General features: G+C 59.2%; 206 protein-coding genes, 2 tRNA genes and 12 pseudogenes (2 of these 220 only partly in view). 119 read left to right on the forward strand and 101 right to left on the reverse strand.

The annotated features are described in order from the left end of the window. Both fabD and AACY49_RS03165 read left to right on the forward strand, forming a co-directional pair. Positions 1-103 carry the 3' portion of an ACP S-malonyltransferase gene (gene fabD, locus AACY49_RS03160; protein ID WP_258700306.1) on the forward strand. The gene continues 1,895 nt to the left of window position 1, outside the view, so only the last 103 of its 1,998 coding nucleotides appear in the window; the start codon falls outside the window, past its left edge; it ends in the stop codon at positions 101-103. Positions 104-129: 26 nt separating this feature from the next. Further along, positions 130-7,092: a beta-ketoacyl synthase N-terminal-like domain-containing protein gene (locus AACY49_RS03165; protein ID WP_339521584.1), complete on the forward strand. Its 6,963-nt coding sequence runs from the start codon at positions 130-132 to the stop codon at positions 7,090-7,092. Positions 7,093-7,307: 215 nt separating this feature from the next. On the opposite strand, the gene AACY49_RS03170 is transcribed toward AACY49_RS03165, so the two are convergent. Both AACY49_RS03170 and AACY49_RS03175 read right to left on the reverse strand, forming a co-directional pair. Beyond that, a complete protein-coding gene (locus AACY49_RS03170; protein ID WP_339521585.1) occupies positions 7,308-8,708 on the reverse strand; it encodes an MATE family efflux transporter in 1,401 nt (466 codons plus the stop codon). Between the two features lie 71 nt (positions 8,709-8,779). Next, positions 8,780-9,160 carry a winged helix-turn-helix transcriptional regulator gene (locus AACY49_RS03175; RefSeq protein ID WP_339521586.1) on the reverse strand — a complete coding sequence of 127 codons (381 nt, stop codon included), beginning with the start codon at positions 9,158-9,160 and terminating at the stop codon, positions 8,780-8,782. 95 nt (positions 9,161-9,255) lie between these two features. Between AACY49_RS03175 and AACY49_RS03180 the strand changes: the two genes are divergently transcribed. Further along, positions 9,256-9,666, forward strand: coding sequence for a DoxX family protein (locus AACY49_RS03180; RefSeq protein ID WP_339521587.1), 411 nt, complete (start codon positions 9,256-9,258; stop codon positions 9,664-9,666). Positions 9,667-9,987: 321 nt separating this feature from the next. Here the strand turns inward: AACY49_RS03180 and AACY49_RS03185 are convergent, their stop codons facing one another. From AACY49_RS03185 to AACY49_RS03195, 3 genes are all read right to left on the reverse strand, one after another. Further along, positions 9,988-11,196: an MFS transporter gene (locus AACY49_RS03185; protein ID WP_339521588.1), complete on the reverse strand. Its 1,209-nt coding sequence runs from the start codon at positions 11,194-11,196 to the stop codon at positions 9,988-9,990. A gap of 85 nt (positions 11,197-11,281) precedes the next feature. Then, positions 11,282-12,304: an alpha/beta hydrolase gene (locus tag AACY49_RS03190; protein ID WP_339521589.1), complete on the reverse strand. Its 1,023-nt coding sequence runs from the start codon at positions 12,302-12,304 to the stop codon at positions 11,282-11,284. Between the two features lie 44 nt (positions 12,305-12,348). Then, the gene (locus AACY49_RS03195; protein WP_339521590.1) at positions 12,349-13,398 is read right to left on the reverse strand and encodes an NAD(P)-dependent alcohol dehydrogenase; all 1,050 of its coding nucleotides are present in this window, start codon (positions 13,396-13,398) and stop codon (positions 12,349-12,351) included. 165 nt (positions 13,399-13,563) lie between these two features. On the opposite strand from AACY49_RS03195, the gene AACY49_RS03200 reads away from it, so the two are divergent. The 3 genes from AACY49_RS03200 to AACY49_RS03210 all read left to right on the forward strand — a co-directional run bounded on the left by AACY49_RS03200 (position 13,564) and on the right by AACY49_RS03210 (position 15,973). Continuing rightward, entirely contained in the window at positions 13,564-14,490 is a 927-nt protein-coding gene (locus tag AACY49_RS03200) for an AraC family transcriptional regulator (RefSeq protein WP_339521591.1), read from the forward strand. 524 nt (positions 14,491-15,014) lie between these two features. Further along, on the forward strand, positions 15,015-15,164 hold the full coding sequence (locus AACY49_RS03205) for a winged helix-turn-helix transcriptional regulator (protein ID WP_339521877.1): 150 nt from the start codon (positions 15,015-15,017) through the stop codon (positions 15,162-15,164). 182 nt (positions 15,165-15,346) lie between these two features. After that, positions 15,347-15,973, forward strand: coding sequence for a TetR/AcrR family transcriptional regulator (locus AACY49_RS03210; protein ID WP_258700316.1), 627 nt, complete (start codon positions 15,347-15,349; stop codon positions 15,971-15,973). Positions 15,974-16,100: 127 nt separating this feature from the next. Here the strand turns inward: AACY49_RS03210 and AACY49_RS03215 are convergent, their stop codons facing one another. Beyond that, the gene (locus AACY49_RS03215; RefSeq protein ID WP_339521592.1) at positions 16,101-17,546 is read right to left on the reverse strand and encodes an efflux transporter outer membrane subunit; all 1,446 of its coding nucleotides are present in this window, start codon (positions 17,544-17,546) and stop codon (positions 16,101-16,103) included. 218 nt (positions 17,547-17,764) lie between these two features. Here AACY49_RS03215 and AACY49_RS03220 point away from each other — a divergent pair, with 218 nt between their 5' ends. The 5 genes and pseudogenes from AACY49_RS03220 (at position 17,765) to AACY49_RS03240 (ending at position 25,011) form a co-directional block, all read left to right on the forward strand. Further along, positions 17,765-18,874 (forward strand): efflux RND transporter periplasmic adaptor subunit, encoded by a 1,110-nt coding sequence (locus tag AACY49_RS03220; protein ID WP_339521593.1) that lies wholly within the window; start codon positions 17,765-17,767, stop codon positions 18,872-18,874. Continuing rightward, a pseudogene (locus AACY49_RS03225) lies at positions 18,871-22,020 on the forward strand (efflux RND transporter permease subunit). The gene AACY49_RS03220 and the pseudogene AACY49_RS03225 overlap by 4 nt, the downstream one beginning before the upstream one ends. 144 nt (positions 22,021-22,164) lie before the next feature. Further along, positions 22,165-23,004, forward strand: a pseudogene (locus AACY49_RS03230) (GlxA family transcriptional regulator); the annotation flags it as partial. A 227-nt stretch (positions 23,005-23,231) separates the two neighbouring features. Further along, complete coding sequence (locus AACY49_RS03235) at positions 23,232-24,104, forward strand: DNA/RNA non-specific endonuclease (RefSeq protein WP_258700320.1); 873 nt, start codon at positions 23,232-23,234, stop codon at positions 24,102-24,104. A 274-nt stretch (positions 24,105-24,378) separates the two neighbouring features. Next, positions 24,379-25,011: a LysE family translocator gene (locus AACY49_RS03240; protein WP_339521594.1), complete on the forward strand. Its 633-nt coding sequence runs from the start codon at positions 24,379-24,381 to the stop codon at positions 25,009-25,011. A gap of 82 nt (positions 25,012-25,093) precedes the next feature. Here the strand turns inward: AACY49_RS03240 and AACY49_RS03245 are convergent, their stop codons facing one another. From AACY49_RS03245 to AACY49_RS03260, 4 genes are all read right to left on the reverse strand, one after another. Continuing rightward, positions 25,094-26,350, reverse strand: a complete 1,257-nt coding sequence (locus AACY49_RS03245; protein WP_339521595.1) for an aminotransferase-like domain-containing protein — start codon at positions 26,348-26,350, stop codon at positions 25,094-25,096. A gap of 82 nt (positions 26,351-26,432) precedes the next feature. Continuing rightward, the gene (locus AACY49_RS03250) at positions 26,433-27,557 is read right to left on the reverse strand and encodes a trans-sulfuration enzyme family protein (RefSeq protein ID WP_320394255.1); all 1,125 of its coding nucleotides are present in this window, start codon (positions 27,555-27,557) and stop codon (positions 26,433-26,435) included. Beyond that, entirely contained in the window at positions 27,554-29,038 is a 1,485-nt protein-coding gene (gene amrS / locus AACY49_RS03255; RefSeq protein ID WP_258700323.1) for an AmmeMemoRadiSam system radical SAM enzyme, read from the reverse strand. The genes AACY49_RS03250 and amrS overlap by 4 nt, the downstream gene beginning before the upstream one ends. A gap of 107 nt (positions 29,039-29,145) precedes the next feature. Continuing rightward, the gene (locus AACY49_RS03260; protein ID WP_339521596.1) at positions 29,146-29,859 is read right to left on the reverse strand and encodes a YczE/YyaS/YitT family protein; all 714 of its coding nucleotides are present in this window, start codon (positions 29,857-29,859) and stop codon (positions 29,146-29,148) included. Positions 29,860-30,061: 202 nt separating this feature from the next. Here AACY49_RS03260 and AACY49_RS03265 point away from each other — a divergent pair, with 202 nt between their 5' ends. Next, positions 30,062-30,493, forward strand: coding sequence for an Lrp/AsnC family transcriptional regulator (locus tag AACY49_RS03265; protein WP_309475880.1), 432 nt, complete (start codon positions 30,062-30,064; stop codon positions 30,491-30,493). A gap of 148 nt (positions 30,494-30,641) precedes the next feature. Here AACY49_RS03265 and AACY49_RS03270 read toward each other — a convergent pair. The 4 genes and pseudogenes from AACY49_RS03270 to AACY49_RS03285 all read right to left on the reverse strand — a co-directional run. After that, positions 30,642-30,935 (reverse strand): annotated as a pseudogene (locus AACY49_RS03270) (DUF5801 repeats-in-toxin domain-containing protein); the annotation flags it as partial. A 290-nt stretch (positions 30,936-31,225) separates the two neighbouring features. After that, positions 31,226-33,217: a metallophosphoesterase gene (locus tag AACY49_RS03275; protein ID WP_339521597.1), complete on the reverse strand. Its 1,992-nt coding sequence runs from the start codon at positions 33,215-33,217 to the stop codon at positions 31,226-31,228. Between the two features lie 154 nt (positions 33,218-33,371). Beyond that, the gene (locus AACY49_RS03280; protein WP_339521598.1) at positions 33,372-35,111 is read right to left on the reverse strand and encodes a dipeptidase; all 1,740 of its coding nucleotides are present in this window, start codon (positions 35,109-35,111) and stop codon (positions 33,372-33,374) included. 334 nt (positions 35,112-35,445) lie between these two features. Beyond that, a pseudogene (locus AACY49_RS03285) lies at positions 35,446-35,898 on the reverse strand (CapA family protein); the annotation flags it as partial. Positions 35,899-36,228: 330 nt separating this feature from the next. Between AACY49_RS03285 and AACY49_RS03290 the strand changes: the two are divergent. Then, a tRNA-Gln gene (locus tag AACY49_RS03290) sits at positions 36,229-36,303 on the forward strand. 174 nt (positions 36,304-36,477) lie between these two features. Here AACY49_RS03290 and AACY49_RS03295 read toward each other — a convergent pair. Together AACY49_RS03295 and pdxR are read right to left on the reverse strand one after the other, a co-directional pair. After that, entirely contained in the window at positions 36,478-38,478 is a 2,001-nt protein-coding gene (locus tag AACY49_RS03295) for a peptidase U32 family protein (RefSeq protein ID WP_258700330.1), read from the reverse strand. A gap of 125 nt (positions 38,479-38,603) precedes the next feature. Continuing rightward, on the reverse strand, positions 38,604-40,103 hold the full coding sequence (gene pdxR, locus AACY49_RS03300; RefSeq protein WP_339521883.1) for a MocR-like pyridoxine biosynthesis transcription factor PdxR: 1,500 nt from the start codon (positions 40,101-40,103) through the stop codon (positions 38,604-38,606). Positions 40,104-40,272: 169 nt separating this feature from the next. Between pdxR and AACY49_RS03305 the strand changes: the two genes are divergently transcribed. Continuing rightward, a complete protein-coding gene (locus tag AACY49_RS03305; protein WP_339521599.1) occupies positions 40,273-40,908 on the forward strand; it encodes an FMN-binding negative transcriptional regulator in 636 nt (211 codons plus the stop codon). A gap of 120 nt (positions 40,909-41,028) precedes the next feature. On the opposite strand, the gene AACY49_RS03310 is transcribed toward AACY49_RS03305, so the two are convergent. Further along, complete coding sequence (locus AACY49_RS03310; RefSeq protein ID WP_339521600.1) at positions 41,029-41,676, reverse strand: hypothetical protein; 648 nt, start codon at positions 41,674-41,676, stop codon at positions 41,029-41,031. Further along, complete coding sequence (locus AACY49_RS03315) at positions 41,673-42,866, reverse strand: methyl-accepting chemotaxis protein (protein WP_339521601.1); 1,194 nt, start codon at positions 42,864-42,866, stop codon at positions 41,673-41,675. Before AACY49_RS03315 ends, AACY49_RS03310 begins: the two co-directional genes overlap by 4 nt. Before the next feature lie 584 nt (positions 42,867-43,450). Between AACY49_RS03315 and AACY49_RS03320 the strand changes: the two genes are divergently transcribed. Together AACY49_RS03320 and AACY49_RS03325 are read left to right on the forward strand one after the other, a co-directional pair. After that, entirely contained in the window at positions 43,451-43,582 is a 132-nt protein-coding gene (locus AACY49_RS03320) for a hypothetical protein (RefSeq protein ID WP_258700336.1), read from the forward strand. A gap of 37 nt (positions 43,583-43,619) precedes the next feature. Beyond that, a complete protein-coding gene (locus tag AACY49_RS03325) occupies positions 43,620-43,832 on the forward strand; it encodes a DoxX family protein (RefSeq protein ID WP_258700337.1) in 213 nt (70 codons plus the stop codon). 30 nt (positions 43,833-43,862) lie between these two features. On the opposite strand, the gene AACY49_RS03330 is transcribed toward AACY49_RS03325, so the two are convergent. Then, entirely contained in the window at positions 43,863-44,102 is a 240-nt protein-coding gene (locus tag AACY49_RS03330; RefSeq protein ID WP_339521602.1) for a hypothetical protein, read from the reverse strand. A 327-nt stretch (positions 44,103-44,429) separates the two neighbouring features. On the opposite strand from AACY49_RS03330, the pseudogene AACY49_RS03335 reads away from it, so the two are divergent. Then, positions 44,430-44,747 (forward strand): annotated as a pseudogene (locus AACY49_RS03335) (ABC transporter permease subunit); the annotation flags it as partial. Between the two features lie 160 nt (positions 44,748-44,907). On the opposite strand, the gene AACY49_RS03340 reads toward AACY49_RS03335, so the two are convergent. The 7 genes from AACY49_RS03340 to AACY49_RS03370 all read right to left on the reverse strand — a co-directional run bounded on the left by AACY49_RS03340 (position 44,908) and on the right by AACY49_RS03370 (position 50,277). Further along, positions 44,908-45,270: a Mor transcription activator family protein gene (locus AACY49_RS03340; RefSeq protein WP_339521603.1), complete on the reverse strand. Its 363-nt coding sequence runs from the start codon at positions 45,268-45,270 to the stop codon at positions 44,908-44,910. A gap of 31 nt (positions 45,271-45,301) precedes the next feature. Further along, positions 45,302-45,619 (reverse strand): hypothetical protein, encoded by a 318-nt coding sequence (locus tag AACY49_RS03345; protein ID WP_339521604.1) that lies wholly within the window; start codon positions 45,617-45,619, stop codon positions 45,302-45,304. 1 nt (position 45,620) lies between these two features. After that, the gene (locus tag AACY49_RS03350) at positions 45,621-46,802 is read right to left on the reverse strand and encodes an ExeA family protein (protein ID WP_339521605.1); all 1,182 of its coding nucleotides are present in this window, start codon (positions 46,800-46,802) and stop codon (positions 45,621-45,623) included. Continuing rightward, positions 46,802-48,577 carry an integrase gene (locus tag AACY49_RS03355; protein ID WP_339521606.1) on the reverse strand — a complete coding sequence of 592 codons (1,776 nt, stop codon included), beginning with the start codon at positions 48,575-48,577 and terminating at the stop codon, positions 46,802-46,804. Before AACY49_RS03355 ends, AACY49_RS03350 begins: the two co-directional genes overlap by 1 nt. A gap of 3 nt (positions 48,578-48,580) precedes the next feature. Beyond that, positions 48,581-49,510: a hypothetical protein gene (locus AACY49_RS03360; RefSeq protein WP_339521607.1), complete on the reverse strand. Its 930-nt coding sequence runs from the start codon at positions 49,508-49,510 to the stop codon at positions 48,581-48,583. 10 nt (positions 49,511-49,520) lie between these two features. Next, entirely contained in the window at positions 49,521-49,823 is a 303-nt protein-coding gene (locus AACY49_RS03365; RefSeq protein ID WP_030129152.1) for a helix-turn-helix domain-containing protein, read from the reverse strand. A gap of 217 nt (positions 49,824-50,040) precedes the next feature. After that, entirely contained in the window at positions 50,041-50,277 is a 237-nt protein-coding gene (locus AACY49_RS03370) for a DNA-binding protein (RefSeq protein WP_339521608.1), read from the reverse strand. 121 nt (positions 50,278-50,398) lie between these two features. Here AACY49_RS03370 and AACY49_RS03375 point away from each other — a divergent pair, with 121 nt between their 5' ends. From AACY49_RS03375 to AACY49_RS03385, 3 genes are read left to right on the forward strand one after another with little or no spacing between them, the layout of a single operon-like run. Continuing rightward, positions 50,399-50,818 (forward strand): helix-turn-helix domain-containing protein, encoded by a 420-nt coding sequence (locus AACY49_RS03375; protein WP_339521609.1) that lies wholly within the window; start codon positions 50,399-50,401, stop codon positions 50,816-50,818. Between the two features lie 16 nt (positions 50,819-50,834). Then, the gene (locus AACY49_RS03380; protein WP_339521610.1) at positions 50,835-51,374 is read left to right on the forward strand and encodes a hypothetical protein; all 540 of its coding nucleotides are present in this window, start codon (positions 50,835-50,837) and stop codon (positions 51,372-51,374) included. Positions 51,375-51,393: 19 nt separating this feature from the next. Further along, positions 51,394-51,930, forward strand: coding sequence for a hypothetical protein (locus AACY49_RS03385; RefSeq protein WP_339521611.1), 537 nt, complete (start codon positions 51,394-51,396; stop codon positions 51,928-51,930). Between the two features lie 30 nt (positions 51,931-51,960). Here AACY49_RS03385 and AACY49_RS03390 read toward each other — a convergent pair whose 3' ends face one another. Next, a complete protein-coding gene (locus tag AACY49_RS03390) occupies positions 51,961-53,397 on the reverse strand; it encodes a hypothetical protein (RefSeq protein WP_339521612.1) in 1,437 nt (478 codons plus the stop codon). Between the two features lie 147 nt (positions 53,398-53,544). Between AACY49_RS03390 and AACY49_RS03395 the strand changes: the two genes are divergently transcribed. From AACY49_RS03395 to AACY49_RS03455, 13 genes and pseudogenes are all read left to right on the forward strand, one after another. Next, entirely contained in the window at positions 53,545-54,051 is a 507-nt protein-coding gene (locus AACY49_RS03395; protein WP_339521613.1) for a structural protein, read from the forward strand. After that, entirely contained in the window at positions 54,042-54,260 is a 219-nt protein-coding gene (locus AACY49_RS03400; RefSeq protein WP_339521614.1) for a DUF7940 domain-containing protein, read from the forward strand. Before AACY49_RS03395 ends, AACY49_RS03400 begins: the two co-directional genes overlap by 10 nt. A 25-nt stretch (positions 54,261-54,285) precedes the next feature. After that, the gene (locus AACY49_RS03405) at positions 54,286-54,591 is read left to right on the forward strand and encodes a hypothetical protein (protein WP_030129144.1); all 306 of its coding nucleotides are present in this window, start codon (positions 54,286-54,288) and stop codon (positions 54,589-54,591) included. Then, the gene (locus tag AACY49_RS03410) at positions 54,588-54,881 is read left to right on the forward strand and encodes a VpaChn25_0724 family phage protein (RefSeq protein WP_046056673.1); all 294 of its coding nucleotides are present in this window, start codon (positions 54,588-54,590) and stop codon (positions 54,879-54,881) included. Before AACY49_RS03405 ends, AACY49_RS03410 begins: the two co-directional genes overlap by 4 nt. A 2-nt stretch (positions 54,882-54,883) precedes the next feature. Further along, positions 54,884-55,435, forward strand: a complete 552-nt coding sequence (locus tag AACY49_RS03415; protein ID WP_339521615.1) for a phage protein Gp27 family protein — start codon at positions 54,884-54,886, stop codon at positions 55,433-55,435. Continuing rightward, on the forward strand, positions 55,432-57,036 hold the full coding sequence (locus tag AACY49_RS03420; RefSeq protein WP_339521616.1) for a hypothetical protein: 1,605 nt from the start codon (positions 55,432-55,434) through the stop codon (positions 57,034-57,036). Before AACY49_RS03415 ends, AACY49_RS03420 begins: the two co-directional genes overlap by 4 nt. Next, positions 57,033-58,481 (forward strand): DUF935 domain-containing protein, encoded by a 1,449-nt coding sequence (locus AACY49_RS03425; protein ID WP_339521617.1) that lies wholly within the window; start codon positions 57,033-57,035, stop codon positions 58,479-58,481. Before AACY49_RS03420 ends, AACY49_RS03425 begins: the two co-directional genes overlap by 4 nt. Before the next feature lies 1 nt (position 58,482). After that, a complete protein-coding gene (locus AACY49_RS03430) occupies positions 58,483-59,328 on the forward strand; it encodes a phage head morphogenesis protein (protein WP_339521618.1) in 846 nt (281 codons plus the stop codon). 232 nt (positions 59,329-59,560) lie between these two features. After that, positions 59,561-60,037, forward strand: coding sequence for a phage virion morphogenesis protein (locus tag AACY49_RS03435; protein WP_339521619.1), 477 nt, complete (start codon positions 59,561-59,563; stop codon positions 60,035-60,037). A gap of 244 nt (positions 60,038-60,281) precedes the next feature. After that, complete coding sequence (locus AACY49_RS03440; RefSeq protein ID WP_339521620.1) at positions 60,282-62,537, forward strand: hypothetical protein; 2,256 nt, start codon at positions 60,282-60,284, stop codon at positions 62,535-62,537. A 191-nt stretch (positions 62,538-62,728) separates the two neighbouring features. Further along, a pseudogene (locus tag AACY49_RS03445) lies at positions 62,729-63,945 on the forward strand (S-type pyocin domain-containing protein). A 10-nt stretch (positions 63,946-63,955) separates the two neighbouring features. Further along, positions 63,956-64,312, forward strand: coding sequence for a DUF6572 domain-containing protein (locus tag AACY49_RS03450; protein WP_339521621.1), 357 nt, complete (start codon positions 63,956-63,958; stop codon positions 64,310-64,312). 78 nt (positions 64,313-64,390) lie between these two features. Beyond that, positions 64,391-64,747, forward strand: a complete 357-nt coding sequence (locus tag AACY49_RS03455; RefSeq protein ID WP_339521622.1) for a DUF6572 domain-containing protein — start codon at positions 64,391-64,393, stop codon at positions 64,745-64,747. A gap of 695 nt (positions 64,748-65,442) precedes the next feature. Here the strand turns inward: AACY49_RS03455 and AACY49_RS03460 are convergent. Further along, positions 65,443-66,507, reverse strand: coding sequence for a hypothetical protein (locus AACY49_RS03460; protein ID WP_339521623.1), 1,065 nt, complete (start codon positions 66,505-66,507; stop codon positions 65,443-65,445). 320 nt (positions 66,508-66,827) lie between these two features. Here AACY49_RS03460 and AACY49_RS03465 point away from each other — a divergent pair, with 320 nt between their 5' ends. The 10 genes from AACY49_RS03465 (at position 66,828) to AACY49_RS03510 (ending at position 74,651) form a co-directional block, all read left to right on the forward strand. Further along, complete coding sequence (locus AACY49_RS03465; RefSeq protein ID WP_339521624.1) at positions 66,828-67,703, forward strand: phage protease; 876 nt, start codon at positions 66,828-66,830, stop codon at positions 67,701-67,703. An 8-nt stretch (positions 67,704-67,711) separates the two neighbouring features. Then, a complete protein-coding gene (locus tag AACY49_RS03470; protein WP_339521625.1) occupies positions 67,712-68,080 on the forward strand; it encodes a head decoration protein in 369 nt (122 codons plus the stop codon). A 12-nt stretch (positions 68,081-68,092) separates the two neighbouring features. Beyond that, on the forward strand, positions 68,093-69,073 hold the full coding sequence (locus AACY49_RS03475) for a major capsid protein (protein ID WP_339521626.1): 981 nt from the start codon (positions 68,093-68,095) through the stop codon (positions 69,071-69,073). Positions 69,074-69,076: 3 nt separating this feature from the next. Next, positions 69,077-69,511 (forward strand): gp436 family protein, encoded by a 435-nt coding sequence (locus AACY49_RS03480; protein WP_339521627.1) that lies wholly within the window; start codon positions 69,077-69,079, stop codon positions 69,509-69,511. Continuing rightward, the gene (locus AACY49_RS03485; protein WP_339521628.1) at positions 69,508-69,996 is read left to right on the forward strand and encodes a Gp37 family protein; all 489 of its coding nucleotides are present in this window, start codon (positions 69,508-69,510) and stop codon (positions 69,994-69,996) included. Before AACY49_RS03480 ends, AACY49_RS03485 begins: the two co-directional genes overlap by 4 nt. After that, positions 69,993-70,220 (forward strand): hypothetical protein, encoded by a 228-nt coding sequence (locus AACY49_RS03490; protein ID WP_339521629.1) that lies wholly within the window; start codon positions 69,993-69,995, stop codon positions 70,218-70,220. Before AACY49_RS03485 ends, AACY49_RS03490 begins: the two co-directional genes overlap by 4 nt. Positions 70,221-70,225: 5 nt before the next feature. Beyond that, positions 70,226-71,647 (forward strand): phage tail sheath subtilisin-like domain-containing protein, encoded by a 1,422-nt coding sequence (locus AACY49_RS03495; RefSeq protein WP_339521630.1) that lies wholly within the window; start codon positions 70,226-70,228, stop codon positions 71,645-71,647. After that, the gene (locus tag AACY49_RS03500) at positions 71,648-72,172 is read left to right on the forward strand and encodes a phage major tail tube protein (protein WP_339521631.1); all 525 of its coding nucleotides are present in this window, start codon (positions 71,648-71,650) and stop codon (positions 72,170-72,172) included. Between the two features lie 164 nt (positions 72,173-72,336). Continuing rightward, positions 72,337-73,434, forward strand: a complete 1,098-nt coding sequence (locus AACY49_RS03505) for a hypothetical protein (RefSeq protein WP_339521632.1) — start codon at positions 72,337-72,339, stop codon at positions 73,432-73,434. A gap of 221 nt (positions 73,435-73,655) precedes the next feature. After that, on the forward strand, positions 73,656-74,651 hold the full coding sequence (locus AACY49_RS03510) for a restriction endonuclease (RefSeq protein ID WP_339521633.1): 996 nt from the start codon (positions 73,656-73,658) through the stop codon (positions 74,649-74,651). A gap of 137 nt (positions 74,652-74,788) precedes the next feature. Here the strand turns inward: AACY49_RS03510 and AACY49_RS03515 are convergent, their stop codons facing one another. Further along, positions 74,789-75,700, reverse strand: a complete 912-nt coding sequence (locus tag AACY49_RS03515; protein ID WP_339521634.1) for a hypothetical protein — start codon at positions 75,698-75,700, stop codon at positions 74,789-74,791. Positions 75,701-76,062: 362 nt separating this feature from the next. On the opposite strand from AACY49_RS03515, the gene AACY49_RS03520 reads away from it, so the two are divergent. From AACY49_RS03520 to AACY49_RS03530, 3 genes are all read left to right on the forward strand, one after another. Then, the gene (locus AACY49_RS03520; RefSeq protein WP_339521635.1) at positions 76,063-76,596 is read left to right on the forward strand and encodes a UDP-N-acetylglucosamine acyltransferase; all 534 of its coding nucleotides are present in this window, start codon (positions 76,063-76,065) and stop codon (positions 76,594-76,596) included. A gap of 913 nt (positions 76,597-77,509) precedes the next feature. After that, on the forward strand, positions 77,510-77,869 hold the full coding sequence (locus tag AACY49_RS03525) for a DUF6124 family protein (RefSeq protein ID WP_030132028.1): 360 nt from the start codon (positions 77,510-77,512) through the stop codon (positions 77,867-77,869). A gap of 168 nt (positions 77,870-78,037) precedes the next feature. Then, complete coding sequence (locus AACY49_RS03530; RefSeq protein ID WP_339521636.1) at positions 78,038-78,352, forward strand: phage tail assembly protein; 315 nt, start codon at positions 78,038-78,040, stop codon at positions 78,350-78,352. 59 nt (positions 78,353-78,411) lie between these two features. On the opposite strand, the gene AACY49_RS03535 is transcribed toward AACY49_RS03530, so the two are convergent. Then, complete coding sequence (locus AACY49_RS03535; protein ID WP_339521637.1) at positions 78,412-78,672, reverse strand: hypothetical protein; 261 nt, start codon at positions 78,670-78,672, stop codon at positions 78,412-78,414. An 18-nt stretch (positions 78,673-78,690) separates the two neighbouring features. Between AACY49_RS03535 and AACY49_RS03540 the strand changes: the two genes are divergently transcribed. From AACY49_RS03540 to AACY49_RS03560, 5 genes are all read left to right on the forward strand, one after another. Next, positions 78,691-81,279: a phage tail tape measure protein gene (locus AACY49_RS03540; RefSeq protein ID WP_339521638.1), complete on the forward strand. Its 2,589-nt coding sequence runs from the start codon at positions 78,691-78,693 to the stop codon at positions 81,277-81,279. Further along, on the forward strand, positions 81,279-82,160 hold the full coding sequence (locus AACY49_RS03545) for a phage tail protein (protein WP_339521639.1): 882 nt from the start codon (positions 81,279-81,281) through the stop codon (positions 82,158-82,160). Before AACY49_RS03540 ends, AACY49_RS03545 begins: the two co-directional genes overlap by 1 nt. Next, positions 82,160-82,366 (forward strand): tail protein X, encoded by a 207-nt coding sequence (locus AACY49_RS03550; protein ID WP_339521640.1) that lies wholly within the window; start codon positions 82,160-82,162, stop codon positions 82,364-82,366. Before AACY49_RS03545 ends, AACY49_RS03550 begins: the two co-directional genes overlap by 1 nt. After that, entirely contained in the window at positions 82,354-83,388 is a 1,035-nt protein-coding gene (locus AACY49_RS03555; protein ID WP_339521641.1) for a phage late control D family protein, read from the forward strand. Before AACY49_RS03550 ends, AACY49_RS03555 begins: the two co-directional genes overlap by 13 nt. A gap of 88 nt (positions 83,389-83,476) precedes the next feature. After that, positions 83,477-84,028: a phage baseplate assembly protein V gene (locus tag AACY49_RS03560; protein ID WP_339521642.1), complete on the forward strand. Its 552-nt coding sequence runs from the start codon at positions 83,477-83,479 to the stop codon at positions 84,026-84,028. A gap of 9 nt (positions 84,029-84,037) precedes the next feature. Here AACY49_RS03560 and AACY49_RS03565 read toward each other — a convergent pair whose 3' ends face one another. Both AACY49_RS03565 and AACY49_RS03570 read right to left on the reverse strand, forming a co-directional pair. Then, positions 84,038-84,667, reverse strand: a complete 630-nt coding sequence (locus AACY49_RS03565) for a hypothetical protein (protein ID WP_339521643.1) — start codon at positions 84,665-84,667, stop codon at positions 84,038-84,040. An 87-nt stretch (positions 84,668-84,754) separates the two neighbouring features. Continuing rightward, a complete protein-coding gene (locus tag AACY49_RS03570; protein ID WP_339521644.1) occupies positions 84,755-85,549 on the reverse strand; it encodes a hypothetical protein in 795 nt (264 codons plus the stop codon). A gap of 109 nt (positions 85,550-85,658) precedes the next feature. On the opposite strand from AACY49_RS03570, the gene AACY49_RS03575 reads away from it, so the two are divergent. The 9 genes and pseudogenes from AACY49_RS03575 to AACY49_RS03615 all read left to right on the forward strand — a co-directional run bounded on the left by AACY49_RS03575 (position 85,659) and on the right by AACY49_RS03615 (position 91,628). Then, positions 85,659-86,036, forward strand: coding sequence for a GPW/gp25 family protein (locus AACY49_RS03575; protein WP_339521645.1), 378 nt, complete (start codon positions 85,659-85,661; stop codon positions 86,034-86,036). Beyond that, the gene (locus AACY49_RS03580; protein ID WP_339521646.1) at positions 86,020-87,141 is read left to right on the forward strand and encodes a baseplate assembly protein; all 1,122 of its coding nucleotides are present in this window, start codon (positions 86,020-86,022) and stop codon (positions 87,139-87,141) included. Before AACY49_RS03575 ends, AACY49_RS03580 begins: the two co-directional genes overlap by 17 nt. Then, positions 87,134-87,679 carry a phage tail protein I gene (locus AACY49_RS03585; RefSeq protein ID WP_339521647.1) on the forward strand — a complete coding sequence of 182 codons (546 nt, stop codon included), beginning with the start codon at positions 87,134-87,136 and terminating at the stop codon, positions 87,677-87,679. The genes AACY49_RS03580 and AACY49_RS03585 overlap by 8 nt, the downstream gene beginning before the upstream one ends. After that, on the forward strand, positions 87,679-88,623 hold the full coding sequence (locus AACY49_RS03590) for a glycine-rich domain-containing protein (protein ID WP_339521648.1): 945 nt from the start codon (positions 87,679-87,681) through the stop codon (positions 88,621-88,623). Before AACY49_RS03585 ends, AACY49_RS03590 begins: the two co-directional genes overlap by 1 nt. A 5-nt stretch (positions 88,624-88,628) precedes the next feature. Continuing rightward, positions 88,629-89,126, forward strand: a complete 498-nt coding sequence (locus tag AACY49_RS03595; RefSeq protein ID WP_339521649.1) for a DUF4376 domain-containing protein — start codon at positions 88,629-88,631, stop codon at positions 89,124-89,126. 2 nt (positions 89,127-89,128) lie between these two features. Next, positions 89,129-89,329 carry a Com family DNA-binding transcriptional regulator gene (locus AACY49_RS03600; protein ID WP_339521650.1) on the forward strand — a complete coding sequence of 67 codons (201 nt, stop codon included), beginning with the start codon at positions 89,129-89,131 and terminating at the stop codon, positions 89,327-89,329. Further along, the gene (locus tag AACY49_RS03605) at positions 89,290-90,141 is read left to right on the forward strand and encodes a DNA cytosine methyltransferase (RefSeq protein WP_339521651.1); all 852 of its coding nucleotides are present in this window, start codon (positions 89,290-89,292) and stop codon (positions 90,139-90,141) included. The genes AACY49_RS03600 and AACY49_RS03605 overlap by 40 nt, the downstream gene beginning before the upstream one ends. Before the next feature lie 121 nt (positions 90,142-90,262). After that, positions 90,263-90,385 (forward strand): annotated as a pseudogene (locus AACY49_RS03610) (proline racemase family protein); the annotation flags it as partial. A gap of 229 nt (positions 90,386-90,614) precedes the next feature. Then, a complete protein-coding gene (locus AACY49_RS03615) occupies positions 90,615-91,628 on the forward strand; it encodes a GlxA family transcriptional regulator (RefSeq protein WP_339521652.1) in 1,014 nt (337 codons plus the stop codon). A 92-nt stretch (positions 91,629-91,720) separates the two neighbouring features. Here AACY49_RS03615 and AACY49_RS03620 read toward each other — a convergent pair whose 3' ends face one another. Further along, positions 91,721-92,686 (reverse strand): helix-turn-helix domain-containing protein, encoded by a 966-nt coding sequence (locus AACY49_RS03620; RefSeq protein WP_258700340.1) that lies wholly within the window; start codon positions 92,684-92,686, stop codon positions 91,721-91,723. Between the two features lie 159 nt (positions 92,687-92,845). On the opposite strand from AACY49_RS03620, the gene AACY49_RS03625 reads away from it, so the two are divergent. The 13 genes from AACY49_RS03625 (at position 92,846) to AACY49_RS03685 (ending at position 111,393) form a co-directional block, all read left to right on the forward strand. Beyond that, a complete protein-coding gene (locus AACY49_RS03625; RefSeq protein WP_339521653.1) occupies positions 92,846-94,837 on the forward strand; it encodes a TonB-dependent receptor in 1,992 nt (663 codons plus the stop codon). Positions 94,838-94,863: 26 nt separating this feature from the next. Next, the gene (locus AACY49_RS03630) at positions 94,864-95,904 is read left to right on the forward strand and encodes a methyltransferase (RefSeq protein WP_339521654.1); all 1,041 of its coding nucleotides are present in this window, start codon (positions 94,864-94,866) and stop codon (positions 95,902-95,904) included. Then, entirely contained in the window at positions 95,901-97,205 is a 1,305-nt protein-coding gene (locus AACY49_RS03635) for an MFS transporter (RefSeq protein ID WP_258700343.1), read from the forward strand. Before AACY49_RS03630 ends, AACY49_RS03635 begins: the two co-directional genes overlap by 4 nt. Before the next feature lie 25 nt (positions 97,206-97,230). Continuing rightward, complete coding sequence (locus AACY49_RS03640; RefSeq protein ID WP_339521655.1) at positions 97,231-99,645, forward strand: decarboxylase; 2,415 nt, start codon at positions 97,231-97,233, stop codon at positions 99,643-99,645. 23 nt (positions 99,646-99,668) lie between these two features. Continuing rightward, the gene (locus AACY49_RS03645; RefSeq protein WP_339521656.1) at positions 99,669-102,179 is read left to right on the forward strand and encodes an aminotransferase class III-fold pyridoxal phosphate-dependent enzyme; all 2,511 of its coding nucleotides are present in this window, start codon (positions 99,669-99,671) and stop codon (positions 102,177-102,179) included. Between the two features lie 181 nt (positions 102,180-102,360). Next, positions 102,361-103,533, forward strand: coding sequence for a molybdopterin-synthase adenylyltransferase MoeB (moeB, locus tag AACY49_RS03650; RefSeq protein WP_339521657.1), 1,173 nt, complete (start codon positions 102,361-102,363; stop codon positions 103,531-103,533). A 17-nt stretch (positions 103,534-103,550) separates the two neighbouring features. Further along, complete coding sequence (locus tag AACY49_RS03655) at positions 103,551-103,958, forward strand: M67 family metallopeptidase (RefSeq protein ID WP_320394311.1); 408 nt, start codon at positions 103,551-103,553, stop codon at positions 103,956-103,958. 77 nt (positions 103,959-104,035) lie between these two features. Further along, entirely contained in the window at positions 104,036-104,308 is a 273-nt protein-coding gene (locus AACY49_RS03660) for a MoaD family protein (protein WP_258700348.1), read from the forward strand. Between the two features lie 87 nt (positions 104,309-104,395). Continuing rightward, positions 104,396-106,249 (forward strand): CoA transferase, encoded by a 1,854-nt coding sequence (locus AACY49_RS03665; protein ID WP_339521658.1) that lies wholly within the window; start codon positions 104,396-104,398, stop codon positions 106,247-106,249. Then, complete coding sequence (locus tag AACY49_RS03670; protein WP_339521659.1) at positions 106,246-107,895, forward strand: class I adenylate-forming enzyme family protein; 1,650 nt, start codon at positions 106,246-106,248, stop codon at positions 107,893-107,895. Before AACY49_RS03665 ends, AACY49_RS03670 begins: the two co-directional genes overlap by 4 nt. Further along, positions 107,889-109,109, forward strand: coding sequence for an acyl-CoA dehydrogenase family protein (locus AACY49_RS03675; protein ID WP_339521660.1), 1,221 nt, complete (start codon positions 107,889-107,891; stop codon positions 109,107-109,109). The genes AACY49_RS03670 and AACY49_RS03675 overlap by 7 nt, the downstream gene beginning before the upstream one ends. Then, positions 109,106-110,314 carry an MFS transporter gene (locus AACY49_RS03680; RefSeq protein WP_339521661.1) on the forward strand — a complete coding sequence of 403 codons (1,209 nt, stop codon included), beginning with the start codon at positions 109,106-109,108 and terminating at the stop codon, positions 110,312-110,314. Before AACY49_RS03675 ends, AACY49_RS03680 begins: the two co-directional genes overlap by 4 nt. Beyond that, positions 110,311-111,393 (forward strand): glucuronyl hydrolase, encoded by a 1,083-nt coding sequence (locus tag AACY49_RS03685; RefSeq protein WP_258700353.1) that lies wholly within the window; start codon positions 110,311-110,313, stop codon positions 111,391-111,393. Before AACY49_RS03680 ends, AACY49_RS03685 begins: the two co-directional genes overlap by 4 nt. 30 nt (positions 111,394-111,423) lie before the next feature. On the opposite strand, the gene AACY49_RS03690 is transcribed toward AACY49_RS03685, so the two are convergent. The 6 genes from AACY49_RS03690 to AACY49_RS03715 all read right to left on the reverse strand — a co-directional run bounded on the left by AACY49_RS03690 (position 111,424) and on the right by AACY49_RS03715 (position 118,251). Then, the gene (locus AACY49_RS03690; RefSeq protein ID WP_339521662.1) at positions 111,424-112,416 is read right to left on the reverse strand and encodes a LacI family DNA-binding transcriptional regulator; all 993 of its coding nucleotides are present in this window, start codon (positions 112,414-112,416) and stop codon (positions 111,424-111,426) included. A gap of 74 nt (positions 112,417-112,490) precedes the next feature. After that, positions 112,491-113,993 (reverse strand): glycoside hydrolase family 32 protein, encoded by a 1,503-nt coding sequence (locus AACY49_RS03695; protein WP_320394317.1) that lies wholly within the window; start codon positions 113,991-113,993, stop codon positions 112,491-112,493. Continuing rightward, positions 113,990-115,129 carry an ABC transporter ATP-binding protein gene (locus AACY49_RS03700; protein WP_339521663.1) on the reverse strand — a complete coding sequence of 380 codons (1,140 nt, stop codon included), beginning with the start codon at positions 115,127-115,129 and terminating at the stop codon, positions 113,990-113,992. The genes AACY49_RS03695 and AACY49_RS03700 overlap by 4 nt, the downstream gene beginning before the upstream one ends. A 27-nt stretch (positions 115,130-115,156) precedes the next feature. Then, positions 115,157-115,999 (reverse strand): carbohydrate ABC transporter permease, encoded by an 843-nt coding sequence (locus AACY49_RS03705; protein ID WP_258700357.1) that lies wholly within the window; start codon positions 115,997-115,999, stop codon positions 115,157-115,159. Next, on the reverse strand, positions 115,996-116,955 hold the full coding sequence (locus AACY49_RS03710) for a carbohydrate ABC transporter permease (protein ID WP_339521664.1): 960 nt from the start codon (positions 116,953-116,955) through the stop codon (positions 115,996-115,998). The genes AACY49_RS03705 and AACY49_RS03710 overlap by 4 nt, the downstream gene beginning before the upstream one ends. Before the next feature lie 21 nt (positions 116,956-116,976). Continuing rightward, complete coding sequence (locus AACY49_RS03715; RefSeq protein WP_339521665.1) at positions 116,977-118,251, reverse strand: ABC transporter substrate-binding protein; 1,275 nt, start codon at positions 118,249-118,251, stop codon at positions 116,977-116,979. A gap of 168 nt (positions 118,252-118,419) precedes the next feature. Here AACY49_RS03715 and AACY49_RS03720 point away from each other — a divergent pair, with 168 nt between their 5' ends. Then, the gene (locus tag AACY49_RS03720; protein ID WP_339521666.1) at positions 118,420-119,985 is read left to right on the forward strand and encodes a carbohydrate porin; all 1,566 of its coding nucleotides are present in this window, start codon (positions 118,420-118,422) and stop codon (positions 119,983-119,985) included. A gap of 67 nt (positions 119,986-120,052) precedes the next feature. On the opposite strand, the gene bamA is transcribed toward AACY49_RS03720, so the two are convergent. Beyond that, complete coding sequence (gene bamA, locus AACY49_RS03725) at positions 120,053-122,419, reverse strand: outer membrane protein assembly factor BamA (RefSeq protein ID WP_339521667.1); 2,367 nt, start codon at positions 122,417-122,419, stop codon at positions 120,053-120,055. Between the two features lie 225 nt (positions 122,420-122,644). Here bamA and AACY49_RS03730 point away from each other — a divergent pair, with 225 nt between their 5' ends. From AACY49_RS03730 to AACY49_RS03745, 4 genes are all read left to right on the forward strand, one after another. Beyond that, positions 122,645-123,328, forward strand: coding sequence for a response regulator transcription factor (locus AACY49_RS03730; RefSeq protein ID WP_339521668.1), 684 nt, complete (start codon positions 122,645-122,647; stop codon positions 123,326-123,328). After that, positions 123,325-124,587 carry a HAMP domain-containing sensor histidine kinase gene (locus tag AACY49_RS03735; protein WP_339521669.1) on the forward strand — a complete coding sequence of 421 codons (1,263 nt, stop codon included), beginning with the start codon at positions 123,325-123,327 and terminating at the stop codon, positions 124,585-124,587. Before AACY49_RS03730 ends, AACY49_RS03735 begins: the two co-directional genes overlap by 4 nt. Before the next feature lie 107 nt (positions 124,588-124,694). Next, complete coding sequence (locus AACY49_RS03740; RefSeq protein WP_339521670.1) at positions 124,695-125,144, forward strand: hypothetical protein; 450 nt, start codon at positions 124,695-124,697, stop codon at positions 125,142-125,144. Positions 125,145-125,274: 130 nt separating this feature from the next. After that, positions 125,275-127,362 carry a TonB-dependent siderophore receptor gene (locus AACY49_RS03745; RefSeq protein WP_445262624.1) on the forward strand — a complete coding sequence of 696 codons (2,088 nt, stop codon included), beginning with the start codon at positions 125,275-125,277 and terminating at the stop codon, positions 127,360-127,362. A gap of 83 nt (positions 127,363-127,445) precedes the next feature. Here AACY49_RS03745 and AACY49_RS03750 read toward each other — a convergent pair whose 3' ends face one another. Next, the gene (locus tag AACY49_RS03750) at positions 127,446-128,129 is read right to left on the reverse strand and encodes a response regulator (RefSeq protein ID WP_339521672.1); all 684 of its coding nucleotides are present in this window, start codon (positions 128,127-128,129) and stop codon (positions 127,446-127,448) included. Between the two features lie 3 nt (positions 128,130-128,132). Beyond that, positions 128,133-129,551, reverse strand: coding sequence for a sensor histidine kinase efflux regulator BaeS (baeS, locus tag AACY49_RS03755; RefSeq protein ID WP_339521673.1), 1,419 nt, complete (start codon positions 129,549-129,551; stop codon positions 128,133-128,135). A gap of 114 nt (positions 129,552-129,665) precedes the next feature. Between baeS and AACY49_RS03760 the strand changes: the two genes are divergently transcribed. The 3 genes from AACY49_RS03760 to AACY49_RS03770 are packed head-to-tail and all read left to right on the forward strand — an operon-like array spanning position 129,666 to position 135,405. Further along, complete coding sequence (locus tag AACY49_RS03760) at positions 129,666-130,862, forward strand: efflux RND transporter periplasmic adaptor subunit (protein WP_339521674.1); 1,197 nt, start codon at positions 129,666-129,668, stop codon at positions 130,860-130,862. A gap of 2 nt (positions 130,863-130,864) precedes the next feature. Further along, positions 130,865-134,011, forward strand: a complete 3,147-nt coding sequence (locus AACY49_RS03765) for an efflux RND transporter permease subunit (protein ID WP_339521675.1) — start codon at positions 130,865-130,867, stop codon at positions 134,009-134,011. Further along, positions 134,008-135,405 carry an efflux transporter outer membrane subunit gene (locus AACY49_RS03770; RefSeq protein ID WP_258700370.1) on the forward strand — a complete coding sequence of 466 codons (1,398 nt, stop codon included), beginning with the start codon at positions 134,008-134,010 and terminating at the stop codon, positions 135,403-135,405. Before AACY49_RS03765 ends, AACY49_RS03770 begins: the two co-directional genes overlap by 4 nt. A gap of 79 nt (positions 135,406-135,484) precedes the next feature. Here the strand turns inward: AACY49_RS03770 and AACY49_RS03775 are convergent, their stop codons facing one another. From AACY49_RS03775 to AACY49_RS03845, 15 genes are all read right to left on the reverse strand, one after another. Continuing rightward, a complete protein-coding gene (locus tag AACY49_RS03775) occupies positions 135,485-137,020 on the reverse strand; it encodes a tyrosinase family protein (RefSeq protein ID WP_339521676.1) in 1,536 nt (511 codons plus the stop codon). 43 nt (positions 137,021-137,063) lie between these two features. Then, positions 137,064-139,241 (reverse strand): multicopper oxidase family protein, encoded by a 2,178-nt coding sequence (locus tag AACY49_RS03780; RefSeq protein WP_320394333.1) that lies wholly within the window; start codon positions 139,239-139,241, stop codon positions 137,064-137,066. Positions 139,242-139,354: 113 nt separating this feature from the next. Then, the gene (locus AACY49_RS03785) at positions 139,355-139,735 is read right to left on the reverse strand and encodes a hypothetical protein (RefSeq protein WP_339521677.1); all 381 of its coding nucleotides are present in this window, start codon (positions 139,733-139,735) and stop codon (positions 139,355-139,357) included. Between the two features lie 204 nt (positions 139,736-139,939). Beyond that, a complete protein-coding gene (locus AACY49_RS03790; RefSeq protein ID WP_339521678.1) occupies positions 139,940-140,995 on the reverse strand; it encodes a hypothetical protein in 1,056 nt (351 codons plus the stop codon). A gap of 31 nt (positions 140,996-141,026) precedes the next feature. Then, complete coding sequence (locus AACY49_RS03795) at positions 141,027-142,835, reverse strand: hypothetical protein (protein WP_339521679.1); 1,809 nt, start codon at positions 142,833-142,835, stop codon at positions 141,027-141,029. 3 nt (positions 142,836-142,838) lie between these two features. Beyond that, positions 142,839-144,131: a hypothetical protein gene (locus AACY49_RS03800; protein ID WP_339521680.1), complete on the reverse strand. Its 1,293-nt coding sequence runs from the start codon at positions 144,129-144,131 to the stop codon at positions 142,839-142,841. Between the two features lie 19 nt (positions 144,132-144,150). After that, positions 144,151-145,074, reverse strand: a complete 924-nt coding sequence (locus tag AACY49_RS03805; protein WP_339521681.1) for a hypothetical protein — start codon at positions 145,072-145,074, stop codon at positions 144,151-144,153. 73 nt (positions 145,075-145,147) lie between these two features. Then, positions 145,148-147,508, reverse strand: a complete 2,361-nt coding sequence (locus AACY49_RS03810) for a hypothetical protein (protein ID WP_339521682.1) — start codon at positions 147,506-147,508, stop codon at positions 145,148-145,150. A gap of 12 nt (positions 147,509-147,520) precedes the next feature. Next, positions 147,521-148,663, reverse strand: coding sequence for a hypothetical protein (locus tag AACY49_RS03815; RefSeq protein ID WP_339521683.1), 1,143 nt, complete (start codon positions 148,661-148,663; stop codon positions 147,521-147,523). Beyond that, complete coding sequence (locus AACY49_RS03820) at positions 148,642-150,087, reverse strand: alkaline phosphatase family protein (protein WP_339521684.1); 1,446 nt, start codon at positions 150,085-150,087, stop codon at positions 148,642-148,644. Before AACY49_RS03820 ends, AACY49_RS03815 begins: the two co-directional genes overlap by 22 nt. Continuing rightward, positions 150,077-151,309 carry a metabolite traffic protein EboE gene (gene eboE / locus AACY49_RS03825; protein WP_339521685.1) on the reverse strand — a complete coding sequence of 411 codons (1,233 nt, stop codon included), beginning with the start codon at positions 151,307-151,309 and terminating at the stop codon, positions 150,077-150,079. Before eboE ends, AACY49_RS03820 begins: the two co-directional genes overlap by 11 nt. Continuing rightward, a complete protein-coding gene (locus AACY49_RS03830) occupies positions 151,306-152,190 on the reverse strand; it encodes a TatD family hydrolase (RefSeq protein WP_253422584.1) in 885 nt (294 codons plus the stop codon). Before AACY49_RS03830 ends, eboE begins: the two co-directional genes overlap by 4 nt. 36 nt (positions 152,191-152,226) lie before the next feature. Next, entirely contained in the window at positions 152,227-153,000 is a 774-nt protein-coding gene (locus AACY49_RS03835) for an EboA domain-containing protein (RefSeq protein WP_339521686.1), read from the reverse strand. Next, a complete protein-coding gene (locus AACY49_RS03840) occupies positions 152,997-153,887 on the reverse strand; it encodes a UbiA family prenyltransferase (protein WP_258700383.1) in 891 nt (296 codons plus the stop codon). Before AACY49_RS03840 ends, AACY49_RS03835 begins: the two co-directional genes overlap by 4 nt. Beyond that, positions 153,884-155,770 carry a 3-dehydroquinate synthase gene (locus AACY49_RS03845; protein ID WP_339521687.1) on the reverse strand — a complete coding sequence of 629 codons (1,887 nt, stop codon included), beginning with the start codon at positions 155,768-155,770 and terminating at the stop codon, positions 153,884-153,886. Before AACY49_RS03845 ends, AACY49_RS03840 begins: the two co-directional genes overlap by 4 nt. Positions 155,771-156,051: 281 nt before the next feature. On the opposite strand from AACY49_RS03845, the gene AACY49_RS03850 reads away from it, so the two are divergent. Further along, on the forward strand, positions 156,052-156,207 hold the full coding sequence (locus tag AACY49_RS03850; protein WP_339521688.1) for a hypothetical protein: 156 nt from the start codon (positions 156,052-156,054) through the stop codon (positions 156,205-156,207). Positions 156,208-156,227: 20 nt separating this feature from the next. Next, positions 156,228-156,476 (forward strand): hypothetical protein, encoded by a 249-nt coding sequence (locus tag AACY49_RS03855; RefSeq protein ID WP_339521689.1) that lies wholly within the window; start codon positions 156,228-156,230, stop codon positions 156,474-156,476. Positions 156,477-156,597: 121 nt separating this feature from the next. Here the strand turns inward: AACY49_RS03855 and AACY49_RS03860 are convergent. From AACY49_RS03860 to AACY49_RS03880, 5 genes and pseudogenes are all read right to left on the reverse strand, one after another. Then, positions 156,598-156,936 (reverse strand): annotated as a pseudogene (locus AACY49_RS03860) (CesT family type III secretion system chaperone); the annotation flags it as partial. A gap of 61 nt (positions 156,937-156,997) precedes the next feature. Beyond that, the gene (locus AACY49_RS03865; RefSeq protein WP_320394345.1) at positions 156,998-157,762 is read right to left on the reverse strand and encodes a substrate-binding periplasmic protein; all 765 of its coding nucleotides are present in this window, start codon (positions 157,760-157,762) and stop codon (positions 156,998-157,000) included. A 204-nt stretch (positions 157,763-157,966) separates the two neighbouring features. Beyond that, positions 157,967-158,167 carry a hypothetical protein gene (locus AACY49_RS03870; protein WP_339521690.1) on the reverse strand — a complete coding sequence of 67 codons (201 nt, stop codon included), beginning with the start codon at positions 158,165-158,167 and terminating at the stop codon, positions 157,967-157,969. A 2-nt stretch (positions 158,168-158,169) separates the two neighbouring features. Next, positions 158,170-158,466, reverse strand: coding sequence for a hypothetical protein (locus tag AACY49_RS03875; protein ID WP_339521691.1), 297 nt, complete (start codon positions 158,464-158,466; stop codon positions 158,170-158,172). Then, positions 158,467-158,808 carry a hypothetical protein gene (locus AACY49_RS03880; protein ID WP_339521692.1) on the reverse strand — a complete coding sequence of 114 codons (342 nt, stop codon included), beginning with the start codon at positions 158,806-158,808 and terminating at the stop codon, positions 158,467-158,469. Here AACY49_RS03880 and AACY49_RS03885 point away from each other — a divergent pair. Next, a pseudogene (locus AACY49_RS03885) lies at positions 158,716-159,559 on the forward strand (methyl-accepting chemotaxis protein); the annotation flags it as partial. The gene AACY49_RS03880 and the pseudogene AACY49_RS03885 sit on opposite strands and share 93 nt — an antisense overlap. 14 nt (positions 159,560-159,573) lie before the next feature. On the opposite strand, the gene AACY49_RS03895 reads toward AACY49_RS03885, so the two are convergent. From AACY49_RS03895 to AACY49_RS03905, 3 genes are all read right to left on the reverse strand, one after another. Beyond that, positions 159,574-160,527, reverse strand: a complete 954-nt coding sequence (locus AACY49_RS03895; protein ID WP_339521695.1) for a PDR/VanB family oxidoreductase — start codon at positions 160,525-160,527, stop codon at positions 159,574-159,576. Positions 160,528-160,563: 36 nt separating this feature from the next. After that, entirely contained in the window at positions 160,564-161,631 is a 1,068-nt protein-coding gene (locus AACY49_RS03900) for an aromatic ring-hydroxylating dioxygenase subunit alpha (RefSeq protein ID WP_258700391.1), read from the reverse strand. Between the two features lie 88 nt (positions 161,632-161,719). Further along, the gene (locus AACY49_RS03905) at positions 161,720-162,619 is read right to left on the reverse strand and encodes an alpha/beta hydrolase (protein WP_258700392.1); all 900 of its coding nucleotides are present in this window, start codon (positions 162,617-162,619) and stop codon (positions 161,720-161,722) included. Between the two features lie 123 nt (positions 162,620-162,742). On the opposite strand from AACY49_RS03905, the gene AACY49_RS03910 reads away from it, so the two are divergent. Both AACY49_RS03910 and AACY49_RS03915 read left to right on the forward strand, forming a co-directional pair. After that, positions 162,743-163,573, forward strand: coding sequence for a p-hydroxycinnamoyl CoA hydratase/lyase (locus AACY49_RS03910; protein ID WP_258700393.1), 831 nt, complete (start codon positions 162,743-162,745; stop codon positions 163,571-163,573). A 164-nt stretch (positions 163,574-163,737) separates the two neighbouring features. Beyond that, the gene (locus AACY49_RS03915) at positions 163,738-165,642 is read left to right on the forward strand and encodes a feruloyl-CoA synthase (RefSeq protein ID WP_339521696.1); all 1,905 of its coding nucleotides are present in this window, start codon (positions 163,738-163,740) and stop codon (positions 165,640-165,642) included. 53 nt (positions 165,643-165,695) lie between these two features. On the opposite strand, the gene AACY49_RS03920 is transcribed toward AACY49_RS03915, so the two are convergent. Together AACY49_RS03920 and AACY49_RS03925 are read right to left on the reverse strand one after the other, a co-directional pair. Next, on the reverse strand, positions 165,696-166,187 hold the full coding sequence (locus AACY49_RS03920; RefSeq protein ID WP_258700395.1) for a MarR family winged helix-turn-helix transcriptional regulator: 492 nt from the start codon (positions 166,185-166,187) through the stop codon (positions 165,696-165,698). A 78-nt stretch (positions 166,188-166,265) separates the two neighbouring features. Further along, on the reverse strand, positions 166,266-168,041 hold the full coding sequence (locus AACY49_RS03925; RefSeq protein WP_258700396.1) for a sigma-54-dependent Fis family transcriptional regulator: 1,776 nt from the start codon (positions 168,039-168,041) through the stop codon (positions 166,266-166,268). Between the two features lie 292 nt (positions 168,042-168,333). Between AACY49_RS03925 and AACY49_RS03930 the strand changes: the two genes are divergently transcribed. The 6 genes from AACY49_RS03930 (at position 168,334) to AACY49_RS03955 (ending at position 177,506) form a co-directional block, all read left to right on the forward strand. After that, positions 168,334-169,809 carry a benzaldehyde dehydrogenase gene (locus AACY49_RS03930; RefSeq protein WP_339521697.1) on the forward strand — a complete coding sequence of 492 codons (1,476 nt, stop codon included), beginning with the start codon at positions 168,334-168,336 and terminating at the stop codon, positions 169,807-169,809. A gap of 75 nt (positions 169,810-169,884) precedes the next feature. Then, a complete protein-coding gene (locus AACY49_RS03935; RefSeq protein ID WP_339521698.1) occupies positions 169,885-170,652 on the forward strand; it encodes a coniferyl-alcohol dehydrogenase in 768 nt (255 codons plus the stop codon). 178 nt (positions 170,653-170,830) lie between these two features. Beyond that, positions 170,831-172,480, forward strand: coding sequence for a DUF1302 domain-containing protein (locus AACY49_RS03940; RefSeq protein WP_339521699.1), 1,650 nt, complete (start codon positions 170,831-170,833; stop codon positions 172,478-172,480). A 15-nt stretch (positions 172,481-172,495) separates the two neighbouring features. Next, entirely contained in the window at positions 172,496-173,857 is a 1,362-nt protein-coding gene (locus AACY49_RS03945) for a DUF1329 domain-containing protein (RefSeq protein ID WP_320394358.1), read from the forward strand. Between the two features lie 69 nt (positions 173,858-173,926). Next, the gene (locus tag AACY49_RS03950; protein WP_339521700.1) at positions 173,927-175,030 is read left to right on the forward strand and encodes a WD40/YVTN/BNR-like repeat-containing protein; all 1,104 of its coding nucleotides are present in this window, start codon (positions 173,927-173,929) and stop codon (positions 175,028-175,030) included. Between the two features lie 52 nt (positions 175,031-175,082). Further along, positions 175,083-177,506 carry an efflux RND transporter permease subunit gene (locus AACY49_RS03955; protein WP_339521701.1) on the forward strand — a complete coding sequence of 808 codons (2,424 nt, stop codon included), beginning with the start codon at positions 175,083-175,085 and terminating at the stop codon, positions 177,504-177,506. Positions 177,507-177,937: 431 nt separating this feature from the next. On the opposite strand, the gene AACY49_RS03960 is transcribed toward AACY49_RS03955, so the two are convergent. Then, positions 177,938-178,876 carry a class I SAM-dependent methyltransferase gene (locus tag AACY49_RS03960; protein WP_339521702.1) on the reverse strand — a complete coding sequence of 313 codons (939 nt, stop codon included), beginning with the start codon at positions 178,874-178,876 and terminating at the stop codon, positions 177,938-177,940. 200 nt (positions 178,877-179,076) lie between these two features. Here AACY49_RS03960 and AACY49_RS03965 point away from each other — a divergent pair, with 200 nt between their 5' ends. After that, a complete protein-coding gene (locus tag AACY49_RS03965) occupies positions 179,077-179,484 on the forward strand; it encodes a response regulator (protein WP_320394361.1) in 408 nt (135 codons plus the stop codon). A gap of 69 nt (positions 179,485-179,553) precedes the next feature. After that, a complete protein-coding gene (locus tag AACY49_RS03970) occupies positions 179,554-180,222 on the forward strand; it encodes an HAD-IA family hydrolase (RefSeq protein ID WP_339521705.1) in 669 nt (222 codons plus the stop codon). Positions 180,223-180,263: 41 nt separating this feature from the next. Here the strand turns inward: AACY49_RS03970 and AACY49_RS03975 are convergent, their stop codons facing one another. Next, entirely contained in the window at positions 180,264-180,923 is a 660-nt protein-coding gene (locus AACY49_RS03975) for a methyltransferase family protein (RefSeq protein ID WP_339521707.1), read from the reverse strand. Positions 180,924-181,180: 257 nt separating this feature from the next. On the opposite strand from AACY49_RS03975, the gene AACY49_RS03980 reads away from it, so the two are divergent. Then, entirely contained in the window at positions 181,181-182,128 is a 948-nt protein-coding gene (locus AACY49_RS03980) for a pyridoxal-phosphate dependent enzyme (RefSeq protein ID WP_258700407.1), read from the forward strand. A gap of 44 nt (positions 182,129-182,172) precedes the next feature. On the opposite strand, the gene AACY49_RS03985 is transcribed toward AACY49_RS03980, so the two are convergent. After that, positions 182,173-182,490: a DUF2388 domain-containing protein gene (locus AACY49_RS03985; RefSeq protein WP_339521710.1), complete on the reverse strand. Its 318-nt coding sequence runs from the start codon at positions 182,488-182,490 to the stop codon at positions 182,173-182,175. A gap of 291 nt (positions 182,491-182,781) precedes the next feature. On the opposite strand from AACY49_RS03985, the gene AACY49_RS03990 reads away from it, so the two are divergent. Continuing rightward, positions 182,782-183,288 carry a DinB family protein gene (locus AACY49_RS03990; RefSeq protein WP_339521712.1) on the forward strand — a complete coding sequence of 169 codons (507 nt, stop codon included), beginning with the start codon at positions 182,782-182,784 and terminating at the stop codon, positions 183,286-183,288. Between the two features lie 139 nt (positions 183,289-183,427). On the opposite strand, the gene AACY49_RS03995 is transcribed toward AACY49_RS03990, so the two are convergent. Beyond that, a complete protein-coding gene (locus AACY49_RS03995) occupies positions 183,428-184,822 on the reverse strand; it encodes a sensor histidine kinase (protein WP_339521714.1) in 1,395 nt (464 codons plus the stop codon). Further along, entirely contained in the window at positions 184,800-185,483 is a 684-nt protein-coding gene (locus tag AACY49_RS04000) for a response regulator transcription factor (RefSeq protein WP_339521716.1), read from the reverse strand. The genes AACY49_RS03995 and AACY49_RS04000 overlap by 23 nt, the downstream gene beginning before the upstream one ends. Positions 185,484-185,644: 161 nt before the next feature. On the opposite strand from AACY49_RS04000, the gene AACY49_RS04005 reads away from it, so the two are divergent. The 4 genes from AACY49_RS04005 (at position 185,645) to hcnC (ending at position 189,351) form a co-directional block, all read left to right on the forward strand. Beyond that, positions 185,645-185,968: a YdcA family protein gene (locus AACY49_RS04005; RefSeq protein ID WP_258700719.1), complete on the forward strand. Its 324-nt coding sequence runs from the start codon at positions 185,645-185,647 to the stop codon at positions 185,966-185,968. A 410-nt stretch (positions 185,969-186,378) separates the two neighbouring features. Beyond that, positions 186,379-186,693, forward strand: coding sequence for a (2Fe-2S)-binding protein (locus AACY49_RS04010; RefSeq protein ID WP_320394367.1), 315 nt, complete (start codon positions 186,379-186,381; stop codon positions 186,691-186,693). Continuing rightward, positions 186,690-188,099 carry a cyanide-forming glycine dehydrogenase subunit HcnB gene (gene hcnB / locus AACY49_RS04015; RefSeq protein ID WP_258700412.1) on the forward strand — a complete coding sequence of 470 codons (1,410 nt, stop codon included), beginning with the start codon at positions 186,690-186,692 and terminating at the stop codon, positions 188,097-188,099. Before AACY49_RS04010 ends, hcnB begins: the two co-directional genes overlap by 4 nt. Continuing rightward, a complete protein-coding gene (gene hcnC / locus AACY49_RS04020; protein WP_320394368.1) occupies positions 188,092-189,351 on the forward strand; it encodes a cyanide-forming glycine dehydrogenase subunit HcnC in 1,260 nt (419 codons plus the stop codon). The genes hcnB and hcnC overlap by 8 nt, the downstream gene beginning before the upstream one ends. 51 nt (positions 189,352-189,402) lie before the next feature. Here hcnC and AACY49_RS04025 read toward each other — a convergent pair whose 3' ends face one another. The 8 genes from AACY49_RS04025 to AACY49_RS04060 form a co-directional block, all read right to left on the reverse strand. Next, entirely contained in the window at positions 189,403-190,272 is an 870-nt protein-coding gene (locus AACY49_RS04025) for an isocitrate lyase/PEP mutase family protein (RefSeq protein WP_339521720.1), read from the reverse strand. A 248-nt stretch (positions 190,273-190,520) separates the two neighbouring features. Next, complete coding sequence (gene astA / locus AACY49_RS04030) at positions 190,521-191,555, reverse strand: arginine N-succinyltransferase (RefSeq protein ID WP_320394369.1); 1,035 nt, start codon at positions 191,553-191,555, stop codon at positions 190,521-190,523. A 61-nt stretch (positions 191,556-191,616) separates the two neighbouring features. Then, positions 191,617-192,633, reverse strand: coding sequence for an arginine N-succinyltransferase (locus tag AACY49_RS04035; protein WP_258700416.1), 1,017 nt, complete (start codon positions 192,631-192,633; stop codon positions 191,617-191,619). 119 nt (positions 192,634-192,752) lie between these two features. Further along, complete coding sequence (locus AACY49_RS04040; RefSeq protein ID WP_258700417.1) at positions 192,753-194,102, reverse strand: APC family permease; 1,350 nt, start codon at positions 194,100-194,102, stop codon at positions 192,753-192,755. Positions 194,103-194,157: 55 nt separating this feature from the next. Beyond that, positions 194,158-194,910 (reverse strand): N-formylglutamate amidohydrolase, encoded by a 753-nt coding sequence (locus tag AACY49_RS04045; protein ID WP_339521725.1) that lies wholly within the window; start codon positions 194,908-194,910, stop codon positions 194,158-194,160. Further along, complete coding sequence (locus AACY49_RS04050) at positions 194,894-196,225, reverse strand: glutamine synthetase family protein (RefSeq protein WP_339521727.1); 1,332 nt, start codon at positions 196,223-196,225, stop codon at positions 194,894-194,896. The genes AACY49_RS04045 and AACY49_RS04050 overlap by 17 nt, the downstream gene beginning before the upstream one ends. Continuing rightward, positions 196,222-196,866 carry an isochorismatase family cysteine hydrolase gene (locus tag AACY49_RS04055; RefSeq protein ID WP_258700420.1) on the reverse strand — a complete coding sequence of 215 codons (645 nt, stop codon included), beginning with the start codon at positions 196,864-196,866 and terminating at the stop codon, positions 196,222-196,224. Before AACY49_RS04055 ends, AACY49_RS04050 begins: the two co-directional genes overlap by 4 nt. Before the next feature lie 2 nt (positions 196,867-196,868). Beyond that, positions 196,869-197,723 carry a MurR/RpiR family transcriptional regulator gene (locus AACY49_RS04060; protein WP_258700421.1) on the reverse strand — a complete coding sequence of 285 codons (855 nt, stop codon included), beginning with the start codon at positions 197,721-197,723 and terminating at the stop codon, positions 196,869-196,871. A gap of 405 nt (positions 197,724-198,128) precedes the next feature. On the opposite strand from AACY49_RS04060, the gene AACY49_RS04065 reads away from it, so the two are divergent. Together AACY49_RS04065 and cobF are read left to right on the forward strand one after the other, a co-directional pair. Continuing rightward, complete coding sequence (locus AACY49_RS04065; RefSeq protein ID WP_320394374.1) at positions 198,129-198,701, forward strand: histidine phosphatase family protein; 573 nt, start codon at positions 198,129-198,131, stop codon at positions 198,699-198,701. Beyond that, a complete protein-coding gene (cobF, locus tag AACY49_RS04070) occupies positions 198,701-199,456 on the forward strand; it encodes a precorrin-6A synthase (deacetylating) (protein ID WP_320394375.1) in 756 nt (251 codons plus the stop codon). The genes AACY49_RS04065 and cobF overlap by 1 nt, the downstream gene beginning before the upstream one ends. Before the next feature lie 17 nt (positions 199,457-199,473). On the opposite strand, the pseudogene AACY49_RS04075 reads toward cobF, so the two are convergent. Then, a pseudogene (locus tag AACY49_RS04075) lies at positions 199,474-199,785 on the reverse strand (DUF3422 family protein); the annotation flags it as partial. A 374-nt stretch (positions 199,786-200,159) separates the two neighbouring features. Between AACY49_RS04075 and AACY49_RS04080 the strand changes: the two are divergent. The 4 genes from AACY49_RS04080 to AACY49_RS04095 all read left to right on the forward strand — a co-directional run bounded on the left by AACY49_RS04080 (position 200,160) and on the right by AACY49_RS04095 (position 203,205). Continuing rightward, the gene (locus AACY49_RS04080; RefSeq protein ID WP_320394376.1) at positions 200,160-201,047 is read left to right on the forward strand and encodes a universal stress protein; all 888 of its coding nucleotides are present in this window, start codon (positions 200,160-200,162) and stop codon (positions 201,045-201,047) included. A gap of 65 nt (positions 201,048-201,112) precedes the next feature. Beyond that, positions 201,113-201,793, forward strand: coding sequence for a phosphoribosyltransferase (locus AACY49_RS04085; RefSeq protein WP_339521734.1), 681 nt, complete (start codon positions 201,113-201,115; stop codon positions 201,791-201,793). A 75-nt stretch (positions 201,794-201,868) separates the two neighbouring features. Continuing rightward, positions 201,869-202,198, forward strand: a complete 330-nt coding sequence (locus tag AACY49_RS04090) for a hypothetical protein (RefSeq protein ID WP_258700426.1) — start codon at positions 201,869-201,871, stop codon at positions 202,196-202,198. 281 nt (positions 202,199-202,479) lie between these two features. Beyond that, entirely contained in the window at positions 202,480-203,205 is a 726-nt protein-coding gene (locus AACY49_RS04095; RefSeq protein ID WP_320394378.1) for a transporter substrate-binding domain-containing protein, read from the forward strand. A 66-nt stretch (positions 203,206-203,271) separates the two neighbouring features. On the opposite strand, the gene AACY49_RS04100 is transcribed toward AACY49_RS04095, so the two are convergent. Next, complete coding sequence (locus AACY49_RS04100) at positions 203,272-203,952, reverse strand: glutathione S-transferase family protein (RefSeq protein ID WP_339521738.1); 681 nt, start codon at positions 203,950-203,952, stop codon at positions 203,272-203,274. A gap of 319 nt (positions 203,953-204,271) precedes the next feature. Here AACY49_RS04100 and AACY49_RS04105 point away from each other — a divergent pair, with 319 nt between their 5' ends. Continuing rightward, positions 204,272-205,189, forward strand: a complete 918-nt coding sequence (locus AACY49_RS04105; RefSeq protein ID WP_339521740.1) for an alpha/beta fold hydrolase — start codon at positions 204,272-204,274, stop codon at positions 205,187-205,189. Here AACY49_RS04105 and AACY49_RS04110 read toward each other — a convergent pair. Genes AACY49_RS04110 through AACY49_RS04125 form a run of 4 tightly spaced genes read right to left on the reverse strand, consistent with a single transcriptional unit; the run spans position 205,166 to position 209,782 of the window. Further along, on the reverse strand, positions 205,166-205,630 hold the full coding sequence (locus tag AACY49_RS04110; RefSeq protein WP_258700430.1) for a response regulator: 465 nt from the start codon (positions 205,628-205,630) through the stop codon (positions 205,166-205,168). The genes AACY49_RS04105 and AACY49_RS04110 overlap by 24 nt on opposite strands. Then, complete coding sequence (locus AACY49_RS04115; RefSeq protein WP_339521742.1) at positions 205,627-207,954, reverse strand: ATP-binding protein; 2,328 nt, start codon at positions 207,952-207,954, stop codon at positions 205,627-205,629. Before AACY49_RS04115 ends, AACY49_RS04110 begins: the two co-directional genes overlap by 4 nt. Continuing rightward, entirely contained in the window at positions 207,951-208,601 is a 651-nt protein-coding gene (locus AACY49_RS04120) for a response regulator (protein WP_258700432.1), read from the reverse strand. Before AACY49_RS04120 ends, AACY49_RS04115 begins: the two co-directional genes overlap by 4 nt. Next, positions 208,598-209,782 (reverse strand): sensor histidine kinase, encoded by a 1,185-nt coding sequence (locus tag AACY49_RS04125; protein ID WP_258700433.1) that lies wholly within the window; start codon positions 209,780-209,782, stop codon positions 208,598-208,600. Before AACY49_RS04125 ends, AACY49_RS04120 begins: the two co-directional genes overlap by 4 nt. A gap of 170 nt (positions 209,783-209,952) precedes the next feature. On the opposite strand from AACY49_RS04125, the gene AACY49_RS04130 reads away from it, so the two are divergent. Further along, positions 209,953-210,471 (forward strand): SgcJ/EcaC family oxidoreductase, encoded by a 519-nt coding sequence (locus tag AACY49_RS04130; RefSeq protein ID WP_258700434.1) that lies wholly within the window; start codon positions 209,953-209,955, stop codon positions 210,469-210,471. A 112-nt stretch (positions 210,472-210,583) separates the two neighbouring features. On the opposite strand, the gene AACY49_RS04135 is transcribed toward AACY49_RS04130, so the two are convergent. Then, positions 210,584-211,510 (reverse strand): bifunctional 5,10-methylenetetrahydrofolate dehydrogenase/5,10-methenyltetrahydrofolate cyclohydrolase, encoded by a 927-nt coding sequence (locus tag AACY49_RS04135; protein WP_339521749.1) that lies wholly within the window; start codon positions 211,508-211,510, stop codon positions 210,584-210,586. Positions 211,511-212,197: 687 nt separating this feature from the next. Here AACY49_RS04135 and nirB point away from each other — a divergent pair. The 5 genes and pseudogenes from nirB to AACY49_RS31750 all read left to right on the forward strand — a co-directional run bounded on the left by nirB (position 212,198) and on the right by AACY49_RS31750 (position 217,396). Then, positions 212,198-214,759, forward strand: a complete 2,562-nt coding sequence (gene nirB / locus AACY49_RS04140; protein ID WP_339521751.1) for a nitrite reductase large subunit NirB — start codon at positions 212,198-212,200, stop codon at positions 214,757-214,759. Next, on the forward strand, positions 214,759-215,145 hold the full coding sequence (gene nirD, locus AACY49_RS04145; RefSeq protein WP_339521753.1) for a nitrite reductase small subunit NirD: 387 nt from the start codon (positions 214,759-214,761) through the stop codon (positions 215,143-215,145). The genes nirB and nirD overlap by 1 nt, the downstream gene beginning before the upstream one ends. A gap of 31 nt (positions 215,146-215,176) precedes the next feature. Next, entirely contained in the window at positions 215,177-215,617 is a 441-nt protein-coding gene (locus AACY49_RS04150) for a CBS domain-containing protein (protein ID WP_258700438.1), read from the forward strand. Positions 215,618-215,782: 165 nt separating this feature from the next. Beyond that, positions 215,783-216,538: pseudogene (locus tag AACY49_RS31745) on the forward strand (MCP four helix bundle domain-containing protein); the annotation flags it as partial. A gap of 132 nt (positions 216,539-216,670) precedes the next feature. Beyond that, the gene (locus AACY49_RS31750) at positions 216,671-217,396 is read left to right on the forward strand and encodes a methyl-accepting chemotaxis protein (protein ID WP_408980628.1); all 726 of its coding nucleotides are present in this window, start codon (positions 216,671-216,673) and stop codon (positions 217,394-217,396) included. Between the two features lie 30 nt (positions 217,397-217,426). Here the strand turns inward: AACY49_RS31750 and AACY49_RS04160 are convergent, their stop codons facing one another. Next, positions 217,427-218,200 carry an L-iditol 2-dehydrogenase gene (locus tag AACY49_RS04160; RefSeq protein ID WP_339521756.1) on the reverse strand — a complete coding sequence of 258 codons (774 nt, stop codon included), beginning with the start codon at positions 218,198-218,200 and terminating at the stop codon, positions 217,427-217,429. 571 nt (positions 218,201-218,771) lie between these two features. Here AACY49_RS04160 and AACY49_RS04165 point away from each other — a divergent pair. The 3 genes and pseudogenes from AACY49_RS04165 (at position 218,772) to AACY49_RS04175 (ending at position 220,899) form a co-directional block, all read left to right on the forward strand. Continuing rightward, positions 218,772-219,502 (forward strand): annotated as a pseudogene (locus AACY49_RS04165) (helix-turn-helix domain-containing protein). 320 nt (positions 219,503-219,822) lie between these two features. Then, positions 219,823-219,896: transfer RNA gene (locus tag AACY49_RS04170), tRNA-Cys, on the forward strand. A 193-nt stretch (positions 219,897-220,089) separates the two neighbouring features. Next, positions 220,090-220,899, forward strand: a complete 810-nt coding sequence (locus AACY49_RS04175; protein WP_339521758.1) for a hypothetical protein — start codon at positions 220,090-220,092, stop codon at positions 220,897-220,899. A 60-nt stretch (positions 220,900-220,959) separates the two neighbouring features. On the opposite strand, the gene AACY49_RS04180 is transcribed toward AACY49_RS04175, so the two are convergent. From AACY49_RS04180 to AACY49_RS04240, 13 genes are all read right to left on the reverse strand, one after another. Beyond that, positions 220,960-222,027 (reverse strand): tyrosine-type recombinase/integrase, encoded by a 1,068-nt coding sequence (locus tag AACY49_RS04180; RefSeq protein WP_339521760.1) that lies wholly within the window; start codon positions 222,025-222,027, stop codon positions 220,960-220,962. A 2-nt stretch (positions 222,028-222,029) separates the two neighbouring features. Continuing rightward, positions 222,030-222,266 carry a DUF4224 domain-containing protein gene (locus AACY49_RS04185; RefSeq protein WP_339521886.1) on the reverse strand — a complete coding sequence of 79 codons (237 nt, stop codon included), beginning with the start codon at positions 222,264-222,266 and terminating at the stop codon, positions 222,030-222,032. A gap of 44 nt (positions 222,267-222,310) precedes the next feature. Continuing rightward, a complete protein-coding gene (locus tag AACY49_RS04190; protein WP_339521763.1) occupies positions 222,311-223,297 on the reverse strand; it encodes a phosphoadenosine phosphosulfate reductase family protein in 987 nt (328 codons plus the stop codon). Then, complete coding sequence (locus AACY49_RS04195; protein WP_339521765.1) at positions 223,294-223,836, reverse strand: phosphohydrolase; 543 nt, start codon at positions 223,834-223,836, stop codon at positions 223,294-223,296. The genes AACY49_RS04190 and AACY49_RS04195 overlap by 4 nt, the downstream gene beginning before the upstream one ends. Further along, positions 223,833-224,483: a hypothetical protein gene (locus tag AACY49_RS04200; protein WP_339521768.1), complete on the reverse strand. Its 651-nt coding sequence runs from the start codon at positions 224,481-224,483 to the stop codon at positions 223,833-223,835. The genes AACY49_RS04195 and AACY49_RS04200 overlap by 4 nt, the downstream gene beginning before the upstream one ends. A gap of 74 nt (positions 224,484-224,557) precedes the next feature. Continuing rightward, positions 224,558-225,379 carry a YfdQ family protein gene (locus AACY49_RS04205; RefSeq protein WP_339521770.1) on the reverse strand — a complete coding sequence of 274 codons (822 nt, stop codon included), beginning with the start codon at positions 225,377-225,379 and terminating at the stop codon, positions 224,558-224,560. 51 nt (positions 225,380-225,430) lie between these two features. Then, a complete protein-coding gene (locus AACY49_RS04210; protein WP_339521772.1) occupies positions 225,431-225,775 on the reverse strand; it encodes a hypothetical protein in 345 nt (114 codons plus the stop codon). A gap of 59 nt (positions 225,776-225,834) precedes the next feature. Then, a complete protein-coding gene (locus AACY49_RS04215) occupies positions 225,835-226,077 on the reverse strand; it encodes a pyocin activator PrtN family protein (RefSeq protein ID WP_339521774.1) in 243 nt (80 codons plus the stop codon). Continuing rightward, on the reverse strand, positions 226,074-226,457 hold the full coding sequence (locus AACY49_RS04220; RefSeq protein ID WP_339521776.1) for a hypothetical protein: 384 nt from the start codon (positions 226,455-226,457) through the stop codon (positions 226,074-226,076). The genes AACY49_RS04215 and AACY49_RS04220 overlap by 4 nt, the downstream gene beginning before the upstream one ends. Then, positions 226,454-226,729, reverse strand: a complete 276-nt coding sequence (locus tag AACY49_RS04225) for a hypothetical protein (protein ID WP_339521779.1) — start codon at positions 226,727-226,729, stop codon at positions 226,454-226,456. The genes AACY49_RS04220 and AACY49_RS04225 overlap by 4 nt, the downstream gene beginning before the upstream one ends. 10 nt (positions 226,730-226,739) lie before the next feature. Beyond that, positions 226,740-227,303, reverse strand: a complete 564-nt coding sequence (locus AACY49_RS04230; protein WP_339521781.1) for a deoxynucleotide monophosphate kinase family protein — start codon at positions 227,301-227,303, stop codon at positions 226,740-226,742. A 330-nt stretch (positions 227,304-227,633) separates the two neighbouring features. Then, positions 227,634-228,173, reverse strand: a complete 540-nt coding sequence (locus AACY49_RS04235; protein WP_339521783.1) for a hypothetical protein — start codon at positions 228,171-228,173, stop codon at positions 227,634-227,636. Between the two features lie 207 nt (positions 228,174-228,380). Next, positions 228,381-229,031 (reverse strand): LexA family transcriptional regulator, encoded by a 651-nt coding sequence (locus AACY49_RS04240; RefSeq protein WP_339521785.1) that lies wholly within the window; start codon positions 229,029-229,031, stop codon positions 228,381-228,383. Between the two features lie 96 nt (positions 229,032-229,127). Between AACY49_RS04240 and AACY49_RS04245 the strand changes: the two genes are divergently transcribed. From AACY49_RS04245 to AACY49_RS04255, 3 genes are all read left to right on the forward strand, one after another. Next, a complete protein-coding gene (locus tag AACY49_RS04245) occupies positions 229,128-229,355 on the forward strand; it encodes a transcriptional regulator (RefSeq protein WP_339521787.1) in 228 nt (75 codons plus the stop codon). A 140-nt stretch (positions 229,356-229,495) separates the two neighbouring features. Then, complete coding sequence (locus AACY49_RS04250; protein WP_339521789.1) at positions 229,496-229,984, forward strand: phage regulatory CII family protein; 489 nt, start codon at positions 229,496-229,498, stop codon at positions 229,982-229,984. After that, positions 229,977-230,071, forward strand: the start of a protein-coding gene (locus tag AACY49_RS04255) for a TraR/DksA C4-type zinc finger protein (protein ID WP_339521791.1). 109 nt of this gene lie beyond the right edge of the window; 95 of the gene's 204 nt are visible here — the first part of the coding sequence; its start codon is at positions 229,977-229,979; its stop codon lies beyond the right edge, outside the window. Before AACY49_RS04250 ends, AACY49_RS04255 begins: the two co-directional genes overlap by 8 nt.

Below are 230,071 nucleotides of genomic sequence, written 5' to 3' on the forward strand. Positions count from 1 at the left end.
GTACCTGATGCGCCAAGGGGAATTCGAATTCGAGGAACTCGGGCCGGGCGAGGTGCTGACCAAACTCGTCAAGACCGTGCGAAACGCCGCCGCCTTTTCGTGACTGCACAATCGAATGGATGCCTTGTCATGGAAAAGACGATGAACGCCACGTTTACCGATCAGTTGTTTTTCATCGCCAGTGTGCTGAGTCTGGAAAGTCGTCAACTGATCTCTCGTAGTGGAATCAACCAGCCGTTCGGGTTTGCGCCTTTTGTAGCGGCTGCTTCGATCAATGCCGGTCCGTTACGGGTGGCCTTTGACGGGCTGAAGGCGTTTGGCTGGTTGAGCCAGTCGAGTGGCGACGAGTATTTCTTCAATGGCCGGGCATCGGCAATCGGTACGCTGCCCACAGAAGTGGCCGAACTGTTTTCGTTGTTGGCGCCGCAGCGAATGCCGTGCGCGGAGGACATACCGCACCTGTGGCGCTGGCTGGAGCTGTCGGCGCTGGACTGGAATCTGCTCTGTCCTGCTTTTATTCGTGGCCTGAACGAGTTGCTATCGCTGGTGCTGTTGCGCCGGTTGCAACTGAACGGGGCGATTGATATCGACACTGGGCGGGTTGATCCACGGCGCATCGACAACGACCAGACCGGCCCGGAACGCATCCAGCTATTGAGCGATTTTCTCCGGACCCAGCAATGGATTCGCTGCGAAGAACGACAACTGGTGCTTCATCCCGAGCGGCGAACGCTGATAAACGAACGGCTGAGCGAGCCTTTTCTGGCGTACTACGCCAGTTTGCCCGCGACCCTTGATGACTTGCTGTTCGGCAAGGGTGAGCGGTGGGCAGGCGTGTTGCAATGGTTGAAGGGCGCTGCTGAGCAGCAAGTCTGGCCGGGTGATCGGCCCGCCCTTGAACAGTTACTGGGCAAGGTCTTCGATGCGCAGCCGTTGTCCGCGCAGCCGGACTGGATCGTCGAGTTGGGCGGCCATCCCGGCGTTGCGTTGAGTGAACTGGGGCAATGGGTGCGGCACCATACGGCCCGAGGCCAGGCGCTGGACAGCAACCCCCTGCAATTGCTGATGCTTGATGATGCGGTAGTGAGCGATCCGGCGGCGCTGCGTCAGCGGCTTCGGAACGCGGGTGTCGGTGCCAGTGCGCGAGTGTTGTGGCTGGGTATCGGTCAGCAAAACCTGCAACAGCCGGGGACGGCGCCGCAGCAACCCGCCTTACAGGTGCCACAGCGTTATTACCTGCGTTGTGATGGCCAGGCGGCGGAGGGCGCCAGCGTGCTTGGCAGTCTGCAGACCTCGGCAAAAGCGCTGGCGGCGCTGATTGGTGAGCAATCGATAGTACTCAGCGAAAGCCACTGGCGCCCCGACGGTCCGCAGGCTGATCACTTTGCCTGTCATTACCCGGTTGAAGCAGCGCACTACCTGATGGCGCTGGCCGGTGCCGGGCTGTTTGCCGATCCAGGGATGCTGCACAGGCTGCCGCTAGACGGCATCGACTGCGCGGCCACCAGTGGTTGTTACCGGGCGCGGGAATACCGTGTTCGGCATGTGACGCTGGCAGACATGCCCGCGCTGCTGATGCTGGAACAGGCTTGCTGGCCCGAAGGCGGCCGGGTAGATGAACACATTCTGCGGCGCCGCTTGAACCAGGACCCTGCCGGTCAACTGGCGCTGGAGCTCAAGGGCGAAGTGGTCGGTGTCATCTATTCCCAGCGGATCACCCGGATCGAAGGGCTGTTCGCGGTCAATTTCGCCACGGTCGATCAGCTGTTCCATGGCAACGGCAGCACCGTACAAATCCAGAGCCTGAACATCCTGCCGACGCATCAGTACAGCGGTTACGGCGATCAGTTGCTGGAGTTTATGCTGCAATATTGCACGCTGCTCAATGGCGTCGACACTGTGGTCGGCGTGACCCGCTGCAAGGACTATCCCAAGTACCGAGACATTGCCCAGGCGGACTACATTCATAGCCGTGACGAGCGGGGCGTGCTGCTGGACCCGGTGTTGCGTTTCCACGAATTGCACGGCGCACAAATCGAGCGGCTGGTGCCCGGTTATCGTCCCGCCGATGCCGACAATGCGGGGCACGGCGTTCTGGTGCGTTATGACCTGGCCTGCCGCCAGCGCCAGGAAATTCAGCTGGTCACGGTAATGGTTGACCAACCCGCGATCTCTATCGACGACGCGGTGCGTCAGGGCGTCAATCGCTGCCTGGGACAAGCGCAAGGCAGCCGAGTGTCACCACGCCACAGCCTGATGGAGCTGGGACTGGACTCGGCTGACTTGCTCGCGCTCAGCGAACAACTGGGCATGACGTTCGGTCTGTCGCTGGAACCGAGCTTTTTCTTTCGCTACAACAGCGTCGAGAAAATCGTCGCTGCGCTGCAAGAACGCCTCGGAACGCAGGTGCCGCCGTCAAAAGAGACTCAGGCAGCCTTAGCGCAAAAACCGCCATCGACGCTTGCTGTAGCAGACGATGATTTTGCCGTCATCGGCATCAGCGGCTGTTTCCCCGGTGGGGAGCTGGAGGGGTTTTGGGCAGCTGTTCGCAGTGGCGTCAGTCAGATACGCGACGTGCCACCCGAACGCGCAACGGCTGGGCCTGCGGGTGGCTACATCGATGGGATCGAGTGTTTCGATCATTGGTTTTTTGGTGTTTCGGCGGCGGAAGCGGCGCTGATGGACCCTCAGCAACGGCTGCTGTTGCAGCATGCCTGGTGGGCGCTCGATGATGCTGCGATCGCTGCCGCAGCGTTTGCCCAGCGTGAAACCGGCGTGTTTGTCGCCGCCGCGCCCAGTGAGTACCGCGAAGTCGTCGAGGTTCCCCGCGACAGCCCGTATCTGCTGACGTCTTCTTCTCCGTGTATGTACGCCAACCGGATTTCCTGGTTCCTCGATCTGCGGGGGCCGAGCGAATACTGCAACACCGCCTGCTCATCGGTGCTGGTCGCGTTGCATCGGGCCATGCAGTCGATCCGGGCCGGCGAGTGTCGCCAGGCGTTGGTCGGCGCGGTTAACCTGTTGCTGTCGCCGGATGAAACGGCCGGTTACCGGCAGATGGGGTTTCTCAGCGAGCAGCCGAACACCCGTTCATTCCAGGCCGAGGCTGATGGCTATGTGCGTGCCGAAGGGGTGGGTGTGCTGTTGCTCAAACCATTGGCCGACGCGCTACGGGACGGAGACCGGATCCATCTAAAAATCAAGGGCAGCGGCGTGGGTCATGGCGGGCGAGGGATTTCGCTGACTGCCCCCGATCACGCCAGCATGCAAGCGGCGATGGTTGCCGCCTACCGCAGCGCCGGGGTTGCGCCGCACACTGTCAGCTACGTGGAAGCCCACGGCACCGGTTCGGCGATGGGCGATGCCATCGAAATTGACGCGATCCAGGCGGCGCGTGTGCAGTTGAGCGGTGGTGACCAACTCGGCGCGGCCTGGAACATCAGCACCTTGAAACCGCTGATCGGGCATTGTGAGTTGGCGTCCGGCATGGCGGCGTTGTTCAAGGTGATAGACGCAGTGAAACAGCGCCAGTTGCCGGGCATTGCGGGGTATCAACAACTCAATCCCGCGATCACACTCGATCCGCAGCAACTGTCGCTCTCGTCCGGGAACCGGCCATGGCCGGCGTTGAAGGACATCGACGGTCACGAGATGCCACGTCGGGCGAGCATCAACAGTTATGGTTTTGGCGGTGTCAATGCCCATCTGGTCGTGGAGGAACACAACGCCCGCCATCGTGTGGCAGCGGGCGACAGTGAGCCTCAATTGATCCTGTTGTCGGCGCGTGATGTCGACCGACTGAAGGAGCAGGCGGCACGGTTGAACCACGCCATTAGCCAACGCAGCGATCTGTGTCTGGCTGACATTGCTTGCACGCTGCAAGTGGGGCGAACGGCGATGGCTTGCCGCTGGGCTTGCGTGGTGGATAGCATCAAGTCTCTGCAACAGCAGCTGGACGCACTCGCTCGGGGCTTGTCGGACAATGTCTCGCTGGTTGATGAACAGGCGACTGCCATTGGCGACACGGTCACCCAGGCACTGCTGGAGCGCGACTTGCTCGCGCTGGCCGATTATTGGCGGCAGGGCATCGAACCGGACTGGCGAAAACTACCGCATCTGGGTGAACCACAGCGAATTGGCTTACCGGGTTATGCCTTTGCGCGGGAGCGTCACTGGCTGGCGCCGCGACGGGTTGAAACTACAACTCAGGCAAGCGAATGCGAGACACCGTCACAAAAAAGCGTGCGCCAGATGCTAGCTGAGTTGCTGGGATGTGATCCGCAAACACTCGCGGGTTGCGAATCGCGGAGCCTGGCCAGCCTCGGCCTCAGCTCTCTAGGCGCGGTGGCCCTCAAGGCCAGGCTGGAGCAGCATCTGCAATTGTCGGTATCGTTGGCACAACTGAGCCCGTACCTGAGCCTTGGCTCAGTGGAAACTTGTCTGGCAGCTCTGAAGCGACAAGGCGACGATCAGCTTGTGCCTGTGTTGCAGGTGGCTCCCGACGCCCGGCATCAGCCTTTTGCGCTCAATGATATCCAGCAATCCTTTTTGTCGGGCCGCAGGCTGCTGGCCGAGTCTGAGCGGGTCGGTTGCCATATCTATCTGGAATTCGACTGGCCGGAGCTGGACGTCTACAGGCTAAATCAGGCGTGGAATCGATTGATGTTTCACCACGACGCGTTACGGCTCAGGTTGCTGAATGACGGCCGCCAACAGGTCGGCGAACTGCCGCCTTATCGCTTCAAAACCCACGACTTTCGCCGTAGCGAACCAACTGACCGCGAGCAGTCGCTGGCAGCCCTTCGCACGTCGATGTCGCACAAGGTTTATCTGAGCGGCCAGGAAACGCTGTTTGAAATAGTCGTTTCGCTGCTGGATCACCAAGTCAGCCGGGTTCATCTGAGCATCGACGAGTTGATTGTCGATGCCACTTCTTTGGAGGTGCTGTTGCAGCAATGGCTGATGATTTATCAGGAATCTGCCACCGAGTTGCCGGCTCAGGGCGTGTCGTTGCGTGATTATCAGCTGTCGCTGGAGGCTTTCAAACAGTCGCCACGCTACCAGCGTGATTTGCAGTACTGGGTCGACAAGCTGGCGCAGGCACCGACTGGCTTGTCCTTGCCCAAGGCATCGCGACCTGCTGGCCGCGAGCGTCGTCGATTGACCTCAACCCTTGAGCAGAGCTGCTGGCAGCGATTGAAAGCGCGGGGCGATGCTTTGCAGGTTTCAGGCACTGCACTGCTGTTGAGTCTGTTCGGGTTGATCCTGCAACAGGCCAATGCCGGCAAGGCCTTTTCGTTGATATCGACCAGTTATGGCCGACTCCCGGTGCACCCGGACATTGATCGGCTGGTCGGGCCGCTGATCTCCACGCAGTTCTTTGTCTTTGCCGGCGCGGCGGAACAAACCCTGGCCGAACTGGCGCAACAGGTGCAGCGCCAGTTGCTGGCGGACCTTGATCACGCCAGCGTCAGTGGCATCTCTGCACTTCGCGAAGTCCGTCAGCGTGGCGACAAATCGAAGCTGTTCAACGGTGGCGAGGTGGTCTTCACCTCGATGCTCAACAACCCGGTAATCGACGGCGCGCCGAGCTTTGGCGACGCCCAACATTACTGCGTCACCCAGACGCCACAGATCAACCTCGATCACCAATTGCGCGAGCGTGGCGGGGCGTTGAGTTTCAGCTGGGACGTCGCCATCGACTGCTATCCCGTCGGCATGATCGATCAGCTGTTTGGCAACTATTGCCAGTTGCTGGTCACGTTGGCGAATGGTGATAACGACTGGTGGGCGCTCAAAACATCAACGCTGGTTCATGTGGCGCCTTTTGAGCTGGCGCCCGATGCGCCGCCAAAGATACCTTTTGCATTGACTGATCAGCAGCAGGCCTACGCTTTCAACCGTTCTTTGCACCGGGGGCAGGGCAGTTCACATCTCTATATGGCCGTTGCTATCGAAGCGCTGGACATTGCTCGACTGGAAAAGGCCTGGCAGCAGTTGGTGGCGCACCATCCGATGCTGCGGACCCGGATTCTGCCCAATGGCACCCAGCAGATCATGGAAGCACCGCTATTGATGAAACTCGAAACGGTCGAGAAGAATGTCAGTGGATCGCGGATCGTCGAAGAGATGCTTGGCCGGGTGACGGCGCTGGGAGAGTGGCCTTATGCTGAACTGCGGGTCAGTACGCTGGATGAACAACGCAGCCTGGTGCATCTGGCGGTGGACCTGCTGCTCGTCGACCTCCCCAGTCGAGATCTGTTGATCCATCAACTACTGAATCTCTACCACGGTCTACCGCAGACGCCGTTGGTCATCAATTTTGGTAGTTATATGGAGGCTCTCGGACAGTACAACCGCACACCAGCGGCGCAAAACGCAGCTCTTTACTGGCAGGAAAAATTCCGACTGCTACCCCAAGGGCCGCAGGTGAATGACGAAAGGGATATCAATGGCCTGTACCTGGAATATGAGCACTACCTTGATTGTTGGCCAGCGCTGCGTGATCGTATCGCACGAACAGGAATCTCGGCCGACGCGGTACTGATTTCTGCCTATGCCTGGAGCATTGCGAAACACTGCGCCCAGCCGGCCTTTACTCTGGTGGCCCCTGGTTGGAAGAGGCCTGCAGTGCACCCGCAGATCGACGCGCTGGTCGGCGACTTCACTACGTTGAGCTGGATCGATTTCAACAATGAACCTATGACTTTTATAGAGCAGGCCCGGCGTTGCGAACGGATCTTCACCGAGGATCAACAGCACAGCATGACCAATGGCCTGCAAGCACTTCGTAAGGTGGCGACGGACAAACAACGACCACGCAAACTTGATTTCCCTGTGGTTTTTACCCGACTCAACCCACAAGGGCCACTGGACCTGCCCGAGGGAGTAACACTCGTTAAAAGTACGAGTCGCACTCACGGTGTGGCGCTGGACAATCTGAGTATCGAGCAGGCAGAAGGTTTGTTGATCCACTGGGATCTCGCGGCTAACCGCCTGACTCCGACACTGGTTGACGCAATGTTTGCCGATTACTGTCGCTTACTAGAGGGTTTGGCTGCCGACGAAGGAGCATGGGGATTGGGAGAATAAAGCACACTAAGTGCTTGTACGGATCTTTCTTATAGAGGCATTTCTGGAAGGGGGTAGCCCGCTGTGGAGCCACACGGCCACCCCGAAACCGTTAGTGAGCAGATCAGTAGCGTCCTGAGTTGCGTGACCCAATCCGCCTCGTCTGGACAGCTGTGCCAGACTTCCTGTAAAGCGGTTGATCGCTAAAGGTGCGAAACGAATGACTTCATTCAGGTTCATAGGGCGCTCTCGCTGGCCGGATGAGGATCGACGTGAAGACGGTTTTCGGCCCCTCGAATGGCTTTGGCGATTCGCCAGAAATAAATGGCGCCAATCAAAAATTCGAACACCGAACCGATGACCCAGCATGTCATCAGCGACGACGGGACATCGCGATTGCTCATTGCGACGTAATAGATCAACGGAATGCTTATAAACCACATCAGAACCAGGCGCACGACCAGCGAAAATCTGGCCATGCCAATACTCTCCAAGACGGCTGCACCCGTCATAGAGAAGACAAAGGCGGCGGAGAATGTCCACAGTACGCGTTGTGTATCGATGGCCAGGGCGACGGTCTCCGGGTTGTTCCCCAGGTCGCCGAAAGCCTTGAGCAAGGCCTGTGGCAAAGTGATTTGAACGGTGGAAACCAGCAGCACGTAGAGCAGCTCGATGGTCACGGTCACCCGTAGGATCGTTGCCAACTCAGTGTATTGCTCCTTGCCCACTGCAGTGGCGCACAGAATGCTGCAACCAATACCCAAACCGATGATCGGGATGATGCCCAGGTAATTGATCGTCAGATTGACGTTGTTTGCCGCTAGCGCACTAGAGCCCAGTACCGCGACTATCCAGATGAATGCAGTGTTGCCGAGCTGATCCACCCCGGCGGATAAGCCACTGGGAACACCTCTACGCAGCCGGAAGAACAGCCGGGGCAGTAGGCGCTCGCTACGGGCAATGAAGATGTTCATCAACTCAAGCCAGATTTCTCGAGGCAGCATTACTGCGTAGCACGTCAGCATGGACAGAGTGCCGATCAACGTACCGATAGCGGCTCCGGCCATTCCCATTTCGGGCAGCCCGAACTTTCCGAAGACCAGGCCGACGGTGAAGATTGAGTCGACTACTTGACCAACGATGCCGACCATGAGCGTTTCGCGGGTTCGACCCACACCGTTGAAGAACGAGGACAGCGCTGTGTCGATCGTCATTACGCCACCGAAGATCGCCGCCCAGAGCATGTACTGCGATTCGAGGCTGACAATCTGCGGTGGGCGGGAGCTGAGCTGTGGGATCATCGCGATCAGCGGGGCGGCGACAAACAGCAGGGCACCGCAGGCAATACCAAGGAGCAGCCCCAGTGCGGCTTCATTCCAAGCCTCGCTGAGCCCCGATCGACCATTCGCCTGTGCAATAAAGGAACGTGACACGCCCACGGTGCTACAGAAGAAAGCGATGATCGCCATGCTCGTGAATACTGCGGGACCGGAGGCGGCCAGCGTATCTTGTGAGTAGTGTGCCAGGCATAGCCTGTCGACAAGCATCATCAATAAATTGCCGACCATCGTCCCCATCAACGGAAACGAGACGATGGCGATTCTTTTCGCCACCCCTGCGTCAAACCAGTGCCGCATATTCACATTCCTTTGTCTCGCGGCTGCCGCGATGGTCGCTGCCGTTTCCAGGTGGCACCATCGCCCGATGCTTAAGTGCTTTCAGGTTTGCGACCGCGCGAGTTTGGCTTCACCGGCACGCTTTTCCCATACTCGCTCCACCATAACGCGAGTGCCTCCATCGTCGGCCCGAGCGCACGGGCCTTTGCCGTCATTTCATATTCGACGCGAGGGGGCACTTCTGCGAAGACTGTTCGCGACACCAGCCCATCGTTTTCGAGCTCACGAAGTTGTGCCGTCAGCATGTGCTGGGTGATGCCGCTAATCGCCTTGCGCAGTTCTCCGAAACGATAGATCCGCTGGTTCAACAACCACATGATTTCCAGCTTCCACTTGCCTGAAAGCAGCGAAAATGCACGGCGCATTTCCTCGTGCATGTTGATCTGATCATCACCATTAGTCTGGTTTTCCATACTAAGCACCACTTTTTCATCCTACTTGTAGCTTTTCATATTAGGCGACATCTTTGGCCTGAGTCGACGCATTAACACTTGCTCAGGAAAACCTCATGATCGAAAACTATGTTTATTGGATCAGCACGGCACTGCTGTCGCTGCTCTATTTCGCTTCCGCCTCCATGTACGTCGCCAAGGGCGACTATGTTCGAAATGCACAAGCGGAGTTGGGCTATTCAGCCTCCTACCTGGTGCCTTTCATGATCGTGGTCAAGGTACTTGGGCCTGCCGCGATTCTGTGGCGTTTTAACGTGGCGCTCAGTGATCTTGCCTATGTCGGCATGTTTTATCACCTGCTGCTTTCCGCTTTAGCACACCTGGGTGTTCGCAAGCCCAAAGGCTCCATCCCGGCAGTTGTAGGGCTCATCCTCTTGGTTGCCTCCTTCATGACACAAAACGCTGTTCGCGATCTTCCGTCGCCTTACCCACTGCTGACGGCGGTCATCCAGACGCCTCTCAAATAAAAGGAGACTTATATGACTCGACTCAATGGGAAAGTAGCCATCGTCACTGGAGCCGGTCGCGGTATCGGCCGCGCCACAGCGAAGTTGCGGCGGATGTGCCTGCTCCCACTAACGTACTTGGCCGTTATGGATCGCCCGAAGAGGACATTGAGCCGGTGGTGCTGTTTCTCGCCAGTAAAGATGGGCAATTCTTGACGGGGTATAGCCTGACGCCGGACGGTGGTCAAATCATCGATAGTGCACGCTGATTTTACCGTCTAGTCAGCAACCGATTGCTCCACAGGGACCACAAGACTCGCCTTGGCGCGTCTTGTGTTTTTTTCAAGCGATGCTCTCCGATGCAACAGGCTCCCGCGAGGTTGCGCGTGCAGCCAGGAAGGCAAGAACAGCCGCCACGCCCAGCAACGCGGCGCTCAGCTCGAAGGTCGTTCGATAACCGCTTGAGTCAAAGACCAGCCCGCCCACGGTGGCTCCCGATGCAATGGCCAGTTGAATGATCGCCACCATTAAGCCGCCTCCCGCTTCAGCAGCCTCTGGCAATGTTCTGGCCAGCCATGTCCACCATCCCACCGGTGCAGCAGTCGCAACCAATCCCCAGAGGCCCAACAAGACAGTCGTGGTTGCGGCCGAACTGCCGAACGAAACCAGCGCCAACGCAATCACCGCCATCAAGATCGGGATGACGATGAGGGTGCGATGCAGGCCATTTTTCAAGAATGGTTCAATCAGGAAGGTTCCCGCGAGGCCCGCCAGACCCAGGACGAGCAACATCAGCGACAGCATGGAAACACTGACGTGCGTGACCGTTTCAAGGAAGGGGCGCAAATAGGTAAACAGCATGAACTGACCCACGAAAAAAACGCTGACCGCCACCATGCCTAACGCGACCGGTAGGCTTTGCATCAACCTGAAGACATTTCCAGTGCCTGAACCGCTCTGCGACTTCATCGCTGGAAGGCTGAACAGAAGCCAGGTAGAGGCGACTATCGCGACCGGAATGACGCACAAGAATGCGCCGCGCCAGCCGATCAAGGCGCCGAGAAAACTGCCCAAAGGTGCTGCAATTACTGTCGCCAGAGCGTTGCCGCCGTTGACGATTGCCATTGCGCGAGTGATCTGGTCATCAGGCACCAGGCGCATGGCGGTTGCCGCCGACAGCGACCAGAAGCCGCCTATCGCCACACCGATCAACGCGCGGCCGATCATGAACATCCAGTAGTTCGGCGCGAACGCAACCACTGTTCCGGAAAGGATCATCAACAGTGTCAGGGAAAGGAGCAGCGGTTTGCGGTCGACCCGCGCAGCCACTGAAGCAATCAGGAGGCTGGCAAACAGCGCAAACAACCCAGAGACGGAAAGGCCCTGGCCCGCTTGCCCCTCGGTGATATGCAAATCGGCGGCAATCGGCGTCAGCAGGCTGACCGGCATGAATTCCGATGCCACCAGGACGAAGGCAGCGAGCGACATGGCGAATACGGCGCCCCACGATTGTTCAGTGCTCCGGTGGGCTGGGAGGGAGTGACGGGTCATTGATTGAATCCTGTAATGCGCGAAGCGTCGCGACCCCGGGAACGAGGCCGCGAGATAACCGGTGCCCGGCCGGGGCACCGGCAAGCTACTTCAGGTTGCTTTTGAAGAACGTGGTCAACTTGGCGAATGGAATGAGGTCGACCCGGTCGTAAAGATCCACATGCCCGGCATCTGGAATGATGAGCAGTTCTTTGGGCTCGGCAGCCTGTTTGTAGGCATCCTCACTGAACTCGCGTGAGTGTGCTTGGGCGCCAGCAATGAACAGCAGCGGGCGAGGGGAGATAGTCTCGATGTCGTTGAACGGATAGAAGTTCATGAACTTCACGTTGCTGGTCTGCGTCGGCATGGTGGTTGTCTGCGCCGATGCGCCAGCCGGAGTGACTTCGCCTCGCGGTGTGCGATAAAAGTTGTAGAACTCGTCGCCTACGGCGTTGCCGGTCAGTTTGAGCGGCGTGCCGCCGGTGTAGCGGATTTCACCGCCCTGGAATTCGGCATAGCGCTGCTCGCTCGCTACGCGAATGATCTGCTGGCGTTGTTCTACCGTTACACCGTGCTTGAGGCCATTACGATTGGCCGAGCCCATGTCGTACATGCTGACGGTGGCGATGGCCTTCAGACGCGGATCGATCTTGGCCGCGCTGATGGCGAAGCTGCCACTGCCACAGATGCCGATGACGCCGATTCGTTCACGATTGACGAACGGGTGAGTGCCGAGAAAGTCCACAGCGGCACTGAAGTCTTCCGCGTAGATATCTGGCGAAACAGCTTGGCGAGGCGTGCCCTCGCTCTCGCCCCAGAAGGACAAGTCCAGCGACAGCGTGACAAACCCCTGCTCGGCCATTTTGCTGGCGTACAGGTTCGCACTCTGTTCCTTTACCGCACCCATGGGATGGCCCACGATGATGGCTGCATTTTTCGTTTTCGGGTCGAGGCCTTTCAGGGTGAACAGGTTGCCCACCACCTTCATGCCGTATTGATTCTTGAAGGTGACCTTTTCTACCGTCACTTTTTCGCTTTTGTAGAAGTTGTCCGCGCCGTTCGACAGGTCGGCTCCCGTTGAAGAAAAAGAGGTAACAAGCAGCCCTAGGGCAAGCAAAATGCCTTTCACTGGATAGTCCTTTCGATTGGGTGGTTATTCGCTGGCGCCTTCGCTTAGCCAGCCAATGTGGCGTTGTCGATCACGAAGCGATACTTGACGTCGCCCTTGAGCATCCGCTCATAGGATTCATTGATCTGATCGACCCGAACCAACTCGATGTCGGCGACGATGTCGTGCTCGGCGCAGAAATCCAGCATCTCCTGCGTCTCGGGGATACCGCCGATCATCGAGCCGGCAATCGTTCGTCGTTTCATGATCAGGTTGAACACATTGGGCGATGGATGCGGCGAGGCGGGCGCACCGACCAGGGTCAGCGCGCCATCGCGCTTGAGCAGAACAAGGAAGGCATCGAGATCGTGGGGGGCTGCGACGGTGTTCAGAATGAAGTCAAAGCTCCGGGCATGCGCGGCCATCTCTTCAGCATGGCGCGACACGACAACCTCGTCGGCACCCAGTTGCTTCGCCGCTTCGCGCTTGGATTCAGAAGTGGTGAACGCCACGACGTGGGCGCCCATCGCGTGGGCCAGCTTGATGCCCATGTGGCCCAGGCCACCGATGCCGACCACGCCGATTTTCTTGCCCGGCCCGGCGTTCCAGCGACGTAATGGGGAATAGGTGGTGATGCCCGCACACAGCAGGGGTGCGACGGCGGCCAGTTGTTCTTCGGGATGGCGGATACGCAGAACATAACGTTCATGCACCACGATGTTTTGCGAGTAGCCGCCGAGCGTCCAGCCGGGCTCGTCCGGGGTCGGGAAGTTGTAGGTGCCGACCATGCCGTCGCAATAGTTTTCCAGACCCGTGGCACAGTCTTCACAGTGTTTGCAGCTGTCGACGATGCAACCGACGCCGACCAGATCGCCGACTTTGAAATCCGAAACATGCGCGCCTACCGCCGATACACGACCCACAATTTCGTGCCCCGGTACGCAAGGAAATTGCGTGCCGGCCCACTCGGCTCGTACCTGATGCAAGTCCGAATGGCAGATGCCGCAAAATGCGATATCGATCTGAACGTCATGGGCGGCGGGTGTACGGCGAATGATTTGCAACGGCTCAAGGGGCTTGTCGCCCGCATGAGCACCATAGGCTTGTACAAGCATGGGAGAGTCCTCGATGGCTTTGTCGGATGAACATTCTCCGGCTCTGCCCAGACTCCCTGTAGTGCATTGCGCTGGATTACTTGCCTGATTCTATGAGTCTCTGTTTTTTTGCAGGACGGTCGCGAGCGGGCGAGTTAGAGTTCAGCGAAGAGGTACAAGACGAACATGACGATCAAACACGACACCGCTGCTCAATACCTATCGCCACAAGAAACGCTTGCGCAGATCATTGGCGCGCAGATCCCGGAACCAGGTGACTACGGAACGCCCATTACGGGCCTCGGCTTTTTCAGGCGCGAACATCCATCGCCGCCCGTCGTCTGCATGGTCGAGCCAAGCATCATCCTCGTCGCCCAAGGTGAGAAACAGTTGTGGGTAGGTGGCGAGAGCTACCCTTATGACACGTCGCGATTTTTGATCACCTCATTGGACTTGCCTGCCAATTCAGAGGTGCTGGCGGCAAGCCCGGAGCAGCCATGTCTGGGGCTGACTTTGAAGCTGGATCTGCGCATGCTGGCTGAGCTGATAGTGCAGGGTGACTTGCCGCCAACCCGTGATCGATCAGTGGTGAAAGGTGTAGGGATTGGTTCAGTAACGCCTGCCATGTTGGCGTCGTTCGAGCGCTTGCTGGCGCTACTCGATGAACCTGAAGCCATCCCTGTGCTTGCGCCCCTGATTCAGCGCGAAATTCACTATCGTCTCTTGAAGAGTGATCAGGCTGCCAGGTTGCGGCAGATTACCTCGGTCGATGGCCAGGGTTATCGCATCGCAAAAGCCATCGACTGGCTGAAGTTGAATTACGCCTCGGCGCTTCGCGTCGAAGAACTTGCGGCGCGAGTGCAGATGAGCACACCCACCTTTCATCACCACTTCCGCCAGCTCACCTCGATGAGCCCGTTGCAGTACCAGAAGTGGTTGCGATTGAACGAGGCGAGGCGATTGATGCTCAACGAGCATCAGGAAGTATCAAGCGCAGCGTACAAGGTCGGCTATGAAAGCCCGTCGCAGTTCAGCCGAGAATACAGCCGTCTGTTTGGCGTACCCCCCAAGCGGGATATTGCGATGTTGCGAGGGCAGGGGGTAGCAACATAAATACGCCATGTCAGACAGCATTCATCTAAACGGTCGCGAAATTACCGGTCATCTGGACTGCCGTTGTTCCACCAGGCAGGCCCTCGTTCTTCAAGTTCTACCTTGGCTGAGTGGACGTGCGATCTCGCCGCGACCGGCGTCATCAGGACGGTTCTCAGCTGGCAGCGCTTGGGGTGTCTCATAGAGGTATCTTCAGTAACTCACCCCGACACCTTCAAAAAGTCGTTAGCACAAACTGATGAGTCAATGAACGTGCTCAGCAGCTAAGGCTATACAAGACCGACAAACGACAGAATAACCAGGACAATCACAACAGCCCCGACGATGTAGATAATATTGTTCATGAAAACCACCTTTCTATTCCAACAGGATTGCGACACCACGGTGCCTAATACAGATGACACCTTCGTTCGCAGTTCCGTTCCCCGAACCCGTCTTGGAGACGGCACCTCGCAGCAACCTCGGTTAATTTTCGCTCCCTTGACTGCGGCATTCAGCGCCGGCCGCATCTCATCAGCGGTGTAATCGCTGTGGAAGACATCTTTCAAGTACCGCCGCGAATGGAGTACGCGCTGACGGCGCTTGGTCATGCACTTGGCCCGGCTATGACAGCCCTTATAGTCTGGGCTGAGCTTCGTCACCTGCACGACGCCAAGTGCATGGAAACTACTTAGCGACGATGAGCTTGCGGAACGTTAATCCGTCATGTTCGATCACTCAAGCGTCAGCCCGGTTCGCGCCTGATCGACTGAAGTTTGTGATTGCTCGGAAAAGTCGCTCAAAACGGTCGATTTGTGACTATATGTCTTATCGGTCACAAGTTGTCAGTCCTCGATAGGATGAGTAAGCTGTTCCCATGAATCAGCCATCGATATCTTCATCTTCGCCCAGCCCCCGTGGCCCAGCCGATCACGACATTCGAGACCAGATTGTCGCGGCAGCCAACGAACACTTCAGTCAATACGGCTATGGTAAAACCACGGTTTCCGACCTGGCCAAGGCCATCGGGTTTTCAAAGGCCTACATCTACAAATTTTTTGATTCCAAGCAGGCGATCGGTGAAGCCATCTGCGCAAATTGCCTGGCAGAAATCGTCGCGGCTGTGGAGCAGGCTATCAATGTAGAAGACCTGTCGCCGACGGAGCGCTTTCGACGTTTGGTCAAAACTGTGATCGCCACAGGTGTGGATCTGTTCTTTAACGACCGAAAACTCTACGACATCGCAGCGTTCGCGGCGTCGGAAAGCTGGCCCAGTTCGCAGGTTTATGACGCACAGATCAAACGCTTCGTTTTGCAAATCGTGCGGGAGGGGCGAGAGATTGGTGAATTTGAGCGCAAGACTCCGCTGGACGAGACAGTAGAAGCGATACATCTCGCGCTGCGACCATTCGTCAACCCTTTGCTGTTGCAGTACAACCTCGATTTCGTCGAGGAGGCGCCCACGCTCACCTCCAACCTCATCTTGCGTAGCCTCATGCCTTGACCTTCGGCTAAAGGTTTACGGTATACCCTGGGTAAGCGACAGATCACCAAACGGCTCTCACTTTGCCCTTCGTCCATCCGTCGAAGGGCATCTTATTTATCTGTGCTGTGACCATTATCTGAATTGGTCACATGACTTCAGGCGGTTGCCAGCCACCCCCTAGCGATTTGAATGCCGCAACCGCCGCTCGTGCCGATTCCGTTCGCGCTTGTGCCCGAGCATCGGAAGCCTGCAGCATCGTCTCGTCGGCGTGCAGGACATCGATCAGGCTGGCCGTGCCTTTCTCATAGGCAATGAACGACGATTGGCGAGCCTGTGTCAGAGACGCCTCTCCCCCGGTGAGGGTGGTTGCTTGAGCTTCCCGATTCACCAGTGAGGAGAACGCGTTCTCGACATCCTCGGTGGCGCGCAGCACAGACTGACGGTAAGCGGCCAGGGTTTCGGCTTCCTGTCCCTTGGCTTGGTCGATTTGGGCGTTTATGCGACCGAAGTCGAAGAGCCTCCAGCGCAGTCCCAATACGCCCGCCGACTGGCTGGCGCCGCTGGTGAAAAGATTGCCTGCGGATACAGCCGTGGCACTGCCCAGCAATGCGCTAAGGGAGAATTTCGGGTAGTACTCGGCAATCGCCTCCCCGATGCGTGCGTTTGAGGCCGCAAGACGGCGCTCAGCCACAATGAGGTCTGGCCTGCGGCGCAGCAAATCGGCCGGCGTTCCCATCGCCTTTAACTGCGGCGCTACAGGAATGCTCCCCGCACTTGCCAGTTGTGTGCGGTGAGTACCTGGCGGCGTGCCGAGCATTACATCCAGCGCATTCATGGCAGCATCCAGGCCGGTCTGCAGGACAGGCACTGTCGCTTGGACCTGCGATAGCGCCCCCTCGGTCTGGCGAACCTGATAGTTGGCGGCGAGCCCCTTGCTGTAGAGCAATTGGACTTTCTCTAGTAGCTCCTGCTGTGTTTTGACTTGTCGGTTCGCAATGTCCAGCCGGGTCTGCAGTCCGCGGACAGTGATGTAGATATCAGCGGTCTGCGCGGCGATGGCCAATCGTGTGGCGGCGACGCCTGCCTGGGAAGCCTGGTACTCGGCCAGAGCAGCCTCGCGTCCGCGGCGCAATCCGCCAAAGACATCTACCTCCCAGCTGGCATCGAGGTTGGCCTCGTAGGCGCTTGCGTACCGATCATTGCCAGGCGTTGAGTTCAACACCTGGCCGAGCGGCGTCTCGATTGACTGGTAGGAGCGTGCGGCCTGTCCGCTGATGTTCCCTGAGGGGAGTAAAGCGGCATTTGCAGCACCTAGTCCGGCCCGCGCCTGTGTGACTCGCGCCGATACCTGCGCCAGGTCCAGATTCTGCTCAAGCGCCTTGGAGATGAAGTCGGTTAGCACTGGATCACCAAAGCCTTCCCACCAAGCTACAAGGCTGGTCGGCGTCGCTCCACGACGCTGTTCGACAGAAGGCTGACCCAAGTAACGATCCGAGAGCGGAGCGTCTGGACGATGGTAGTCCGGACCGACCGCGCAACCTGCCGATAAGCCGGCGCTGACCAAAAGAGCGATTGGACGGAGGGGAGGCATTGAGATTCCTTCAATAGAGGATATTTGTGACCATATTACTAAATAGTCACACTCTGTCAATTGAGGCGATTTGAGCGAATGTTGGTTTCTTCTCGGGGGCGGCGACGGTTTCGGTGTTGATCTTGAGAAGCTGAATGTTTCATGGTTCGTGACCATTGACACATATGGTCACTAGACTGAGAATGTGGCGCTCGTCCTATTTTTAAGTAAGGGAATCTATGCGCCGGCTTCGACCTTCCCCCATTGCCGCTTGCTTGTTGCCTCTTGTCCTGACGGCATGTGGCGACTCATCCACCGTTGAAGATCCGCGCACGCATGCTCCTCTGGTCAGGTCCGCAGCGGTTCAGGGGGCCTCCGACGCCTCACGTTCTTTCACGGGTGTCGTGGCTGCCCGCGTCCAGGGCGATCTGGGTTTTCGGGTATCAGGCAAGGTGCTTGAGCGTCTGGTTGACACCGGTCAGACCGTTAAACGTGGTCAGCCACTCATGCGCCTCGACCCAATCGACCTAGGGTTGCAGGCGCGCGCACAGCAAGAGTCGGTCATAGCCGCTCGGGCCCGAGCCAAGCAGACTGCAGATGACGAGGCTCGGTATCGCGACCTGGTCGCCGCAGGTGCTATTTCTGCATCGGCCTATGACCAGATCAAAGCCGCAGCGGATACCGCAAAGGCGCAGCTTGGCGCCGCTGAAGCGCAGGCTGATGTAGCTCGCAATGCTTCTGGTTATGCGGTGCTGTTTGCGGATTCCGACGGCGTTGTGGTGGAGACGCTCGCCGAGCCCGGACAAGTTGTCAGCCCGGGACAGCCCGTGGTTCGATTGGCGCGGGCAGGGCAGCGCGAAGCCATCGTGCACCTGCCCGAGACGTTGCGCCCCGCGGCAGGATCCATCGCGCAGGCGACGCTTTATGGCAATACCACGGATGCTGTTGCAGCGAAGCTGAGGCTGCTTTCTGACTCGGCCGACCGAATGACGCGCACCTTCGAGGCGCGGTATGTGCTTGAGGGGGCGCTGGCCAATGCACCGATAGGTTCGACCGTCACGCTTCGGATCGCTGAAGGCGCCGCGCAAGGGCAGGGGCTGCAAGTACCGATCGCTGCCGTTTATGACCCAGGCCAAGGCACTGGCGTGTGGGTCATCGCCGGTACGCCGGCGAAGGTGGCCTGGCGACCTGTACAAATCCTGGGCTTGAGCGACGACACAGTGCGAGTCGCGGGCGACCTCAAAGTCGGCGAGCAGATCGTAGCGTTAGGCGCACATCTGTTGCGCGAAGGTGAACAGGTGAGATTGCCTCAACAGGATGACGCCAAAGTTGCCGGGGGTCGTCCATGAGCGAGGGGCGCTTCAATCTTTCCGCGATCGCCGTTCGTGAGCGATCTATTACGGTGTTTCTGATCTTCCTGATTGCCGTTGCAGGCACCCTGGCGTTCTTCCAGCTGGGACGTGCGGAAGATCCTCCGTTTACGGTCAAGCAGTTGACGGTCATTACCGCGTGGCCGGGCGCCACGGCGCAGGAGATGCAGGATCAGGTAGCAGAGCCACTTGAAAAACGCCTGCAAGAACTGAAATGGTACGACCGCACGGAAACCTACACCCGTCCTGGCCTCGCTTTCACGATGGTGTCACTGCTCGATAGCACGCCGCCCTCGCAAGTGCAGGAGGAGTTCTATCAGGCGCGTAAAAAGCTCGACGACGAAGCCACCAGGCTACCGGCGGGTGTGATCGGGCCATTGGTCAATGACGAGTATTCGGACGTGACGTTTGCGCTTTTCGCCCTCAAAGCCAAAGGCGAGCCGCAGCGACTGTTGGTGCGTGATGCAGAGTCGTTGCGCCAACAACTGTTGCATGTGCCGGGCGTGAAGAAGGTCAACATCATCGGTGAACAAGCCGAGCGCATTTTTGTGTCCTTCTCCCATGACCGACTGGCCACCTTGGGCGTTTCTCCCCAGGACATCTTCGCCGCGCTGAATAGCCAGAACGTGCTCACACCCGCCGGTTCCATCGAAACCAACGGGCCGCAGGTTTTCCTGCGGGTGGATGGCGCTTTCGATAAATTGGAGAAAATTCGTGACACGCCCCTGGCGATTCAGGGGCGCACCTTGAAGCTCTCGGACGTGGCGACGGTTGAACGAGGCTACGAAGACCCTGCCACCTTCCTGGTGCGCAATAACGGCGAAGAGGCCTTGTTGCTGGGGGTCATAATGCGCGAGGGCTGGAATGGCCTGGACCTGGGCAAGGCGCTGGACGCCGAGACGACGAAGATAAATGAAGGCATGCCGCTGGGCATGACGCTGACCAAGGTCACTGATCAAGCCGTGAACATTGACTCGGCCGTTGGCGAGTTCATGGTCAAGTTTTTTGTCGCGCTGCTTGTGGTGATGCTTGTCTGCTTTCTCAGCATGGGCTGGCGGGTAGGCCTCGTGGTCGCAGCGGCGGTACCGTTGACGCTGGCGATAGTGTTTGTGGTGATGGCGGCCACCGGAAAGAACTTTGACCGTATTACCCTCGGCTCGTTGATTCTGGCGCTGGGACTGCTGGTGGACGACGCGATCATTGCCATCGAAATGATGGTGGTGAAAATGGAAGAGGGCTACGACCGCATCAAAGCTTGCGCGTACGCCTAGAGTCATACGGCCGCGCCGATGCTTGCCGGTACGCTAGTGACGGCTATCGGCTTTTTGCCGAACGGCTTCGCGCAATCGACAGCCGGCGAGTACACCAGCAACATGTTCTGGATCGTGGGCATTGCTTTGATCGCTTCCTGGGTCGTCGCGGTGGCCTTCACCCCTTACCTGGGGGTGAAGTTGTTGCCAAACATCAAGAAGGTAGAGGGTGGGCATGCGGCTATCTACAACACTCCCCGTTACAACCGCTTCCGCGGAGTTCTGACACGGGTCATCGCCCGCAAATGGCTGGTGGCTGGCACGGTTATCACGCTGCTTTTCGTGGCAGTTTTAGGCATGAGCCTGGTGAAGAAGCAGTTCTTCCCGACCTCTGACCGTCCCGAGGTAATGGTCGAGGTGCAAATGCCCTACGGAACCTCCATCGAGCAGACCAGTGCCACTGCCGCAAAGGTCGAGGCCTGGCTGCAAAAGCAGGAAGAGGCAAAAATCGTCACGGCCTATATTGGGCAGGGGGCGCCACGCTTCTTCCTGGCGATGGCGCCAGAACTGCCCGATCCATCGTTCGCGAAGATCGTAGTGCTGACGGACAGTCAGGAGGCACGTGAAACCCTCAAACTCCGCTTTCGCGAAGCGGTCGCTGAAGGACTCGCCCCAGAGGCTCGTGTCAGGGCGTCTCAAATTGTATTTGGTCCTTATTCGCCATTTCCGGTGGCCTACCGGGTGATGGGACCTGATCCGTCAAAGTTGCGTGAGATTGCGGGCCAGGTACAGGACGTGTTGCAGTCGAGCCCGATGATGAGAACCGTCAACACCGATTGGGGACCGCTGACGCCGACGCTGCATTTCGCTCTGGATCAGGATCGCCTGGAGGCGGTGGGGTTGACGTCAAGCTCAGTCGCGCAGCAACTGCAGTTCCTGCTGGCCGGAGTACCGATCACCGCAGTTCGTGAGGACATTCGCTCGGTGCAGGTGGTTGGTCGCGCAGCGGGGGATATCAGGCTCGATCCCGCCAAGATAGAAGGTTTTACGCTGGTAGGCACGGCGGGTCAGCGGATTCCGCTGTCTCAGGTGGGAGAGGTCGATGTTCGTATGGAGGATCCGACCCTCCGACGTCGTGACCGCACGCCGACCATCACCGTGCGTGGTGACATTGCCGAAGGCTTGCAGCCGCCCGACGTTTCAAGTGTGGTCATGAAGGAGTTGCAGCCGATCATTGAGAAACTGCCTGGCGGGTACCGGATTGAGCAGGCGGGTGCAATCGAGGAGTCAGGCAAGGCTGGTAAGGCGATTTTACCGTTGCTGCCAATCATGATAGCCATGACATTGCTCATCATCATTCTGCAGGTCCGTTCAATCTCGGCGTTGATCATGGTGTTCCTCACCTCGCCGTTAGGGTTGATTGGTGTGGTACCGACACTGCTTGTCTTCCAGCAGCCGTTTGGTATCAATGCTCTGGTCGGTTTAATCGCGTTGTCGGGCATCTTGATGCGCAATACGCTGATTCTGATTGGGCAAATCCATCACAACGCGCAAGAAGGGCTGGACCCGTTTCACGCAGTAGTCGAAGCCACGGTACAACGTGCCCGCCCGGTACTGCTGACAGCGCTTGCGGCAATCCTGGCATTCATTCCGCTGACACACTCCGTCTTCTGGGGGACGCTGGCCTACACGCTAATCGGAGGCACATTCGCCGGAACCATCATGACGCTGGTGTTCCTGCCAGCGATGTACGCCATCTGGTTCAAGATCCGTCCTGACAATACGGGTCAAACTGAAACAGCGAATAAGCAAGCCAGCCTAGTGGATAGGACGCCACCCCGTCCTCTCGACGTTCACCTGACCACAAAGCTTTAGCCATAGGCCATAGCTTGCTGCTTTTAGTGGGCGTCGACTGAAAAATGAAGAGGGTCCAATGATTAGTCTCGAAGGTTAAAAGCGAATGGTAGTCACGGGCGTCGGAGTTGTCGGGCCTCTGGGGTGCGGAGTAGAAGAAGTCTGGAAGAGGCTGCTGGCAGCACCGGCATCGCACTCGTGGCGCACAAGACGCTTGAACAGGAGCGTCTTGAAAACAAGGCCATCGACACGTTGATCGTGACGTCGGGCTGGAAAGCCATGGATCAGCTGGATCAGACGGCCATCGAGTGGAACCGCACGCGTGCCAGCAATGTCAGGCGTGTGTGCTCGATCTGTGTCGGGGCCTTCGCCTTGGCCGAATCAGGACTTTTGGATGGTCGAAAGGCAACGACCCACTGGCGGATGGCACGCAGCCTGGCCGAGCGCTATCCCAACGTGCAGGTGGATCCCAATCCGATTTGGGGCAAGGACGGCAACCTGTACACCTCGGCAGGCATATCGGCGGGAATCGATCTTGCGCTCGCATTGGTCAGCGAAGACCTGGGTGACGACACCGCCTTGGAGATCGCGAAAAATCTGGTTCTGTTTCTGCGACGCCCAGGCGGTCAGGCACAGTTCAGCGTCGCACTCCAGTCGCAGCATGCGACAGGTTCGAACCTGGATGAGTTATGCGTCTGGATCAGTGAACATCTACATTCGGAGCTGACGGTCGAGATACTTGCAGACAGGCTCGCCACCAGTGTGAGGGCCTTGATTCGCATGTTTCAGAGGGAATTCAAGACAACGCCTGCCAAGTACGTCGAGGACGTCCGGGTCGAAGCGGCCTGTCGGCAAATAGAGCTGGGAAGGCGGTCGATGGAGGAGGTAGCGCGCCGATGCGGCTACCACAGTGTCGACGTGCTCAGAAAAGCCTTCGTGCGACGCATGGGGGTGAGTCCAAAGGAGTACGCACAACGTTTCGCACCAGTTAACGAACCTGCTTAGGCCGCAGCACTAATGTGACTTGTAATGGTCAATAAATCCCGCACGACCGTCAGCGGTCGGACTGCTCGGAGCCGACCGGATCCGCATCGGCATTTTGATTAAGGACAGTGACAGCATGCTCCCCGCAATCTAATCAGCAAGCGCCTCCACCCGGCTCCGAGTTCCGGGCTCCGTGAATCGGGGCTCGCCGTACGTTTACCCCTCAATCCAATTCGAAGATTAAAAGCATGCACCTACGCAAAATTGCAGTTGGGCTATCGGCCCTTGTTTTGCTCTCGACCGGGGCAGAAGCCCGCAGTCTGCTGGATTTCATCAAGCCCCCCACCCAGCATCAGCAACAAGCGTCCCACTCGGGCTCGATCAGCCAGAACGCGGCTCTGGAACTCTATTCAAACAAACAGAAACAGGCATCGTTTGACGGCTGCGCAGAACTGTTCCCTGCAGCGAAACCGATCAACACGGCCACTGTGCCTGCCACAATGAAACCCTTGGCCCTGTGTTCCGACAACTTCGCGGTGCTGTACTCGCAAACCAGTAAGACGCCGCTGGTAGTGGTCGAACGCCTTAATGCGGCCCAGTTGCAGGATGCCAAAGGGGAGGAGCGCACCAATCAGTTCTACCCGGACCCACGCATCCCAAAGAGTGGACGGGCAGAGTTGAGCGACTACCGTAGCCAACATCCGGCCGTGGACCGTGGTCATCAATCCCCGGCGGCCGATGCACCAAACCCCAATGCAATGGCCCAATCCTTTGCACTGTCGAACATGGTGCCGCAAGACCCAACCAACAACCGGAAGATCTGGAGTAAGGTTGAGTCGGATGTCAGAAAGTTTGCCAAGCGAGCCGATGGCAATGTTTTTGTCTTTACCGGCCCGCTCTTTGACTCAGGCCACGCCACCATCGGCGACAACAAGGTCTGGGTGCCGACCCGTCTGTTCAAGCTGGTTTACGACGCATCGTCCAAGCGTGCCTGGGCCTATGTACTGCCCAACGCTGAAACCCGTATCGAGAGACCGATGGACTATGACACTTTCGTGAAGAGTACCGGGCTCAAACTGCTGGGAAATCTGCCGGTCACAGGTTCCATAGGGCGCTCTTGATGGCTTGATGAATGGCACCCCAAAGGCTAGGTGCATCCGATGGGGTGTTTCATTCGCGGATAACGTTCAAGCAACCATGAGTGGCAGGCTAGACGAACAGGTTGCGTTGGCCGGTTTTGCCCGAAGGCCAGGGTACCGCCGTGCCTTAATAATGAAGGGAAAACAAGAATACTTCATGCAAATTTATCGGAAATGCTTGTGTGAAAATTAATAATTAATTTATAAAAAAATGCACTTCCCCTAATCTTCCAGTATCCATTTCGGAGGTGCATCTATGTTGATTTTCGTTAAGTCAATGGTCATTGGGCTTTGTATTGCGGCCCCTGTAGGACCCATTGGGCTGTTGTGCATACAGAGGAGTCTTATGCTCGGATGGAGAGCAGGCTTCGCGACGGGATTGGGGGCGGCAACAGCCGATTCGATCTATGGGTTTGTCGGTGCGCTGGGAATCACAGCTATCATAGCGACACTCATTAGCTTTAAGCCATGGTTGTGTATTTTGGGAGGGATATTCCTCGCGTACATTGGTTATCAAACAATAAGATCAAAGGGGAGCACGACAGCCTTGGCGGGTGAACGAGCCAACATGTTCAAAGCCTACTCGACCACATTGTTTTTGACGCTGTCGAACCCCATGACCATCTTATCGTTTATCGCGATATTTGCCGCCCTGAGTGACGGCATGGTCAGCGATCAAAGCAGTCAGCACTCAGTGCTGCCCATGGTGACAGGTATATTCCTGGGCTCGGCTGTCTGGTGGTTGGGGTTGAGCGGATTCTCCTCCATGTTCAAGGCTCGGATTGCCCAATCAAAGATTAAGTTGATCAACTATTTTTCCGGGGCAACCATAACCATTCTGGGTGCCTACCAGGTAGCCACTGGCGTTATACTCGCCACAGGAGCCTAAGCCGCAAGTAATACAAGGCTTATCTCTCATTGACTGATGAATAAGCCTTGGCATCAATTCCCTACGGCCCCATGGGGATGTTTTACTGCATTCTAAATTCAATGTATGCCCTGAGGCGGCCTATCGCTTGTTTGATTTCTGATTCTGTCGCATTACTAAACGACAACCTGACCTGAGTAACAGCCTCATTCGTCAGTGAAAACAAGGACGTGGGGAATACGATAACCTTGAAATGTTTGGCGCACTCGCACATTTCAAAATACTCAAAGCTGAAAGGCAGCTGGACATTAATGAAAAAGCCTCCTGCCGGATGGTTCCAGGTGACATTTTTTCGAGAATCAGCCTTGAGCGGGAATTCGCGTTCAAGGCAGTCAATCATACAGTTTCGTTTCTTCGTGTAAGACAGCACCCTTGGCTGGTTCAGCGCTTTCAAAGAATAATTGTTCTTTATCAGCAAGCCTCCGACAACCGCTTGACACAGGGCAGGTGTATTGACCGTGATCAAGCTTTTGGCTTTACACAATCTGCTGCTAAAGGACATCACCCCAGCGCCCTCCGGAGCGACTAGATAGCCCATGCGTAATCCCGGAAAAATCGACTTTGAAAAAGAGCCAAGAAGAAAGACTCGACGGTTGTCGATCGACTTCATCGAAGGAATTTTATCTCCCTCGTACCTGAAGTAGCTGTAGGCATTGTCCTCCAGGATAAAAAAATTCTTTTCATTGGCCAAGGCGAGCAACGCCTTCCTGTCTTCATAGGAAAGGCTGTCACCAGTAGGGTTACTAAAATCTGAAATCGCGTACAGCGCTTTTATATTTTCTCCCCTGGCCTCAAGATCTTCAGCTACCTTGCGCAGGGCAGATGGATCGAGAAAGGTGTTCATGGGAACAGGTACAATTTTTATTTTTAATAATTTCGCAATACCCGTGATCCCGGAAAATACAGGGTCTGGCACTAATAAAATACCACCTTCTTCAAAGATGGATAACAATGTCAAGGTGGCGGCTTCTTGAAACCCCATGCACACGACAATGCTTTCAGGGTTCAAAATCTTTATCCCTTCATCCCTCTGCAAGTGTTCGGCAATTATCTCATTGATAATTCCGGCGGTTTTTCCATATTGGCAAAGTAATGTTGCAACTGATTGTTCGGTATCGGCGACGTATCGTATGTAGCTGGCCAGCCCCTTATCGATGAGGGATGGGTCGCATTGCTCGTCATCAGGTCGACCGGAAGCCAGAGAAATAGCCTCTGGATTCTCATTGGAAATCGAGTTTAGAAGATGGATAACGTTCAGAGTAGGGTCTTCGAATATTGTTTTTTCGAATGCACTGGACACACTCGCTTCTCCCTAAAAAACAACGAGCCGTTGAAGGCTCGCTGTTTATGATTAACATCCGCTACACAGGTTTAAGAGCGTCTTATTGATCAACCATATTTTCCATGGCTTCGAAGGCTTGAAGCAGATCCTCTTTAAGATCCTCAAGGGCCTCTAAGCCAAAACATAATCGAACCAATCCCTTTTCAATCCCCATATCCGCTTTTTCCTGCTCGGTCATCGAGGCATGGCTTCCACTAAAGGGTTGCGCAACCATCGACGTAACACAGGCCATTCCCGTGCCCGTTCCAAACCATTTGAGGGCGCTGGTGAAGGTCTTGTAGAAGGGAACCAGATCTGGCCGAATATCAACAAACACAATGCCACCATAACCTGTCAATTGTTTGCCATCGACTTGCGGATAATAAACATGCTCAATAAAGGGCAGTTCCCGCAGGTAGTTGAGCATGCTGGAGGTTGTGCTGCTGTGTCTCTCCATGCGCAGATTAAACGTCTGCATGCTTCTGCGAAGCAGCCACGCGCTGTGAGGGGCTAATATTGAGCCTGAATAAAAGCGACCTTCGAGGAGACGCTTATAAATAGTTTCACTGTTGACAAGAACCAGTCCGCCCATGACATCGCTGTGCCCGGAGAAATACTTCGTTGCACTGTACAGAGAAATATCGGCGCCAAAGTTTAGAGGCTTTTGAAATATCGGAGTGGCCCATGTGTTATCAACGACTACCAGGGCCTGTGGGTTGTTTTGCTTAACCGCTCTGCTGACCGCATGAATATCGATATCTTTCAGGAAGGGATTGGTCGGCGTTTCGAAAATAACCATGTCCACATTCGGTGGCAACGCCTTCAATCCACTTTCCGTGGTGAGATCCAGAATCGTCAGCTCCGCACCGATACGTGCGGCATAGCGCTGAAACAGTTTATAAGAGCAGCCATAGATATATTTGTTGATCACCAATGACGCACCAGGTTTCAGCAACTCCAAAACCATGTAGATGGCACTCATTCCGGTGCTGTAGGCCAAGGCGTATTCACTGCCTTCCAGGGATGCGACAACCTGTTCCAGCTCAGTCACATTGGGGTTGGCTTTTCTCGAGTAGAAGAACGCCGAGTCAGCGCTAAACGCGCTGCACTGATAAATTGGCGTCACTGATGGATGGGCCTCTCGGTCATCGACCCTGATGTGCAGTATTTCAGTGGACACATTCATGACTTGCTGACCAGTTTGATAACCTGTTCATACATGTTCTGCTTGCCCTCATAACCAATTGTCGGGGTGATGTCATTTTGCGAAATGCCAATCTCTTCAATCGACTCGGTTGGGAAGTGAGCCCTGTCGAATACTTCATGAAGATTTGAGTTCACCCCCTTGGGAAGCCAGACCTCAGGGCCTGATTCATCAATTCGTGCCTTGGCGATAATGAATCGATAGCTTTCATACGGCCGCAATGTCAGTGATTTCCAATCACTGTTGAGTCCGTCGGTATAGTTGCGCCGCAGGTAGACGGTCTGCTCAAAGTCTTCGGTATTCAGCACTTGGGCGTGCAGCGACACGATGTCCCCATGCCACTCGAACTTTCGCTTTTCGTAAGAGGTCAGCGCATCCTCTCGCAGTTCAACAGGGTTGGTCGCTTTGTGTTCGCCAAGTAGTTTGAAATGTGCATCGTGCCCGCACCGAGTGCAGCAACCGTTGTTATCCAATCCGATTATTTCAGCGTTCAAACCGTAGCGGGTAACGAGTAGGGCGTTACAATTGTTGCAGCTGGTATTGGTGCCCTCGACATCGTTCACGTTACCCAGATAAACATGCTCAACCCCCATGCTTCGAGCGATGTCCCGAGCTTTCAGGAGTCTATCCACAGGGGTTCTGATGCTATTGCTCATTTTATAATCGGGGTGAAACCTTACAAAGTGGAGCGGTACATTCGGGCCCAGTTCATCCAGTACCCACTGGCTAATTTTCCTGGCGGTATCCTCATCGTCACTGATGTCGGTAACCATCAAGGTACTGACTTCAACATATTTGCCAGCATCGTATACTTTCTTGATGCCCGCCAGAACGGGCTCTACCCAGCCAGTTGTGACTTTTCGGTAGTATTCAGGGGAAATGGATTTTAGTGAAATTGAGAATATATCAATGACCGGCAATAGTTCGTCAATGGCTTCTTCGCTGATGAAAAATGCCGATTTATATAAATTGATTAAGCCCGCTTCCTTTGCCAGCTTTGCCGTGTCGAGGATAAATTCATGCCAGACAACTGGGTCGTTATAAGTCCAGGAAATGACGCGTATACCATGCTTCAGCGCAGTTTCCACAACTTGCTCAGGTGTGTAGTAGTAAACATCTTTGTCTGTTACATACTTGGCCTGAGAGGTCTTCCAGTTGTGACAGTAGCCGCAGTTGAGCATGCAGCCGATATTTCCTAAGGAAAGGATTCGTTCACCGGGAGCAAAGTGGAACACAGCCTCGGTTTCAATAGTTTCTTCGGTGCTGTGAACGCCTTTGCCATAATTCAATGTAACTAACCGACCGCCTCTGTTCCCACGCACCTTGCAAAAACCTACCTTGCCCTCCTGTATGACGCAGTTTCGGGGGGAAAGGTGGCACTTTACATTGCCGTCCGGGAGTATTTCTTCCAGCTTCGCGGGCATGCTTTGTAAGGTCCAGTTTTTATTTTTTGTATTGTCCATCTCTCACTCCTCATCACGGAAGTTGCTGTCAATATTTCATCGGTCAAAATAGTCGAGGCGAAAAAAATCCTGCAGCACAGTGGCAGCGGTTCCTTTCGTAGTTGTTGCTAGGCAGAAGAAGCGCTGTTCAATCCATAATTCTTAAGTGAAAAGCGCCTGGCATTCATATTCATGAATGGCTGTATAAGAGGACCTATAACCAACAAGAATGCAATGGTTCCCACCCCGAACGGCCCTCCTAAAAGCCACCCGGTCGAAAAGATGCCAATTTCAATTATCATTTTGGCTTTGGTGAATGACCAATCCCATTTGGAAACCATGGTCAGCACTACAAGGTCCATGATTCTGATACCAATACCACTCATGATAATCAGTGCCGATGAATAAGCACACAAGATCAACCCTGTCGCCAATATCGTGTATTCATTCACTCTGACAATCAAATACTCTCCAAGCCCCAGCACGGACCAGAGGTCAATCAGCAGACCGGTGAGCGTGGTTGTAATAAATGGGCTTATCGGAGGATATTTTTTGTTCCAGAGCATCCACCACAGCAGAAAGGATATAGAAACAATACCCGAACAAACGCCCATTCCGAGCAGGAGTATTTTATCTATCGAGATGATCAGGACATCTAAAGGATCAGTTCCCAGTTGACTGACAATGAAAAACTTGGCACCCACTGAGAAAAGAGTGACTCCAGCCAGATACATAAAGAACTGATCCAACTTGAATCTACGAAGAGCTAGGACTTGCGTTCCAATATGTTTGGCGAATGATAGGTAGGGTTTTTTTTCACACTTTATTTTTTCATCTTCCATGCGAACACGATTCCTGGAGAGAAATATTTTATTATGCAGTGCGTAACGCTAAAGATTAAGGGCTATTGATTGCTTGGGTTCTTCTTAGGCTTGTCGAGCTGTAAATAGACTAGCACCGCGCTTTATTTTGGTGCATTATTTTTTTAATGAAAAACACATGTTTTTCATTAAAATTTATACTTTTTTGCTGGGGGGAGCGTACATGGACCGTATAGACATAAAAATCTTGGGAAAAGTGCAGGACTGTGGTCGCATTTCCATCACCGAGCTGTCCAGGCACGCTGGTCTTTCTATTCCCGCCACCACTGATAGGTTGCGAAAGCTCGAAGACTCAGGGGTCATCAAGGGTTATAGCGCTCAGTTAGATCCAACCAAGCTAGGGTTCGGCATATCTGCTGTTGTCGGTATCACCACCCTCAAGCCGGCGAAATCCAAATTGATAGCGACGCTCAATGACATACCCGAAGTCGTCGAGTGCCTGCATATCACAGGTAACGACTCCTACCTTATCAGGATCTATGCCAAGTCAATGGCCGATCTTGAGAATGTCATTGCGAGGATCAACGCGTACGGTGAGACACGTACAAGCATTGTTTTGTCAGTCCCTATCGAGAGAAGAAAGCTTGCCCCTTGAGCCTCTACGTTGCGCTGCGGCTCTTCTGTTTTTGGGTACCGTCATATCTCGGTATGTTCATCAATAGGTAGGCGGACTGCGAATTGTCACGATCTATAGAAAGCAGACACAAATCGAAGAGGGCTCTCGAGAGGTGAAGCGCGGAGTCGGCGACGCTGACCGTGAACACCAGCAGGTTGGTTGTCGCCGTGCGGCCTTCGACTACGGCGCCGTTGAGCGACAGGTTGACTGCCTCACCGGTGGCCGTGTCGGTCAGCCCGGAGCCACCGGCCACCACGCCCAGTGCATAGGTCAGCGTACCCGCGCCATCGGCGCCAAACGCCGAGCTGAAGTTGGCGGCGAAGTTCTGGGTGGCGTCAGTCGTCAGCACCGTTTTGTCTACTGTCAACGTCGGCTCCGGTTTAAAACGTAAAGGCATTGACCTTTGGTCGCAACTATGGATAAGCGCCGGGGATTGCGCATCGGCCGAAACTCCCAGACGGGGTGGGAGTTTCAGACTACGTGGGAGGAGGAAAGGGGATGAGGACGCGAAAGCGCGGCACCGCATATTTCGATTGTGAATAAGGACAGGCCGCCCGGACTTTAACCGCCAGCGCGTCGAGCTGAGTTTGAGTCAGCTCAGGCGGCCGGGTTTGATTCGGGTGTGCGGCGGGTCGGCCAGCGTCGCGTAATGACAATGGCATGCCGCCAGGGTCATTCAATTCCAACCCTTGTTCGTTGAGGCAGGCGAACTTATGAGCTGGTTCCTCCACGCCGAATCACGATGGGCGGCTCGATCAGCTGCAGTTCAAGTTCGCCCGAGGTTGGCACGAAGCGCGGGCCAGTGCTTTCAGGCGTTGCCCGCAACCTCCAGGTGCGCTGCACCTTCGCCAGTTTGGCAACTCCCGACGCCACAGACCAGCGCCGGCAGACCTTCTCCAATTTGAGCGGGTAAAGGGTGAGTTGGTCTCCGTTGAAGTGCATGCGCAGGAAGCATTTGTGGTCGGCGATGCGTTGCGAGGAAAAAACCACCTCACTATGCAGCCCCCATAAAGTGTTGGCCATGACCATCCAGGCACCGAATAGCAGGCCTCCCAAACTGCCGCCGAGCACCAGCGTCCCCACCAGGAACAACAAGACCTGGAACAGGTTTTCTACCTCGAACTGCAAGTAGTGGATGTTGATACGGCCCATGAGCCATAGCAGCCCGATCGCCAGTCCCAGGTGAAGCAAGCCGTGAACGGCCCCGATGCCATAGGCAAGCTTTCGGGTACGTTTGACCCCGGCGGCTGAGAGCACTGCGCAGCCCAGCACAATGGTCACGGCAAACATCACCGAAGAAGGACTGTGTGCCAGGACCAGGACCAACTGTCGCCATACCTCGCGCAGGTTGGGAATAGATACTTCGAGGCCAGACAATACCTCGACCAGGCTGCGGTTATCGCGCGCCGGGTGGGGCACCTTGCTGGCGCTTTCTACCATCCAGTCGAACAGCAAGTACATGATGGCCAGCATGCCGCAGAACGAGAGGTTGTGGGTGGGTAGTCGCCATGCCCGATTACGCAGCTGTTCGGAGGTCTTTTTGTCCGGGTAGGATGCCGCCAGCTCGTAGTGCTGTGGCGTTCCGCCGACACTGATCGGTTCGGGCGGATCTGGAAGTTGATGAGTGCCATGCAGGAAGGCGCCACCACCTCCGCAGGTGATGCGCTGCGGTGCTTGGCTGCCGGCTTTTGGCTGGTAGCGCGCGTAGTGGTGCGTGTCCCCGGCCAGGACCACCGCCAAGTGGTCACCCAAGAGCTGTTCGATCTCGCGCAGACTGCTGAAGCGCAAGGTCTGGGTCTCGATCGAGGGCAGGGTCTTGCGCCCCACGCGTGCGAGACGTTCGGCCTCATCCACCCAGCTCGGCTCGGGTGTGCAGAGGATCACGCGGTCGCCTGGCTGCAGTTTGGCGCGCATCTCTTCGAAGTACTGCTTCTGCTGTCGGTCGATCATCGACTCCAATTGCAGGTCCAGGCCCCAGATCCACCAGCCATTGGGCAGTTGCAGCACGTAGTAACTGGTGTGTTGACGGGTTTCCCAGCCGCCGATGGGCTTCTGCTCGCAAAACAGTTGAGAGAAACCGCGCAGGCCGTCATACCAATCGTGGTTGCCGGGCGTCGCCACCATCCACGGTGCACCTGGCTGCGGCACGGGCTGGTCCTGCTCATTCGGGCGAACCTTGGGGACCGGCGCGGGAAAGGCAGCGCGGAAGGGATCGAGGAAGCGGGTGCGATAGCCGGATTGGGCCGGTGTGGGGTAGACCTGATCGCCGCCGAGCAGCAGCACGTCGCCGCGCGGCAGCGTGAGCTCCGGCAACTTGACATCCTGGCTGACGCACAGCGCCATGGAATAGGTGGAGTCCCAGCCATCGCCGGTATCGGCCAGATAGTCGACCCACACGTCACCGTCGGCAGCCACCTGGATGGGCGGGTTAGCGTCCCGAGGGTTGAGCAGGGCCAGCACATCGCGTGGGTCCGCGAAGGCACCCATGGTGGTGGCCGCGGCCGATTGCAAGCCCGTGCGCATGAGCTGAAACGGGCCTAGCCAGTTGACCATCGACTCCTGGGTGTAAAGCTCGATGCGGCTATTAGTCGTGGAAGATTGGGGGGTGTGGGTCATGGCGAGGAGCGCAGAGTGCCCCTCTTCAAAGTGTCCCTCACCCAAGTGCTCATCTCCAGGGCGGAACTCAATCGATTGCTCCTTCATCGCTTAGCCTCCATTGCGGTAAGAGTCCGGTACGCCGGAAGGGTTTTACGCCTTGTCGGCTGATTCAGAATAGGCCAGTTATGCGAGAGCCGCCGGTTCATGGCAAGACGATCAAAACGATGGACCCGCCAGAATGGCGGGTCCGGAAGGGGGATCAGAGTGTCGGCAACTGCCCGATGCGACCCATCATCTCGGTCACGATCTGCAGGTCCAGCAGGAACTGGTCGACGGTCTTGAACTCGTTGTCGTTGTGGCCGGTGTACTTGAGCTCGGGCCTGGCCAAACCGAACTGCACGCCGTTGGGCAGCTCATGGACCGAAGTGGCGCCAGCCGAGGTGCCGAACTTGTGCTCCATGCCAAGGTTCTCGCTGGCCACCGCCAACAGCGCCTTGACCCATTCACCCTCAGGGTTGCGGTACATCGGCTCGGCGATCGAGTAGTCGAAGGCCACTGCAATGTGAGTCTTCTCGCTCCAGGCGGCCAGCTTCTTGGCGATTTCGGCCTTGAGCGCTTCCGGGGACTTGCCCTTCGGCACGCGCAGGTTGACCGCGAGCTTGAAGGCTTTTTCATCCATCCCGACGTAGGTCAGGGAGGTGGTCAGCGGGCCCATGAAGGCATCGGAAAAACCGACCCCCAACTTGCCCCCCAGGTAGTCCAACCCCCAGTTGTCGACGGCGTAGCGGGCGGCGTCGGTCATGTGGTTGTGCTTGAGCGCGACCTTGCCGTCGAGGCTGTTGATGAAGCCCAGCATCCGTGCCACCGGGTTGATGCCTGACTCGGGCTCGGAGGAGTGGGCAGAAACGCCGGTGACCGTGAGCTTGACGTCCTTGCCAACGACCTTGGCGGTCACGTCGAAGTCGCCGCCATTGCGCTTGGCATAATCGGTGCCAGCCTTCTGCAGGCTGGCGGCCAATTCGGCGGGCTTGTCAGTCACAAGGGTAGCGACCGACGTCGACGGAATCTGATTGGTTGCCAGGCCACCGGTCATTGAGGTGATTTCGGCACCCTTGCCCTGACCGCTACGCCGGGCAAAGTTCGCCATGATGGTGCCGTAGCCTTTCTCGGCAATCACCACTGGGTAGCCGCCATCCAGCGCCAGGTTGTAGTTGGGTGTCGGGTTGTGTTCGAAGTAATAGGGGATGGCGTCGCCGGTGGTTTCTTCGGTGGTGTCTACCAGCAGCTTGAAATGGCGAGCCAGCGGCAGCTTCTCTTCCTTGATGATCTTCATGGCGTAGAGCGCAACCACGATGCCGTTCTTGTCATCCTCGGTGCCTCGGCCATACATACGGTCGCCGACCTGGGTGACTTTGAACGGATCGAGGCGGGTGCCGTCTTTCAGGACCCAGTTCTCTGGAGTCACGGGCACCACATCGGCATGGGCGTGAATGCCCACGACTTCATCGCCACTGCCTTCCAGGGAGATTTCATAGACGCGATTGTCGATGTTGCGAAAGTTCAGGTTAAAGGCCTGGGCAAGGCCCTTGAGCTTGTCGGCGATCTTGATGAATTCGGGATTGTCGTGCTGGGCCACGCCGTCCACGCGGAAGGTCGGGATGGCCACCAGCTCGCGCAGGGTCTCGGTGGCAGCGTTGCCGTACTTCACCCGCGCATAGAGGCCGAGCAGGCGATGGATCTCGTTTTGCTGTTCAGCGGAAAGGGGCTTGTTGCCCTGGAAAGCACTGATTGCCGGGCCGAGGTCGCCGGTTTTGGCAAGCTCGCTCTTGGCCAGGCGTCCCAGGAACTGCCTGAAATCCGTTACCGATGCATCGCTGAAGGTCTTGAGGATGGTCGCGCTCTGTTGCGGGGTGATGTTGGCATGTGCTGACGTGGTGAACGACGAAAGGCTGGCCAGCATCAGGGTTGTCGCGGCCAAGTGCTTGAGTGAGAAATCCATTGCTGGGGGCATTCCTTTGCAGGTGGTTGGTAAGAAATATCTGATTGATTAGTCAGAAACTTTTCCAAACTAACACCAAGAGGGAGTGGTACGGGAGTCCATGAAGTGCGATCTGTCGCACAGAAATGCAAAAGCGACGCAGAAATGAAAAAACCGGGAAGGTTCCCCGATGCTGCTCATTTAATAGAGTCTTGAGTCAGTGAGAAACCTGTGGCGAGGGAGCTTGCTCCCGCTTGAGTGCGTAGCACTCACAAAAATCGGTGATTGTTATCAGATTTTTGGGGCCGCTACGCTGCCCAACGCGAGCAAGCTCGCTCGCCACAAAGGTAGGCACCTACCAACGCAACTCAAAGGCATTTTTCGCACCCGGCCGGAGGCTGCTGCCCAAGCGTGCGCACTCGCGAGAAAGGGTGTCGTGCAGCCATTGACGGTCATCCCCTTCGGCGCGACAGAGGCGAAAGCGGCAGAGGCGGGTGGGTATCAGCTCCAGCGTCTGCAGGTGCCCGTCCGGGGCCAACGAGGCAAAGTACAGAAGCCCCAGGTCGCCGCGATAGGTTGAGTGGCCCTCGATGCCTTCGTAATCGTTCAGCAGATCACCGCAGCCATAGAGAATCAGGCGTTCGCGGTACACCTCGATGCCCTTGACGTGGTGCGAGGAATGCCCGTGCACCACGTCAACTCCGGCCTCGTCGATCAAGGCATGGGCGAACCGGACTTGCTCGCGCGGGATATCGAACCCCCAGTTGCCACCCCAGTGAATGGAGGCGACCACCCTTGACGCAGGCTTCGTAAAGCCGTGGATCGCCAGGATGCGGCAGTACCGAGTCGATGCCGCGGGCGGTCATGACGTCGCCGGCGAGAAACAACTTCAGGGTATCGGTAACAGCTGCCATGGCACCCTCCGGATGTCCCGAATAGCCTGGATCAACAGTAAATATCTGTTTTAAAACAAATTAGTTTATTTTTGGTCTTCCCAGACGCAACGAAAGTTGATAAATTTCCGCGCGTTCTTGCAGAGGTCCTTACAGGGCTTGCAGCGCAGGGACGCAGCAGCTCGATATTGCTCGCAAGCTGCACAATCAGAAAGAGAGTGCCGGGCACTCGTCGCAACAGATACAGGGGCGTCGCCAAGCGGTAAGGCAGCAGGTTTTGATCCTGCCATGCGTTGGTTCGAATCCAGCCGCCCCTGCCATTTTCTTACATCCATCCCGATATGACTTAGCCTGCAGGTATTGCGCAGCTCCGGGATGGTTGTCTTTACGAGAAACGCCAACGCCGATCCGGCTTGGCGTTTTTTTGTGTCGCTCATTCAGCCGACATGAGAGCGTAGCGAGCGCGACGCCGTAGCGGCGCGCTCGCCCGTCACTCAGTGGGGCGCGCGAGGGATGGTCTTGAGCAGGTCTTCAGGGCTGATGTGGCCGACAACTTGCTGCACCGCGCTGCCCGGTTGTGGCAGGCCAAGGATGTGCCCCTTCATCTTGCCGATCACGTGCATCTCGCAGGGCTTGCAGTCGAACTTCAGCGTCAGTACCTCGTCACCGTGCACCAGTTGCATCGGCGCGACCTTGGTGCGTACGCCGGTGACGCCCTTGGCCTGCTTGGGGCAGAGGTTGAAGGAGAAGCGCAGGCAGTGCTTGGTGATCATCACCGGCACTTCGCCGGTCTCCTCGTGAGCCTCATAGGCCGCGTCGATCAGCTTGACACCGTGACGGTGATAGAAGTCGCGGGCTTTCTGGTTGTAGACGTTGGCCAGGAACGACAGGTGCGACTCCGGATACACCGGTGGCGGATCGGTCTCGGCCTTGCGACCACCCCGAGGGTGGGCTTGGATGCGGGCCGCGGTCAGCGCTTCGATGACTTCGCGGCGCAAGGTCTTGAGCTGCGAGTTGGGGACGAAATACGCCTGCGGTGCATCCAGCTCGATAGCCGTGGCGTGGTACTGCGTGGTGCCCAGTTGGCCGAGCAGGTCGTGCAGTTGCTCCAGGGCCTGTTCCGGCTTGTTGGCCAGACCGAATGGGCCGTCCAGGGCGACGCTGGCGCTGACACCTTCCTCGCTGGTGGCGGTCAGTTCCAGGCGATCCTCGCGCAGGCGAGCGACCCAGGCAAGACCCACCCGGCGCTCGGCGGAGGTCTTGATCAGGGCCTGTTGCCAGTTGTGGTCGAGGTTGCGGCTCAGCGGATGGTTCGGCCGCAGCTGGTGCAGCCCCTTTGGCATTTCGTTGGGCTCGACACGGTAGCGGTAGCGCTTTTCACCGTCATCGATGAACTCGCCCTTGGGCTCGGCGATGTTGGTGCGCCAGCCCACCACCTCGCGTTTGACCAGCACATTGAGGCCGTCGCCGTTGGACAGCGGTTCGTGGGTGACCACCAGCAAGTCGCGCTTGCCGACTTTCTCCACCACGCCCACGGGCAGGCCGGTGAAGGTGGGTGTGTCGAAGGCGCCGATGTCGATCTTGCGGTCGCTGACGAAGTAGTCGGTGCTGCCGCGGTGGAAGGTCTTTTCCGGGTCGGGCACGAAGAAGTGCGCGGTGCGGCCGCTGGAAGCGCGGGCCAGGTCCGGACGGTCTTCGAGGACGTCGTCCAGGCGCTGGCGATAGTAGGCGGTGATGTTCTTCACATAGCCCATGTCCTTGTAGCGCCCCTCGATCTTGAACGAGCGTACGCCGGCTTCCACCAGGGCGCGGATGTTGGCGCTCTGGTTGTTGTCCTTCATCGACAGCAGGTGTTTTTCGTAGGCGATCACACCGCCTTTTTCGTCCTTGAGGGTGTACGGCAGGCGGCAAGCCTGGGAGCAATCGCCACGGTTGGCGCTGCGACCGGTCTGCGCATGGGAGATGTTGCATTGGCCGGAGAACGCCACGCACAGCGCGCCGTGGATAAAGAACTCGATGGCCGCATCGGTCTCGTCGGCAATGGCGCGGATCTCCTGGAGGTTCAGCTCGCGGGCCAGCACCAGTTGCGAGAAACCGGCCTGATCGAGGAACTTCGCCCGTGCCAGGGTGCGGATGTCGGTCTGGGTGCTGGCGTGCAGCTCGATCGGCGGAATGTCCAGCTCCATCACGCCCAGATCCTGGACGATCAGCGCATCGACGCCGGCGTCGTACAACTGGTGGATCAGCTTGCGCGCCGGCTCCAGCTCGTTGTCGTGCAGGATTGTGTTGATGGTGGTGAACACCCGGGCGTGATAGCGACGGGCGAATTCCACCAATTGGGCGATATCGCTCACCTCGTTACAGGCGTTGTGCCGGGCGCCGAAGCTCGGGCCGCCGATGTACACGGCGTCGGCGCCATGCAGGATGGCCTCGCGAGCGATGGCCACGTCACGGGCGGGGCTGAGCAGTTCAAGGTGATGTTTGGGTAGGGACATGTTTTTTTAGTCTGGCTTGTCACGGTCAAGGTGCGCATTGTAGCGGCGAAACGCTTGACCGGCACCCGTGTGGTGCCCGATGGCGCCTGTTTGCCGGGCGGGGCTGCGGGGCACAGGGCGCAAAATCATCCAGCAGGGGGCTGCGCAGCCAGCGCGATGACATGCGCAAGGCGTCTGGTGGCGGACTCGATCTCCTCGGCACTGAAACCACCCAAGCCCAAAATCAGCCCCGAACGACCATGGCCACCGGCATACATTGGGGACACTGCACGTACCGATACGTGAACTTCGAAGGCTTTGGTGGCGACCCACTGATCGTCGATACCCTCTGCCAGCCAAAGCACCAAATGCATGCCCTGATCGCTCGGTTCCAGCCATGCCAATTCGCGAGGAATCAGCCTCGCAACCGCCTCGATTATTTGCCTGTGGATGTCCGCGTACACGCCGCGGATTCGCCGGATGTGTCGATCCAGATGTCCTTCTGCGATGAATGCCGCGAGAACATGCTGATCGGCGTTGGCGGGATGCCGATCCATCAGAACCCTTGCACCACAGAAGGCTTGCACCAGGTAAGGCGGAACGATTGCGTAGCCGAGTCGTAACGATGGGAACAGTATTTTGCTGAACGTCCCCAAATAGATAACGCGGTCGGGGTCCAGCCCCTGCAGGGATGGAAAAGGGTGGCCCGCATAGCGCAACTCACCATCATAATCGTCCTCTACGATCCAGGCATCGCAGGCCCTGGCCCATGACAACAGGGCCTCGCGCCGGGCCATGCTCATCGGCATGCCGAGCGGATATTGGTGTGAAGAGGTCACGAAGGCTGCCCGTGCCTGGGGGCATTGCTCTATTCCACGTTCAACATTCAAACCCTCGGAATCGACAGGGACGCGGATCATTTGATTCGTATGGCCCGCGCTTTCCAGAATCCCGGTGATACCCCGGTAGGCCGGATCCTCCACCCACGCAAAATCCCCAACATCGAGCAGCACCTGGCACGCCAGGTACAGGCCTTGTTGCGTGCCGGATGTGATGATGACCTGGCTCGCTTCACACCGGACAGATCGTGACTTGCGTACGTAATCCGCTACCGCTTCCCGTAACTCGAGAGCGCCCTGTGGATCACCGTACCCCGATGGAGCTCCGGGCCCGCGCGCCCTTATACGATTGCCAAGGCGACGCCAAATATCGTCAGGCGCCGCTTTTCCAGTCGGGACGGAGACCGAAAACGGAATCTGGGGAGCCGCTCCAAATTGCCGGGCCACCTGAGCGAACCTTTCGATTCGCGCAGAGGGAGTCCACGACCTTGTTCCAGCCAGGCTGTCTTCCGGTTTGCTGGTTGGCGCCGCGTCTACCAAAGAGCGGGCAACCCGCGTACCCGCTCTACCTCGGGATTCCAGGAAGCCCTCGGCGATCAACTGCTCAAAGGCCTCGATAACGGTGCCTCGGGCAATCATCAGCGATTTGGCGAGAATGCGCGTCGATGGCAGGGGTTCACCTGGTTTGACGTCGCCCCTGCGGATCGCAGACCGAAGCGCTTGAGCCAGTTGTCGTCCTAACTGACCTGCGGTTCGATCCAGCGTGCCTAACGATGGAATTTCAACAACGTTCGCTTTTCGTGCCATCAATTCTGGCTCAGTAATTATGTTGGATATTGGCTCTATAACATGAGCCAGTTAACCAACACAATTTATAGGAAGGCCACATCACCACTGCCGAGACGTTCGCAAAAGGCGAGTGTTTCCTTAGCTGTTCTGCGATGTCCCCACCCCTTGGACGATTGATGGAGTTGATATGTACGTACCTGCCCATTTCGATGAGCCCCGGGCCGAAGCCCTTCATGAACTGATGGTTCAGAACCCGCTTGGCATTCTTTTTACCAACGGCGAAAGCGGGCTGGATGCTAACCACATCCCTTTCGAGTTGAAGGCTTCGGAAGGGCAGTTCGGCGTTCTCCATGCTCACGTAGCGCGAGCCAATCCGGTCTGGCAAGACGTGAAGGACGGGGACGAAGTGCTGGTGGTTTTTCGTGGCGCTGAAGCTTACATCTCGCCCACCTGGTATCCGAGCAAGCACGAAGCCCACAAGCAGGTTCCGACCTGGAACTATAAGGTGGTGCACGCGCACGGGAGGATCACCATCCGGGATGATGAACGCTACGTTCGTGGATTGGTGGCGCTCCTGACCCGAACCCACGAGTCGTCCCAGCCTGAACCATGGAAAATGACGGATGCGCCCAAGGACTATATCGCCTCGATGCTTAAAGCGATCGTTGGGGTAGAGATCGAGATCACTCGATTGGTCGGTAAATTCAAGTTGGGTCAGAACAAGGAAGCGAGAGACATCCGCGGTGCCGGTCAGGCGTTGAAAGACAGCGGGAAAATAGCGTTAGGGGAGGCAATGCTCGCTGGCCTCGATGCCAGACTCTGAGGTGAGCTGGCGTTGAGCAACGGTGTGAGATACCTCTGTCTTTGTTTGAAGCAAGGCCGGTGCGAGGTGAACTGAAACGGCTCTCCTCTGCACCGTTGCGAAGTCGAATGGAGATAAGCCTCAGTCCAGATCCCGACGGATCGCGTCGAGGCGTTCGTCGAGTAAGGGGGTGAGGAGGGCGTAGCACTCCGCCGGGGCGATGGACACTGTCGTTGTGCCGATCAGGCAGCGTTGCAGCCGTTCGAGAGCGTTGTGCAACGAGCGGGGGGCATGCCTGAGCAAGCGTTCGTGCAGGTACTGCAATTGAACCAGCATTTCCAATGGGCAACTCTGATGGGCAGCGGCGCGCACCGACAGGCCACGCAGTCGCCCCAGGTCTTCCAGCTCCCAACAGCGCTCGGCGATGCTCGGGGGCTGCAGATTGAGCGCGCAGCGCTGCAGTTCGAGGTGCTGGATGGCGCCGAGCAGGTCTTGCAGTAACCGGCAATGGCCATCGAAATCCGCTGGATTACGGCGTAATGCGCTCCAGGCCTGGCACTGTGCGCAATACGGCCACTCTCTCCAGCGTTGGTCGAGCGCCTGACCCAGTGACTGGCACCGCTGTTGTGCCTCGCGGGTGATCTGTCCGCCGAGACCGCGATGTTGCTGCAGACCTTGCAGCAGGTCGAGGCCCAGCAAGAGAGCCTGCCTCAGCCCCATGTCACTCTGTGGCAGAAGAATTCGTCGGGGTTGCCTACCCTCGAGTGCGGTGGCGAGTTGTTGATTCATGGGCGGTTTCCGACAGTGAGCTGGTTGAGATAGCGGGTCAGGTCGTGCAGCGCATGGGTCTGCGTGCTCTGCTGCTGCACCGCCCCATTGACCTGTTGCAACTGTTCGCTGAGGGCATGATTGGCTTGCTGGTGCTCGCTGAGCGCCTGTTGCATGGCGCTGAGGTGTTGCAGATTGGTCTGGCTTTGTCGAGCCAGGTCGTCGAGGTTGGCGGCCAGGTGCTCGCTCTGCTGGCTGCCGGTTCTCAGCAGGTCACGGTGTTCTTTGACCTCGCCATCTACCTGGCGCACGGCATCGGCGATCGCCGTCGCGGCCGTGGTGATTTCGTTGGTGGCCCGGTCGGTGGCCTGGGCCAGGCTGCGGACCTCCTCGGCGACCACGGCAAAACCGCGACCGTGCTCGCCAGCGCGGGCAGCCTCGATGGAGGCGTTGAGCGCCAGCAACTGGGTCTGCCTGGCCAGTGCCTGGATGCTATTGACGGTGCTTTCCACTGCGGTCGTGCGTTGCAGCAACGCTTCCACGGCCTGTGCGGTATTGCCCAGACTGTGCTGAATGGTGAGCATGCTGCCACCCACTGAACGCGCCTCCAGACAACCGGCTTCGCTCTGGGCATGGGCGTTGGCAAAGGCCGCCAGCGCACCTTGGGCCAAGGCATCGATGCTGTGCAGGGTCTGATCGATCTGCTCGCTGGCGGCAGCGATCATGGCGATTCGTTGGCTCTGCTCTTCACCCTGATCGCGGGCCTGCTGGGCCATCTGCTCCAGGGCACGGCTGGCGAACTGTACCTCGCTGCGCAGGCGTTCGTTGTTGCGCAGTTGCATGCTGGCGGCCACCAGTAACGTCGCCGGGTCGGCATCCCGGGAGTTGCGTAGCAGCTGTGCCAGTTCAGTGTCCCAGAATGTCTGTAGATGGCGTTGATGGCGCTCACGCAGGTGCCAGGCGCAGCCCAGGTAGAGGACGCCGGGTATCAGGGCCAGTGCGCTTGCGGGCTGTTCGGCCAGCGCGAGACCACAGGCACCCAGGGCCAATCCGAGCGGTAGCCAGAAGCCGAGCTTGCTGCGTTCGAGCAGGGCCATGCCAGGTTCGAGCAATGCCTTGGTGAATGTTGTGCCGGCCAGGTGCGACTTGCCGCCATCGCTGCGCAGATTAGCGATGGCATGACCCGGGGGGAGCATTCCTTGAGCAGACATGAGGATTTCCTTTTATGCCGGGGTGAAAGCAAAAACGGCGCACGCTCACCTGCCGCAATGTGCAGGGGAGCGGACGCCGTTGTCCGTGATGTTTGCGAAGCCATCGTCGTTGATGGTTCAAGCCTGACAAGACCTAAGCAAGTTGTTTGCCAGCCTATGCCAGTCAGTTAAACGCAAACCCTGTGGGAGCGGGCGCGCTCGCGAAGGTGGTGTGTCAGGCAACATTAGTCGACTGACACTCCCTCTTCGCGAGCAAGCCCGCTCCCACAGGTTCTGCACCTTAACTGACTGGTATCAGGGGCAGGCCTATCTGTTTTCTCCCGGCCTGATTCTGATTTTTACTTCGCTGGCTGCGAAGGCAGAAAAGGCGATCAATGCACCAGGCGCGGGAGTTGTAGAGTTGCAGTGCTCCGTTCTGGTTCGAGCCAATCAAGGCCGGGGTTCTTTGATCCGGGTGCAGGCCGCCTGAACCGAAATTCCGTAAGGTAAAAAGGTCTGGCACAGTGTCCAATGCCCGTCTGTTAAGGTGCGGAATCTGTGGGAGCGGGCTTGCTCGCGAAAACGGTGTATCAGGCGACATCAATGTGGAAGCCCAACTGCAGGCGCTCGCCGGTCTCGACCCACAACCGCTGCCGGGTGACCAGATTGAAGTCATCGTCAACAACGCGGTCTTCACTTTCCTCCACGGCACACAGCTCAAAAAGGACTCGCTATGAAACTGCCTGAATTTTCCTGGAAGGCCTTTCTGGCCTGGTGTTGGCGGCGTTCTTTCTGATCGGCGTCATAGGCAAGATCTTTGTCTCCGGACAGATCGCCACCGACTATGCGCGCTGGGGATATCCGGGCTGGTTCCACTATTTGACCGGCTCACTTGAACTGATCACCGCGATTCTGCTGGCGCTCAAAGCTCTGCGTTTTTGGGGGGGCAATACCCGATCCAGTCAAGAGAAAGGGCGGCAACTGTAAAACCGCCCCCAGGTAGCTGCCAGGAACTTGCTAGTTACCATCCGCCACCTTCCGTTCTATCTCAGCTATTTTTCGACGGATTTCCTCAGCCTCCTGCTCCTGGGTTTGAGTCGAAGCGGGCGTATTGGCTGGATCTGCACCGTCGGCGTCACTGTCGCTGTCCTCAAGATCTCTTTCGACCACATCGACAGGTTTACCAGACGTATCGGTGGACGGGGCGTTCGTGGTTATTCCTGGTTTGACGTCGTCAACACTGCCATCGTTGTTCATATCGATTTACCTCCGTTGACCTACACATTGGATAACAGCGGTATGGATTGAGTTCGAGATTTTTTGCCGGTGTTCAGGTCAGGAAACCCACGATTTTCATCCTTTACGACGCGGCTCAACGGTTTGCGCTTTTTGGAAGGCCTCTCTATTGCCTCACTGGGATGTCGCAACCGTTCCCAGGGATGTCGTCCCCGGCCAACCGGCCTGAACACAGGTGCGCTTGGTAATAAGCTTTATTAGGGATTGATCTAGGAAATAGCATTCCAGAAGCGACCCTGTTCTTTCCTATAAGCGACTACGTCGTTTTTTGAATAAATAACCAAATGAATCATGCAGACGGTGCCGCCTTGGGTTTACCTGACCCCTGCCGTGATTCTCTTCAGCCTGGGGCGCGTGCCAGCAATGATTGCGACGATTGTGTACGGCATTCCACCGATGCTCAGATTGACGACCCTTGCCTTCAAGCAACTGCCCAAAGATCTGCTCGAGTTAGTCCAGGCGTCCGGAGCTTCGCCAAGGGACATTCTGTTCAAAGTCGAGCTGCCGACGGCCGCACCCACGCTGTTGGTCGGGTTGAACCAATGCATCCTCATGTCTTTGGCGATGGTGGTGCTGGCAGGTCTGGTGGGGGCGGGTGGTCTTGGCGGGTGGCGGGCCTTTGTTGCCGTCGGTTTCGATTGTTCAGGCTTGAGATAAATCCCACCCAATAAGCGAGATAACTCCGGTCCATTCCGGGATAGGCTGGCACAAATTGGGACACCCTGTGCAATAGAGTTGCAGCCCACGCAACAGAAAAACGCCCCGTTCAGTCATCAACTGACGGGGCAAACAGATCGACCTGACGACGCGCTATCTCATCCTTTCGGACCGCCTTCACGATTTTATAGATCCACTGAAGCGATACCCCCCACTTACGCGCTAGGTCGCTCTGGTTGGTGCCGTTGAATTCCTCATAGATCAACCGATCCCGCCGACTCAACTTACCCGCCAGCCCCATTGGAAAATAGACATTCTGCCCACCCCAATGCGCCGCCATACGGTCGGCGACCTCCTGGGCCACATGACGGGCAGCCGCTTCCTCCATCGACACCAACTCCTTGAGTGCCGCCGCCACATGCTCAGTCAGATCAATCAGCAGCTCCGGCCCCTTGCTTCGGAAGTCACTCATACATCCACCGCCGCAGCATCAAGGGCCAGGCTCATTTATCCTGCTCCTTCACCAGCGACAACCAGGCCACATCAACCCCTCGAACCTCCACGCTATTGCAGGTAAATTTCCCCGAAGGCACATAGCGGATTCGCTGAAGTTGATCCCCAAACCGGCGCATAAACAGCTCAACGCAGTCCGGCTCAATAAAAATCCTGTTATCCAGAAACACAAAGTGCTGAATCGCGATACCGACCCCACGCATTTCCCGAGTCAACTCATTAAAAGCCGAAAGCCTCGCCGGAAACGCCTCAGTCAAAATGCTCAACGGCTCAACCAGTGGCGCATCAGCCAGATTCAAAGCATCCATATCACACCCCCCGCACCACATCAGCGGTAACCTTCGGCACACCCAGCTGAACCGCCAAATTCATCGCTGCGATCACTAGATTGCCGATCGCCAGTGGATAAAGCAGCGACACAGTCACATCCCGCCCGCCATGACGTTGCGGCTGAGACAACCGCGCCGCAATCGCCTGAATGGCACCTTCATCCATCACATCCCCCAACGCCTTGCCCGCGCGATCGAAGCGGAACGTCAAAAACTCCACCAGCTTCGAGTTTTCAATCGGCGTCAGCGTGACCCGCTCACACCGCTGCACCACCTCACGTACATCCGCATTACGCTCACTCAACTTCACCCCCAGCTCGGGCTGGCCGATCATGATGATGCTGACCAACTTGGTGAACCCAATCTCCAACTCCAAAATCCGCTTCAAATGCTTGAGCGTCGGAATCGGCAAACTGTGCGCCTCCTCAATCACCAGACAATGGCGATACCCCGCGGCATGCGACTCCTTCAACGCCTTATGCAACTGAGCGAAGCGCGCCTCAGGACTGCTCTTAGGCTTAGCCAACGGCGCGACCGCAGCCATCATCGACTCAGCGATATGCGTACTCTTCAGCGACTTACCCTTGGCGTCGTTATCCTCCGACGCCAACACATAAGGCTCCATGACAATCACCGGCTCATTGTTCTCCGCAAGACGGTTCACCAAATCCCGACGAAGCGTACTCTTACCAGCCCCCGATTCCCCCTCAACCGCCAGAAACCCACCATGGCGCGCCGTCTGATACATCACCTCACGCACATACCGAATATCCGGGCTCACCCACATATCCTGAGCACACTGCAACTCATCAAACGGCTCTCGAAACAAACCAAAAGCTTTACGAGTCATTGGCTGTAACGTCTGCTTTGGCAGTAACATCAATTCGTCCTCCCCGGACGGCTCTTTCAAAAGGGCCGGACCTGCCGTGTTAGCGCACGGCGGGTCCACCTCATCAAACGCATCGGCGACAGCGGCGTCATTGGCTCCTGACTCAATCAAAAACCCCCGAATACGCCCCTGTAACTCGTCACTGTCCAAACTGCGCGGCCAGAGCCCGTGATTCACCAACTGCGCAACCGTTGCACCACTCAAGCGAAGCGACCTGGCCAACGCCGATTGAGGCTGACCCACCGCCTGCAAAACCTTCTTCAGCTTCAACATCACTCATCTCCAACCGCAGCCCGTACCAGGCTGAACGGTGTACGCAGGACCTCAACGGGTCGACTCAGCTCAGCCTCAATGGCCTCCAGCTGCTCCTCAAGAACACCCTCCGGGAAACGTTGCTGCAACCAGCCAAACGTCTGCGCCGTCCAAAGATGGCCAAGGCGCGGGCGCAACCACTTCGCAGCCTCAACATGACTCAAAGGCACACACTCAACAGAAGGCGCATTAACATCCAGGGCAGTGCCACGCCGAGGCAGAAAAGCCGGCAGCACCGTGTCATTGACATGTTTATGTGGATCAATCAGCCCACCGAACGGTACGGCCTTCGCCTTGCGGGCCGCCTGCGCATCGGCCTGATTCGTCGTGCCGGTCGCCATGTGCTCCAGCACCTTGCGCGACACCTGGGCCGGCGTTTCAGCGTGGCGTTTATACTGCTCACCGATCATCGCGGCCGTCTCGGCAAACCCAAACGCATCCACCCCAATGCGCTCAATCACGTGATACCGCTCACGCCCGTCATCGCCCACCAGCACCGCAATCGCCGAATCCTTATCCCGCCAACAATTGCGAGTGATCAGCAGCTGCTCACCCACCATCACCCCCGGCACCGAACTCACATCAAACGGCGAGCCCCGGAACGAAACCCGCAGCAAATTGCTCACCTTGCGGTTTTCCGGCGTACTCACCGCCAGCTCACGACACACCTCAACACTCGGTGCCAGACGCAACTGCTCCTGCTTAATCAACTGCCAAACGCCATACCGGGTGCGCCGCGTGCGGGTATGAATCGACGTCGCATTGAAATACCGCATCCACTGACCGGCCCACGCATTAATCTGCGCCAGACTATTCGCCGCCTGAAACTTCAGAGCGCTTTCAAACTCCCGCTCAACAAGGTTATGCGCCTGCTCGACCTGACCCTTGGCCCGCGCATTACCGACCCGATTAATCATCAAATCAATCGACAGCACACGGCACAGGTTACGGAAAATGCCACTGGTCATCGCCGCCCCCGGGTCCGTCATCAACACCCAAGGCACCCCATGAAACGGGTCGGACTCACAGCGCTTCTGCATCGCATTAATCAACACACTGCACAGATTCTCGGCCGACTCCGCCCCCAACACATACTCCACATACAGCGTGCCGCTCGTGTGGTCCGTGATCACATAACGCCACAGCCGCTGGCGCTCGATCTTCTTCAGATTGGCGGGCTTACCGTCGTAAAACTCGGCCTTATTCATCACCCGGGCGCCGTCATCGGCCAAGTAAAACTGCGTCGAAATCGACGCATCGATCTGCCAAACATGATTGGGATGCTGACTCGCCAACGACACCGCCGGAGCGTCTTGCAGCAACTGTTCGGGGTGCAACTTATAACCGCGCAACGCCCGGCTGATTGCGCTACGGCTCAAAGGTCGAAACTCACCCGTTTCCTCATCTAACCGGGCAGCCTTCACCAGGTTATTACTGCGCAAGCGCTCAACGGCCCGCATGATCGTCGACAGCTGCTTATTGTTGGCCCGGATCGACTCCAACAACACCGCCGAAATCAACCGCGCCTCCTCAAGCGGCAAAGCGCTGCAACCCGCATCACTGCGACGCTTACGCGGCTTAGCCAAGCGCACCGCCTTCAACTGGCGTTGCAGGGTCGAAATAGACACCCCCAGCGCCATCGCTCCAGCCTGATAAATGGCAGTACGTTCACCATGCACCGCCGCATCAGCGCTCCGTGCTATCTGCATCAACTGCTCAATGTGTACCGGATTCATCGATCAGCCCTCCGCAGGCATCAGCCAGACCGCGGCGCCATCCACCGGATCAAGCAAATTGAACTCACTGCGAACCGACCCCAGTGTGATTTCCAACTGCCGAATCAAACCGGCCTTAAAAGCACGGTGGTCCTCACCGCCAGCCGCCAACGTTTCAAGCTTGGCGAATCCCTCGCGCAGCGGCCCCAACACACTGGCCTCCGCCTCATAAGCAATCGCCGTCACTTCCCCGCGTAAAGCCTTCGCCGCTTCATCCGCCGGCATTGCCTGAATGCGCTTGCGAGTTGTCTCCAGCTCCCTGCGGGCCTTATCCAACTCACCGGTCTTCTTCGCCATCACCTCGCTTTGCGCGGTGTAATCAGCATTCGACTCATCAAGGCGCCGGCCTAACGCTTCCTTCTCCTTCGCGTGCTTAGCAATAATCTCCTCGGCAAGATCAACAAACGCCTCCTTATCACCGGCTTTAGCCACCTCAATCAGCGCCGCCTGCTGGTCCTGCGGCAAACGGCGATACTGGCCCAACTCGCGGTAACCAATCCCCATACGCGACATCGACTCCAGCGCCTCCTCGCCAAAGGCCCGCAAGTTCGCAATATCCCGATCCACCTGATCAACTGAACGCCCCAGCAACCCACAAAACTCATCCCACGTACCGCTCAACACCCCCGCACCGTGCGGACTTTTACGCCCGGCAATCCCCCGATACAGCTTGTTCTCCTTAACAAACGCCAACTTCGAAGTCCGCACCGTGCGGGAAAACTCCTCCAGCGCACCCGCCATCTGCGCCTGGCCCAACAACTGATTCACCATGTCCCGCTCATCACTGTGCGAGGCATGAAACGCCGCCATCGCATTCTGATCCGCCGACAACATCGCCCCATCCAAAACAGGCAACGCCAATGCCTCAACGGGATTGCTCTTGCTCCGTGCCATACATCACTCCTTAAACCCTGGACCCAGCGGCAATACGCTGATTGATTTCCTGCATGCGTCCCGTCAAACGCGCCATGTGCTCGGCATGCGCCTGCGCGATCTGCAACACACCCACCGAGTGAGCAAAGCGGCCGTTATCCAGCTTCAACGCCAAACCCTCCTCAATCAGCGTTTGCATGGCCCGCGTGATATTGCTCGGGCTGTCCTGCGTCAGAAAAGCCAGCTCCGTATTACTCAACCCCGTCACCGTGTGCCCCTTTAACGCCTTCAACACACGTAAAACCCGCGCAGCCGCCGACACCGGACGATTCATAACCTCGCCCTCGGCCTAAACAATTCAGGTAAATTGACAGCCTCAATACCAATGGCATTAAGTAACGATCTGGTGTGACATGAACTGAAAACACCGAAAACGGTGTGGAATCGTGTGTTTTTTGTAGGAAGTTTCTTTTTTTGCCCCGCGCACGCACACAGCGGGTGTTTTAAAGCGGTAGATTCCAAATAACCGATATGATTTTTCATCGTGAGCCTCACGCCACAAAACGGTTGAGCTCAAGAGCCGTCGCCGGGTTGGTACAAATTTCGCCGGCCTTAATACCCAACTTGATCGCGATCTCGTGGGCCTGGCCCCGCACACATTTCTTGCGCCCACCCAACACCTCAAACACCAGGTTGGGCGAAAAACGATTAGCGATTGCCCACTGGGTAATCGAAATACCTTTGGCCTTGAGCTCAGCTCGGGCCTGGTCTGCTGTACGTAGCTCCATGGGGTCACTCCGGGGGCTGCCGGCGCCATTAGGGTGCCGATTAAATTGCCGTTCGTGGTCGGACGGTGTGAACTCATGATGGAACCAATCGGTTCCTTTTAAAAGAATTATTGGTAACCGAATGGTTTCTTTTTGTGAACGACTGCGCGCAGAACGCACACGACTTGGCCTGAACCAGACCGACTTCGCGGCACTGGCCGGCGTGACAAAGAAAACGCAGATGCTCTACGAAGCAGAAGAACGCGTGCCCGACGCGAACTACATGGCCGCCATCGCCAAAGCCGGCGCCGACATGTACTTCATCATCACCGGGCAAAGAATCGCCGTCCCGCCGCCAGCCGCGACATGGGCCCCCATAGACAGCGAAAAGCTCGGCCGAATCATCGAAATGCTAGAGGCGGCTGCCAAACAAGCCGGTCGGCGCTGGCCGGCCAAAAAATTGGCCGAAGTGGCCGCAGAGGTCTACAACGCGCTGGGTGAAGATCAAGGGTTTGATGAACCACGCGTTGAGCGAATATTGAAGTTGGTAGTAAATCGCTAAATAGCAAAGGAGTTGTATGCCAAGCGAGGAAGAAGACCTGGTAAAAAAATTGTCAGCCAGGCTTTCAGGGGAAATCGAAAACCTCCCCAAGGATGGAAAAGATCACGCATTCACCGTAAACATCAAAGGCAATCGAGGGCACATCAACCTCGGGCACCAGACCTTTGACATAAAAACGGCCAAACAACCGCCGCCAGAAGACAGCAACCGCGCCAGAGGCTGCCCGCAGTGCGGCAACTGCACCTGGCGCTACACACAACTGTGCATGCACTGTGATTACAACCTGCACCACCACGACGACGTCGCGGCCAACGAAAAAGAAAGGGCTCGCAAGGAAAAAGCCACCCATCAAATGCTGAAGCTCTTTACCGTCTGCACGGGCGTAGCGTTACTCAGCTTTTTCATCACAGACTATTTGCCTGAACGCATAAAACCCTGGGCCATTGCCCTCACAGGCGTGTTTGGTTTATTGGCCTTTGTCATCATGACAACACCCAATGAACAAGCCGCCAGACGGTTGCGTAACCGTCACCTTGATGTAGTCATGGACGACTAAAAAAACAAAAGGAAGCCGTATGAACCAAAAGAAAAACAACACACCCTGGAAAGAAAAACACCCCGCCGAAAAAATCGGGTTGCTGGCTGGTTGGGCGGTCATTGCCGCCATCCTGTGGTACTGGTTAACACCGAGTCAGACCCCGCCAGCTGAGCCGCCCACCAACGTAATCGCCGAAGCACCACCCCCAGCGGCCATTCACACCTTCGCCAGCGCCCAAGCATTGATTGATGCGACCCTGTACCTCTCACAACTCGACGAAGCCATGGCTCAAGGCATGCCCATCCTTAAAGCCAACACCTTCCCTGAACTGGGCGATCACAGCCAAGTATTCAAAGCATTGCTTGAAACCGGACAAGCACAATTCGGCCGTTCCGTCTTCGAACCGCTAGGCCGCTGCAGCTCAGCGGGCATCTTCGCCAACAGCTGGTGGCAGGCCCAAGTGAGCGCTGCCCGACAAGGGGGCACCGAGTCCATTCCCGGCGCAATACAGAGCAGCCTAGATGCATACAAAATTAACCACATCGAATGCCTGAAAAACGCAGCCCCCTCGTAAGTGGTCGGTATTAGCCCACCACCCCATACTTCATTTTTTATCATCAACTACATTTATGATGTTTGTAGTTGATGAGTACGGGTAGAAATCAGGAAGATAGCTAACTATCTGCCCATCCCGAAAATAGTGGTGAGCAATAGAGGGGAACAAGCCAGCGTGAACTGGATGCAAAGCATTCGGGTTATGAAACATCGACATTCCTTCGCCCCAGCTCTCATTCGACTCACCGGTCACCCGATGGCTAAAAGTTTTCGGCAAGGCAGCATTTTCATCATGGTCATGATGAAACCCGGTTCGGATCAATATTACATTACTAGCACCGAAACCGGCCTGTTTCCCCATCCTGTTGAATTTGGATATTGTGCCGCTATTAGAGAATATGACCGCACTGATATTTTCAGCGTCCTTCTGAAAGAAATAACCGGAGGGTATCTCCTTTTTTTCGTGCTTATGTCTCTCAATGACAATGGGGTCGATGACTAGCTTTCCACTCTCATCAAAGTGCGAGTCATGCCGTACTCCGTACAAATAATTTGGCAACGACGTTGAACTCCATAACATCGACTGTTTGTCGTGAAAGTCTGCAATAGCTATCACAAGAGGATTACCCTCAACATGTTTATGCTTCCAATACTCTTTTTTAAGTTTGGTATAAAGTGGGCTTCCAAATCTTATAGGCATTTCATCCAAGGCTTTTTCTAAAATTTGCTCTTTGGTCAACGGTTCACCAAAGACACGAGCTTCATCCTCGGTCATTGGTTTTTGCCTGCCTACAATTGTGGCTTCAATGCAAATTTTTTGCCCATATTTATTTAAATTGAAGTCCGGGGCGTAATGTGATCTGTCGAATTCAAAATCTTCTTCGATAAAATACGCATTCAGGTACAACTCCCATAAACGGGCGTCAAATCCTGCAGATTGGAATTGGTCTACAAAATTACCATCAATGTCCGTGTAGTGAGGCATCATCTCTCCGATAATACCTTTGGCGGAGGAGAAAGAAGGCTCCTCGCACAGCCGCTTAAAGAACGGATGAAGCTTTTCTTCAGTTACAATGATATTGAAAAGATCCAGCGCCTTACCTTTGTCACCTTGAGGAAAGACACTTTGTCCGGTTCTCGTAATCTCTTGCATTTTGCCGAGCAATTGCTTTGCAGCTTCTTCTTGGTTTTCTATGCAAGATCCAACATCAAAGCCTCTATATCGTCCAATTTCATCACGCCCCATTGTAACCCACCCGTACTCATCGTCGAAATCGAGTAGTATCACTCCAAGGACTGATTCATCCTTATTGCAGTACCAATCGACTTCCTTGCTAACGAAAGCTGCGTAAGGTGTTCGGGATGGCCCCACTAGGGCGGTGAATCTTTTTTGGTCAATCTTATTTATTTTAATCTCATCGCTCATATAACTTTCCTTGTATGTGCTTTGTTTAATCATTATAGGCAAAGAGAGCAATGCGTCCATTAAGCACTCCAAAATTTGACCAGTTTTCCCGCATTGTCACCTCCTTAAACCAGATTAAAAGCCCCTCCAGCCCACGCCGCCCACCATAGCGGCGTGTGCATTTCCAGCGCCTCACATCCCGAGGCGCCACGACCGGAGGCGTCCCCCATGCGACCCGAACAACCCCGCGGCATCCGCAACTACAACCCCGGCAACATCCGCCACACCAACGGCGTCCGCTGGCAAGGCATGGCCGCCACCCAGCAAGACAACCAATTCGTCCAATACCTAAACCCACGCTGGGGCATCCGCGCCATGGCCCGGGTCCTCATCACCTACCAAGACAAACGCCTCGCCGCCAACGGCAGCCGCATCGACACCGTGCGCGAAATCGTCGAACGCTGGGCACCGCCCACCGAAAACAACACCGACGCCTACGTCATCAGCGTGGCCCGCGCCCTGGGTCTGGACCCCGACGTGGAAAGCGTCGACGTCTACGACTTCAACATCATGCGCGCGCTGGTCACCGTCATCATCCGCCACGAAAACGGCGCGGGCCCGTTGCCAGGAGGCCGCTGGTACGGCGACACCGTCATCGCCGAAGGCCTGTCACTGGCGGGCATCGAGCGAGGTATCAGCCACGGCCAATCGCTGGAGGCGCCCGCATGCCACTGATCAACAACTGGCGCCGCAGCTACAGGCTCTACAGCCTCCAGATAGGCTTGGTCATCGCCCTGGCCGGGCTCGCCCAACTGGAACTATTGCCCCTCTGGCAACCCCAGCTATCACCCAAAGCCTACGCCGCCCTCAACAGCGCACTGGCCATCCTCCTGTTCGTCGCACGCCTGATCAAACAAGGCCCCGACCAACCAGCCCTGCGCTAAACCGCAAACCCACAGGCGGTGTTGAATGAACCTGAACGACCTCAACTTCGGCTTCCAGACCGTGCAGTGGCTGATCCTCACGGTACTGGGCTTCTACACCTTCATGACCAAACGCCAAGCCGCCAGCGCCCAGGAACTGCTCGAACTGCGCACCCGCATCGTCGCCCTCGAAGAGCACATCCGGCACTTGCCAGACCCAACCGCCGTCACCGACCTGTTGGGCGACATGAAAGCCGTGCGCGCCGAACTGTCCGGGGTCAAAGACGCCCTCGGCCCTTTAGCCCGATCGCTCGACCGCATCAACGACTACCTGCTGCGAGAAAAAACATGACCCACTACGCCGACTTCCTGCGCCAAGACATGCGCCTGGTCATCCTGCGGCTGCTGGTCGAAATGCCCGGCTACCGCGCCAACAGCTCAGTCCTCAACACCGCCCTCGACAACTTCGGCCACACCGCCAGCCGCGACCAAGTCAAAACCGAACTGCACTGGCTCGCCGAACAAGGCGCCATGACCCTCGCCGACGTAGGCCCCGTGCTGGTCGCCACCCTCACCGAACGCGGCCAAGACATCGCTGCTGGCCGTGCCCGCGTGCCCGGCATCAAACGGCCGGGGGCCTGACCATGGCCGGCAAATCCTCCATCAACCGCCTACCGCCCACGGTCAAGGCCTACATCCAGAAGCTATTGCGCGAAGACCGCCTGACCCTCGACGACATGCTCGCCGACATCCAGGCACGCTTCCCCAACGAAAAAGCCCCCAGCCGCAGCGCCCTGGGTCGCTTCAAAGTCGGCTTCGACGAACTCATCGACAAGGCCCGTCAACAACGCGAAATGGCCGAAGCCTTCGTCGGCGCCTTTGGCGAAGACGCCTCAGACAAAACCGGCGCGTTACTGGTCGAAGCCATCTCAACCCTGACCTACCAGGCCGCCATGGGCGCCCACGAAAAAGACGACGTCACCATCGCCGAAGTCTCCGCCCTGGCCCGCGCCGCCAAAGCCACCATGGAAGCGCGAACCCTCAGCGTCAAAGAGCGCCAGGCCATCGAAAAGGCCACCCGCGAACGCCTGCTCCAAGAGCAAGCCGCCGAACTCGACAACGCCGTCAAAGCCCAAGGCATGACCGAAGACCAGGCCCTGTTCTGGCGACAAAAATTCCTCGGCGTCAAACCATGAAACCGTCCGCCAGCACACTGCGCGTCATCGAATGGGACGAACTTCCACCCAGCGTCCGCCAGATCCCCGAAGGCTACAACCCGTTGCTCGAAGGCATCCTCATGGCCCACCAGTCCGACTGGCTGGCCATCGACGCGCACATCAAACTCTGTGAAAAAGGACGCCGCACCGGCATCACCTTCGCCGAAGCACTGGACTCGGTCATCACCGCCGCCTCGCAAAAAATCGCTGGCGGTATGGACTGCTTCTACATTGGCGACACCAAAGAAAAGGGCCTGGAATTCATCGGCTACTGCGCCAAGTTCAGTCGCGTGATCGCCGAAGCCCAAGCCTCGGGCGTCAGCCAAATCGAAGAGTTCCTCTTCCAAGATCAAGATGACGCCGGCAACACCCGCCACATCAACGCCTACCGCATCCGCTACGCCTCGGGCTTCAAAATCGTCGCGCTCTCCAGCAACCCGGCGGGCGTGCGCGGCCTACAAGGCAAAGTCATCATCGACGAGGCCGCCTTTCACCGCGACGTCTCCGCCGTGCTCGACGCCGCCACCGCGCTGCTCATCTGGGGCGGCCGCATCGTCATCATCAGCACCCACAACGGCAAGGCCAACGCGTTCAACCAAATGGTCAGCGACATCCGCGACCAGCGCTACGGCAGCAGCGCCCAGGTCTTCCGCGCCACCTTCGACGACGCCGTGGCCAACGGCTTGTTCGAGCGGGTGTGCTTCATGGCCGGCAAGGTCGCCACGCCAGAAGGTAAGGAAGCCTGGTACAAACAAATCCGTAACGCCTACGGCCCGCGCAAGGCACAGATGCGCGAAGAACTTGACGCCATCCCCCGCGACGGCAACGGTGTGTGCATTCCCGGCGTCTGGATTGATGAAGCCATGCGCCCCGGTCGCACCGTCCTGCGCCTGGCACTGGACGACGACTTCACCCAACAGCCGGTCTACCGGCGCGAGGCCTACGTCAACGACTGGATCGAGCGCTACCTGGCGTCATTGCTACAGCCGCTTAATGCCGAACGACGCCACTTCCTCGGCATGGACTACGCCCGTCACCGGGACTTCTCCATCATCTGCCCCATGTCCGTCGACCAGGCGCGGCACCGCGATGTGCCGTTCGTGGTCGAGATGCACAAAGTGCCCACCCGGCAACAACAGCAGATCCTGTTCTACATCCTGCGCCGACTGCCGCGCTTCGTCGGCGCTGCACTGGATGCCACCGGCAGCGGCGAAACACTCGCCGAAGACACCGCCGACGAGTTCGGCCACAACCGCATCCAACAAGTGAAAATCACCCGTACCTGGTACGGCGCCTGGATGCCCAAGTTCGTGCAACTGTTCGAAGACGCCACCCTCACGTTGCCCAAAGACGACTCCCTGCACCAAGACATCCGGGCCATCGAAACCGTGGACGGCATCCCCATGATCGTCAAAGCCCGCAAACAAGACCTCAAAGACCCCGACCTCTACCGCCACGGCGACTTCGCTGGCGCAGGCGCCTTGGCCAACTTCGCCACGCTCGAAGTCGCCAGCGGTCCCGTCAACGTCAAATCCCGCCGCCCACGCCAGGGCCAACGCATCACTCAGGGGTACGCATGAACACCACCGGCCTGTGGGTCAGCCCCACCGAATTCTTAAGCTTCGCCGAAGCCAAACGCAGCACCAGGCTCAACCACCACATCGCCACCCGTGGCCGCACAGAAACAGGCGGCCTCAGCGGCGCTAATCTGCCCAACCCAGACCCCATCCTCAAAGCCCAAGGCAAAGACATCACCGTCTACCGCGACCTGCGCAGTTCCGCCTTGGTCGGCGGCAACATCCGCCGCCGCAAGGCCGCTGTACTGTCCCTGGAACGCGGCCTAAAACGCGGCGAGGCGCCGCCGAATGTCGAGCGCTTCATCACCGACTGGCTCACCGACCTCGACCTGGACCGCATCATCCGCGAACTGCTCGACGCACCGTTGTTCGGCTACCAACCCGTCGAACTCATGTGGCAACCGCTGGGCCTGCACCAAGTGCCACAAGATCTACTCGGCAAACCGGCCGAATGGTTCTTCTACGACAAAGACAACACACTGCGCTTTCGCGCCAAAGACGCAGGCCAAGACGGCGAGCTGTGCGACCCGCGACGCTTCATCGTCGCTCGCCAAGACGCCACCTACGCCAACCCCTACGGTTTCCCGGACCTCAGCATGTGCTTCTGGCCAGCCACCTTCATGAAAGGCGGGCTGAAGTTCTGGGTCCAGTTCACGGAAAAATACGGCAGCCCCTGGGTCATCGGAAAACACCCCCGCGGCGCCACCGACGACGAAACAGAATTGCTGCTCAACAGCCTCGAAGCCATGGTCCAAGACGCCGTCGCGGCCATTCCGGATGATGCCAGCGTGCAAATCATCGAAGCCGCCGGTAAAGCCGGCAGCGCCGAGGTCTACCGCCAATTGCTGGAGTACTGCCGCAGCGAAATCAACGTCGCCATGCTCGGGCAAAACCAGACCACCGAAAAAGACAGCAACCACGCCAGCGCCACCGCCGGCGCCGAAGTCACCAAAGACATCCGCGATGGCGACGCTGCCATCGTCGCCACCGCGTTAAATGCCTGCATCCGCCAAGTCGTCGACATCAACTTCGGCGCAGACGTCGTCGCACCGCTGTATGCGCTGTGGCAACAAGAAGAAATCGACAAAAGCCTGGCCCAACGCGACAAAGCCCTGACCGACTCCGGCGTTAAATTCACCAACGCCTACTGGCAGCGCACCTACAACCTGCAAGACGGCGACCTGCAACCACCACCAGCCGCCACCGACTCACCCGAATTTGCCGAACCAACCCTACGGCCGCGACTGGATCAACTCGCACTCGACCAAGCCATCAACAGCCTGCCCGCCGAAGTACTCCAACAACACAGCGAACAAACCCTCAACGCGGTGTTAGCCGAAGCCTCGCCACAGCACGAAGACCAGGCACCCGAACAACCGCTCGCCAATCTCCTGTTCATAGCCGACACCTGGGGCCGCCTCAGCGCCAGCGCCGATCGGGAAGACTGACATGGCCACTCCCGCGAAACGCCTCAACCCGGCAGACCTCAAAGCCATCTTCGGCCTCGAACCGACCAACGCCATCGCCTACCTAAAACAAAAGGGCTACGCCATCACCTGGCACTGGCAAGACATGCTCGACCAGGCTCATGACCAAGCTTTCACCGTCGCCAAAGCCATGCGCCTGGACCTGCTGTCCGACATCCGCGCCGCGTTGGAAACGGCCCTACAACAGGGCCAAACCCTCAAGCAATTCACCGCCAACCTGCAACCAGTCTTGCAAGCCCAAGGCTGGTGGGGCAAACAAGTCATCGTCGACAGCCAAGGTACTGGCGAGCTGGTCCAACTCGGTAGCCCCCGTCGCCTAAAAACCATCTACCAGACCAACCTGCAAAGCGCCTACATGGCCGGCCGCAAAGCCAGCATGGAGCAGACCACCGAGACCCACCCATACTGGATGTACATCGCCATCCTCGACGGCAAAACCCGCAGCAGCCACCGGGCCATGCACGGCCAGGTCTTCCGTCACGACGACGCCATCTGGTCAACCATCTTCCCGCCCAACGGCTTCAACTGCCGCTGCCGCGTCATCGCCCTGAGCGAAGCCGCCGTCAAACGCCGCGGGCTCACCGTCGTCTCCAGCCAGGGAAAAACCTTCACCGAAACGGTCGAGACCGGCACCGACAAACGAACCGGGGAAATCAAAACGGCCACCATCACCGGCCTACGCACCATCGACGCCCAAGGCCGCACCTTCACATTCCGCACCGCCCCCGGCTTCAACCACGCCCCCGGCACCAGCTTGGCCCAAGCCCTGAAACACAAAGAGGTCGCTGCCCAACGCCATACCGGATAAACACCGCCATCCCTGTGGGAGCGAGCCTGCTCGCGATAACGGTGGCCCAGCCAACACCAACCAGACAGGCCGAAACCCGCCCCCAGTAGGAGCTGGCGAAGCCTGCGATCTTTTGATCCAGGCGGCCCAGAAATTCGCCAAACATCCCAGCTTCAAACACACAAACCTGTGGCGAGGAAGCTTGCTCCCGCTGGGCTGCACAGCAGCCCCAACCCAGAACGGAAGACCCACCATGTTCACCCTCGAACTAGAACACCAACGCATACAACAAGCCCTAAGCAAAGTGGAATCGGCCATCGGCGACCTCACACTACTCATGCACGGCATAGCCGCCGAACTCGCCAGCCAAACCGAAGAAAACTTCGACCAAGAAGGCCGCCCCCAATGGCCCGAACTCTCCGACACCACCACCGAGCGCCGCGCCAAACACGGCCACTGGCCCGGCCAGATCCTGCAAGTCAGCGCCGCCGGCCTAGCGGCTTCCATCACCACCCATGCGACCGAAAGCTCCGCCATGATCGGCAGTAACAAACCGTATGCAGCCATGATGCAATTTGGTGGGGAGCAGGCAGATTTTCCGCACTTATGGGGCGACATACCGGGTCGGCCATATCTGCCCATGGACAGCGAAGGCAATCTGCAACCGCAAGCGGAAGAAGCCATCCTGGCATCGGCACTCAATCATCTTGAAAGGGCTTCTCGCAAATGAATGAAGTAGCGAATGAGAGGGCGATGAACAGCGCGTGGGGTCTGTAGCGTAGAAAAACGTCCTGAACACTTCAGTTCAAGCGCTAGCGGGAATGAATTTGAAAGGACGGTCTGTCTAACTACTCCCGATTTTTCCCTAGGAATTGGACGCTGCTGATGTCAATGCGCTACTTTTGTTTCACTGACACAAATAAATACACAGGGAAGCTTCAATGGGAACTGTTTTTTTTAAGGAGGGGTTGCAGATGAAGGTAGATCACGACCGTCCACTACTCGCATACGCCTATCTTGCTCAAACTGGTGATCAAAACGACATTCTGAGCGGACTCGTGCCAATCGTGTCCCCAATAGCTCAGGAAAATGCCGGAAAACAGTTCGATGCGAAAGAACTCTGTGAAAAGCTTACAGCGCTTTATGGAATTGAAATTCACCCTTGGGTTTCAGAGGAACTCATTCCTAATCTTGTAAGTGCTGGAGTTTTAATTTCATCTGATATAGGTAATGGGGTGGTTCGCCACTTCTATGCACCAGCCGAAAAATTCGAAAATGTGAAGTCTGTAGAAGGTGAAATACGCGCCTTAGTCAACGAGTTTACAGCATACTGTACGCCCCTTATTCCAGCGGATGAGACCGTCGACGAACAAGAACTGGAGACAATATTTCTCAATCAATTAGTATCCTTGGATTTTCATACCTCCTTACTAAAGCCGGGCGTATCTATACCTGAACGCTCGGATGCAAGGCCAATACTTACACTGAATAGAGGCGGCAGTAAGCTACATGTTCCGACACCGCAAGAAACTCAACGCATGGATCGGCTGCGGCTATTGTGTGCGACCTTCATTATTAAATTAAAAGAAGAAAGTAGTCCGCTATTTTCTTGCCTTATAAGAATTGCGAGCGGGGCCATCGCGGCGGAGTACATACTCAATCTGAGAGAGCCAAACACAACCACGTCACTTAAAGGCATGAAGTTTTACTTGGATGGCCCTTTGGTCATGTCTTACTTGGATCTGAGTGAGCCGCAAGCGTTTACTTATGTCAACCTGCTCCTTCAGAAACTCTTGGAAAAAGGGGCGATACTGTGCATATTCAATCACCATGTAGAGGAAATCGCTGACAATCTTCGTGCTGCTCTTAAACAGGCTGCACTCGGAAATGGCCATCGCGCAACTTTTCGTAGACTCCGGCAAGCAAGCTTCAGATCTTATGTAGAATCAGTTCTAGCCAATCTTGATTCTACGATAAGAAGAAAAAACATCACTATTATAAAGACGCCTACAACTCCCGAGGCGTATTTCTCGCAAGCTCAACAGAGTGACCTACTTAGTAGGCTTGGAAGTTACGCAGTACATGCACGTGATCGTGACGCTTCAGCAATCGCTGGCGTAGTGCGGCTTCGGGCGGGGAATATAGCGAAAACCAGCGATTTTCACAAATCCCAACATATTTTCGTGACTGACAACGCAAACGTAGCTAAACGTTCGGCCATCTTTCTGCGAGAAGAAAAAATCTATCAAGAGTGGGACGTTCCGGCGGCTATAACTGATCGTCATCTTGCAGGTTTGGTGCTGGTGTTGTTTGGCGCCCAGGCAGCAAATGAAATAGCTCGTCAGAAGTTAATTGCCAACTGTGCTTCTGCCTTAGAGCCAAGTCAAGAGTTATTGGCTAGCGTCACCAACTTTCTTTCTGGAGTTGATAACAATCAAGCAGAGCATTTCCGAGCAATAATGACCACGCAGCGGTCGGCTCAATATATGACGAGATTCATGCTAGAGCAAAAATTGACTCTGGATAATGTTGAGGATGCTGAAGAGGTGCTTGCGCACCTAGAGGAACAATGGAAAACGACTCTCAGAACAGAAAGCCAAGAGGAAGCGGGCCGTGTAAAAGAGGAATATGAAGAAGCTTTGAAATTTGAGAGGGAAGCGACTTCTAAAGCGGCCGCGGAATCCCAGGAAATAAATTTTCAATTTGAGCAGCACAGGCTCGAAGCCACCCAGCAGCATGAAGCCAATCAAATTGAGCTATCACGATTGCGCGATAGTTTACTCGCGATGGAACAGTCAAAGCTCGATGCAGAGGAGCGAGAAAAGCAGTTGGCGAAGTCCGCAGTGGAAAAACTTTTTAAAGACACAGAGAGTAACAGCCACAAAAGATTAGCCCTCTCAGTCAGAGTCGCGCTGGCGGTAAGTCTTATTATATCAGGCATAGTAACGTATTGGGCTCTTGCACCAGACTCGCTTACAATCAAAGTCTTGATAGTTCTTGGTGCATTGACGCTTACTTTGGTATCGTCTGCACTGGCTGGAAAAGTGATAGAAAACTGGAGCAAATCAAAAGCCCACAAAGAGTTTTTCTCTAAACTTGGAAGCGATTACGTTATCCAGCGGCGCCTAGAATATCTAGACATTGATTACAGTAAAAAAGAGGTGCTAATACGAGCTGAAATATTGGCTAGTGATGAGCCGCTTTACCCTGGCGAACAGAAAATACTGTAATACAATGCCACTAATTATGATTTAAAGTAATATTAGTTAGGGTTGGACCAACAGTGCTGAGAGTGATATCTCGGCACTGTTGGTCTGCGCGTTGCACGAATACTCTGTAGAGCCCAATACTGCTATTGCCACCTAAAACCTGACCTGTCACCCTGCGCCCCGTTCAAAGGATCAGGACAAGGAATCAAGGATTGAGTGGCTACATACCCAAACCGGCCCGGCCCAACTCGCCCAAGGGCTATAGCGGCAGCGTCGAGCCCGTTGATGTTAACGCTCAGCATTGGGCGCAATACAAAGACCTCCCACCCGAGCCAGACGTAAAACCCGACCCCTTAGGCTGTGTGTTTGCCAAGAGCTGCAACCTGCCCGACGGTGAAATCAATTACACCAACCCAGCAGGGTTTGTGCCCGTTGAAAAGCTGGCCGACTACGGACTATGGGCCGTGCTGGGCACTGGGGCTGCAATATCGGCCGAAGGCACCTCACTCCAATTAGTCGGTGGCTCAACAACCGGCGGCGCCATTGCCCAACGGCTGGGCGGCTCTCTTGCACTCCATTTGCTGGAGGGGGCTGGCGCTGTGGCGGCAGGTGCTGCCGTCGGTACGGTCGCACTGTTAATGCCTAACACCAGCATTGCCCCCGACAGTGCCTTCTACAAAAACGATCAGTACGCAACGCTCAAGGCTGGCCGCACGCGTGTCCGCGTCAACGTGAAAACCTTGCCAGACGGCTCCGTCAACGCGTACGGGTTCTACACCGGCGGCAAAAAAGACTGGGAAAATGTCCCGTCATAGAGGCGACGAAGAGCGATGAAAAATACGTTGCCGACATAGGCAACGGTATTGGCCTCACCTGGACGCCCGCCGCGAGCCCAGACGGTGTATTGGGTATTCCTGCGCTGAAAGGCGCCCCACAATTGCCACCCGTATGGGTGTACCCGCCGACAGCGCAATCCGACACGTTGCTGGAAAACCCAGAGCATCCCCCCGAGTTCCAGGATGCAATCATCTGGTTCCCGGCTGACGCAGGCCTAGAGCCCATCTACATTGTGCTCAGCACGCAGTTAGAGAAAAACAAAGCGGCTGGCGCTGCGTTTGAGGAAGAATCCTACGAAGGGTTTTCCGAAGAAATGGAAGAATCAGGTCAACAGGTCACAATCAAAACAGAGAGCGGTACCCGAACCCGCCTCGATATGATCGGTAGAGACGCCAATGGCGATATCGCGTGCGTCGAATGTAAAGCCTCTGAAACGGCACCGCTGACACGCAATCAAAAGCGGGCATTCCCGGAAATCGAGCAGAGTGGTGGGCGCATTGTAGGCAAGGGTAAACCCGGCTTCCCCGGCGGTACGGAAATCCCGCCTACCCGAGTAGAAATCTTGCGACCACCGCAAAAACTAACCAATTAAAGGAGCTGTCATGTCAGTAACAGACGCCAAAATCATTGATATGTGGGGCATCCCAAAATGGGACAACAGCAAGATCATTCTCGGCATCACTGATCATCTCGAATGGGGCGAAAAAGCCGAACAAGGCGAGCACCTGCTGGTGCTTCAAGAGAAAATCAACACCTACATCGCCTTCATCGAAAGCGGTGAAATCTACACCGAGATTCCCGGCGCACAGGGCAAATCGCCTGTCATCCGTGTTCACGGCAAGTATGAACTGCCCGAGCAAGGCGAGATGTTCATTGATCGCGTTGCCGAGACACTGAAGGAAGTGGGTATTGGATTCGAGTTCGTGCTTAAAACGGATAAAGAAAAAAGCAACAAGTGACAAGGGCAACAATTCCCAGCCTGTCCAGCCCTCCAGAAGGGGCGTCTGCACGCTGACCGTCCCTCTGAAGGAGCAGACATGTCCATCGTAGAAACAAACGTCGTCGATATTATTGCAGTGCCCGAGCGGGAGCCCGAAAACGTGGTGCTGGTCATCACCGACCACCTTGAATGGGGTACCAAAGCCCAACAGGGCGAACACCTGCTGTTACTCCAAGAGAAGATCAACACCTACGTGGCCTTCATTGAGAGTGGTGAATTGCTGGAAAGCTACCCACCGTCCAAAGGCAAAAACCCGAAGATCCGTATCAATGGTCTGTACGAACTACCCGAGCAAGGCGAGTTCTTCATCGACCGCGTGACCGAGGTATTGAAGGGCGTGGGTATTGGAATGGAGTTCGTGCTCAATGCGGACGAAGCAATACGCAACATGTGACCGAAGTCGCGCCAAACACACTGGGCCATCCACCGGCCCAGGTATTTCACGTCTTTGGCGACCGACAAAAAACCGCCTGCCTCTGAAGCGATCTGAAGCCTTCCTTGCCCGACTGGCTCCGGTTCATGGGGCAGTCAACGAAAGGCCGTCGTAAAGACGTTATAAAGCCGGCTCGACAGATCTAAAAGCGTCATCCGGCCCCAACAACCGCAAGGTGTTCAATAGTCCCATTCACCATAGGCGTCTTGCTCGTAACGCCAATCCCTGTTGACGGTCGCCGTTGATATCCAGTGGCTCGATCTCAAAGGTGACACAGCCGATTTTGTGAGCCACGAGCGAATCGGGGATGTACAAAACACCAGACGGGAAAAGCCCATTGCCGATGATGGGATCGTCATCGGTTCTCTACTGATAGGGAATGCTGGCGAGCACACGTGAAAACAGAGCAATGTTGATCCCATCCTGATGCTGAACAGAGGCAAGCATCACCCCCATCAATAGGCGGCTCAATCACTTGGGTAAACAGATATTCCTGCTCTTGGTCAGGCGTGACCGGCGAACTGATTCATAATCTGATCCTCCTCAGTAATCCGTAACGCCAGAGCTATACGACACGAGTCGACTAGCTCTGGACTGTTTACTTTGCATCAGCGAAGTGCCTACTGCGCCAATGCGTGCCACAGCAAGCATTTAGGCTATTTTAAAGAAAGCTTATAGGTGGGAGCAAAAATTGTCGCTGATGCCACATCAACAGTGTTATCTGCGGCTAGCTTTGCATTAATTTTTAACCGAGCCAGTAAGAACTTCATGCTCTCGTACTGAAAATTTTCAAGACCATAGACGCCTTCCCAAGATCCAGATCCAGGTGTGGTTTCCGAAAGAACTATACTGTGCGCATTGGCCGGGTCGGTCAGGTCAACTATTTGGACTCTTAATGAGGGGGCCTCTTTGGTACCCGCATATATCAACCTATACATCGGCTTATTATCCAGACCTTCGGTACCCAGGTCGAGAGTAGCCTGATCGCTAGAGCCGTTATGGCCTAGATTAAACGCAATTTTTGATATGCCATCTTCAGTCTTCGTCAGGGCAGTCCTTTTGGGTGTTGAGCCCTTATCTATTGGATCTAGGCGCGCCGCGACGTAAGAGAGGCAAACAGTAGGGTTTTTTATTGTGACCTTTGTAACGTTCGGCGCTGAAGGAGTGGTAGTGATTTCTGCTGTGCCAAAAGATTTGGCAAGTTCAGTACTGTTTATAGATCCCCCTCCGGCCAGCAAGCTCCTTGCTTCAAAGCTATACTCATCATTCGTTAGGCACTTATAAACGAACTCCGAGTTGAGAGGCGCAGCGCTGGAAAGGTTGGAAATTTGCATCACTTTCCAACCTTTAGACACCTCAATGTTCGAGGCGTCATAATTTACGCCTGCACCGGCCCCGGCCAGATTGTTGAATGAAGCCATTAACGCGGCGTGGAAAGATGAGTATTCGCTTTTTGTAAATGTATCTCTCGACTCATCGATACGTACCATTGTGGGGCTTAATGTCATAGCCATTGTACCAATTGTATTTTTTTTACCGAGTCCGCCTTGTTCGACATGCCGCCCAAGAGCATTTGCTATCGGTGGCTCCATTGGGTGCCACACACTACACCCAACTAATGTCATTGCTCCGAAAAATAATGTTGCGCGCTGAAGTCCTTGCATCATTTTCTCCTTAAATTCAGTAAAGTCATTCCCTTCAACTGAGTGCAAATACTGCAAGGCACCAATCCCGCTCAACGCATTGCTATAACCAATAGCAGACGGCGGTTGTTTTCGCCAGTGCGGGGCATATTTTAAGAAAGGGGAATAATCACTTAATCGACTATTTTTATACCAATCAATAGTTTGTGTGCGTTGATTGCGGGTCTAGGTGTTTGTGCGGTTATTTTATCCTTGCCACACCTCACCCCGTGCTCAATAAATGTGGCGACGTTCCTAACCAGCAAGTCTTATCGATCCTAACCCTTTAAACCCGATTAAAAGCCCCAGCCCCACCCATCGCCCAAGCTCTGCACATCATCACAACGCAGCGCACCCCAATGAACCCACTCCACATCTTTAAGCCCGGCACCCACACCGCCCAATGCGGCACCACCTTCAACTTCACCGAGTCCGACCTGGCCGCCACCGGCGCCGCCTACAACCCAACCCTCCACGAAGCCCCACTGGTCATCGGCCACCCACAGCACGACGCCCCCGCAGCCGGCTGGGTCAAATGCCTATCCGCCACCGCCCAAGGCCTAATCGCCGAACCCCAACAAATCGACGCCACCTTCGCCGAGCAAGTCGCCAAGGGCAGCTACAAAAAAATCTCCGCCTCCTTCTACCACCCAACCGCAGCCAACAACCCCGTCCCCGGCGTGTACTACCTGCGCCACGTCGGTTTCCTCGGCGCCCAACCGCCAGCCGTCAAAGGCCTGCGCCCCATCGAACTGGCCGAAGGCGAACCCGGCGTCCTCGAATTCAGCGACCACGGCCTGCAAACCCCACCTTCTGAATCCACCGTCCAGGCAGCCCCCATGACCGAGCCAAACACCGCCGCCTTAGAGGCAGAAAACCAACGCCTCAAAGCCGAACTCGCCCAACGCGACAAAGCCGCCCGCACCGCCACACAGCAAGCCATCCATACGGCCAGCGTCTCGTACGCAGAGCAGTTGGTCGCCGCCGGCATGAAACCGCTGCACGCCCCAATCGTCATTGCAGCCCTCAATGCCGCGCAGTTCGGCGCAACCCCCTTGGAGTTCGGCGAAGGCAACCAACGCCAGCCACTAAGCGCCGGCCTCAAAACCCTCTTCAAAGATCTGACCAACACCGTCAGCTTCACCGAAGTCGCCACAAAGGCCCGCACCGACCCGCCCAATGCCGCAGCCACCAACCCCTTGCTCGCCGACGCCCAAGCCCGCGCCCAACGATAGGAACCCCCATGGCCACCTTCAACCAACCCAAAGACCTGGGCGATCTACTGCTGCTCCAAGTCAGCCCCGGCTGGACCAAAAGCAAAGTCACCTTGCTCGCGGGCACTGACTATCCACTAGGGCAGGTGCTCGCCAAAGTCGCCGGCAAATACCAAGCCCTCGACCCCGGCGGCACCGGTGCCGCCAAAAAAGCCGCCGCCGTCCTGGCCGAACGCATAGACGCCACCGCAAGCGACCAACCCGGCGTCGTCATTGCCCGCGGCGCTGTCGTCGCCCTGGCACACCTCGTCTGGCCCTCGGGCATCACTGAACCCCAGAAGTCCGTCGCCCTAGACGAACTCAACGCCCAAGGCATCGTCGCCCGCGCCACCCTCTAACCGGAGCCCACCATGAACCTGCCAGACCTGTTCAGCGTCGCCAACCTCACCGCCGCCGTCAACAAACTCCCGGCCATCCCCGGCAAGGTCGGCGCCATGGGGCTGTTCGACGAAAAAGGCGTCACCAGCACCAGCGTCGTCATTGATGAACGCGAAGGCCGTCTGGTGCTCGTGCCCAACACCTCACGCAACGACGATCCCGCGCCGCTCGAAGGCCGCAAACGCAAACGCCGCACCTTCGAAACCCTGCACCTGCCGGTCAGCAGCTCGATCCTGCCCAGCCAACTACAAGGCATCGCCGCCTTCGGCCAGGAAAGCGCCACCGCGCCCGTCGTCACCGTCATCAACGACCACCTGCAAGAACTCAAAAACAGCATCGAAGCCACCCGCGAATTCCAGCGCGTTGGCGCACTGCGCGGTCAACTGCTCGACGCCGACGGCTCAATATTGTTCGACCTGTTTGATGAGTTCGACGTCAAACAGAAGAAGGTCACCGTGCGCCTCAGCAACCCCGACACCGACGTGCGCAAAGCCTGCATCGACGCCAAACGCCACGCCGAATCCAAACTCGGTGGCGTCATGGTCACCGGCTTCCGCGCCTTCTGTGGGCCGGACTGGTTCGACGCCTTCACCGACCACGCCAAGGTCAAAGAGGCCTTCGCCCACTACCAAGCGGCCCAAGACCGCCTCGGCGGCGACATGCGCACCGGCTTCACCTTCGGCGGTATCGAGTACATCGAGTACGACGTCACCGTCAGCGGCCAGCGCTTCATCCCGGCCGACATCGCCCAAGTCTTTCCAGTCGCCCGCGGCGTGTTCCGCCTGTTCAACGCCCCGGCCAACTACAACGAAACCGTCAACACCCTGGGCCAGCCGTTCTACAGCAAGGCCGAGCCACGCAAGATGGGCAAAGGTTGGGACCTAGAAGCCCAAGCCAACCCCTTGGCCATGTGCTTGTTCCCCGAAGCGCTGGTCGAACTGAAGGCGGGTTGACCCATGCGCTATTGCACCCGCGCCGACCTCGGTAACGCCATCCCGCAGATCACTCTGGTTCAGCTTTCCAACGACGACCCGGCCGCCACGCAACCCGACGAAAACGTCATCGACGACGGCGTGCGCCAGGCGCAAGAGCTGGTCGATGGCTACCTACGTGGGCGCTACCATCTGCCGCTCGACCCGGTGCCCACCATGCTGCGCGATGCCGTGATCTACCTGACGCGGCACTGGCTGTACCAGCGTCGCCCCGAAGGCGCGTTGCCCGACGCCGTAAAGGACGCTCGCAAAGACACCCTCAAATTGCTGGAAAACATCCGCGACGGGGTCGTCACCCTAGGCCTGCCCACCGGCCACGCCGTGCCAGAACCGGGCGAAATCCGCGTGCGCGCACGCCCTCAGCAATTCAGCACCGACACGTGGGGGCGCTACGGATGACACAGGTGATCCACAAAACCCAAACCGAGCACCTGCTGGACGCCATGCTCGCAAAACTGCAGCACGATGTCGGCCACGAACTGATGGTCGAACTGTTTCCCGAAAACCCACTGCAGTACCGCCTCAACCACGCACGCGGTGCCGTCTTGCTGGCCTATGGCAAGTCGACCTTTGCCAGCTCGGAAAGCACCGACGCCACCTTTCAAGCCCGCAACGTGGTGCTGCGCCTCACGCTGATCTTCCGCCAACTCAACGGCACAACAGGCGTGGTCAGCTACCTCGACCGCATACGCGCCTGCCTCACCGGTTGGTATCCGCCAAACGCAGACCAAGCCTGCCGCCCACTGTCCGAACAGTTCATCGGCCACATGAACGGTGTGTGGCAGTACGCCCAGGACTTCGCCACCCGCACCACACAACTGCAAGCCATGCCCCCCGAACACGGGCCGCTGCTTAAACACGCTGCATTCCAGGAACACCCATGAACCTGACCCGTTACCTCTACACCGGCCCGCAAAGCGCGGTCTCCCTGCGCATGGGCGACACCGGGCAGCCACTAGACGTCCAGCTGCTGCCAGGCAAGCCCGTAGAGCTCCCGGCCGAACACGAATACACCGTGGTGTTGTTAGCACTCAAACACCTGGCACCGCTACCGCCCAAGGCCGGCAACAAGTCCGCCCCTGCGCCTCAAAAACCAGAGAAGGAATAACCCTCATGCCAGCTAACTACCTGCACGGCATAGAAACCACCGAAGTCGAGCGCGGACCGCGGCCTGTTCGGGTGGTCAAATCGGCGGTCATTGCCTTGGTCGGCACCGCGCCGGTCGGGCCCGTCAATGAACTCACCTTGTGCTTGAACGACACCCACGCCGCCCAGTTCGGCCCGCACCACAGCGGCTTCAGCATCCCCGAAGCGCTGCAGGGCATCTACGATTTCGGCGCCGGGACCGTGCTGGTGGTCAACGTGCTCGACCCAGACATCCACAGCACCAAGGTCGCCGACCAGCCCCAGCAGTTCGCCGACAACGACCTGTTGCAGCTGGCGCACGGTGCGCTGCAAACACTGCAAATAAAGTCCGCTGACGGGGCCGTCACCCACGGGCAAGGCACCGACTACACCGTCAACAGGCTCACCGGCCGAGTCAGGCGCCTGGCCACCGGCAGCATTCCCGCCAACGCCCAGGTCAAAGCGGACTACACCCACGCCGACCCCAGTCAAGTCACTCCGGCCGACATCATCGGCGGCATCACCCTCGCGGGGCGGCGCACCGGCTTAAAGGCCTTCCAAGACAGCTATAACCAACTGGGCTTCTTCCCTAAAATCTTCATCGCCCCGGGCTTCAGCACCTTGAAGGCGGTGACGGTCGACCTGGCCACCTCGGCCGGCCAAGTCGGTGGCGTGGCCTACGTCGATGCCCCCATCGGCGCCACCGTGCAACAAGTGTTGACCGGGCGCGGGCCGTCCGGCGCCATCAACTTCAACACCAGCAGCGATCGGGTCCGTCTGTGCTACCCACACGTCAAGGTGTACGACGCCGCCAAGGGCGAGCGCCTGCAACCGCTATCAATCCGCGCCGCCGGCCTGCGCGCCAAAGTCGACCACGACCACGGCTACTGGTGGAGCAGCTCCAATCAACCACTGCTGGGTGTCATCGGCCTGGAACGGCCACTCACCGCACGCATCGACGACGCCACCAGCGAGGTCAATTTGCTCAACGAAAACGGCGTCACCACCGTCTTCAACTCCTTCGGCACCGGCCTGCGTCTATGGGGCAACCGCACCGCGGCCTGGCCCACCGTCACCCATATGCGCAACTTCGAAAACGTGCGCCGCACCAAAGACGTTGTCGACGAATCCATCCGCTACAGCGCGCTGCAATTCGTCGACCAGCCCATCACCACCGCGCTCATCACCAGCCTCACCGAAAGCGTCAACTTGTTCCTGCGCAAACTCATCGGCGACGGCGCCTTACTCGGCGGCGAATGCTGGTACGACCCGGCCCGCAACCCACAAACCGAACTGGAACAGGGCCACGCACTGTTCAACTACAAACTCACCGTGCCGCTGCCGTTCGAACGCGGCACCTTTGAAACCGAAATCACCGGGGATTACCTGGTCAACCTGGGGGCCGCATAAATGGCAGGCTTTAGCGCACACCGCATCTCCAACGCCAACGTCTATCTGGATGGCGCCAGCTTCTTTGGCAGGTGTGAAGAGATTGACCTGGGCACCATCAAAACCGTGATGAGCGACTTTCAAGGGTTGGGCATGGTCGGGCTGATCGAACTGCCCGATGGCATCGACAAGCTGGAAGGGAAAATCACCTGGAACAGCCTGTACTTCGAGGCGGCCAAAAAGTTGGTGACGCCGTTCAAGAGCGTGCAGCTGCAGTGCCGGTCTAACGTTCAGGTGTTCAACAATGGGGGACTGGTGAATGAGATTCCGCTGGTTACGACCATGACCATTACGGGTAAGGAGTATCAGTTGGGTACGCATAAGCCACGGGATCCGACCAAGTACGAGACGCCGTTTTCGGCCACCTATGTACGGCAGATGATCAATGGAGATGAGGTGGTGTTGCTGGACTATTTGGCGAATATTTTTCGGGTGGGCGGGGAAGATCAGTTGGGCAAATACAACAGGAACCTTGGTATCGTCTGAATTCAAGAGCTATTGGTACCTTTACGCCTGATGGCTCAATGATATGATTTAATCCCGAGTGTCGAGAACACGATAGTGAATGCGACAGCTCTAGGTTTGCATGCACACCCGAGTGTCCAATCAATATTTCAAGCAAACCCAGCATTGGTAGGAAAGGAAGCCAAATGACTCAAACTGCAACCTCCGCTGAATTTCAATTGCCTAGCAGGTTAGGCGTCGCAGCCGATCTCTGCTTTTCCGTATCCGATCACGTTGGTTATCTGGCGGATTGCCTACTCGTTCATAACGAGGTCGTGATTCCGCTGGATGCTGAAGTCTTGAATCGATTAGAGGCAGCCTTTGATACAAAGGCACTTCGGTTGCTTATCAGAGAAAAGAAAATACGTTTCTGTCCATCTTACTCCTTGCGCTACGCGAATAAGGTCCAGCCACAAGATTACAATCGTGATCAGTTTTTCAGAAACGTTCGCACTGCTGATTTCTTTAAGGAGGGAAGCGACCGTGACGATTTATTTTCGGAAATTGAGGAAACGTTCATTGAGCCAATCGCTTTAGATTACTCAAGGTGGGTGCCGGCAAAAAATGATGTAATTGATTCTTTTGCCCATTATGCTGGTCGTTCCGGCTATGAGTTTCTTTTTCCAAGCGAACATTATTACTACCAAACCGGAGCCATTACAGGAGTTGCACGGATGAACGACCTCCTGTTAGCAGGAGTTCCATCAATGGAAATGGACCAGGAGCTACCTCAATTACTGGAGTTATGCTTTCCTATTAGGCACTCCAAAGCAGTCTCTACTGATGCCGACCACTTCGCGACAAAAAAAGTAATCAACGATCTTCATAAAATAAATAATCTTCCAACTTTTGAAATCCCCGGCTTCACTCGTACAACTAGAACCGACGATGAAATTAAGAGCATCATTAGCGTCATATTAAGTGACGAGGCTCAAAATCTCAGAGTATGGCTTACGAAAAATCTTTCCGCTGGGCTTGATGTACGTGCAGCATACGATTCAGCTGAGAAACTATTGCCATCTAAACAGGCGTGGACAAACTGGCTCCGATTTGGGCTTTCAACAGGAGTCGGCACAGTCGCCGGTATGCTTATGGCTGGAGCTCCAGGAGCAGCCGTCGGAGCAGCGGTCGGAGCAGCAGATTTGGCGGTAGGAGAGAAACTTGTCGGAATATTTGATGGTTATCACCCGAAAGTTTGGTTGTCGCACATGCAGCGTGCTGGCTTACTAACTAAAACCCGATAGGCAGTTGGATTATACTAATGAATAGTCATAGCCATAAGTCGCCGTCCGACTGGACCGATCAAGACGTGGAATGTGAAATTGCCCGTGTACAAGATGCAATACAAGAGTGGACTGGAGAGCGGTCGCTGTGGTACGACTGCGGATTTAAATCACACTTAGAACATTCGCAATGCGAACCTTCCGACTACCCCGTAATAATGTATTTTTATTCGGATGGAGGCATGGATGCGATTACTTATGGCGAGTATGAAACAGAATTTACAGACTTGCTCGACGAACTGGGCTATATCTACGAAGCGCAAGATGGTGTAACGATCGCCCTGTACACCGACGATGAAGAACGTCAAAAAAAATTCTACGAGTATTTTCACTGGCAATGGGTTTGCAGTCTATTGACTGAAGATACAGGTGATGTATACGAAGAGTTGTTCAGCCATTTTGCAGGCCGCCCCGATGACCTTCACAAACTACCGTGGCGCGACTTCGAAGTCCTTCTGTTTCGAATCTTCCAGAATCACGGGTACAAAGCGTTGCTTGGCCCTGGCAGAGCGGATGGCGGGGTTGACCTGCGGCTAATTCAAGAAAACCCAATCGGCGATATATTGACGGTTGTACAGGCTAAACGTTATGCGCAACACCGAAAAATCGAGCCGGTCCCGGTCCAAGCCCTTTATGGTGTTAGTAAAGCTGAAGGCGCGAACCATGCACTCTTCATTACAACTTCCAGTTATACGCCCGCTGCTAAAAAATTTGCAGGCCGAGTATCTGGCGAACTTCAGTTAGCGCAAAAAGAAGACATTATTACATGGTGCTCCAAAGCCACGGGCGGTGTCATTCGAGATAAGTCTACGCTCATAGCCCGCGAATCGGTCGAGCGACTAGTGAAAGTATTGGCGCGCCATCCCGACGCCAGAATCGTGCATGCCACTTATGGCTATAATATCTGCAACAACGCCTATGCAATTGTCATTAAAGAATCAAAACATGCGGCGCTATTACTAAAGATAGGCAATCGAAAAGTTTCAGACGATGGATATGGCACTAGAGGGACAGAAATGCCACTTCTCGACTTCACTATGATGAGCGGATTTAACGAAAGCGGGGTTCTCCGAGCATTGCGCACTGAGCGGGACAATGGTCGGGTTAGCTACTGGGATGGTACGAACTACTACACTCCATGGGATAAACTACCAAACCGATTTGACTACATGGATTAGCGGCTGAATGATTCTGACTGCATTTGCTAGTAACCATTTTTTAAAAATGGCTACTAGCAGATAAAAACAGCTTATAATTGCTAGCGCGAACTGCATACCCACTTCAATGCAGTGAGTATATCTTGCATGGAACCTAGTCAGTTATCTGTCTTCTTTTCCACAATAATCTGATCATTCGGAATATCCAGCTGCCGCTGAAGTTTGCCATCAGTGAAAGCAATAACAGTGGTATTACCAAAGCCTTTGAATTGCACAGTCACACTAGCATAAGCCTTGTAACCTTCCGGTGACTTGGCGTCTTTGGCTACCAGAGCATCAGGTATCAGGGCGTTATAAGGCGCTTTGACGTAAACAGTGGCATGCTCAATGCGGACCTGTGCCATACGCATGGCTCCATCCATGAGTTGGCCTGAAACACCACCCATCAGCAATGGCAGCAGCATGATTAAGCTGAGGCACGCGAGATAAGCATTTTTTGCTTTTCCAGCATCTCCCGATCGCTGAAGCGCATCCTTCTCCGGAGTGGCAATCACAGTGTTAAGCAACCGTTCATGGCTACGGTACTGCGTGCCTGCCGCCTTTACCACGGAATAGAAGAGGTAGAGTGCTACCGAAAGCAATGGCAAATTCCAGTAAGCCACGTTGTCGTGTCGTCCGAATCCCCAAATCAGCAGCAAAGCCAACAGCGCGAAGGGGATTGCCCCCCAATGGAAAGGTGCCAGTTCATACGCCATTTTTTTAGTCGAACGTGTTTTCTTCTTTATATACTCGTACGCAAAATTGAACGCCGGTCGTGTCAGGATCGAGAAGCAAATGCCCAGCGAAACTAGGCAACCGACGAACATGGCATAAACAACACCAAAACAACTCGCCGCCAGCAGGAACAGCAGCCCGTCTCCAAGGGTAAGGCCCTGAGGAAAATGACCAACCCGTAGTGCATAAATAATCACGCAAGCACTACCTAAGCCGATGCTAAATTTGAGTGCCGCACCGCTTAGTTTTAAAAGACTTTCAGCGGTTGACTCAAGGGAGGAAATCACTGTTTTCATGAAGGCACATCTGTGGGGTGGGTTTAGAAGAGAGTTTTTACAGCTCTCCCGTAGGGTATCGATGCGCTCATTCATAGCATGAGCGCACAGAGTATTGAGCAGTGTATCGCTGATTTGGCGTGGTGAAACTTCGTGGAAAATTTCGAGCGGCCGTGCTCTCCGGCGGCCAAATACCTCCCCAATATTTTTCAAAGCCGTCACCCACCATAGGCGTGCTCAGTGGCACTCCGTATGATTTCGTGTAGTCACAACATCCAACATCATTGCTGCGCCTGCTCCCGTTTAGCACCAGACAAAGGCGACTTGGGCTAACGCCGACTATGCTTTTCCCGCCTCAACTCATTTTCAGAAAGGAATCAAGAATGCGCTCAAGGATCGCCGTCAGTACGTTGCTGCTCGCTTTGCTAAGCGGCTGCACATCTGTACCCCCGCTGAATTTCTCCGTTCCAAGTATTTCGCCCTCGACCCACAAAGTGGACGCAGACCTTCGCGCCGTATCCGTTTCCTTCGCTGCCCCCAATGAACAAACAGGCAATGTACCGTCTGATGGTGAAGGCATTCCTGAACTCTGGGAAAGGGCAGTAGTAGAAGCCATCAACAAGAGCTCAGTGTTCGACGACGAGTCGACAAAAAAAGTGAATCTTTTCGTCAAAATCCAAGAGCTGGATCCGCCGGCAGCTGGCGTGACCATGGTGACGGATGCTTCCGCAAAGTACCTGCTGGTAAACCGTAAAACGGGCGAAACCTTGCTCGAAGAAACGATCATCACCCAGGGCATCGTCCCTCCAGGCTACGCCTTCGCGGGTGTCGTCCGCCTCAAGGAATCAGTCAATCGCGCCGTACAGAACAATATTCGAGACTTCCTGGCGAAACTGGAAGCTCAGAAATTGAACTAGGCGTTAAGACAAGGTCAATAGCCTTGGTAGGACGTGCTCGGTGAAACGCTGTATGACTTCGTGAGACTACAACATCCAATGTCATTGCCTACACCCGCTACGGAATCGACCGGCTGTTTCGCCAAGCGGTTGCCGGTATCGTGTCTCCCGTCACCGCCGCAGTGACCGGGCGGAGCAGCCCGTGGCACGTTAAGTTGCATGTGCCTCTTTTGACAGGACAGGCAGCTCCATGCCTGATGTTGATGGTAACTGTACACAGGGTGCCCTCGGGCAAGTCGGCATTGCGAATGCTCCTCCCACGACTCCATTACCTTGCGTACAGTTGCCATCCTTTTTCACCCCTGCACGGTCCATTCAAAAGGACCGACGTGACGTTCAGCGTCATACCCATTCGCCGGTGACCGATCCGGCATCGCCGACCAAAATCTCAAAAAAACACATGTCACCGCACGCACGCCCGGCAGGATTTCAAGCGGGCGGCAGGTGCGGCTGCGCCGCAACACAACCCTAAAAATGTCGGACGCTTCCTTGTTTTTTTGAAAGCGCTCACACGTTTAACGAAGCGTGTTTAAAGACACTCTGTGTTACGTCCTAACGGCTACAACACCTTGCGTCGTTGCCTACGCGTGCGCCAGAATCCGCTGGCTTGTGCGGCTGTGGGGCGGGCTATATCGTTTGCTGGTCACTGCAAAACAGTGATCGGGTTTGGTAGCCCGCCCTGTAACAGCCGTATGGCAACACCTTATGCCGTCTCTTTTTTGGGACTCTGCTTTTATGGTGGTCATGCGTGGGGCTCCTTTGTGAGCGCCGGGTTTCCTGTTGCAGCCGGTCTACCAACCCGCGTATGGCCGCCACCCTTCGTTTGGTAGCGAGGGTGATGGCTCCTTAAATCTGCAACAAGGAGTTTTCATCTATGTTCAAAGTTACGCCCAACCCGCCAGACACTGATCCGGCATCCCCATACGAATCTGACGATTCAAAAAAATTCCACGAAGCCGCCGAGCGCGCCCTCAATTTCTACCTCAACCCGGCAGCGCTCAAGAACACCCCCCGCAAACCCAGCACCATGTACATGATTGCGCCGGATGTCGGCGATGAAGCCTTGCTGGTTCAAACGTGTGAGAACCTGGCCTCGGCCAGTGTCATGGCCAGTGACATTGCGGCCTTGGTGGAGGGCACCCAGCGCAATACCCTGCTGGCGCTTCAGCAAGTCATTATGCTGGCTGAACTGGCGGTGAATCGAATGCTGGATAACTTCGTGCCACCTAAGTAATCACTCAGCCCTTTACCGGGGGCTTGTCCCTCGGTAAAGGGCTTTGATCGTTGCACCGCGAAGGGGTCGCATAAAAGTGCTGCCTCTTTAAAGTCGATTAAAAGTCAGCACCACGGCCAGGTGCGATGCTCAGGGCTCTTCAAGAGCAACCCACCTGGAGCACCAACGATGGCCGACCCACTCAGCTTCACCCTCAAATTTCCCTTCAAAAGCGCCAACGGCGACATGGTCACCAAACGGCCAATTACGCGCCTCAAACGCAAAGACATCACCGCCGCGCAGGCGGCGACCAAAGACGAAGGCGTGATGGAAGACATGCTCGTGGCCAAGATGCTGGGCATCACCCTGGAAGACCTCGGCGAATTCGACATTGCCGACTCCAAATTAGCCACCGAGGTGTTGCGGGAAATGGCAGCCGCAGGCGACGTTGCTGCAGTCCTGGGACGAGGCGCTATTGCTGGTGCTGCGAATGCAGCCGTCTGAAATCGCCCGGCTGGACATGGTCGAGTACTGGCGCTGGGTAGACGTGTGTAAGCGCGAGATCAATCGTCGACTCGAACTCGACGAGCAAGCCCATAGCGGGTCAGCGTGATCAGGCCCACCGCCAACCCGGCCAACAACGCGCCGCCCGCGGCAACAGGGGCGGCAGCCAAGGCCAGCAGCGGCAGCGCCAAACAAAACACCAGCACCGCCGCCCACAACGGCAAGTGAACCAGGCACAGCCAGGCAAGCCAGATCACACCGGCGCCAATGGCCAGTGCATAGAGGAGCTTGGCGGTGCGTAGAGCGGCTTTTTCAAACATGCCCAAAGCGTAGCAACTATGGCTAACGAAGTCCTCGTCGGGTTAAAAATTGGAGCAGTTGTCTCTGGCAGCCTGAACGCCGCCTTCGGGTCGGCCAAATCGACCGTGCAGCAACTGGGCCGCGCCATCAATGGCCTCACGGCTAAGCAGCAACTGCTGGGCAACGAACTGTCAGCCTCCTTGACGCGTGGCGGCACAGGTGTCGAGCGCCTGCGCCGGCAGTACGATGCGGTGGGCCGCACCCTTGACCAGCTCAAGGTCAAACAAGACCGCCTTACTGCCAGCATCGCCCGCGGTAATGCCCTCAAAACCCAACGCGGCGACTTGCGCGGTCAAGCCATGGAAGTAGCCGGCACTGGCGCGGCGTTGGGCGCGCCGGTTTTTCAGTCGATGAAAACCGCCATCGACTTTCAGGACCAGACCCGCGACATCGCCATCACCGGCAGCTTCGACGAAACAGAAGAAACCCGCCTCAGCCAGGTGATGCGCGGCGCCGCATTGAAGTGGAACCAGACCCAAACCGAGGTCGCCAACGGCACCGCCATACTGATTGCGGGCGGCATTTCCAGCGCAAAAGAGCTGGCCGCGTACGCCCCCGTCATGGCCAAAACAGCCACCGCCACCCGCGCCAGCATGAATGATTTGGGCTCGGTGGCCATCGCCCTCAACGACAACCTTGGCATTGGCGCCGCCGGCCTTGAACGTTCGATGAACATGCTGGCTTTCGCCGGCAAAAGCGGCCAGTTCGAACTCGCCGACATGGCCAAATGGCTGCCGCAATTAACGCCTCAGTTTGCCGCCCTGGGCATTACCGGGGAGCGTGCCGTGGCTGAAATTGGCGCATCGTTACAGATCGCCCGCCGTGGTGCCGGCAGCAATGACGAGGCCGCCAACAACTTCAAAAACTTCCTGTCAAAGATCACCGCACCCGAGACGCTCAAGTCCTTTGAGAAGGCCGGTATCGATCTCAAAGGCAGCATGAAAAACCTGGTCCGCGAGGGGCTATCACCCGCCGAGTCCATGATCAAAATCCTGACCGCCCACCTGGGCACCAAAGCCCCGGCCGCCGCGGCAGCGTATGGCAAGGCGCTGGACATCAAGGATGAGCAAGAACGGCAGACGGCACTGGCCCGCCTGGATGAAGCCTACAAACTGGGCGAGCTGTTCGCCGACCAGCAAGTGCTGTCCTTTGTTAGGCCGGCATTGGCCAACCAGCAAGACCTTGGCGGTATCAAGCAAGGCAGCAAGGCGGCAGCGGACAAAGGCGTGCTCGATGATGATTGGGCCAAACGGATGGGCAGTTCCAAAGAGCAACTGAAAGAACTGCGCATCAACCTCGCCGACATTGGCATCTCGGTCGGCAATGCGCTGCTGCCTGCCATTGTCGACGTCAGCCGTGCCGTCGTCCCGCTCATGCGCTCGTTCTCCACGTGGGCAGGCGAGCACCCGGAACTGATCAGGGGTATCGTCGGTTTGGTCGGCGGTCTGCTGCTCGGCAAAATGGCCTTCATCGGCATGGCGTACGGCGTCAACCTGGTCATGGCGCCGTTTGTGGCCATGACCACCGCTGTCACCACGCTGTCCGCCAAATTCACCTTGCTGCGCAGTCTGTGGCAGATGGGCAAATTGGCGCCCCTGATTACCGGGTTAACGCGTATCGGCAGCGGGTTGCGCACGGTCGCGAAATACAGCGGGTTATTCCTGCGCGGTATGGCGCTGGCCTTGGGCAGCCCGCTGATGGTGATCGCTCGCGGTGGTTTGTTCTTAGGCAAGATTTTGGGCGGCACATTGTTGTTCGGGCTCAAGCTCGCCGGGCAGGCGATCCTCTGGCTCGGCAGAGCCTTGATGATGAATCCTATCGGTTTACTGATCACCGGCATCGCACTGGCGGCGTACTTGATTTACCGGCACTGGGCGCCGATCAAAACGTTCTTCACCGGTCTGTGGGACGAGGTGAAAACCGGCTTCAGTGGTGGCCTGTCCGGCATCGCGGGGTTGATCGTCAATTTCTCTCCGGTCGGCTGGTTCTATCGCGCCTTTGCCGGTGTCATGAATTACTTCGGCGTCGAGCTGCCGGGCACGTTCACCGAGTTCGGCGGCCTGCTCATCACGGGGCTGGTCAACGGCATCAGCAACATGGCCGGAGCCCTCAAAGACAGCGTCGTGGGCATAGGGTCTTCCGTTAAGGGCTGGTTTACCGAAACCCTCGGTATCCAGTCCCCCAGCCGAGTCTTCATCGGTTACGGCGCCGACATCAGCGAAGGCGCGGCCCTCGGCATCAACGCCCAGTCTGGCCTGGTCCGCCAGGCCGCGTTGGGCATGGCCGCACAAAGCGCAGTCGACATGGCACCGCCCAATCCAGCGCAGGTCTCCAAGGCCAGCAGGATGGGCGCCGCTGGTGGAAGGTCAGCCGCCGGCACCTCTGAGTCCGCGGGCCAGATGACCTTTCATTTCTCGCCTCAGATCAATTTGCCTGCTGGTGCCGGCATGGACCAGATCAACCAAGGTCTGCACGCCAGTTATGCCGAATGGGTGCGCTTGATGGAGCGCTACCTGCACGACAAACGCCGCCGCAGTTATGGCCCCGCCGATGAGGTGACCGCCTAATGTTTGCGATCCTGGGCGATATCGAATTCACCGTCGCGGGCGGCATCAGCGGCATGGAACACAGCGGCTCGGCCGACTGGGCCGAGCATGCGCGCATTCAAGGCAAGCCATTATTGGAATGGATGGGCGAAGGCCTGGATGAATGCAACCTGACCATCGAGTTACACCCGGTGCTCGGTGATCCTGAAGAAAGGTTGCGCGCATTGCGCCAGGCCAAAAACCAACACCAGCCGCTGGCCTTCGTTATGGGCAGTGGTGAATACCTGGGCGCCTACGTCATTAAAACCATCAGCAACACCCTGCGGCGCGCCACGGCCACCGGGCAAATCAAAGCGGCCACCGTGCAGCTCAGCCTGACGGAATACACCGGGGCCTTTACGCGCAAAGTCGTGCGGCCCGGCTTACACGATGCAACCCTTAGCGGTACGTCAGCTGCCACCAGCGGTTCACCGGGCTTGATCTCTCGCCTGATGCCATCGCCCAGCACCACGCAAAGGGTGATCAGTCATGCGAAAACGGCCGCCAACATGCTCAAGGCCGGCCAAAACCTTTACCACACCATCGAGAGCGGTAACGCCGCCATGATCCTTGGCCAGGTGCCGCAGTTACTGGGCATCACGGCGCGAGCCATCGAGCCGTTGCAACAGCTGACCACCGTCGCGGGATGGCTCGACAACGGCTCGGATTTATCGCGCCTGGGCGAGCAGGTAATGGGCAGCGTCATGGGCGCACGCACCAGCCTGAACCCCGTCGACCTGGGCAACATCATCGATCGCTTTTCCGCCTCCCGCGACGCCCTCGACCAAGCCGTCAGCCAAATGGACGGTGCCGGTACTCGATTGGCGGGCTTAGCCGCGCAAGTCTTGACCCGGAGAGCCTGATGTTCATCGCCCATACCACCACCGAAGGCGAGCGCTGGGACCAACTGGCCTGGCGTTACTACGGCGATGCGCACCGCTATTTACCGATCGTTCAGGCCAACCCCCACGTCCCCATCAGCGCCACATTGCCCGCCGGGTTGACTCTCGCCATCCCCGTGTTGCAACCACTGCCCACCACAGAAGACCTGCCGCCATGGATGCGATGATTCCCCAACAAGTGCCACACGCGCGCTTCGTACTCACCTACCAGCAGCGCAACATCACCCGCAACGTCAGCCAGCACCTGCTGTCCTTGTCCTACACCGACTACCTCACCGGCCAGGCCGACAGCCTGGCGGTCGAGCTCGAAGACACGGAAGGCAAATGGCGCGATCAATGGTACCCAGGCCACGGCGACAGCTTGGCCCTGTCCATCGGCTGGGAAGGCCAGCCCCTGCGGGCCCTCGGCCGTTTCGAAATCGACGAAGTCGAACTCAACTGCCCACCCTCAACCATCACCCTCCATGGCCTGGCCACCGGCATCAAAGCGGCGCTGCGCACCACACAACACCACGCCTACGAAAACACCACACTGGCCGCCATCGCCCAACAGATCGCCACCCGCCAAGGCCTACAACTGATCGGCAATATCCAACCCATCCCGCTCGACCGCCTGACCCAGCAAGACGCCGACCTGACCTTCCTGCGCAACCTCGCCGCCGAGTACGACTACGCCTTCAAAATCACCGGCCAGCGCCTGGTCTTCCACGCCATCAGCGAATTAGCCAACGCCACGCCAGTTGCAACCCTCATACTCCAAGACTTAAACCACGTGAACCTGCGCGACCAAATCAAAACCGTCCCCCAAGCCGTCGAACTCAAACACAAAGACCCCGCCAACAAACACCTGCTCACCTACAAAATCGAGAACGGTGAAACCGTCGCTGTACCCAGCAGCATCAGCAAAACCACCACCAGCGGCGACACCCAAAAAAGCCGCAAACGCAGCGCCTCGACCGAAGAAGCCAAAGCAAAAGCCGAAGCCGAACTGGCCAAAGCCAACCGCGAACGCACCACCGGCAGCTGGACCGCCATGGGCAGGCCCAATCTACTCAGCGGCAACGTCGTCACCCTGGCCGCGGCCGGCCAACTCGGCGGCCACTACCTCATCACCTCATCCCAACACCGCATCACCCGCAGCGGCGGCTACACCGTCGACAAACATGTCTGCCGCATCGCCGCCCATTAACCCAACACACCACAACCCTGTGGGAGCGGACTTGCCCGCGAAGAGGCCAGCAAATTCACCACCCACTCAACAGATTAAAATGAGCCCCATGACCATCCAACTCGAATACGGCGAAGTCACTGCCCTTGACCACAAAACCTGCCGCCTCCGAGTCCGCCTCGACGACCGCGACGGCCTCCAGACCTACTGGCTCAACGTGCCTCAACGCAACACCCAAGGCACAAAACGCCGGCCACTCATGCCCGAACTGCGTGAACAAGTGGCGGTGCTGCTCGATGCGGATGGCGTGGGCGGCGTATACCTGGGCGGCATCTACTCAACCGCAGAACCGCCACCGGTTGTGGATGAGGACACGGACTATGTGCGTTTTAGCGACGGGACGGTTTCAACCTACGACCGTGCGGCCGGGGTAATGACGCTGGATTGTGTGGGGGCTTTGCTGGTGAAGTGCGGGCGCAACATCACGGTTGAATCGAGTGGGCCGGTGGTGGTGAAAGCGCTTTCGGCTACGTTGGACATCCCGCAGGTCACGTTGAATGGCGACCTGCGGTTGAGTGGAAATCTGAACGTGGATGGCAACGTTGACGTAAAAGGTACAGTCATGGACATCGGCGGGAATTCGAACCACCACGATCATTGAAAATATGCCCTAGAGAGCCTTGGCCATTCTTTCGAGATCGTCAGCCACAAAACTGAAACCAAAAAAGTTGGTTGGCCGTTCATATGAGAATTCGACTTCGTTTTCGGACTCGTAGCCTGGCAAACGGCTAAGCAATTCGTCGCGTAACATCATCGCTTCAACTTTGAATCGGCGGTCATACTCATCATTGCGTTCATAGGTATTATTTATCATCGTGCGAGCATACTCGTCCCACCCCCGATTCTTTTCCTGCTCTGTGTCTGCATGGCTTGCATTGAACCATCGAGCGTCATGTATCGAGGTATCAAGACGCCGAGATCGTCCAATAAACTCCCTGAGATCAGCTACCAGCTTTAACGCCTTGTCTCTTAACTCAGTCTCTCCAAAGTCGACGACCTCCGCGAGTTTTTCGTCATACTTGGCTGCTTTCTCTCGATAAGCTTCAGTCTGCTCTGACCTCAGGTGCAGGCGTTCCTTCAGGGTTTCGCAGGTGGCTTTCACCTGATCGATAACTGCCGTGTATCGCCAGCAAGCTATGAAGTAGGCGGCTCCAAACATCAAGGCAGCCAGAATCAAGAAGGAGAAGGGAGCCATAGCGATGACAGCCCATTCAGCTTTGATTACTTTCAGTAATTCCATAGGTTTCCCGTGTACGCATATTTTGAACATTGGTTTCACAATCCCGCAGGCTTCCGCTGAAACGCATCCTACAGGCGAGTGGCAATATCAAAGCGTTGGTGAACGCAATGGAGAATTCGGTGAATTCGAATCCTCACTCGTACTAAAACTGAAAGCGGGTCCTGCCCAATCGAAACGTCCATCGTCATCTAAAAGTTGAGGAGGGACAATCTCCTCTAAAACGATGTCATTCCTTGTCACTCGATAGGCGACAGACATTCCCCCTTCCACCCGTTTGAAACGAACCTCTTGGTAGATTCGCCCATTTCGGGCGTTGATAAATATATTAAAACTGCGATCACCGCTCTCACCAAGATCTGCTCCCTCGTACATCAATCTGGAACCACACGGCATGTCTCCAATATCAATATATTGCGCGTACCCGGCATCGTCCTCAGGACGATACTGAGGGGTTTTAACCATTGCTTCCAAGTCAACGATTCTTACACTCACTTGATACAGAGGATATTCCCCGGAGTGTAATGCCAGCCAAGAGGCGTTATTTGCCATAGACCTGAATGGCATGAAAAAACAAAAACTATCTCCCCCTGTCACATGGTTGATCATCTGTAGTGATTTGGCCTCAAGTTGTGTCACCACAGTCTCAAGACGGCTTTCGACATTAGTCAGACTCGACTCCACACCCGCCTGCTTGCGAACCCTGAATATCTGCCCGGTCATCCAGCTAGCCAAAAAGAACGATGGTCCAAAGATCGCAATGACGCTTTTAACCGTAAGCGGTTGCTCCCAAACTGCATAAGCAGTCCATCCAGAGGCAGCAAGAAAAGGAATCCAAAATTCTTTTACTAACTGGTGCATTGTTTTTTTCGAGATGCCAAGCACTTAAGCGACTCCTTTCGATATTTTTGAGATTTTGCCTCATTGGCGGTCCGTACGGCATCTTTAAACTTGATTAAAAGCGGTAGCTGTCTGAGTTCCGCACTATGGGTCCATGACAACGCCCATCCCCCACACCAGCATTACCGCCGCTCACTGGCAGCCCACCCTCGGCACATCCGGCGAAGTGGTCGAGGGCCTGCGCGACATCGACCAGGCCATCCGCATCATCCTGATCACCCCCAAAGGCAGCGATCCGCATCGGCCAGAATTTGGCAGTGACCTGCACCTGTACCTCGACTGGCCCACCAACCGCGTCACGCCACACCTGGTGCGCGAAGCCGTCGACGCAATTCGCCATTGGGAACCCCGAGTCTCGGTGGTCCAAGTGCAAATCCAGATCAACGCCGCGCAAATCACCGTGCGCGTGCAGTGGCGTGTAGCTGGCGAAGTACCCCAGTTGACCGAGGTGCCCTATGCGCGAGCTGCCTAAACCCGAATTCATCAAAATCGACCCCGCCGCCCTAGAGGCCCAACTGATCGCCCGCTACGAGCAGAAGTCGGGCAAAACGTTGTACCCGGCCCAGATCGAGCGGCTGTACATCGACCAAATTGCCTACGCAGTGTCCCGGTTGCAGATGAGCATCCAGAATGCCGGCGAACAACTGCTGGTGCGATTCGCCCGCGGCCCGATCCTCGACTACCTCGGCGAACTGGTTGCCACACCCAGACTGCTGGCCCAGGCCGCCCGCTGCACGGTGCGCTTCACCATGCCTGCGGCCGTGGCGCATCCACTACTGATCCCGATCGGCACTCGGGTCAGCACCCAAGATGCCAAGCTCACCTTCATCACCGATCGGGATGTGGTGATGGCCGCCGACCAAACCCATGTAACCGTCACCGCAACCTGCCTGACCGCAGGTGAGCAAGGCAACGGCTGGACCGTCGGCCAGATCAGCACCCTCGGCAGCTCGCCAGCGACAGGCCTGACGGCCAGCAACACCACAATCACCGCTCACGGTGCCCAAGATGAAGACGATGACCGCTACCGCGAGCGCATCATCCTGGCCCCCGAAGCCTTCAGTAACGCCGGCAGCCGCGCCGCCTATCGTTACCACGCATTGGCTGTGCACCAGTCCATCATCGACGTCACCGTCCATGGCCCAGACGAAGGCCAGCCAGACGGCCACGTCGCGCTGTTCCCACTGACCATCACCGGCTTACCAACGGACGATCTACTGCAACGCATAGAGCACCAGATCAGTGGCGAAAAACTCCGCCCTCTGTGCGACACGGTCAGTGCGCTATCACCCACCGAGGTCGCCTATCAAATCAAGGCAAACATTACTTTCTACGCCAACGCCGACCGCAGCGTCGCCATGGCAGCCGCACAAACCGCCGCGCAGACCTACGCCGCCGAATGCCGCGCCAGTCTCGGCCGCGATCTGGTGCCAGAACAGCTCACCGCAGTGCTTCAAGTCACCGGCGTGTACCGCGCCCATCTGTTTCTACCGGCAAGCTTGCGCGAGTTGCAGGGCAATGAGTGGGCAAACTGCTCCGCCATCCAATTGATCGATGCCGGGGTGGCCTATGACTGATCAGCCGCTGCCGCCTCCATTGGCCGGTGATGAACGTTTCGCGCTGCTGTGCGAGCTGCTTAACCAGGCACTGGCCGAGCTCAATCTCAACGTGATGCTGGTCTACCTGATCGACCTGGTGAAACCCTCGCTGCTACCGGCCTTGGCCGATCAGTTCTCGCTGCTCGACGAAGCCGCCTGGGGCCTGGCCGAGTCCGAAGAGGCCAAACGCAACTTAATCAAAAACGCCTCTGAGCTGCATCGGTTCAAGGGCACGCCTTGGGCGATCCGCGAAATCATTCGTTTGTTGGGCTTTGGTGAAGTCACCCTCCAGGAAGGGCTACACGCGCAGCCGAGCACCGAGGCTTCTGCCTGGTCGCTGTACCGGGTCGTTCTAAAACGCGTCATCACCAACGATCAGGCGATGCTCTTGCGCCGCCTGCTTCTTTCCATCGCCCCGGCACGCTGCCGCCTGGTATCGCTCGACTACCAGACCGTCGCCATTCGCTACAACGCCGTCGCGCGCTATGACGGCCAATACAACCATGGGAGCAGCTAATGGCCGACTTACCCGAATCACCCAACTGGGCGCCTGGCGTCTACCAACTCGAAACATCCGACCCGGTACTGGGTGGGCCAGAGGGCATTACGAACCTACCGGCCAAACAACTGGCGAACCGGACGGGTTGGCTCAAGAAAAAAATCGATGCGCTCCTCGATGGCACAGGCATTCCCTTTGCCAGCCAGCGTGAAGCAGAGAAAGGGTCTAATACCAACAAGCCGATGAATGCACTCAGGGTGTTCCAGGCGATCGGCGCCAAGGTGGTTCAGGCGACAGAGAGCGTGCCGGGTATCGCGCGGATAGCGACTCAAATCATGGTCAAAGTAGGCACCAACAACCGCACGATGGTGACGCCGGAAACGCTCGCAGCAATGTTCCCATTCCGTGGCCGGGCCGTCTTCAACGTGCGCGGGGTATACACCTGGGACGTACCGTCTGGAGTAACCAAAGCATGGGTAGTTGTAATTGCAGGCGGCGGTGGCGGTGCCCGGTCCGGATCATTACCGGGTCCTTCGGGGGGATCTGGCGGGGGTATTGCCAAAAAGCTCGTCGACCTGACCGGCATTACGTCGGTAACGGTCACAGTGGGCGCAGGTGGTGTGGGTGGTTTGGAAGATGGAAACGCAGGCACCAACGGTGGCACCTCGTCATTCGGAACCACCTTATGGGCCTCGAATGGAGTAGGCGGCTTTATCAATGGCCAAGGACCACAAGGGGGGCAAGGTGTGGGTGGTGATGAGAACGGCACCCTCGGCCAAGGCGGCCTCGCTGTGGGCGATAGCAGTAACACAGACTTTCTCGGGGGAGGTGGCGGTGGTGGCGTATCCAAGATTGCAGGGAGCGATAAACAAACGCCGCGAAGTCCGGGACAAGGGGGTGGCGGGCGTAGTGACGGTCCGGCACCTGATGGCGCAGATGGGCAAATAACAATTCAATGGTGATGAGCATGTGGGCACGTATAGAAAACGCAACAGTAGCTGAAGTTACAAACATCGACCCGCAAGGACGGTTCCATCCCTCTTTAATATGGGTAGCTTGCTCCGACGACATACGGTCAGGCATGCAATACGTGAATGGATTGTTCACCGTAACGCCTAGAGCGCCAGTCGACGATGCCGCGCAAATTGCGGCCGTGCGCTATCGGCATGAAGTAGCAGGCATCACCGTCAACGGCGTTCGTATTGATACCCACCGAGCAAGCCAAGCGTTGATCACAGCCGCCGCGCTATCTGCTGTGCTCAATCCGGCTTATGCCTGTACCTGGAAGGCGCTAAGCGGGCCGGTAGAACTGAATGCAGCGCAACTGATCGACGTAGCCAACGCCGTGCGGGTCCACGTCCAGGCCTGTTTCGATCGCGAGTGTCAGTTGCTTGCTGCATTGGCTAAAGGGACTTACAAGGCGGCCATGCTCGATAAGGGGTGGCCAACAGCGCAAGGGGCATAACCATGCAGGAAATTCGCTGTGGCGAATGTCACCGCAAACTCGCCGCCATCCGCGGCTTCATCGAACTACAAATCAAGTGCCCGCGCTGCCGGACACTCAATCACCTGAAGGCCCCGAGCCTCCTATCCGAATGCCCTGAGCATCTGCCCATTAAAGAGCAGACATGCCCCAGCCCACCATTGGAAGCCTGTTCGCAGGCATAGGAGGTTTTGATGTCGGATTCGAAAACGCAGGCTACCGCACCGCCTGGCAAGTGGAACTCAACCCCATCAACCGGGCTGTCCTTGCCGATCGATTTCCACACGCCACCCAATTCGAAGACGTCCGCCACTGCGGCGCCCACAACCTCAACCCTGTCGACGTCATCACCGGCGGCTTCCCTTGCCAAGACATCAGCCTGGCCGGCGCCAGACCCGGCAACAAAGACACCCGAGGCCTGCGCGGCCAACGAAGCGGCCTGTTCTGGGAAGTCATACGAATCCTCAAAGAGACACAACCTCGCTGGGTGGTGCTTGAGAATGTCGTTAACTTGCTCGCTATCAACGATAGCCAAGACTTTGAAACAGTCATCCGGGCCCTTGCGCAATGCGGGTATGTGGGATTCTGGCGAGTGCTTAATGCTCAATATTTCGGAGTCCCCCAGCAACGTCGTCGAGTATTCCTGGTCGCAGGTCATCGACGAATGCCCCCCATGGAGCTGCTGGCTGACGCTGCGCCAGTGGAAGCAATACCTCCAGCGTCTAGCAAGATCCAATGGCCATGCCCCGCGGATGCATGGGCTGCCAATACTCTATTGGCAAACAAAGCAGGCTCACAAATCGCTATGGGCTGTACAACTTTCGTCGCTCAACCGCACGGATGGCATCAGATGGCTGAGCGGCAGCGAGCGTCTGAAGATGATGGGCTTTGCCTCGGACTGGATGCGGCCAACCTTGCAGAGGCTTTCGCTGCCGGAAACGCCGTCGTTACGCAAATCGCGCAATGGATCGCCCAAAAACTAATAAAGGCCGGCTAAAAAAACAGCGGGGACCACGTCCCCGCATTCATTTCCGTTATTCTTTTGCACCACACGCAAAAGATCCCAACCCCATTTACCTCGCACTAGCGCCTGAGTTTTTCGCGCTCGGCATCATTCGATGGCCGAACGACGTGAGATCTTCGTTCGCGATCATGACTGTGTTCGAACCGCGTTGATGTTCGAACACAGGGGGCACGACTTCATGTCGGGCGTGATCATCTATCCGTCTACGCGTGAAGATTGGGCTCAACTGTTTGGGAAGGGACGGTTGAAAGTAGGGGATACGTTCCGCAATGAAAGCCTGACAGGAACAATCTTCTCGCGCCTTGCCCTGCACAACAGCAGACCCGGCGCGGCGGGGAAACTAATTGAGAACGCCCCCTAGGGCTTTTTGAACTTCTGCGGTTAGCATGACGCTTTATCAACGCACCAAGCGACAGGTTGGTTAACGTAACCGAGTGGGTCAAACATTGATCGAACGACGCCAATTCAGCGGAGGCATGAAGGGGAAAAATCTCCGCTACCTGAATGAGAACTCTGGTGAGCCTGCGCGAATGACACGGGCAGGCTTTGTGTTGCTCGAGCATTTCTCGCTGCCCGCGTTCACCCAGGCGCTGGACACCATTGTCACTGCGAATCTGCTACGCCCCGGGCTGTTCTCTTCCCGAACGTTCGGCTTGAATGACGGGGAGGTCATCAGCGATCTGGGCCTGGTCATTCGGCCTGACGCACGTCTCGATTCTTCAGCCATTCAAAACCTGGATCTGCTGGTCATTTGCGGCGGCTACAGGACAGAACTGAAGGCGACTGATGAGTTCATCCACCTGCTGAGAGCGGCGGCAGACCTGGGTGTCAGCCTGGCCGGGTTATGGAATGGCGCGTGGTTCCTGGGCAGGGCTGGGGTGCTGGATGGATATCGTTGCGCCATTCACCCCGAGCATCGCCCCGCGCTTGCGGAAATCTCCAAGGGGACGCATGTCAGCAGTGAGCCCTATATCATTGATCGAGACCGGCTCACTGCCTCCAGTCCCTCTGGGGCATTCCATATGGCGTTGGACTGGATCAAGGAATTGCACGATAAAGCCCTCGTCGAGGGTATTGAGGACATCCTGGCTTTTGAGGAGTCTCGTTATCGGCGCATCAAACCGACTGAAAATATCTGTGTGAGCGCGCCATTACGCGAGGTGGTCAAATTGATGGATGCCAACCTCGAAGAGCCTTTGGAGTTGGAGCAGTTGGCCGTATACGCAGGCCGTTCCCGGCGACAACTCGAGCGTTTGTTCAAGGAGCAACTGGGCACGACACCGCAACGCTACTACATGGAATTGCGGATTACCGAGGCGCGTCGACTCCTTCAGCACACAGAGCTATCTCAGGTCGATGTGCTGGTTGCCTGTGGTTTTGTTTCGCCCAGTCATTTCAGCAAATGCTACAGCTCGTATTTCGGCTACAGGCCTTCCAAGGAAACGCGACTCGTCAAGTGAAAGCATCTTTTCGAGTCTGCGCACCCTCGTGACCTGCCGCGTCACCCTACTTGAAGCGTGCTTCAAAGTCCGGGACCTGCGCCGCTGATTGCTCAGCGGCGCTTGCCGAATACCGATTTGGGTGGCTTGCCGAAAAACCGGGTAAAGGCTGCGCTGAAATTGTTGGGGAACTTGTAGCCCACCTGATAGGCCGCCTGGGCCACCTGGCAACCGCTCTCGAGCAGGGTGTATGCCTTGCGCATGCGGATCTCGTGAAGCATGCGGTGCGGTGTGGAATTGAAGCGGTAATGCAGGCCTTCCTTGAGTTTGAACTCATTGAGCCCCACCGCGGCGCACAGGTAGGGGATGGTCAACGGCTGGTCCATCCGCTCGATCATGATGTCCCGGGCGCGATCGAGTTTCTCGATGTCCACCGCGCTGAACTGCAGGCTGTCGGAACTGGTGGCAGGGCTCAGCAGTTTCAGTTGTTCGGAGAGCAGGCTCAGGGTGTGAATGTGCATGTCCAGGGTGCCGCTCACCCCTTGGTTGAGGTAGCGGGTCAGGGCGGTGGCGTGGCTGGCGCTGGCCGCCGAGGTCTTCTGGAACGCCAGTTGGCGGACGTTACCGTTGCCCAGCAACTGGCGGGTGCGCTGCTCGCCAATGTACTTGTTGAGCATGTTTTCGCCGATCAGCAACCGCAGTTGGGACACCGTTGCCCCGGCTTCGTAACAGCGCTCGCCGAGGCTCATCTGGAACGAGGTGATGGTGGTGTAGCCGGCGCGAAACGACACCGCCGAACCGTCGACGCCCTTGTACCCGGAGTCACCCTGCATGCCGAAGGTGATCACCAGCATATGACGATTGTGCGGGCTGACGGTTTCCTCGATCAGGTTGCGCGTGGGCCGGTAGCGCGAGCGCACCACCATCAGGTCGTCATCCAGACACAAGCGTTCGGAATAGCACTCGCCCAACTCCTCTGGCAATTGCTGGCGCATCCAGCCGCCGGTGTTGTTGCTGACCAGCCGCGAGTGCGTTGACGCGACTCGATACGACTGAGAAATCCTCTGTAAGACCGCCACTTTTATTGTCCTCCTTGATTGGGCTACGGCTCGCATATGGATTAATCCAGAATCCATATGTATACATATGATAAGCATTCGCATTAATGAATATCATGTTTACAAGTCTACTGCCATCTCCGGGGAAGGCAGTGCGCTGATTCATTGATGGGGAAAGCAATGAGCATGCATGTGTTGAAAGCCAGCGGTTATACGCTGTTTGTTGGCTGCTGGGTGGGTGGCGTGACGACTGTCATTGCGCAGACAGAGCTGCCGTCGGTCATCGTCACGGCGAACAAGATCGAGCAGGAACAGGAGAAAGTCCCGGCCAGCCTATCGGTGCTCAACGGCGAAGACCTGCGCAAGGGCGCCATCGATGATCTGGAGCGCCTGGCCCGAGTCACCCCCGGGTTCACCTTTCAACCCTTTGGCCAGTCTGGCACCAACCTGCCGGTGGTGCGCGGCCTGACTTCCAGCTCCACGGCGTTTTCGTCTTCGATGCTGATGCTGGTGGATGGCGTGCCGACCCTGATGGGGCAGGGTTTCGACCACAACCTGCTGGGGGTGGAACGCATCGAGATCCTCCGTGGGCCACAGTCGACCCTCTACGGCCGCAACGCCGAAGCCGGGGTCCTGAGCATCCATACCCGCCAACCCGATGCCGAGCCTTACGCACGGATTGAAGCCGGTGGTGGCAGCCGCGACCAGCGCACCCTGAGCGCCGATGCCAGCACCGCCCTGGTGCCGGACACCCTGTATGCCGGGGTGTCCGGGCAATGGCTGGAACAGGACGGTTTTATCGACAATACCTATCGCGGGGGCCAGGCCGATGACCGCGAACGGCACAGCGCGCGGACGGTCCTGCGCTGGACTCCGGGTTTGGCGACGGACGTCAACCTGCGCTATAGCCGTCAGGATTATCGCGACGGCGGTTCGCAGTGGGGCGCGGTGAATGCCTCACGGCGCGAGGTGCGCTCCGGTACTTCAAGCTGGAACCATTCCAGCGGCCGTAGCTTGTCTCTGGATGTGCTGCATGAGTTCGATTCGGGACTGAAGCTGCACTCGATCACCGCACGCAATGACTTCTACGACCGGGTCCGGCAGGACGCGGATTTCATGCCGGCGGACCTGTTCCATCTGGGTCGCGATTACCACATGAACACCCTGTCCCAGGAGTTTCGTCTGGAAGGCCAGTGGCGCGACAACCAGTGGCTGCTCGGTGCCTATGCCGACCGCGACGATCATGACCTGTCCTATGAGCTGAAGCTGCCCCTGAGCCTGACCCGCACCGACGTGCAATTGGGCGGCAACACCACCGCGCTGTTCGGCCAATGGGTGATGCCCCTGACCGAGCGCTGGACGCTGACGCTCGGTGCGCGGGCCGAGCAGGACAAAGTGCATATCGACCCGGCGGTCGGCAGCCGCCAGAGCGACCAATGGCAACGCTTCACCCCCAAGGCGGCGCTGCAATACGAATGGCAGCCCGACGCCTTTGTGTATGGCAGTTACGCCGAAGGTTTTCGCGCCGGCGGTTTCAATGCCTTCTCCAGTGCCGCCAATTACCCCGGTTACGACCCGGAAAAAGTCAAAACCTACGAGGTCGGGGCCAAGGGCTGGCTCGACGACAAACGCCTGCGCTACTCGGCGGCGCTGTACTGGATGGACGTACGTGACATGCAGGTGCAGCAGATCTTCCAGCCGGGAGTGGTGTACATCACCAACGCCGCCTCGGCGCGCTCGACGGGGCTCGACCTGGAAGCTGAATACCTGTTCGCCGACAACTGGCGGGTGATCAGCGCCGTGGGCCTCAATCGCACCCGTTTCGAACGCTTCAAGGAAGGCAGCAACGACTACCAGGGCAACCGCAACCCCTACGCGCCGGACCTCACCGGCCACCTCAGCCTGCGCTATGACGCTCCCACTGGCTGGTACGCCCAGGGCGGTATCAGTGCCATCGGCAAGACCTACCTGGATTCGGCCAACCAGTACAGCCGTGGCGGCTACGGTCTGATCGACCTGAATGCCGGTTACGACTTCAGCCACTACGGTATATCCGCTTACGTGAAAAACGCCGCAGACAAGCGCTACGACGCCGTCGGCTATCTGAATGGCACAGCCCGGGTCTACAGCCCGCCACGGGAGATCGGCCTGCGGGTCAGCTACGAACTGTGAACGATGAAAATAGTGAGCTGCGAACTATGAACGGAATCAACCTGGCATCCCCCCATCCCCTGCAACCTTACTGGGACCTGACCCTGGCGGCGGTACGCGCCGATGCCCTGCGCATTGCCCTGGAATGGAAGCTGTTCAACCTGCTGCAAGTGCCGGCCACGGCCCTGGCGGTTGCCCGGCAATTACAGCTCGACCCAGCCAATACCGGTTACTGGCTGGAGGCGCTGTGGAGTATGGAATTGCTGGCGCGCGACGATCGCCAGCCGCCCCATTACCGCAATACCGCGGTGGCCAGCGATTACCTGCGGGTCGAGGCGCCGGATTATTGCGGTGACGCCTGGGCCTTTCGCCTGCGCGGCTTGCGGCATTTCGGCAGCCAGCTTGGCGATCAGGTGCGCACCGGCCAGCCCGGCGGCCAGGCGCCAAATGTAGCGACCACCATCGACAACTGGACCACGGCGGCGCGCTTGCAAATCGCCCAGGAGCAACGGGCGGTCACCGTGGATATGGCGTTGCGCCTGATGGCCCAGGTGCCGGAGTTCTCCGCTGCACGACGCATGCTCGACCTGGGCGGTGGCCCGGGGCTGGTGGCCATTGCCCTGGCCCGGGACAATCCGACGCTCACCGGCGAGGTGTTCGATTTCGCCCAGACCGTGACCGTGGCTGCGGATAACATTCGTCGGGCCGGTCTGGAGGCGCGTCTGGATGTACGTGGTGGCGATCTGGCGAGCGATCCGATCGGTGAAGGCTACGACCTGATCTGGTGTTCCTCGGTGCTGCATTTCGTCCCTGACATGGCCGCCACCCTGGCCAAGATCCATGCGGCGCTGCGCCCTGGCGGGGTACTGGTCAGCGCCCATGCGGAAATCCCCACAGACCCGGAGCAAGCGCGGCGGGTCATGCCTTATTACCTGTCGATGCAGATGCTCGGACGCCCGGTGACCTACGCCGGCGGCATGAGCGAAGCCTTGCAACAGGCCGGTTTCGTCAGTATCGACAGTTACCCCGAAGTGGCTTTCGCCATGACCCCGGTGTCGGTGCTGGTGGCGCGTCGGAGTACCTCATGAACCGCCAGAGCGACGCCGGCGCCTGGCGTCTGCAACTGCTCTTTGGCTGGCTGAGTTTCGTGCTGGCGGTGCCGAGCATTTATCTGCTGCTCGGGTTGCCGCTGGTGATGCGCGAGCACGGCTGGTCCGGCACGGATATCGGCCTGTTCCAGCTGGCCGGTTTGCCGGCGGTGTTCAAGTTTCTGCTGGCCTTGCCCGTGCAGCGCTATCGCTGCGAACGCGGGCATTACCGAATCTGGGCGCTGGTGCTGTGCCTGTTGCTGGCGCTGTTGCTGGTAGTGGTCAGCCAGCAGGCGATCACGGCCCATCGTGGGTACCTGTTTGGCCTCGCGTTCGCCGCCGGGGTGCTGGCGACCTGGGCGGACATCCCGGTCAATGCCCTGGCGATCAAGTTGCTGCCCGAGTCCCAGCGGATTCGTGCCGGCGGTGTCCGCTCGGCGGCGCTGTTTCTCGGCGCCATTGTCGGTGCCGGAGTGATGTTGCTGGTGCACAACCGCTGGGGTTGGCAGGCGCCATTTCTGTTGATGGCTGCCGGCCTGTTGCTGGCGTTGCTGCCCCTGGCCTGGTTGCGCGAAGGCAGCGTCGAGAATGCAGCGCCGATCAGGCCCTCTCTGGCCGACTGGTCGGGCTATTTCCGCCAACCCGGTGCGCGCCTGTGGACCTGGGTACTGCTGAGCAGCTTTCCCTTTGTCGGCGCCGCCTGGCTGTACCTCAAACCCTTGCTGCTGGACCAGGGCATGGCCGCGCAGCAAGTGGCCTTGATTGCCGGCGTTGGTGGCGGCGTGGTGGGGGCCCTGGCCAGCTTGCTGGGTGGTCGCCTGATTCGGCGCCTGGGGCCGGGGCGGGCGATTCCGCTGTTCATGGTCTGGTCCTTGTTCGCTCTGCTGGCGCTGACAGCGGCGGTGGGGTTGCAGGCCGGGATGATCTGGCTGGTGGCGGCGGCTTTTGTGCTGGCCACGGCCATGGGCGCGGTGTCGACGCTGGTCTTCGCCCTGATGATGTTTTTCTCCCGCGAGCATCGGCAAGCCGCCGACTACGGGCTGCAAGCCAGCCTGTTCGTGCTGACGCGCCTGCTGGTGCCGATTGCCGCCGGGGTGCTACTCGACCACGGCGGTCATGTGGGGATGCTGGCCGGTCTGTCCTTGGCGATGTCCGTGGTCTGTGCGCTGGCCCTGGTGGCCCGGCGTTCGATCGCGGCGGCCACGGCCGGCCTTTACAAGGAGGCGCCAACAAGGCGGTTGGCGCCCCGTCCGGTTCGAGCAGAGGCCCATGGGCCTCAGCCACGAGCCATTCAATCGTAAGTCTGACTTGAGTAAGGATGAGTTAATGAAGGCAACCTTAGGTATCTGTCTGGTTACCCAGGCCGAGCCTCTGATCGAGGATGTGACCTTTGTCATCGAGCAGTTGCAGGCCGGCTTGCAGCCGCCTGCCACTGCCGCTGACTGGCCACTGACGATCGGAGGCTGCGAAGAGATGCACCGGGCCCTGGGGCCGCGGCCCCGCAGCGAGGCGGTGCTGGAAGCCCTGATGGTCCAGGCCAGGAGCTATCTGCAGGGTGGCCCGGCAAATGCCGCTGCGCTGCCCGATCTGTGGTTGATGACCTTCGAATCGGTCGAGGCGGCGCAATCGCGGTTGCGTCACCTCGACCCGCGACTGTCGAGCGAGCTGTTCATTCTCGACCTGAGCGAGCAAGCCCAGGCCGGCGTCGAAGACCCTTTCGACGAGCTGATCGCCGCCGCGCCCAACCCGCGCCTGTCGCCTCATTCGGCGCTGCTGTATTGCGCCTTGTCGGCCTTGCCGGAATGGATGAACCGCATCGGTGGCAATCGCCATCTGCGGGTAGCGGGGGAGGATCGCGCGGCGCGGCGTGCGGACTTGTTGCGGATCGTCCTGGATCACCTGGAACATGCCTACTTCAACCGTCTGCTGGCGCGCTCCATCAGCGGTCCACTGCTGTCGGTGAGCCTGGCCACGGAAGTGACGCGCTTTATGCGCAGTCGCTGGCAGGAGCGTTGGGACTTCCATTCCTACACCGGTTCCATGGTGGCCGGGATGATTCAGTCCATGCAACAAAACGTCGCCGGCACGGGCGTGCGTTGCCTCAGTGGTTGCAACGAACACAGCCTGGCGGTGAGCGCCATGGCTGGCTGGCAGCTGTTTGGCCGGGCCTACGTGATCACCGTGACCTCGGGCATGATCGATGAATTCCGTGGCACCCTGGCCAACCTCAAACGTCTTGGTGCGCCGGGGCTGATCATCTGCGCCGACAGCCCGGAAAGCGTCTGGTACGCCTTCCAGGGCACCCATGACGGTGACAACGATGGGCGCCGGGTGATCGAGGCCAAGGGCCTGCGCCAGGTGTTCATCCGCAAGGTCGAGGAGATCGGTGCCTGCCTGGAGCAGGCCTTCGCCATGCTTGCCGAACGGGCCGAACCGGTGTTCATCCTGGCCACTCAAGGGGTGCTGGAATCCCGGCCTCTGGTGCCGCTGGATGTGCGCCTGCCCGAGCCGCCAGCGACCCCGGCAACCCAGCTCAGCAGCACCCAGATCGAGGCGCTGGATCAGGCCCTGGACCTGATCAACCACCAGCCGCTGCACCTGCTCTGGCAGTGCGGCAAGCTCAGCGATCAGCAGCGGCAACGGGTGCACGCCCTGGCTGAACGCGGCGCCATCGGTCTGGCCGACAGCATCACCCAGCCCGGCAGTGTCGGCCCTTACCACGAGGGACGACGGGTACCGCACTATCTGGGGCCGTTGTCGTTGTATGGCTTCAGCCGACGGGTCTATCAGTTTGTGCACACCGACCACGAGTTGAACGGGCCGCAAAGCCATTGCGTGTTCTTCCTGAAGGGCAAGGTCGACCAGGCCGCCACGCCGTTCTCAGAAGGCAAGCTCAAGCGTCAGTTGCGGGTGGTGCAGGTCAACCATGAGCCACGGCACCTTTCGCCGTTTACCGACCTGGCGCTGGATGTGCCGCTGGATGTGTTCCTCGATCACATCGAGAGGGGGTTGCAGGTCGAGCCACAGATCCTCGCCTTGCGTCGCGCCAAGCTTGACGTGCTGTCGGCCACCAGCGAGAGCGTGGCGGTGGACCACATCGAAACCCTGCCGATGACCTCCAATTACTTCTTCCACCGCTTGGGCAACCTGGTGCGCGAACTGATCGAGCAGCAGGACTATCGCTATGTTGGCGTCTATGACGTCGGCCGCTGTGGCATCTCGGCGATGCGCAATGTGCCGCGCACCGATCCGGGTTTTTCCGGCTGGTACGGGCGCGCCCTGATGGGCGATGCGCTGATGGCCTTGCCCTATATCGCCATCACCGGCACCGGCAATGTCCTGGCTTTTATCGGCGACGGCGCCCGGGCGCTGGTGCCGGATATCGAGGCACGGCTGGCCCAGGGGCTGGCCGAGGACCCCGAGGCGGCGAAGCGCAATGTGACCCTGTTCTACCTCACCAACGGCCTGTTGTCGCTGATCCAGACCTACCTTGACAAACGCTACGCCCACAATGGCGCACAGCAGGTTTCGGTGACCAGTGCCGCACCGTTGGCGGCACCGCTGGAGCGCGTCGGGCCGATCAGCCTGCACCGCGAACGCCTGGTGAGCTTCGATGAAGCTCGCCTGCGCAGTGCCCTGACGCGCCCCGGACAATTGAATATTTTCGACGTGTTGTTGGCCCATAACTCGGAAGGCGACGGCTTGAGCCTCGTCTCCGAAACCGCCTGGAACCGTCAATGAACCTGCACTCAGGACAGCCCCCCATGAAATTCGGTTTTATCGCCCACCCAACCTCCATCGCCCTGCAACGTCAGGTGAAGATCATCGACCTGTTGGACCGCACCCTCGCTGAACAGGACCGTGGTTATCAGGCCCGACTCTGGCAGCCGCGCAACCTGGTGCCGTTCGCTGACTTCGGGCGCATCGTCAGTGCCAGCGGCGCGACCTGCGAAGGCATCCTGCATTACCTGCCGCTGACCGCCGAGCAAATGCTCAGCCAACCGCGAACCATTGCCGGACGCGTACTCGAAGGCGTGCAAAGCCTGAAAGAGCAGGGCGCGCAATTGGTTGGCCTGGGCGGGTTTACCGCCATCGTCGGCAATCGCGGTTTGCAGACCCTGGACCGTAGCGGCGTGCCGGTGACCACCGGCAACTCGCTCACGGCCTACGCCGCCTACAAGAATGTGCTGGAAGCCATGGCCCGCCTGGAAGTGTCGCCGGCGGACAGCGAAGTGGCCGTGGTCGGTTACCCCGGCTCGATTGCCCTGGTCATCGCCAAACTGCTGGCCCGGGACGGTTGCCGCCTGCGTCTGGTACACCGTGGCAGCGCCGAACAGGGCCGCGAAAGCCTGGCGTATCTGCCGGCGCAAATGCACGGCCAGGTGCGCATGACGGCAGACATCGACAGCTGTTACGACGAGGTGCGCTTCTACGTCGCCGCGACATCCAGTGGTGGGGTGATCGATCCCTATCGGCTGGCACCGGGTTCGGTGGTGGTGGACGCCGCGTTGCCGCGCGATGTGCTGCCGTTCCAGCATGATCGCAAAGACATCCTGATCATCGACGGTGGCCTGGTGTCGGCCAGTGAGGCCCTGCGCTTCGGCACCGAGACCCTGGGGCTGGCACCGAAGAAATTCCTCAACGGCTGCCTGGCGGAAACCCTGGTGCTGGCCCTGGAGGGGCGTGCCGAGGCGTTTTCCATCGGCCGCGAACTGCCCGAGGAGCGGGTGCTGGAGATCGGCCGGATCGCCGAGTTGCATGGTTTCTCTCCATCGCCCATGGCTTCCTATGGCGAGCGTCTGCGCGAAGAAGATTTCCAGGCCTTGCGCCGTTTCCATCGACGACCCACGGCAACCCCGACCGCCGACCAGCCGGCCGCGTTGCGCGCCGAAGCCTTGCGTTGTTTTGGCGAGCACATCAATCCGGTGTTGCGCGAGTTCTATCAGTTCAACCATATCGAGCGAGTGTTCACCCACGGCAGCGGCTGCTGGCTGACCGATCTGGACGGTGGTCGCTACCTGGATTTCGTCGCCGGTTATGGCTGCCTGAATACCGGGCACAACCACCCGCGGGTCAACCAGGCGTTGCAGGCGTACTTGCAACAGCAGCACCCGACCTTTGTCCAGTACGTCTCGGTGCCGCTGCAAACCAGCCTGCTGGCGCAGCGTCTCAGCGAGCTGGCGCCAGGCAACCTGGAGCGGGTGTTCTTCAGCAACTCCGGCACCGAGGCGATCGAGGCCGCGTTGAAACTGGCCATGGCCGCCATGCGCCGCCCACGGGTGCTGTATTGCGACAACGGCTATCACGGCAAGACCCTGGGCGCGCTGTCGGTGACCGGCCGCGACAAACACCGCGACCCGTTCAAGCCGCTGTTGTCGCGCTGCGATTCGATCCCCTTCGGCGACCTGGCCGCGTTGGAGGCGGCCTTGAGCCAGGGCGATATCGGCGCCTTTATCCTGGAACCGATCCAGGGCGAGGGCGGGGTGATATTGCCGCCGGCGGGCTACCTGAAACAGGTCCGGGAGCTGTGCAGCGCCCATGACTGCCTGTTGATTCTCGACGAGATCCAGACCGGCCTCGGGCGTACCGGCAAACTCTTCGCCTGCGAGTGGGAGGCGGTGGTGCCGGATATTCTGGTGCTGTCCAAGTCCCTCTCCGGCGGCGCCGTGCCCATCGGCGCGACCCTGTCCAGCGCGGCGCTGTGGGACCGCGCCTACGGCAGCATCGATACCTTTGCCTTGCATACCTCGACCTTCGGCGGCGGCAACTTCGCCTCGGCCTCGGCCCTGGCGACCCTGGACGTGATCGCCGATGAAGACCTGGCCGGCAACGCCGCGCGGGTTGGCGGGCAACTCAAGGAGGCGCTGCGCGAGGCGGTCAGCGGTTACCCGTTCATCCGCGAGGTGCGAGGCATCGGGCTGATGATCGCCATCGAGTTCGAGTACAGCTTCCACGGAGGGGTCGAGGCGTTCGTGCGTGAGTTCGCCAGCCGTATTCCGGGGAATGCTGCGGGCACTTATCGCATGCTGTCGGGCAAGGCCAAGCGGCACATCGAGGAGGCCATCAGCGAGGTGGAGAAAAACTTCGAGGAGATGTTCGTGCTGCGCTTCGTCAGCAAATTGTCGAGGGAGCATGGGGTGCTGACGTTCGTCACCGCCAACAACAACCGAGTGATGCGCATCCAGCCGCCGCTGGTGCTCAGCGACGCTGAGGCGCGGCATTTTGTCGAGGCGTTCAGCGCTGTGTGCAAGGACATGTCGACCTTCCTCGCCTGAGTCAATTGACCGCCCATGAAAGCCCTCGAAAGAGGGCTTTCATCTATTCGTCATAAGTTACCGACGATTGTTTAAATGCATACAAAAACGTGGCTTCTGAATATGAAAATCCGGGGCCGTTGAATTGATTAATTGAAGTTGCTGCCTGAGAATCGGTTGCATTCAGTAACAGAGATTCACCATGAAACTTCCTGCTCTTGTAGAACCCGTTGCAAGCCTAAGTAATGAAGAAATAACCCGCTACAGTCGGCACTTGTTAATTCCCGATGTCGGCCTTGAAGGCCAGCGTCGCTTGAAGAGCAGTAAAGTGCTGGTCATCGGTGCGGGCGGCCTGGGTTCACCGGCCTTGTTGTATCTGGCGGCGGCCGGCATCGGCACTCTGGGTATCATCGATTTCGACCGGGTGGACGAGTCCAATCTGCAACGCCAGGTCATTCACCGGGTGGCCACCGTCGGCCAATTGAAAGTTGAAAGCGCCGCCGCGGCGATCAAGGACCTGAACCCCCATGTGCAGGTCAACCTCTACGACCAGCGCCTGGAACCGGAAACCGCAGTGCAGTTGTTCAGCCAGTACGACCTGATCCTCGACGGCACCGACAACTTCGCCACCCGCTACCTGGTCAACGATGCGTGCGTGCTGGCCAACAAGCCCTATGTCTGGGGTTCGATCTTCCGCTTCGAGGGCCAGGCCTCGGTGTTCTGGGAAAGCGCCCCCGGCGGCGTCGGTCTCAATTACCGCGACCTGTACCCGGAGCCGCCACCCCCTGAACTGGCACCATCCTGCTCGGAAGGCGGGGTGCTGGGCATTCTCTGCGCTTCCATCGGCGCGATCATGGCCACCGAGGCGGTCAAGCTCATCACCGGCATCGGCGAAAGCCTGCTGGGGCGCCTGATGGTTTATGACGCCCTGGAAATGTCCTACCGGCAGATGCCGCTGCGCCGTTCACCCGGGCGCCAACCGATTATCGCCCTGAGCGATTATCAGGCGTTCTGCGGCCTGACCGCGCCCAAGGGCATGCAGCCTTCGGACATTCCGTCCATCAGTGCCCGGGAGCTGCAAGCCTTGCGCGAACGTGGCCAGGATGTGCTGCTGATCGATGTGCGCGAGCGTACCGAGTGGGACATCGTACGTATCCAGGGTGCCCAGCACATCCCCAAGGGACCGAATACCGCCGCGCTGATCGAGACCCGTTTCGGCAAGCACGCCAACCTGGTCCTGCACTGCAAATCCGGGGCGCGCTCCAAGGCCGTGTTGCTGGAATTGCAGCAATTGGGCTTCAGCAATGTGCGCAACCTCGAGGGCGGCGTATTGGCCTGGGTGCGGGACGTCGAGCCGACGTTGCCAAGTTATTGAACGCAGGCGGGACGAGCATGTTGAGTATTCGTGCCGGCCTGCTGGAGGCCATGCTGGAGCAGGCGCGACGGGATCATCCGCTGGAAACCTGCGGCATCATCGCCGCGCCCGCTGGCGCCAGAACCGCCGAGCGGCTGATCGCCATGGACAACGCGGCGCGCTCGCCGACCTTTTTCAGCTTTGCACCGAAACAGCAATTGGCGGTCTGGCGTGAACTGGATGAGCGGGACGAGGAATGCCGGGTGATCTATCACTCCCATACCGCCAGCGCGGCCTATCCCAGCGCTGAAGATGTGCAGTACGCCGGTGACGCTTCGGTGCACTACGTGATTATTTCAACCCTGCCGGATATTGATGTGGCGGTGCGCAGCTTTCGAATCGTTAATCGTAAAGTTACCGAAGAAAGTATTCATGTCGTGCGCTGAAACTGGATGTCGGCACGGCGTTAAACAAGATCAATTAATTAATAAAAACAGCCTTATTCAGGCTCAGGGAGTTCTGCATGTCGATTTCCGTCATGGTGCCAACTTTGTTGCGCTCTTTTACTCAAGACCAGAAGCGCATCGAAGTTCAGGGAAGTACGGTGCTTGAAGTGATCGAACAGATGGAACGGGAGTACCCCGGCGTTAAGGAACGGCTGATTGGCGACGGTCAGGTGCATCGTTTCGTGAACATCTACGTGAACGATGACGACATCCGTTTTGCCGACAATCTGGCCACCCCCCTCAAGGCCGGTGATGCCATCACCATCCTGCCCGCGGTTGCTGGTGGTTGATTGCTGACTGATCGCTCCGGGCCTGCGCGGCGTACCTCACCCGAGGCCGTCCGCGCAGGGTTATGCAACCACTCTGGCGAATGTTTTATGTCCCGTCTTTTACATGGATGTAGCCTCAGCGGCTCCTTTGCCTCTTCACCTGCCGGGTTCGCCCCGCTGACCGCGTCACTGCGCTACCAGGCGACGACGCTGGGCCTGAACCCACAGACCACAACCGACGATCCGGCACACGGAGGGTTGAGCTTCACCCTGCATCACCCCGATCTGCAACCGCTCACCGGGCTGATTCATGGCTGGCCCGACGGCAGTTGCGCAGGTATCACCGAACACACCGTGCAGGCGGCCTGCGGGCTGATGTCGGTGCATGGCCGGGCCAGCGGCAAGGCCCAGGGGTTGGGGGTGGATTATGTCTCGACCCTGAGCGCCAGCCTGGCCCTGCAAGGTGCGTTTGCCGCAGCGCTTGGGCAGTTGCGCGGAGGCGACTTCAGCACTGTGACCACCTCCATGGCGGCAGCCGGGGTGCTGGGCATTGCCCAGTACCTGGCGGGTGCGACTGCGGGTGCCGAAGCCGAACGCCTGTTGCCGGGTGCCACGTGCGCGAAGAATCGTCCGCCGTTTGTCTCGGCCGATGGCGTGCACTTCGAACTGGAAACCCTGGACGCTGAACCGTGGCGGCGCTTTTGGGCGGAGGTGGGCATCGACGGCGAGCAGGCCGGGCAGGGCTGGAAGGCCTTTCTGCTGCGCTATGCCAAGGCTGTTGCGCCGATGCCGGCGATGTTTCGTCAGGCCTTGGCGCGCTTGTCCATGGCACGGATCAGCGCCCTGTGCGACTTGAGCGGTGTTGCGCTGTGCCCGATGCGCAGCCTCGCCGAGCGTCGGGCTGACCGCGATCTGCCGGGTCAGTTAGAGCAGGGCCCCTGGGCCTTCGACGCTGTCAGCGCGGGCGGCAAAGCAATGCCTGACCTGGATGGGCAAATACTGCCCTTGAGCGGCCTGACGGTGATCGAGTCGTGCCGGCGGATCCAGGGCCCGCTGGCCGGGCACCTGTTGGCGCTGCTGGGGGCCGAGGTGATCCGCATCGAGTTACCCGGTGGCGATCCGTTGCGCGGTATGCCGCCTTGCGTCGATGGGGTGTCGGTGCGCTTTGACGCCCTCAATCGGCACAAACAGGTCCGTGAGCTGGACATCAAATCCGCTGCCGGCCGTGAAGAGTTGTACGAGCGGGTCAGGGAGGCTGATGTGTTCCTGCACAACTGGGCGCCGGGCAAGGCCGCCGAACTGGCCCTGGATCGTGCCGATCTGATGCGGGTCAATCCGGGGCTGGTGTACGCCTATGCCGGCGGCTGGGGCCATGACCGGCCGGGCGAATCGTTGCCGGGCACTGACTTCGTGGTCCAGGCCTGGTCCGGCGTTGGCGAACAGATCGGCCTGGCCTCGGCGACGCCGGGCGGTTCGCTGTTCACCGTGCTGGATGTGCTGGGCGGGGTGGTCGCGGCCCAAGGGGTCAGCGCTGCGTTGCTGCATCGCGCGCTCAGCGGGCAGGCGGTACGGGTCGACAGCTCGCTGCTCGGCGCCGCCAACCTGTTGTGCGCGCAACAACTGCAAGGGACAGGCACCGCCGAAATCAGTCTGCTCAAGGGCGTGTACCCGACCCAGACCGGGCTGCTGGCCATCGACTGCCAGACCCCGGCCCAGCTTCAGCAACTGGAAATTATCCTCGCCTGCGATCTGCACAGCGACCCCGAGGAGCGTGACGGGCTGATTCACAGCGCCTTGGCGTCGCAGTCCGCCGCTACCTGGCAACAGGTGCTGGGCGACGCCGCGATACCGGCCGCCGTGGCCGTAGAAGACCTGTCGCAGCTGGCTGAAGACAGGCGATTGAAGACGTGTTTAAGCGTGAATACCTATACCTCGGTCAACGCTCACTGGAGTTTTCGATGAATAGCGCAGGCATTATTGATCTGGTCCCCGCTGACGTTCGCAGTGTTTGGGAACGCGACGGCACTTATCCCAACCGTTCGGTCTATCAACTGTTCCGCGAGCACGCGCAGCGCGCTCCGCAGAAACCGGCGGTGCTCTCGCCCGAAGGCACACTCAGCTATGGCGAGTTGCATGACGCGGCGCTGCGCATGGCCGCGAGCCTGCGCGCCGCTGGCATCGTCGCCGGCGATGTGGTGGCTTATCAACTGACCAACAGTTGGCGCAGCTGCGCCATTGACCTCGCCGCCGCGGCCCTGGGCGCGGTGGTCGCGCCGTTTCCACCGGGACGCGGCAGCCTGGACATCCAGGCCCTGGTGCGCCGTTGCGATGCGCGGGCGGTGATCGTTCCGGCGCAGTACGCCGGCATCGATCTGTGCCAGGTCATCGAGGCCCTGCGACCGAGCCTGTTGTCGCTGCGGGTGCTGATCGTTGAAGGTTGCGTCCGGGACGGCTGGTTGAGTCTGCACGACATGCTCCAGGCCGAGCCGTTGACGCAAGCGCAATTGCCCGAGGTTTGCCCCAACTCGCCGGTGCGCTTGCTGGTGTCTTCCGGCACCGAATCCGAACCCAAGCTGGTGGCCTATTCGCACAACGCCCTGGTGGGCGGGCGCGGGCGTTTCCTGCAGCGCGTCCACCCCGAAGGCGAGACCTTCCGCGGGCTGTATCTGGTACCGCTGGGCTCGTCCTTCGGTTCCACCGCGACCTTTGGCAGCCTGTCCTGGCTCGGCGGTTCGATTGCCGTGCTGCCGCAGTTCGACGTGGGGGCGGCGATCGAGGCCATCGAGCAGTTGCGTCCGACCCACATACTCGGGGTGCCGACCATGCTCCAGCGCATCGCCGCCGACGCCCGTCTGGAACAGGCCGACAAATCCAGCCTGGTGGGGCTGATCTGCGGTGGCTCACTGATCGATGAAGTGACTGTGCGCCGCTGTGTCGAGGCGTTCGGTTGCGGTTTTATCAGCCTCTATGGTTCGGCGGACGGGGTGAACTGTCACAACACGCTGGACGATGCCCAGGACGTCGTGTTTTACAGCGTCGGCCGGCCGAACCCGGCGGTGTGCGCGATCAAGATTGCCGACGAGCAAGGCATTGAATTGCCCCAGGGCAGCGTCGGCGAGATCAAGGCTCGCGGCCCGCTGAGCCCGATGCAATACGTCAACGCTCCGGAACTCGACGCGCAGTACCGCGATGCCGAAGGTTGGGTCAACACCGGCGACCTGGGCTACATCGACGCCGACGGCTACCTGATCCTGGCCGGGCGCAAGAAGGACATCATCATCCGTGGCGGTGCCAATATCAGCCCGGTGCAGATCGAAACCCTGGCCACCGCCCACCCGGACGTGGTCAGCGTCGCTTGCGTGGCGGTGCCAGACCCGGACCTCGGCCAGCGCGTGTGCATCTGCGTGACCCTGCGCGACGGCGCGCCGCGCTTCTCCCTGAGCGAACTGACCGACTACCTGCGCGAGCAGGGCCTGGAGGTCAACAAACTGCCAGAGTACCTGCGCTTCTACCGGCAGCTTCCGCTAACCCCGGCAGGCAAGATCGACAAGAAATCCCTGGCCGCCGAAGTGGCGTTTCTCGAGTGCGGGGCGGGCATCGCATGTTGAGTGCACAGCCATTGGCCGCCGCCCGGGACAACGCCGAGTTGGCCCGGGCAGTGCGGCGTTTTGTCGACGAGCGCATTATTCCGCTGGAGACCGAACTGGCGGCGGAGCCCCGACAGGCCGCCGGGCTTCTTGCCAAGCTCAGCGCCGAGGCACGGGCCGCCGGGCTTTGGGGCAGTTTTTACCCTCAGGCCCTCGGCGGGCGTATCGCCAGCCTGCGCGACTACCTGGCGGTGGCCGAGCAGGAGGGGCGTTCCGAGTACGCCCCGGCGATTTTCGGCGACGATGCCACTCTGGATCTGCACATGCTCACCCGGCATGCCAGTGAGGGCATTCGCCAGCGCTTTCTCGCGCCGTTGGCCGCGGGGACGCTGGTTTCCAGTTATGGCATGTCCGAGCCTGACAGCATCGGTTCGATCCCGGCAACCCTGAACAGCCACGCCGAGTTCGTCGATGGTCATTGGGTATTGAACGGGCGCAAATGGTTCATCTGCCGCGCCGAGCGCGCGGCCCTGGTCACGGTGATTGCCCGCACCGGCGCCGGCCCTCTGGAAAACGGGCTGTCGATGTTGCTGGTGCCCAGTGATGCGCCGGGCTTTCGGGTCGAGCGGCCGTTGTCGATCCTCGGCCGGTTCTCCGGTCAGGGCGAGTTGTCCTTCGATCAGGTGCAGGTCCCGCCGAGTCATGTGTTGGGGCAACCGGGGCAGGGTCTGGCGCTGATGCAGGAACGCCTGGGGCTGGGGCGGATATTGCGCTCGGTGCACTGGCTGGGCCTGGCCCAGCGCTGTTTCGATCTGATGTGCGCACGCATCCACTCGGCCCGTGGCCAGCAGGCGCGGCTGGCGGATAAACAGCTGGTGCGCCAGCGGGTATTCAAGGTCTATCAGGCCATTGCCAGCGCCCGAGCGTTGCTGCAGGACGCTGCCGGTAAACACGATGCCGGGGTGGCCAACAGCATCGAGGTCAACATCGCCAAGGTCGCGGCGTCCCAGGCGTTGAGCGAGGCGGTGGATTCGGCGATTCAGATCATGGGCGCCGAGGGCCTGAGCGAGTGGTCGCCACTGTCGGGGATTTACCGCACCGCACGCACCACCCATATCCTCGACGGCACTGACGACGCGCTGATCAGCGCGGTGGGTCGGCAACTGCTGGACAGTTGCGACGATGCGGGGCTGGATTTCGACTGGCCGTCGCGGGGACCGGGAGCGGGCCGATGACTGAGCAAAACGCCCCGCATGGCTGGTGGTTGCGGGGGGTACTGACCGCGGCGATGGCCTTGCCGATGCTGATCTTCTACGCCGTCGGCACCCTCGGCCCGTCAATCGTCGCCGACCTTGGCGTGCCAACCCATTGGTTGGGCTGGCTGATCACCAGCGCTTTCGGCTTTGCCGCGCTGTTGTCGTTGTGGGCCGGGCCGCTGGTCAACTGGCTGGGCACTCGACGGGCCATGGCGGTGTTGTTCTGGAGCACGGTGGGCGCCTATGGATTGCTGGCCAGCCTGCCGGGCTTCGTCGGTGTGGTGCTGGCCCTGGCCGCGTGCGGGATTGCCCAGGCACTGGCCAATCCGGTGACGAATCTGCTGATCGCCGAGCGCGTCGAACCCCGGCACAAGGCGGCGGTGGTCGGCTTGAAACAATCCGGGGTGCAGGTCTCGGCGCTGTTTGCCGGTTTGCTGCTACCGACACTGGCGGTGAGTTTTGGCTGGCGTGGGGCGTTGGCGAGTTTGCTGATACCGGCCTTGTTGCTGGCGTATCTGGGGCCGCGAGTGGCCCCCCGGGAGCACCAGGGTAAACCGCTGAGCCTAGCCGTTGCCCGACCCAACGGGCGGCTGGCGCTGTTGATGAGTGTGCAACTGTGTGTGGGCATCGTGCTCTCGTCGTTCGTGACCTATCTCGGGGTGTTCGCCGCGTGGCAGGGGATGCCGGCGACCTTGATCGGCGGCCTGATCGCCGGCTTCGGCGTCATGGGCATTGTTGCGCGGGTTTTCCTTACGCCTTTGGGTGCGCGCATGACCGATGAGTCCTGGTTGTTGCTGGTGTTGTTGTTGCTGTCGAGCCTGGCCTTGTCGCTGACCTCCCTGGCCGCGCCGGGCAGTCACTGGGCCTTGTGGGCGGGTGCTCTGGGCATGGGGCTGACGGCGGTGGCGACCAATGCCATCGCCATGAGCATGGTCTTGCGCGACCCAGGCTTCGGTAGCCCGGCGCCGGCCGCGGGTTTGCTGTCGGTGGGTTTCTTTGGTGGTTTTGCGCTGGGCCCGCCGTTGTTCGGGCTGGTGCAGAACGGGCCATGGGGTTTTGCCAGCGCCTGGCTGGCGCTGGTCGGCGTGTTGTTGCTCGGCTGTCTGCTGTGCCTGTTGTTGACGCGGGTTCGGCAGCGCCAGAGAAGCAGCGCTGTGGAACCGTCCGTGAGGGTGGTCAAATGAACGCTTTCGAGGTTCCGGATCAGCCCCTTGAGACCGCTGAAGTTCGGCGCGCCATCCAGGCCATCTTCACGCGACTGGAGCAGATCGACGCCGCTTGTGGCCAAGGCTTTCCCCTGTATCGCACGGGGGACAGCGAGGCATGGAAGGTGTCTGCCAGCGGCTCCTGGCTGGGCGGGTTCTGGGCTGGTCTGTGGTGGTTGCGAGCTCATTGCACCGGGCGCCGGGCGGATCTGCAACAGGCGCTGTGCATCGCCGAGCGGCTACGGGACAAGCTCGACAGCGATACCCATCATCGCAGCCTGATTTTCTGGTACGGCGCCGGGTTGGGCGCACGCCTGTTGGCCAACCCCCAAGCCGAGGAATTGGCGGAGCAGGCGGTGCAACGCCTGGCCCGGGCCTTCGATCCGGTGCTGGGTTGCATCCCCCTCGGTCGCGAGATGGGCGGCGGTGAGCACGGTGACAGCCGTTTGAGCATCGATCCGCTGGCCGCGACCTTACAGCTATTTACCCTGAATGCCGAGCCACGGTTGTTGGGGCTGGGTCGCCAACAGTTGCAGACCTCCTTCCGTGCCTGTGCCGGCGCGGACGGTACCTGGAGCAGCCATGCGCGTTTTGACCTGGGGCAATGGCAGGTCGGCGACGCCCCGGGCAATTGGTCCCGGGGGCAGGCCTGGGCCATGCTCGGCCTGGGTACGGGCGCCCGCTTGTACGGTGCGCCGTTCAGCAGCGATGCCGAAAGGGCAAGCCAGTACTGGCTGCACAGCCGGGGCTTGTCCGTCCCGGCCAATCGCCTGGATCAGCCCCAGGGACCGAGCGACCCTTGTGCCGCGGCGATGGCGGCATTGGCCCTGCAAGGGCAGGCGGTGGGGGCCGTCGAGTCGGCGTTGCCAAGGCAACAGGCCGGCCAGTTACTGGCAGCGATCGTGCGCAGCGCCGACTTCGAGGATGGGCGATTTATCGGCCATTGCTACCGCACCACGGCAACGGTGGAGCAGAAGGTCGAATCGGTGTGCGGCAGTTTCTTTCTGTTGGCGGCGCTGCTGGCCTGGACCGGGGAGATCGACCCGCGCTGGATCTGAGAAAAGGGCGTGCGCGTGGTCATCAATCCTTCATAGCGAGGCCCTGACCACCAATGGGCAATCAACGGGCTGGGCTCCCGATACCTCCAGGGCCTCGATCAGATGCCGGGCAGCCTGGCGACCGATCTCGTAGTACGGCAGTTGCACCGTGGTCAATGGCGGGATGAACAGTTTGGCGATACCGATCATGTTGTCGTAGCCAAGCACCGCGACATCATCGGGAATTTTCAGGCCTCGGCCCAACAGCAGCTGATAGGCACAAAAAGCAATGCGGTCGTTGCCACAGATCAGCATGTCGAATTGGGGACGACCTTCGATGATGTGCCGGTCGAGGATGGCTGCGGTTTCACCATAGGCGTCATGATCGGAAAGGTCATATTGCAGGAGTGCGTCAGACGTCAGCCCGAATGCCTGGCAGGCACGTTGCAGGCCTTGTTGTCGCAGCCCCCAGGCCAGACTCTGTTTTGGCAGATTGATACACAGAGGGCGCCGATAGCCTTGGCTCAACGCGTGATGGACGGCTCGATACTGCCCCATCTCGTCGTCTGGCACATAACTGACCAGGTGACTGTCATCGGCCAGGCAATTGGCGAGTACCAGGGGTTTGCTCTTCAAACGCTCGGGAATGCACACCTGGCGCAACCCCATGGCGCTGAAGATCAACCCGTCGGGACGGTGCGACAACATCAAGTCGATGTTCTGGTCGGTGGGCGGATTGCTCAACAGGTTGAGGATAAATACATTCCAGCCGGCTTGCTGCGCGGTCTGTTCGATGGACAGCAGCAACTCGACCGCGAACGGTGTGGTCGCGGTGTCTAGCGCGAACACACCGATGGTTCGCGACTGGAGGTTGTCGCCTCGCATCCTGCGCGCCGACAGGCTCGGTACGAATTGCAGTTCGTCAATGGCGCGACGCACCCGCTGAAGGGTTTCGGCGCTCAGTTTTTCCGGATTGTTGAGCGCTCGAGAAACCGTCATCAGGGACACGCCGGCCAGCTGTGCAACATCTTTCACTGAAGTCATGCGAGGTGAGGCCGGTCAGGTTGACGAAGAATCATGACACAGGGTCCGGGCTTTTCGCGACTCGAATGCGCAACTCACAGCCATCCCGAGGCGAGCGACCATGCCCGGCGAATGGAGACGCGCCCGCCACTCCCGCAGGCAAGAAGCTTCACCCCCAGACTGTCGGGACGGGGATAGAGGCGACTGCTGAGGCTGAAGCATCCGTTTTCGTCGAACACCTCGATGGATGAGCGATCAAGAAATACACGCAGTTCCAGTCGCTCCAGTGTCGGGGCTATCGACACGCTGCGCTGACCTGCGACTTGCGCACCCGAGCGGCTGCGATCAAGTACCAGGCGCTGCAGCGACGCATCGTAGTAGAGCAGGGTTTCTTCATGGCCATCGTCGCTGCAGCGCAAGGCGATTCCCAGATGCCCGTCGACGTAGTCGAGCAAATCCAGACTCACATGGATTTCGAGCATATCGCCCTTCACTTGCGGCACCCGCCAGGCTCCCGCCTCATCCCACCAGGGTGTGCTCGGCATTGACGCCTTGCGCAGAGCGGTGAGTTCACGTGCCGGGTACACGCAAAGGCGGTCTGCGTGCAGTTCAAGTTCACGCGGCAATCCGAGCATGCCGCACCAGTGATGGGCCTGGCTCGGCATCGGGCTTTCCCACATGTCGAGCCACGCCCAGACAAGGCGCCGACCATCGGCGGCCAGCAGTGTTTGCGCGGCATAGAAATCGTGGCCGTTATCCAGCTCGATAAAAGGCCCGCCCGTGAAATGCCATTCACTGTCGAGTCGGCCCACTCTGTAACCTGTCTGGTACTTGTTGAGCCGTTCGTAACCCTTGGGTTGCATGCCCTGGGGGGAGTACAGCAGCACATCGCGTCCGTTCAGTCGGAACAGATCCGGGCACTCCCACATATAGCCATCGCCCTCACTGCCGCTGGACACATAGTCGAGAAACTCCCAGGTATGCAGATCCGTGGAGCGGTACAGCGGGAGCAGCGGCACATCGCCCAGACGTGCCCCTGCAATCAGATACCAGTGGTCATCTTCCTTCCATACCTTGGGGTCACGAAAGTGCATGATCGTGTCTTGCGGCGCGGTCTCGATGACGGCGCCATGCTTGACGAACCGGATGCCGTCGGTACTGGTCGCCAGGCACTGGACTTGACGGATCGAGCGCTCGTCGCCCACATCCCCCAGCCAGGTGTGCCCGGTGTAGATCAGTGCCAGGGTATCCCCACACACCACCGCGCTACCGGAAAAACAGCCGTCACGGTCGAAGTCATCGCCAGGCGCCAGCGCAATCGGCAGATGCTGCCAATGGACCAGATCGGCACTCTTGGCATGCCCCCAATACATCGGGCCCCACTTCGCTTCGAAGGGGTGGTGTTGATAGAAAACGTGATATTCGCCGCGAAAGTACACCACCCCGTTAGGGTCATTCATCCAGCCTGCCGGGGGGGCAAGGTGATAACCGGGTCGGTAATCGTGGACGACGCGAGACAGGCCATCACTCAGCGCACGCTGCGCCAGGTCAAGGGAAGAAGACATTGGATCGCTCATGGTATTCAAAGGCAAGGTCATAGGGCGTGTACTCGTACCGAGCGCAGAGAGACGCCATCGGGCACGGTTTCGGTGTGTGGGTGACGCCTCAAGGCCGTGCCGTCGGCGTCGAACAGGTGCAGGTTGTCGATGTCCAGCTGCAGCTCGACCCGATCGCCCGCCTGCCATCCGGCGTTGACCTCACAACGACAGATCAGTGGCTCGTCCTGACCTGTCTCGAGGTGCACATAGGTTTCGCTGCCCAGATATTCGACTCCGGTCACGACGATGCCGGCGCCCTGCGCCGGCTTGAGCGACACGTGCTCCGGGCGAATCCCCAGGCTCAGCGAGGTGCCCGCCGCCAGGTTCGAACTGTCGAAGGGCAGAGACGTCATACCCAATACGAGGCTATCGACCAGACTGGTTTCGCCTGGCGCCTGCAGGCGCGCCTGCAGGAAGTTCATTCTCGGCGAACCCAGAAAACCGGCGACAAAGCGGCTGGCCGGGCGCTCATAGAGTTCGCGCGGTGAGCCGACCTGCTCGACGCGACCGCCATTGAGCACGACAATTTTGTCGGCCAGGGTCATCGCTTCCACTTGATCGTGGGTGACGTAGATCATGGTCGAGCCCAGTCGATCATGCAGCCGGGCGATTTCGTTGCGCATCTGCACCCGCAAGGACGCGTCCAGGTTGGAGAGCGGCTCATCGAACAACAAAATGTCCGGCTCTCGCGCCATGGCTCTGCCCATGGCCACACGCTGACGTTGCCCACCGGACAATTCCTTTGGCTTGCGTTGCAGCAGTTTGTCCAATTGCAGGATTTGCGCGGTTTTCAGCACTCGCTCGCGCAGGCTGGTCTTTTCGGTCTTGGCCAGTTTGAGGCCAAAGCTGATGTTGTCGTAGACGCTCATGTGCGGGTAAAGCGCATAAGACTGAAACACCATGCCGACGCCACGCTCGCGCGGTTCCAGGTCGTTGACCCGGCGCCCGTCGATCAGCAGGTCGCCGTCGCAGATCGAATCCAGTCCGGCGATCAGTCGCAGCAGGGTTGATTTTCCGCAGCCCGAAGGGCCAACGAACACTACGAATTCACCCGCCGCAATCTCCAGGTTGACGTCACGCAGAATCCGCGCGCCGCCCAATTGTTTGTTCACTTTATCCAGTTTCAACTTGATCACGATGCTGTTCCTTGTAGTTGTCGGGCATCAACCCTTTAACGCGCCGGCAGTGAGACCGGAAACGATTCGGCGCTGGAAGATCAGCACCAGAATCACCAGCGGGACGGTGACCAGCACCGAGGCGGCCATCAACAGCCCCCAAGGCAGCTCATGGGGGCTCCCGCCGGAAATCAAGGCAATGGCTACCGGCACCGTGCGTTGGGTGTCGGTGAGGGTGAAGGTCAGGGCAAACAGGAACTCGTTCCACGCCGCGATGAAGGCCAATAAGCCAGTGGTGACCAGGGCAGGCCAGAGCAGCGGCAACAGCACGCGGGTCAGCGTGACCCATGGGGACGCGCCATCCATGATTGCCGCTTCTTCCAGTTCATGAGGCAATTGCCCCATGAACGTGGTCAGCACCCAGACGGTGAAGGGCAGGGTGAAAATCGTGTAGCTCAGGATCAACGCCCAGGAGGTGTTGTACAAGCCCAGGGCGCGGATCACCTCGAACAGCCCCGACAGCACCGCGACCTGCGGAAACATCGACACGCCAAGGACCATCATCAAGACCGTGCCGCGCCCACGAAACTTCACCCGGCCCAAGGCATAGGCGGCGGTCAGACTGAGGAACAGCGCCAGTGTCACCACGCTAAGCGCGACCACCAGTGAATTACCGATAGCCCGCAGGAATGAGGCTTGGTTGAGCACCGCCGCGTAATTGGAGAAGTCGGGATTTTTGATCCAGTAGCTCACCTCGAACAAGGCGCTGGACGGCTTCAGCGACGTGACGATGGCGTAGTAGAAAGGGAAAACCGCATACAGCAGCAACACCCCGATCAGGCACCAGAACCCGAGGCGCAACAGTGCTTTTTTCAGTAGGCGCAGGTTCATGACCGGACCTCCAGTTGACGGCGTCCGAGGTAGAGATAAAGCATGGCGATCACCGCAACGACCAGAAACAGCAGGGTCGAGGCCGCGCTGCCGTAACCGACGTCCTGGAACTCCACCAGGTGTTGGCGGGCATACACCGACATGCTCATGGTGCTCGACGAGTTCGAGGTCAGCACATAGATCACGTCGAATACCCGCAGCGAGTCGAGGATGCGGAAGATCGCCGCCACCAGCAGTGCAGGCATCAATAGGGGAAGGGTGACACGCCAGAAGACTTTCAGCGGATGAATGCCATCGACCCTCGCGGCTTCGTAGCAATCGCTCGGCAACATCTGCAGGGCCGCCAGCATCAGCAGCGTGACAAACGGCACGGTCTTCCAGACGTCGACGAGGATCACTGCCCACATCGACAGGTCCGCATCGGCCGTCCAGGCCAGGGGTGCGTCAATCAGGCCGAGGCTCAGCATCATGTGATTGATGATGCCGAACTGGTCGTTGAGCATCCATGACCAGATCTTTGCCGAGACAATGGTCGGAATCGCCCAGGGAATCAGAATCATCGCCCGCACCAGAGAACGGCCGGTGAACTTGATGTTGAGCAGCAACGCCACCAACAGTCCCAGTACAACTTCCAGTCCCACCGACACCACGGTGAAATGCAAGGTGTTGCGCACCGAGTTCCACCACTGAGGATCGACCAGGATGCCCGACCAGCTGGAGCCGTTGTGGAACAGATAATTGCTCAAACCTATGAAGGTTCCGCCACCGGTGTCCGACAGACTGGCGTCGGTCAGGCTGAACCAGAATGTGCGCAGTAGCGGCCAGGCTGCCACCAGGGCCAGACACAACAGCATCGGTGTCAGAAACAGCCAGGCGGCGCGTACCCGGCGTCGTTGTACGGGCGTTTCCCTGATGAGCAGGGGCTCGTCATAGGGGGCAGTAGTAGAGACAGACATGGTGATTTCCTTCCTTGTGGCTTACCAGTTCCGGCGTTTGATGCGTGTGAGTTCGCTTTCCAGCTCGGCCAGCGCCTGATCGACAGGCAACTCGCCCGCCAGCACGCCATGCACTCGATCGAAGAACGCATTGGAGACCCGTGGATAGCGATCGGCAGTGATTGAGGCGGGGCGCATGACCCCATCGTTGAGAATGCTGTGCAGTTGAGCGTAATAAGGCATGGCCGCGAGCAATTCGGGGTCTTGATACAGCGACTCGATCACCGGGTTATAGGCGCCTATCAGGGCACGGCGTTTTTGCTCCTGGGCACTGGTCAGGTAGCTCACCAGCTCGGCGGCAAGTTTTGGATGGGCGCTGTAACGCGATACCGCCAGACCCCAGCCACCGAGGGTGGAGGCATGGCTGCCGGTCTCGCCGCCACGGGGCAGGGGAGCGACCCCGACCTTGTCTTTTACCGCACTGTCCTGGCTTTGTACCAAGGCCCAGACATACGGCCAGTTACGCATGAACAGCGCATTTCCCGACTGGAATACGCCACGGCCTTCTTCCTCGGTGTAATTGAGCACGCCACGCGGGGAGATGTCTCCTACCCAGCTTTTCGCCAGGGTCAGCGCCGTTCGCGAGGCCTGGCTGTTGACCACGATGTCGCCTTGTGGATTGACCAACCCGCCTTGCGGTTGGCTGCTGATCCACTCCAGCGCATTACACGTCAGGCCCTCGTAGGCGCGCCCCTGAAAGATGTAGCCCCAGGCGTTGGGGTTCCCGGCAGCGCGCTCGGCCGTTTGAATATTCCTGGCGGTAGCGGTCATTTCCTCCCATGTCTGGGGAACCTGTTGGTTGTACTTCTCGAGCAAATCCTTGCGGTAATACAGCAGGCCCGAGTCGGTGAACCACGGCATCGTCACCAACCGCCCGTTCACCGTGGCGTTATCCACTTGTGCCTGGAAGTAGCCCTGGGTCGCGTTGGCGGGAAGCACCTCGCGCAGATCCATCAGGTGTTTGGCCAGCATTCCCGGCCACACCATATCGATTTGAATGATGTCGATGTCGCTGGACTGCGCACTGAGGATCTGTTGGTAGAACGACAACCTCTCGGTCGCCGAGTTAGGCGTGGAAACCACCTCAACGTTATTGCCTGTCTGTTTCGACCACGCCTCGACAGCCTCCTTGCAGAGTTGTAATTCCGCACCCACCGCACCGCAGGAGATCGTCAGATCGGCTGCGCTCGAGAGAGATGGAAGCCCGGCACAGAGGGTAAGCAGTGCTGCTGGAAGGAGAGATTTCAGCTGTTTCATAAAGCCCTCTTTATTTTTGTTTTAAGAGAAGTTAACGTTAACATCGTCAAATGTAGCAGCGAAATTGCCATGAGGCATCCCTTTTTTTTGTTGATTTGCACAATTCACAACTCACGGAAAAAAGCTCGCTCGCAGGACAAAACAATAAAAACAAAACAGGAAATCCCCATGCAGAAAGCATCAAGCTGGCTACTCGCAGGTGTACTCGGCACCTCGGCGGTGAACTCTCAGGCCGCGACTCTGGAAGAGCGCATGGCTGCATTTGAAGCCCGTGCCAGTGCCGCGGAAAAGCGTGCGGCCGCCGCCGAACAGCAAACCCAGGCGCTCGCCAGGGAATTGCAGCAGATCAAACTCACCACTCCCGCCTTGCAGCCCGCCGCGTCCACTGCGGCAGCCAATGTGGCGCCCACTTTGGATACCCGGCTGGCAAAACTCGAAGCCCGTCAGCAAAGCATGGAGAAAGAGGGCAGTACAGGACACCTCACCGACGGGTTCAGCTTCAAGGGTTACGCTCGCTCCGGATTGCTGATCAACGATGGGCTGGGTGGTGGGCGTGGCGGCCCTTACACAACCCCGGCCGGTTCAGTCGGTGGCGCCGTCGGGCGACTCGGTAACGAAGACGACACCTACATGCGCATCGACTTGTCGAAAGAAGCCTATGCGCAGAACGGCACCCATTCCAAATTTACGGTTTCCATCGCCGACGGCGTGGAAAGTTCCAATGACTGGACGGCCGACGAAAGCAATTTGAACGTGCGTCAGGTATTTACCGAACTCGATCATCTGGCCGCTTTCAAGGGCAACTCAGCGTTCGAAAACTCCACCCTGTGGGCAGGCAAGCGATTCGATAGAGATAACTTCGATATCCACTGGCTGGACTCGGACATCGTCTTCCTGGCGGGTACGGGAGGTGGTATCTACGATGTGCAAATGAACAAGAACTGGCGCTCGAACTACTCCCTGATCGGGCGTAACTACGGGGACTTCAGTGAGGGCGGTGTCAATGCCGATGTGGAAAGCTACATCCTGACCTCCAACCAGTTCTTCGATAATGGTCAGTGGCAGTGGATGTTCAATGGCATCGGTTCGAAGAAAAACGACTTTGGCACTCGCACCAATGAAGCGGGCCTGACGCCTGCGGATTCCGGCTTGCACAGCATGCTGGCCAATCACCAGAAAAACTTTTTCGGCAGGGAAGGCTTCTTCAAAACGGCACTGCTCTACGGGCAAGGTCTGGGGGCAGAGGTCAAGAACATCGGCTCGGATGGCGAGCTGATCGACGACGCCCGCGCGCTGCGTCTGGCCCTTTACGGCGAGACGCCCATTGCACCGGGCTGGCGCATCGGCCCAAGCTTGCTGGCCGAACAAAGCAAGGACAGATACGTCAAGGGTGACGATTACCGCTGGATGACCCTGAACGTGCGGTTGGCCAATGAAATCAACAGCAATTTCGAGATGGCCTACGAAATGAGCTGGCAAACCATGAACCTCGACCCAAAAGGCTACCTGCAACGTAATGCGGTCGACGGTAACTTCTGGAAGTTCACCATCGCCCCGACATTCAAACCCGACGTTGGAGACCTGCTCACACGTCCCGAATTGCGAGTGTTCGCGAGCCTCATGAACTGGTCTTCGGACCTGGACCGATACAGCACCTCTGATAACTTCGGCAAGTCGGACTTCAACGCCGGTGGTGTATGGCAGTACGGCATACAGATGGAAACCTGGTTTTGATCTCCGCGTTATCGGCGACAGGCTGCGTGCCGTAACCCAGGCCGCCTGATGGCTGTTCCGCCGAGGCTCAAAAGGTCTGCCCCATGGAGAATTGGAACACTTGGGTGTCGGCGTCTTCGGGCTTTTTGACCGGAAACGCCAGGTTGAAACTCAAGGGCCCCATGGGGCTGTACCACGTGACGCCGACCCCGACGGAACTGGCTAACTGGCCGAGGTCGACACCGTCGCAACCCTGGGTGGTACTCAGGTAGCACTTGTTGGAGTAGACGCTGCCGACATCCCAGAACACCGAGGTGCGCAGGGATTTGTTGTCTTTGATGAAGGGCATCGGGAACAGGTACTCCACCCCGCCGGTGATAAGGATGTTGCCGCCCAATGCATCGGTGTCCCGATCGGAGTAATACGCCTGGCCGGCACTGGCATACGTGCCGGTGGCCGGGGTGTTGCGCGGGCCGAGGGTGCCGCTTTCAAAGCCACGCACCGAACCCTCGCCACCGGCGGTGTAGTTTTCATAGAAGGGCAGGCCATCGGTTGAGCCGTAGCTGTTGCCATAGCCGAGCTTGGTGTGGAAACGCAGCGAAGTGGCGTCGCTGACTGGCAGGTACGTCTGCCCGGTGTAATCGATCTTGTAGAAACTCAGGTCACTGCCAGGCACCGTCACCATCAGGTTGAGGTTCTGCGAATGCCCGCGAGTGGCCAGCACGCCCTTGTTCAGGGTCGATTCCGACCAGCCGAGGTTGGCCTTGAAGTTGTTGAACTCCTTGCCCTCGCGGTCGATGAAATCGTAGATCTCGTCGGCGCTGTAGGTGCCTGGCTCGATGCTGTCATGTTGCACGGTCAGGCCGAAACTCAGCCGTGAGGTTTCATTGATCGGGTAGCCGAGTGTGGTGCCGGCGCCATAACTGTTGATGGAATAGTACGAAACCCCGTCATCGTAGTAGTCGCTGTAGTCGGTGGCGTTGTAGAACAGGTTGTAGCCCAGGCTCACCCCGTCCGGCGTGAAGTAGGGGTTGGTAAAACCGAAGTTGTACTTGCTTTGGTATTCCGAGCGGGTCAGGCCCAGGCTGGCGTAGTTGCCGGTGCCCAGAAAGTTGTTCTGAGTGATCGAACCCCCGAGGATCAGGCCGGCGCTCTGGGAGAAACCGACGCTGGCGGTAATCGAACCGGAGGCCTGCTCTTCGACGCTGTAGTTCACGTCAACCTGGTCGTCGACACCCGCCACGGCCGGCGTCTCGACGTTGACTTCCTTGAAGAAGCCCAGACGTTCCAGGCGCGCCTTGGATTGATCGATCAGGTAGGTCGACGCCCAGCCGCCTTCCATCTGACGCATTTCACGGCGCAGCACTTTATCGTCGGTCTTGGTGTTGCCACGGAAGTTGATGCGGTTGATGTAGGCACGCTTGCCCGGGTCGACCACGAAGGTGATATCGACCGTGTGGTCGTCATTGTTCGGGGTCGGCACCGCGTTGACATTGGTAAACGTGTAACCCTCGTTACCCAGGCGACGGGTGATCAAGTCCGAACTGGTGGTCATCAGTTTGCGCGAGAACACCTGGCCTTTCTGAACCAGCAGCAGGGATCTGACCTGGTCTTCAGGCACTTTCAGGTCGCCGCCGAGCTTGACGTCACGAACGGTGTACTTTGCGCCTTCGTTGATGTTGACGGTGATGTAGACGTGTTTCTTGTCCGGGGTGATCGACACCTGGGTCGAGGTGATATCCATGTTGATATAGCCGCGATCCAGGTAATAGGAGCGCAGGCGCTCCAGGTCGCCGGAGAGTTTCTCGCGAGCGTACTTGTCATCGTTCTTGAAGAACGACAGCCAGTTGCTGGTCTTGAGGGTGAATTGATCGATGACGTCTTCATCAGGAAAGACAGTATTACCCACCACGTTGATGTGCTGAATCGCCGCGACAGAGCCTTCGTCGATCTTGATTTTCAGGCCCACACGGTTGCGCGGTTGCGGGATTACCTCGGCATCGACCGACGCCGAGTAGCGGCCCTGAGCGACATATTGGCGCAGCAGTTCGTTACGCACCCCTTCGAGGGTGGCGCGCTGGAAGATCTCGCCTTCGGCCAGGCCGGATTGTTTGAGGCCCTTCATCAGGTCTTCGGTGGAGATCGCCTTGTTGCCTTCGATCTCGATACTGGCGACCGACGGACGCTCGACCACCGTGATAATCAGGACATCTCCGTCGTGCCCCAGTTGGATATCCTGAAAGAAACCGGTCTTGAACAATGCACGGGTGGATTCCACCAAGCGGCGATCGTCCGCTTCATCGCCGACGTTCAACGGCAAGGCACCGAACACGCTGCCGGCGGAAACCCGCTGCAGGCCGTTAATGCGAATATCGGAAATTTTGAAGCCTTGGGCGTGCGCAAGAGTGGCATTGAGCAGCAGTGCAGCCGAGCAGAGCAGGCGCGAAAAATTCATCAAGATCTTATCCAGAACACATCGACAAGCAGCGTAGGCGGGCGCGGATATCTCACAGCAAGACGAGTTACCGCGAAGCGAGCAGGCTGGTGGAGGTGAAGCATAAAAGCTCGGTGCGTTTGGTGCGGTTAACCAAGTGTCAAGTTAGGTAAAGGTTGACCGGGGGCGATGACGCTGTGCGGTGCAAGGGCGATAATGCGCGGGCCCCCACTCAAGAGCCCGCCAATGATCTGCGTATTGCTAGTCGACGATGACCAGGAACTGACTGGAATGCTCAGCCAATACCTGGAGCGTGAAGGCTTCGAGGCGACGACCGTGCACACGGGCGAGGAGGGCGAGATTCAAGCGCTGTCCGGGCGCTACAGCATTGTGGTGCTCGACGTGATGCTGCCGCGGCTGTCGGGTATCGAAGTGCTCAGGCGCATTCGTGCCGTCAGCCAGGTACCGGTGGTGTTGCTCACGGCCCGTGGCGACAACATCGACAAGATCACCGGCCTGGAACTGGGCGCCGATGACTATGTGCCCAAGCCCAGCTCGCCAGGGGAACTGGTGGCGCGTTTGCGGGCAATCATGCGCCGGGTGCAGCCGGCGGATCAGCCCACCACCGAAGTGATCAGGACCGGCCCGCTGGTCTTGTGGCCCGGCAAGCGCCAGGCCCTGTGGCAGGGGCGTGAGCTGGGAGTGACCAGTACCGAGTTCAGCTTGCTTGAAGAACTGGCCCGCTGTGCCGGGCAGGTGGTGAGCAAGCAGGATCTGTCGCTCAATGCCTTGGGCTGTCCCTTGACCCGCTACGACCGGCGCATCGACGTGCACATCAGCAGCATTCGCCAGAAGCTGGGCCCACGCCCCGACGCCAAGGCCTGGATTCAGAGCGTGCGTGGCCTCGGCTACCTGTTGATCGCCGAATGATGAAACCCAGCCGGTTGTTCTGGAAACTGTTCCTGGCGTTTTGGCTCGCCACCAGCCTGACGTTTCTGGTCGGGTTGGGCATTCTGGTGCTGGGCAATCACGGGCCTGGCGATCCTCACCTGGAGGCCATCCTGACCAGCGAGGAACAGTTGCTGCGACAGTTTGGCGTCGAGTCGGGAAGGCAATTTCTGGCAGTGTGGCGGCACCCCGGTGACGAAACCATTGGTGTCTATGACAGTGCCGGTCAACGGGTGGCTGGGTCGCCGGTTCCGCAGCCGGCCTTTGAACGATCGGTCATCAGCAAGGACGGTCTGACCCTGTCGCTCAGATCCTCACAGTCCCTTGGCAAAGAAGGTGACCGAGGGCCGGGGCGTTCGATTCCGCTGATCATTGGCACGGTGATGAGTGCGCTGTTCAGCGGGTATATGGCGTATTACCTGGCGTGGCCGTTGGCCTATCTCAGGCGGGCGATGAGTGACGTGGCCCAAGGGCGCTTCGAAACCCGGGTCAAGCCGATGATGGGCGGGCGCCGCGATGAAATCGTCGATCTGGCCGAGGACTGCGACCGGATGGCCAACCAGTTGAAACTGCTGGTGGAGGCCCAGCAAGACTTGTTGCACGACATCTCTCACGAACTGCGCTCACCGCTGACGCGCATGCAAGCGGCCATCGGGCTGTTGCAGCAGGATCCGGCCCGACAGGAAATGGTCGAGCGCATCCAGCGCGAATCGGTGCGCATGGATACGCTGATCGAGGCGTTATTGACCCTGGCACGCATGCAGGGCCGGCCCGAGAGTATCGAGCGCGAGCCACTTGATATCATCGAGTGGCTGGCGATGATCGTCGAGGACGCTCAGTTCGAGGCGGGAATGAAAGGTTGCCGGGTCAGTCTGCAGGCGTGCCCGGCCTTTGTCAGCCGGGTCAGCGGCGAGTTGCTGTATCGGTGTTTCGAAAACGTCATTCGCAACGCGGTACGCCATACCAGGCCGATGACAGCGGTTGTTGTGTCGGCTGAGGTCAATCTCGAAGCAGACTGCCTGACAGTACGGATCACCGATCAGGGGCCGGGTGTTGAAAGCGAGCGGCTGCAGAGCATCTTCCACCCCTTCGAGCGCGGCCTGAACGAGGCCAGTGCCGGTTTCGGCCTGGGCCTGGCGATTGCCTCAAGGGCCGTGGAAATGCACGGCGGCACGATCGTGGCGCGCAACGAGCCGTCCGCTGGGCTGACCGTGGAAATCAGCTTGCCCCGTCAGGCGTGATCTTTACACGATATTACATTGGCTTGACGGCTCTGTACGCCTCGCCTCAGTAGACTTCCCGCTCAAACTTACTCAGCGTTTGCTGATGTTTTAGCGTGGAGGTGGTCATGTTTCTGGTTCATAAAAAGGGCTTCGTTTCCGGCAAGAAAATGGTCGACGGGCTGGTGCCCTACGACTTCTTTTGCGAAGACAATCCGGCCATCAACCTGTTTGTGTTTACGGGCTCCACCGCGAAAGGCAAAACGGTCGAGGAACAGACACTCTGGGGCTTTACCCGTCTGGAGCGTTTTGAGGCGCTGACGGGCACCCTTGTGTCGAACAAAAAGAATGAAGGCTGGTTTCAAACGGTCAATGTGCTCACCGGGCCTGCCCAGAACGGCACCCTGAGCGTGAAGTTTCAGCGGGTGCTGAAAATCATCAAGCATGCCGATGTATCGGGTCGTGTCGCCAGCAAGGCGCAGTACGAGATCCACACGGATGAAGGCGACACCTACTTCACCCGCCAGCCGGCAGCGGCAGACAGCGCGCAAACCATCATCTATGCGGCGGATCAATAACCCGTTAGCTAATAGTTGGGAGGGTATTTACTGGAAATACGTCGCATCATACAATGAGAATCATTACTACTAACTCATCGAGTGCGACGTCTTGAGCCAACCCCACCCCTTTGCCCGCCGCAAAGTCTTCATGAAACACGCGTTGCCAACACTCTCCTGCGTCATGTTTGTCAGTCCTTTGTGGGCACAGGAAGCCATTGAACTGCCGAGCACTGATATTCAGGCAAGCCGCGTCAGCCAAGACACGAGCTACACCACCTCCCAAGCCAGCACGGCGAGCAAAAGCAATGTGCCGATCAAGGAAGAGGCGCAATCGATCAATGTGGTCACTCAACAGACCCTGGTCGACTATCAGGTGCGCTCGCTGGGCGACGCCATGAAGTTCGTCAGCGGCGTCAGCCAGGGCAATACCCTGGGCAATTCTCGGGACTCGCTGGTCAAGCGCGGTTTCGGCACCAACGATGACGGCTCGATCCTGCGCGATGGCGTGCGTTCCAATATGGGGCACAACTTCAGTGCTACCACGGATCGTATCGAAGTGCTCAAAGGGCCTGCTTCGATGCTGTACGGAGCGCTGGAGCCCGGCGGATTGATCAACGTGATCAGCAAGAAGCCTGAATACACCCAGAGCACAACCCTGAGCGGCTCGGCCTATAGCGAAGGCGGCGGCACCCTGGCGGTGGACACCACCGGGCCGCTGGGGGATACGGGCCTGGCCTATCGCCTGATTGCCGAACGCGGCCATGAGGATTACTGGCGCAACTACGGCGTGAATGAGAGCACCCTGGTCGCGCCATCGCTGACCTGGACGGGCGAGCGCGCCAGCCTGACCCTGAGCTATGAGTACAACGAATACTCCAAACCCTTCGACCGCGGCACCGTGTTCACCAACGGTCATCCGGCGGACATCGACTACGACAAGCGCCTCGACGAGAAATGGGCGAAAAGCGTCGGTATCCGTGAAGTGGCCACCGCGCGTTTCGAGTATCAGCTGAGTGACGACTGGAAAACCCGCGTCACCTACGGCTGGAACAACGACCGCTACAGCCTCTCGATTGCCCAGCCGAGTTCGTTGACCGGCAACAATCTGCGACGCGCTGCCAACGGCGCTCACTACGACGATGAAACCCGCTACGCCAGCTGGGATTTCATCGGCCAGCAGGAACTGTTCGGCCAGCGCCATGACCTGCTGGTCGGCGCGGACACCGAAGCGTCCGACCAGTTCCGCGGCAAAACCTACCGCAATACCGCACAATCGGGCTTCAACATCACGTCGCCGGTTTATGGTCGTCTGGCCGAGCCGAGCCTCGTCAGTGCCACCCAGAGCGACTTGAGCAACCAGCTGACTTCCAGCTCCGTGTACTTCAAGGATAACTGGCACCTCGATGACCGTTGGATCCTGGTCCTCGGTGGTCGCCAGCAGCATTACGATCAGTACAGCGATCAGGGCCGCGGCCGCAGCTACACCGTCAACCGCGACGATAACGGCGACGCCTTCGTGCCGTTTATGGGCCTGGTCTACAAAGCCACCGATACCTTGTCGCTGTACGGCAACTACAGCCGTTCGTTCAAGCCCAATACCCAAGTCGACGATGCCGGCCACACCTTTGATCCGGAGGAGGGCCGCAGCTACGAGGTCGGCGCGAAATACGACCCGCTGCCGGGGCTGAACATCAACCTTGCGCTGTTCGATATCGAGAAGAAAAACGTCGTGACCACTCAGACGGTCAGCGGCGTCAGCCTCTCGGAAGCCGCAGGCAAGGTCGGTTCACAGGGCCTGGAACTGGACATCACCGGGCGTGTGGCCGAGCGCTGGGACCTGATCGGCACCTACGCTTACACCCACACGGAAATCCTCGACGATCCGGATGACGAAGGTCACCGCCTCGCCGATGCGCCGAAGCACACCGCAAGCCTGTACCTCACGCATCACCTGAACGTCCCTACGGAGTTCGGAGCCTGGCATACCGGCGCCGGTGCGCGCTACGTCGGCGAGCGGGCCGCGAACAACGCCAACGATTTCTGGCTAAGCAGCTACACCGTGGCCGATGCGTTCGTGCGTTGGGAGTCGCCGATGTTCGGGTACAAGACCTCGCTGCAGTTCAACGTCGACAACCTGTTCGACAAACAGTACTACCCGTCCTCCACCGGCAGCCAACTGGCGGTCAATGTCGGCGAGCCGCGCACGGCACGCCTCAGCGCCAGTGTGACATTCTGATCGCACTGCCTTGACGTGCTGTCCCGTTCTGCCGGTGTAGCTGGTGGAACGGGGCGGTGGTCCTTCTCAATTTCGACGACGTTTCAGGTGTCGGCGAGCTGAAACCGATAACCCACCCCATACAACGATTCGATCGGATGCTCCCCCGGGCAGGCCTGTTCGAGCTTGCGCCGCAGATTACGGATGTGGCTGTCGACCGTGCGATCGGTGACCACCCGGTGATCGGAGTAGATCCGGTCGAGCAACTGATCCCTGGAAAACACCCGTCCCGGAGAGCGGGCGAGGGTGTTGAGCAGGCGCAGTTCCAGCGGTGTCAGGTCCAGCGCGATGCCGTCGAGGGAAGCCAGGTACTGCTCTTCGTCAATCTGTAGACGCGGTGGTGCAGTCGTTAAAAGCTGCGGGCTGCGCCGCAGGATGGCTTTGACCCGGGCCACCACTTCGCGGGGGCTGAAGGGTTTGCAGATGTAGTCGTCGGCGCCCAGGTCCAGCCCGAGCAGGCGGTCCACTTCCTCGACGCGGGCGGTGATCATGATGATCGGCACGGCACTGAAACTGCGCAGTTCCTTGCACACTTGCAGACCATCGCGGCCAGGCAGCATCAGATCGAGCAGGATCAGTCGCGGCTCGCGGGCACGTACCGTCGGCACCACCTCCAGCCCGTTGTCCAGGCACTGGGTCGTATAGCCGGCGGCGATCAAATAGTCGCGCATCAACGCGGCCAGTTTGGGCTCGTCTTCGACGATCAGGATCGGGCTGTCGTTGACCATGATTCAGGCGTTCCGTGGCAGGCGCAGGGTCAGCCAAAGGCCACCCAAAGGCGAGTGATCGGCGCTGAGGCTGCCGCCGTGGGCCAGGGCGATGCTGTGACAGATGGCCAGCCCCAGACCGGCGCCACCACTGGCGCGGTTGCGTGAGGTTTCGCCGCGGTAGAAACGCTCGAACAGTCGTGGCAACTGATCTGCTTCCACCCCGGGGCCGGAATCAAGGAAATCGATGCGTACGACGTCGCCATCGCTGGCCGCGCGAATGCGCAGCACACCGCCCTCATCGGTATAACGCACGGCGTTTTCCAGCAAATTGCCGAACAGTTGTTGCAAGCGCTTGGGGTCGGCCTCCAGCCTTGGCGGTGGTGTCGGCAGCTCTAGCTCCAGTCGCAGATGCCGGGCATTGCAGCGTTCCTGGAACATTGCCACGCAACTGCCCAGCAGCTCGTTGAGATCGCATTCGCTCTTGCGGTAGGTCAGCGCGCCCACATCGGCCAGGGACAGTTCGTACAGGTCATCCACCAGTTTGCTGAGCATGCCGACTTCGCCTTGCAGCGATTTCATCGAGGATTGATCGAGGGTGCGCACACCGTCCTCGATGGCCTCCAGTTCACCACGCAACACCGACAGTGGGGTCCGCAGCTCATGGGAAACATCGGCCATGAACTCCCGGCGCATTTTTTCGTTGCGCTCCAGCGTATACGCCAGCTGATTGAAGTCACGGGCCAGCTGACCGACCTCGTCATTGGAGGACACTGCCACCCGGTTGCTGTATTCGCCTGCGGCCAGTCGGTGCGTGGCCGCGGCCACTCGCTTGACCGGGTCAAGCAAGGTGCGGGCGATCCACCAGGCGATCAGCATCGCCAGCAGCAACGAGAACACGCCCACGGCCAGACTGGTGCGCAACAGGTACAGGCGAAAGCGTTCGCCGCCCGCTTCGGTCACGTTCTGGAACGGCGTCACCGCCAGCCAGCCGACGGTTTTTCCGGCGACCTCGATCGGGCGCATCAGGGCGTCGTCGGCAATCGCCGAGTAACCCATGACCAGCTGCTTTTGCTGGTCGAGCAGGGCGATGCGAAATACCGCGCCGGTCAGGTCGGACGTGGGCAGGATAGGCGGCTGTGAGCCGGTAGGGTTTTCGCCTGGTTCTGGACGCATGAGCTCGAACCAGCGATCCGGCTGGTTGCGCAGGAATTCCCAGCTGCCTTCGCGCTCGTAGGCGTTGGCCAGGCGCGGCAGCACCGGCGTCATGCGCACCAGGGCCTGTTCGTTGAGGTAGTCGAGAAAACCTTTGCCAAAGCTCCAGCCGTTGGCCACCCCCATGCTCAAAATGACAAACAGCACGCTGGCCAGTACGGCAATAAACAGCTTGGTGGAAATGCTCAGTTTCATGGGCTCGGGCAGGTCGGTAAATGGCCCGCCCATTTAGGCCCTGACGCGACGAAGATTCAAGCTCGCGGGGGCAATCTTCAATTTTCCTGCACATTTGCCTCGCAGTATGTCGCCTGACTTGCTCCATCCCGTCTTGCAGAGGCATTTATGTCGACCAAAATTTTCGCCAAATCCCTGGTGACCGCCGCGGTTCTATTTTCCGTGATCGTGCTGTTCGTGTTGAGCGGTTGTTCCCCGGGCCAATCCGCGCCAGTGATCGAACCGCCCAAAGTGTCAGTGATCACGGTGCAGCCCAAAAGCCAGGCGCTGACCACGGAGCTGGCCGGGCGCACGCAGGCGTTCATGGTCGCCGAGATTCGCCCGCAGGTCGGCGGTATCGTCCAGCAGCGGCTGTTTGTCGAAGGTGCCGAGGTCAAGGCCGGGCAGGCGCTGTATCAGCTGGACGCGTCCTCTTACAAGGCCGCGTTGGCTGAAGCGCAGGCGACTCTGGCCAAGGCTCGCGCCACGTTGAAGTCGGCTCAGGCCACCGCCAAACGCGATGCACAGTTGGCGAAGATCGATGCCATCAGTCAACAGGACAACGAGGATGCCCAGGCCAGTCTGCTGACCGCCGAGGCTGAGCTGCAAGTGGCGCAGGCCGGCGTGGATACAGCACGCATCAACCTGGCCTATACCCGCATCAGCTCGCCGGTCAGCGGACGCATCGAAACCTCGACGGTCACCCCCGGTGCGCTGGTGGTGGCCAATCAGGACAGCGCACTGACCACGGTGCAGCAGTTGGACCCGATCTACGTTGACGTCACTCAATCGACCACCGAATTGCTGCGCCTCAAGCGCGACCTGGCCAGCGGCGTGCTGCAAAGCAACGGCGAGGGCGAAGCGCGGATCAGTCTCAAGCTCGACGACGGCAGCACCTACGCCCATGAAGGTCGCTTGAAATTCAGCGGGGTCAGCGTCAATGAGGGCACCGGCACCGTGACCCTGCGGGCGGAAATCGCCAACCCGGACCGGCTGTTGCTGCCGGGCATGTATGTGCGGGCGGTGCTGGAACAGGCGCGGGACGATCAGGCCATCCTGATTCCGCAGCAGGCAGTGACTCGCAGCGCCAGTGGCGTGACGTCGGTGTTGCTGGTGGTCAACGGCAAGGTCGAGCAACGCGTGCTGACCATCGACCGCGCCGTGGGCAACCAGTGGTGGGTCACCTCCGGCCTGACGGCGGGTGATCAGGTGATTGTCGAGGGCGGGCAGAAAGTCCGGGTCGGTGCCCCGGTGCTGGCGCAGAACCCCGGCACTCGCAGCCGCACGCTGCACTCGGCGCCTACCGCCATTGCGCAGGAGGGTTGAGCATGGCGCGGTTCTTTATCGATCGACCGATTTTTGCCTGGGTCATCGCCATCGTCATCATGCTTGCCGGGGCCTTGTCGATCAGCCAGTTGCCGCTGGAGCAGTACCCGGACATCGCGCCGCCGACGGTACGGATCTCCGCCACCTACACCGGCGCCTCGGCCAAGACCGTGGAAGACTCGGTGACCCAGGTCATCGAACAGCAGATGAAAGGGCTGGATAACCTGACCTACATGTCGGCCTCCAGCAGTTCGGCGGGCAGCGCCAGCATCAGCCTGACCTTTGCCGCCGGCACTGACCCGGATGTGGCGCAGATGCAGGTGCAGAACAAGCTGCAACAGGCCGAGTCGCGACTGCCGCAATCGGTGCAGAGCGAAGGGCTGACCGTGACCAAGGGCGGTTCGGACTTCCTGATGATCGCCGCCCTGGCCTCCGACAACGAGAGCGTCACCGGTACCCAGATCGGCGACTACATTTCCAGCACCTTGCTGGACCAGATCAGTCGCATCGATGGCGTCGGCGACGTGCAAACCCTCGGTTCGGGATATGCCATGCGCATCTGGCTGGACCCGGCCCTGTTGGAAAAGTACGCGCTGATGCCGTCTGATATCAGTAGCGCCCTGGAAGCACAGAACACCGAAGTGTCCGCCGGCCAGCTCGGTGCCTTGCCAGCGGTGGCCGGGCAGCAACTGAACGCCACTATCAGTGCCCGCAGCAAGCTGCAAACCGCCGAAGAATTTCGCAACGTCGTGGTCAAGTCCACCAGCAAGGGTGCCGTGGTGCTGCTGGGGGATGTCGCGCGGGTCGAACTGGGCAGTGAAAGCTACGACGTGAGTTCTGCCCTCAACGGCAAACCCGCCGCCGCCATGGGCGTGCAGCTCGCCGCCGGGGCCAATGCCCTGAGCGTGGGTGAAGCCGTGAAGGCCAAGCTCAAGGAGCTGGAGCCTTTCTACCCAACGGAAATGCAGCTCAAGAACGTGATCGCTTACGACACCACACCCTTTGTCAGCCTGTCCATCGAAGAAGTGGTCAAGTCCCTGGGGGAGGCCATCGTGCTGGTGGTGCTGATCATGTTCCTGTTCCTGCAGAATCTGCGGGCCACGCTGATCCCGGCGATCACCGTGCCGGTGGTGCTGTTGGGCACCTTCGGCGTGCTGGCGCTGTTCGGCTATTCGATCAATACCCTGACCATGTTCGCCATGGTGCTGGCCATCGGCCTGTTGGTGGACGATGCCATTGTGGTGGTGGAAAACGTCGAGCGGGTGATGGGCGAGCAGGGGCTGTCGGCCTTGGCGGCGACGCGTCAGTCCATGGCGGAAATCACTAGCGCGCTGATTGGCATCGCGCTGGTCCTCAGCGCCGTGTTTATTCCCATGGCGTTTTTCGGCGGTTCCACCGGGATTATCTATCGGCAGTTTTCGGTGACCATTGTTTCGGCGATGTTGCTGTCGGTGCTGGTGGCGATGACGCTGACGCCAGCCTTGTGTGCAACCTTGCTCAAGCCGTCCGATGCCCTGGGCCATGGCGCGCAAAACGGCTTCTTCGGCTGGTTCAATCGCAGTTTCGAACGCAGCGCCAAGCGCTATCAACAATGGGTGGGCGGCATTCTGCAGCGCGGGCGTCGGAGCCTGCTGGTGTACGGGGTGATTCTGCTGGCAATGGGCGCAGGTTATGCCAGCCTGCCAACCTCGTTCTTGCCGGATGAAGACCAAGGCATCCTCATGGCGCAGATCCAGTTGCCGGTGGGCGCCACCGATAGCCGCACTCAGGCGGTGATGAAGCAGTTCGAGGGCTACATGCTCGAACAGCCGGAAGTCGAGGCGCTGATCAGCATCAGTGGCCTGGGCATGGGCGGCAACAGCCAGAACACCGGCCGGGCTTTCATCAAGCTCAAGGACTGGAGCGAGCGATCGGGGAAAGGCCAGGATGCGGCCTCGATAGCCCAGCGGGCGACCCAGGCGCTGGCGAGCATTGGCGATGCCAACGTGTTTGTCATGCAGCCGCCGGCCGTGCGCGGCCTGGGGCAAAGTTCGGGTTTTGATCTGCAACTCAAAGACCTCGGTGGTCTGGGGCATGACGCCCTGGTCGCCGCGCGGGAGCAGTTTATCGAGTTGGCGAAAGAAGACCCGCGACTGCTGGGGGTACGCAGTATTGGTCTGGACGATACACCGCAGCTCAGAGTCAGCATCGATGATCGCAAGGCCGGCGCCTTGAGCCTGAGCACCAGCGACATCAACGCCACCTTGTCCACGGCGTTGGGCGGCACTTACGTCAATGACTTCCTCAATCAGGGCCGGGTGAAGAAGGTCTACGTGCAGGGCGAGGCCTCGGCGCGCATGCAGGCGGCCGACCTGGAGCATTGGTTCGTGCGCAACAGCAACGATGAGATGGTGCCGTTTTCCTCGTTCGCCAGCAGTTCGTGGAGCTATGGCTCGCCGTTGCTGGAACGCTACAACGGCAACGCCTCGCTGGAGGTGGTTGGCGATCCGGCGCCGGGGGTGAGTTCCGGGGTCGCCATGGACGCGGTGGAAGCGATCATCAAGCAACTGCCGGAAGGCATCGGCTACGAGTGGACCGGGCAGTCTTATCAACTGCGCCTGTCCGGCTCCCAGGCACCGCTGCTGTACGGGATCTCGGTGCTGTTTGTGTTCCTCTGCCTGGCGGCGTTGTACGAGAGCTGGTCGGTGCCGTTCTCGGTGATGCTGGTGGTGCCGCTGGGGGTGGTCGGCGCGGTGCTCGCGACCCGTTTCAGTGGTTTGAGCAATGACGTGTACTTCCAGGTCGGCCTGTTGACCACCGTGGGGCTGGCGGCGAAGAACGCGATTCTGATCGTCGAGTTCGCCAAGCACCTGCAAGAGCAGGGCAACAGCCTGCGGGACGCGACCCTGACCGCCGTGCGCCAACGCCTGCGACCGATTCTGATGACGTCTTTAGCCTTCATGTTCGGCGTGTTGCCACTGGCGTTGAGTTCCGGCGCCGGTTCCGCCGGGCGCCAGGCCATCGGCACCGGTGTGCTGGGGGGCATGTTCAGCGCCACCGTGCTGGGGATCTTCTTTGTGCCGTTGTTCTTCGTGCAGATCCGTCGCCGTTTCGGTCGCGTATCCACCGCATCGACCGCCCACCCAACCGTCCAGAAAGGTGATGCATGATCAAGTTTCATTGGCCATTGTTGGCCGCTCTGGCGTTGCTCAGCGGCTGTATCAACCTGGCGCCGCAGTATCAGCGCCCCGAGGCGCCGGTTTCCGGGCAATGGATGCCGGCGACCCGCATGCCTACAGGCGATGCGGCGGCGGATATCCACTGGCAGCAGTTCTTTACCGACAGTCGCCTGGCGCGCTTGCAGACCCTGGCCCTGACCAACAACCGTGACTTGCGTCTGGCCAGCCTGAACATCGAAAAGGCCCAGGCTCAATACCGCATTCAGCGGGCGGCGGCGTTTCCCGCCATCGATGCCGGCGTCAGTGGCACACACAGTCGCACACCAGGCTCGGTGTCCAGCAGCGGCGCGGCGAGTACCAGTCATGAGTACAGTGCGCAACTGGGTTTGAGCAGCTACGAGCTGGATGTGTTCGGGCGGGTGCAGAACCTTCAGGACGAAGCGCTGGAAGACTACCTGGCGCTGACCGAAACCCGGCGCAGCACCCAGATCAGTCTGGTGGCGGAAGTGGCCACGGCCTGGCTGACCCTGGCGGCGGACAACGAGCGCCTGCAACTGGCCGAAGAAACCCTGCGCAGTCAGCAGGCAACCTACGAACTGACTCAGCGCAGTCACGCCTTGGGTGGTTCTTCCGGTCTGGCCCTGGCCCAGGCGCAAACCACCGTGGAATCGGCCCGGGGCGATGCGGCGGTCTACGCCAGTCAGATTCTCCAGGACCGCAATGCCTTGCGCTTGCTGGTCGGCAGCGATATACCCGATGAGCTGCTGCCCGGCGCCAGTCTGCAATCGGCCGCGCTGCTGGTTCAGGTGCCGGATGAGTTGCCGTCCAGTCAGTTGCAACGGCGCCCGGATGTCCTGGCCGCCGAACACACGCTGAAGTCGGCCAACATCGATATCGGTACGGCCCGTGCGGCGTTCTTTCCGAGCATCAGCCTGACCGCCAATGCCGGTTCCGCGAGTTCGGCCTTGTCCGGTCTGTTCAAGGCCGGCAGCGGCGCCTGGACCTTTGCCCCGAGCGTCAGCCTGCCGATCTTCGATGCCGGCAGCAATCGTGCAACGCTGGATGCGGCCAGGGTCGAGCGTGAAATCCAGGTGCAGACCTACCAGCAAACCCTGCAGACAGCCTTCAAGGAAGTGGCCGACGCCTTGGCGGTACGCAGCACCCTGGACCAACGTCTTGAAGCTCAGCAAGCCTTGACCGACGCCAGCCGTAAAAGCTTTGAACTGGCCGACGCGCTCTATCGCGGCGGCTCGCAAAGTTACCTCGAAGCCCTGGACGCCCAGCGTTCGTTGTACAGCGCGCAACAGGACTTGATCACCCTGCGACTGGCCGAGCAGAGCAACCGGGTAAGTTTGTACAAGGTGTTGGGGGGTGGCTGGAATTAAAGGTTGATGCCAGCCACGGTTGCCCTACAAACCGCTTCCAGGCCCAGAGATACCCAACCCTCTGAGCCTGGCAGCAGCGCTACTGCGTTTCCAACAACAGATGCACCTCTATGGTGGGGTTGCCCATTAGCTTCTGCGGGAACCGATCACCGATGAAGTCCTTGTTCACGGGTTCGACCCAGACGCTCAGCTGGCCGCCCTGTACAGCGGTTATCGGCAGTTTGAAATCGAAGTGGGCCAGGGCGTTGGCCACGCAGTTGGCGCATGTCTGAACCTCCACGGGCTGAAACAGTGCTTTGGAGGCGATGGTCTTTCCATCCTTCTGCAAGTGCACCGAGAAGCTGCCGGGGATCTTCAAGCGGTTCACGCCGCTGACCCGTACGTTGACCTGGTCGGCTTCGACCGAGAACCCCCTGGACGCAGCGAGCGTGCGCTGGGTCTTGGGCAGGAAGTCTACCGGCGAGGCCGCCGCTGGGGGGGCGTAGTCGACGTCGAGCTGATTCACCGAGTCAATGATCGAGAGCGTGTTCAGTTCCGGTGGGTTGCTGGTGAACGGGTTCAGGGACTGTAGCGCGGCATCGTTGAAGATCTGATAGCTGAGGGGATCGGATACGCCGTTGATGGTGGTGAGCAGGCCATGCAGGTCGGTGGCCCCCATCTTCTTCTGCCATTCCCAGAACAGCCTGTCCCAGTTGCAATGGAAGAACCAGAACACCGGGTCGAAGGCCGCCACTTCCTGATGCTGCATGGTCAGGCCGATTGAGTTGTGGCCACTGTCATGGGCGGCAATGATGGTGTCGTAGTCGGCATCGGACCAGTAACCGTGAAAGTCTTCCCAGTCAGTCTTGCTCATGGCCCGATTGATGTCGGCAGTCACGCCGTATTGCACAAGGTTCTGGGCAATCTGGTCATAGTCAAAACGTGTGGTGACGTAACCCTCGGGATACTTGGGGCCTACCGCTTGCGGCAGTATGTACTGGTCGAAGGGCGGGCTCTTGAGTACGTCGGGGAAGGGCGTGGTGATATCCCAGTAGGGCAGGGTCACGCTCTCGCAGCCGGGCACCGACCTCAGGGCGTTTTCGAAGCTGATCAGATAGGCACGGTGCCAAGGGTTGTAGCCCGGCACATGGTGCATGCAATACGTATTGGGGGCTGGCAACCAGTGGTATCCGGCCTGCACGAAATAGCTGTTCGGGTCGCTGGGATCCTTGTCCAGGAGGGCGGAAAACGCTTTCTTGAGCAGATCGAGTTCGTAGCTGGACAGCGTGGTGATGTCCTTGCGGACCCTGCCGACAGGTGCCGCGACGCTGAACAAGGACCTGGCGGCGAAATTCGTTTCGGTGGCGTTGGCGGGGGGCGTTCCCTTTGGGTAGCCATTGTTCATCCAGTTGAGAAAGGTGCCCACCCAATCGGCAGGCCAGGGATTACCGCGCGGCATGTTGCCCGCCGCGACCTGTTGATAGATGTTGCCGGCGTGGTCCATCACGACGTTGTAGCTGGCCAGATCAAGGCCTAGCCTGGCCATGTGTTCTCTGTCTACGGAGGTAAATAGATCGCGGATCTGCCCGTACCAGGTGGGGTTGGTGACAGGGGCTGTTGTGGAGGTAAGCGTCATGACCGACTCCTTGTCGTCAATTTTGGTGCAAAGGGATCGCCCATCAGTGCTGGTGGGTGTCCGACGGTTGATTCGAGGCGTGCTTCATACCTGCCATGCCAATGCCGCCGCCCTTGGCATTGAGGTCTGGAACGATCTGGATGTTGGTCATCATGCCGCCGTCTTCGTGGTCAAGGATGTGGCAATGGATGACGAACTCACCGATGTAGCGGTCGTAGTGCGTGCGCACCAGAACCTGGTAGTCGTTCTGCACAAAGAGGGTGTCCTTGAACTCATGCCACATGCCGCAGTACTGGTTTTGCAGCCCCAGCTCGTCGGCCGGCACCAGGCACTCGCCGTTGGGGCCGAAAATGCTCTTGGGTTTCTCGCCGGGTTTGGCGTAGAGCACGTCCATCACCTGGAACGGGTTGACGTGAATGTGAAAAATGTGGGGTTCTCCCTGTGAAGTCAGGACCCAGTCGTCTGTCGTGTTGACCTGGCGGGTGAAGTCGATGCGGTCCGGGTCATAAGACTTGTAGTTGATGAAAAATCCGAACGCACCGGTCCAGGGATCTCCCGGCTTTTGGGGGGCTGTGGCTGGCGGCGAGGGCGGGAAGGGTGGATGGCCGATGAAGAAGTCGACCTTCTGGATGTCGTCGTTGATCACCGCGTTCTTCAGATCATCCATCCCGCGCCAGGGCTTCAGGTCGCCGGTTCGCAGTCCTTCGAGGGCCGCGACAGGGAGCGATTTGTCCGCTTTGTTGGCGTCGTACAGCGCTTGCTGGATATAGCTTTGCGGATCGTCTGTCACGGCCTTGCCGCCAGACACGATGACCGTGGCCAGCAATTGAGTTTCGTTCGGGCCTTGGCCGCCCGGGCCGCCTTTGGGGCCGGCATTGGCGCGTTCAGCGGGTGTCGCCGCCTGGTTCAGCACACAGTAGGTGCCGTCGCGGGGGAACATGAGCAGCACATCACTGCGATAACCGGGTTGCAGGAAGTTGCTGCCGATGCCGCCGCTCACGCTCTTTTTGTTCACGCCGATGGGGCGGATCGCGGTGCGCGTGAGTCCGTCGGCGGCGATCTCGAACTGAGGCACGAGTTCGACCGGCTTGCTGGTGTCCGGCACGGTCGCCGGGCACAGGTCGGCGATCATGGCGGCCTGTTCCTTCGGCGTACCGCTGAGCACACCTTTCAGCGCGAGCAGGGCTTTTGGACTGGTTGTATTCATGGGCACGATCTGCAGGTTCACAGTGTCGTGGATACCCCCATGAATGAAGCGCCAGCGTTGTATTTCTCCCGCGGCGATGCCCTCAAGCGTCGGCTGGACCACGCCGTTGATGCTGGTGAACCGACCGCTCTCGTCCCAGACCGTGGCCGAGGAGAGCTGCGCATCGAAGTCTTCCACCACGCCTGTTTTCCCGCTGGGGCACGTCCAGGTGCCATCCTTCTGCATGATGTCTCCCTTGTCGTCGAAGCAGGCATAGGGGATTTGCTGGAACAGAAAGACCTGCTCGGTAATGGGGCGTCCCGAAGCGTCTTTGAGAATGGTGTCGATGTCTCCTGGCTTGCCACCGGTGTAGGGACGGTCGCCGCGGACGATCAGGGCCCCCGCGGCACCGCTGGCGACTTGCAGCGCAGTGGAGCCATGTCGATGGGCGTGGTACCAGAAGGTACCCGAAGGGTGATCGGTGGGGATGTTGACCTCGTACTCGAACCTGGTTTGCGGAGCAATGTTCAACAGCACGTTGTCACTGTTGCCCGAAGGCGAGACGTGCATCCCGTGGTAATGCAGATTGATCGTGTTGAAGCAGCCCGGCTTGCCATTCGCCGGGTCGCCTCCGCCCGGACAGCTTGGATCGTTTTTTTCCAGTTGGTTGTCCAGGTGCACACGCAGGGTGTTGCCCGGCCGCACATCGATGAGCGGCCCGGACAGGCAGCCGCCATAGGATCGCAGTTTGACCTTGTCTTTCGCGCCATCGGGATTGCCCGGGTTGTAGATCTGATTCTCGCGTTTCTGGACTTGCAGGTTCAGCTCGACGGTTTGACCGTCGCGGGTGATGTCGCCCGCGGGGTTGCAGCCTGTTTTCTCAAGCGCCAGCTCGTTCGCCTTCAGCGTGCCCGGAGGTCCTTTTTCAAGGAGTCTGGGCGGTGCCAGGAAAGGTTGTGGAGCAAGTTCGGCGAGTGCTGCCGAGGATGTCGTACAGACCATCAGCCCGGCCAAGACCATGCGAAGCAACGTCATGTTGTTCTCCCTGCGCCATTGCGCGAATGAATGCGACAGCCTGTTCGGCCGCGTGTCCTTTGATCATCTGACTTTCGTGGGGACCGGCATCAACCCTGCGGTTGCTGCACTTTTTACGGCGGACAACCTTTGCTCTTGAGCACTTGCGTGACGGTCTCGGCCATGCCGGAAAATTCACACGTGCTGCCGGCGCCAGGGGTATGGACAGGTGGCCGGGCGACGGAGGGATCGCCGCGGGTGAAGGGAGGACAAGGGTTGTACTGGAGGGTCAGTTGCACCTTTTGGGCAACGACGTCGCTGGAAATCAAGGTGATGATTTTCAGCGCCTCATCCAGTCCCGACGAGATGCCGGCGGTGATGCGTTGTCTGTCGACGACGTAACGTGGATGACCTCCACGGCGCATGGCCTGGCTGTTGCGACAAGGCGAAGCGGCGGATTTTGCCGCCTCGGTCTGCGAGGGTGCGCTGCTGGCGTACCGTCCTGGTGCGGGCATGGCTCCCTCCTTGGGGAACACCGCGCGGCGAACGCGTTTGCGTCGCCAGGTGATGAAGCTTCCTGCTAATCAGCGATGCGATGCCCGGACGGCAAGACCGGAGGTCCTGCTGCCCGGAGCCAATGTCCTGCGGGGCAGCTCTGGGGAGCATAGCCCGCACCTGTTCACGTGCAAGGTGTTTTCGTCGGCTGGTGGCCATGCTTTTCAGAGCGGCACCCGACGCAGTCGACCGCTCAACGGGACGACGTTGTCGTCTGGCGTGGGCAGTGGCCGGCCGGCTAGTCCCATGCCTTCGCTCACCAGTACCGCCCCCTCCAACAGGCACAGGTTGGAAGGGGTATCCAGGCCGCGGGCGAGCACGGCGACCTGGGCGGTTTGCAGGTTGCAGCTCAGCAGTCGCCCCGTGAAACGGGTGAAGCCTCCATGCAGTGGTTCGCCGTTCCAGTCCGGCGGCAAGGGTTGCTGAAGGCGGTCGCAGAGCTCCAGGACCAGTACATTCCCCTTCGGGCACAGCGCCAGTCCGGTGGGCAGTTGCAGGCCGCGAATCAGGATCTCGATCTGCCCGCTGGCAGGCCAGACCCGAATCACCTGGCCGGCCTTATTGGCAAAGTCGATGCCCTTGCGCGAGGGGTCGCCCTGCAGCTCTCCGGAGAACAGACTGATCAGCACGGCGTCTGTCGCCGGTTCGTACACCAGGGTCACGGGGACGGCTTCCTGGCCCTGGTCCAGTTCGGGCAACTGGACCAACACACGCTCGTCCTGTCCTGTGGTGAACTCCACCAACTGGTTGGTATCGGGTTTGACCGCCAGCCAACTGCGACGGGTCGGGTGATAGCACAGCGCATTCAGATTGCCACGGCTGTGAAACACCGGTTCGGGCGGTGTGAATTGCAGGTCCAGCAGTTTGGAACCTTCGACGTAATCGGTCTGGCTGACCAGACAGCGCCCGTCACCACAGGCGATGTCCGACAGCCCCATGATTTCATCGCGCAGCATGCGGGCCTGCATGTTCATGGCGCGAAAACCTTGCGCCAGTGTTTCGCGGGGCAGGTAGGCGCCGGGCCTGTGCGGATCCGGCCGAAGTCGACTGATGCGGCCGCTGAAGGGCTGGTCCGGCAGGCCCGAGCCGGCTTCGGTCAGCAGCAGGCTGCCATCGGCCTGCACACAAATGCCCCGAGGGTTCAGCAGGCCCTCGGCGATGATCGTGCTCGGGCGCAACGTTTCAGTCGGTTGCGCCGGGATATGAACGGGAACGGGCATAAGGTCTCTCTCCATGGACAAGGGGGCACGACTACTGCGGCGGTTGCCACGGTTCACCGGTGAGATACGCCCGGAGCAGTGCCCGCTGGCAGGGCGACATCGAGCGCACCACGGGCATGAACAGGGTGGTGCCTTTGTAGGCGTCCGAGGTGCGGGCGAGGATGGGGTTCTTGGCGCCCATGACCGCGTCGGGCTGATTGAGCGGGATGTAGCGCGACATGGCGGGGAAGGCCAGGTAGTGAAAACGCAGGACGTTCGGGTACATCAGCTCCCAGGTGATGGGGGTGCCCGCGGGAATGCCGAAGTCGGTCTGTGCGTATTTGCGAAAGCTGGTGAAGTAGCCACCGTTTTTAAAGCCATTGATCGCGTAGGTCAGCGCGACAAAGCCCGCTTGGGCGGCAGTACCCGGTTTGACGGTGACAGGGAAACTGACTGCGAGCTGGCCGGGTTCTACGGTCAGCGAGGCCGGAAACTCGAGGAAATTCCAGTACTGCGGATTTTTGTATACCGCAGGTGGACTGGCTTTCAGGTCGATTTCGGTGGCTTTGGGGACCGGGCCGCCCAGACACCTCACCTGCAGGGTGATCGACAGGCCATTGGGGTAGTCCTCCAGATAAACGTTGCGCTGATCGGCATACACCCGATAAGTCGATTCGATTGCGTTTAGCGTGGTTTTGGCAACTTCGTCGGGTGCGGTGATGGCCAGCTCGTTGGTCCGCACCGCGTCCTGTTGGCTGGTACTCAGGGGCAGGTCGACGATGCCGCCATACACGTAGTAGTTGAATAACGGACTGGTTGTCGGGTCGAGGGTGGTCAGGGTGGTTGCGCCTGCAGAGATGGTGACGAGACCGTAATCCGCGTTCGGTCCGATGGGGCTGGTGATGTCGTCTCTGACGGCCCTGAAGGTTTGCTTCGGGATGACGTTCACCATGTCGATGCTCAGGATGCCGCTGTCGCCCAGATCGGCATAGCCAGTGCTCTTGGTGCTCTGGTTGACCAGCTGCCGGCCCGGCTGACAGTTCTTCGGTTCGTCCGCGAAAGCCGGAGCCAGTGTACCGATGACCCGGCCGATGCTCGGGTTGGGGGTGTATCGGCCGGCGGCGTAATCGGCATCCAGTTGCTCGGTGGTCATCGTGGGGCACATCTCGAACATGACAAAGCGCAGGACAATGCCTGTCGCACCCGGCGCCTGGATGATCGATCGCAGGCCACTGCTGTTCTCGTTCCAGCTGACGATGCTGCTCAGGGGAAAGGTCAGCTGAAACGTGCCGCTGAGGCGGAAAGAACCCGGCGCATCCATCTCCTCTGGCTCCAACACCCGCTTTTTGACATCCAGGCTGCTGCAGACCGTGTTCGCGCGAATCAGCAATTGGATGTCGCTGTTACCGCCAATTTGCAGACCGCCAACGAATATCTGGGTGGTGTTTGTGGCGGTGGGGTCCAGGTCGACCATCATCGGGCCGGAAACGGGGCCCTGTCCGGTCACCGGGTCCACCGAGCCGAGCAGATAGACCGGCTGGCCCACCATATCGCCGGTGGTGCTGATGCTGCCCGGATTACCCTGGGAACTGATCAAGGCGTTCTGCATGTCGACGACGTGCTGCCCGTAGTGATTCCAGCCGCCGGCGGTGTAGTAGTCGCCGTCGGGCGCGTTGATCATGTTGTTCAGCTGATCGTCGGTGTAAGACTGGGCACCCGGTGCCAGGGTCGAGGTGGTCAGGTCGAAGAGCGGCCATTCCTCATCACCGTCGTAAGGGATGGTGGGTGAGTTGTTCGGCAAGCTGACGTCCGTGCGGATGCCGCCCCAGAAATTCAGCCGTGGTCCATTGAGTATGCTCATGATCTATTCCTCGTCCTTGGTGGTTTTGCCGACAGGCGCATTGGCGAATTTGAACAGGTAGGAGTAATCGGACTTGTAGGGGCTCTTGACCGGTGTCGCCATGGAGTGGCAATTCATGCAGCTGCTGTTGGGCTGGATGTAGCTCTCCATGGTCACGTTGGCCGACAGGGAGGGTGTCGGCTGCCCCAGTGGGTTGCTGGGGTTGTCCGGCATCAGCGGGCGTTGGGTGGTGATGAGCTGGTAGTACTTCAGCACGCTTCTTTGCAGGTCCGGGTCGGTGCGGTAGTTGGTGTTGACCCCGTTGGTGACTTCGGCAATCGGGGTGACCCGGTTCAGCGGGTTCGGTGTCTGGAACGAGGTGCCGGGTTTGGGCACGCAGACCAGATGCGCGCCCTGAGTCTGCCAGTCGCAGGGTGATTGGTTGAGGGAGGCGGCGGGGGCGGCGGGGTTGAAGTAGGAGTAGGCCGTGCCGGATGTTGGCTGGTCGACCCACTGGCCGTTCACCAACGCCTTGGGCGCAACGTTGTCGATCTGTTCGAAAGTCGACCAGATCCACTGGGGATAACCGTTCGCCTTGGTGATGATGTGCAGGCCCACCAAACCCAGGTAAGCCTCGGTGACGCCGGTGCGCTGGCCTTGGTCGTCGAACTTGGCCACGCGCGCGAGCATGGTCAGGTAGTGACTGGCGTTGTCGTTGGGGGTGAGGATGCGCCAGCTCGATTTGACCTCGATGACCCCATAGGGAAAGTTGATGTTGTTGGCTTTGGAAACGACATCGGCGTTATAGAAGCTGTTGTCGACGATGTAGTTATAGGACGTCTCGTTGGCCGAGATGTCGTAGTAGGTCGGGTTACCGGCCTGGTCGATCAGCCAGCCGCCGACAGCCTGGTCGACGGCATTCACCTGAGTGCTGTTCTTCAGCGCTGCGATATTGATGATGCCCAGGCTTTTGGCGGTCTGTGGGGTATTCCACGGGCCAGGATCGGCCCCCCTCGGCAGAAAGATTTCCTCCACGGTCTTGTAGGTCTGCCAGACGGTGTAGCCGGGATCCCCAGGCTGTTTGGCGCAGTCCGGATCACCTCGCTGCCCATCCTGTGCGGGCCAGTTCAAGGCGATGAACATCTGCCAGCTGTATTGATCGAACAGGTCCTGACTGGCCGTGGCGGCCGGCGCGGTGCTGGGGGGTTGGCAATTCAGGTTGCTGGTCTGTGTCGACGGCATAGCCTGTTCCCGGGCCAGTGTCGGCAGACTGGCCAGGCCCAGTAGCATCATGGTGAGACTGAGTATGGTTTTCATGGCGATCCTTCGTCGTTGTTCAGGGTTTGCGCTGCATGAGCTTGTTCCACTGCGCCTTTTGGCCGTTGCTCTGTGACGCCGGTGGCTCGAACAATTGGCAGGGCGGCGGATTCGCCGGGCACATGGCGGCCACCTGCGCCCAGGTCTGGGCCGGGTCCGGTTTGGCGATGCGGAAGTTGGTGTAGTTCTGGCTGACGATGGGGGCATTGGCGACGCTGGTGTCACCCGAAAAAAAGAACGACTGGGGATGCCGGTAGGGCGGTTGTCCCGACGGTTTTTTGTAGAAGGCATAGCCGAACAGGATCGGACCTTGCGGCGATTCGAGGTCCAGAGCGTAGGCCTGCACGCTGCCATTGAGGTTTTTGCTGCGCTCGGCGCTGTAGGGCAGGTGCTGGATGAAGTCTTGCCGCGGCGGATGATTCATCGGCGAAAACATGCAACAGGCCGGCATGTCTTTGGGGCGGTCTTGCGGGTAAGTCAGGAAGTACGCCTTGTTGCCCAGGGACACGAAGGAGCAGGTGTAGTTGTTGTTCTTGATCGGGAAGATCGGCAGGCAGTATTTCTCGTAGTGCTCCATCATGGCGCCGAAACCGTCGCCATCCGGCGGGATGTAGGCGGTGTCGTAGTAGCTGGTGCCTCGGGAGACGGTGTAGTCCGCCGGGGTGAGTGTTGTGGGTGGATTGCTGTAGGGCGGCGGGTTTTTCTCGTAGTTGTGCATCACCCGGTACATGGTCCAGTCGCTGATCCAGTACGCCGGGAAAAACGGATCGGAAGGGTCGCCCGGTGCTCGTTTAGCGATGCAATTGCCGTTCTGTTCATTGCACCCCTCGGTGTTGTGCACCCCCATGGTGAAGTACACGGCGCCGCTGTCCGCCTGGGCGAATAGAGCTGGGCTGAGCAGCAGGGTCAGCAGCAACAATCGGTTCAAGATGCTGGCTTTCATATGACACTCCTGTGAAGTGCCGGGTGACAGGCTCGTCACCCGGTGGTCCTGCGTGAGCGTTGTTGTTATAGCCTTACTTGTAGTCGCTCATGTCGAGCGGGAAGGGTGGGTATTTCTGTTGCACCAGGGCCTGCGCCCAGAGCTCCAGTACTGCGCGTCGGCTTTGTGACATGTCGCGGGTGATGGGCATGGCGAGTGTGCTTTCTTCCTGGTACTCCTTGCTGATCAGCACAATGAGTTGGTCGACGGCACCCTCTATCCGTTCCAGCGAATTGAGCGGCATGTATTTGCTCATGATCGGGTACAGGTAATAGAAGGGCTGCAGGATGCGCGGGTAGATGAAGCTTTCCCATATCAGGACCCGGGCATCGGGTTTCGTGCAGATCTGGTTCCATTCGTCGACAAAATCCTGCTGCATTTGGGGCTCCAGCGGCAGGACCCGCAACGGTGCGAGGAAGTCTGTATAGGCGCTCATGTAGTTGAAGCTGAAAGGGATCTCGGGCGGCTGCTCACCTTCCTGCACGAAGAAACGCAAGATCGGGAAGCCCGGAGCCTGTGCCTTGACGGTCAGTCGTGCGATGCCATCGGCGTCGGTCTGAATCTGCGTCAGGCAGTAGTGCACGGTGCTGTTTGGGGGATCCTGAAGAACACCTTCCATGAGGATGGGGTTGTCGAACGACAGGCAGGGGCTCAGGGCGACCGAGCCGGGTGTCGGCAGGTATTTCTGATAGCTCACCGGTTTCCCGGTATCGGTATCATCTGCGGCCTGAGTTGCCATGAGCCGACGGCCAGCGCCCTCGGTCACCAGGCTTTGTACCGCGCAGGTACCGGTAAATTGCGGCAGCTTGGAGCTGTTGTTGGCGCGATTTTTCGGATGGTCTTGGAACAACGCAAAGTCGGCCGGATTGCTGAACGCCAGATAGTAATCAGTCGTGCACATCATGTAGGCGTTGCCATACTCCGCCACCGATAACACGGTGCCGGCCGGTGCCGGCCGGCCGTCATATTGCACCATGATCTGCAGCGTCTTGCTGTCGCCCACGTCGATGAAACTTGCGCTCTCAACCACTTCGGCCGTCCACATCTGCTGGGTCGCGGCTTGCAAGGGGGTTGTTCCCTCCAGTTGCAGCTCCAGCGATCCGGTTTGCAGCTTTTTCTGCGCGTCGGCGCTGAGTGGCAGGTCAAGGATGCCGGAGCGTTTGTCGAACGCCGCCTGTTGATAGTCCTCAAAGCCAAAACTGGCCAATGGGGTGAATTGTCCGTCCTGGCGTATCCCCAGTTGGTAGTTGCCGGCATCGTATTTTTCGGCCACCGGGATGTCGGCTGCCTTGTCGATCGGATAGCACGGGAAGGTGTTGGTGAGGTCCAGCGACAAGGTATCGCCATGGGCCTGTGCCGAGATCACGCCCAGCGTCATTGGGGTGGCGTCGGAACCGGGTTTTTGAAGAGGCACAGCGTTGCCGGGGACCAGACGCCGACCTGCCGGTGCGGTGGGGAACTCGTCGTCAAACCACAGGCCCAGGGTACCTACGGTGCGGCTGTAGGCGGGGTTGAAGAAGATGCTGGCGACGTTATCCAGTCCTTTCTGGTACATCTCTTGTACATAGGCCATGTCCGTCGGGGTGGTGGAGTGGGAGTTGATGTAGGGGTAGTTGTTGAAAATGCCGTTTCTGTCGTAGCAGGTCAGGTAGGTGGAAAACCGGAACATCAGGCCTTTGGCTTTTTGTAGTTCCATCTGTTCCTGGAGGTTTTTCAGCAGGGCCGAATTGCTGATCGCCCAGGTCAGGTTTTCTTTCGGGAAGCAGGTTTGCCAGGTGGTGGTCACATAAATCAGGCCACCCAGGTTTGCCCAGTTGAAGTTCAGGAAGCGATCGAGCATCCGGTGTTGACGCTTGAGCGTCAGGCCGCATTGATCGTCGCCCAGCACCAGTTTGTCGAAGTACAACGCTGTGAAGGTGTTCTGCCAGGGGCTGACGTCGACAAAGCGGGCCGGAGTGGGGCCCTTGCTGCCAAAGGGATTGCCGAGCAAGTTGTAGCTCTGGTTAATCAGGGCATCCTGATCAACGTACCCGCCGGTCGGGAGTTCGCCGCCGATGATGACGGACTGGGTCTGGTTGTAGCTGACGGTGCCACAGGCGTTGTCACCGAACAGGTTCCATTCTCCGGGGATCATCGTTGGAGGATTCTGTTTGACATTGCCCGGCACCTGCGTGACGTAGTCGGGCGCTTCGTGTAACACCCGAGGGGCGATAGTCCAGGGCATCAGTGTGCTGGCGGCATTCTCTGGCGTGATGTTGTAGTAATCAAGAAACCGCCAGTTCATCTGCATTTTTACCGCATCGTAGAGCGGGTACATATCGTTGTTGTTGGCCGTCGGCGGGTTCCAGAACATGTGGCCGTTGAGGTAGATACGGGGGAAATTCAATACGCTCATGTCATGCTCTCCTTAGCGTTGCCACTGGGCGCGTTTGAGCGACCAGACGAAGTCCAGTTTGTTGTAACCGGTGAAGGCCGAGTCCGGCAGGGCGGCGGTGGGGTAGACGATGCCGCCCTGTTCTTTCATGGCGAAATTGAAGTAGCCCTTCTTTCTCGAGTACGCGGCGGTGTCATGGCAGGCAAAGCACGACGACTGGCTCTGAAAGGCGGACTCCAGCTGAGAGTTGGCCAGCAAGGTCGGGTTGGTTTTGGACTGGACTGCGATCAGTTCGTACTTCGACAACCCGGGATATTGAGCCTGGAATTGGCTATTGACGGGCTTGGCAGCGGCTGTCGGCCCGGTGCTGTTGGTTATCGGGGTGGGCGGGATGGCGTTGGTGACGGTGTACTTGCTGTTGTTGATGTTTTCGAAGGTGGTCCAGACCCAGCCGGGATTCAGCTTGTTGACGACGTGCAAGCCGCTCAGCGCCGCATAACCGACCTGGTAGTTGCCGTCTTGCAGGTAATAGGCCTGGGCGATGTAGTAACCGTCGTTTTCCAGTGTCTGTTTGTAGGTCGTGTCGGAGCCGATCCACAGCCAGGCGGATTTCAACTCCCAGGCGGTGGAGGGGAACTCCAGGCTGCTGGTCAGGGCAGCCTGGCCGTTCATGTTGTAGACCTGGCGTTGCACGATGTAATCGAAAGTTCCCTCGCCCATCAGCAGTTGAAAGCGCACGGGTTGGCCAATTTCTGTCGTCGGCACCGCACCGCCCATTTCCAGAATCAAGCCATCGACCTGTTGCGTGGCGTTGATGTTATGGAAGGTTCGGGACAGGTCCATTCCTTGTGTCTTCTTGGCTTTCGTCAGCACGGCGTCCGGGGGCGGCACGGGCGTGCCGTAGGCGGCGGGCTTGGCACCATCGGCCAGGTAGACCTGGTCGGAGGGCTTCATGGATTCCCACTCGCGGTTGGGGCTGCCCGCGGCGGCGGGCTGGTTCAGGCAGACGAACCAGTTCCAGGCCATGGTCTCGGGACTTTGCGCAAACGCAGTCCGGGTCTTGTCGACGTCTCCTTCAAACTGCAGGAAGTTGTTGCAGTCAAAGGTGTTCGTGCTCTGAGCCTGAGCCAAACCGGCCAGGGCAGTCAGAACTGTTATAGAAATGGCTCGCCGCATGGAAGCTCCTTGGCATTGGCCGGGTCGGTGTGTGGGTGCCCCAGGAAGTGTTCCAGGAGCAGTTGCTTCACCGCCGTGGCCGCAAGGCGCTGGGGCAACGGCAGATCGCAATTGGTGATGAGCAGCGGGCCGGTCTGTTCGCTTTCGGGCAGGCGGCCATGGCTGCCACGGACCAAACGGGTGTCCAGCGGAATCAGGTCCATGTAGTAGCGAAAACCGAGTTTTTTCTGCAGCAGGCGACGCGCCACTTTCAATTTCGGGAAGCGAATGGCCGGGTCGATGAACAGCTCCAGTGGGTCGTAGCCAGGCTTGCGATGGATGTCCACGGTGCGGGCAAAGTCGGGTGCCTTGCGATCGTCGAACCAGTAGTAGTAATCGAACCAGTAACCCGGCGCGGCCACGGTCACCAGCTCGCCGCTGCGCGGATGATCCAGCTGCCAGGTCCGTTGTTCGGCTTTATCCAGCACCTGCTCGATGCCGGGCTGGCGTTGCAACAGCGCTTTGACGCGAGGTATGTCTTGCGCCTGCTTCACGTAGATATGAGCAATCTGATGATCGGCCACGGCAAAGGCCGCGCTGGCGCCGGGGTCGAGCAACTCCCAGGTCAGCGATTGGCGCACCTGCAACAAGCCTTCCGAGCGCAACAGCCGGTTGATGGAAACAGATTGCTGTACCGCTTCGATCCCGTACTCGGACAGCAGCATCACCGCCGCGCCTTGCTCCTGGGCAAAGGTCAGCAGGCGACCGACTTCACTGTCGATGGCCCGTACCTCGTCGGCAGTCGACGGATGATCAGGGCCCAGTCGCTGCAGGCTGTAGTCGAGATGGGGCAGGTAGACCAATTGCAGGTCGGGCTGATCGAGCTGGAATTCGGCGATGGCGCAGTCGACGATCCAGCGGCTGGATGCGATGCCGGCCGCCGGGCCCCAGAAGCTCGGAAAAGGGAATTCGCCGATCTGCTGCTCGATACGCTCGTGCAACGAGGCCGGTGTCGAATACAGGCCGAACATTTTGCGGCCATCAGCCGGGTAGTGAGGGCGTGGGGTGATGGCGGCATCCACGTCCGCATACATGTTGTACCACCAGAACAGCTGGCTGCAGCGAAACCCGGGGAGCTCACGCTTGAGCTGCTGCCAGACTTTTTCACCCTGGATCAGTGCGTTGGGTTGCAGCCAGAAACGCACTTCGGCCTGGTCGCGGAAATACCAGCCATTGCCCACAATGCCGTGTTCCGACGGCGACAGGCCGGTGAGGATCGAGGACTGCACCGTGGACGTGACGGCCGGAAACACCGGTTGCAGGCTGGCCATTTTGGCCGTTTTCAACAGGGCATTGATGTGCGGTGTCGCCGGCCCCAGCAGCGCCGGTGTCAGCCCGACCACGTTAATCAGCAGCAGCGGTTGACGCGGTTGATCAGAGGGCATCGGCGTACGCCTCCCACGCTTGGGGTTGCAGCAATTTTCGCTGCCGCAATTGGTCTTCTACCCAGTGCAGTTCCGCAACGATTCCCTGGAGTTGGGCGTGCTCGGTAGTGGGCCGCAGTTGGGCGGGCAGGACGCCCCAGCTGTAGGTTTCCACTTCCAGCACAGGACGAAAATCCCCATGGTCTGCGAGAAAGTCGAAGGTCTGCGACAGGGCGATCTGGCTGCCGCTGAGTTCCGGCAGCAGCAAGTGTTCGCTGAACAGCGGAATGTGGAAATGAATCCGCAGTTCGGGGTATTGCCCCAGGTTGTTTGCGCAATCCTCTAGCGCTGCGGGAAGGTCGGCCCAACCCGACAACCGCTCCTGCGCATCACGGGCTTTGACTTGATGCAGGTAGGTGGTTTCGGCGAAGTCGCTCAAGGTTTTGAGGACGTGTTCGCGTCGGTTGTCGTTTTCAGCGGGCAGGCGACAAATCAGCGCGTTGGACAGCTGAATCTTGCCGACGGGCACTCGGGCCTGACGCAGCTTTTCCAGCGACTGATAGCAGTGCTCGAAGACCACGGCCTGGTGGCAAACATCAAAACACAACGCCAAATAGTCATGGTGCGGGTCCGTGGCTTGCCAGCGGTGGAAGAAGGCGATGGCCTGGTCGGTGTTTTCCAGCACGCAGTCCGGCTCCATCTCCAGGCAGAACACGATCTTCTTGCCCGTCTCCAGGTGCAGCCTGGCCAGCGAAGCGGTGAGTTGGCGCAACAGATGCTCGGCACGCTGCTGTAACTGCGGGTTCCAGTTGGCGGCGTAGCCCAGCGGCACGGTGGAAATTACACCCTGGGGACAGTCCGGCGGCAGGGCATCGGCGAGGATCCGCGCCAGATTCAGGCTGTACGCCAGCCGTTCAGACTCGGCCCAACTCGGCAAATAAACCTCGGCTTTCACCGCGCCCTGATGAAACTGGCCGTAGGGAAAGCCGTTAAGGGAGGTCAGGCGCAGCCCGCTGCGTTGCAGCAGGTCCAGGAAGTCCGCGCGAGCCGATGGCTGCTGTAATTCGGCCGCGGCGAGGGCGCTGATCCACAGTCCACTGTCCTGCTCGTCCAGCCCGCGCAGTGTTCGCACGCCCTGAAAATGCTGTTCGATGGATGACCGTAGCCCCGCCAGGTCACGGGTCGGGTGCACATTGCTGCAATAACCGACCTGCGCGGCAGCCCAACCCGTGCCGGCACTCATTTGATCACCGGTTCCTGGCCGCGCAGGGCGGAGTTGTCCTGCCACTGCCGACGCTGGTCGATGGGCAGCGGGGTGCTGACGAGGGCTTTGTCCAGTTGGCCGCTTTGGGCAAAAAAGTCCACGGGGTTGTGGAACAGCACCTGTTCGACCTGGGCTTCACTGAACCCAGCAGCCAGCATCGCCTCGCCCGTTTTTGGCACCTTGAGCGGGTCGCTGATCCCCCAGTCGGCGGCACTGTTGACCACCATCTTCTCAGTGCCGTACTCCTTCAACAGGGCGACCATGCGCTGTTCCGACATCTTGGTGTTGGGGTAAATGGAGTGGCCGCGCCAGCAGTCGCTGTCCAGCACCAGCGGCAGAGTCAACTCGTTGAGGTGGTCGATGATCACCAGATGCTCGGCAATCCCGACTTCGCGAATCACCGCCAGGGTGCGTTTGGTACCACCGATCTTGTCGCGGTGCGGAGTGTGCACCAGCACCGGCAAATTGAATTGTTTGGCCAGCTCCAACTGAGCGGCGAGAAAGCGATCTTCCTCGGGGGTGATGTCGTCGTAGCCGATTTCGCCGACCGCCACGACGCCGTCTTTCACCAGGTAGCGCGGCAGAATCTCCAGCACTTCATTGGCCACCGACAGGTCATTGGCCTCCTTGGGGTTGAGGCCGATGGTGCAGAAGTGATGGATGCCGAACATGCTGGCGCGAAAGCGTTCCCAACCCAACAGCGTGTCGAAGTAGTCAATGAAACTGCCGACACTGGTCCTGGCCTGGCCCTGCCAGAAGGCCGGCTCGATCACCCCGGTGATGCCGGCGGCCGCCATGTTCTGGTAGTCATCGGTGGTGCGGCTGACCATATGAATATGCGGGTCGAAGTACTTGAGCATGGTGAATCCTCGTCAAGGGGCGGGAGCCGTTGTGCGTTAGTTCAGTGGGGGGCCGGCCAGATGCTCGTGCCATTCCGGTGGCAAGCGTTGCTGCTGGCTCAGGTTCACCAGGCGCTGGCGTTGCGCCGGGCTGAGCAGGTCGAAGGCAATCACCCGGGGCAATCCCGCGGACACCGTTCGTTCGGCTGCGAGCTGTTCGTCCAGCAGGTCGAGGGCCAACTGGTTGAGGGCGACGCTGTGTCGTTGGGTCAGGCCGATCAGGCGTCGTACGTCGAGCCCCATGCCCAGCGCCTTCAACACCAGTTGGTGGAAGGCCCGTTCGCTGTAGTGACGCGACGGGTAGAGGGTGTCCAGGGCGAGGGCGGCGAACACCTGGCTGTTACTGGTTCGCCCGGCCTGCAATGCCAACTCCACACAGAGCCCACGGCTATCGAGCCAGTCGAGGGCCTTCAAGGTGGCGATCTTTTCCTGATCGTCGCCCCACAGAAACAGCTGGCGCAGCAAGGGCAGTTGCCTGGCGAGGGGTTGTTGCTCCAGGACCTGAGCCAGCAACAACGCCCGCGCCAATTGGACCTGATTCCAGCCATTACTGTCGGGCAGTGCCGACGCCTTGAGGCTGCGCTTGCACTGGCTGCTCAAGAGCGCCGCGGTGTTGGCGTCCGGGCGTTGGTCAAGCTGCTCCTGCGCCTGACGCCACCATCGCAACTCAGCATCATCGAGCTGCTGAGCGAGGGCCAGGCGTTGTTCGGCGAGGCAGTCGTGACGCATTTCGAGGGCCGCCGATGGCGGCGCAGTGACGTCCATGTTCATGTCGGCTTGATCCAGCGCTGGAAGTGTGGAAGCAGGAAAAACACCAGAACACATAACAGGCTGCCCAGTGGCTGGTTGGCCACGGCCAGCACCAGGGCATCGAACAGCGGCAGGGCCGCCAGGCCAGCGCCGATAAAGGCACGAACCTGCCGTTGCTGCGGGTTGGCCAGGTTGTGCCAGTAGTGCCAGCCCAGCCAGCCAAGCCAGAGCATCAGCACGGGCCAGAACCAGACATTGTCGGAATAGATCGCCAGCGCCAGTGGGCTCAACATCAGGAGTAGAGGGAGGCGGCTGAGCAACTGGTTGCGATGTTCCTGGCGGGCCAGGTAGGTCAGGCCGCTGATGTAGACGCCGAGCAACATGGCGCAGAGCCAGATTGGCTCCGGTGGTACCGCCAGGCTGGCCGCCGCCGTGAGGTAGAGGGCCGAGCGGCAGGCGCCCATCAACCAGACGCTATGGGCGTATTTCTTGTGCAGCAGGTTGTAGCCGAGAATGCAGCTCACCAGCAGGGTGACGCTGCCCAGCAACCAGTGCGGCTGGTCGATCAGCCGGCTCAGACCCAGCACCGAGGCCGCGGCCAGTATCAGCAACAGCACAGTGGCCAGCCCCACTTGCTGGCGGCTGACCAGGCCCAGGGTGATGGGACGGGGGTTATGGTGTTGTTGGTCCCAGTCGGCGTCGAGCCAGTCATTCAATAACATGCCGGCCAGATACAGCAGCGACAGTGCGGCCAGCAGCAGGATCCACACCAGCGACGACGGCGGCGCCAGGGCACCGGCGCTGCTGGCCAGCAGGGCGGCGGCCAGGGTGTTGGTCCACACCGTGGGCAGGTTGGATACCCGGCCGAGGGTCATCCAGGTCTTCAGGTTCAGCGGTGTCTGGCTCATTGCGCGCAGCCCTCGCTCAAGCCGAGCACCGGGTCGATGCGGGTGGACAGCCGTTGCAGTGCTTGCTCCATCCGCGCGGCATCGATTTCATGCAGGTCCACCGACTCGCCAATCCGGCTGAGCATGGGGATGGAGAGTTGCCCGCCCAAGTGTTGGCGGAACTCCTCCAGCCCGAGCAACACCTGCGAGCGTCCCTGTGCATCTTTCAAGGCCAGTTCCGGCGGGCACAGGCTGAAGCCGAGCTTGAGCAGCAGGTTCAGAACCCGTTCAGTGTCGGCATCGCTCAACAGCCCCAGGGCATTGGCATAAAGGCCATCCAGGGCCATGCCCACCGCCACGGCTTCACCATGGCGCAGCCGGTGTTGGCTGAGGTTTTCCAGTTTGTGCGCGGCCCAGTGCCCGTAATCCAGTGGTCGCCCGTTACCGCGTTCGAAGGGGTCGCCGGCACCGGTGATGTGCGCCAAGTGCAGTTCGGCGCAGCGGCGGATGGCATAGCGGCTGGCCGGGTGATCGAAGTGGGCGAGGGCGTTGGCCTGTTGCTCCATCCATTGGAAAAACGCCTGGTCCTTGATCAGCGCCACCTTGACTGCCTCGGCCAACCCGGCGATCTGGTCACGGCGGGTCAGACTGGTCAGCAGCTGGAAGTCGTTGATCACCGCGGTGGCGGGGTAGAAGGCGCCCAGCAGGTTTTTCTGGCCGAAGGCATTGATGCCGTTTTTCACACCGATGCCGGCGTCGTTCTGCGCCAGCACGGTGCTCGGGATGCGGATCAGGCGAATGCCACGGTGGAAGGTGGCGCAGGCGTAGCCCACGGCATCCAGCACCGCGCCACCGCCCAGGGCCAGCACATAGCAATGCCGGTCCAGCCCATGGTGCAGCATGTCGGTGTACAGCTGCTGCAACACCTGTGAGTCCTTGCTCAGTTCGCCGGCCGGCACCGCAATCGGCGCGGTCTGCAACCGCAGGTCCGCCGCATGGGCAGCAAAGTAGGCATCAATCTGTTGCAGCAGTTGCGGGGTGCTTTGCAACAGGTGTTCATCGGCGAACACCAGCACCGTCACCGGGCCCCTGTGCTGTGGGGTGAGTCGTGCGGTGAGTTGGTGATGCAGGCAAGGATTGGACGGATCGAACAAGTGATCGGTAAACACCACCGGATAGTCGAAACGGACCTCGAAACGTCCATGCAGCGGTTGCTCCGCGTTGTGCTGACGCAAGGTCTTGAACAGGCTATACCCGGCGATAAACAGCCCGGGCAATACCATGCTGGCGAGAATGGTCACCAGCAGCGCGTTCTGCTCGACGAGGAAGGTGCCGATCGCGCTGTAGGCCAGCGCCAGGCCGGCATTGGCCAGGGTAGTGACCAACACAAATGCGCGCAGCGGATAACGTTGCATACCAGCGGCCACCACCGAGGTTTCCGCCAATACCGGCACGCCGCGCAGGCAGATCAACGACAGCGTGCCCAGCCGATACGCCAGCTGCCCAGGTTGGCGCTGATGCAGGCCCAGGCGACCAGACAGCAAGCGAAAATAGCCGGCCCCCAGCGCATAACCCAGCCCGGCACCCAGGCACAGGCCAATGAAAATCACCAGGTAGCCGCCAAGACTGCCCAGCATGGCCACGGCCAGCAGCGCGACCATGCTCGAAGGTACCGGCAGCACCACGTCCAGCGCCAGCAGGGCGATCAGCAACAGCGCCAGGTTGAGTTTCTGGGAAGGCGTGGAGGGCAGGTACAGGTTGAGATGGTTCAGGAAGTCCTGGATCTGTTGTTCGAACAACAGAAAGCTGACGATCACCAGGCCCGAGAAGCAAAGCAATGAAACCCAGAAATGTCCGGCTGGCCCTTTTTGCGAGAACGCACGATACCCACGGCTGCGCTTCATCAAGCATCCCTCTTCATTGTCATGACTGATTCCGTGTCAGTAACTAAAAGCAGCGTCTGGTGTGTTTTAGATCAATGGACTCTCTCGCCTGAGGGGCTGGTTTATGTACGGTTTGGTTGCGCCTGTAGAGATAGTTCTGAACTTAGACGGTCGTGGTGTTTTTGCAAGGTAGCCTGATGGCAATCTGACTTTTTTCACCTGCGTGAACGCGACCTTGTAGCGGCAGTCGAGCTTGCGAGGCTGCGTTCGGCTGCGCAGCAGTCGTAAAACCAGACATTGCGATGTATCAGGCAAACCGCGTCAGCCGGATTCACGACGGCTTCGCCGCCGAACGCAGCCTCGCAGGCTCGGAAGCTGCTACAGGAAAGCGCGGTGCGGCTATCGATGTTCCAGAGCGGATGTTAAAAAATGTTATTTTAAAAAAATACTTCACATAATCTGATCATTGGAGGGGGGAGTGGGGGTACGCCTTGGCCAGGCCTCGGTGATCCTGGCCAGGCAATATGGTCTGGAAACGGTGGTGTCATGGATCATGGGTGCGAACAAGCCGAACCAGCACATCGTTCAGGCCATCGGCGCGCGTCTGTGGGCGCGCCTGCCGAATATCACCCGATTCGGTGAAACCCGTGCCGATGTCCTGCTGTTAGGCTTGCCGCTCCATGAAGAGCTCTCGAGCCCGCCGCCACTGTTCAATCAAGACGCTTGATAGGACACAGATCAACCTGTGGGAGCGGGCTTGCTCGCGAAGGCGGTGTGTCAGGCGACATGGGTGCCGGCTGACACTCCCTCTTCGCGAGCAAGCCGGCTCCCACAGGGGATTTCGGTGTCGCGATTTCGCGCATCAATACCGCAACGTTCACCTTTTCCCGGGCGATGCTTTGATAGGCAAAATACAAACCGCTGCCGGCATCCCAGCCGAGGCCCGGACCGGCGCTGACGAGGGGGTTGAGTGCGCCGCCCAGCAAGCGCTGCAAGGGCAGGTCTTTTGGCGTCTCGAGCAAACCGATCAGCAGCAGGCGCTGGTGAGGGTCATTGCATGCCAGCTTCAGTGGATAGGTGTCATCGATGATCAGATCGCACATTCCCCGGGCGTCGAACGCCAAGGGCTGCATCTCGAGGGCGGTGGAAAGATCTTTGAGCAAGGTTTTGTAGAAGAGGCCACTCATGGCTTAACCCGTAAATGATGGACATAGGGGCTAAGTGGTGCGGCGGGTGCTGTCGGTTTCGTTATTGCGGCAAATAGCTCTTTTGTATACGTGCCAGGGTGCCGTCTTTGCGAAGCGTTTCAACCGCCTCGCGCAAGTCTTGCACCAGTTGAGCGGAGCAAAGTTTGGAGCACGCCAGATAGAGTTCCGCTCTGCTCATGACGGGGCTCATCCGCAGTTTTTGTTCCGACACCTTCGTCCAGATGTATCGACTCTCCGGGATACCATTGAACCAGGCGTCAATGCGACCTTTCAGGAGCATCTGCGCGGGGTTGTCGCCAATGGTCAGCGGGTAGATCTGATCATCGCTGAAGCCTTGCGTACGCAGGATTTCCTCCTGAGCACTGCCCAGGCCGACGCCGATCACCCGGTAGGTTTTCTTCGCTTGTTCGAAGCTTTCCACCGGCCGCTCAAGGCTGAAAAAAGCGCGCTCCATGGGCATGATCGACGCGATCCAGGTGAAGCGATCCTCACGTTCTGGCGTGCGTGACAAGGGCGCGATCAGCATATCCTGCTTCTCGCTGACGTGTTTCTGCGATCTGGCCCAGGGCAGCCCATGGACATGAGCGACATAGCCGGCGTTGGCGATGGCCGTCAGGACGGCTTCTCCAACCATGCCGTGGCCTTGGGAGCCATCGACGAACGTCAGTGGCGGAGCATCCGGGATATACAGTTCGAGCGGCAAGGATGCGCCACACGCGTTATAGGCAATCAGCAGCGATGCTGACAGACAAAACCCGCAAAGCGCCTTTGGATAGGCAGTTAATACCCGTGAGCTCGCGCTCATGGTTGATCGTTCAGGCATTGAAGGTAAAAGGGCGCCACAATTCACCAGTGGTGTTGATCACAGGGATGATGAGTCTGTTTTTCTATTGGATCCGGTACGGACACGGCATTCTACGCAGACTTTTGGCGGGGGCACATCCTCCCGCAGGTGAATGTGTCAGGCGGGAGCCGCGACCCTATGGCAGGGTCGCCTGTTACTCGTTGGTCAAACCTCTATTTGCGCAATCAGTGCGCACAGATACGCAGGCCCCCTCTCACCGATCACGTTGCGCAAAGTCCTCTCGCTTGCCGTGACCGCGTTATGGTTGGCTGCCCGGCAAAATCGATACACCAGATCCACGGTTTTTTGCGGGTCCGGCGCCTGCTGTGCGTGCGCATCACAATGGGCAAGCAGCAGGTAGCGCAAGGTCAAGGTCCCGATAGGCGGGCTTGCTCCGGCGTTTCGCCGGGCTCGATGACCGAGGCACCGAGAATTTGTTGGCGCAATGCTGGCGGCACGCCCGATGCATTCAGGATGTTCATCAACACGATCAGCAACGGGTCAGCAAGGATCGGCTCGCAGCAGGCTATTGACGGTTCATATTCTGCCGCCAGATTGGGTAGCTCTTCGGCCCAACCGGCATAGGGTAACGTTGTCAGCCGAGCAGCGATCCAGTGCAGGCGCAGCAATACCTGGCCGGTGGACAGTTGCGACGACAGCGCCATCTACAACACAAAGCCGACCACTGAACGCCATTGCGACGAGTCCAGGCCCGCAAACGCCTGGTTACTGGCCCCGTAAAGATGGAAGTCGTCTTGTTGGCTTTTCTCGATATGGTACGGGTCATCGCCATACAGCCCCAGACGGGCAATATCCGGGCAGCTCAAGGTCGCAGACTTCACCAGTGCGCCATTGATCCGGCGATACATGCGCGGGTAGTTGGCACAGGTATCGGTGAGTACCTGTTCGCCCTGCTGCGCATGAGCGAGCAAGCACCCCAAGCGGTAGAGGTCTTGCTGGCCGAAGCCCGGCCGGCGTTTGTGGAGTGGTTGCGAGTGGTCAACCAAATGATCAACCTCGAAGAACGAATGAAGCAGAAGGCGGCGCAAGCACGCGATGTCGCGACAAGCTTCGACGCGCTGATGTGGGCGCTGGCACTCGGCGTGATTCTGCTCAGTGCGGTGATGGCATGGCTGCTGACGCGTAGCATCACGCAGCCACTGCGCCAGGCTTCAACGCTGGCCCAGGATATTGCTTCCGGTAATTTGTCCGGGGTGGTCAATATCAAGGGAACCGATGAGCTGGCAGGGTTGCTCAATGCACTGGGCGGCATGCAATCGAGCCTGAGTGGCAAGGTCAGGCTCATCTCGGACACGGCAGACAAAGTCGCCATCTCCGCAGAACAGATGCAGGTGGCTACCGAGAAGAATACGCAGCACATGCACAAGCAGAGTGATGAAGTGATCCAGGCCGCCACGGCGGTCAACCAGATGAGTACGGTCGTCGATGATGTGGCACGCAACTTCAGATTCATCGGTCATCGTCAATCGCTCTTCCCGCCAAGGGCGGGACCAGGTGCTTGCAACGGTCGGCGCGATTCAGAATATGGCCGATGAATTGGGCCAGACCTCGGCATTGGTCCTGGGGCTGGCGGATAAAAGCCGCGAAGTCGGCCGGGTGCTGGATGTGATCCGTAACATTGCCGATCAAACCAATCCATTGGCACTCAATGCTGCCATCGAGGCCGCCCGTGCCGGCGAAAGTGGCCGAGGTTTCGCCGTTGTGGCGGACGAGGTGCGGGCTCTGGCACACAGAACCAGAGCGTTGCAGGCTCAGAGATCAAGCACCAGCATTGCGCTTCTGGAGCGTGAGCAACAAGGTGTGAATTGATCATTGAGGGCCTGTTCCTCCTCGGTCAGGAACAGGTCGCGATGCTCCGGTTCGCCAGCCAGGACGCGAGTCAGGCAAGTGCCGCAGATGCCTTGTTCGCAGGACATGGGAATGTCAAAGCCTTTGCCCAGCAGCACATCGATCACCCGGGTGTCGGCGGGAATCGACAGCACCTCGCCGGTACTGCTGATTTTCACTTCAAAGGCGCCATCCGCCGAATGATCCATCGGTGCGGCGCTGAAGTATTCACGGTGCAACCGCTCCTCGGGCCAGCCTTGGGTGCGGGCGCTGGCCAGAATGTACTCCATGAATCCCCCCGGCCCGCAGACGTACAGGTGGGTATCCGGCTCGGGGTTTGCCAGCACTTCGGCAGCCTGCAGCTTCTGCGCATCGGTGCCGCTGTCGTAATGAATCTGCACTTGCCCGGCAAACGCTGCCTTCGCGAGGCGCTCTCCGAAGGCGGTACGCTCCGCTGAGCGAGTGCAGTAGTGCAACGTGAAATCGGCACCGGTGCTGGCGAGTTTTTCGGCCATGCAGAGGATCGGCGTAACCCCGATGCCGCCGGCGAACAGCAGAGTGCGACGGGCGTCGTGGTCTAGCGCAAAGAGGTTGCGCGGTTCACTGATCTGCAATACGTCGCCGACCCTGAACTGCTCGTGGATATGGCGCGAGCCACCCCTGGAGTCAGCATCCTTGAGCACCGCGATCTGGTAGCGATGCTGCTCGTGGGGAGGGTTGCACAAGGAGTACTGGCGGGTCAGTCCATTCGGCAAATGCACATCGATATGCGCGCCGGCCTCGAAGGCGGGCAGGGCGCCTCCATCGGCCAGTGCCAGTTCAAAGCTGCAGATATCCAACGCTTCGGTGTGTCTGGCGACTACTTTTACTTCGAGCATGGCGGCACCTGTTGAAAGATCCGTTAGGGGGCTGACTCAGGCGCTGGCGATCAGCGTCGAGGGGGCGGTCGGTCCGGCGGCTGTTTCCTGGGCGATGTACCTGTCAAGGACGCGCCGCGCCTGCACGCCACCGGCATCGATATTGAGCTTGAGCAGGCTGCGCTCGGGATGCGCGAGCAAGTTCTGTTGCTGGCGTTCGAGCATTTCCAGGTCTTCGGAGAAGATCTTGCCCTGGCCTTCGCGGATGCTCTCGGTGAGCGCTTGGTCCTGTGGGTTGAAGTTGCGCGCCATCCCCCAGAAGTACCAGATCGAGGTGTCGGTTTCGGGAGTGATGAAGTCAACCACAATGCTGGCGGCCTTGTGGGCGGGGTCGGCGTTGTAGCCACCTTTACCGGCGTGCGCTACACCGACTTCGATCATCACGTGGCTGGGAGGGGTGAAGCGGCAGATCTGCCAGCGGTCTACCGGAACGTCGTCGGCCAAGCCGTTGCCACGCAGGGCCATGCGCCAGAACGGTGGTGCGCCGATGTTTTCCATGTGGCGACTGGTGACCACCAGGTCGCCGTCGACAGTGGTCTTGGGCGCGGCTTCGTCGATTTCCTTTTGACCGATGCTGCTGGCATGGACGTAGGTCTCGTGGGTCAGGTCCATGAGGTTGTCGATCATCAAGCGATAGTCGCAGTTGATGTGAAAGAGCCCGCCGCCGTAGGCCCAATCCGGGTGGTCGGCCCATTCCAGAGGGTGAATCGAGGTGGGGTCGGCAAGGGCCTGGTCACCGGTCCAGACCCAAATGAAGCCGTAGCGCTCTTCAACGGCAAAGGCGCGGATGGCGGGGAAACCACGGACACGCTGCCCCGGCATTTCCAGTGTTTTTCCGTCACAGCCCATGGTCAGGCCGTGATAGCCGCAGATCAGCTTGCCGTCCTCGACAAAACCCAGAGACAGCGGAGCGCCACGGTGTGGGCAGAAGTCTTCAAGGGCCGCCACACGACCCTCCGGGCCACGGTAGAAAACGATTTTCTCACCACAGATCTGCCGGCCCAGGGGCTTTTCCTGGATTTCATCGGGCGTGCAGGCAACGTACCAGGCATTTCTCGGGAACATGATGAAGGTCTCCTTGGGGTATTTGTTTTTATTGGCTCAATAGTTATATATGGTAACTATGTTCGTCAACCTAAAGCCCGGGCCGATGTCAACGACCCAGGTGCCGAAGAAGAAAGGCGCTGATCTGGTCCAGTGCGCGGCGGGCTTCTTCGAGTTGATCGCCCATGCTCTGGAAGACATGAATCATCCCCGGCCAGACGTCCAGGTGTACCGCCACTTCGGCGGTGGCCAGGCGGCTGGCGAGCCGGGTTGAGTCGTCCAGCAGGCATTCCCGACTGCCGACCTGGATCAGCACTGGCGGCAGGCTTTGCAGGTCGCCGTATAGAGGGGAGGCCAGCGGATTCAGTGGCTCGGCGCCCTGCAGATAGGTGTCGGACATCAGGGTCTTGCCAGCAAGCGGGCCGAGCAATGGATCTCGATCCTTCTGCAAGTTCCAGGACTCACCGGTCTGAGCCATGTCCACCCAAGGCGACATCAGTACCGCAGCCGCCGGCAGCGGCAAACCAGCGGCCTTGGCGGCCAGCATCAGGGCCATGCACAGACCGCCGCCGGCACTGTCGCCGGCCAGTACCAGGTGCTCGGCGCTCACGCCTTTTTCGAGTAGTGCGCGGTAGACCCCCAGAGCGTCCTGTATGGCGGCCGGAAAAGGGTGTTCCGGAGCCAGGCGGTAATCGATGCAAAGGGTACGAATCCGGCTGCGGGCCGCCAATTGGCTGATGAGCGGGCGATAGGCCCGGGCACTGCCGAATGAGTAGCCTCCGCCATGCAGGTACAGCAACACGAAGTCAGGCCGGGTATCGGTGGGAATGGCCCAGAGCCCGCTGACGCTGGCCAGGCTGGCGGACTCGAAGGTCACGCCCTCGGCACAGGAGGCGGCACCGAAGAGCTGTTCGGCCTGTTGACGTTGTTGATCGGTCGTCAGCGAGCTGAGGGGGGGCAGTTTGCTGAGTTGTTCGATGAGGCCGTCGATGTTGTTGTTAGGGGGCATGTGGTCTCCGGGGCGCGCTTTGTGGGTTAAACAAGTTAGCTGTGATAATAGTTAATTGACATAACTAAATTAGCAAGATAATTTCGCTTCATCCACAGGGAACAACAACAGAGGGTGTGTGAAATGAGCAATTACGAAGGCCGTTGGCAGACCGTTAAGGTCGACGTCGAAGAGGGCATCGCCTGGGTCATCCTGAACCGACCGGAAAAACGCAATGCCATGAGCCCGACCCTGAATCGGGAAATGGTCGAGGTGCTCGAGGTGCTTGAGCAGGACGCGGATGCCAAAGTGCTGGTGTTGACCGGTGCCGGCGAGGCCTGGACGGCGGGGATGGACCTCAAGGAGTATTTCCGTGAGGTCGATGCCGGGCCGGAGATTCTCCAGGAGAAGATCCGTCGCGAGGCGTCGCAATGGCAATGGAGGCTGCTGCGCATGTACAGCAAGCCGACCATCGCCATGGTCAATGGCTGGTGTTTCGGCGGTGGTTTCAGCCCGTTGGTGGCGTGCGATCTGGCGATTTGCGCCGACGAGGCCACCTTCGGCCTGTCGGAAATCAACTGGGGCATTCCACCGGGCAACCTGGTCAGCAAGGCCATGGCCGACACCGTAGGCCACCGTCAGTCGCTGTACTACATCATGACCGGCAAGACCTTCACCGGGCAGAAGGCTGCCGAGATGGGGCTGGTCAACGAGAGTGTGCCGCTGGCGCAGTTGCGTGAAGTCACCCTGGAACTGGCTCGGAACCTTCTGGAGAAAAATCCGGTGGTGCTGCGCGCCGCGAAGATTGGCTTCAAGCGTTGCCGCGAGCTGACCTGGGAGCAGAACGAGGATTACCTGTATGCCAAGCTTGATCAGTCACGTCTGCTCGATACCGAAGGCGGACGCGAGCAGGGCATGAAACAGTTCCTCGATGACAAAAGCATCAAGCCCGGCTTGCAGAGCTACAAGCGCTGATCGCCTTCCCCGGGCGCATCCCGGGGTTGACCAAGCTGTTCGAATAATCACAAAAACAAGCTGTTCAACAAGGTCATAACAAGCACAAGGTAGCGGCCTGGCGCCGCAATGCGCTGCAGATGTCCCGCTCTTGCGAGCCGGCATGAATCGCAGCGCGACCCTTGATGGAGGAAGGCGAAGTGAGTGTCGAGCCCCAATCGCAGTCGGTTTTGTCCACCGCTGCCCAGCCGATTTACCGCCGCGTATCCATCGGCCATGCGCCGATTCAGGTGCGCGAGGATGAGCGCGGCATCCTGCATATGCAAGCGTTGGAGCCATTGAGTCCGCTGCCTCAACGCTTGCTGGATCGTCTGGTGCACTGGGCCAGTATCTGCCCGGAAAAAACCTTTATCGCCGCGCGTCAGCAAGGGGGAGAGTGGCGGCACATCAGCTATGCGCAGATGCTTCAGAGCACCCGAGCCATTGCCCAGAGCCTGCTCGGCTACGGGTTGTCCGCCGAGCGGCCGCTGGTGATTCTTTCAGGCAATGACCTGGAGCACATTCAGTTGGCCTTCGGTGCGATGTACGCGGGCATTCCCTATTGCCCGGTGTCGCCGGCCTATTCCCTGCTGTCGAAGGACCTGGCCAAGCTTCGGCATATTGTCGACCTGCTGCAGCCGGGGCTGGTGTTCGCGGCCGACGCGCAACCGTTCCAGCGGGCCATTGAAACCCTGCTAGCGGATAGCGTTCCCCTGATCTTCACCCAAGGCCGATTGGCCGGTCGCCCGTGCGTCTCTTTCGACAGCCTGCTCAGTGAACCGGGGGGCGCCGAGGCCGATGTGGCGTTCAGGGCGACCGGGCCTGACAGCATCGCCAAGTTCCTGTTCACCTCCGGTTCGACCAAGCTGCCCAAGGCGGTGCCGACGACCCAGCGGATGCTCTGTGCCAATCAGCAGATGCTCCTGCAGACCTTTCCGGTGTTCGGCGAAGAGCCGCCGGTACTGGTTGACTGGCTGCCCTGGAACCACACCTTCGGTGGTAGCCACAACGTCGGCATCGTCTTGTACAACGGTGGCAGTTTCTATCTGGACGACGGCAAACCGACGGCTCAAGGGTTCGCCGAAACCTTGCGCAATCTCAAGGAGATTTCACCGACGGCTTATCTCACGGTGCCCAAGGGCTGGGAGGAACTGACGCGCGCGCTGGAGAACGACGGTGAGTTGCGCGAGCGCTTTTTTTCCCGGATCACCTTATTCTTTTTTGCCGCCGCCGGGTTGTCGCAAAGTATCTGGGATCGGCTCGACCGGGTTGCCGAGGCCCATTGTGGCGAACGCGTGCGCATGATGGCCGGGCTGGGCATGACTGAAGCCGCGCCTTCTTGCACCTTCACTACCGGACCGTTGTCGATGGCCGGTTACATCGGGCTGCCGGCACCAGGCTGCGAGGTCAAACTGGTTCCGGTGGATGGCAAACTCGAGGGCTGTTTCCGTGGCCCGCATGTCATGGCCGGGTACTGGCGCAACCCTGAACAGAACGCCGAGGCGTTCGATGCACAAGGTTATTTCCGTTCGGGTGATGCGCTCAAACTGGTCGATGTAAGCAACCCGCAACTGGGGCTGATGTTCGACGGCCGCATCGCCGAGGACTTCAAGTTATCGTCGGGTGTGTTTGTCAGCGTCGGCCCGTTACGCAATCGTGCGGTACTGGCGGGTGGGCTGTATGTACAGGATGTGGTGGTCGCCGCGCCTGATCGAGAGTGCCTGGGATTACTGGTTTTCCCCCGGTTGGCGGATTGCCGGACACTGGCCGGACTGGCCCGCGATGCGTCGGATGCCCAGGTGCTGGCGGCAGCGCCGGTGCGCAACTGGTTCTCCCATTGGTTGCACCGCTTGAACGACGAAGCCACGGGTAACGCCACGCGGCTGCAATGGATCGCTCTACTGGTGGAGCCACCTTCGATCGATCTCGGCGAGATCACCGACAAAGGTTCGCTCAACCAGCGAGCAGTCCTGCAATGGCGTGCGGCGAAGGTCGATGCGCTGTATCGCGGTGAAGACGACAGCCTCATCTACGACGGTAACGGTTTGTAGCCGTATCAGCTGAGCCTGTGGGAGCGGGCTTGCTCGCTCCCACCATGGGATCCTCACTCAGCGTTTTCGTTGTGATAAACCTTGTGCAGCAACGCCAGCAACTGCTGGCGTTCGACCGGACTCAGGCTTGAGGTGGCGGTGATGTCACTCTGGGCTGCGATCTCCTTGAGTTGTTTGAGGAGTACTTCCCCGGCTTTGCTCAAAAAGATGCCGTACGAGCGCTTGTCAGGTTTGCAACGAACCCGCACCGCCAGGCCACGGCTTTCGAGCTTGTTCAGCAACGTAACCACTTGTGGCGGCTCAATGGTCAGTGCGCGGGCCAGATCGGTTTGCATCAGCCCTGGCTCACTCTCGATGATCACCAATGCAGAGAACTGTGCCGGGCGCAGGTCGAACGGGCGAAAGTCTTCGATCAACTGCTGGAACATTTTCAATTGCGCGCGGCGCAGGGCATAGCCAATCAGCGAATCCAGAGAAGCGTCCAGTGGAACGTTCTCGTCAGGAGCGGCAAGCGCTTGGGTGGTGGCGCCAGGCTTTCTGGGCATGGGGTGAGAATCCTTGAGCTTCATAGTTAACATCGTTAATCATTTTCGCACTGTTCACCGTGCACTGACCAGCCTGAATCAGGCCGAGGCTTGTCGGTACTTCTTCAGTCGGTAAGCAAACTGCGCGCGGCTCAGCCCTAGCAGTCGCGCGGCGGCGGCGAGATTGCCTTCACTCTTTTGCAGCGCTTCGTCGATCAGGCGCGACTCAAGCCCTTCAATGGAGAAGCCGTGTTCCAGGCGAGCCAGGGTTTCCAGCAAGGCTGGATGCGGCTGTGTGCCGGCGGGACTTTGGTCGATTGCTGCGAGGCTGCCATTACCGTCCAGAGAGTACGCCTCCTGCGGCATGGGTTCGTTGCGAAACAGGTGGACCAGATCGATGGCTTGACCGTCTTCGCTGGCGATCAGGCCGCGCTCCACCAGGTTTTGCAGTTCCCGTACGTTGCCCGGGAAGTCATAGCGCAACAACACCTTGAGCGCGCGCATGGTCAGCCCGGCGGGCTTGCGGGCATAGGCCTGACAGAAGCGCCGCAGGAACGCGTTGACCAGCAACGGGATGTCGTCGCGACGTTCGCGCAGTGGCGGCAGGGTGATGGGGTAGACGTTCAGCCGGTAGAACAGGTCCTCGCGAAAGTCTCCCGCCGCCACGGCCTTGCGCAGGTCGACATTGGTGGCCGCCACCACCCGGACGTCAACCTTGATCGGCTGACTGCCGCCGATGCGCTCGATCTCGCGCTCTTGCAATGCACGCAGCAACTTGCCCTGGCCCGGCAGGCTCAGGCTGGCGATTTCGTCGAGGAACAGGGTGCCGCCATGGGCGCGCTCGAAGCGTCCGGGGCGCGAATGGCTCGCGCCGGTATAGGCGCCGCGTTCGACACCGAACAGTTCCGCCTCGATCAAATTGTCCGGGATCGCGGCGCAGTTGAGGGCCACGAAAGGCGCTTGATGGCGGGGGCTGAACTGGTGCAACTGACGGGCGAACAACTCCTTGCCGACCCCGGACTCGCCGCTGAACAGCACCGTGGCAGGCGTCGGCGCAACGCGCTGCAAGGCGAGGGTCGCGGCGTTGAAGGCTGCGCTGGCGCCAATGGGTTTTTGCCCGCCGGATAGTTCGCTGTCGTCGTCCTGGGGGGCGGGCGCCGGGGCTGGACGTTGTCTGGGGGCGACGCCGGAGGGCGAGGCGGTGAGATAACTCAGGTCCTGTTCGACATCGCCCCATTGCTCGGCGGTCTTGCCGATCACCCGGCAGCACTCATGGCCCATGCCCCGGCATTCGGTTTCACGGAAGATCACCAGACGGCCGAACAGCCCGCTGACATAACCGATGGCATAGCCCAGTTCGGTCCAGCACACCGGGTCCTGACCGATCCCGTACGCGGCGATATGTTCATCGGCCTCACAGGAGTGGTGCCAGAGGAATTCACCTTCGTAGAAGCCTGAGTCGGCGTCGAATTTGAAGTGCAGGGGTTCGACCTTGGTCATGCCTTCGAGTGTATGCAGACGCGTGCCGGCCGAGAAAATGGCCGCGGCGTCGGCGTCTGGCCAGCGCTCGCGGATCAATCGCGCATCCCGTGCGCCGGACAGATAGCCGGTGCGGGTAAACAGACCGCGGGTTTGCTCCAGCCCCTGGCGGTCGATGATCTCCCGCCGCAGCGCGCCGAAGGATGAACTGTGCAACAGCAGCATGCGCTGGTCGTTGAGCCAGATACGTCCGTCGACGGGGGAAAAGAACAGGCACTCGGCTAACTCGGCCAGGGTCGGTGAGTTGCCCTCGGCCAGTTGCGTGCTGTCTCCTCGGGGCGAGAAATGCTCATCCTGCACCGTGAGATGAGGAAGCAGCGAATGGGGATTATTCATTGTTATGCCCCTGAGCGAGTCGACTGATCGAAATGATCAGTTAGCAAAACAGTTATTAAACATAACTTTATCATTTGAACAAGTGGCGGGATGCCACCCCTGCGCCGAACACCTTGTCCTATTTGTCAGTGCTCCTCCCAAGCCAGCAGGCCAGAGCCTTCGCCACCTAAAGCGCGGCGCAATGCAGAAAGTCGGCACAGCCCTTGCTCTACAGCTTTCACGACGCAGACGACCTACATCGTTTAGTAAGGCCGCGTCAGGCAATTACAAACACAAGAGCCGGGAGACCGAAATGTCGGTAAGTGAACCATCTGATTTTCTGCGGGACGAGCTGTGGTGCGAGCGCATCTTCAATGGCGACTGGATACGTCCATTGGGCGGCAGCAACAGCGTCATCGAACCGGCCACCGGTGAGGTGCTGACCGTCACAGGTTTGGCCGATGCGGCGGACATCGCGTTTGCCAGCCTGAACGCTGCCCGTGCTCAACCGGCCTGGGCGGCCATGGGGCCACGGGAACGCGCCGGGATCTTTCGCAAAGCCGCAGCACTGGCCCAGCAACACTTTGCCGAGCTGGCGCTGTACATCGCTCGGGAAAGTGGCGGCAGCCTGTTCAAGGGTGAACATGAAGTCCGTGAGGCGATCGTCTTGCTGCATCAGGCTGCCGGCCTGCTGTCGCAGCCCCATGGCCTGGTCCTTCCCAGCGAGGCGGGACGTTTGTCTTATGCGCGCCGGCTGCCCCATGGCGTGGTCGGGGTGATCTCGCCCTTCAACTTTCCTCTGGTGCTGTCCCTGCGTTCAGTGGCACCGGCGCTGGCGGCCGGCAACGCCGTGGTGCTCAAGCCCGATCCGCAGACCCCGGTCAGTGGCGGTTTCATTATTGCCCGGTTGTTCGAGGCGGCCGGTCTGCCCAAGGGGCTGTTGCAGGTTTTACCGGGCGCCGCAGTGGCCGGTGAGGCCCTGTGCCGCGACCCGCATGTCCGGATGATCGCGTTCACCGGTTCGACGGCGGCCGGGCGCAAGGTCGCGGAGGTGGCCGGGCGTCATCTGAAAAAAGTCGCCCTGGAGCTGGGCGGCAAGAACTCGCTGATCGTGCTCGAGGATGCCGATCTCGAGCTGGCAGCCAGCAACGCCGCGTGGGGTGCCTGGCTGCACCAGGGCCAGATCTGCATGGCCACCGGACGCATCCTGGCCCATGAGTCAATCGCGCAAGAGCTGATTTGCCGGCTGGCAGAGAAGGCACGGGCGATCACGGTCGGCAATGCCGCTCGTGGCGAGGCGGTACTGGGGCCTTTGATCAACAAGCGGCAGTTGCAACGCGTGCATGAAATCGTCACCGAGAGTGTGAAGGCCGGGGCAACTCTGGAAGCCGGCGGCGAGTTTGAACGGCTCTTTTACCAACCGACGGTACTTTCCGGCGTGCGCCCGGGCATGCGCGCATTCGACGAGGAGATCTTCGGCCCGGTCGCCACGGTGGTGAGTTTTGCCAGCGACGAGGAAGCCATCGAATTGGCCAGCCACACCGAATATGGCTTGTCCGCGGGGATCATTTCGCCTTCGGTCGGGCGCGCGATGGCGATTGGCGAGCAACTCAATTGTGGTCTGCTGCACATCAACGATCAGACGGTGGCCGACGAGTGCATCAATCCATTCGGCGGACGCGGCAGCTCGGGAAATGCCGGCAGCGTTGGCGGCCCGGCCGACTGGGACGAATACACCCAATGGCAATGGGTGACGGTCAAGGACACCGCGCCGCGCTACCCGTTCTGACGGGCCAGCTTTTTTACCGGGGCCGACGAGATGGGTCGGCCCACCGAGTGCACAAAAATAATAAGAGGACTCAACATGAAACTCGACAACAAGATGGTGCTGGTGACCGGAGTCTCCTCGGGTATCGGCGCCGCCACTGCAAACCTGCTGCGCGCCCACGGCGCCCAAGTGATTGGCGTGGATCTGAAGGCCCCGCACATGACCCTGGACGGTTTTGTGCAAGGTGATTTAAGCAGTGCCGAGAACATCGACCGGCTATTGCCGCAGTTACCGGCACGGATCGACAGCCTGTGCAATATCGCCGGGGTGCCGGGCACCGCAAACCCGCAACTGCTGGCGACGGTCAACTACCTGGGGCTGCGTCACCTGAGCCGCGCATTGCTGCCGCGCATCAACGCTGGCGGCAGCATCGTCAATATCGCCTCGATCCTCGGCGCCGAGTGGCCGTTACGCCTGGAACAGCACAAGGCGTTGGCGCGCATCGAAGAGTTCGCCGCCGCGCAAGCCTGGCTGGCCGAGCACCCGGTACCGGACGAGACCTGCTACCAGTATTTCAAGGAAGCCTTGATCGTCTGGAATTACCTGCAGGCCCAGCCCTGGTTTCTCGAACATTCAGTGCGCATGAACAGCGTGGCGCCGGGCCCGGTGTTCACACCCATCCTCGGCGACTTCGTGAGCATGCTCGGTGAAGCACGGACCCAGGCCGATGCCCATCGCATGAAACGCCCCGGTTATGCCGATGAGGTGGCGGCGGTGATCGCTTTCCTGTGTGCCGACGAGTCGCGCTGGATCAACGGCGTCAACCTGGCAGTCGATGGCGGACTGGCCTCCACCTACATCTGAAACGCTGTGGTGAGGGGGCTTGCCCCTGTTCGGCTGCGAAGCAGTCGTAAAACCGGCACACGAGTCTCTTGAGAGAACTCGTTGCCTGAATTCAGGGCCGCTGCGCGCCCCAGCGGGGCAAGCTCCCTCGCCACACGTGCAAAGCCATGGCAAAAAATAAAAATAATGAGGAGCGTCCATGAACAACGTTAAACGTTGCTTTCGTTTCAAGCATTGCGCCCTGTTTCTGGCGTTATGCAGCGCAGGCGTGATGGTCGAAAGGGTCGAGGCCATGCAAATGGAGCTTGGGGATTCCGACTGGAAACTGCGTTGGGACAACACCATCAAGTACAGCCAGGCCTGGCGTCTGCAAGGTCAGGACAGCCGATTGGTCAACGCGCCGACCGCCAACGGCCTGTACCCCTCTATCCAGAGTCAGGGCGATAAAAACTTCAGCAGCGGCCTGGTCTCCAACCGTCTGGATCTGTTCTCCGAAATGGACCTCAGCCGGAAAAACTATGGGCTGCGCGTGAGCGGCGCGGCCTGGTACGACGATATCTATAACCAGGACACCGACAGCAGCGAGCAAACCCATTTCCTCAGTGAAACCCGCAAGCTCCACGGTCGCGACGCTGAAATTCTCGACGCCTTCGTGTTCCTGCGCGGTGACCTGGGCGAAGACTCCCAGGGCGTGGTGCGTCTGGGGCGGCACAGCTTGATCTACGGTGAAAGCCTGTTCTACGGTGGCAACGGCATCGCCAATGCCCAAGGCCCGACCGATGTGGTCAAGTTGCTCAGCGTGCCGGGCACCCAGTTCAAGGAGATCCTGCGTCCGGTCAATCAGATCTCCGGGCAGTTGCAGATCAACCCGCAGTTGTCGGTGGGTGCCTACTACCAGTTCGAGTGGGAGCGCTCCAATCTGCCCGGTGCCGGCAGCTACCTGAGCGATGTCGATGCTATCGGCTACGGCACCGGTTCGCTGCGCGAAGTGTTCGGCAATGACACGGTGAATGGCGGTGATTTGAAACCGCGAAATTCGGGGCAGGGCGGTATGCAGATTCGCTTCAAACCCACCGGGACCGAGCTGGAGCTGGGTTTCTATGCCGCGCAGTATCACGACAAAACCCCGATTGGCCTGTATGCCTACCTCGACGGTGCAGCCGCGGCGGCCACCGGGTTGCCGATCCTGAGTTCCTATCGTCAGGTCTACGCCGAAGATATCAAGACCGCCGGCGTCAGCTTCTCCACCGCTTATGGGCCGTTCAACTTTGCCGGTGAAACCTCCGTGCGCTGGAATGCGCCGCTGGTGAGCAACCTGCAAGTGGTGACTCCAGGCATGGAGGCCGATGGCGGCGATGACTCACTGTTTGCCCGGGGCAAAACCGCTCACGCCAACCTGTCGGCGATTTACCTGCTATCGCCGACGGCTTTCTGGGACGGCGGCTCGGCACTGGCCGAACTGGCGTGGAACCGAACCCTGAGCGTCACCGAGAACGCCGCCGCGCTGGATGCCAACACCACACGCGATGCCACGGCGCTCCGGGTATTGGTGGAGCCTGCGTACTTCCAGATTGTCGACGGGATCGACCTGACCGTGCCGATCGGCATGGGCGTGGTGCTCGATGGGCGTTCTTCGGCCGTCAACAAATCGGGCTTCGGCAATACCCATTCCGGCGACTGGAGTGTCGGGGTCAAGGCGACCTACCTGCAGCGCTGGGATGTCGGCCTCAACTACGTGAACTTCTTCGGGGCCCCGAAAGCCGGGCTACGCGAGGACGGCAATTTCAGTTACGGGCAGTCGCTGGCCGACCGCGACTTCGTTTCGCTCTACGTGAAAACCTCATTCTAATAAGGTGGATTCGCCATGCAAAACAATGCTTTCCTGAACACTTGCGTCCTCACCCTGGCCCTGGCTGGCATCAGCCTGGCGCAGGCGGCGGTATCGCCTGAGCAGGCAGCACGTTTGAAGTCTGAACTGACGCCTCTTGGCGGCGAGCGCTCCGGCAACGCCGATGGCAGCATCCCGGCCTGGGATGGCGGCTACACCAAGGCCGCGCCGGGCTACAAACCGGGTGACAAACGTCCTGATCCATTCGCCGGCGAGAAGCCGCTGTATTCGATCAAGGCCTCGAACATGGAGCAGTACGCCAGCGTGCTGGCCGAAGGCACCAAGATTCTGTTGAAGAAATACCCGGACTATCGCCTGGACATATACCCGACCCATCGCTCGGCGGCAGCCCCGCAATGGGTGTATGACAACACCAGCAAGAATGCCACCCGTGCCACGCTGGATGTGGAAACCGAAAAAGTCGCCAGCGCCTATGGCGGCATTCCGTTCCCGATCCCGGAGAACGGCGCGCAAGTGCTGTGGAACTACCGGTTGTCCTGGCAGGGCGGCGAGACCATCAGCTCGCCGTTCGATACCTGGCTGATGACCGCCGGTGGCAAGAAGGTCCAGGCGACCCGAGCCCTGTTCAGCTATCAGTTTCCCTACTACTCGGAAAGTGGCAGCCTGGAAAATTTTGCCGGCAAGTACCAGGTTGGCAAGCTGCTGACCGAACTGCCGTCATCCAAGGCCGGCGAAGGCTTGATGACCCATTGGGACATGGACCCGGCCAACCGTGCGGCCTGGCAGTATCTGGTCGGTCAGCGCCGGGTACGCCGAGCGCCGAACATCGCCTACGACACCCCGGACTTCGTCACCTCTGGCGTCGGTCTGTTTGACGAAGCGTTCATGCTGTTCGGGCCTACCGACCGCTACGATCTCAAGCTTGCGGGCAAGAAAGAACTGATCGTCCCCTACAACAATAATCGCGCCGGCCTTGCCAAGAGCGACGACTTGGTCAAACCGAACTTTCTCAATCCTGATCTGGTGCGCTGGGAGAAGCATCGGGTCTGGGTGGTCGAGGCCACGCTCAAATCCGGCAAGCGCCATGTGGTGCCGCATCGAACCTACTACGTCGACGAGGACTCCTGGCAGATCCTGATGGTCGACGGGTATGACGCCCAGGGCAAACTGGGACGGCAGATGTATTCGCTGACGCTGCTGGCGCCAGACCTGCCGGCGCTTACTGCGCAAGTCATGTGGGGCAGCTACAACCTCGATACCGGCGCCTACTTCCTTAATTCTTCGAGCAACGATCTGGCGGTCCAGTACCAGACGATCGCAAAACCTTCAGCTTCCTATTACACACCGGACGCCATGGCCAACGAAAACATGCGTTGAACCATGGAGCGCCGTGACGAGCGAAAAGCTCGTCGCGGTCGCTAGCGATTTTCCAGGCGGGATAAAGACATGAACGTTGAAAAAATCTTTGCGAGTTTTGGTCTGCGATGGAGTGCCTGCGCGCTGGCGTTGTGTCTGTTGGCGAGTACCTCCATCGCTGCGCAGGCCGCGACGTTCGCGGTACTGCAGCAGCCGGCACTGCCGACCGCCAAGGCCGCGCGTGCGGTATTGCTTGGGTTGGCCCGGGCTGGAGAGCGCCTGGTGGCGGTCGGCGAGCGCGGCATCGTGCTGCTCTCGGATGACTCTGGAATGACTTGGCGCCAGGCCCGTGTGCCGGTCAGCGTCAGCCTGACCGCGGTGCAATTCGTCGATGCCGAGCAGGGCTGGGCGGTCGGTCATCTGGGCGTGGTGTTGCACACCGAGGACGGTGGCGAAACCTGGCACAAGCAACTCGACGGTGAGCGTGCCGCCGCGCTGGCGGTGCAGGCCGCGGAGCGCGATGCCGATCAACCGGGCGGCGCCAGCAACCTTGCGCAGGCACGGCAGATGCTCGACGACGGGCCGGATAAACCGTTTCTCGACCTGTACTTCAGTGACCGCCTGCATGGCTACATCGTTGGCGCCTACAACCAGATCTATCGCACCGACGACGGCGGGCGAAGCTGGCGGCCGTGGATGCAGCATGTGAACAATCCGCAGGGCCTGAACCTGTATGGGATCCGCGCTTCGGGTAACGACCTGCTGCTGGTGGGGGAGCGCGGTTTGCTGTTGCGATCCTCCGATACCGGGCATTCGTTCCAGGCCCTGAAGTCACCTTATGAAGGCAGCTTTTTCGGTGTGCTCGGCACTCGCGGCGGAGCCTTGATTGCCTATGGTTTGCGCGGTAACGCCTGGTGGTCCGATGACCGTGGTGGCAGTTGGCGACGGCTCGACACCGGCATCGAATCAACGTTGGCGAGCGCCATCGAACTGCGCGATGGCAGCCTGCTGTTGGCCAGCCAGAGCGGTGAATTGTTGTTCAGCCATGACCAGGGTCGCAGCTTCGACAAACGTCAGAGCCGTAGCGGCGGGACGGTCGCCGCCCTGCAACAGGCGGCCGACGGCAGCCTGGCCAGCGTCGGTTTGAGTGGCGCGGCGGCTGACCAGGACCCGCGGGCCTCCGGCAAACCTTGAAACTTCACGGTGTAGCGCTAGCGGGCCATGGCCCGTGCAACAGGAGTCAGACTTGAAAGACGACAAAACCCAAACCGTGATCGGCCGCCTGGAAGACTTCGACCAGGCGTCGGGCAACTTCGCTGAGCGGATGATCTTCAATCATCGGCCGCTGGTGATCCTGCTGTGTCTGCTGGTGACCCTGGTGCTCGGCTGGCAAGCCACGCGCATCGGCATCAATGCCAGCTATGAGAAGACCATCCCGACCGGCCACCCCTATGTCGCCAACTTCCTGGAGAATCGCAGCGAGCTGAGCGGCCTGGGCAACGCGTTGCGAATCGCCGTGGAGGTCAAACAGGGCAGCCTCTTCACCAAGGACTACCTCGACACCCTGGCCCGGCTCAACGACGAGCTCTATCTGCTGCCGGGTGTCGACCGGCCTTACATGAAATCGTTATGGACCCCGACCACGCGCTGGACCGCCGTGACCGAGGAGGGGCTCGATGGGGGCACCGTGATCCCCGACGACTACGATGGTTCGGCGGCCAGTATCGAACAGGTGCGAACCAACGTCGCCCGTTCCGGTGAAGTGGGTCAACTGGTGGCCGGTAACTTCAAGTCCAGCGTGATCTTCGTGCCATTGCTTGAAATCAGTCCGCAGACCGGCAAAGCCCTGGACTACGGCGAGTTTTCCCGGCAGCTGGAAGCCCTGCGGGACAAATACCAGACCGATGACCTGCGAATCCACATCACCGGTTTCACCAAGATCGTCGGCGACCTGATCGAGGGGCTGACCCAGGTCTTGTTGTTCTTCGTGATGGCGGTGCTGGTGACTGTGGTGGTGCTTTACGGTTACACCCGCTGCGTGCGCAGCACTCTGGTGGTGGTGACCTGTTCGCTGGTGGCGGTGCTCTGGCAGATGGGCCTGCTCGCGATGCTGGGGTATGAACTGGACCCATACTCGGCGCTGGTGCCGTTTCTGGTGTTCGCCATCGGCATGAGCCATGGCGCGCAAAAGATGAACGGCATCATGCAGGACGTCGGTCGCGGCACCCATCGGGTGGTGGCCGCGCGTTATACCTTTCGCCGCCTGTTCGCCGCCGGCATGACCGCTTTGCTCTGCGATGCGGTGGGTTTCGCGGTGTTGCTGCTGATCAACATCCGGGTGATTCAGGATCTGGCGATTACCGCGAGCCTCGGCGTGGCGGTACTGATCTTCACCAACCTGATTCTGCTGCCCATCCTGCTCAGCTACATCGGGGTCAGCCCGGCAGCGGCGCAACGCAGCCTGAGTTCGGAAACCGCCGAGTTGCAGGCGCAGATCAAGCATCCGTTGTGGCGTGTGCTCGATTTGTTCACCCAACGGCGCTGGGCCATTGGCGCCATGCTGGGCGGCCTGCTGCTGGCAGCGTTCGGTTTTGCCGTGAGTCTGCACCTGAAAATCGGCGATCTCGATCCCGGCGCCCCGGAGTTGCGCGCCGACTCGCGCTACAACCAGGACGCACTGTTCATGACCCGCAACTATGCGGCCAGCTCGGATATTTTCGTGGTCATGATCAAGACGCCGGAAGATCAGTGCACGCGCTACGCCAGCCTGTCCGCGGTGGACGCGCTGGCCTGGCGACTGGAGCAACTGCCAGGCGTGGAGTCGACCACCTCGATGGCGGCGCTGAGCAAGATCGCCACGGCCGGTTACAACGAAGGCAACTTCAAATGGTATGAGCTGATCCCCAATGACGGTGCGCTGGGCGCAGTGCAGACCAGGGCCCCGCGGGAGCTGTTCAATCAGGGCTGTTCGATGCTGTCGCTGTACGTTTACCTGGCCGATCACAAGGCCGATACCCTGAATCGGGTGGTGGAGGCCAGCGAGAAATTCATCAGCGAGCATCAGGTGCCAGAGGTCAAGTTCATGCTGGCCGCCGGCAGCGCCGGGATCGAAGCCGCGACCAATATCGTGGTGAAAAAATCCATGCGCGAAATGCTGTTCTGGGTCTACGGCGCGGTCAGCCTGTTATGCCTGGTGACCTTCCGCAGTTGGCGCGCAACCCTGTGCGCGATGCTGCCACTGATGCTCACCTCGATTCTTTGCGAGGCGCTGATGGTGGGTCTGGGCATGGGGGTGAAAGTGGCGACACTGCCGGTCATCGCACTGGGCGTGGGCATTGGTATCGACTACGCACTCTATGTCTTGAGTGTGATCCTGGCTCGAATGCGTGCCGGTGACACCCTGGCTCAGGCGTATTACCAGGCACTGTTATTCACCGGCAAAGTGGTCTTGCTGACCGGCATGACACTGGCGGTCGCGGTATCGACCTGGGCCTTCTCACCGATCAAGTTCCAGGCCGACATGGGCATCCTGCTGGCCTTCATGTTCCTGGTGAACATGCTCGGCGCCTTGATCTTGCTGCCGGCACTGGCCTGGTGGCTGCTGCCGCAGAAGGTCTTTGTAAAGAAGCCTGAAACGAACCTGCTTGCGCAGTTAGTCAAGGAGCGTTGAAGGGCTGAGGTAATGCCGGTCAGTTAAGCGCAATCCTATGTGGGGGCGCTTAAGTGAGCAGCATTATGGTCGGATGCCGAGCTTTATGGGGGCTGCAATTCTTGCAGGCAAAAAAGAGCCTCGAGGCTCTTTGATGGGGAGGAAGTAGAGCCCAGAGGCTCAAGATGCGCATGAAACAAGTGGTGAGCTTATTGGGGTTCAGTTCACCCACCACCTACGCAACGGCTTTAACCTCCAACCGCTGCGTATCATCATCGTAGGAAGCCACGGGTTCGCGCTCAAGTACCATTAGTCTAATCCCCCCGGCCATGACTCAACGTCAAAAGGTCGCGGCCTTCGGCAGCTCACATTGGAATCGCGTACACCCGTGAAATATCGGGGCGGGCACAAATTCTGTGAGCTGCCGAGGGCTGCGATCCTTTGATCTTCAATTAACCCTGCCTGAACACCAACGCCTTCAACCCGCACTCAACATCGGCATCGGGAAACTCCGGCGGATTCTCCAGCCGCTGCTCAAACCGCAGGCTCGGCGCTTCGCGGGTAACGCCGTCGATGAGAAAGTCCGCACCAAAGGCCGGGTCGTTCATGCAGGCCAGTACCGTGCCTTGCGGGCTGAGCAATTCCGGCAGACGGCGCAGTACGCGCTGGTAATCCTTGGTCAACAGAAAACTGCCTTTCTGAAAGGACGGTGGGTCGATGATCACCAGGTCGTACGGGCCCTTGCCGATCACCTTGCCCCAGGACTTGAACAGGTCGTGGCCGAGAAAACTCACTTTGCTCAGGTCGTGCCCGTTGAGCCGGTGATTGTCGCGACCACGGCTCAGGGCCGGGCTGGACATGTCCAGATTGACCACCTGCAACGCCCCTCCCTCGATGGCCGCCACCGAGAAGCCGCAGGTATAGGCGAACAGGTTCAACACCCGCTTGCCATGCGCATTGGCCCGCACCCAATCACGGCCGTAGCGCATGTCGAGAAACAGGCCGGTGTTTTGTTTGCGGCCCAGGTCCACCCGATAATGCAAGCCGCCCTCGGTGATCGTCATCTCGTCGATTGGCTCCCCGAGCAGCCATTCGCTGGTGCTTTCCAGCAGGTAGCGATGTTGCAGCAGCAAGGTATGCGCGCCGGATGTCTTCCACGCAGGCGATTGCGTGATCGCCATCAGCCGCTGCTTCAAATCATCCAGTTGCGCCGCTTGCGGTTCCTTGAACACGCATACCAGGACCACGCCCTGCAGCCAATCGACGGTCAACTGTTCCAGTCCCGGCCAGCAGCGGCCACGGCCGTGGAACAGCCGACGGGTTTCTGCGGGGGCGTCCGCAAGCGCGGTCAGCAAATGGTCGTGAAGGACGGAGAGGGCGTCTGGGTTCATCGGGCAAGGTCGGCAAAGTAGAAGGGGCGGCATTTTAACCACAATTATGCGCTGACAAACGGTCGTGTTTGTCGGCCTGGACGCAGAATGTCCAAGTCAGGTGTATCAAAAATGAATTTCCGAGCAGTCCACTGCTCATACCTGTAGGGGGCGGGTTTGGGCCTGCGAAATCATTTACGTAATCAGGGAGTGGCACAGTCATGAGTCCAGTATCGACGGCGGGCGAACACTTGTCTGACGGTTTGATTCTTGTGGTTGAGGACGACCCGTTGATCCTGGAGTTTCTTTGCGAAATTCTTCAGGAAGAGGGCTTTGCGGTTGAACCGCAGGTCAGCGCGGATGCTGCGTCGCAGTTTCTGGAGCAACACGCTCCGCAGGTGGGACTGCTGCTGACGGACATCACCATGCCGGGCAAACTCAATGGCGCGGACTTGGCCAATCAGTTTGGCGACCGTTGGCCAGGCAAACCGATCATGATCATGTCCGGCTTCGAAACTCCGAAAAGTGCCGGGGTCAAGCACCCTGTTTCGTTCATCAAGAAACCCTGGGCGGTGGGGCAGTTGCTCGATTGTGTGCAAAGCGCCTTGCAGTCGAGCCGCACCTTGTAGGAACTACCGCAGGGGGGGTGTACATTGGCCGACAATACTTGCCTGGTTCTTGCGAAAGGAAGTCGCCCTTTGTCTGTTAACACATCCCTGCTCAACAGGTCATACCGAGCCTTCTTGTTCGATATGGACGGCACCGTCCTCAACTCGATCGCCGCCGCCGAGCGGATCTGGACGATCTGGGCCCTGCGCCACGGCGTCGATGTCGAGACCTTTCTGCCGACCATTCATGGCGTTCGCGCGATCGACACTATCAACCGTCTGGCCTTGCCCGGGGTGGACGCGGAAGCTGAAGCCGCATGGATCACCGAGGCGGAAATCGACGATGTGGAGGGGGTTGTCGAGGTGTCCGGCGCGGCGAGTTTCCTCAAATCGCTGCCCGCCAACCAATGGGCCATCGTTACCTCCGCGCCACGAGCGCTGGCCCTGCGCCGAATGGCGGCGGCCGGTATTCCCGAGCCGGGTGTGATGGTCACCGCCGAAGACGTCAGCGCCGGCAAACCCGACCCTGCGGGCTATCGGTTGGCCGCCCGTCGACTGCAAGTGGAGCCCGCCGAGTGCCTGATCTTCGAAGATGCCGCCGTCGGTATTCGCGCAGGCGAAGCGGCGGGTGCCAACGTCATGGTTATCACCGCGACGCATGTCCATCCGCTCCAGACCCCGCATGCCACCCTGGCCAGTTATGACGTGGTCGAGGCACGAGTGGATATCGACAACCAAATCAGCCTGTACACAATCTAATGTGGGAGCGAGCAAGCCCGCACACAGTTGATGGTGATCGGTCAGTAAACCCCGGGAATCAATCGCCAGCTACGGGCGCAGTAAGCCTCGTATTCACTGCCGAACTGCGCATGTAACAGGGCTTCTTCGGAGCGAATGCGTGCGATCAGTGGGATCAACGTCAACGCCACCAATAGCAACCCGACACCGGAACGAAAAGCCAGCGCCCAACCCACGGCATTGATCAGCAGGCCCAGATAGCTGGGGTTGCGCACGTTCCGATAAATCCCGTCGGTGACCAGGCGGTGCCCCGGCTGAATCGCCACCAGTCCACTGAAACGTTTGCCCAGCACAAACACCGGCCACATCCGCAGTGCGCCGCCGCCGATGAACAGCAGCGCCCCCAGCCAACGTACGCCCTCACCACCGAAGGTCCAGACGTCGATCCGGTCGGTGTAGGCCGGCAGATACCCGCTCAACAACCCAAGCACCCCGAAAACCGGCAGCACCCAGCGATTGGCCCGGTCTTCACGTTCACCGGAGCTCAGGTTGCCCTCGCTGAACAAGGATGAAATTGCCATCACCAGGGTTGCCAGCGCAATGACCACCAGCGGCGGGTGGGAGAAAAAAACCGCCAGCCCGCCCAGCCCGAACACCGCGAGAGCGAGGTAGGCAAGGGTGGTGGTGAGGGTGAAAAACGCGAGTTTGGCCGAAATTTTCATGACTGACTTCGCAAAAAGGGCATATGACCAGTGTAGGAGCTGCCGAAGGCTGCGATCTTTTGATCTTTCGGGCGGTGTTGGTAGGTGCAAATCAAAAGCAGAATCAAAAGATCGCAGCCTGCGGCAGCTTCTACGGGGGGCCGCGCGTTATGAGGACGGTAGTCGTGAACTAAGCTTGGATAAGGATGAGCCTGTCCGTTCCCCCCCTGGCTTGTTGAAAGATCTCAACGAGCCGGTGCTGCCACAAGGAGCACACGATGCTTCACATCAGAACGCCTCTGATTCTGCACCCAGGCCTGTCGACCCCGGCCCGGCGAATCTGGCTCAAGCTGGAAAACCTGCAACCCAGCGGCTCGTTCAAACTGCGCGGCATGGGCCTGCTGTGCAGCCAGGCAGCGGAGCAGGGCAAGCGCAAAGTCGTCTGTCCTTCCGGTGGCAACGCCGGTTTGGCCACCGCCGTGGCCGCCGCCAGCCTTGGGCTGAAAGCCTGCATTGTGGTGCCGAACACTACCCCGGAAACTACCCGCGCCAGGATCAGGAAAGCCGGTGCCGAGGTGATTGTCCACGGCAAGGTCTGGGACGAAGCCAATCAACGGGCGAAAGAACTCGCACAGGGTGCGGACACCGAATATGTGCCGGCCTTCGATCACCCGGTGTTGTGGGAAGGACACAGCACGATGATCGATGAAATCCTCGAGGACTGTCCTCAGGTCGATGTGTTGGTGACGTCGGTGGGGGGCGGCGGATTGCTGGCGGGTCTGCTCACCGGACTGATCCGTCATCAGCGCATGGATTGTCGAATCGTTGCGTGCGAAACCCAGGGCGCGGCGTCTTTCGCGGCCGCCGTCAGTGCCGGGCACCCGGTCAGACTGCCGCGTATCGACACCGTCGCCACATCACTCGGCGCGGCGCAAGTGGCCGCTTGGCCGGTGCAGCACATCCTCGATTTTACGCACGAATGCGTGGTGCTCAGCGATGATGAAGCGATCATGGGGGTGGTTCGTTACGCCAACGACCTGCGGCAGTTGGTCGAGCCGGCGTGCGGTGTTTCATTGGCGGTGGCGTACCTCGACCACCCGGCGATTGCCGACGCCCATGATGTGGTGATTGTGGTGTGCGGCGGCGTCAGCATCAGCGCGCAGTTGGTTGCCGGCTGGGCACGCCTGTCCGTCGGGGTCGAGAAAAACAGCGCTGAAGCAAAGTAGGGCTGGAAACGCTATCCAGCCCCTATCGCTTACGTTTGCAGACGTTAGTTACCTGCTGAAATGCCTTCCTGAACGAGGATCGCTCTGGCCAGTTCTTCGTCGCTGGCCTTGAGACCGGGATGATTTTGGCGAATTTCCTTCAACACCGACTCCAGGTAAACGCCACGGATCGTACCGCCACTGGCGACGAAACTGGAGGCGTCATCCCGGGCGGGAATGGCCATTTTGTGATCCTTGAACGTCGAATACAGCGATGCGGAAACCCCGGCCGAGGTGGCGACATCGCCCGCATCCACACGGGCCATGGCCGAACCAAAGGGCAAACAGAGCACGAGTGAAGAGACTAATAGCAGACGGCGCATGACGGTGTCCTCTGAAAGCGTGAAGCGTAAAAGAATTACCACATATTTTAGGATTCCTGGTGGCGGTCAGGAGTTCCCTGGCGAAGTCATGTATGCACCAGCGGCACGTTCACCCGTCAGTTCGGTCGTCATGCGATCCGTAGCAGCCTTCGGCAGCTGCTACGCAGATCGTTTGTAACGGTGATGTGGTCATGATCGCCCGTTAACGAGGATTCCGGTGATCGGCGGCTGCGATGCTGATCGCCACGGGGCTATTCTTGGCAATGCGCCCATCGACATGGGGGACCTCTGATGATCAACGTACGCACTGCCCGCATGCTCGCCGATTACAGGCGCTGGGCCGATCAGCGACTCTTCGACAGCCTCATGGCGCTGCCACCGGAGGAGCTCAACCGCAAACGGTTGTCGGTGTTCAACAATATGATCGGTACCTTGAACCACATCTACGTGGTGGACTGCATCTGGCAAGCCCACCTGGAGGGCCGGGGGCACGACTTCAAAACTTCCCATGACCTGCTCCATACCGAGCTTGCCGAGCTGAGAATGGCGCAACAGGAGATCGATCAATGGTTCTGTGGATGGAGCTCGGCCCAGACCGATGACTCGTTGGATGAACCCATCGAATTCACCTCCGTGTCGGGGGAAAACGGGGTCATGAGCGCCGGCGCCATGCTGTTGCACGTGGTTAACCACGCCAGTTATCACCGGGGCTGGGTGATCCAGATGTACTTCGAGATTCCGGCGATGCCGCCGATCACCGACCTGTCAGTGTTTCTGCGCGAGGTGCCGGGGTATTGAGTCTTGGGGCCTAAGCAAATCCTGTGGGAGCGGGCTTGCCCGCGATAGCGGAGTGTCAGGCGACATAATTTTCTCTGTCAGGCCGCCATCGCGGGCAAGCCCGCTCCCACAGGTTATGTGTCAGTTCAGGAGATTTGGGTCAGGCCTGAGAAATCAGGCTCTGCCGGCAATCGAGCACCAACTGCGCGCCACCCAGCTCGCTGCTGCCCACTTCCAGCGTAAACCCATGCAGGCTGACAATCGCCGCGACGATCGACAGCCCCAGCCCGAAACCGCTTTGCGGGTTGCCACCTTCGGCGCGATAGAAACGCTGAAACACCGCCTCACGCTCGGCCAGCGCAATGCCGGGACCGGAGTCGAGCACTTCAATCCGCGTGTGCCCAGCGTCATTCACCCCACGCAAAATCACCTGGCCACCCGGCGGCGTGAACTTGATCGAGTTGCTCAGCAAATTCGCCACGGCTTCGAACAACAGCGCCCGGTCACCGTTCAGTCGGGGCAGGGATTCGGGAAGTTGCAGTTCAAAGGTCAACTCACCTTCTTCCGCCAGCGGCAGGTAAAAGTCATGCAGCTCTTGCAGCAACGGCACCGGGTCCAGTTGCACGAAACCCGAACGACGCTGGCGATCTTCCAGCTCGGAAATCCGCAGCAAGCCACGAAACCGCGCCATCAAGGTATCCGCCTCGCCGAGCACGGAATCCAGTTGCACGGCCAGCGTCGATCCGTCATCGGCCTGCTGCTGAATCCGGTACAGCTGGGCCCGCAGGCGCGTCAGCGGCGTGCGCAGGTCGTGGGCGATGTTGTCGCATACGCCCTTGACCTCGTGCATCAAGCGCTCGATGCGTTCGAGCATGGCGTTGACGATGGCGGCGAGCATGTCCAGCTCGTCGCGGCGATTGGACAGTGGCAGGCGTCGGGTCAGGTCGCCGGCGACGATGGCTTCGGCGCAGGCCTGGATCGCCCGGATCCGCCGCAGCGGGCGCCGCCTTAATAAATGCCAACCGGCGATGCCGGGCAGAATGGTCAGCGACACGCCCCACAGCAGCGCGTGCAGGATGATCCGGGTCACGGCAAACAATGAACCGTTTTCCCGCACCAGCACCAGCCAGCGCCCGTCCAGGGTGCGGGTCGCCACGGCGTCGCAGCTGTCGGCGGGCAGGGTCGGGTCGTCGGACTCGGCGCAGTCGCCGAGCATGTGAATCTTGCCGTCCAGCGGCAGGCCTTCGGGGATCTGGCGCAGGGCACCGCTGAGGTAGCGCTGCTGGTCATCGAACAGGCCATAGGCATCGATGCCGCGAATGTCGAAGGTCATGCTGGCGGCGAGGGCGTCCACCAGTTGCTCGCCCTGGAAGCGTGAAAACAGATGCTGACGTTGCATCAGCGAATGCTTGGCCAGGGTGTCGAGGTAGCTGGACACCTCGTAGTACATCACCCCCATGAGAATCCCGCTCCAGGCCACGAACAGCGAGCTGTAAAGCGCCAGCAAGCGGCTGCTGGAGGAGCGCCAGCCTTTAGAGGGGTTCAGCAATGACATAACCCGAGCCTCGCACGGTCCGAATCAGTGGGACTTTGCCTGGCGGGTCGATCTTCTTGCGCAGACGGCCGATGTGCACGTCGATCAGGTTGGTGCCAGGGTCGAAGTGATAACCCCAGACTTCTTCGAAAATCATCATCCGCGACAGAATCTGCCCGGTGTTGCGCATCAGAAACTCCAGCAACTTGTACTCGGTGGGCAATAGCGTCAGCAACTGGCTGTCGCGGCTGGCTTCGTGGCTGATGAGGTTCAGCTCCAGATCGGCCACGCTCAATGTGGTGGCCTGGGCCGTCACGGTGTTCTGCCGGCGCAGCAAGACTTCTACCCGGGCGGCCATTTCATCGGTGGCGAACGGCTTGGTCAGGTAATCATCGCCGCCGGCGCGCAGGCCGCGAACCCGTTCATCAACGTCGGAGAGGGCGCTGATCATCAGGATCGGCGTGGCCACGCCCATGGTGCGCAGGGTGGTGACAATCGCCAGGCCATCGAGCTCCGGCAGCATGCGGTCGAGGGTGATCAGGTCGTAGTCGCCGCTGACCGCACGCGCCAGGCCTTCACGGCCATTGTCGACCCAATCCACGTCAAGGCCGTGGCTACTCAGTTCGGCGACGATTTCCCGGGCGGTCACAGCGTCGTCTTCGATGGTCAAGATGCGGGTCATAGGGCTTGCCTGATAATCGGTTCAATACGAGGTGGAGCTCATTTTGCCAAGAATTACGCGTGGCTTTTTAAATTAACTTTCATGTTGCCTCGTGAGCCTGGCTGGAACGTTGATATCATCCGGCCATATCTCTAAAGGGAAGCTGCACTGTGCGCACTTTAATGGTTCGTGGCTGGATGCCGATGTTACTGCTGCTGTTGTGCATGTTCGGCTCATCCGCCTGGGCTGCCAACACGCCGTGTTCAGGGAAGAAGGGCGGTATCGATCGTTGCGACGGCGATCTGTTCCTGTGCAATGACGGCTCCATCAGCGGCTCGAAGAAAAGTTGCTCGGCGATGTTTGGCAGTAAAAGCCAGGCGCGACCGCAGACCCTGTTACAGGATACCGATGGCTGTGCCTGCGGCACCGGTACGTTTTGCACTGGGCCAAGAGGCGGGGTGTATTGCCTGACGCCCAGCGGCAACAAGAGTTACAAGCGCAAGTAGTTCGTTTGCAGCCAAAAAACGGGTCGCCCAGCTGCCGCTTCTACCTCGAGTAGAGGCGGCAGTTTGCTTTTTGGGCCTAGAAGCGACGATGTTGCCTGCCATGCCGTCTTCGCGAGCAGGCTCGCTCCCACATTAGTCCGTGGTGTTCAGGAGCTTTGTGCCTGCCCCATAACCCCTGTGGGAGCGAGCCTGCTCGCGAAAGCGACCTGTCAGGGCGCAGACGTTTTCACTGGCCTGGATCAATATTTCCTTCGGCGAAACTTCCTAATATAAAAGTTCCAGGCCCCTCCTGCGGCATCGGCCACAGTGCTCTGGCGCGCAACGGTTGCGCTATCCGGTTGGCCGGCAAGGTGTAAGTGCAGCATGGAGCTGGCAACCCTTACCTGAACTTTTCAAGGATGAACTTCGCAATGCAACGCTTAGACAGAACCTTCGATATCCAGCCGCTGATGCAGGCGGATCTGACTGTGCGCATCAATGGCCAAACCGTCAGCGCCGCCATCGGCGAAACCGTCCTGACGGTCATTCAATCACTGGGCATTCGCCAGGTGGCCCGTAACGATCACGATCAAATCAGTGGTGCCTATTGCGGCATGGGTGTGTGCCAATGCTGCCTGGTGAAAGTCAATGGTCGGCACAAACGTCGCGCCTGCCAGACGATCGTGCGTGAGGGCATGAGCGTCGAAACCCGGGTCAACCGTATCGCCGGGCAGGAGGTGTCATGAGCCTGCGTCCGGTGATCGTCGGCGGCGGGCCGGCGGGTATGGCCGCGGCCATTGAACTGGCCCGGCACGGTGTGCGCAGCACCTTGCTTGAAGAAGCTTCGCGGCTCGGTGGGGTGGTCTATCGCGGCCCCTTGCGCGATAACGTTCAGCTCGACTATCTGGGGCCGCGCTATTCAGAAGCGCTGGCCAAACTGCATGGGGAGTTCCAGGATCAGTCGAGCCTGATCGATGTGCGCTTGAACCATCGCGTGGTCGGTGCCGAAGGCACTCGCGCACTGGTGCTGCTGGATGCCGATGAGCGTTTGCAAGAGGTCGAGTATCCGCAGCTGCTGTTGGCGGCCGGTTGCCACGAACGCAGCGTGCCATTCCCCGGCTGGACCTTGCCCGGCGTGATTCTACTGGGTGGTTTGCAGCTGCAGATCAAGAGCGGCGTCGTTAAACCCCAGGGGCCGGTAGTGATCGCGGGCACCGGCCCGTTGTTGCCGCTGGTGGCCTGCCAGCTGCACGCGTCGGGGGTGAGCGTCGCCGGGGTTTACGAGGCGTGCGCGTTCGGCAAGATCGCTCGGGAAAGCCTCGCGCTGTTGAACAAGCCGCAGCTGTTTCTCGATGGCTTGAGCATGCTCGCGTACCTGAAACTGCACGGCATCCCCATGCACTATGGCTGGGGTGTGGTCGAGGCACAGGGCGAGGGTGAGTTGAATTCAGTGACCGTTGCGCCGTACTCCAGTACCTGGGAGCCAGACCTGAGCCGCGCCGTACGAGTGGCCGCGCAAACTCTGGCGGTCGGCTACGGCTTCATCCCACGCACCCAACTCAGCCAGCAAATGGGCCTGAACCACGGCTTCAGCGATGACGGCTATCTGCGGGCCAGTGCCAATGTCTGGCAGCAAAGCAGCGAGCCCCACGTGCATCTGGCCGGTGACATGGGCGGGATTCGCGGTGGGGAGGCGGCCATGCTCGCGGGAAGGATTGCGGCCGTGTCGATCCTGCTGCAACGGGATGTGATGGACGCGGAACTGGCGCGGGTCCGGCGTGACCGTTACCTGTCGAAACTCAAATCCATCGTGCGTTTTCGCGCCGCCGTCGACCGCTACACCGAACGGGGCGCCGGGCAGACCGCTTTGCCGGCCGCCGACACGGTGATCTGCCGCTGTGAGCACGCGACTCGTGCCGACATCGATCGGGCGCTGGAGCAGGGCGTGCAAGATCTGGCCAGCCTGAAAATGCGCACCCGTGTGAGCATGGGCGATTGTCAGGGGCGCATGTGTGTCGGGTATTGCTCCGATCGTTTGCGCGAAGCCACCGGGCGGCAAGACGTGGGCTGGTTGCGACCGCGGTTTCCCGTCGACCCGATTCCTTTTTCAGCGTTCCAGTCTGTCGGCACGGAGGCCGCAAGTCATGAGTAAGTTCTACGACGTGGTCATCGCTGGCGGCGGTGTGATCGGGGCGTCCTGCGCCTATCAATTGTCCAAGCGCAAACACTTGAAAGTCGCGCTGATCGACGCCAAGCGTCCCGGCAACGCGACTCGCGCTTCGGCCGGCGGCTTGTGGGCGATAGGTGAATCGGTGGGCCTGGGGTGCGGGGTGATCTTCTTCCGCATGATGTCGGCCAATCGCAAGCGCGAAGCCCAGGGCGCGGCAGTGGCGGTGGATTCCAGCACGCCGCACATCCTGCCGCAGTCGTTCTTTGATTTCGCCTTGCAGTCCAACGCGATGTACCCGGATTTACACCGGGAGTTGCAGGAAAACCACGGGATGGATTTCAAGTTCGAGAAGACCGGATTGAAATTCGTGATCTACGACGATGAAGACCGGCTCTACGCCGAGCACATCGTCGCTTGTATTCCGCACCTGGCGGATCAAGTGCGCTGGCTCGATCAAACGGCGCTGCGCGAAGCCGAGCCGAGTGTCAGCCATGAGGCGAGGGGGGCGCTGGAGTTTGTCTGCGACCATCAGGTCAGTCCGTTCCGCCTGGCCGATGCCTACACCGAAGGTGCTCGGCAAAATGGCGTGGATGTGTATTTCAACACCAACGTCACCGGCGTGCTGCACCACGGCGCGCGGGTCAGCGGTGTGCAGACCGCCGAGGCCGGAGTGTTCCATTGCGACACGTTGATCAACGCCGCCGGCGCGTGGGCCGCCGACCTCAGCGAGCAGGCCAGCGGGATTCGCATTCCGGTGAAACCGGTGAAAGGCCAGATCCTGCTGACCGAGCGCATGCCGAAAATCCTGCGCGGTTGCCTGACCACCAGCGATTGTTATGTGGCGCAGAAAGACAACGGCGAAGTCCTGATTGGCAGCACCACCGAAGACAAGGGGTTCGACGTGACCACCACCTACCCGGAAATCAGCGGCCTGGTGCAAGGCGCGGTGCGCTGCATTCCAGCACTCGCCGACATCAATTTGAAACGTTGCTGGGCGGGGTTGCGTCCTGGCTCGCCGGACGAGCTGCCGATTCTCGGGCCGATGAAAGGGGTAGAGGGTTACCTGAATGCCTGCGGACATTTCCGCACCGGCATCCTGACTTCGGCGATTACCGGCGTGTTGCTGGACAAACTGGTGAATAACGAGCCGTTGCCACTGGATATCACACCGTTTCTGGCGGATCGGTTTGAAGTGGCGCCGCAGATCGGACTGACGGAAATGCAAATGGCCTGACCTCAACCTCACCACAGACGCGCGAGCGCTGTGGTGAGGGCACTGGCGCGGTCACTCTTTAACGCTCATGAACTCTTTGGCCCAAAGAATGTAGTCTTCCGGCTTTGTATAGGTATGAGTCAGTTCGGTCGCGTTCAGGTCGCAGGCCTGGGTGAAAATCTGGCGTTGTTCGCGCAGGCTGTCGTAAGTGGCTTTGATGGCGGCGAAATAGGCGCCATGGCCGTCGATCGTGACGCGTACGCCCGATTCGGCCAGGCGTTTGTCGTCACGCAACAGCGGGTTGCCGTAGGTGACCAGCATCAGTGGCACGCTCAGGTGCTCGGCGATCTGCTCCAGTTGGTCGAAATCCTGCACGCCCACCATGCAAATTCCGTCGGCCCCGGCCTGCTGGTAATGCCGGGTGCGGCTGATGATTTCCTGGATCGGCAAGATCCCCGCGTTGGTGCGGGCGATGATCGCCATTTCCGAATCGACGCGGGCTTCCAGTGCCGCGCGAATCTTGCCGACACCTTCGGCAACCGTGATCAGATCGGTGGACTTGCGGCCGAATTGCGCCGGCAGCAGGGTGTCTTCGATGGTCAGGGCGGCTACACCGGCGCGTTCGAGCTCGACAATGGTGCGCATGACGTTGAGCGCGTTGCCGTAGCCGTGGTCGGCATCGGCGATGACCGGCAATTGCGCCACTCGACCGATGCGGGTGGCCTGTTCGGCGAACTCGCTGAGGCTGATCAAGGCAAAGTCGGGGGCGCCCAATACCTGCAACGACGCGACCGAACCACCGAGGATCCCCACTTCAAAACCCAGGTCGGCGGCGATGCGTGCCGACATGGGATCGAAGACCGACGCCGTGTGATAGCAGGTGTCGGAAGCCAACAGTTGGCGGAAATTACGGCGTAAATCTTGATGAGACAGCCTGGACATATGAGTTCCACCATACAAAGGAATGGAAGGGCTTGAGCAAAGGTGTCAACGCCGAAGGAACAAAAGGCTATCACGCGGGCGGGTAAAGAATGATGACGAATTTGCAGGCGAGGTGGACGCAAGATCAAAAGATCGCAGGCTTCGCCAGCGCCTACAGGGTGTTCAACGATCCAATGTGGGTGGGTGTTGTCTCGAAGAATGAACGACATCCCAATGCAGGAGCTGGCGAAGGCTGCGATCTTTTCCGATCACGCCGCCACCGCCTGTTGCTGCTGGTTGAGCAGCGGCACCGCGCGCACCGAGTTGCCGGGTTGCAGTTGCAGGCGCTTGGCGGTGAGCCGGTCGACGATCAGGTTGTTGCCCACTTGCCGGGCACGGGCGGCGGTGATGCGGCAACTCTCGAGGCGGCGGTTGTGGATCAGCCATACCGGAGCCTGATCATCGGGCGTGCCGATGGTCAATACCAGCGGTTGGCTGTCACGCACGGTGCGGATTCTCGATACCGGGGCTTCGATCACCGGGCCTGCGTCGAAGATGTCGATGTAACCCTTATGGGCAAACCCCTCGGCGGCGAGGATCTTCAGCGCAGGTTCGGTGTTCGGGTGAGGTTTGCCGATCACCGCCTGGGCCTGTTCGGTGAGCAGGCAGGTGTAGAGCGGCTGGCGCGGCATCAGTTCGGCGATGAAGGCTTTGCTGCCCAGCCCCGACAGGTGATCGGCATGGCTGAAATCCATCTTGAAAAAGTGTCGGCCCAAGCTGTCCCAGAACGGTGAACAGCCCTGTTCGTCGGCGCTGCCGCGCAGTTCGGCAATGAGCTTGTCACCGAACAGGTGGGGAAATTCGGCGACGAACAGCAGGCGCCCCAACGACAGCAGTCGACCGTTACTGCCGTGACGTTGATCGTGTCGCAGAAACAACGAGCAGATTTCCGATTGCCCGGTCATTTCGTTGTTCAGGAACAAGGTGGGGATCTGGCGCTGAATGCCCAGGTCTGGTGACGAGCTGACCGTCAGCCCGACCCGATAGTTGTACCAGGGCTCCCGCAGGCCGACAGCCCCCAGGAGCGCACTGACGCCGACCACTTGCTGATCGTCGTCTTCGAGTACAAACAGGTAGTCGGCATCCGCGCGCTCGACCTGTTCGGCGAAGGTCCGCTGGGTCCAGCGGACTCGATGGGCCAGGCGTTCTTCGTTGGCCGGCAGGGTGGTGAACCCGGGGCCGGCCCGTTGCACCAAATCCAGCAAGGCGGGCAGGTCGGTGACTCGAACCGGGCGGACAATCATGATGCAGCTCCTTCTTCGCGCCTGTTCGGGCGCTGTCGTTGGGCACGGGGCCGATGGCGGCTCACAGGGCGATCAACCGGATCTCAGCGGCGTCGGTCACGTTCAGGGCCGCGCACATCTCGGCGCTCAAGGTCACGGGTTGCCCGGCGTGGTAGTCCAGCTCGGCGACGATGGCGCGGTAGTCCTTCAACGAATCATTGCTCACCAGATAACTGCCGCGGGCATCGATGGCTGAGCCCGTTTGCGCCGTACCGATATGGCTCTGGGCGATGGAGCGAATGCTTGAGGTGCGGGCATACAGTGTCGGGCCGCCGTCGAACAGGTCGATGTAGCTGCCGGTCTCGAAGCCTTCGCGTTCCAGAATGTCGAAGGCCTCCTGGCCATCGGGGTGGATTCGACCGATGCAATCTTGCGCAGCCGGCGGCAGCATCGGCACGTAGATCGGGTATTGCGGCATCAGTTCGGCAAGGAATGCCAGGCTCTGCAGGCCGCAAAGCCGCTGGGCCTCGACGTACGGCAGGTCGAAGAAATGCTTGCCCAGCGCATCCCAGAACGGCGACTGCCCTTGTTCGTCGCTGTAGCCCACGATCTCGGTAATCACCGCTTCGGCAAAGCGCGTCTTGTGGGCGGCGATGAACAGCAGCCGCGCCCGGGACAGCAACTCGGAAAATGGCGTGCGTTCCAGCGCCGGGTCGATATGGAAACTGCACAGCAATGAATGGCCGCTGAGGTCGTGACACAACGACAACGCCGGCACCCCATGCTCGATGTTCAGCTCCCGTGAGGCGCTGGTGAAATGGCGGTTGCGCAAACTGTAGAACGGCTCGCTGAAACCTGCGGTGGCGAGGATTTCCGAGCAACCCGTCAGACGGCGGGTCGTCAGGTTTTCCAGCACGAAGAAATAGTTCTCCGGGCCGTGACTCTGGACGTCTTTTTCGAATGACGCGCAGGAGCCAAGAATTTTCTCGCGCAGGTGTTCGGTGTCGTCCGGCAAGGACGTGACCCCCACCAGGCTGTCACGCGCCAGTTGTTGCAACTGGGGCAGGTCGGCTAACTCGACTGGACGTAAGACCAGCATGGACATACTCCTGTATCAAAGGGTTCGGCGGCTTGCACCGAACCTGACTATCACTGTCGGTTTCCACGCATTAAATCGGCAGTCGCCTGAATTCATGTCAGACGTTGCTCTTTTTCTTGTCAGCCGTTGCTTGGGTCGGGCAGTACCGTACTGGCACCCTGTCTGTTGAGGAAGAACAGATAGACCAGGCCCAGGGCAATCCAGATCAGGCCGAGTTTCTGTGCATCGACGCCCATGTTGTACATGATGGCTGCGACGATGATGAAGCCGATGACCGGGCAGACCAGGTGACGGATCACCTGGCCGGACTTCTGCCGACGCCAGTAGTAATTGATCACGGTCAGGTGCAGCAGCATGAAGCCGCTCAGGGCGCCGAAGTTCACCAGAGAGGTGAGGGTGTCCACCGAATTGATGAACAGGTAGCAGATCACCAGCGACAGCACCGCCACCAGATAAATGCTCAAGTACGGCGTGTTGTGTGTCGGGTGCACTTTGGCCAGCACTTTCGGCAGTTTGCCGTCCCGGGCCATGCCGAACAGCAGACGCGAAACCGCCGCTTGCGAGGTGATAGCGACCGCCACGCCCCAGGCCAGCGCGGTGGCCACGGCGGTCAGGGTTGCCAGCCAGCTGCCAGCGGCGATTTCGGCGATTTCATAGAACGCGGTGTCGGCGGACTTGAAGCCCAGGCCGGCGGCCAGGTCGGTGGCAATCCAGGTCTGCACGACGAAAATCACGCCCATCACCAGTAGCGTGATCAGCGCAGCCTTGCCGACGCTGCGGCCGGGATCGCCCTTGATCTCTTCGGCGAGGGTGGAAATCGCATCGAAACCGAGGAACGACAGCACCGCGATCGACACCGCTTGCATCAGCAAGGCGAAGTTGAACGTCTCGGGGTTGTACAGCGGCGCCAGGGTCAGTTGACCGTTGCCGCCGCCGCTGTGCAGGGCATTCCAGGCATAGAACAGGAAGATCCCCAGTACCACCAGTTGCGCCAGTAGAAAAACGATGTTCATCCGCGCGGTGAAGGTGATGCCCCGCAGGTTGACGAAAGTGGCGCTGACCAGAAAGGCCAGGATGAAGCCGACTTTCGGGATGTCCGGGTAGAGGTGATTCAGCGCCATCGCCGCGTACACGTAGAGCAGCGGCGGAATCAGCAGGTAGTCGAGCAGCATCAGCCAGCCGGCGATAAACCCGACATGGGGGTTGAGGCCGCGTTGTGCGTAGGAGTACACGGAGCCCGCAATCGGAAAGGCCCGGGCCATGCTGCCGTAACTGAGGGCCGTGAACAGCATCGCCACCATGCCGATGATGTAGGCCAGCGGCACCATCCCCGGTGCTTCGGCGTTGACGTAGCCATAAACACCGAACGGCGCGATGGGGATCATGAAGATCATCCCGTACACCACCAGGTCCGTCAGCGACAGGCTACGTTTCAACTCTTGCTTGTAACCGAATTCTTCAATTTCCATGAAGCCCTTCTCCTTGATATGAAAGCAGCTGCACGCTGCAAGTTTGAAGCTGTTTCTATAGCAGCGGTGCCAGATAGCCGGTCCAGCGACCGACGTCTTCGGGCGTGCGCAGCAGATCGTTGCGCACCTCGATCAGCACCGAGTCCAATCCTCGGGCGTCACCGTGAACCGGCACGGTCATGTCACCCCGCGGATCGACTTTGTACGGCTGATTACCGACGACTTTCAATGGATGTTGACTCAGCCCCTCGATCACTCGCTGGGCGTACTCCCTGGCCTGCCCGTACAACACGCCGACTTCCATCGGCCGTGGCTGGCCGAAATAAATTGGCGTGAAACTGTGAATCCCCACCACTCGTACCGGCCGACCGTGCGCCACACGGGCGTCGATCAAGGTTTGCAGGCGTGCATGAAACGGCTTGAACAGGCAGTGCCGGCGGTACTCGCGGGTGGCCTCGTCCAGATTCCGATTGCCCGGCACCTGATAAATCTCACTCTGCAACGGAATGCTGTCCGGCGCATGGCGCGGGCGGTTGAGGTCGACCAGCAGCCGTGAATAATTGGCCGCCAACAGGGTCGCGCCCAGTGCTTCGGCCAAACGCTCGGCCAACGCCAGGGCGCCGATGTCCCAGGCGATGTGTTCGCGGGCGGCCTCATCGCTCAGGCCCAGGTCATTTAACTCGGCCGGGATAAAACGACTGGCGTGTTCACACACCAGAATCAGCGGGTGCACGGAGGCTTCCCGGCTCAGGGTGTACGCAGGCTGGGTGTAGAGGCCCCGTTCGGCGGATTCAGTACAGGCGCGCATAGTGCTCGCAGAGGTTGGCGGACGAGAGCTTTTCCGTCAGCGTCAGTTCCTCGGTTTTCAGGGCGAAGTAAGTGTCCAGCAAGGCGCTTGGCAGGGCTTCGATCAACGCTTCGCTGTGGCGCAGGCAATCCAGGGCCTGGGACAAGGAAGCGGGCAGGGCGACGATCCCGCGGGCCTGGCGTTGCTCTTCGTTCAGCGAGTCAGGGATTTCATCGGTGATCGCGTTCAAGGCCAGGCGCTGCTCGATACCCAGGCGCCCGGCGATCAGCAACACGGCCATGGCCAGGTGCGGCGAGGCCGTGGCGTCCATGGCGCGAAATTCCAGGTTGTATTGCGCCGCCACGGCTTTGTCGCCCAGGCTCACCGTCGGGCAGATCCGCAGCGCCGCTTCGCGGTTGCGTTGGCCGAGGCAGGCGTAGGAGGCGCTCCAGTGATGGGGCCGCAAGCGTTCGTAGGAAACCGGTGTCGGCGCGGTAAAGGCGCAGAGCGCCGGCAAGTAATGCAGAACACCGGCGGCCCAATGCTGGCCGAGGGTCGACAGGCCGTTGGTGGTGCCGGCGTCATACATCACCGGTTGGCCGGCCAGGTCCTGCAGGCTCATGTGCAGATGCACGCCATTGCACACGGCATGCTCGGACGTCTTGGGGGCGAAACTCAGGTCCAGGCCCATTTGCCGGGCGATCTCACGGGTGATCTCACGCACGTTCACCGCGCGGTCGGCGGCGGCGACGCCGAGGGCCGGGCGGCAGGTGATTTCGTACTGGTGTTTGCCGTATTCCGGCAGGAACATTTCCGGCTCCACACCGCCGGCACGCAGTGCACTGAGCAGCCAGCCGCCGAATTCGGCACCCTGGCGCTGGGCCTGCAGGGAAAATGCCAGGTGCTCCGCCGCGCCGCTGTCTAGGTTGAATTCGTGTTCGAACGCGGCGTTGACCTGCAAGCCCAACTCGTCGCGATAACGTTCCACTTCGTTGCGCAACAGCGTACGCGGGCAGGTGCCCCACGGGCGGCCATCGGTTTTACGAATGTCGCCGTGAATGAAGTCCAGCGCCGGGGCATTGGCGTCCGGGCCGTTGTTGACGGTCACGCGACTGCTCAAGTCGGGAATCAACCGTAAATCCCCATAAGCGCCCCATGGGTTGCCGGAGGCGATGATGTCTTGTGGGGTCAGGGCGCTGTTGGCCGGCACCCAGCCGCAGCCGGCCACTTGATAGGCATCGAGTTCGTCGGTGGGAAAGGAGCGGCCGCGTGTCACGCCGATCAGGTCGGTGGTGACGATCGTGGTCATGGGCAGCGGCGACAGGCGTTCATTCATGGCTGCATCTCCTGCAACCGGCTGAGCACGGTCTGGGTGTCGGTGATCCAGCAGTAACCCTTGATGGCGTTCAGGCAGGCGTGATGCCGTTGTTCGGTGTAGGTGGCGCAGGCGTCTTCGACCAGCGTCACCAGATAGCCACGGTCGGCGGCGTCGCGCACGGCCATGTCGACGCATTGGTCGGTAACGATGCCGGCGATGATCAGATGGCGGGTTTCCAGGTTGCGCAGCACATAGTCGATGCTGGTGGAGTTGAACACTCCGGAAGAGGTCTTGGGCAGCACGATTTCGTTTTCGAGCGGCGTCAGGTCATCGATGATCTGCGCTTGCGGGCTGCCCTTGGGCAGGTGCATGTCCGAGAGTTTGTGATCCAGCGAGCGGTCGCGGCCATCGGCGGTGAGGCTTTCGATGAGCGTGTGCAACACGTTTTGCCGGGCGCCGCGAAAGGCACTGAGCAGCCTGCGTTGATTGGGCACTACCTGCATGTGGGCGCGGGTCAGAAAGTAGTCGGCATCCGGCGCGTTGAGGTGCGGGTCGAACTGCGGTTCGAGCCAGGCACGCTGCATGTCCACCAGCAACAGCGCGGTGTGGTCGGCGGTAAACGGCAAGTCTCGGGGTGAGTGGTGGGGGAGTGCGAACATCCTTATTTTTCCTCCAGCAGATGGGTGTCGAAATCGGCCCGCAGGGCGTCGATGCCTTCCAGGCGATCGGCCAGATCGGGGCTACGCAGGGCCAGGCAGGCAATCAGCGCTTCAACCTGGGCTAGCGCCGGCACCATCGAGTCGAAGGCCGACGCCGACTCTACCGGTGCGCTGATGATCAGATCGGCTATTTCCCGTAGCGGTGATGCATAGATGTCGGTGAACAGCACGATTCGCGCATGTCGGCTCTTCGCGGCATTGGCGACCCGCAGGGCCTGGGACTGGTAGCGGCGGTAGTCGAACACCAGCACCACGTCCTGGCGTTGCACGTCGAACAAGCGGTCCGGCAATTGTGCGTTGTCTTCCAGGGCGAAACAGCCGGGCCGCAGCAGGCGCAGATGGTTGAGCAAGCAGTGGGCGAGGAAACTGCTGAAGCGGCCGCCGAAGCAATGGATCTGATGGCGGCTGTCGAGCAGCCACTCGACCAGAATTCGTACATCTTCGGGTTGGGTCAGCGCCTGGGTGTCTGCCAGTGCCCGATGGCTGTGCGCCAGATAGTGGCTCCAGGGGTCGTCTTTCTTGAGATGGGCGCGAGGTTGCAACAGGGTACTGGGGGAGCGCAGGCGGTGGTCCATGTCACTGAGCAAGGCTTCCTGAAAGTCGGCGTAACCGCTGAAGCCAAGCTTTTTTACCAGCCGCACGATGGTCGGGTCGCTGACACCGGCGTGTTCGGCCAGACGTGACATCGGGCCCAGTCCGTTACGCGGATACTGGTCCAGCAAGGCTCGTATGACTTTGCGTTCCGATGGCGTGAAGTCCAGGCCGGGATCGGTGATCAGGTCTCTGAGAGGGGGCATCCGGGCTCCTGCTGGATGAGTGTGTCGATTTTATTTCATAAATCGCTAAAACAGTATTTATGTAACGTGTGCTACATGTCTAGCGAATTTTTGTGTGGATTTTCAAAGCACTGAAATGGAGCGAAACCCCTGTGTATATTGGGCTACGCGGATATCGACTGACCTTGTAGGACATTGCCTATAGTCGTGTGAGATATCGACCCTGCCAGTCAGTTAAGTGAAGACCAAGCCCCCTCGCCACAGGTTCTGCACTTGGCACGTACTTTTCAAACTGACTGGCATTAGGCTGCGAGCCTGATCGGCCGGTGGAAACGAAACGCGCCGGGTGGCGCTTCTTACGGCACAATGAGTCGGTTACTGGCGGCCTCGTGCCGCTTTTTCTTTCCATCGACAGAGTGATCTTCCGTGCAGGCGACCCGCTTGACCCTGATTTGCCACGCTCGAACCGTCGCACAGAAACTGGCGCGTTTTCCTACGAATGAACCCGTGGAAATGGATTGGCAATCGGCGAAGGGCTCGCGCTGCAGGCAGTTCAAGCGAGCGCCACGTTTACTCTGCGGCCCGGAACTGCGGACCCGGCAAACCGCTGAGCTGTATGGCGACAGCGTGGAAATTGTCACGGCGCTGGAGGAGTGCGATTTCGGACGCTGGAAAGGCACGTCGATCGACGACCTGCAACAATCCGAGCCCGCGACGCTCCAGGCCTGGCTCGATGACCCGGCCTCGGCGCCCCACGGTGGAGAATCGGTGGTGCAACTCGGTGAGCGTGTGGCTGCGTGGTTGAAGACCCTTGAGGCGACACCGGGGCATATCGTTGCCGTTACCCATCCGTTTGTCATTCGCGCTGCGCTGATGCAGGTGTTGCAGGGCGCGGCGTTCAACCAGATCGACGTCGAGCCGTTGTCGGCCATCGAGTTGCGGTTTAACGGTCGCTGGCGGCTACGCTTGTTGGGCTCTGACCCTGAAGGAGCGCTTTGATGAAAAAACTGTTGGTTATCGGTGTCGGCGCCGGCAACCCCGACTACATCACGATGCAGGCGGTGAAGGCACTGAACCGGGTCGACGTGTTTTTTCTCATGGACAAGGGCCAGAGCAAAGACAAACTGATCGAGCTGCGCCGCGAGATCTGCGAGCGCTATATCACCGATCGTGACTACCGCTTTGTCGAAGCCCATAGCCCTGAGCGCGAGCGCGGGGATGTGGACTACAACGCCAGCGTCGAAGATCTGAACCGCGCCAAGCAGCAGACCTTCGAGCGGCTGATCAACGAGGAAATGACCGACGACCAGTGCGCCGGTTTTCTGGTGTGGGGCGATCCGGCGTTGTACGACAGCACCCTTCGGATCTTGCAGGCGATTCTGGCGTCAGGTCGTTGTGTGTTCGAGTTCGAGGTGATCCCTGGTATTACCAGCGTGCAGGCGTTGGCGGCGCAGCATAAGGTGTCGCTCAATCGCATCGGTCACTCGATTGAAATCACCACCGGCCGACGGTTGGCGGCCGGGCAGGTGAGCGATGCCGACAGTGTGGTGGTGATGCTGGATGCGCAAGATGCCTATCATCAGGTGGCCGATCAAGAGACGGAGATTTACTGGGGGGCTTACCTGGGAACACCGGATGAAATCCTGATCCACGGCAAACTCAAAGACGTGGCAGATGAGATTGAGCGGGTGCGCAAGGCGGCGCGGCTGGCGAACGGGTGGATCATGGATACCTACCTGTTGCGCAAGCCTTGAACGCCGCAACGTGATGGTCAGTGCTCTTTGGCTTTCCTGATCCTGATCAAAATGAACAGCAGGATACACAGCGCGAGCGGGGTCATGGCCAGCATGGCGTCTCTGGCGGAAATGTCCGCGCCCATGGTGTGCAGACCCGAGTAGAACAGCTTGAACAGGCTCAACAAGTAATAGGTGATGGCGATAATCGACAGGCCTTCGACAGCGCGCTGGATTTTGATTTGAGTATCGGCGCGGGCGTTCAGGCTCTTCAGGATTTCCGAGTTCTGCTCTTCCATTTCGACCTGTACCCGGGCCTGCAGCAGGTCTCCGAGGTTGGCCACGCTTTTGGAGATGAAACACGTGGGCGGGCTCGTTGAAATACAGAGAAGGGCGCGCGTGCAACTCGTTGTGCAGGGGCAGTCTTTGCGGATGCATGCTATCGATGCCATGTTGGAGCTGTTTGTTCTTGGGACTGGGTGCCCAATTCCCGAGTCACAAACAAACCCCGACCATCGACCAATGCCAGTCAGTCAAGCGCAACTCATGTGGGCGGGCTCCTTAAGGCAATGCGGATGTAGGGCCCGAGCCCGGCACGGGATGCACAGCACCGTTGTGAACTATTCTTTTCAAGTGGCCCCTTCAGGAGTTGATTTGAATCGAGGCCTACGATTGCCGATGGGCGGTGACCGGCGTCGAGGACTAACCTGTCTGGAGACAGATCATGAGCCAGTATCAACGCTTATTACTGATCATCAACCCGCTCCTGCGTCATTCTCCAGCGATCAACCAGGCCGCTGCCGTGGCCAAGGCCAGCGGGGCGAGCTTGCACATTGCCGCGCTGATTCCGTCGTTGGACATTCTGTCGTTGCTTGAAGAAGGCGACCGGAAAATGGCTCGGGCAAGCTATCTGCAGGAACACCGCGACTGGCTCAAGGAGCAGGCGCAAAAGATGCAGGGCAGGGGGATCAAGGTGACCACCGAAGTCGCCTGGGCCGACAATATGCGCCAGGACATTCTTGATCACGTCACGGAAATGCAACCCGATCTGTTGATCAAGCAAGTGCAGCATGAGCCCGTGCTCAAGCGCGCGTTCTTTACGCCGCTGGACTGGCGTTTGTTGCGCCATTGTCCGGTGCCGGTTTATCTGGTCGGTGCCGAAAGCCATGCCCTGCCGCAGAAGGTGGTGGCCGCGGTTGATGTTACAGATACAGAGCCTTCGAACAGCGAGCTCAATGACCGGATCATCCTGCAGGCTTCCAGCCTTGCGATGCAGTGCAATGCCGAGTTGCATCTGCTGTACGCGTGTGACATTTCGGCCGCTTTTCTGGCGGATATAGGCGGTGGTCTGCCGCTGGCGGAGCTGACCAGGGAGTTGCGCAGCGACCTGGAAACGTCATTTCTGAAGCTGGCCGCCCGGTTCGGTGTGCCCCCTGAGTATCGGCATTTCATCATGGGGCAACCTGTCTCGGTGCTGAGTGAGTTCGCCCACGAGCATCAGGTGGATGTGGTGGTGATGGGCAGAGCTCAGTACAGCGGCCTGGAGAGGCTTCTCGGCAGCACGACGGAACATATTCTGTATCAGGTGCCTTGCAGCGTTCTGGCGGTGTAGTCGCGAGCATCCTTGCCAACGTTGGCTAGCCCGTTTTTGGGGCCCCGCCCCAGGGAAGTTTTCAGATGAATCATAGTCCTTCATTGCAAACCATCTTGCATGACCGGGTTGATGCCGGCCGAAGCCTGGTGGAGCCGTTGCGTAAATACGCTAATAGAGCCGATGTCATCGTCCTGGCCTTACCCCGTGGCGGCGTCCCGGTTGCCTATGAAGTGGCCACGGCCCTGGAGGTTCGCCTGGACCTGATGCTGGTCCGCAAGCTGGGGGTGCCGTCCCACCAGGAGTTCGCCATGGGCGCCATTGCCAGCGGTGGCATACAGATCGTCAACGACGATGCGCTGCGGGCCAACGGTATCGATCAGCGCACGCTCGATGGCGTGGTTGTGCGGGAAACGCAGGAATTGTTGCGTCGCGAGCTCGTATACCGGGCCTCGCGCATGCCTGTGGCACTCAAGGATCAGGTGGTGATCCTGATCGATGATGGCCTGGCCACAGGGGCCACGATGATGGCCGCGATACAGTCCGTGCGCCTGCAAGCGCCGTCGCGCATTGTCGTTGCCGTGCCGGTGGCACCGCTTGAGACGGCAGAGGCGCTGCGTGACGAGGTGGACGAACTGATTTGCCCGCTCATCCCCGATTGGCTGATCTCGATCGGCCATTGGTACACCGACTTTACTCAGACGTCGGACGAAGAGGTCATCGATCTTTTGCGTCGGGCCTGGCAGAGAGAATCAGCGATGAAATGAGGCAAACTGCTGGCCCCCAGATCTGTGCTTCGTTGTCAAACTCGCTTTCTTTTCAGAAGGTTAGGCATTGGCGATATGCGGACTTTGGTGTGGATGGCTGCAACGTTTGTCCTGGTGGCTTTCTCGCTTGGGGCTCAGGCAAAGGAACTGAGCAAGAACTCTCGCTATATTTGCAGCTGGGGCGCGGAAATAGCCGAGGGCGCGCAAGCCTCGAAGCTTTCCGGGCTTACGCTTTACGGGGCACGCAGAAAACTGCAATCGCGCAAATTTCCCCGGCCGTGGATGCGCATGACAGCCATGGGGATCACGGAACAAACCTATAACAGCTCTTCGCGTCTCAAGCCGGCCGGCATCAAGCAAACGTATTACGAGCAATGCATCAACCATGAATTGGCGCAACGGTAGTCCGCCACCACTCTGCATGTGCACCGAGCGCGGGTTGTAGGCGCTGCCGCAGGCTGCGATCTTTTGACTTTGGCGCCTGTTCAGGTAACGAGTCGCCCGTTGGAAAGATCAAAAGATCGCAGCCTGCGGCAGCTCCTACGGGATATTCGCAGTCGACCACGAGGTGGAGCAGGCCTTGGTCTTGCACTCGACGGCGCCGTTCGCCTATGGTTTCGACGCGAAGGACGGCTTCTTGAAGCCGCTGCAGGTCGTGACATCAATTTTTTGTTTCGGAGCCCATGATGAGTGCTGTTTCCCCTGCGGTCATTGATGACCTGGCGCCCGATGGTGTGCTGCGTGCGGCGATCAATTTCGGCAATCCGGTGCTGGCGCAGCAGGGTCGGGACGGAACTCCCCAAGGCGTCTCGGTGGCGTTGGCAACGGCTCTGGCGCAAGAGCTGGGCGTGCGTCTGGAAATGATCACGTTCGATGCCGCCGGCAAGGTGTTTGCCGCGCTGGAGGAGGGCGCATGGAACATCGCGTTCCTCGCCATCGAGCCGGTGCGTGAACAACAGATCGCGTTCAGCGAGCCTTACGTGATCATCGAAGGCACCTACCTGGTGGCGGCCGATTCGGCTTATACGGCGGTCGATGATCTGGATCGGCAAGGATTGCGCCTGGCGGTCGGCAAGGGCGCGGCCTACGACCTGTTCCTGACCCGTACCTTGAAACAGGCGCAACTGGAGCGGGCAGAAACGTCCGCCGCCGCCGTCGACCTGTTCTTCGACAAAGGCCTGGATGCGGCGGCGGGTGTGCGCCAACCGCTGGAAAAGGTCGCTGCCGCTGATCCACGTTACCGGGTGCTCGAAGGCGCCTTTACCGCCATACGCCAGGCGATGGCCGTACCCCGCAAGCGTGAAGCGGGGGCGGCCTATGTGACGGCTTTCGTCGAGCGCAAGAAGGCCGAAGGATTTGTCCACGCCGCCTTGCTCGAGAGCGGGCAGGCCGATGTCACGGTGGCGCCATAGGTTGGCGGCTTGGATGTCCGGATGTCACAGGCTGTTATCTGGACGCCGGCGTGAACTCAACGCGGGTCATGGATTGCCCGAGGGCTGGCGGAACCGCTGCGCGATGTCATCCGCAAACGGATAGAGCGAAAACCAGGGCCTGGCTTCGTCGATCACTCGCTGGAATGACGGTCGCTGTATCAACCGGTCGAAATAGGCGCTCAAGTGCTGGTAGTCGTCGGGGAACGGCAATAGCGTGCAGGCATAGAAAAGTGCCGGGGCCGCGGCGCAGTCGGCCAAGCTGAAGTCCGGGCTGGCCACCCAGATTCGGGACGCCATCCGGCGCTCGAGCATTCTGTACGCCGTTTCTAGCGTGGCCCGTTCTCTGGTCAAATCACCGTTGGTCGCGTGTAGTCGATCGCTGACAATCCGTTGGATCGGTGTTTGTAGATAATGGTCGAAAAAGCGGTCCCATAACCGCACCTCCAACGCGGTCTGCCAATCGTCCGGAAGCAGGCGCTGTTCACCTGGATACAGTCGATCCAGGTACTCGATGATGATGCTGGACTCCGGCAGATCACGTTGCCGAGCAGGGTCGCGAATAACCGGGAATTTTCCGATTGGCCACAGAACCTGAAGCTCTGCGCTGTCGGCAGCGTCTGCGAGATCGATGATTCTTCTTTCGAAGTCGGTCCCGCTTTCGTAGAGCGCGATGAGCACTTTATGGCAGTACGACGCCAGCGGATGGTAGTAAAGCGTCAGCGACATTTTTCAAGGCCTCGTTGGACGTGAGGGGCGGGCCGCACAAAGCTGTAAGCCCTGAGATGAAAAAGGCGGGGGGGCAATTAACAATCATAGGCGGATGTCGGCAGAGCGTCTGGGCCGTCACTTTCAAGCGTGCGTGCTTGTACGCGGGAAAATCCCTGCTTAACTGAGAACCACTGGTCGGTTAGTGACTTATTGGTCATGGCGCTCATCTCAGCGCCCTTGTACCGTTGTTGGTTCGTGCTGTCAGGCTTGACCGGAGGACGCCGGGTAGCCGATCACGCTGTGTGCCTGATCCAATTTGTTCAAGGAATAGAATGAAATGATGCTGAAGACTGCCATCGTCGAGATTGGTAAGAAGTACAAGGTTTATACCGAGCACTATCTCAACACCGCCGCTGACAAGACCATCATTCTGGTCAATGGCTCGTTGGCAACGACCGCATCCTTCGCGCAAACGGTGCGCTACCTGCGGCCACGCTTCAATGTGGTCCTCTACGATCAGCCCTACGCCGGTCAGTCGAAACAACACAACCTGCATGACCAGCCGATCCGCAAGGAAGACGAGGCTGAAATACTGCTGGAGTTGATCGAGCATTTTTGTGCACAGCATGTGCTGTCCTTTTCCTGGGGCGGGGCGGCGACCCTGGTGGCACTGGCTCAGCGGCCGCGCCTAATCGAAAAGGCAGTGATCAGTTCATTCGCCGCGCGGATCAACACGCCGATGCGCGATTATCTGGAGAGCGGGCGGGACTTTCTCCAGGCGTGCGATCGTCGCAATGTCGGGCGTTTGATCAACAGCACGATCGGCAAGCACCTGCCGTCACTGTTCAAGCGTTTCAATGAACGCCATGTCATCAGCCTGGACGAACACGAATACCGGCAAATGTATTTTCACGTCAATGAGGTGCTGACCCAGGACACTCACTGCTACGTTTCCTGTGCCGACGCCATCGAAATCCCGCTGCTGTTTATCAACGGCGAACGGGATGAGTACACCTCGGTGGAAGATGCCCGTCTTTTTGCAGCTCATTCCCGTCAGGCCCAGTTTCAGACCATCAAGAACGCCGGGCATTTCCTCGATATGGAACACCCGACGGCCTGGCATGACACCCAGCAAGCCTTGCTGGGCTTTCTGCAGCCGGCCTCCAAGGTGCCGAGCCAGCCCCGTGACTTGGCTTTCAGTAGCAAATCGTCAGTGATTCCGCCTCTTCGGTCAGCTAGCTGGGTGCGGCTTTAACTGGCGCAGCAACTCGATCTGATCCGCCGGGACCCGCGTGCGCAGGGCTTTATACAGTGCGCGGGTTTCAAGCAGGTTCCAGACCCGCAGCATGGTTTCCAGGGCGTCCAGTGGCTTGCTGATGAAGTCCTTGGCGCCGAGCGCCAGTGCGCGCAGGCGGGTATCTCGGGTGGCGTCGGCGGTGAGCACGAGGATCGGCAGGTATTCGCCGGCCGGGATGCGCCGGTTGAGCTGTTCAAGTACGGCGAAGCCGTCGAACTCCGGCATGTGCAGGTCGAGAATGACCAGGTCAGGCTCGAAGCCGTTGAACAGGTCCAGAGTTCGCAGTGGCTGGGTGCTGCTCAGTACGTTGCTCAGCCCCTCGCGGACAAGCAGCTGCTCCATCAAATCGAGATTGGGCCGTTGGTCGTCGATGATCAGAATGCGCAGGTCGGTGTTCACACGGGCTCCGGTAGGTGCTGGTCAAGATGGGCGAGGAATGAAGGAATGTGAATCGGCTTGGTCAGCACCGCGGTCGCTCCCGCCTCGAGCAAGGCCAGGTGAGTGAGGTCGCTGGCATCGGCGGTGATCATCAGCACTGGAATGGCGCGGGTGATGGAGAACTGACGCAAGCGTTGCAGAACGTTGAAACCATCCAGGTCCGGGAGTGCCACGTCCAGCAAAATCAGTTGCGGTGCATGTTGACGGGCCAGGTCCAGGCCCATTTGCCCTTGCATGCTTGAGAGTAACTGGATGTGCGGTCGCCGTTGCAACAGGGTTTCGATCAGGGCCAGGCTCGACAGATTGTCTTCGATGCACAGCACTTTGCCCTGGTAATCGGGGGCGGCGCGGGCGGAAGTGGCCGTAGGGGCGCTGATTCGTGCAGTCGCGGGCTCAGTGGCTGGCTGCAGGCGCACGAAGGGCAGCTCCAGGGTGAAACTGGAGCCTTCGCCGGGCCGGCTTTTGACCGTCAGGCTACCGTTCATCATTTCCACCAGACTCTTGCTCAAGGCCAGGCCCAGACCGGTGCCTTCCACGTTTGGATCGGACTCCAGGCGCTCGAACGGTTTGAACAGTTGATCCTGTCGATCTGCCGCAATGCCCTTGCCGGTATCGCAGACCGACACGGCAATTCGTTGTTGAAGAACCTTGACCTCAATGTGCACCCGACCCTGGGGCCGGTTGTATTTGATGGCGTTGGACAATAGGTTGAGCAACACCTGAACCAGGCGTTGCCGATCGGCGACGATCCCGCTGTCGGCGGTTAGCATCGGCAGTTCACCCAGATGGACGCCGGCGTCGCAGGCCATGGGGGAAACCAGCGTCAGGGCTTCTTGCAGCACCACCGCCAGGGGCACGGATTCAACATTCAGTGGCAGGCGCCCGGCCTCGATCTTGGCGATGTCCAGCACTTCGTTGATCAGGGTCAGCAGGTGTTTTCCGGCCCGCAGGATGTGACCGATCTGCGCTCGTTGCCCCTTGGGTGAATCCATCTCCAGCAGTTGCGCGAAGCCGAGAATGGAGTTGAGGGGGGTGCGCAGTTCGTGACTCATGCGCGACAGAAACTCGCTTTTGGCGCGGCTGGCGCGCTCCGCCTCTTCCCGTGCGGTGCTCAGCGCGATCTCGGCCGCACGGCGATCGGTGATGTCGCGGGTAATCTTGGAGAATCCACGCAAGGCACCACTGCTGTCGTATTGCGCGGTAATCACCACGCTGGCCCAGAAGCGGCTGCCATCCTTGCGGCAACGCCAGGCCTCTTCCATGTAATGGCCATTGCGAGTGGCCTCGCGCAGCGCCATGTCGGGATGCTGCGGGCACTCTTGCGGCAGATAAAACATCGAGAAATGCTGGCCGACGATCTCCTGTTCCGTATAGCCCTTGATCCGTTGGGCGCCCGCATTCCAGCTGGTCACGAAACCTTGTGTATCGAGGGCGAAAATACCGTAGTCCTTCACCCCATCGATGATCAACCGCAAGCGTTCTTCATTGTCGCGTATTGCCCGTTCACGTTCGGCCAGCAACAGCCCGGCTTCGACCAGACGCGTACCCAATTGACCAATTTCATCGTTCTCCGGAGGTTGTGGCAGCAACGGCTGACCGAGTGCCAGCCGTTGTGCGTTGCCCTGAACCTGCTGCACCCGGGCGACGATGCCCTTGGACAGGAACAGCACCGCCACAATGGCACCAAACAGCCCGCAAACGGCAGCCAGCAGGGTGGAGAACAACAGGCGTTGTCGAGTGGAGGCCGCTGCTGCGGTGCGTTCGGCCAGCAGGGTGTCCTCGAGGGTGCGCATGGCGCTGATGCGTTCGCGTAACTCGTCGAGGATGTGCTTGTTGCTGATCAGGATGGTGGTGATCGACTCAGGAGTAGCGTTGCGATCATCCAGCAGTTCTACCAGGCCCTCGACCTTGGTTTCGATCAGCGGCGTGATCGCTTCCAGATGCTTGCGCACCCGCTCATCGCGAACGTTGCTGTCCAGTCGCTGCAAGGCCGATTCGATCAAGGGTCTGGCTTGCCGATAACCCGGCAGGAAATCCTCGCGGCGCGTCAGCAGATAGCCGCGCACGCTGGCGGCGGCCTCGGCGAGCAAGGTATGTACGGTCTGGATATCACCCTGTACCAGCAGCACGCGGCGCACGTCTTCCTCCGCGCGAGCCGTCTGGCGCTCGGTGGTGTAGATCAGCACCAGCGAGAGCAACAGAATCACCAACGGCAGGGAAATCACCACGAGGGCTTTGCCGCGTAACGGCAGATCGGCCCAGCGGCGGGCGTTTGACGCTTTCATGACTGGGTCACCAGGCCCAGAGCAATGCCACGCACAGCGGCCTGGGTGCGGTCGGCGGCGCCGAGTTTGCCAATGACCCGTTCCACGTGGGCTTTGGCCGTGCCGGTGGTGATGCCGAGTTCTTCGCCGATTTCACGGTTGCTCATGCCGTTGGCCACCAACCCCAGTACCTGGCGCTCCCGCGGGGTCAGGGCATCGGAGGCCACGCCGCTGGCATTGCGCTCGGTCATGCGGCGCAGCAATTGGGCACTGACTGAGCTGTTGAGGGCTTGCTCGCCGGCGGCGACACGTTGCAACGCGTCGATCACCTCGAGGCGGCTGGCATCCTTGAGCAGATAGCCCACGGCGCCGGCGTGCATGGCGGCTTCAAGGTGGTCGGGGCTGTCGTCCATGGTGAACATCATCACTTTCAGGGCCGGCAGGCGCTCTTGAAGCATGCGTGCCGCGCCCAGCCCGTTGAGCACCGGCATGCGGATGTCGAGGATGACGATGTCGGGTAAAAGACGCTCACACAGGTCCAGCGCTTCCTGGCCATTGCAGGCCTGGCCGACCACTTCGAATTGCGTCAGGCCGGCCAGCAACGAGACAAAGCCGGTGCGCGTGACTTCATGATCGTCCGCGACCACCAGTCGTATAACGTGAGTCATTGAGGGGGTCCATTCAGGCCAGAAGGGACGGTGGCGCGCAGTTGCGTTCCGCCGTGCGCATGGCTGATGCAGGTGAAATCACCGCCCAGCAGGCTCGCGCGTTCCTGCATCGCGGCAAGCCCCAGGTGCCGGGCGCCGCAGGTGTCGAGGGGTTGTTCCATGGCAAAGCCCTGGCCGTTATCGTCCACCCGCAGCGAGGCCTGGCCTTCGTGCAGCTCCAGCGCCAGCACGACGTGGCTGGCCTGCGCGTGTTTGAGAATGTTGTTGATACCTTCCTGGGCAATCCTGAACAGGGCGATCTCCACCTGGCTGGGCAAGCGTGCTTCGCAACGCGCATTCCAGCTGACTTTGATCCCGGCTTCGCGCAGGCGATCGGCCTCTTTGTCGACCGCCTTCAGCAAGCCAAAATCGTCGAGCACCGTCGGGCGCAGGCCGCTGATCAATTGCCGGCCTTCACCCACGCAATGTTGGGCCAAAGCAAGAATCGTTTGTAAGTCCGCGCCGAGTTCGTCGGGCAGTGACGGGCAGCGGCCGGCAAAACCTTGCAGGCGCTGATGCAGCCCGGCAAGGGTTTGTGCCAGGCCGTCGTGCAGGTCGTAGGCCATGCGTTTGCGTTCGTCTTCCTGTGCTCTGAACAGCCTGTGGACCAGATCGGACATGGTGCGTTTGCGCGCCACCAGTGCGTCCAGCAAGCGCTTGTTTTCCAGGTGCGCGGCCAGCAGGGTGGCGAGTAATTGCAGGGATTCGAGGTCTTCGGTGTCCGGTGCACTGATGCTGACGCTGTTGGCCAGCACCAGCGCACCGAAGGCCGTGCCATCACCGCCGCGCAAAGGCACCCGCAGCACATTAGGCAGGACCGCGCTCGGCTGCTCCTGCCATTGGGGGGTGCTCATCGCGGTATCGGCGAGGCGCGCGAGATTGTCTAAACGCTCGCGGCTGCCTTGACTGGCGGTGGTCCTGACTTGCGCATCCACGTCCCATTCCAGCAGCAGCGCGTGGTCCATCGCCAGGAAGGCACAGGCCCGTTGCAGCACGCGTTGGCGCATGGCCTCGGGAGCCAGTTGGGTCAGTTCCTGGCCGGTATCCACCAGCAGCCGCAGCCGCGCGGCGCGACTTTGCGACTGCCGATACTGGGTACGAATGGCCAGGGCGCTACCGGGGTCATGATCAGGGTTTTGCATGGGCAGGTTCCGGCGCGGGCACGCCCGTTCGGGCAGGGGCGTCATTAAACCTTGTTAACGGGGCAGGGCGCTATCTGCCGAATGGCATAGGCAAATGGCTCCGGTTGGCCGATGGCGGGCGGCGTTCCGGACGGCACAGTGAGCCCATCGACCACCATTGGAATAGCGCAATGACATTCAAGACCTCAACCATCGCCCTGTTGTTCGCCCTGACCGCCCCGCTGGTTCAGGCATTGGAAGCGGTGCCTTACGTCTACAGCAGCGTGGCGCAGCAACCCACCAACGTGAAGGATCGTGAAATCGCCGCCCTGTTTGACCATTGGAACAGCGCGTTGAAGAGCGGCAATGTTCAGAGCGTGGTCGACCTGTATGCGCCGAACGCCGTGCTGCAACCGACGGTTTCCAATCAGGTGCGCACCACGCCGGCACAGATCAAGGACTACTTCGATCACTTCATGGCGCTCAAGCCGGTGGGCCAGATCAACTTCCGTGAGATCCGCCCATTGGGCGCCAACGTGGCCATGGACAGTGGCGTCTACACCTTTACGTTGACCGAAGCCGATGGCAAGACTCGTCAGGTGCAGGCGCGCTACACCTTTGTCTATGAGCAGGTGGGCGGTCAGTGGAAGATTCTCAACCACCACTCTTCGGCGATGCCGCAAACGCAGGTGTTGCACGCCGGGAAATAAAAACAGGATGTGCAAGACTGACGGAGCCCAATGCCAGTCAGTTAAGCACAAGCCCGCACAGGTTCCGCATCACCGACACGGCCCACTTTGAAGTGGGCCGTGTGCGTTGTGCTCAGTTCAACGCCAGGTCGTCCTCAGGCTGCTGACCGCGGGCCTGCGCCGCGCGTTGCAACCGGCTGGCAATCAGAGTGTTCTTCAGCAGATAGGCGATGGTCATCGGCCCGACGCCACCGGGCACCGGGGTGATCGCACGGGCGACGGTACGGGCGCTGGCGTAGTCGACATCGCCCACCAGACGGTTGCCGGACTCGTCGGTAACTCGGTTAATGCCAACATCGATCACCACCGCGCCGGGCTTGAGCCAACTGGCGTCGATCAACTCGGGCTGCCCCACCGCCGCGACCACGATATCCGCCAACCGACACAACGCCGGGGCATCGACACTGCGCGAGTGCACCACGCTGACCGAACAGTTGGCCTGCAATAGCAAGGTCGCCATCGGCTTGCCGACAATGTTCGAACGACCGATGACCACCGCGTGCAAGCCGCTCAAGTCAGTACCGCAGGTTTCGTACAACAGGCGCATACAGCCGCTGGGCGTGCACGGGGTCAGAACCTCGATGCCTTGCACCAGCCCACCGACGTTTTCCCGATGAAAACCGTCCACATCCTTGATCGGGTCGATGGCATGAATCACTGCCTGCTCATCGATAGCGGCGGGCAAGGGCAGTTGCACCAGGATGCCGTTCACCGCGGGATCGGCATTGAGTTGTGCAATCAGTTCCAGGACCTGGGCCTGGCTGGCGGTTTCCGGCAGGCGGTATTCAAGGGAGCGGATGCCGACTTCCTTGGCGCGCAGCAGTTTATTGCGTACATACACGTGGCTGGCCGGGTCGTCGCCGACCAACAGGACCGCCAAGGCGGGATAGATCTGCTGGCCGGCCAGGGCCAGAACCTCTTCCCGGACCTCGTCGAGAACCTGGGCAGAGATGGCTTTGCCGTCGATATCGCGGGCAAATGCGGGGGTGCTGCTGATCAAAAGAGCCACCGTTGTCTTGATTGAAAGGAATGAAGTGATCATCAAGGCGTCTTCTCGCGCCGATGATCCATCAGAGACATGCAGGCAAGGGGGCTCAGGCTACCAGTTGAGGGCAGGCCAATACCACCGCAACACCGCAAGACAAGACAGGCAGGGGATCGTGGGCAATCTGTAGGAGCTGGCGAGGCCGCGTTCGATTTGTAGCGGCTGGCGTAGCCTGCGTTCGGCTGCGCAGCAGTCGCAAAATCAGGCACTGGCGGCCGTCGGGCACAAAGAGTGCATTAGGCAAAAGGCGTCCTTATCCACCGAGATACATGCACTTTTATGAAGCTCATCGCACATGGCTTGCACTATGCCAAGGCAAAAACCGAATCGTCTTTATCCCCGATGGCCTTGAAGGGAAATCACGCTGAACCCCGATAAATCCTCACTGAAACAGCGTTTCTAAAGCGCTCGATCCATAGCTGGCACAAACGCTGCATTACATCGTTCAAGGTCCACGCAGTGGGCCGCCCCGTCGATCAACGAAGATCGACCGGCCGAGCAGGTCGTGGGCAACATCGGTGGATCAGGCGAAGGCGCCAGGTCGAACACCGCGAAGAACAGGCAAAGACGCCTGAAACCGAGAGGTTTCAGGCGTTTTTTTTTGCTTTTTTAACCGTGATTGGCTTTGGCTGGGTGCTTACTATGAATTCCAATGTTGCCGCATTGAACAAACTGCAAACGCTGATCGTGATCGGCAATGGCATGGCCGGACATCATTGTGTCGAGCAGCTCATCGAGCGCGGCGCCCTCGACCAGTACCGCCTGCATGTCTTCAGCGAAGAGCCGATGCGTGCCTACGACCGTGTGCATCTGTCCGAGTATTTCAGCGGTCGCGATGCCGAGTCGCTGGCCCTGGGCGAAGCCTCCCTGTACCAGACGCCGGGCGTCACCCTGCATCTGGGCGTGCCGGTGCTGGAAATCGACCGCGCCCGTCGTCAGGTGATCACCGCACAAGGCTGCGTCGCTTACGACAAACTGGTGCTGGCCACCGGTTCTTATCCGTTTGTGCCGCCTATTGAAGGTGCAGAAGGCGACTCGCGCCTGGTGTATCGCACCCTTGAAGACCTCGACGCGATTCGTGCCGCGGCAGCCAATGCCCGGCGTGGCGTGGTGGTCGGCGGTGGCCTGCTCGGCCTGGAAGCCGCCAATGCCCTGAAAAGCCTGGGCCTGGAAGCCCACGTGGTGGAGTTCGCCCCGCGCCTGATGCCAGTGCAATTGGACGAGCAGGGTGGCTTGGCGCTGAAGGCGCAAATCGAGCGGCTCGGCGTAGGTGTGCACCTGTCCCGTGGCACGCAGTCGATCAGTGCCGGCGAGCAGTACCGCTACCGGATGAACTTTGCCAACGACGAATTTCTCGAAGCCGACCTGATCGTGTTCTCCGCCGGTATCCGCGCGCAAGACGCGCTGGCCCGCCAATGCGCGCTGGACATCGGTCCGCGTGGCGGCGTGGTGATTGATGACCAATGCTTGACCTGCGATCCGAATATCTACGCCATCGGCGAGTGTGCCGCCTGGAATGGCAGCCTTTTCGGTCTGGTCGCCCCCGGTTACCAGATGGCCCGTGGCGTCGCCTCGCTGCTGTGCAATCAAGTGGCGGAGCCGTTCCAGGGTGCCGACATGTCGACCAAGCTCAAACTGCTCGGCGTCGATGTCGGTTCCATCGGTGATGCTCACGCCCACACGCCGGGTGCACGCAGCTATCAGTTCATCGATGAAGCCACGGCCAGCTACCGTCGCCTGGTGGTGGATGCTGACAGCAAGCGTGTGCTCGGCGCGGTACTGGTCGGCGACAACAGCTATTACGACACCCTGCTGCAATACATGCAGAACGGCATTGCCTTGCCGTCGGAACCGGCCAGCCTGATTCTGCCATCGTCCGCCGGGGCGCCAACCCTGGGCCCGGGCGCGTTGCCCGAGTCGGCAACAGTGTGTTCGTGCCATAACGTCACCAAGGGCTCGATCTGCTCGGCCATCGATGGCGGCTGCACCGACCTGGGCCTGCTCAAATCGCAAACCAAGGCCTGCACCGGTTGCGGCGGTTGCGCGGGGCTGCTCAAGCAAGTGTTCGAGCACGAACTGATTGCCCGTGGCGTCAGTGTCGACAAGAGCCTGTGCGAACACTTCGCCTACACCCGTCAGGAGCTTTATGCGCTGGTGCGGGTAGAAGGGGTGATCACCTTCGAAGAACTGCTGGCCAAGCATGGTCGTGGTCACACCGGTTGCGACGTGTGCAAGCCGGCGGTGGGCTCGATCCTCGCCTCGTGCTGGAACCAGCCGATCATGGACGCTTCGCTGGTGCCGTTGCAGGACACCAACGACACTTTCATGGCCAACATGCAGAAAAACGGCACCTATTCAGTGGTGCCGCGCATCGCTGGCGGTGAGATCACGGCCGACAAACTGATCGCGATCGGCGTGGTCGCGAAGAAATACGACCTCTACACCAAAATCACCGGCGGCCAGCGGATCGACCTGTTCGGCGCGCAGTTGCATCAGTTGCCGGACATCTGGTCCGAGCTGATCGAGGCCGGTTTCGAAACCGGGCACGCCTACGGCAAATCGACTCGCACTGTGAAGTCTTGCGTGGGCAGCACCTGGTGCCGTTACGGCGTGCAGGACAGCGTGAAAATGGCCCTGACCCTCGAGGATCGCTACAAAGGCCTGCGGTCGCCGCACAAGCTCAAGTTCGCGGTTTCTGGCTGCACCCGTGAATGTGCCGAGGCGCAGAGCAAGGACGTGGGCGTGATCGCCACCGAGAACGGCTGGAACCTCTATGTGGCCGGTAACGGCGGCATGCGCCCGCGTCATGCCGAGCTGTTCGCCACCGACCTGGACGATGAAACCCTGATCCGTTACATCGACCGGTTCCTGATGTTCTACATCCGCACCGCCGACAAATTGCAGCGCACCTCGGTCTGGCGCGAAAGCCTGGAGGGAGGCCTGGATTACCTCAAGGACGTGGTCATCAACGACAGCCTGGGCCTCGGCGCAGAACTCGAATCGCAGATGCAACTGGTGGTCAACCGCTACGAATGCGAATGGGCCAATGCCCTCAAAGACCCGGAAAAACTCAAGCGCTTCCGCACCTTCGTCAACGATCAACGCCCGGACCCGGACATCCATTTTGTTCAGGAGCGTGGTCAGCGCCGGCCGATCATGGCCACCGAACTCAACCTTATCCCTGTCACCGAGGAGAATGCCTGATGAGCCAGCCCACTACCCAGCGTGTCGATGCCCTTGCCGCCGCGGCCAATGCCCAAGCCTGGCAGGCGGTGTGCAGCCAGCAGGATCTGGTCAGCAACTCCGGTGTCGTCGTCTGGCTCGACGGCGCCCAGGTGGTGCTGTTCTATCTGCCGCAGGCTGAAGGTCGGACCCTCTACGCCATCGACAATCATGATCCGCAATCCGGCGCGAATGTTATCGGCCGTGGATTGATCGGCAGCCTCAAGGGCGATCTGGTGGTGGCGTCGCCGATCTACAAGCAGCATTTTCGTCTTGAAGACGGCAGTTGCCTGGAGTACCCGGAGCAGCGCCTGCGGGTCTGGCCGGTGCGCCTGAATGCCGGGGTCGTGGAAGTCGCGGCGGCTTGAGCGCCGCCCTGAACCGTATCGGAGAACGTTGATGAAAACAGCCGCACAGTTACTGAAACTGAAAGTCGTGCAAAACCAGCAGGTGCACAGCATCGCACCGGATCAGATGGTCCTCGACGCACTGAAAATGATGGCCGAGAAGAACGTCGGCGCGTTGCCTGTCATCGAAGACGGGCGGGTGGTGGGCGTCATCAGCGAACGCGACTATGCGCGCAAGGTGGTGCTACAGGGCCGTTCTTCGGTCGGTACGCCGGTGCGCGAGATCATGAGCGCACCGGTGGTGACAGCCGACAGCCAGCAGAGTATCGAGCGCTGCATGGCGGTCATGACCGACAGCCATTTGCGCCATCTGCCGGTGCTGGAGAGCGGCGAACTGATCGGGCTGTTGTCGATCGGCGATCTGGTCAAGGAAGCCATCGTCGAGCAGGCCGATTTGATTCGCCAGCTTGAGCACTACATTCGCGGGCATTGAGCCCGCTGCATCGCCCGAATCACAAGGTCAAACGCGAAAAGGTATACCGCAGGTCGAAAAAATCGGCTCAAGTGGAAATAAGCCTCAGTAACCGGTTGAAACAGTCGATAACCCTAACAGCAGGCAACTAGCCGACCACGCACATGCCGCCAGGGGAATCACCGAGTGTCCATAAAATTACGTTTGATTTTGTTGATCGGCACCAGTTTGCTCACCGCCCTGATCGTGAGTCTGGTCAGCTATGTGGGCAATACCCGGATGGCTGAAGCGGTGAATGACAACGAGGTCAGCATGACCGCGCTGCGCAACCACCTCGAAGCCGACATGATGCACGATGCGCTGCGCGCCGATGTGCTGTCCGCGATGCTGGTAGGGCTGGGCAAGAGCCCTAGCAGCAAGGCCGAGGTGCGCAGTTCACTCAATGAGCATGCCGCGCATTTTCGCGAGATGCTCGGTGACAACCTCAAGCTGCCGGTCAACGACACCCTCAAGGCCGCGCTGGACAAGATCAAGCCCAGCCTCGATACGTACATCAGTGCCGCCGAGCGCATTGTCGGGCTGGCGCTGGATGATCCGGATTCCGCACAACAGCAACTGGGCACGTTCAATAACGCGTTCAGCCAACTGGAAGACCAGATGGCCACCCTCAGTGAGCTGATCGAAACCAACACCCAACAGACCAGCGCGGGCACTCGGCAAACCATCAGCAGTGCCAACTTCACCCTCGGCGCCGTACTCATTGCCAGTTTGTTGCTGCTGCTCGCCCTTGGACGCTCGGTCATCCTGAGCATCATGGGGCCGTTGCAGATTGCCAGCCGGATTGCCGAAAGCATCGCCCATGGCAACCTGAGCGAACCTATCGTCGAGCCCACTCGCAAGGATGAAGCCAGCACGTTGATTCGCAGCCTGGCAACCATGCAGCGCGACCTGCGCGGCATGATCGAGGTGGTTCGCAGCAATGCCCATGGCGTGAGTGGCATGAGTCAGCAGTTGAGCAGCGGCTGCCATCAGGTCGCGGGTAGCAGCCAGCAGCAAAGCGTCGCCGCCAGCACCATGGCCGCGGCGGCCAGTGAAATGACCGCGAGCATCGAGGAAATCACCCGGCATGCCGAGCGTGCACTGAACATGGCCAACCAGGCCGAGGAATTGGCGAAGGACGGTGGTCGGGTGATTCATCAGGTGGTCAGCGACATGGACGGGATTGCCCGTTCGGCGCAGCAGTCGGCCCAGGTGATCCGCACCCTGGACAAGGAGTCCGAGGGGATCTTCAGCATCATTCAGGTGATCAAGGGCATCGCCGATCAAACCAACCTGCTGGCGCTTAACGCCGCCATCGAGGCCGCCCGCGCCGGCGAGCAGGGCCGCGGTTTCGCCGTCGTCGCCGATGAAGTGCGCAGCCTGGCGGGACGCACCAGCGCCTCCACCCAGGAAATTGCCGCCATGGTCGCGCGCATCCAGCAAAGCACCCGTGAGGCGGTCAGCAGCATGGAGGCGGGCGTTGCGCAGGTCGACAAAGGCATGGCAGTGACTGCCGACGTCGAGCGCGCCATCCGCGAAATCCTCCAGGCCACGCTCAACACCACTGAGTTGGTCAATGACATCAGCCGCACGATCGGTGAGCAGAGCCTGGCCAGTAACGAAATCGCCCATCAGGTGGAAATGATTGCCGGCATGTCCGAAGGCAACAGCAAGGTCATCAACCAGACCGCCTCGACCACCGATGAGCTGTCCACCCTGGCTGGACAGCTCTCGCAATCAGTGGGTCGTTTTCGCCTTTGAGGCATTGGCTGGCCCTGTTCCCGGGGCCAGTCAACTCATCCAGTTGCCGCCATCGACGTTATAAGTCTGCGCCACGATGTAATCGCTCTCGGCCGATGCCAGGAAGATCGCCATACCGACAAGATCGTCTGCCGTGCCCATGCGCCCGTACGGTACTTCCTGTCCCGCCAGTTTTTTCTTCTCCCCGATCGGCCGGTTTTCATAGCGGGCGAACAGCGCATCGACGCCATCCCAATGCTCACCGTCCACCACCCCCGGCGCAATGGCATTCACGTTGATGCGATGGGGAGTGAGATTGAGCCCGGCCGATTGCGTGAGGCTGATTACCGCCGCCTTTGTCGCGCAATACACCGCGACCAGCGCTTCACCGCGCCGCCCGGCCTGGCTGGCCATATTGATGATCTTGCCGCCGTGGCCCTGGCGGATCATCTGTTTGGCCGCGGCCTGCAGCGTGAACAGGGTGCCGGACACGTTGATCGAGAACAGCCGTTCGTAGCTGTCTCGAGCAATGTCCGTAATCGGTGCGAGATCAAACAGTGCTGCGTTGTTGATCAGGATATCGAGCTTGCCTGCGGTTGCGATGACCGTGTCGAGGGCTCCGTCGATTGATTGCTGGTTGGTAACGTCCATCTCCACCGCATAGGCATTTGGACCCAACTCAGTTGCCGTGGCTTGCGCACGCTCCAGGTTGATGTCTGCGATCGCAACCGTAGCGCCTTCGCGGATATAGGCTTGCGCGAACGTTCTCCCGATCCCTCTGGCGGAGCCGGTAATAAGGGCGCTTTTTCCTTCCAGACGTTTCATTTTTTCCATCCATTCGTAAGAGCCTGTTGAGGGCATTGCAGTGTGTGAAGCCCCCCCTGTGGAAGCGGGCTTGCTCGCGAAGAGGCCGGCACATTCAACATCGATGCCGCCTGACCCAGCGCTTTCGCGAGCAAGCCCACACACACACACAGTGATTGCATCAAGCCGTCGCTACTTGGGATAACCGGCGCGTCTCATCTCGCGTTCGGTGATTTGCTGGGCAGAGGACAGCACGGCGGACAGAAAGAGCGCGCTTGGAATGTTCTTCATCGTGTTCTCCGCTCTGCGCCTTGGGCGGCAGAAGCTCTTATTTTTGTTGTAATCCACGGTGCGAGTCATATCCGCAACGGGATGACCACAGGATTACAGCTACCCAAACGGTGAACAAATGAATGGCGTACGCGGCGCTGATACTTGTTTGACCGTGGAAAAAAGTATCAGTGGGCGTCATGTAGCGCGCTAGGCACCGGGTGTCGTTAGTGTGAGTCTCATGTCGGCGTCCTGAGACTTCGACTCGTCCCAGGCTTCGCGCTACCTTGATAAAACCAACAAAAACGGAATCGCCAGGGTGATGAACCATCACGTAACCGCAGACAAGCCGCCAGCGCTTGAAGTCATTCTGAACGAGCCGCAGCACAGCTTTCGTTCCTGGGCAAAGGGGAGGTGATTGCCGGCCGTGACGTGGTGTTACAGTTCGATGGTCAGATGCTGATGCAACTGCGCGACAAAGTTCCTGAACTCAGCGAGTTGCAAAGCCTGTTTCGCCAGGCGGCGCAGGGCATCGAGTTTCACGGTGTTACCCGCAAAAAAGCGGCCCGACTGCTGGAAGACATCGGCCGGTGCCACGGGTTGCAGCGGTTGTGCCTGTTCCTGTCGTTGTTGCAGTTGCTGGCATCGGCCCCTGACAGCGAGAGACAGACGCTCGCCAGCCTGCAATATGCGCCCATGCTCGATGCATTGACGGCCCGGCGCATGAGCATTGTCTTCGACTACATTCTGAACGACCTCGCTGACGAGCTGCGGATGTCGGTCATCGCCCAGCGTCTGGATATGAACGAACCGGCCTTCTCCAAATTCTTCAAGCGCGCCACCGGCCACACCTTCGTCGACCTGACGCGAAAACTACGGGTCCAGCGTGCCTGTCGTTTGCTGGCGCAAAGCAGTTTCAGCGTTGCCGATATCTGCTTCGAAGTGGGTTATGCCAACTTGTCGAATTTCAATCGACACTTCCGCCACGAAATGCATGAGACGCCCAGTGAGTATCGGCAACGGTTGCAACGGGCGGTGGCGGTCGGACATTGAAGGTGGAAACAAGATCAAAAGATCGCAGCCTTCGGCAGCTCAAGGATCGATGTTCACCGAAATATCGCGGAGGAACGCCGCCCTCTGTAGGAGCTGCCGAAGGCTGCGATCATTTACGGCCATTCCCGCGATAACGTATCTGGAATTATTTTCCTCCAGTTCTTGACATGCCTTTCGATCCAGTCCAGAATTGCGTCCATTCCTGATTCAGGAACACGAAAACCCCTTAGATTTCAAAGGGTTGGAAGCTGGATTAGAATCTTGTTTCCAAGTGCGAGTTTACACGTTTGATGTTGCGCTACAGAACATCAGATGTTTGAGGCCGAATAGCAAAATGGTTATGCAGTGGATTGCAAATCCACCTACGCCGGTTCGATTCCGACTTCGGCCTCCACTATTAAAAACCCCGTAGGTCAATGACTTACGGGGTTTTTTTACGCCTGCGAAAAAGTGAGGTGTTCCGCAATTTTTGACAGGTGTTCCGCAACTGAATGCATACAGCAGGGCACGCACGGTTGGATGTGAGTGCTTTTTTCACAAAATTTATGTCATATTGCTACCTTGGGACGTAAGTCAAGGATTGAGGAATGAAAGTTTTCGTAAGTTGGTCGGGCCCCCGCAGTAAGGCCGTAGCAGAGTTACTTAGCGACTGGATCAAGTGTGTACTGCAAGCCTCTCAGCCTTGGATATCTACGCGTGATATTGATAAGGGAGCCATTTGGTTCTCAGAAATATCAGACCAACTCCGTGAGACAGCTGCTGGGATCGTGTGTCTTACCCAGGAGAATAAAAACAAGCCATGGATTCTCTTTGAGACTGGCGCACTGGCGAAGGGGCTTAGCACTAATAGAGTGTGCACATTTCTAATTGATCTTGCGCCCTCAGATATCGAGGATCCTTTAGCGCAATTCAATCATACCACTCCGGAACGCTCTTCAATGTGGGGGCTAATCTCGTCACTTAATTCGTGTCTAGATACGGCGAGGTTAGACGAGCGAATTTTGAAGCAAGTGTTTGAGACGTATTGGCCGCAGTTTGAGGCGTCATTTGCTGAAGTGCTAGCTGCAACGCCGGAAGAGGCTAACGTGGCGCCGCGTACTGGAGACAGTATTTTGGCGGAAATCCTGTCGAACACAAGAATGCTCGCAGGAAGGGTGCGTGAACTTGAAAGCAGGATGCCTTCATACCCTGATACAATTGTTGAAGTCGGTGCTATAAATCCGCTCGTTCAACTTTCAGAAATGGCAAAGTCACCGAATTATTCTTTTGCTGATATAAAAAACGCAGGGACTAATTTAGGCCTCAAACCTACCGAGATTTTGGATGTAATACAGAAAGCCCGCCCGAGAGAATGGGAGGTAGCTATGGATATCGGGCCAAACCGAAAAACTAAGTAAACGATTAATCGTGTCTTTGCATTGATACTTTAACGATCACTGCAAAGACACGACTACAGGTTACTTTGTTGGTTTCACGATCTCGCCAACGCGCCGGTAGACTTTCTTCGTCATCTCTTCTGTTGAGTGGCCAAGCAAACGGCTTGCGTCCTTGATGTCCTCGATTTCGCTGCCGGCCTTTGGCCGGATGTCCCTGAACTGAAACTTCCTGATGGTGACGGCCAGCTCTGTGTCGCCTTCGGTCGCGGCTTTTGTGGCGGCTTTGTCTCGGGCTTCGTCCCAGCGGTTGCGCAACATGTTGTAGCTCATGCGTAGGCCGGCCTGGTTGGTGATCAGGGTCGAAGTTCTGGTGCCAGCCTGGGCCCGGCGATCGAGTAGATCATTGATGAAGATGCAAAGGTCGGTCTCGATGGCACCGTCGTACAGGCGAATGCGGAGGCGCTTTTCCGTCTTGCCCTGGCCGACCATCAGAAAGCCATTGTTGATATCGGTGGCTGATGCTTTGAGAACGTCCGCCGGGCGTTGGCCTGTCAGATATGCCAAATCCATCGCGTCTTTGAGCTCTTGCGGAGCTTGTTCGTACACTGCGTTCCATACGATATCGCCAGCGTAGTAGTCCCGAGGCGTCTCCTTGTTCCGGCGGAGGCCGAAGCAGGGGTTGGCCTTGTCGGTCAGGCCCCATTCGCGGGCAAAGGTGAACATGGTTGAGAGTAGGGCGATCTCCCGGTTGGCGCGCACCTTTGCCGTACGTGCGTCACGATACTGCGCGATGACCTGTGGTGTGATCGCGTCGATCGGGGCCGATTCGAAGGCGCTCCGAAGTTGCTTAAGCCCCTTTTGGTAATCGTTTTGAGTGCCCGGTTTGAGGGTTGGAATCACCTTCGACTCGTAGTCGTCAAAAAGCCGGCCCATCGAGTGGGTCGGTTTGGGTGTCGCTTTGCGGTCGAGTCGTGCCCATTCAATCTTGGCTTCGTCGAGGTCGCCGCCGAGGGGGATCTCGACACGGTTACCGTCGGCGTCCCTGCCGTTGTAGTAGTAGCCCGTCCAGGTAGTGCCGCCTTTTCTCTTGCGTATGCGGCGGATCATCCGTGGCGGCAAGTCTCGGTTGGCTGATTTCTTCTGTCGCATCGTCAGCCCACGCGTGCCAGGTCAAGAGTCCAGGTCTCGGCCACGGCGTTGTTTGTCGTAGGCTTGACCCCTGCCAGTTTCAGCCGGGCATAAACCCGGCCTACAACTGGACGCTGGGCGCCGGTTAGCACGAACTCCCAGTGATTGTTCATCAGCCACTGGCGCTGGCAGGATGGGATCTTGTAGCCGGTGATGGTGGCCAGCTCTTCGTCGGTGAGGGTTTCACTCAGGAATTCCATGGGCTGACTCTCGATAGCGGATATAGCGGAACTAGGTTGTTTGTTCATGCCGCCTCCAGCTTTTCACTGACGTCTTCTGAGTCACACAGTCCGTACGCGCTAGAGCAGGATGTGGCGTCAGTGGCAATCATGAGATCGTATTGAATGCCGCCACGTGCGGTCTTCGACCACTCGACGGCCTGACGTATGCTGGCAATTTCCATCACTTCAATCGCGCTCATGTTGGCGATTGAACCCTTCGGGTGCTTGGCGTTCGATCCGGCGAAGAACGTCGCTGCGCCACGCTTGCTTGCTTGTTGGGTGATTCGTTCCCAGCGGTCAATGCGGTCGATAACCTCGGGAAAGCGCAGGGCGATCTCCCGGAGTTCGTCTTTTCGGCAGTTGATGCATGGCATGCAGCCGACTCGGCCCATACCTTGGGAATAGAGTGGGTTGGGTTTGATGCCCATGTATCGGTGAGCCTCGAAGACCGCCGGGATATCCCACTTTAAGATCGGCCGATAGTTGAAAAGCCCGCCGCCAACTTCATCGCACTCGGGCAGATAGCGGCGGTTGAGCGATTCATCGGCGCGGACACCCTGCCAACTGATGACCATGTCTCCCTTGCCCATCATCGGCATCACGACCTGCTCAAGCATTGGGTCACGCTTCAGCTCCATGGTGCAGAACTGGGCTTTGCGGCTTGGGAATCGGCCCTTCCAGATACAAAGATCCAGAAAGGGGTTTCCGGTAGGCTGAAGTACTTCAAGTGCTGCCAGCACTACGGGCTCCGAAACGCCACGCTCTCGCCATTTGGTTTCAACGAACTTGCGCTTTCCTGCGATACGCTTGGCGAAGTCGGCACGAACCCGTGTGATTTTGGTGTAGGTGGCCTGTTCCAGGTAGTCGAGGTATTCATATGTTTGTGGATGTTCATTGCCCGTATCAGCAAATACTGCTTGCAGATTCGGTGTCTCTTTCGCGATAGCAACGAGTAGTGTGGCGGTGCTGTCCTTTCCGCCACTCACGCTGACAATATTTTGAATGGTCACGCGTAAGCCCTCCGGTGATCACGTTGCATCAACTCCATCAGGCGGCTGAAGTACTGCATGCCGGCCTCTTGAGCGGGCAGTGGGGTGATGTAGTTCCGCATTGGTGGGATTCCGCTCAGGCATTCCCATTCGGTAGGGTGGTCGGGCATCAGGTCACGGCGTTCGGTGGCCAGGGCCGCCAGGTCGGCTCGTACCACGCATTCCGGCAGTGTTGGATCAAGGTTGAATCGGGCGCAGATCGCGTGCCAAATCAGCGTTTCGATCACGCGGTGCCCTGGCATGATGGATTTGAGTGGGCGGGTCATATCGCCGATGTAGGCTTCGGTCGCGTCGTGGAGTAGGGCGACCAGTTGGTGCTTGGCTGGGACAAGGCTCGATACCAGCATGCTGTGCTGGGCCACGCTGTAGTGGGTGCGGGTGTGACCGTTGAACCGGCACAGGTGGGCCAGTGCATGGGCGATGTCGTTGGGGCTGATCATGGCGGCAGTTGGGTTTACCAGGTCGAACTGGCGGCCGCTGTGGGTGATGATCCAGGTCATGCTGCGTCCTCCTCTGACAGTTGGCCCAGCGCCACGGCTTGGCGGTTGAGGTCCAGTTCGAAAGCTTCGCGCAGGGCATCGCGTAGGTGCGGGTAGCCCTCGGTGTCGGCTTCGTGGGGGAAACTGATCGAGCTCAGCTCGGGCTCGGCGGTGAAGGTGCCGCGCTTGTCGAGCCAATCGATGAGCAGGGTATCCAGTGACTGCGCGTTGAGATCTGCGGCTGTTTCCACGGTATGGAAAACCCGGTGGGCCATGGTTCGGGACAGTTTGATCAGTTGATCGGCCTTCGCTTGCGTGGACTCTGTGCCCGGTAGCGCCTTCCATGTTTGGAGTGCGAGTGCCAGGAACTGGGTGATCTGCATCAGATCGCGATAGTCGGTCGATGTGAAGGGCGTTGCTTTGATGCCTTGCATCTGCGTACGAAGCTTAGCCAGTTGCTGGGCCTCGCGGTGACGCAGCTTCGTCAGTGCGGCAATGTCTTCGTTCAGCACCGCGATCCGGGCGCCGTGTTCCATCTTTTGGTCGCGAGCGCCGGCATCATAGTGTCGGTCGAACGCCCGCAAGATGATCTTGCGGATGTAGTAGCCCATCAACAGCAGCGCTGTGAAGGTGCCGCTGGCAATGATGATCAGGTCTTGTGCGTGCATGTGCTGTGCTCCGGTAGAGCCCGCCGCCGGGATTCTTGGTGAGAGGCCGGCGGCGGGGTGTTGCTTGGGTTTAGTTACAGGGTGGCTTCGTACAGCGGTACTTCACCGATTGCGCTCTGGATCTTCTGGCGGACAGCGTTGTAGGCCTCTTCAAGCACCTTGTCGGGGCGCACCAGTTCGAACCACATTTGCAGGCGACCTTCCAGAATGCGGTAGCGGAAGCGGGCAGGGACGCAGAAGGCGTCACCGCCAAGGAACGGCTTCACAGCAATGAAGAATTGTTCGGGGATACGCAGCTGGCCCGCTTCACCAGCACGCCCGTCGATTTCTTCGTTGTAAGTCAACTGAACCTGGCCGTTGTCGAGGCGTGTGCCTTGGCGGAAGGTGATGTTTTTCTTGGCTTCCAGCGTGCGGCTAATTTCCAGCATGTCGGCAGCACTTGGATCGTTTGCTTCATTCTCGCGTTGAGTGATGTCCTTGACGTTCTCTTCGATGAACTCGGCGAAGGTGGCCTGATCCATGCGTTTGCGGTCGTTCTCTTTCCAGCGGCCCCACTCTATGGTGGTCGGGCAGCGGTAAGTGGCGATGTGGTCGCGCCAGGCTGGGCTAGTCGGTTGGTGATAGTCGATGACGGCTGAGAAGGTGCGGCCTTCTGGTCCGTTGCAGAACACCGCGGTAGCGTCATCGCCGAATCGGTTTACGTAGTTAATGAAGGACTCTGCGTCCAGCACGGTGAGCTTCTGGCGGGTGCGGGTGGGGTTTGGCAGCAGATGTTCAAGGTCGCGGACGCTCACGCCATCGGGCAGCAGTGCGATTGGCGTTGCCAGCCCTGGGTGATCAATCGGCTTGCCGAGTGCTTGGGCGAAAGTGACCAGTTGTTGAATTGCTTGTTGCATTGGATGTGCTCCATTGGGTGATGCTGTGGTGAGAGGTTTGCGAATCAGGAGTTACTGACTGACGTGGCGTAACTTGTCCGGCACCTGATCTTCGTTGACGGTGCGCAGCGGCAAGTCCTGTTGCCGTGGATCGCGCCGGGTCAGGTTGCCCTCTGGCGTCAGGAAGAAAAGCGATGTGCCGCGAGACAGGATCGGCTCTTTCGCTTTGACGTCGGCCTTGATGGTCATTTGTCCGCTGCCGTCAGGCTTGTAGGTAAGCTTGATGGCCAGCTCTCCGCCCTTGCCGGTCATGCGGATGGCGTCGACCAGGCTGTGTTGGGTTTCGCTGAGTTCATCGAGCAGACCGCCGGCCTCGATGTCCCGTAGCGTGTCGATGAAGGGTCGTGCTTTGCTCATGTGCTGTGCCTCATTGAGTGCGGGTTGATTGTCCCTGGACGGCAGGGGACACCGTTGAATCAGGCTGCTTGCTTCGCCGCTTGGGCGTCGAGGTAAGCGGCCAGGTTGTGCAGGTACACCACCGGTTTGGCGCGAGCCGAGTTGTGCAGGCGCGTCACGACCAACTGGATGCGGCCTGCCTTGATTTCGCTCAGCAGGTAACGGTCGGTGCGGATGTGGGTGAAGTAGTGCTCACGTACCGCCGTCAGGGATGGGCATGGCGTGGCGAACTGACGGCGCAGTTGGTCGAGGGTGTTGCTCACGCTGCATCCTCCCCGAACCCCTCCGAGCGGGGCCCCAGCTTCAGGCGGATCAATTCGGCCAGACCCTCTTTGCTTTTGCCCATGCCGGCGGCGCAGACGTGGCCCTTTTCGTCAGCGACCACGGCACCGAAGGGGTACTCGGGCGAGTTGGTCGGGGTGACGTAGACTGTCTGGCCTTTGTGGATGACGTTGTTGACGCAGCGGAATACCTCGGCCAGTTCGGTGCTGAGTGCCGGCATGTTTTCCAGCAACTGGACCGCTTCGGTCGAGGCTCCGACCAGCGTTGCGCGGCTTATGACCCCAGGGCAGTTGAGGTAGATCGGAATCAGCTTTAGGGCGCCGAGTGCCTGGGTATAGGCGTTGAGTTGATTGGTTTTCATGCTGCGGCGTCCTTTTTTGTGATGGTGATTCCCAGCTTCTTGGCCAACCAATCCACTCCGTCCTCCTTCACCATCACCACGGAGTAGTGATGGCATTTGTTGATCGAGGGGATCAAGGTGCTGCGCGGGTCCGAGAACAGGTAGCCGCGGTCGCGGTGCTGGCTGGCAAGGTCGCCACTGCTGTTCAAGATGCCCAGCTCCCGCAGCCTGGTGCGGAAGGCACGGGGCTTGAGTCCGAGCAATGCGGCGGTTTCATCCAGGGTGCGGTTCATGGCGCTGTCCTCAGGCGGCTGCGCGGTGGCGCAGAATGTCCACGATCGAATTGAGGTTCTCGCGGAGCGTGGCCAGGCAGGCGTCGTTCGCCAGCATCAAGTCCTGCTCAAGGCAGCGGATGCCGTCTTCGCTGACGTGTGCGTTCACCGCCGGTGCCGATGGTCGATACAGGTGAATCACCACGCCGCCCCGGTTGCGGATGAACTGGGCTTCGTTCTCGAATCGTAGGTCGCTGACTACGAAGCCGCGTGCGGTGTCGTGGGTGCGGGCCAGCAGGTCGAGATTCTGCGCGGCCAGCAGTAGCCACAGCTCAGGGTGCACGTTGTTGCGGCCCCACTCGGTACCCAGCGACTGCATCAGTTCACGCGGAGAGCGACCGAGCCACGGCAGCGGGTGTTCCTTCTGCTCGCCTTCGAAGTCGCAAGGGCTCAGGTTGAGGATGTGCATCAAACCGTCACGCAACGGATCGGCGAAGGCGTACGACTGGAACCCGTGGTTGTTCACCAGGTGCTGCGCGGCGGTGTCTTTGCCAGAGCGGGCGCGGCCAGCAAGGCCAATTAAAAGAGGCGTCATGCTGCATCACCCCCGAATGGGCCGGGCTCATACCCGGATACGTCCGATTTTGCAGGCGCCAGGCGGCAACCCGGGGTAATGATCACCAGTAGGCCGGTGCGTTTCTGAATGGAGTCAACCGCCTGAGGGCTGGTGCATGCTGCGGGGTGCAGGTACACCGGGCAGCGGGTAGGACTGTGCTGTGTCGTTTGCATGTCTCGTACTCTTGGTGAGAGGTGTACGAAACAAAGTTAGCAATGGCTAAATATATTTACAATAGCTACCGCTAACTTATTTTCTTGTGGACCAAAAAAAACCGCAAACGCGGTTTCTTTGATGGAAAGGTTAGGCTCAGGCTTCGGATGTATCCCAATCAAACCAATGTGCTGTGGTGCGTTTGAACCAAGAGAGTTTGCAGAGGTAAGCAGCTGCTTCTTCTTTGGTGTACAAGGATCTGATGACGTCATCCCTTGCTAAAAGTTCTAACGCTGGCAGTGTCGGTGGTTCGTCAGCTTCGATGCGTCGAATGCGGCTTTTGAGTTGACGCATCAAATCATCAGGAATAGGGCGCGCGCAGGCCAGTACTTCGGCCTCGATATCTAGATAGCGCTTACGCAAGTCATTGTGAAGCCATGCCCTTTGTCCTGTTCCTACAACCAGGTCAGTCGCGGATGCGACGGTGACTAGCAACGCTGATATTGTTACAACATATGTTGGGGCGTGTGTCAGCAGTGATGTGACAGTGGCGGATCCAGAAATAACACCGACAAAGGCAGTGAATCGTCCCCAGCGCATAAAGAAAGCAGTTCTGCGCATATGATAACGAATGCAGCGCTGAACATAGAACGTTAGTTCGTACAACTCTCCAGCTGCTTTGTCGGTGTCAGTCATTTCAAGGATCTCGGCGAGGTGGAGGCGGCACAGGGCGACTTTCGGAGATCGTATTTGGGCCGCTGCCTTTCTCGCGGCTTTTGCCATCGTTGAAGCTATCCCTGCTTGGTTTTGGCTGGGTTGGAGGAGTCGGACGTGGTGGCTGTTTAGGCTTGTCGTTCATCTAGCATAGCTCCTTTGTGTGTTCGGTAATCCGATTACGTCCCGTCATTCAGTCACCTGGCTAGGGGGAACAATCCCGCCGACATAGTGAATTTTTACTATGTCGCTTCGCGGAATATTCAACCTGCCATACCCGTCATTAACGGACATGAGGCTTACTTCATCGACGTTTGAGTAGAGCAATTCCTTGATCATGCACTGCCCGTTGGTGCAGTAGATAACGACGTATTCCCCTGGAACCAATTCATGCTTTGGCTCGCACCAAACCACCCAGCCATTGCGTATAGCTGGAGCTAGCGCATCCCCTTTGATGCGCAGCGAGTAAACAGCCGGATCTGAAGTGGGTACATCAACCCAGCCAGTTGCTGGTGCCAGCTCATCCCAAAATCCGTCTTGTTTCAATTGGGCTACTCCTTGAATGGGAGCCCGCCGGAAAGGGTTTATAAGACTTGGTGCCTGGTCAATGCCAAGCGCCAAGCCGTCCTGGGCTGAGCGCGCGGGCATCAACAGTGTTCCGCCAGTAAGGCCGATCTTATCTTCAAGATTCTTTGCGGCCTTATCACCTAATGGCCTATGGCCATTCAGCAATTGGGAAAGGTATGACGGATCTAGATTGTACCGGTCGGCAAACTCTTTGGTTTTGAGGTCGCCGATCAGGGCCCTGAGGGCTTCAACGCGGAGCTGGCTGATATTCATTTAGGCATCTTAGAACCGTTTAGCATTTTGTAAATTGCAATCAGCTATTGTTAATGGCGTTAGCGGCTGCTATCTTTTTGCGAAACGGAGGTGCACATGAGCTTGCATGCATACATAAAGGGACTCGATAAAGCTGCGTTGGCTGAGCTGGCTGTGCGCTGTGGCACGACAGTGGGGCAGCTGAAGCAAATTGCGTATGGCAATCGACGTGCTAGCGGCGGTCTGGCTGTATCCATTGAGCGTGAAACACAGGGGAAGGTTACCTGTGAGCAGCTTCGCCCGGAGATCGATTGGGCTTACCTGCGTGGTTCCAAGTCCACATAACAAGGGTGCCGGGCTGGGGCCTCTCACCAAAGAATCCCCCAGCCGGCTACGACGATACACAGCACATGCACATCGGTCGTAGTCGTAGGATAGGTCGTACCTTTTCTTATGGCTAGGCCGTAAATGGGGAATTTACGGTTATGAGTAGCTCAAATCAGTCGCCGGCCAATGGGCCGGTTCTTTCGCTGCGTAAAGCGCTATATCGGGCGGGTCATGATTTTCGGGGCGGAGTGACCGCACTGGCGCTGGACATGGTCATTGACTACGACACCCTCCAGAAGAAACTCAAACACGACGAAGAGCGCCGCTGGCTAGATCCTGATGAGCTTGAAGAGGTCATCCGGCTGACCGCGAATCCGCTGCTGCTTGATGCCTTGATGCGTCCCGCTGGAATGGTTTGGTACAAGCCCGAGCCGGCGGCACCGACTAAGCAGGCGTTACTCGCAGTGAGCCGTCTGCTGCATGAAACGGGTGTATTCGTTTCGAGCATGCATGATGGGGCGGCCGACAACATCTGGGAGCCACATGAAGTAGCTCTGCTGGAAAAGCACGGCGCTGATGTGATTCGCAAGGTGTTGGGCATCATGGCCGGTGCTCGGCAAGCGATGGAGGATCGCCTAAATGGATGATATCGATCGCGCCAACGACCAAGCGCAATACCTGCTCGACGTTTCTATCCACCTCAACCGTCGTATCCCAACGACTCGCGTCAGTGC

The sequence above is a fragment of the Pseudomonas sp. EL_65y_Pfl2_R96 genome (genome assembly GCF_963970905.1).
Lineage (GTDB): Bacteria > Pseudomonadota > Gammaproteobacteria > Pseudomonadales > Pseudomonadaceae > Aquipseudomonas.

Coding starts and splice junctions, on each gene's coding strand:
- AACY49_RS03525 (WP_030132028.1), top strand. CDS start 77,510: ATGTTCAAAGTTACGCCCAACCCGCCAGACACTGATCCGGCATCCCCA.
- AACY49_RS03495 (WP_339521630.1), top strand. CDS start 70,226: ATGCCAGCTAACTACCTGCACGGCATAGAAACCACCGAAGTCGAGCGC.
- AACY49_RS03350 (WP_339521605.1), bottom strand. CDS start 46,802: ATGTTGAAGCTGAAGAAGGTTTTGCAGGCGGTGGGTCAGCCTCAATCG.
- AACY49_RS04240 (WP_339521785.1), bottom strand. CDS start 229,031: ATGAATATCAGCCAGCTCCGCGTTGAAGCCCTCAGGGCCCTGATCGGC.
- AACY49_RS04150 (WP_258700438.1), top strand. CDS start 215,177: ATGAAAACAGCCGCACAGTTACTGAAACTGAAAGTCGTGCAAAACCAG.
- astA (WP_320394369.1), bottom strand. CDS start 191,555: ATGATTGTCCGCCCGGTTCGAGTCACCGACCTGCCCGCCTTGCTGGAT.
- AACY49_RS03910 (WP_258700393.1), top strand. CDS start 162,743: ATGAGCAATTACGAAGGCCGTTGGCAGACCGTTAAGGTCGACGTCGAA.
- AACY49_RS03575 (WP_339521645.1), top strand. CDS start 85,659: ATGACAACGCCCATCCCCCACACCAGCATTACCGCCGCTCACTGGCAG.
- AACY49_RS03185 (WP_339521588.1), bottom strand. CDS start 11,196: ATGACCCGTCACTCCCTCCCAGCCCACCGGAGCACTGAACAATCGTGG.
- AACY49_RS03530 (WP_339521636.1), top strand. CDS start 78,038: ATGGCCGACCCACTCAGCTTCACCCTCAAATTTCCCTTCAAAAGCGCC.
- AACY49_RS03745 (WP_445262624.1), top strand. CDS start 125,275: ATGAAACACGCGTTGCCAACACTCTCCTGCGTCATGTTTGTCAGTCCT.
- AACY49_RS03960 (WP_339521702.1), bottom strand. CDS start 178,876: ATGAACCCAGACGCCCTCTCCGTCCTTCACGACCATTTGCTGACCGCG.
- AACY49_RS03560 (WP_339521642.1), top strand. CDS start 83,477: ATGACCATCCAACTCGAATACGGCGAAGTCACTGCCCTTGACCACAAA.
- moeB (WP_339521657.1), top strand. CDS start 102,361: ATGAAACTTCCTGCTCTTGTAGAACCCGTTGCAAGCCTAAGTAATGAA.
- AACY49_RS03985 (WP_339521710.1), bottom strand. CDS start 182,490: ATGCGCCGTCTGCTATTAGTCTCTTCACTCGTGCTCTGTTTGCCCTTT.
- AACY49_RS03785 (WP_339521677.1), bottom strand. CDS start 139,735: ATGCCCGCACCAGGACGGTACGCCAGCAGCGCACCCTCGCAGACCGAG.
- AACY49_RS03630 (WP_339521654.1), top strand. CDS start 94,864: ATGAACGGAATCAACCTGGCATCCCCCCATCCCCTGCAACCTTACTGG.
- AACY49_RS03175 (WP_339521586.1), bottom strand. CDS start 9,160: ATGGAAAACCAGACTAATGGTGATGATCAGATCAACATGCACGAGGAA.
- AACY49_RS03165 (WP_339521584.1), top strand. CDS start 130: ATGGAAAAGACGATGAACGCCACGTTTACCGATCAGTTGTTTTTCATC.
- AACY49_RS03415 (WP_339521615.1), top strand. CDS start 54,884: ATGGCCGGCAAATCCTCCATCAACCGCCTACCGCCCACGGTCAAGGCC.
- AACY49_RS03675 (WP_339521660.1), top strand. CDS start 107,889: ATGTTGAGTGCACAGCCATTGGCCGCCGCCCGGGACAACGCCGAGTTG.
- AACY49_RS03865 (WP_320394345.1), bottom strand. CDS start 157,762: ATGAGCGCGAGCTCACGGGTATTAACTGCCTATCCAAAGGCGCTTTGC.
- AACY49_RS03360 (WP_339521607.1), bottom strand. CDS start 49,510: ATGGCACGGAGCAAGAGCAATCCCGTTGAGGCATTGGCGTTGCCTGTT.
- AACY49_RS03485 (WP_339521628.1), top strand. CDS start 69,508: ATGACACAGGTGATCCACAAAACCCAAACCGAGCACCTGCTGGACGCC.
- AACY49_RS03500 (WP_339521631.1), top strand. CDS start 71,648: ATGGCAGGCTTTAGCGCACACCGCATCTCCAACGCCAACGTCTATCTG.
- AACY49_RS03395 (WP_339521613.1), top strand. CDS start 53,545: ATGCGACCCGAACAACCCCGCGGCATCCGCAACTACAACCCCGGCAAC.
- AACY49_RS03260 (WP_339521596.1), bottom strand. CDS start 29,859: ATGGAAGATGAAAAAATAAAGTGTGAAAAAAAACCCTACCTATCATTC.
- AACY49_RS03670 (WP_339521659.1), top strand. CDS start 106,246: ATGAATAGCGCAGGCATTATTGATCTGGTCCCCGCTGACGTTCGCAGT.
- AACY49_RS03365 (WP_030129152.1), bottom strand. CDS start 49,823: ATGAATCGTCCGGTGTCGGCGGCTGCGCGGGTTTTACGTGTGTTGAAG.
- amrS (WP_258700323.1), bottom strand. CDS start 29,038: ATGGACAATACAAAAAATAAAAACTGGACCTTACAAAGCATGCCCGCG.
- AACY49_RS04130 (WP_258700434.1), top strand. CDS start 209,953: ATGACATTCAAGACCTCAACCATCGCCCTGTTGTTCGCCCTGACCGCC.
- AACY49_RS04045 (WP_339521725.1), bottom strand. CDS start 194,910: ATGCGCGCCTGTACTGAATCCGCCGAACGGGGCCTCTACACCCAGCCT.
- AACY49_RS03510 (WP_339521633.1), top strand. CDS start 73,656: ATGGATGCGATTACTTATGGCGAGTATGAAACAGAATTTACAGACTTG.
- AACY49_RS03625 (WP_339521653.1), top strand. CDS start 92,846: ATGAGCATGCATGTGTTGAAAGCCAGCGGTTATACGCTGTTTGTTGGC.
- AACY49_RS03940 (WP_339521699.1), top strand. CDS start 170,831: ATGAACAACGTTAAACGTTGCTTTCGTTTCAAGCATTGCGCCCTGTTT.
- AACY49_RS04235 (WP_339521783.1), bottom strand. CDS start 228,173: ATGACTGACACCGACAAAGCAGCTGGAGAGTTGTACGAACTAACGTTC.
- AACY49_RS03995 (WP_339521714.1), bottom strand. CDS start 184,822: ATGTCATTGCTGAACCCCTCTAAAGGCTGGCGCTCCTCCAGCAGCCGC.
- AACY49_RS04160 (WP_339521756.1), bottom strand. CDS start 218,200: ATGAAACGTCTGGAAGGAAAAAGCGCCCTTATTACCGGCTCCGCCAGA.
- AACY49_RS03340 (WP_339521603.1), bottom strand. CDS start 45,270: ATGAGTGACTTCCGAAGCAAGGGGCCGGAGCTGCTGATTGATCTGACT.
- AACY49_RS03765 (WP_339521675.1), top strand. CDS start 130,865: ATGGCGCGGTTCTTTATCGATCGACCGATTTTTGCCTGGGTCATCGCC.
- hcnB (WP_258700412.1), top strand. CDS start 186,690: ATGAGCCTGCGTCCGGTGATCGTCGGCGGCGGGCCGGCGGGTATGGCC.
- AACY49_RS03690 (WP_339521662.1), bottom strand. CDS start 112,416: ATGACTTCAGTGAAAGATGTTGCACAGCTGGCCGGCGTGTCCCTGATG.
- AACY49_RS03280 (WP_339521598.1), bottom strand. CDS start 35,111: ATGGATTTCTCACTCAAGCACTTGGCCGCGACAACCCTGATGCTGGCC.
- AACY49_RS03945 (WP_320394358.1), top strand. CDS start 172,496: ATGCAAAACAATGCTTTCCTGAACACTTGCGTCCTCACCCTGGCCCTG.
- AACY49_RS03895 (WP_339521695.1), bottom strand. CDS start 160,527: ATGCTCGAAGTAAAAGTAGTCGCCAGACACACCGAAGCGTTGGATATC.
- AACY49_RS03665 (WP_339521658.1), top strand. CDS start 104,396: ATGTCCCGTCTTTTACATGGATGTAGCCTCAGCGGCTCCTTTGCCTCT.
- AACY49_RS03435 (WP_339521619.1), top strand. CDS start 59,561: ATGTTCACCCTCGAACTAGAACACCAACGCATACAACAAGCCCTAAGC.
- AACY49_RS03440 (WP_339521620.1), top strand. CDS start 60,282: ATGAAGGTAGATCACGACCGTCCACTACTCGCATACGCCTATCTTGCT.
- AACY49_RS03915 (WP_339521696.1), top strand. CDS start 163,738: ATGGAGGAAGGCGAAGTGAGTGTCGAGCCCCAATCGCAGTCGGTTTTG.
- AACY49_RS04055 (WP_258700420.1), bottom strand. CDS start 196,866: ATGTTCGCACTCCCCCACCACTCACCCCGAGACTTGCCGTTTACCGCC.
- AACY49_RS04000 (WP_339521716.1), bottom strand. CDS start 185,483: ATGACCCGCATCTTGACCATCGAAGACGACGCTGTGACCGCCCGGGAA.
- AACY49_RS03930 (WP_339521697.1), top strand. CDS start 168,334: ATGTCGGTAAGTGAACCATCTGATTTTCTGCGGGACGAGCTGTGGTGC.
- hcnC (WP_320394368.1), top strand. CDS start 188,092: ATGAGTAAGTTCTACGACGTGGTCATCGCTGGCGGCGGTGTGATCGGG.
- AACY49_RS03555 (WP_339521641.1), top strand. CDS start 82,354: ATGGATGCGATGATTCCCCAACAAGTGCCACACGCGCGCTTCGTACTC.
- AACY49_RS03905 (WP_258700392.1), bottom strand. CDS start 162,619: ATGCCCCCTAACAACAACATCGACGGCCTCATCGAACAACTCAGCAAA.
- AACY49_RS04250 (WP_339521789.1), top strand. CDS start 229,496: ATGAGTAGCTCAAATCAGTCGCCGGCCAATGGGCCGGTTCTTTCGCTG.
- AACY49_RS04125 (WP_258700433.1), bottom strand. CDS start 209,782: ATGCAAAACCCTGATCATGACCCCGGTAGCGCCCTGGCCATTCGTACC.
- AACY49_RS03720 (WP_339521666.1), top strand. CDS start 118,420: ATGCAGAAAGCATCAAGCTGGCTACTCGCAGGTGTACTCGGCACCTCG.
- AACY49_RS03980 (WP_258700407.1), top strand. CDS start 181,181: ATGCTTCACATCAGAACGCCTCTGATTCTGCACCCAGGCCTGTCGACC.
- AACY49_RS03875 (WP_339521691.1), bottom strand. CDS start 158,466: ATGGCGCTGTCGTCGCAACTGTCCACCGGCCAGGTATTGCTGCGCCTG.
- nirD (WP_339521753.1), top strand. CDS start 214,759: ATGAGCCAGCCCACTACCCAGCGTGTCGATGCCCTTGCCGCCGCGGCC.
- AACY49_RS03475 (WP_339521626.1), top strand. CDS start 68,093: ATGAACCTGCCAGACCTGTTCAGCGTCGCCAACCTCACCGCCGCCGTC.
- AACY49_RS03735 (WP_339521669.1), top strand. CDS start 123,325: ATGATGAAACCCAGCCGGTTGTTCTGGAAACTGTTCCTGGCGTTTTGG.
- AACY49_RS03265 (WP_309475880.1), top strand. CDS start 30,062: ATGGACCGTATAGACATAAAAATCTTGGGAAAAGTGCAGGACTGTGGT.
- AACY49_RS03470 (WP_339521625.1), top strand. CDS start 67,712: ATGGCCACCTTCAACCAACCCAAAGACCTGGGCGATCTACTGCTGCTC.
- AACY49_RS03235 (WP_258700320.1), top strand. CDS start 23,232: ATGCACCTACGCAAAATTGCAGTTGGGCTATCGGCCCTTGTTTTGCTC.
- baeS (WP_339521673.1), bottom strand. CDS start 129,551: ATGGGCGGGCCATTTACCGACCTGCCCGAGCCCATGAAACTGAGCATT.
- AACY49_RS03410 (WP_046056673.1), top strand. CDS start 54,588: ATGACCCACTACGCCGACTTCCTGCGCCAAGACATGCGCCTGGTCATC.
- AACY49_RS03730 (WP_339521668.1), top strand. CDS start 122,645: ATGATCTGCGTATTGCTAGTCGACGATGACCAGGAACTGACTGGAATG.
- AACY49_RS03715 (WP_339521665.1), bottom strand. CDS start 118,251: ATGAAACAGCTGAAATCTCTCCTTCCAGCAGCACTGCTTACCCTCTGT.
- AACY49_RS03380 (WP_339521610.1), top strand. CDS start 50,835: ATGCCAAGCGAGGAAGAAGACCTGGTAAAAAAATTGTCAGCCAGGCTT.
- AACY49_RS03975 (WP_339521707.1), bottom strand. CDS start 180,923: ATGAAAATTTCGGCCAAACTCGCGTTTTTCACCCTCACCACCACCCTT.
- AACY49_RS03180 (WP_339521587.1), top strand. CDS start 9,256: ATGATCGAAAACTATGTTTATTGGATCAGCACGGCACTGCTGTCGCTG.
- AACY49_RS03805 (WP_339521681.1), bottom strand. CDS start 145,074: ATGAAAGCCAGCATCTTGAACCGATTGTTGCTGCTGACCCTGCTGCTC.
- pdxR (WP_339521883.1), bottom strand. CDS start 40,103: ATGGCACGAAAAGCGAACGTTGTTGAAATTCCATCGTTAGGCACGCTG.
- AACY49_RS04090 (WP_258700426.1), top strand. CDS start 201,869: ATGCGGACTTTGGTGTGGATGGCTGCAACGTTTGTCCTGGTGGCTTTC.
- AACY49_RS03810 (WP_339521682.1), bottom strand. CDS start 147,508: ATGAGCGTATTGAATTTCCCCCGTATCTACCTCAACGGCCACATGTTC.
- AACY49_RS03520 (WP_339521635.1), top strand. CDS start 76,063: ATGCGCTCAAGGATCGCCGTCAGTACGTTGCTGCTCGCTTTGCTAAGC.
- AACY49_RS03580 (WP_339521646.1), top strand. CDS start 86,020: ATGCGCGAGCTGCCTAAACCCGAATTCATCAAAATCGACCCCGCCGCC.
- AACY49_RS04185 (WP_339521886.1), bottom strand. CDS start 222,266: ATGGAATTCCTGAGTGAAACCCTCACCGACGAAGAGCTGGCCACCATC.
- AACY49_RS04035 (WP_258700416.1), bottom strand. CDS start 192,633: ATGCTGGTCTTACGTCCAGTCGAGTTAGCCGACCTGCCCCAGTTGCAA.
- AACY49_RS03590 (WP_339521648.1), top strand. CDS start 87,679: ATGGCCGACTTACCCGAATCACCCAACTGGGCGCCTGGCGTCTACCAA.
- AACY49_RS03840 (WP_258700383.1), bottom strand. CDS start 153,887: ATGAGCCAGACACCGCTGAACCTGAAGACCTGGATGACCCTCGGCCGG.
- AACY49_RS04225 (WP_339521779.1), bottom strand. CDS start 226,729: ATGAACCGCACCCTGGATGAAACCGCCGCATTGCTCGGACTCAAGCCC.
- AACY49_RS03465 (WP_339521624.1), top strand. CDS start 66,828: ATGAACCCACTCCACATCTTTAAGCCCGGCACCCACACCGCCCAATGC.
- AACY49_RS04230 (WP_339521781.1), bottom strand. CDS start 227,303: ATGACGCCTCTTTTAATTGGCCTTGCTGGCCGCGCCCGCTCTGGCAAA.
- AACY49_RS03215 (WP_339521592.1), bottom strand. CDS start 17,546: ATGCCTCCCCTCCGTCCAATCGCTCTTTTGGTCAGCGCCGGCTTATCG.
- AACY49_RS03370 (WP_339521608.1), bottom strand. CDS start 50,277: ATGGAGCTACGTACAGCAGACCAGGCCCGAGCTGAGCTCAAGGCCAAA.
- AACY49_RS03430 (WP_339521618.1), top strand. CDS start 58,483: ATGGCCACTCCCGCGAAACGCCTCAACCCGGCAGACCTCAAAGCCATC.
- AACY49_RS03390 (WP_339521612.1), bottom strand. CDS start 53,397: ATGGACGCATTGCTCTCTTTGCCTATAATGATTAAACAAAGCACATAC.
- AACY49_RS03240 (WP_339521594.1), top strand. CDS start 24,379: ATGTTGATTTTCGTTAAGTCAATGGTCATTGGGCTTTGTATTGCGGCC.
- AACY49_RS03640 (WP_339521655.1), top strand. CDS start 97,231: ATGAAGGCAACCTTAGGTATCTGTCTGGTTACCCAGGCCGAGCCTCTG.
- AACY49_RS03595 (WP_339521649.1), top strand. CDS start 88,629: ATGTGGGCACGTATAGAAAACGCAACAGTAGCTGAAGTTACAAACATC.
- AACY49_RS04085 (WP_339521734.1), top strand. CDS start 201,113: ATGAATCATAGTCCTTCATTGCAAACCATCTTGCATGACCGGGTTGAT.
- AACY49_RS04050 (WP_339521727.1), bottom strand. CDS start 196,225: ATGAATGAACGCCTGTCGCCGCTGCCCATGACCACGATCGTCACCACC.
- AACY49_RS04115 (WP_339521742.1), bottom strand. CDS start 207,954: ATGAAAGCGTCAAACGCCCGCCGCTGGGCCGATCTGCCGTTACGCGGC.
- AACY49_RS03900 (WP_258700391.1), bottom strand. CDS start 161,631: ATGTTCCCGAGAAATGCCTGGTACGTTGCCTGCACGCCCGATGAAATC.
- AACY49_RS04005 (WP_258700719.1), top strand. CDS start 185,645: ATGGTTCGTGGCTGGATGCCGATGTTACTGCTGCTGTTGTGCATGTTC.
- AACY49_RS04200 (WP_339521768.1), bottom strand. CDS start 224,483: ATGCACGCACAAGACCTGATCATCATTGCCAGCGGCACCTTCACAGCG.
- eboE (WP_339521685.1), bottom strand. CDS start 151,309: ATGAGTGCCGGCACGGGTTGGGCTGCCGCGCAGGTCGGTTATTGCAGC.
- AACY49_RS04105 (WP_339521740.1), top strand. CDS start 204,272: ATGATGCTGAAGACTGCCATCGTCGAGATTGGTAAGAAGTACAAGGTT.
- AACY49_RS03565 (WP_339521643.1), bottom strand. CDS start 84,667: ATGGAATTACTGAAAGTAATCAAAGCTGAATGGGCTGTCATCGCTATG.
- bamA (WP_339521667.1), bottom strand. CDS start 122,419: ATGAATTTTTCGCGCCTGCTCTGCTCGGCTGCACTGCTGCTCAATGCC.
- AACY49_RS03835 (WP_339521686.1), bottom strand. CDS start 153,000: ATGAACATGGACGTCACTGCGCCGCCATCGGCGGCCCTCGAAATGCGT.
- AACY49_RS04100 (WP_339521738.1), bottom strand. CDS start 203,952: ATGTCGCTGACGCTTTACTACCATCCGCTGGCGTCGTACTGCCATAAA.
- AACY49_RS04245 (WP_339521787.1), top strand. CDS start 229,128: ATGAGCTTGCATGCATACATAAAGGGACTCGATAAAGCTGCGTTGGCT.
- AACY49_RS03385 (WP_339521611.1), top strand. CDS start 51,394: ATGAACCAAAAGAAAAACAACACACCCTGGAAAGAAAAACACCCCGCC.
- AACY49_RS04080 (WP_320394376.1), top strand. CDS start 200,160: ATGAGCCAGTATCAACGCTTATTACTGATCATCAACCCGCTCCTGCGT.
- AACY49_RS03685 (WP_258700353.1), top strand. CDS start 110,311: ATGAACGCTTTCGAGGTTCCGGATCAGCCCCTTGAGACCGCTGAAGTT.
- AACY49_RS03535 (WP_339521637.1), bottom strand. CDS start 78,672: ATGTTTGAAAAAGCCGCTCTACGCACCGCCAAGCTCCTCTATGCACTG.
- AACY49_RS04095 (WP_320394378.1), top strand. CDS start 202,480: ATGAGTGCTGTTTCCCCTGCGGTCATTGATGACCTGGCGCCCGATGGT.
- AACY49_RS03480 (WP_339521627.1), top strand. CDS start 69,077: ATGCGCTATTGCACCCGCGCCGACCTCGGTAACGCCATCCCGCAGATC.
- AACY49_RS03545 (WP_339521639.1), top strand. CDS start 81,279: ATGTTTGCGATCCTGGGCGATATCGAATTCACCGTCGCGGGCGGCATC.
- AACY49_RS03515 (WP_339521634.1), bottom strand. CDS start 75,700: ATGAAAACAGTGATTTCCTCCCTTGAGTCAACCGCTGAAAGTCTTTTA.
- AACY49_RS03655 (WP_320394311.1), top strand. CDS start 103,551: ATGTTGAGTATTCGTGCCGGCCTGCTGGAGGCCATGCTGGAGCAGGCG.
- AACY49_RS03965 (WP_320394361.1), top strand. CDS start 179,077: ATGAGTCCAGTATCGACGGCGGGCGAACACTTGTCTGACGGTTTGATT.
- AACY49_RS03790 (WP_339521678.1), bottom strand. CDS start 140,995: ATGCCCGTTCCCGTTCATATCCCGGCGCAACCGACTGAAACGTTGCGC.
- AACY49_RS03550 (WP_339521640.1), top strand. CDS start 82,160: ATGTTCATCGCCCATACCACCACCGAAGGCGAGCGCTGGGACCAACTG.
- AACY49_RS03490 (WP_339521629.1), top strand. CDS start 69,993: ATGAACCTGACCCGTTACCTCTACACCGGCCCGCAAAGCGCGGTCTCC.
- AACY49_RS03680 (WP_339521661.1), top strand. CDS start 109,106: ATGACTGAGCAAAACGCCCCGCATGGCTGGTGGTTGCGGGGGGTACTG.
- AACY49_RS03815 (WP_339521683.1), bottom strand. CDS start 148,663: ATGCGGCGAGCCATTTCTATAACAGTTCTGACTGCCCTGGCCGGTTTG.
- AACY49_RS03170 (WP_339521585.1), bottom strand. CDS start 8,708: ATGCGGCACTGGTTTGACGCAGGGGTGGCGAAAAGAATCGCCATCGTC.
- AACY49_RS03820 (WP_339521684.1), bottom strand. CDS start 150,087: ATGCCCTCTGATCAACCGCGTCAACCGCTGCTGCTGATTAACGTGGTC.
- AACY49_RS03935 (WP_339521698.1), top strand. CDS start 169,885: ATGAAACTCGACAACAAGATGGTGCTGGTGACCGGAGTCTCCTCGGGT.
- AACY49_RS03420 (WP_339521616.1), top strand. CDS start 55,432: ATGAAACCGTCCGCCAGCACACTGCGCGTCATCGAATGGGACGAACTT.
- AACY49_RS03795 (WP_339521679.1), bottom strand. CDS start 142,835: ATGAGCATACTCAATGGACCACGGCTGAATTTCTGGGGCGGCATCCGC.
- AACY49_RS03210 (WP_258700316.1), top strand. CDS start 15,347: ATGAATCAGCCATCGATATCTTCATCTTCGCCCAGCCCCCGTGGCCCA.
- AACY49_RS03250 (WP_320394255.1), bottom strand. CDS start 27,557: ATGAATGTGTCCACTGAAATACTGCACATCAGGGTCGATGACCGAGAG.
- AACY49_RS03355 (WP_339521606.1), bottom strand. CDS start 48,577: ATGAATCCGGTACACATTGAGCAGTTGATGCAGATAGCACGGAGCGCT.
- AACY49_RS03705 (WP_258700357.1), bottom strand. CDS start 115,999: ATGAACCTGCGCCTACTGAAAAAAGCACTGTTGCGCCTCGGGTTCTGG.
- AACY49_RS03450 (WP_339521621.1), top strand. CDS start 63,956: ATGTCAGTAACAGACGCCAAAATCATTGATATGTGGGGCATCCCAAAA.
- AACY49_RS03850 (WP_339521688.1), top strand. CDS start 156,052: ATGTATCAGGCAAACCGCGTCAGCCGGATTCACGACGGCTTCGCCGCC.
- AACY49_RS04210 (WP_339521772.1), bottom strand. CDS start 225,775: ATGAGCAAAGCACGACCCTTCATCGACACGCTACGGGACATCGAGGCC.
- AACY49_RS03505 (WP_339521632.1), top strand. CDS start 72,337: ATGACTCAAACTGCAACCTCCGCTGAATTTCAATTGCCTAGCAGGTTA.
- AACY49_RS04025 (WP_339521720.1), bottom strand. CDS start 190,272: ATGTCCAGGCTGTCTCATCAAGATTTACGCCGTAATTTCCGCCAACTG.
- AACY49_RS03195 (WP_339521590.1), bottom strand. CDS start 13,398: ATGCTTGTACAAGCCTATGGTGCTCATGCGGGCGACAAGCCCCTTGAG.
- AACY49_RS04060 (WP_258700421.1), bottom strand. CDS start 197,723: ATGCCCCCTCTCAGAGACCTGATCACCGATCCCGGCCTGGACTTCACG.
- AACY49_RS03925 (WP_258700396.1), bottom strand. CDS start 168,041: ATGAATAATCCCCATTCGCTGCTTCCTCATCTCACGGTGCAGGATGAG.
- AACY49_RS31750 (WP_408980628.1), top strand. CDS start 216,671: ATGGCCGCGGCGGCCAGTGAAATGACCGCGAGCATCGAGGAAATCACC.
- AACY49_RS04010 (WP_320394367.1), top strand. CDS start 186,379: ATGCAACGCTTAGACAGAACCTTCGATATCCAGCCGCTGATGCAGGCG.
- AACY49_RS03400 (WP_339521614.1), top strand. CDS start 54,042: ATGCCACTGATCAACAACTGGCGCCGCAGCTACAGGCTCTACAGCCTC.
- AACY49_RS03330 (WP_339521602.1), bottom strand. CDS start 44,102: ATGAACAACGATGGCAGTGTTGACGACGTCAAACCAGGAATAACCACG.
- AACY49_RS03345 (WP_339521604.1), bottom strand. CDS start 45,619: ATGGATGCTTTGAATCTGGCTGATGCGCCACTGGTTGAGCCGTTGAGC.
- AACY49_RS03425 (WP_339521617.1), top strand. CDS start 57,033: ATGAACACCACCGGCCTGTGGGTCAGCCCCACCGAATTCTTAAGCTTC.
- nirB (WP_339521751.1), top strand. CDS start 212,198: ATGAATTCCAATGTTGCCGCATTGAACAAACTGCAAACGCTGATCGTG.
- AACY49_RS03455 (WP_339521622.1), top strand. CDS start 64,391: ATGTCCATCGTAGAAACAAACGTCGTCGATATTATTGCAGTGCCCGAG.
- AACY49_RS03305 (WP_339521599.1), top strand. CDS start 40,273: ATGTACGTACCTGCCCATTTCGATGAGCCCCGGGCCGAAGCCCTTCAT.
- AACY49_RS03585 (WP_339521647.1), top strand. CDS start 87,134: ATGACTGATCAGCCGCTGCCGCCTCCATTGGCCGGTGATGAACGTTTC.
- AACY49_RS03775 (WP_339521676.1), bottom strand. CDS start 137,020: ATGACGCTTACCTCCACAACAGCCCCTGTCACCAACCCCACCTGGTAC.
- AACY49_RS04220 (WP_339521776.1), bottom strand. CDS start 226,457: ATGAAAACCAATCAACTCAACGCCTATACCCAGGCACTCGGCGCCCTA.
- AACY49_RS03770 (WP_258700370.1), top strand. CDS start 134,008: ATGATCAAGTTTCATTGGCCATTGTTGGCCGCTCTGGCGTTGCTCAGC.
- AACY49_RS03710 (WP_339521664.1), bottom strand. CDS start 116,955: ATGTCTGTCTCTACTACTGCCCCCTATGACGAGCCCCTGCTCATCAGG.
- AACY49_RS04120 (WP_258700432.1), bottom strand. CDS start 208,601: ATGACTCACGTTATACGACTGGTGGTCGCGGACGATCATGAAGTCACG.
- AACY49_RS03760 (WP_339521674.1), top strand. CDS start 129,666: ATGTCGACCAAAATTTTCGCCAAATCCCTGGTGACCGCCGCGGTTCTA.
- AACY49_RS03310 (WP_339521600.1), bottom strand. CDS start 41,676: ATGAATCAACAACTCGCCACCGCACTCGAGGGTAGGCAACCCCGACGA.
- AACY49_RS03830 (WP_253422584.1), bottom strand. CDS start 152,190: ATGCTCAAGTACTTCGACCCGCATATTCATATGGTCAGCCGCACCACC.
- AACY49_RS03780 (WP_320394333.1), bottom strand. CDS start 139,241: ATGACGTTGCTTCGCATGGTCTTGGCCGGGCTGATGGTCTGTACGACA.
- AACY49_RS03540 (WP_339521638.1), top strand. CDS start 78,691: ATGGCTAACGAAGTCCTCGTCGGGTTAAAAATTGGAGCAGTTGTCTCT.
- AACY49_RS04040 (WP_258700417.1), bottom strand. CDS start 194,102: ATGGAAATTGAAGAATTCGGTTACAAGCAAGAGTTGAAACGTAGCCTG.
- AACY49_RS03800 (WP_339521680.1), bottom strand. CDS start 144,131: ATGAAAACCATACTCAGTCTCACCATGATGCTACTGGGCCTGGCCAGT.
- AACY49_RS03600 (WP_339521650.1), top strand. CDS start 89,129: ATGCAGGAAATTCGCTGTGGCGAATGTCACCGCAAACTCGCCGCCATC.
- AACY49_RS03375 (WP_339521609.1), top strand. CDS start 50,399: ATGGTTTCTTTTTGTGAACGACTGCGCGCAGAACGCACACGACTTGGC.
- AACY49_RS03295 (WP_258700330.1), bottom strand. CDS start 38,478: ATGTCCCTACCCAAACATCACCTTGAACTGCTCAGCCCCGCCCGTGAC.
- AACY49_RS03695 (WP_320394317.1), bottom strand. CDS start 113,993: ATGACCTTGCCTTTGAATACCATGAGCGATCCAATGTCTTCTTCCCTT.
- AACY49_RS03200 (WP_339521591.1), top strand. CDS start 13,564: ATGACGATCAAACACGACACCGCTGCTCAATACCTATCGCCACAAGAA.
- AACY49_RS03950 (WP_339521700.1), top strand. CDS start 173,927: ATGAACGTTGAAAAAATCTTTGCGAGTTTTGGTCTGCGATGGAGTGCC.
- AACY49_RS03845 (WP_339521687.1), bottom strand. CDS start 155,770: ATGAAGCGCAGCCGTGGGTATCGTGCGTTCTCGCAAAAAGGGCCAGCC.
- AACY49_RS03405 (WP_030129144.1), top strand. CDS start 54,286: ATGAACCTGAACGACCTCAACTTCGGCTTCCAGACCGTGCAGTGGCTG.
- AACY49_RS03660 (WP_258700348.1), top strand. CDS start 104,036: ATGTCGATTTCCGTCATGGTGCCAACTTTGTTGCGCTCTTTTACTCAA.
- AACY49_RS03740 (WP_339521670.1), top strand. CDS start 124,695: ATGTTTCTGGTTCATAAAAAGGGCTTCGTTTCCGGCAAGAAAATGGTC.
- AACY49_RS03220 (WP_339521593.1), top strand. CDS start 17,765: ATGCGCCGGCTTCGACCTTCCCCCATTGCCGCTTGCTTGTTGCCTCTT.
- AACY49_RS03635 (WP_258700343.1), top strand. CDS start 95,901: ATGAACCGCCAGAGCGACGCCGGCGCCTGGCGTCTGCAACTGCTCTTT.
- cobF (WP_320394375.1), top strand. CDS start 198,701: ATGAAAAAACTGTTGGTTATCGGTGTCGGCGCCGGCAACCCCGACTAC.
- AACY49_RS03990 (WP_339521712.1), top strand. CDS start 182,782: ATGATCAACGTACGCACTGCCCGCATGCTCGCCGATTACAGGCGCTGG.
- AACY49_RS04175 (WP_339521758.1), top strand. CDS start 220,090: ATGAAAGTTTTCGTAAGTTGGTCGGGCCCCCGCAGTAAGGCCGTAGCA.
- AACY49_RS03315 (WP_339521601.1), bottom strand. CDS start 42,866: ATGTCTGCTCAAGGAATGCTCCCCCCGGGTCATGCCATCGCTAATCTG.
- AACY49_RS04195 (WP_339521765.1), bottom strand. CDS start 223,836: ATGACCTGGATCATCACCCACAGCGGCCGCCAGTTCGACCTGGTAAAC.
- AACY49_RS03645 (WP_339521656.1), top strand. CDS start 99,669: ATGAAATTCGGTTTTATCGCCCACCCAACCTCCATCGCCCTGCAACGT.
- AACY49_RS03920 (WP_258700395.1), bottom strand. CDS start 166,187: ATGCCCAGAAAGCCTGGCGCCACCACCCAAGCGCTTGCCGCTCCTGAC.
- AACY49_RS04205 (WP_339521770.1), bottom strand. CDS start 225,379: ATGCAACAAGCAATTCAACAACTGGTCACTTTCGCCCAAGCACTCGGC.
- AACY49_RS03750 (WP_339521672.1), bottom strand. CDS start 128,129: ATGGTCAACGACAGCCCGATCCTGATCGTCGAAGACGAGCCCAAACTG.
- AACY49_RS03275 (WP_339521597.1), bottom strand. CDS start 33,217: ATGAAGGAGCAATCGATTGAGTTCCGCCCTGGAGATGAGCACTTGGGT.
- AACY49_RS04180 (WP_339521760.1), bottom strand. CDS start 222,027: ATGCGACAGAAGAAATCAGCCAACCGAGACTTGCCGCCACGGATGATC.
- AACY49_RS03605 (WP_339521651.1), top strand. CDS start 89,290: ATGCCCCAGCCCACCATTGGAAGCCTGTTCGCAGGCATAGGAGGTTTT.